This window comes from Gaetbulibacter saemankumensis DSM 17032 (assembly GCF_000425645.1).
Lineage (GTDB): Bacteria > Bacteroidota > Bacteroidia > Flavobacteriales > Flavobacteriaceae > Gaetbulibacter > Gaetbulibacter saemankumensis.
This window is the reverse complement of record NZ_KE384430.1, coordinates 403,699-634,384: the sequence shown is the minus strand read 5'-3', so window position 1 is coordinate 634,384 and position 230,686 is coordinate 403,699. Positions and strand designations below refer to the sequence as shown.

General features: G+C 34.1%; 186 protein-coding genes, 3 tRNA genes and 1 riboswitch (2 of these 190 running past the window's edge). Of the genes, 62 read left to right on the top strand and 127 right to left on the bottom strand.

Features of this window, described 5'->3' with window-relative positions; translation table 11 throughout:
- The 21 genes from H611_RS0109370 to H611_RS0109270 form a co-directional block, all read right to left on the bottom strand.
- Positions 1-689 carry the 5' portion of an oligosaccharide flippase family protein gene (locus tag H611_RS0109370; protein ID WP_027138121.1) on the bottom strand. It extends 592 nt beyond the left edge of the window, so the window shows 689 of its 1,281 coding nt (coding positions 1-689); it begins with the start codon at positions 687-689; its stop codon lies beyond the left edge, outside the window.
- Between the two features lie 14 nt (positions 690-703).
- The gene (locus tag H611_RS0109365) at positions 704-1,618 is read right to left on the bottom strand and encodes a WD40 repeat domain-containing protein (protein ID WP_027138120.1); all 915 of its coding nucleotides are present in this window, start codon (positions 1,616-1,618) and stop codon (positions 704-706) included.
- Positions 1,605-2,747: an O-antigen ligase family protein gene (locus H611_RS0109360; RefSeq protein ID WP_169515995.1), complete on the bottom strand. Its 1,143-nt coding sequence runs from the start codon at positions 2,745-2,747 to the stop codon at positions 1,605-1,607. The genes H611_RS0109365 and H611_RS0109360 overlap by 14 nt, the downstream gene beginning before the upstream one ends.
- Before the next feature lie 34 nt (positions 2,748-2,781).
- On the bottom strand, positions 2,782-4,149 hold the full coding sequence (locus tag H611_RS0109355; protein WP_027138118.1) for a hypothetical protein: 1,368 nt from the start codon (positions 4,147-4,149) through the stop codon (positions 2,782-2,784).
- Positions 4,150-4,172: 23 nt separating this feature from the next.
- Complete coding sequence (locus H611_RS0109350) at positions 4,173-4,715, bottom strand: hypothetical protein (RefSeq protein WP_027138117.1); 543 nt, start codon at positions 4,713-4,715, stop codon at positions 4,173-4,175.
- Positions 4,716-4,818: 103 nt separating this feature from the next.
- Entirely contained in the window at positions 4,819-6,222 is a 1,404-nt protein-coding gene (locus tag H611_RS0109345) for a hypothetical protein (protein ID WP_027138116.1), read from the bottom strand.
- Between the two features lie 5 nt (positions 6,223-6,227).
- Positions 6,228-7,688 carry an MBOAT family O-acyltransferase gene (locus H611_RS0109340; RefSeq protein ID WP_027138115.1) on the bottom strand — a complete coding sequence of 487 codons (1,461 nt, stop codon included), beginning with the start codon at positions 7,686-7,688 and terminating at the stop codon, positions 6,228-6,230.
- 17 nt (positions 7,689-7,705) lie between these two features.
- A complete protein-coding gene (wecC, locus tag H611_RS0109335) occupies positions 7,706-8,917 on the bottom strand; it encodes a UDP-N-acetyl-D-mannosamine dehydrogenase (protein ID WP_027138114.1) in 1,212 nt (403 codons plus the stop codon).
- A 5-nt stretch (positions 8,918-8,922) separates the two neighbouring features.
- Positions 8,923-10,047: a non-hydrolyzing UDP-N-acetylglucosamine 2-epimerase gene (wecB, locus tag H611_RS0109330; RefSeq protein ID WP_027138113.1), complete on the bottom strand. Its 1,125-nt coding sequence runs from the start codon at positions 10,045-10,047 to the stop codon at positions 8,923-8,925.
- Positions 10,048-10,208: 161 nt separating this feature from the next.
- Positions 10,209-11,078 (bottom strand): dTDP-4-dehydrorhamnose reductase, encoded by an 870-nt coding sequence (gene rfbD, locus H611_RS0109325; protein WP_027138112.1) that lies wholly within the window; start codon positions 11,076-11,078, stop codon positions 10,209-10,211.
- Between the two features lie 342 nt (positions 11,079-11,420).
- Entirely contained in the window at positions 11,421-11,966 is a 546-nt protein-coding gene (gene rfbC / locus H611_RS0109320) for a dTDP-4-dehydrorhamnose 3,5-epimerase (protein ID WP_027138111.1), read from the bottom strand.
- Positions 11,967-12,180: 214 nt separating this feature from the next.
- Entirely contained in the window at positions 12,181-13,044 is an 864-nt protein-coding gene (gene rfbA / locus H611_RS0109315) for a glucose-1-phosphate thymidylyltransferase RfbA (protein ID WP_027138110.1), read from the bottom strand.
- A 162-nt stretch (positions 13,045-13,206) separates the two neighbouring features.
- A complete protein-coding gene (locus H611_RS0109310; protein ID WP_027138109.1) occupies positions 13,207-13,563 on the bottom strand; it encodes a four helix bundle protein in 357 nt (118 codons plus the stop codon).
- 57 nt (positions 13,564-13,620) lie between these two features.
- On the bottom strand, positions 13,621-14,667 hold the full coding sequence (rfbB, locus tag H611_RS0109305) for a dTDP-glucose 4,6-dehydratase (RefSeq protein WP_027138108.1): 1,047 nt from the start codon (positions 14,665-14,667) through the stop codon (positions 13,621-13,623).
- A gap of 128 nt (positions 14,668-14,795) precedes the next feature.
- A complete protein-coding gene (gene cysC / locus H611_RS0109300; protein WP_027138107.1) occupies positions 14,796-15,386 on the bottom strand; it encodes an adenylyl-sulfate kinase in 591 nt (196 codons plus the stop codon).
- Positions 15,379-15,798, bottom strand: coding sequence for a DUF2061 domain-containing protein (locus H611_RS0109295; RefSeq protein WP_027138106.1), 420 nt, complete (start codon positions 15,796-15,798; stop codon positions 15,379-15,381). Before H611_RS0109295 ends, cysC begins: the two co-directional genes overlap by 8 nt.
- Positions 15,791-16,681 (bottom strand): 3'(2'),5'-bisphosphate nucleotidase CysQ, encoded by an 891-nt coding sequence (gene cysQ / locus H611_RS0109290; RefSeq protein ID WP_316928849.1) that lies wholly within the window; start codon positions 16,679-16,681, stop codon positions 15,791-15,793. Before cysQ ends, H611_RS0109295 begins: the two co-directional genes overlap by 8 nt.
- 266 nt (positions 16,682-16,947) lie before the next feature.
- The gene (locus tag H611_RS0109285) at positions 16,948-18,018 is read right to left on the bottom strand and encodes a hypothetical protein (protein ID WP_027138104.1); all 1,071 of its coding nucleotides are present in this window, start codon (positions 18,016-18,018) and stop codon (positions 16,948-16,950) included.
- A 13-nt stretch (positions 18,019-18,031) separates the two neighbouring features.
- Positions 18,032-19,720 carry a DUF6909 family protein gene (locus tag H611_RS0109280; protein WP_027138103.1) on the bottom strand — a complete coding sequence of 563 codons (1,689 nt, stop codon included), beginning with the start codon at positions 19,718-19,720 and terminating at the stop codon, positions 18,032-18,034.
- Between the two features lie 46 nt (positions 19,721-19,766).
- The gene (locus tag H611_RS0109275) at positions 19,767-21,251 is read right to left on the bottom strand and encodes a GH3 auxin-responsive promoter family protein (protein WP_027138102.1); all 1,485 of its coding nucleotides are present in this window, start codon (positions 21,249-21,251) and stop codon (positions 19,767-19,769) included.
- 3 nt (positions 21,252-21,254) lie between these two features.
- Positions 21,255-22,124 (bottom strand): M23 family metallopeptidase, encoded by an 870-nt coding sequence (locus H611_RS0109270; protein WP_027138101.1) that lies wholly within the window; start codon positions 22,122-22,124, stop codon positions 21,255-21,257.
- 117 nt (positions 22,125-22,241) lie between these two features.
- Here H611_RS0109270 and H611_RS0109265 point away from each other — a divergent pair, with 117 nt between their 5' ends.
- Positions 22,242-22,427, top strand: coding sequence for a twin-arginine translocase TatA/TatE family subunit (locus H611_RS0109265; protein WP_027138100.1), 186 nt, complete (start codon positions 22,242-22,244; stop codon positions 22,425-22,427).
- A 66-nt stretch (positions 22,428-22,493) separates the two neighbouring features.
- Here H611_RS0109265 and H611_RS0109260 read toward each other — a convergent pair whose 3' ends face one another.
- From H611_RS0109260 to H611_RS0109230, 7 genes are all read right to left on the bottom strand, one after another.
- Complete coding sequence (locus H611_RS0109260) at positions 22,494-23,471, bottom strand: DUF4837 family protein (RefSeq protein ID WP_027138099.1); 978 nt, start codon at positions 23,469-23,471, stop codon at positions 22,494-22,496.
- 35 nt (positions 23,472-23,506) lie between these two features.
- Entirely contained in the window at positions 23,507-25,060 is a 1,554-nt protein-coding gene (locus H611_RS0109255; protein ID WP_027138098.1) for a lytic transglycosylase domain-containing protein, read from the bottom strand.
- Positions 25,061-25,138: 78 nt separating this feature from the next.
- Positions 25,139-26,326, bottom strand: a complete 1,188-nt coding sequence (locus tag H611_RS0109250) for a phosphoglycerate kinase (protein ID WP_027138097.1) — start codon at positions 26,324-26,326, stop codon at positions 25,139-25,141.
- 147 nt (positions 26,327-26,473) lie between these two features.
- On the bottom strand, positions 26,474-27,319 hold the full coding sequence (locus tag H611_RS0109245; protein WP_027138096.1) for a T9SS type A sorting domain-containing protein: 846 nt from the start codon (positions 27,317-27,319) through the stop codon (positions 26,474-26,476).
- A 194-nt stretch (positions 27,320-27,513) separates the two neighbouring features.
- Entirely contained in the window at positions 27,514-29,865 is a 2,352-nt protein-coding gene (locus H611_RS0109240; RefSeq protein ID WP_027138095.1) for a TonB-dependent receptor domain-containing protein, read from the bottom strand.
- A gap of 81 nt (positions 29,866-29,946) precedes the next feature.
- A complete protein-coding gene (locus H611_RS0109235) occupies positions 29,947-30,867 on the bottom strand; it encodes a FecR family protein (protein ID WP_027138094.1) in 921 nt (306 codons plus the stop codon).
- Between the two features lie 52 nt (positions 30,868-30,919).
- Entirely contained in the window at positions 30,920-31,432 is a 513-nt protein-coding gene (locus tag H611_RS0109230; RefSeq protein WP_027138093.1) for an RNA polymerase sigma factor, read from the bottom strand.
- Positions 31,433-31,753: 321 nt separating this feature from the next.
- On the opposite strand from H611_RS0109230, the gene H611_RS0109225 reads away from it, so the two are divergent.
- From H611_RS0109225 to H611_RS0109215, 3 genes are all read left to right on the top strand, one after another.
- Positions 31,754-32,143: a DUF6438 domain-containing protein gene (locus tag H611_RS0109225; protein ID WP_027138092.1), complete on the top strand. Its 390-nt coding sequence runs from the start codon at positions 31,754-31,756 to the stop codon at positions 32,141-32,143.
- 143 nt (positions 32,144-32,286) lie between these two features.
- A complete protein-coding gene (locus tag H611_RS0109220; RefSeq protein WP_027138091.1) occupies positions 32,287-33,441 on the top strand; it encodes a DNA polymerase III subunit in 1,155 nt (384 codons plus the stop codon).
- 8 nt (positions 33,442-33,449) lie between these two features.
- Positions 33,450-33,845, top strand: coding sequence for a hypothetical protein (locus H611_RS0109215; RefSeq protein ID WP_027138090.1), 396 nt, complete (start codon positions 33,450-33,452; stop codon positions 33,843-33,845).
- 5 nt (positions 33,846-33,850) lie between these two features.
- On the opposite strand, the gene H611_RS0109210 is transcribed toward H611_RS0109215, so the two are convergent.
- The 7 genes from H611_RS0109210 to H611_RS0109180 all read right to left on the bottom strand — a co-directional run bounded on the left by H611_RS0109210 (position 33,851) and on the right by H611_RS0109180 (position 44,751).
- The gene (locus H611_RS0109210; protein WP_027138089.1) at positions 33,851-34,684 is read right to left on the bottom strand and encodes a DUF4249 domain-containing protein; all 834 of its coding nucleotides are present in this window, start codon (positions 34,682-34,684) and stop codon (positions 33,851-33,853) included.
- Positions 34,685-34,690: 6 nt separating this feature from the next.
- On the bottom strand, positions 34,691-37,060 hold the full coding sequence (locus H611_RS0109205) for a TonB-dependent receptor (protein WP_035483713.1): 2,370 nt from the start codon (positions 37,058-37,060) through the stop codon (positions 34,691-34,693).
- Positions 37,061-37,329: 269 nt separating this feature from the next.
- A complete protein-coding gene (locus H611_RS0109200; RefSeq protein WP_027138087.1) occupies positions 37,330-37,848 on the bottom strand; it encodes an OmpH family outer membrane protein in 519 nt (172 codons plus the stop codon).
- Between the two features lie 225 nt (positions 37,849-38,073).
- On the bottom strand, positions 38,074-38,934 hold the full coding sequence (locus H611_RS0109195) for a class I SAM-dependent methyltransferase (RefSeq protein WP_027138086.1): 861 nt from the start codon (positions 38,932-38,934) through the stop codon (positions 38,074-38,076).
- A gap of 53 nt (positions 38,935-38,987) precedes the next feature.
- Complete coding sequence (gene mnmG / locus H611_RS0109190; RefSeq protein ID WP_027138085.1) at positions 38,988-40,859, bottom strand: tRNA uridine-5-carboxymethylaminomethyl(34) synthesis enzyme MnmG; 1,872 nt, start codon at positions 40,857-40,859, stop codon at positions 38,988-38,990.
- A gap of 84 nt (positions 40,860-40,943) precedes the next feature.
- A complete protein-coding gene (ybeY, locus tag H611_RS0109185) occupies positions 40,944-41,354 on the bottom strand; it encodes an rRNA maturation RNase YbeY (protein WP_027138084.1) in 411 nt (136 codons plus the stop codon).
- Entirely contained in the window at positions 41,347-44,751 is a 3,405-nt protein-coding gene (locus tag H611_RS0109180) for a DUF4175 family protein (RefSeq protein WP_027138083.1), read from the bottom strand. Before H611_RS0109180 ends, ybeY begins: the two co-directional genes overlap by 8 nt.
- Before the next feature lie 136 nt (positions 44,752-44,887).
- On the opposite strand from H611_RS0109180, the gene gltX reads away from it, so the two are divergent.
- The gene (gltX, locus tag H611_RS0109175) at positions 44,888-46,414 is read left to right on the top strand and encodes a glutamate--tRNA ligase (protein WP_027138082.1); all 1,527 of its coding nucleotides are present in this window, start codon (positions 44,888-44,890) and stop codon (positions 46,412-46,414) included.
- A 45-nt stretch (positions 46,415-46,459) separates the two neighbouring features.
- Here the strand turns inward: gltX and H611_RS0109170 are convergent, their stop codons facing one another.
- The gene (locus H611_RS0109170) at positions 46,460-47,143 is read right to left on the bottom strand and encodes a hypothetical protein (protein ID WP_027138081.1); all 684 of its coding nucleotides are present in this window, start codon (positions 47,141-47,143) and stop codon (positions 46,460-46,462) included.
- A 69-nt stretch (positions 47,144-47,212) separates the two neighbouring features.
- On the opposite strand from H611_RS0109170, the gene H611_RS0109165 reads away from it, so the two are divergent.
- Positions 47,213-48,133: an SPFH domain-containing protein gene (locus H611_RS0109165; RefSeq protein ID WP_027138080.1), complete on the top strand. Its 921-nt coding sequence runs from the start codon at positions 47,213-47,215 to the stop codon at positions 48,131-48,133.
- A gap of 24 nt (positions 48,134-48,157) precedes the next feature.
- Here the strand turns inward: H611_RS0109165 and H611_RS0109160 are convergent, their stop codons facing one another.
- The 4 genes from H611_RS0109160 to H611_RS0109145 form a co-directional block, all read right to left on the bottom strand.
- On the bottom strand, positions 48,158-48,391 hold the full coding sequence (locus H611_RS0109160; RefSeq protein WP_027138079.1) for a hypothetical protein: 234 nt from the start codon (positions 48,389-48,391) through the stop codon (positions 48,158-48,160).
- A gap of 75 nt (positions 48,392-48,466) precedes the next feature.
- Complete coding sequence (locus H611_RS0109155) at positions 48,467-49,621, bottom strand: GNAT family N-acetyltransferase (RefSeq protein WP_027138078.1); 1,155 nt, start codon at positions 49,619-49,621, stop codon at positions 48,467-48,469.
- 66 nt (positions 49,622-49,687) lie between these two features.
- Positions 49,688-50,170 (bottom strand): DUF1761 domain-containing protein, encoded by a 483-nt coding sequence (locus H611_RS0109150; protein WP_027138077.1) that lies wholly within the window; start codon positions 50,168-50,170, stop codon positions 49,688-49,690.
- An 81-nt stretch (positions 50,171-50,251) separates the two neighbouring features.
- On the bottom strand, positions 50,252-52,270 hold the full coding sequence (locus H611_RS0109145) for a glutamine--tRNA ligase/YqeY domain fusion protein (RefSeq protein ID WP_027138076.1): 2,019 nt from the start codon (positions 52,268-52,270) through the stop codon (positions 50,252-50,254).
- Between the two features lie 230 nt (positions 52,271-52,500).
- Between H611_RS0109145 and H611_RS0109140 the strand changes: the two genes are divergently transcribed.
- The 8 genes from H611_RS0109140 (at position 52,501) to H611_RS0109105 (ending at position 74,320) form a co-directional block, all read left to right on the top strand.
- Positions 52,501-52,959, top strand: coding sequence for a hypothetical protein (locus H611_RS0109140; protein WP_027138075.1), 459 nt, complete (start codon positions 52,501-52,503; stop codon positions 52,957-52,959).
- A gap of 365 nt (positions 52,960-53,324) precedes the next feature.
- On the top strand, positions 53,325-54,662 hold the full coding sequence (locus tag H611_RS0109135; protein ID WP_027138074.1) for a hypothetical protein: 1,338 nt from the start codon (positions 53,325-53,327) through the stop codon (positions 54,660-54,662).
- A 169-nt stretch (positions 54,663-54,831) separates the two neighbouring features.
- The gene (locus tag H611_RS0109130; RefSeq protein WP_027138073.1) at positions 54,832-56,268 is read left to right on the top strand and encodes a T9SS type B sorting domain-containing protein; all 1,437 of its coding nucleotides are present in this window, start codon (positions 54,832-54,834) and stop codon (positions 56,266-56,268) included.
- 1 nt (position 56,269) lies between these two features.
- Positions 56,270-58,900, top strand: coding sequence for a PorP/SprF family type IX secretion system membrane protein (locus H611_RS0109125; RefSeq protein WP_027138072.1), 2,631 nt, complete (start codon positions 56,270-56,272; stop codon positions 58,898-58,900).
- 61 nt (positions 58,901-58,961) lie between these two features.
- Positions 58,962-72,767, top strand: coding sequence for a T9SS type B sorting domain-containing protein (locus tag H611_RS0109120; protein ID WP_027138071.1), 13,806 nt, complete (start codon positions 58,962-58,964; stop codon positions 72,765-72,767).
- Positions 72,768-72,807: 40 nt separating this feature from the next.
- Positions 72,808-73,782, top strand: a complete 975-nt coding sequence (locus H611_RS0109115; protein ID WP_027138070.1) for a PorP/SprF family type IX secretion system membrane protein — start codon at positions 72,808-72,810, stop codon at positions 73,780-73,782.
- Positions 73,783-73,835: 53 nt separating this feature from the next.
- Positions 73,836-74,198 carry a dihydroneopterin aldolase gene (gene folB, locus H611_RS0109110; protein WP_027138069.1) on the top strand — a complete coding sequence of 121 codons (363 nt, stop codon included), beginning with the start codon at positions 73,836-73,838 and terminating at the stop codon, positions 74,196-74,198.
- A 51-nt stretch (positions 74,199-74,249) separates the two neighbouring features.
- Positions 74,250-74,320, top strand: a tRNA-Cys gene (locus H611_RS0109105).
- Between the two features lie 37 nt (positions 74,321-74,357).
- On the opposite strand, the gene H611_RS0109100 is transcribed toward H611_RS0109105, so the two are convergent.
- From H611_RS0109100 to rnr, 10 genes are all read right to left on the bottom strand, one after another.
- On the bottom strand, positions 74,358-75,038 hold the full coding sequence (locus H611_RS0109100) for a LysE family translocator (RefSeq protein WP_027138068.1): 681 nt from the start codon (positions 75,036-75,038) through the stop codon (positions 74,358-74,360).
- Positions 75,039-75,155: 117 nt separating this feature from the next.
- Positions 75,156-77,462, bottom strand: a complete 2,307-nt coding sequence (gene bglX, locus H611_RS0109095; RefSeq protein WP_051238825.1) for a beta-glucosidase BglX — start codon at positions 77,460-77,462, stop codon at positions 75,156-75,158.
- 2 nt (positions 77,463-77,464) lie between these two features.
- Positions 77,465-78,574: a glycoside hydrolase family 16 protein gene (locus tag H611_RS0109090; protein ID WP_051238781.1), complete on the bottom strand. Its 1,110-nt coding sequence runs from the start codon at positions 78,572-78,574 to the stop codon at positions 77,465-77,467.
- A 63-nt stretch (positions 78,575-78,637) separates the two neighbouring features.
- On the bottom strand, positions 78,638-79,570 hold the full coding sequence (locus H611_RS0109085; RefSeq protein ID WP_027138065.1) for a PKD domain-containing protein: 933 nt from the start codon (positions 79,568-79,570) through the stop codon (positions 78,638-78,640).
- A gap of 18 nt (positions 79,571-79,588) precedes the next feature.
- Positions 79,589-81,679 carry a hypothetical protein gene (locus tag H611_RS14530; protein ID WP_157515074.1) on the bottom strand — a complete coding sequence of 697 codons (2,091 nt, stop codon included), beginning with the start codon at positions 81,677-81,679 and terminating at the stop codon, positions 79,589-79,591.
- Positions 81,680-81,690: 11 nt separating this feature from the next.
- Positions 81,691-83,151: a RagB/SusD family nutrient uptake outer membrane protein gene (locus H611_RS0109075; RefSeq protein ID WP_027138064.1), complete on the bottom strand. Its 1,461-nt coding sequence runs from the start codon at positions 83,149-83,151 to the stop codon at positions 81,691-81,693.
- Positions 83,152-83,158: 7 nt separating this feature from the next.
- On the bottom strand, positions 83,159-86,176 hold the full coding sequence (locus tag H611_RS0109070; RefSeq protein ID WP_027138063.1) for a SusC/RagA family TonB-linked outer membrane protein: 3,018 nt from the start codon (positions 86,174-86,176) through the stop codon (positions 83,159-83,161).
- Positions 86,177-86,402: 226 nt separating this feature from the next.
- Positions 86,403-89,216 carry a helix-turn-helix and ligand-binding sensor domain-containing protein gene (locus H611_RS0109065; protein WP_027138062.1) on the bottom strand — a complete coding sequence of 938 codons (2,814 nt, stop codon included), beginning with the start codon at positions 89,214-89,216 and terminating at the stop codon, positions 86,403-86,405.
- A gap of 93 nt (positions 89,217-89,309) precedes the next feature.
- Positions 89,310-89,993 carry a head GIN domain-containing protein gene (locus H611_RS0109060; RefSeq protein ID WP_027138061.1) on the bottom strand — a complete coding sequence of 228 codons (684 nt, stop codon included), beginning with the start codon at positions 89,991-89,993 and terminating at the stop codon, positions 89,310-89,312.
- A gap of 80 nt (positions 89,994-90,073) precedes the next feature.
- On the bottom strand, positions 90,074-92,263 hold the full coding sequence (gene rnr, locus H611_RS0109055; RefSeq protein WP_027138060.1) for a ribonuclease R: 2,190 nt from the start codon (positions 92,261-92,263) through the stop codon (positions 90,074-90,076).
- A gap of 958 nt (positions 92,264-93,221) precedes the next feature.
- Between rnr and rpiB the strand changes: the two genes are divergently transcribed.
- From rpiB to H611_RS0109040, 3 genes are read left to right on the top strand one after another with little or no spacing between them, the layout of a single operon-like run.
- Complete coding sequence (gene rpiB, locus H611_RS0109050) at positions 93,222-93,656, top strand: ribose 5-phosphate isomerase B (protein WP_027138059.1); 435 nt, start codon at positions 93,222-93,224, stop codon at positions 93,654-93,656.
- On the top strand, positions 93,657-94,574 hold the full coding sequence (locus H611_RS0109045) for a cation diffusion facilitator family transporter (protein WP_027138058.1): 918 nt from the start codon (positions 93,657-93,659) through the stop codon (positions 94,572-94,574). It abuts the gene before it with no gap.
- A 6-nt stretch (positions 94,575-94,580) separates the two neighbouring features.
- A complete protein-coding gene (locus tag H611_RS0109040; protein WP_027138057.1) occupies positions 94,581-95,024 on the top strand; it encodes a GNAT family N-acetyltransferase in 444 nt (147 codons plus the stop codon).
- Position 95,025: 1 nt separating this feature from the next.
- Here the strand turns inward: H611_RS0109040 and H611_RS0109035 are convergent, their stop codons facing one another.
- From H611_RS0109035 to rnpA, 3 genes are all read right to left on the bottom strand, one after another.
- The gene (locus H611_RS0109035) at positions 95,026-95,892 is read right to left on the bottom strand and encodes an OmpA family protein (protein WP_027138056.1); all 867 of its coding nucleotides are present in this window, start codon (positions 95,890-95,892) and stop codon (positions 95,026-95,028) included.
- A 69-nt stretch (positions 95,893-95,961) separates the two neighbouring features.
- Positions 95,962-97,596: a S41 family peptidase gene (locus H611_RS0109030; RefSeq protein ID WP_027138055.1), complete on the bottom strand. Its 1,635-nt coding sequence runs from the start codon at positions 97,594-97,596 to the stop codon at positions 95,962-95,964.
- Positions 97,597-97,986 carry a ribonuclease P protein component gene (gene rnpA / locus H611_RS0109025; RefSeq protein ID WP_027138054.1) on the bottom strand — a complete coding sequence of 130 codons (390 nt, stop codon included), beginning with the start codon at positions 97,984-97,986 and terminating at the stop codon, positions 97,597-97,599.
- A 146-nt stretch (positions 97,987-98,132) separates the two neighbouring features.
- On the opposite strand from rnpA, the gene H611_RS0109015 reads away from it, so the two are divergent.
- A complete protein-coding gene (locus tag H611_RS0109015; protein ID WP_027138053.1) occupies positions 98,133-99,983 on the top strand; it encodes a CBS domain-containing protein in 1,851 nt (616 codons plus the stop codon).
- Between the two features lie 4 nt (positions 99,984-99,987).
- Complete coding sequence (locus H611_RS0109010) at positions 99,988-101,178, top strand: succinylglutamate desuccinylase/aspartoacylase domain-containing protein (RefSeq protein WP_211223799.1); 1,191 nt, start codon at positions 99,988-99,990, stop codon at positions 101,176-101,178.
- 155 nt (positions 101,179-101,333) lie between these two features.
- Here the strand turns inward: H611_RS0109010 and H611_RS14190 are convergent, their stop codons facing one another.
- From H611_RS14190 to H611_RS14185, 14 genes are all read right to left on the bottom strand, one after another.
- Positions 101,334-101,648 (bottom strand): rhodanese-like domain-containing protein, encoded by a 315-nt coding sequence (locus tag H611_RS14190; RefSeq protein ID WP_084158173.1) that lies wholly within the window; start codon positions 101,646-101,648, stop codon positions 101,334-101,336.
- A 2-nt stretch (positions 101,649-101,650) separates the two neighbouring features.
- A complete protein-coding gene (gene thiH, locus H611_RS0109000) occupies positions 101,651-102,763 on the bottom strand; it encodes a 2-iminoacetate synthase ThiH (RefSeq protein ID WP_027138051.1) in 1,113 nt (370 codons plus the stop codon).
- An 8-nt stretch (positions 102,764-102,771) separates the two neighbouring features.
- Positions 102,772-103,542 carry a thiazole synthase gene (locus tag H611_RS0108995; protein ID WP_027138050.1) on the bottom strand — a complete coding sequence of 257 codons (771 nt, stop codon included), beginning with the start codon at positions 103,540-103,542 and terminating at the stop codon, positions 102,772-102,774.
- A gap of 1 nt (position 103,543) precedes the next feature.
- Positions 103,544-104,185: a thiamine phosphate synthase gene (gene thiE / locus H611_RS0108990; RefSeq protein WP_027138049.1), complete on the bottom strand. Its 642-nt coding sequence runs from the start codon at positions 104,183-104,185 to the stop codon at positions 103,544-103,546.
- A 6-nt stretch (positions 104,186-104,191) separates the two neighbouring features.
- Positions 104,192-104,953 carry a hydroxymethylpyrimidine/phosphomethylpyrimidine kinase gene (locus H611_RS0108985; protein WP_027138048.1) on the bottom strand — a complete coding sequence of 254 codons (762 nt, stop codon included), beginning with the start codon at positions 104,951-104,953 and terminating at the stop codon, positions 104,192-104,194.
- A gap of 9 nt (positions 104,954-104,962) precedes the next feature.
- Entirely contained in the window at positions 104,963-105,550 is a 588-nt protein-coding gene (locus H611_RS0108980) for a thiamine phosphate synthase (RefSeq protein ID WP_027138047.1), read from the bottom strand.
- A 72-nt stretch (positions 105,551-105,622) separates the two neighbouring features.
- Positions 105,623-107,482 (bottom strand): phosphomethylpyrimidine synthase ThiC, encoded by a 1,860-nt coding sequence (gene thiC, locus H611_RS0108975; protein WP_027138046.1) that lies wholly within the window; start codon positions 107,480-107,482, stop codon positions 105,623-105,625.
- Between the two features lie 36 nt (positions 107,483-107,518).
- Positions 107,519-107,722, bottom strand: coding sequence for a sulfur carrier protein ThiS (gene thiS, locus H611_RS0108970; RefSeq protein WP_027138045.1), 204 nt, complete (start codon positions 107,720-107,722; stop codon positions 107,519-107,521).
- A 111-nt stretch (positions 107,723-107,833) separates the two neighbouring features.
- A riboswitch (TPP riboswitch) is annotated at positions 107,834-107,928 on the bottom strand.
- Between the two features lie 131 nt (positions 107,929-108,059).
- On the bottom strand, positions 108,060-109,904 hold the full coding sequence (locus H611_RS0108965; protein WP_027138044.1) for a M1 family metallopeptidase: 1,845 nt from the start codon (positions 109,902-109,904) through the stop codon (positions 108,060-108,062).
- Positions 109,905-109,964: 60 nt separating this feature from the next.
- Positions 109,965-111,575 (bottom strand): S8 family peptidase, encoded by a 1,611-nt coding sequence (locus H611_RS0108960; RefSeq protein WP_027138043.1) that lies wholly within the window; start codon positions 111,573-111,575, stop codon positions 109,965-109,967.
- Between the two features lie 25 nt (positions 111,576-111,600).
- Positions 111,601-112,461, bottom strand: a complete 861-nt coding sequence (locus H611_RS0108955) for an MBL fold metallo-hydrolase (RefSeq protein ID WP_027138042.1) — start codon at positions 112,459-112,461, stop codon at positions 111,601-111,603.
- Positions 112,462-112,587: 126 nt separating this feature from the next.
- Complete coding sequence (locus H611_RS0108950) at positions 112,588-114,795, bottom strand: SulP family inorganic anion transporter (RefSeq protein WP_027138041.1); 2,208 nt, start codon at positions 114,793-114,795, stop codon at positions 112,588-112,590.
- Complete coding sequence (locus tag H611_RS0108945; RefSeq protein WP_027138040.1) at positions 114,792-115,640, bottom strand: universal stress protein; 849 nt, start codon at positions 115,638-115,640, stop codon at positions 114,792-114,794. Before H611_RS0108945 ends, H611_RS0108950 begins: the two co-directional genes overlap by 4 nt.
- 53 nt (positions 115,641-115,693) lie before the next feature.
- A complete protein-coding gene (locus H611_RS14185) occupies positions 115,694-117,478 on the bottom strand; it encodes a cation:proton antiporter (RefSeq protein WP_051238776.1) in 1,785 nt (594 codons plus the stop codon).
- Between the two features lie 130 nt (positions 117,479-117,608).
- On the opposite strand from H611_RS14185, the gene H611_RS0108935 reads away from it, so the two are divergent.
- A complete protein-coding gene (locus tag H611_RS0108935) occupies positions 117,609-119,438 on the top strand; it encodes a cation:proton antiporter (protein WP_027138039.1) in 1,830 nt (609 codons plus the stop codon).
- A gap of 74 nt (positions 119,439-119,512) precedes the next feature.
- Here the strand turns inward: H611_RS0108935 and H611_RS0108930 are convergent, their stop codons facing one another.
- The 5 genes from H611_RS0108930 to lepA form a co-directional block, all read right to left on the bottom strand.
- Positions 119,513-121,909 (bottom strand): glycoside hydrolase family 31 protein, encoded by a 2,397-nt coding sequence (locus H611_RS0108930; protein ID WP_027138038.1) that lies wholly within the window; start codon positions 121,907-121,909, stop codon positions 119,513-119,515.
- 139 nt (positions 121,910-122,048) lie between these two features.
- A complete protein-coding gene (glgB, locus tag H611_RS0108925; protein WP_027138037.1) occupies positions 122,049-123,956 on the bottom strand; it encodes a 1,4-alpha-glucan branching protein GlgB in 1,908 nt (635 codons plus the stop codon).
- 3 nt (positions 123,957-123,959) lie between these two features.
- On the bottom strand, positions 123,960-125,225 hold the full coding sequence (locus H611_RS0108920; protein WP_027138036.1) for a glucose-1-phosphate adenylyltransferase: 1,266 nt from the start codon (positions 125,223-125,225) through the stop codon (positions 123,960-123,962).
- Positions 125,218-126,639, bottom strand: a complete 1,422-nt coding sequence (locus H611_RS0108915) for a glycogen synthase (protein ID WP_027138035.1) — start codon at positions 126,637-126,639, stop codon at positions 125,218-125,220. Before H611_RS0108915 ends, H611_RS0108920 begins: the two co-directional genes overlap by 8 nt.
- 147 nt (positions 126,640-126,786) lie before the next feature.
- Entirely contained in the window at positions 126,787-128,583 is a 1,797-nt protein-coding gene (lepA, locus tag H611_RS0108910; RefSeq protein ID WP_027138034.1) for a translation elongation factor 4, read from the bottom strand.
- A gap of 199 nt (positions 128,584-128,782) precedes the next feature.
- Between lepA and dusB the strand changes: the two genes are divergently transcribed.
- Positions 128,783-129,778 (top strand): tRNA dihydrouridine synthase DusB, encoded by a 996-nt coding sequence (dusB, locus tag H611_RS0108905; RefSeq protein ID WP_027138033.1) that lies wholly within the window; start codon positions 128,783-128,785, stop codon positions 129,776-129,778.
- 15 nt (positions 129,779-129,793) lie between these two features.
- Here the strand turns inward: dusB and H611_RS0108900 are convergent, their stop codons facing one another.
- Together H611_RS0108900 and rbfA are read right to left on the bottom strand one after the other, a co-directional pair.
- Entirely contained in the window at positions 129,794-130,999 is a 1,206-nt protein-coding gene (locus tag H611_RS0108900) for an ABC transporter permease (RefSeq protein WP_027138032.1), read from the bottom strand.
- Positions 131,000-131,395, bottom strand: a complete 396-nt coding sequence (gene rbfA, locus H611_RS0108895) for a 30S ribosome-binding factor RbfA (protein ID WP_027138031.1) — start codon at positions 131,393-131,395, stop codon at positions 131,000-131,002.
- 146 nt (positions 131,396-131,541) lie between these two features.
- Between rbfA and mce the strand changes: the two genes are divergently transcribed.
- Together mce and H611_RS0108885 are read left to right on the top strand one after the other, a co-directional pair.
- Positions 131,542-131,952: a methylmalonyl-CoA epimerase gene (gene mce, locus H611_RS0108890; protein ID WP_027138030.1), complete on the top strand. Its 411-nt coding sequence runs from the start codon at positions 131,542-131,544 to the stop codon at positions 131,950-131,952.
- 47 nt (positions 131,953-131,999) lie between these two features.
- A tRNA-Ile gene (locus H611_RS0108885) sits at positions 132,000-132,073 on the top strand.
- A gap of 184 nt (positions 132,074-132,257) precedes the next feature.
- On the opposite strand, the gene H611_RS0108880 is transcribed toward H611_RS0108885, so the two are convergent.
- The 4 genes from H611_RS0108880 to H611_RS0108865 all read right to left on the bottom strand — a co-directional run bounded on the left by H611_RS0108880 (position 132,258) and on the right by H611_RS0108865 (position 135,821).
- On the bottom strand, positions 132,258-133,208 hold the full coding sequence (locus tag H611_RS0108880) for a hypothetical protein (RefSeq protein ID WP_157515073.1): 951 nt from the start codon (positions 133,206-133,208) through the stop codon (positions 132,258-132,260).
- 474 nt (positions 133,209-133,682) lie between these two features.
- Positions 133,683-134,246 carry a hypothetical protein gene (locus tag H611_RS14180; protein WP_051238775.1) on the bottom strand — a complete coding sequence of 188 codons (564 nt, stop codon included), beginning with the start codon at positions 134,244-134,246 and terminating at the stop codon, positions 133,683-133,685.
- Positions 134,247-134,417: 171 nt separating this feature from the next.
- The gene (locus tag H611_RS0108870; RefSeq protein WP_027138028.1) at positions 134,418-134,933 is read right to left on the bottom strand and encodes a hypothetical protein; all 516 of its coding nucleotides are present in this window, start codon (positions 134,931-134,933) and stop codon (positions 134,418-134,420) included.
- A gap of 183 nt (positions 134,934-135,116) precedes the next feature.
- Entirely contained in the window at positions 135,117-135,821 is a 705-nt protein-coding gene (locus H611_RS0108865; protein WP_157515072.1) for a hypothetical protein, read from the bottom strand.
- A gap of 297 nt (positions 135,822-136,118) precedes the next feature.
- On the opposite strand from H611_RS0108865, the gene H611_RS0108860 reads away from it, so the two are divergent.
- Both H611_RS0108860 and H611_RS0108855 read left to right on the top strand, forming a co-directional pair.
- A complete protein-coding gene (locus H611_RS0108860; RefSeq protein ID WP_027138026.1) occupies positions 136,119-136,676 on the top strand; it encodes a hypothetical protein in 558 nt (185 codons plus the stop codon).
- Between the two features lie 110 nt (positions 136,677-136,786).
- Positions 136,787-137,149 carry a hypothetical protein gene (locus tag H611_RS0108855; protein ID WP_027138025.1) on the top strand — a complete coding sequence of 121 codons (363 nt, stop codon included), beginning with the start codon at positions 136,787-136,789 and terminating at the stop codon, positions 137,147-137,149.
- A gap of 19 nt (positions 137,150-137,168) precedes the next feature.
- On the opposite strand, the gene H611_RS0108850 is transcribed toward H611_RS0108855, so the two are convergent.
- The 14 genes from H611_RS0108850 to H611_RS0108785 form a co-directional block, all read right to left on the bottom strand.
- Positions 137,169-137,834 (bottom strand): tetratricopeptide repeat protein, encoded by a 666-nt coding sequence (locus H611_RS0108850; RefSeq protein WP_027138024.1) that lies wholly within the window; start codon positions 137,832-137,834, stop codon positions 137,169-137,171.
- Positions 137,835-137,867: 33 nt separating this feature from the next.
- Positions 137,868-138,341 carry a hypothetical protein gene (locus tag H611_RS0108845; RefSeq protein WP_027138023.1) on the bottom strand — a complete coding sequence of 158 codons (474 nt, stop codon included), beginning with the start codon at positions 138,339-138,341 and terminating at the stop codon, positions 137,868-137,870.
- Between the two features lie 418 nt (positions 138,342-138,759).
- Positions 138,760-139,428, bottom strand: a complete 669-nt coding sequence (locus tag H611_RS0108840; RefSeq protein WP_316928847.1) for a response regulator — start codon at positions 139,426-139,428, stop codon at positions 138,760-138,762.
- Complete coding sequence (locus H611_RS0108835) at positions 139,428-141,113, bottom strand: tetratricopeptide repeat-containing sensor histidine kinase (RefSeq protein WP_027138021.1); 1,686 nt, start codon at positions 141,111-141,113, stop codon at positions 139,428-139,430. Before H611_RS0108835 ends, H611_RS0108840 begins: the two co-directional genes overlap by 1 nt.
- 98 nt (positions 141,114-141,211) lie before the next feature.
- Positions 141,212-142,120 (bottom strand): S1 family peptidase, encoded by a 909-nt coding sequence (locus H611_RS0108830; RefSeq protein WP_027138020.1) that lies wholly within the window; start codon positions 142,118-142,120, stop codon positions 141,212-141,214.
- Positions 142,121-142,124: 4 nt separating this feature from the next.
- Positions 142,125-143,507: a TlpA family protein disulfide reductase gene (locus H611_RS14525; protein WP_051238774.1), complete on the bottom strand. Its 1,383-nt coding sequence runs from the start codon at positions 143,505-143,507 to the stop codon at positions 142,125-142,127.
- A 3-nt stretch (positions 143,508-143,510) separates the two neighbouring features.
- Entirely contained in the window at positions 143,511-144,893 is a 1,383-nt protein-coding gene (locus tag H611_RS14520; protein WP_084158172.1) for a TlpA family protein disulfide reductase, read from the bottom strand.
- A gap of 6 nt (positions 144,894-144,899) precedes the next feature.
- The gene (locus tag H611_RS0108815) at positions 144,900-145,739 is read right to left on the bottom strand and encodes a thioredoxin family protein (protein ID WP_027138019.1); all 840 of its coding nucleotides are present in this window, start codon (positions 145,737-145,739) and stop codon (positions 144,900-144,902) included.
- Positions 145,740-145,942: 203 nt separating this feature from the next.
- The gene (locus tag H611_RS0108810; RefSeq protein WP_027138018.1) at positions 145,943-147,424 is read right to left on the bottom strand and encodes a PKD-like family lipoprotein; all 1,482 of its coding nucleotides are present in this window, start codon (positions 147,422-147,424) and stop codon (positions 145,943-145,945) included.
- A 13-nt stretch (positions 147,425-147,437) separates the two neighbouring features.
- Complete coding sequence (locus H611_RS0108805; protein ID WP_027138017.1) at positions 147,438-148,202, bottom strand: DUF4843 domain-containing protein; 765 nt, start codon at positions 148,200-148,202, stop codon at positions 147,438-147,440.
- A gap of 26 nt (positions 148,203-148,228) precedes the next feature.
- Positions 148,229-149,695: a RagB/SusD family nutrient uptake outer membrane protein gene (locus H611_RS0108800; protein ID WP_169515994.1), complete on the bottom strand. Its 1,467-nt coding sequence runs from the start codon at positions 149,693-149,695 to the stop codon at positions 148,229-148,231.
- An 18-nt stretch (positions 149,696-149,713) separates the two neighbouring features.
- Positions 149,714-152,995, bottom strand: a complete 3,282-nt coding sequence (locus H611_RS14165) for a SusC/RagA family TonB-linked outer membrane protein (RefSeq protein ID WP_169515993.1) — start codon at positions 152,993-152,995, stop codon at positions 149,714-149,716.
- 160 nt (positions 152,996-153,155) lie between these two features.
- Entirely contained in the window at positions 153,156-154,361 is a 1,206-nt protein-coding gene (locus H611_RS0108790) for a FecR family protein (protein WP_027138015.1), read from the bottom strand.
- Between the two features lie 92 nt (positions 154,362-154,453).
- Complete coding sequence (locus H611_RS0108785) at positions 154,454-155,026, bottom strand: RNA polymerase sigma factor (protein ID WP_027138014.1); 573 nt, start codon at positions 155,024-155,026, stop codon at positions 154,454-154,456.
- 524 nt (positions 155,027-155,550) lie between these two features.
- Between H611_RS0108785 and H611_RS0108780 the strand changes: the two genes are divergently transcribed.
- Complete coding sequence (locus H611_RS0108780) at positions 155,551-155,772, top strand: hypothetical protein (protein WP_027138013.1); 222 nt, start codon at positions 155,551-155,553, stop codon at positions 155,770-155,772.
- On the opposite strand, the gene H611_RS0108775 is transcribed toward H611_RS0108780, so the two are convergent.
- Positions 155,773-156,360: a riboflavin synthase gene (locus tag H611_RS0108775; protein ID WP_027138012.1), complete on the bottom strand. Its 588-nt coding sequence runs from the start codon at positions 156,358-156,360 to the stop codon at positions 155,773-155,775.
- Between the two features lie 65 nt (positions 156,361-156,425).
- Here H611_RS0108775 and pdxA point away from each other — a divergent pair, with 65 nt between their 5' ends.
- From pdxA to H611_RS0108730, 9 genes are all read left to right on the top strand, one after another.
- Positions 156,426-157,472: a 4-hydroxythreonine-4-phosphate dehydrogenase PdxA gene (pdxA, locus tag H611_RS0108770; RefSeq protein ID WP_027138011.1), complete on the top strand. Its 1,047-nt coding sequence runs from the start codon at positions 156,426-156,428 to the stop codon at positions 157,470-157,472.
- Positions 157,473-157,546: 74 nt separating this feature from the next.
- Positions 157,547-158,086, top strand: coding sequence for a YceD family protein (locus H611_RS0108765; RefSeq protein ID WP_027138010.1), 540 nt, complete (start codon positions 157,547-157,549; stop codon positions 158,084-158,086).
- Positions 158,087-158,095: 9 nt separating this feature from the next.
- The gene (gene rpmF / locus H611_RS0108760) at positions 158,096-158,299 is read left to right on the top strand and encodes a 50S ribosomal protein L32 (protein ID WP_027138009.1); all 204 of its coding nucleotides are present in this window, start codon (positions 158,096-158,098) and stop codon (positions 158,297-158,299) included.
- A 181-nt stretch (positions 158,300-158,480) separates the two neighbouring features.
- Positions 158,481-159,476, top strand: coding sequence for a beta-ketoacyl-ACP synthase III (locus H611_RS0108755; RefSeq protein ID WP_027138008.1), 996 nt, complete (start codon positions 158,481-158,483; stop codon positions 159,474-159,476).
- A gap of 25 nt (positions 159,477-159,501) precedes the next feature.
- Positions 159,502-159,987 carry an acetyl-CoA carboxylase biotin carboxyl carrier protein gene (accB, locus tag H611_RS0108750; RefSeq protein WP_027138007.1) on the top strand — a complete coding sequence of 162 codons (486 nt, stop codon included), beginning with the start codon at positions 159,502-159,504 and terminating at the stop codon, positions 159,985-159,987.
- An 86-nt stretch (positions 159,988-160,073) separates the two neighbouring features.
- Positions 160,074-161,426 (top strand): acetyl-CoA carboxylase biotin carboxylase subunit, encoded by a 1,353-nt coding sequence (gene accC / locus H611_RS0108745; protein WP_027138006.1) that lies wholly within the window; start codon positions 160,074-160,076, stop codon positions 161,424-161,426.
- A gap of 187 nt (positions 161,427-161,613) precedes the next feature.
- On the top strand, positions 161,614-162,729 hold the full coding sequence (locus H611_RS0108740; protein WP_027138005.1) for an NAD(P)/FAD-dependent oxidoreductase: 1,116 nt from the start codon (positions 161,614-161,616) through the stop codon (positions 162,727-162,729).
- Position 162,730: 1 nt separating this feature from the next.
- Positions 162,731-163,411, top strand: coding sequence for a monofunctional biosynthetic peptidoglycan transglycosylase (gene mtgA, locus H611_RS0108735; RefSeq protein WP_027138004.1), 681 nt, complete (start codon positions 162,731-162,733; stop codon positions 163,409-163,411).
- Positions 163,404-163,865, top strand: a complete 462-nt coding sequence (locus H611_RS0108730) for a GreA/GreB family elongation factor (protein ID WP_035483697.1) — start codon at positions 163,404-163,406, stop codon at positions 163,863-163,865. The genes mtgA and H611_RS0108730 overlap by 8 nt, the downstream gene beginning before the upstream one ends.
- Here H611_RS0108730 and H611_RS0108725 read toward each other — a convergent pair.
- From H611_RS0108725 to H611_RS0108700, 6 genes are all read right to left on the bottom strand, one after another.
- A complete protein-coding gene (locus H611_RS0108725; RefSeq protein ID WP_027138002.1) occupies positions 163,862-164,779 on the bottom strand; it encodes an ABC transporter ATP-binding protein in 918 nt (305 codons plus the stop codon). The two genes, H611_RS0108730 and H611_RS0108725, sit on opposite strands and share 4 nt — an antisense overlap.
- Before the next feature lie 83 nt (positions 164,780-164,862).
- The gene (locus H611_RS0108720; RefSeq protein WP_027138001.1) at positions 164,863-166,995 is read right to left on the bottom strand and encodes a prolyl oligopeptidase family serine peptidase; all 2,133 of its coding nucleotides are present in this window, start codon (positions 166,993-166,995) and stop codon (positions 164,863-164,865) included.
- 87 nt (positions 166,996-167,082) lie between these two features.
- Positions 167,083-168,072 carry an aspartate-semialdehyde dehydrogenase gene (locus tag H611_RS0108715; protein WP_027138000.1) on the bottom strand — a complete coding sequence of 330 codons (990 nt, stop codon included), beginning with the start codon at positions 168,070-168,072 and terminating at the stop codon, positions 167,083-167,085.
- A gap of 141 nt (positions 168,073-168,213) precedes the next feature.
- Positions 168,214-168,615, bottom strand: coding sequence for a large-conductance mechanosensitive channel protein MscL (gene mscL / locus H611_RS0108710; protein WP_027137999.1), 402 nt, complete (start codon positions 168,613-168,615; stop codon positions 168,214-168,216).
- A 62-nt stretch (positions 168,616-168,677) separates the two neighbouring features.
- Positions 168,678-169,784 (bottom strand): alanine racemase, encoded by a 1,107-nt coding sequence (alr, locus tag H611_RS0108705; RefSeq protein ID WP_027137998.1) that lies wholly within the window; start codon positions 169,782-169,784, stop codon positions 168,678-168,680.
- The gene (locus H611_RS0108700) at positions 169,777-170,424 is read right to left on the bottom strand and encodes a thymidine kinase (RefSeq protein WP_027137997.1); all 648 of its coding nucleotides are present in this window, start codon (positions 170,422-170,424) and stop codon (positions 169,777-169,779) included. Before H611_RS0108700 ends, alr begins: the two co-directional genes overlap by 8 nt.
- Before the next feature lie 107 nt (positions 170,425-170,531).
- On the opposite strand from H611_RS0108700, the gene H611_RS0108695 reads away from it, so the two are divergent.
- The 3 genes from H611_RS0108695 to H611_RS0108685 all read left to right on the top strand — a co-directional run bounded on the left by H611_RS0108695 (position 170,532) and on the right by H611_RS0108685 (position 172,429).
- The gene (locus tag H611_RS0108695) at positions 170,532-171,272 is read left to right on the top strand and encodes a hypothetical protein (RefSeq protein ID WP_027137996.1); all 741 of its coding nucleotides are present in this window, start codon (positions 170,532-170,534) and stop codon (positions 171,270-171,272) included.
- Positions 171,273-171,368: 96 nt separating this feature from the next.
- Positions 171,369-172,043, top strand: a complete 675-nt coding sequence (gene rsmI, locus H611_RS0108690) for a 16S rRNA (cytidine(1402)-2'-O)-methyltransferase (protein ID WP_027137995.1) — start codon at positions 171,369-171,371, stop codon at positions 172,041-172,043.
- A gap of 41 nt (positions 172,044-172,084) precedes the next feature.
- Positions 172,085-172,429 (top strand): HopJ type III effector protein, encoded by a 345-nt coding sequence (locus H611_RS0108685; protein ID WP_027137994.1) that lies wholly within the window; start codon positions 172,085-172,087, stop codon positions 172,427-172,429.
- Between the two features lie 24 nt (positions 172,430-172,453).
- Here the strand turns inward: H611_RS0108685 and H611_RS0108680 are convergent, their stop codons facing one another.
- Positions 172,454-173,044, bottom strand: coding sequence for a carboxymuconolactone decarboxylase family protein (locus H611_RS0108680; RefSeq protein ID WP_027137993.1), 591 nt, complete (start codon positions 173,042-173,044; stop codon positions 172,454-172,456).
- A 58-nt stretch (positions 173,045-173,102) separates the two neighbouring features.
- Between H611_RS0108680 and H611_RS0108675 the strand changes: the two genes are divergently transcribed.
- Genes H611_RS0108675 through H611_RS0108665 form a run of 3 tightly spaced genes read left to right on the top strand, consistent with a single transcriptional unit; the run spans position 173,103 to position 176,510 of the window.
- On the top strand, positions 173,103-173,525 hold the full coding sequence (locus H611_RS0108675) for an OsmC family protein (RefSeq protein WP_027137992.1): 423 nt from the start codon (positions 173,103-173,105) through the stop codon (positions 173,523-173,525).
- A 19-nt stretch (positions 173,526-173,544) separates the two neighbouring features.
- Positions 173,545-175,239: a single-stranded-DNA-specific exonuclease RecJ gene (gene recJ, locus H611_RS0108670; protein WP_027137991.1), complete on the top strand. Its 1,695-nt coding sequence runs from the start codon at positions 173,545-173,547 to the stop codon at positions 175,237-175,239.
- A 2-nt stretch (positions 175,240-175,241) separates the two neighbouring features.
- The gene (locus tag H611_RS0108665; protein ID WP_027137990.1) at positions 175,242-176,510 is read left to right on the top strand and encodes an MFS transporter; all 1,269 of its coding nucleotides are present in this window, start codon (positions 175,242-175,244) and stop codon (positions 176,508-176,510) included.
- Here H611_RS0108665 and H611_RS0108660 read toward each other — a convergent pair.
- Positions 176,507-177,259: a UDP-2,3-diacylglucosamine diphosphatase gene (locus H611_RS0108660; RefSeq protein WP_027137989.1), complete on the bottom strand. Its 753-nt coding sequence runs from the start codon at positions 177,257-177,259 to the stop codon at positions 176,507-176,509. The two genes, H611_RS0108665 and H611_RS0108660, sit on opposite strands and share 4 nt — an antisense overlap.
- Positions 177,260-177,444: 185 nt before the next feature.
- Entirely contained in the window at positions 177,445-177,897 is a 453-nt protein-coding gene (locus H611_RS0108655; RefSeq protein WP_027137988.1) for a 6-pyruvoyl trahydropterin synthase family protein, read from the bottom strand.
- 109 nt (positions 177,898-178,006) lie between these two features.
- On the opposite strand from H611_RS0108655, the gene H611_RS0108650 reads away from it, so the two are divergent.
- Complete coding sequence (locus tag H611_RS0108650; RefSeq protein WP_027137987.1) at positions 178,007-178,648, top strand: 2OG-Fe(II) oxygenase; 642 nt, start codon at positions 178,007-178,009, stop codon at positions 178,646-178,648.
- Positions 178,649-178,752: 104 nt separating this feature from the next.
- On the opposite strand, the gene H611_RS14815 is transcribed toward H611_RS0108650, so the two are convergent.
- The 7 genes from H611_RS14815 to H611_RS0108615 all read right to left on the bottom strand — a co-directional run bounded on the left by H611_RS14815 (position 178,753) and on the right by H611_RS0108615 (position 184,865).
- Positions 178,753-178,923: a hypothetical protein gene (locus H611_RS14815; RefSeq protein ID WP_169515992.1), complete on the bottom strand. Its 171-nt coding sequence runs from the start codon at positions 178,921-178,923 to the stop codon at positions 178,753-178,755.
- 27 nt (positions 178,924-178,950) lie between these two features.
- Positions 178,951-180,285, bottom strand: a complete 1,335-nt coding sequence (locus H611_RS0108640; RefSeq protein WP_027137986.1) for an MATE family efflux transporter — start codon at positions 180,283-180,285, stop codon at positions 178,951-178,953.
- Between the two features lie 274 nt (positions 180,286-180,559).
- Complete coding sequence (locus H611_RS0108635; protein WP_027137985.1) at positions 180,560-181,513, bottom strand: polysaccharide deacetylase family protein; 954 nt, start codon at positions 181,511-181,513, stop codon at positions 180,560-180,562.
- Positions 181,514-181,622: 109 nt separating this feature from the next.
- Positions 181,623-182,030, bottom strand: coding sequence for a hypothetical protein (locus H611_RS0108630; RefSeq protein WP_027137984.1), 408 nt, complete (start codon positions 182,028-182,030; stop codon positions 181,623-181,625).
- Positions 182,031-182,843: 813 nt separating this feature from the next.
- A complete protein-coding gene (locus H611_RS0108625; RefSeq protein WP_027137983.1) occupies positions 182,844-183,386 on the bottom strand; it encodes a hypothetical protein in 543 nt (180 codons plus the stop codon).
- A 306-nt stretch (positions 183,387-183,692) separates the two neighbouring features.
- On the bottom strand, positions 183,693-184,226 hold the full coding sequence (locus tag H611_RS14160; protein ID WP_051238771.1) for a glycine-rich domain-containing protein: 534 nt from the start codon (positions 184,224-184,226) through the stop codon (positions 183,693-183,695).
- A 12-nt stretch (positions 184,227-184,238) separates the two neighbouring features.
- Positions 184,239-184,865, bottom strand: a complete 627-nt coding sequence (locus H611_RS0108615) for a TauD/TfdA family dioxygenase (RefSeq protein ID WP_169515991.1) — start codon at positions 184,863-184,865, stop codon at positions 184,239-184,241.
- Between the two features lie 363 nt (positions 184,866-185,228).
- Between H611_RS0108615 and H611_RS0108610 the strand changes: the two genes are divergently transcribed.
- Positions 185,229-185,302, top strand: a tRNA-Ala gene (locus H611_RS0108610).
- 354 nt (positions 185,303-185,656) lie between these two features.
- Here H611_RS0108610 and H611_RS0108605 read toward each other — a convergent pair.
- From H611_RS0108605 to H611_RS0108580, 6 genes are all read right to left on the bottom strand, one after another.
- Positions 185,657-187,033 carry a TlpA family protein disulfide reductase gene (locus H611_RS0108605; RefSeq protein ID WP_027137981.1) on the bottom strand — a complete coding sequence of 459 codons (1,377 nt, stop codon included), beginning with the start codon at positions 187,031-187,033 and terminating at the stop codon, positions 185,657-185,659.
- A gap of 9 nt (positions 187,034-187,042) precedes the next feature.
- Entirely contained in the window at positions 187,043-188,407 is a 1,365-nt protein-coding gene (locus H611_RS14515) for a TlpA family protein disulfide reductase (protein WP_027137980.1), read from the bottom strand.
- Between the two features lie 186 nt (positions 188,408-188,593).
- Entirely contained in the window at positions 188,594-189,547 is a 954-nt protein-coding gene (locus H611_RS0108595; protein WP_027137979.1) for a DUF4465 domain-containing protein, read from the bottom strand.
- Positions 189,548-189,566: 19 nt separating this feature from the next.
- Positions 189,567-191,048 carry a RagB/SusD family nutrient uptake outer membrane protein gene (locus tag H611_RS0108590; RefSeq protein ID WP_169515990.1) on the bottom strand — a complete coding sequence of 494 codons (1,482 nt, stop codon included), beginning with the start codon at positions 191,046-191,048 and terminating at the stop codon, positions 189,567-189,569.
- Between the two features lie 10 nt (positions 191,049-191,058).
- A complete protein-coding gene (locus tag H611_RS0108585) occupies positions 191,059-194,538 on the bottom strand; it encodes a SusC/RagA family TonB-linked outer membrane protein (protein WP_027137977.1) in 3,480 nt (1,159 codons plus the stop codon).
- An 87-nt stretch (positions 194,539-194,625) separates the two neighbouring features.
- Positions 194,626-195,771 carry a FecR family protein gene (locus H611_RS0108580; RefSeq protein WP_051238770.1) on the bottom strand — a complete coding sequence of 382 codons (1,146 nt, stop codon included), beginning with the start codon at positions 195,769-195,771 and terminating at the stop codon, positions 194,626-194,628.
- A 128-nt stretch (positions 195,772-195,899) separates the two neighbouring features.
- On the opposite strand from H611_RS0108580, the gene H611_RS0108575 reads away from it, so the two are divergent.
- Positions 195,900-196,490, top strand: coding sequence for an RNA polymerase sigma factor (locus tag H611_RS0108575; protein ID WP_027137975.1), 591 nt, complete (start codon positions 195,900-195,902; stop codon positions 196,488-196,490).
- Here H611_RS0108575 and H611_RS0108570 read toward each other — a convergent pair.
- From H611_RS0108570 to H611_RS0108550, 5 genes are all read right to left on the bottom strand, one after another.
- On the bottom strand, positions 196,487-197,332 hold the full coding sequence (locus tag H611_RS0108570; protein ID WP_027137974.1) for an alpha/beta hydrolase family protein: 846 nt from the start codon (positions 197,330-197,332) through the stop codon (positions 196,487-196,489). The two genes, H611_RS0108575 and H611_RS0108570, sit on opposite strands and share 4 nt — an antisense overlap.
- Positions 197,333-200,101, bottom strand: a complete 2,769-nt coding sequence (locus tag H611_RS0108565) for a PD-(D/E)XK nuclease family protein (protein WP_027137973.1) — start codon at positions 200,099-200,101, stop codon at positions 197,333-197,335.
- Between the two features lie 77 nt (positions 200,102-200,178).
- On the bottom strand, positions 200,179-201,582 hold the full coding sequence (locus H611_RS0108560) for an OmpA family protein (RefSeq protein ID WP_027137972.1): 1,404 nt from the start codon (positions 201,580-201,582) through the stop codon (positions 200,179-200,181).
- 127 nt (positions 201,583-201,709) lie between these two features.
- Positions 201,710-203,029 (bottom strand): OmpA family protein, encoded by a 1,320-nt coding sequence (locus tag H611_RS0108555; RefSeq protein ID WP_027137971.1) that lies wholly within the window; start codon positions 203,027-203,029, stop codon positions 201,710-201,712.
- Between the two features lie 139 nt (positions 203,030-203,168).
- Positions 203,169-206,300 (bottom strand): UvrD-helicase domain-containing protein, encoded by a 3,132-nt coding sequence (locus tag H611_RS0108550; protein WP_027137970.1) that lies wholly within the window; start codon positions 206,298-206,300, stop codon positions 203,169-203,171.
- Between the two features lie 127 nt (positions 206,301-206,427).
- On the opposite strand from H611_RS0108550, the gene H611_RS0108545 reads away from it, so the two are divergent.
- Positions 206,428-207,036 carry a superoxide dismutase gene (locus H611_RS0108545; protein WP_027137969.1) on the top strand — a complete coding sequence of 203 codons (609 nt, stop codon included), beginning with the start codon at positions 206,428-206,430 and terminating at the stop codon, positions 207,034-207,036.
- Between the two features lie 206 nt (positions 207,037-207,242).
- Positions 207,243-207,395, top strand: coding sequence for a hypothetical protein (locus tag H611_RS14760; RefSeq protein ID WP_157515071.1), 153 nt, complete (start codon positions 207,243-207,245; stop codon positions 207,393-207,395).
- 119 nt (positions 207,396-207,514) lie between these two features.
- Here H611_RS14760 and H611_RS0108530 read toward each other — a convergent pair whose 3' ends face one another.
- From H611_RS0108530 to purN, 4 genes are all read right to left on the bottom strand, one after another.
- Positions 207,515-209,413: an amidophosphoribosyltransferase gene (locus H611_RS0108530; RefSeq protein WP_027137968.1), complete on the bottom strand. Its 1,899-nt coding sequence runs from the start codon at positions 209,411-209,413 to the stop codon at positions 207,515-207,517.
- 84 nt (positions 209,414-209,497) lie between these two features.
- Positions 209,498-210,424, bottom strand: a complete 927-nt coding sequence (locus tag H611_RS0108525; protein ID WP_027137967.1) for a PfkB family carbohydrate kinase — start codon at positions 210,422-210,424, stop codon at positions 209,498-209,500.
- A gap of 56 nt (positions 210,425-210,480) precedes the next feature.
- The gene (locus tag H611_RS0108520; protein WP_027137966.1) at positions 210,481-211,122 is read right to left on the bottom strand and encodes a ribonuclease H1 domain-containing protein; all 642 of its coding nucleotides are present in this window, start codon (positions 211,120-211,122) and stop codon (positions 210,481-210,483) included.
- Positions 211,115-211,681, bottom strand: coding sequence for a phosphoribosylglycinamide formyltransferase (purN, locus tag H611_RS0108515; protein WP_027137965.1), 567 nt, complete (start codon positions 211,679-211,681; stop codon positions 211,115-211,117). Before purN ends, H611_RS0108520 begins: the two co-directional genes overlap by 8 nt.
- 187 nt (positions 211,682-211,868) lie before the next feature.
- On the opposite strand from purN, the gene H611_RS0108510 reads away from it, so the two are divergent.
- The 5 genes from H611_RS0108510 to pyk all read left to right on the top strand — a co-directional run bounded on the left by H611_RS0108510 (position 211,869) and on the right by pyk (position 216,156).
- Positions 211,869-212,102, top strand: a complete 234-nt coding sequence (locus tag H611_RS0108510) for an acyl carrier protein (protein ID WP_008269813.1) — start codon at positions 211,869-211,871, stop codon at positions 212,100-212,102.
- A gap of 13 nt (positions 212,103-212,115) precedes the next feature.
- A complete protein-coding gene (gene fabF, locus H611_RS0108505) occupies positions 212,116-213,366 on the top strand; it encodes a beta-ketoacyl-ACP synthase II (protein ID WP_027137964.1) in 1,251 nt (416 codons plus the stop codon).
- 7 nt (positions 213,367-213,373) lie between these two features.
- Positions 213,374-214,114, top strand: a complete 741-nt coding sequence (gene rnc, locus H611_RS0108500) for a ribonuclease III (protein ID WP_027137963.1) — start codon at positions 213,374-213,376, stop codon at positions 214,112-214,114.
- 119 nt (positions 214,115-214,233) lie between these two features.
- Complete coding sequence (locus tag H611_RS0108495; RefSeq protein WP_027137962.1) at positions 214,234-214,719, top strand: IPExxxVDY family protein; 486 nt, start codon at positions 214,234-214,236, stop codon at positions 214,717-214,719.
- Complete coding sequence (gene pyk, locus H611_RS0108490; RefSeq protein ID WP_027137961.1) at positions 214,720-216,156, top strand: pyruvate kinase; 1,437 nt, start codon at positions 214,720-214,722, stop codon at positions 216,154-216,156. It abuts the gene before it with no gap.
- Between the two features lie 71 nt (positions 216,157-216,227).
- Here pyk and dinB read toward each other — a convergent pair whose 3' ends face one another.
- Positions 216,228-217,325 (bottom strand): DNA polymerase IV, encoded by a 1,098-nt coding sequence (dinB, locus tag H611_RS0108485; protein ID WP_027137960.1) that lies wholly within the window; start codon positions 217,323-217,325, stop codon positions 216,228-216,230.
- Positions 217,326-217,416: 91 nt separating this feature from the next.
- On the opposite strand from dinB, the gene H611_RS0108480 reads away from it, so the two are divergent.
- The 7 genes from H611_RS0108480 (at position 217,417) to H611_RS0108450 (ending at position 223,443) form a co-directional block, all read left to right on the top strand.
- Positions 217,417-217,884: a CYTH domain-containing protein gene (locus H611_RS0108480; RefSeq protein ID WP_027137959.1), complete on the top strand. Its 468-nt coding sequence runs from the start codon at positions 217,417-217,419 to the stop codon at positions 217,882-217,884.
- Positions 217,878-218,423: a YciI family protein gene (locus tag H611_RS0108475; protein WP_051238769.1), complete on the top strand. Its 546-nt coding sequence runs from the start codon at positions 217,878-217,880 to the stop codon at positions 218,421-218,423. The genes H611_RS0108480 and H611_RS0108475 overlap by 7 nt, the downstream gene beginning before the upstream one ends.
- Positions 218,424-218,612: 189 nt before the next feature.
- The gene (locus H611_RS0108470) at positions 218,613-218,816 is read left to right on the top strand and encodes a Na+/H+ antiporter NhaA (RefSeq protein WP_027137957.1); all 204 of its coding nucleotides are present in this window, start codon (positions 218,613-218,615) and stop codon (positions 218,814-218,816) included.
- The gene (locus H611_RS0108465; RefSeq protein WP_084158167.1) at positions 218,777-219,094 is read left to right on the top strand and encodes a Na+/H+ antiporter NhaA; all 318 of its coding nucleotides are present in this window, start codon (positions 218,777-218,779) and stop codon (positions 219,092-219,094) included. The genes H611_RS0108470 and H611_RS0108465 overlap by 40 nt, the downstream gene beginning before the upstream one ends.
- A 94-nt stretch (positions 219,095-219,188) precedes the next feature.
- Positions 219,189-220,742: an L-piperidine-6-carboxylate dehydrogenase gene (gene amaB, locus H611_RS0108460; protein ID WP_027137955.1), complete on the top strand. Its 1,554-nt coding sequence runs from the start codon at positions 219,189-219,191 to the stop codon at positions 220,740-220,742.
- Between the two features lie 125 nt (positions 220,743-220,867).
- A complete protein-coding gene (locus H611_RS0108455; protein WP_027137954.1) occupies positions 220,868-222,250 on the top strand; it encodes a DUF1800 domain-containing protein in 1,383 nt (460 codons plus the stop codon).
- Between the two features lie 2 nt (positions 222,251-222,252).
- Positions 222,253-223,443: a DUF1501 domain-containing protein gene (locus H611_RS0108450; RefSeq protein ID WP_027137953.1), complete on the top strand. Its 1,191-nt coding sequence runs from the start codon at positions 222,253-222,255 to the stop codon at positions 223,441-223,443.
- Between the two features lie 135 nt (positions 223,444-223,578).
- On the opposite strand, the gene H611_RS0108445 is transcribed toward H611_RS0108450, so the two are convergent.
- Positions 223,579-224,712 (bottom strand): ATP-binding protein, encoded by a 1,134-nt coding sequence (locus H611_RS0108445; RefSeq protein ID WP_027137952.1) that lies wholly within the window; start codon positions 224,710-224,712, stop codon positions 223,579-223,581.
- Between the two features lie 19 nt (positions 224,713-224,731).
- The gene (locus tag H611_RS0108440) at positions 224,732-225,484 is read right to left on the bottom strand and encodes an SDR family NAD(P)-dependent oxidoreductase (RefSeq protein WP_027137951.1); all 753 of its coding nucleotides are present in this window, start codon (positions 225,482-225,484) and stop codon (positions 224,732-224,734) included.
- Between the two features lie 354 nt (positions 225,485-225,838).
- Here H611_RS0108440 and H611_RS0108435 point away from each other — a divergent pair, with 354 nt between their 5' ends.
- From H611_RS0108435 to H611_RS0108420, 4 genes are all read left to right on the top strand, one after another.
- Positions 225,839-226,951 carry a DUF4382 domain-containing protein gene (locus H611_RS0108435; protein WP_035483903.1) on the top strand — a complete coding sequence of 371 codons (1,113 nt, stop codon included), beginning with the start codon at positions 225,839-225,841 and terminating at the stop codon, positions 226,949-226,951.
- 177 nt (positions 226,952-227,128) lie between these two features.
- A complete protein-coding gene (locus H611_RS0108430; RefSeq protein WP_027137949.1) occupies positions 227,129-228,130 on the top strand; it encodes an AAA family ATPase in 1,002 nt (333 codons plus the stop codon).
- Between the two features lie 95 nt (positions 228,131-228,225).
- The gene (locus tag H611_RS0108425; RefSeq protein WP_027137948.1) at positions 228,226-229,092 is read left to right on the top strand and encodes a DUF58 domain-containing protein; all 867 of its coding nucleotides are present in this window, start codon (positions 228,226-228,228) and stop codon (positions 229,090-229,092) included.
- Between the two features lie 52 nt (positions 229,093-229,144).
- A protein-coding gene (locus tag H611_RS0108420; protein WP_051238767.1) for a hypothetical protein crosses the window boundary here: on the top strand, positions 229,145-230,686 show its 5' portion. The gene runs 84 nt beyond the window's last position; only the first 1,542 of its 1,626 coding nucleotides appear in the window; it begins with the start codon at positions 229,145-229,147; the stop codon falls past the right edge of the window.

Sequence of the window (230,686 nt, the reverse complement as noted above, 5' to 3'; positions counted from 1 at the left end):
AACAAGTCTTTTAGAATCACTTTACTTCTTACTGTAAACGATATATTATGAGGTAATGACTTGTTTACTAGTTTATAATTTAAAGCCCAATTAATAAGCTGAGCTAATAATAAAGCCCATAGAGCGCCGAAAAAACCATAAAGAAAAACCAACATCACGCTAAGACCAAAAGTTATCACACCAATGACACTATTTATTTTACTCATTTCCTTAAACTTCCCTAATCCAGAAAGGATACCAATTTGAAGTGAAGTCAAAGAATTTGCAATAATTAATATGCTAAAGATTTGCAAAGCCAATTTTAATGAAGTGGCATTAAAAATTACTTTAGAAACATAATCTGCTGTAAAAAACAATAAAATTGCCGTAAAACTGCTGAACAGAAAAACAGCTTTGTTTGAATAATTAATAATTAATTTTAAATCTTTTTGGTTGTTTTTATTACTTTCAGAAATAAATTTTGTTGATGTATATACAAGCCCAAAATTTGAAAAAAGTGCAGCAGAAGTCATTGTGCTCTTTATAATACTATATTCACCAAAAACATCTTTTCCTAGAACTCGAGCTACGATTATACCTGCCATAATTGCTAATCCTTTGTTAATAACATTCCCGAATAATGACCAAAAAGAATCATTTAAAAGTTTAACATCCTTCAGGTTTTGTAGATATTCTTTAATTCTTTTCACAAAAAAATAGTTTTTTATCTTGCTTGACAATTAAGATTATAGTATTTTGTTATTCCATTTCTTGAACCAAAAATAATTCTGTTTTGATTATAATCAAATGTTGTAATATAATCATTTGATCTATATATGACTTCCCAAAAATTATTTTTCAAATTACTTTTAATTAATGTTTTATCAAAAGATGATGACAGCAGGTTGTTATTGTCTATAAAATCCAGTTTAGTAATTATACCTCTGTGTGGGTGCAATTTTTTTTCTATCTGATAATTTTCATTTAATATATAAATTTCTCCTTTAAAAGTTCCAATTGATATTAACTTCTCATTGGGTGAAATAGCTAATGTCGTCAAAACACTGTTTAAGAAAATTTGTTTTAGGAAATTATTTGAGTGTATCTCATTAACCTCTAAAACACCATCTTGAGAAATACTTAATAAATTATTGCCATTAATTAACAACCCTCTCACAATTGATTTATGAGTGGTTATATTACTCGTTTTTTGTGTTTTAAAATTATATTTTCCTACCGTACCATCGTCTAATCCATAAAATAAAGCTTCATTTACAAAGACAAGAGAATTTGCCTTTGAATTAAAAGATAATTTTTTGATTAGTAAGGTTGAACTAACATCATATATATTAATATTATTATCATAATAAGAGATAGCTATTCTTTTTTCATCACTGTCTATAACTGCATTAACAACACCATAATTTAAAGTCGAAAATATCTTTATCTTATTTTTATTAATAAGATAAATTGTGTTTTCATTGTTTGAGTTTGTTAAAAGATAATTATTGGAAAACTGGAATATTCTTGGGGAAAAATCTTCTTTTATTTCTTGGAAACACCTGTTGACATCTACCTGTGAAAAACAATTAGTTGTTATTACAATAAAAAAGAAAAGGATTATTTTATTGAGCCTCATTTGTTTTGAAATTGACTTTTAATAAAATTGAAGCAAAAAAAGCAAAGAAATATACACCATGTTGTAATATTAATACTGAATCAAATAGCATTAAGATTAATACACAAACTAAAAAATAGTAGATTAATACCGATTTAAACCTCATAGCTTTTTGAAATAGTAACAAAAAAACAAATAATAAACTTATTAAACCAATTAATCCATTTGATATAAATGTTTGTAAAAATTGATTATGGCTATTATATTTATGGTCAATTCCTTTTTCAAATCCTGATAAAAAATATTGCTTATCCAAAACCATTTGAGCATCTCCAATACCAACTCCTGCTAATAAATTTTCTTTTATAACAAATATTGAATTCATCCAGATCTTAAACCTTTCATCAATAGTCATTCCTAGGTCTCTCCCATTTGATATCAAAGTTAAAATTTCATGATAATTAAAAAACATTACAATGATAAAAACTAAAAGCGTGATTATTAAAACAATTCTCCTAATTCTTATAGATACTGCTATTAATGAAATAAAGAAATAAATAATTATTGGCGCTCTGCTTCTTAAAAAGACAAGAAAAGAAAGTAACAGAATCCAAACTAACCCTATAAATATTTTTTTTTTAAGCGTATCAAAATCTAATAAACTTATATAAATACAAAAAGCAAAAATTGTATATATCCCAAAATAAGATGGATGAAACTCTAAAGGTGCTGTAAAATATGTGAAACCTTCGGTAATTGCTAAAGGATTCTCATTATAAGAAAAAAGAGCGACAGCAAAACAATATATAATTGCAATTAAACAACCAATAGCATAAAATTTCAAAATGATTTTGAGGGATTTTTTTGAGATTTCTTCAATTAAAAGAAATGAGGTAGCAAATAAAAAAATTGGAAGTATTCTTAAAGTTACTTTTAAGCCTGTATTTATTTCTTCTGAATAAAGCATTGACAATACTACAATTACAAAAAACAGAACCATACTCAAAAGTGAATAATTTCTGTTTTTTGAAATTTGATTGTTTCTGTTTTTATAATATAATGCGCATGACAGCAAAAAAATTAATACTAAGATTGGCGCATTAATATTTAATATGAGGCTAAAAGGCATTAAAAGCCCAAAAAAAGCCATAAGTAATATGTATGAATTCTCAAGAGAATTAATTTTATGCTTTCCGCTCTCTAGTAACATTCGTTGGTAGTAATATTTTGACACTCATTTTGTATAAATAAAAGCTAAACAATAAAATAATAATATATACAGTAAAAATGTCTAAACCAGAGCCTCTTACCAAGGTTAAAAACATCTGATATCCATACAATAAATAAATATAATTTATAATTTCTTTCCCTTCTATTAAATTCAACATCCACCTATAAAGTGTATTAAAAAAAACAAAAAATGGGACAATAAAAAACAACGAATAAAAACCAAAGTTTAAATAAAATTCTGACTGTACACTCACAGGATAAGAGCCTCCTTCATTTCTAAACTCTTTATCATAAGTCTCAGTATAATAGCCAATAGAGTTTTTAGGTTTCTCTATTATACTACTAGGTATGAAAATAAAGAAAGGTTTTATAAATGTTTCTCCAAGCGTGTAATCCATCTTTTCGCTTTTAAGATACTCTATTATATTGTTTGAATGTAAATAAGTGTAAGACAACTCCAAATTATTTGCAATTGCAGGTAAGAACCATTTAGAGGTTACATATTCATATACATAAGTAGATGCATGGAAAAAATTTTTAGCCTTATACCCACCATACCCTCTGAGTATAGACATAGAAATTATAATATATATGATTACTAAGCCAGATAAAGAGATTTTAAAAACCGATTTTAATGACATTCTAATTCTTACATTATTCAATTCCAATAAAAGTATTGGAAATATTAAAAATATCGCCTCCCTCTTGCTATGAGTAGAGAATAAAGTGAAAAGCAAAAGAATCAAAGTATAATAAAGAATTCTCTTTCTTAAAATATACTTTTGGTAAATAATTACAAAAAGTATAATAGCAAAAATACTTTTAGGAATTATAAAAAAAGTAAGTTGAAAAGGAGAAATTACTATTAAAAATATAAGCGTAATAAAAGCAAGTTTGGAGTAGTTTACTTTTTTTATACTAATAAAGAGAGGAGATTTCTTAATGTTGGTTTTTATCCTTACAAAGTAGGAGATGACAATTAAAAAATTAATACTGTTAAAAAAAAGGATGCGAGTTTGATGAAATTTCCATAACTCATAATCAGGAAGAAATTTGTTAAATACTAATCCGTGTTTAAACATATAACTTCCCAAAAAAAAGTTTATATTAATATACGAAACAGCTATAAAACTTGGTGAAAGAAAAAACCTAGAAGACTCATCCTTTAAAGTAAAAACTAAAACAAATAACAAAAATTGAAAAACGGCATAATTATATCCTTCATAGTCAAATGCGAATTTTTCAGATGAACATAATGAAATAATAACAAGCAAAAATAATGCTATAAGTACAACTATCGAATTGCTGTTTATTTTTTGCAAAGTAGATTTGACTTTAACTAAGTTTAATTAAAAATTATATCTCTTAATATTAAAAAATTATCATTAAGTGTACCTGTTGAATTACCATATAAATGAATTTTTATTTTATTAAATTCTTTAGGTTTTACTTGTATACTATTTATAACTACAACATGTGAGTTGTCAAGCATTTTAATTTCTGCTTTTGTTCCTGCTTTTTTCTGTTTAGCTTTTCTGTCTTTTTCAATAGTTAATTCATCTGGGTTTTTTGGGTATAAGATAAATGAAACTTTGTATTTTTCCAGTAAATCAAAATCAGTTGATTCATTAAAGTACAAGACCACATCATATAGGTTTTCTCCAATATTTTCAACAGATATTTCATCTAATTGAATTTTTTCATCAAAAAGATACCCTTGGTCATAAATAATATTCATTTGAGAGCTATAGGGTCCAGCTTTAGGGTATTTCCTTAAATCTGCATTTTCTATAACTTCAGGTTCAACTGTTGTTGGTACTTCCTTTTTTTCTGTTTTGCAACTTACAATAGTGATTAATATTAAAACTAAAAACAATATTCTATTCATAATTCTTTTTTAAAAATTTATATTCAGTTGTAATTTCAGTTTTGTTTGCCTATAATATATCGCAGCCCAATTTAACTGTATTTTATTTTGAAAAAATATTATATTATTCAAATAAAACGTTTTCAATAATCAAGTCTTTACCATAACCCCCCTTTTTGTTATAGAGCTGTATTTTTAATTTCTTATATTCTTTAATCTTTGTATTATAGGCTCTTAAAGTTACATAATATTTTTCCTTAAAATACATCGGTACTCCATCTCCTCCCAAAGAAGTATATTTTCTTTTTAGGTCTTTATCTGTTTTAAGTAATGAAACCTGAGAGTCCACAGGGTAAAAATAATACCCAAAATTAATATTAGATATTTTATTAAAATCTAATCCTTTTTCCATTTCAACAATTATTGAATATTCATCACTTCTTAGCTTTAATAATTTAACCCCACTTATTACTGTGCTATCATCAACAAAATGCCTTCCCTCGTAAAGAGTTTGCCCCAAATGTTTATAATTATTAGAATAAATATAATCTTCTGGCTCTTGGGGTTGAGAGCGTAATTTGTTTTTCTCTATTTTAATGGTGTCCAATTCATTTACAAGCAACTCTGAAAGTTTTGTTGCGCCCTTATAATTTAAATGTATTTGATCAGAATAAAAAGATTTGTTAAAAGAATTGCCGTTATATTTTTGATTATAATCTATATACTTAATTTTATACTTATCACACAATGCTTTAGTATTATTATAAACTCGATCATAATACTTCATGTTATATTTGTAAAGTAGCACTGGAGCCCTTACAACTAATAATTGTACATTATTTACATGGCATAAATTTACAAGTTTCTCAAAATAATTTAAATTCTCTTCATTAAAGGAATGATCAATGGGTAATTTTTCCAAAGCCTTTTTAAATTGTTTCTCATTTAAACCTGATTTAACAAGTTTATATCCTAAATATCTATCTTTAATAAAAGTGTTTTCTAGGTTATTTTGAATCACATCAAAATTATCCCAATTATTATGATTTCTAATTAATGGGGATATTGCATATATTTTATTTTGTAGTGTAGAAAATTGGTTGTTTATAGCTTTTAACTTTCTGAATGAAAATTTTTGAGAATCTAAATTCTCAAATTTAAACCCTAACCTATCTTCTTCAGATTTATCGGGAATATCTAAAGAATATGCCTCTAATATTACTAGCTTAGGCCTATGGTTGTTTAAAGCTTCTTTAAGATTATAATAAGCTTGCTTTATATTTAGATCAGCAACCCCTAAATTATAAGATCTTACCCCTAAGAAACCATTAAAAACAAGAGGATTAAAACTGCTATAACTTAAAGAATTTCCAAGAAATATAATGTCCAAAGTTTTATTTGGTATTTTGTAAAAATTGTTCCAAACCTCATGACCTCTTCTGCCTTCCATCAATAAGTTGCCTAAAAAACCTGTAGAAATAAAAGTTAAAAGTGCAAGTGTAATTATCTTTATTATAATTTTGTTCATATTTCTTAAAATTGAAAGTAAATAAACTGTGAATCGTCATAATTCCCGTAAATACCAAAAATTAGTAATACTAAAATAGCCGTTAAATATACTGTCCAACGAAATATAATTCCTTGTTTGTTTAAAAATGAATGCAAATTAATTCTGTTATGCAATATTTCAATAATCAACATAGTCGCAATAAAAAACAGGCTCTTTTTTAGTTCAAATAAATCAATTTCAGGATTTTCAAAGTTCCATGTATAATTATTTATATTACAAATTTCAAGAAATACATTTAATGCATCCTCCAATGAATTTGCTCTAAAAAACACCCAAGAAATACAAACAATCGAAAATGTTATGAATACAAAGAAAACCTTATTACCGAAAGTTGGTCGCTTGAACCCAATTTTAGAAAAAACATTCGTTCTAAACTTGTCAGAGAATTTCTCTATTACAATAACAACACCATGTATAGCTCCCCAAATTACATAGGTCCATGCCGCTCCGTGCCAAACACCACTCACCAAGAAAACAAGAAAAAGATTTAAGTATAATTTAAATTGCCCCTTTCTACTTCCTCCTAGTGGAATATAAACATAATCTCTAAACCAAGTAGACAATGATATATGCCATCTTCTCCAAAATTCAGTTATAGATTTAGAGAAATAAGGAGTTCTAAAGTTTTTCATTAAATCAAACCCCATAGTTCTAGCCAATCCTATTGCAATATCTGAATACCCTGAAAAATCACAATATATTTGAAACGCAAACAAAAAAGTTGCAATGGTATACGAAGCACTGGTATAGTCTTGAGTGTTATTAAACACTTCATTAACAATAATAGCAACTCTATCTGCTACTACCATTTTTTTGAATAAGCCCCAACACATTAACAGCAATCCGCTTTTTACTAAGCTATAATCAAACTTAAGCTTTTTAGAAAATTGCGGTAACAAATGCGAGGCTCTTTCAATAGGACCAGCCACTAATTGAGGAAAAAAGGCAACAAATGTAAAAAAATCTATCACATTATTTGTTGGCTTAAGTTTCCCCTTATAAATGTCGATTGTATAACTAAGTGTTTGAAATGTATAAAAACTTATTCCTACAGGCAGAATAATGCTTAATGTATTTAATTCCAATTCTTTACCAAAGAAAGAAAAAGCATCAACAAATGATATAATGAAAAAATTAAAATACTTAAAAAACCCTAAAAGCCCGAGGTTAGCAAAAAGGCTAATAAAAAGAAATAACTTCTTTTTATTATGATTATCCTCTTTATAAATAGCTTTACCAATAATGAAATCAAGAATTGAACTAAACAATATCAATCCTAAAAACCTCCAATCCCACCAACCATAAAAAATATAGCTGGTTAGTAAAAGAAAAACATTTCTAAGCTTAAGGTTTCTCGATAAAATCCAATAAATAATAAATACTATTGGAAAAAAAAAAGCAAAGTCTAAAGAATTAAATAACATTAGTAGATTATTTTAAACTATCCATTAATTCCGCAAAAATCCAATACTTTTTTGTGTGTCGAAATATTAAGGTTTTTAAACTCCTTATGAGCTACTAGAAAAGCTATAATGTCTGCTTTTTCTAATGCTGTTTTATAATCTGTAATTTTAAAAACATTGTGTTCGGTTATGTTTGGCTCAACAATATAGTGAGTTTCATTGTTTGCGTTTTGTAGAACTTTTTGAACGATATACTTTGCAGGAGACTCCCTTAAATCATCAATGTCTGGCTTAAAAGCCAATCCCATTAAAGCTACACTTGGTTTTCGTCCGTGCTCCAACTCAAACTCTAGTTTAGCCGTTTGTACTTTCTCGGCACACCAAAAGGATTTATAATTATTTATTTCGCGAGCTTTTCCTATAATTTGGGACTCCATAGGATAGTCTGAAACTATAAAATAAGGATCTACCGCAATACAATGGCCTCCAACCCCACAACCGGGTTGTAAAATATTAACTCTAGGATGTTTATTTGCTAAATTAATAAGCTCCCAAACATTAATATCCGCCTTATCACAAATAAGCGATAACTCATTTGCAAAGGCTATCTGAACATCTCTGGAAGAATTCTCGACCAGCTTACACATTTCAGCTGTTCGTGCATTCGTTCTATGCAAATCCCCTTTAATAAATTGCTTATAAAAAGCCACCGCTTTTTCGGTTGATTGCTCGTCAACACCACCTATTACACGATCATTATGCACCAACTCGTACATGACATTTCCTGGCAATACACGCTCTGGGCAGTAAGCTATATTCAGTTTCCCTTCTAATTCAGGACGCTCCGAATAAATAAGCTGCATCATTTTTTCTGTAGTACCCACAGGTGAAGTCGATTCAATAATATACAGATCATCTGCCTTAAGCAAAGGCAATACCGCCCTGGTGGCGGCCTCTACGAATGAAATATCCGGCTCATTCTTAGCTTTAAAAGGGGTTGGTACTACAATAAGATAGGTATTAGCCTCAACAGGCGTCGTTGCTGCTTTTAAATAGCCTTCTCCGACAGCCGTTGCAACAGCGGTATCCAATTCGGGTTCTACAATATGTATTTTCCCCGCATTTATAGTCTCTACAACACTCGGATTAATATCAACACCATGTACATACGTTTTATTCTGAGCAATTAGAGCTGCCGTAGGCAAACCAATATACCCTAAACCAATCATTACAACTTCTGGTTTGTTCATCTTCATTACAGTTCTTTAATATAGTTTACAATACGACTACAAGCATTTCCATCCCCATAAGGATTATGTAGTTGGCTCATAGATTCGTAAGCTTGTTTATCATTTAATAAACGATTTGCTTCTTCAATTATTTTATTGGTTTCTGTACCTACCAACAAAACAGTCCCTGCTTCAACAGCTTCAGGGCGTTCTGTGGTATCACGCATCACCAATACTGGTTTTCCTAAACTGGGAGCTTCTTCTTGCACGCCGCCACTATCGGTAATAATTAAATAGGATTTCTCCATAAGCCAGACAAAAGCTGGATAGGATAAAGGAGCAATTAGTTTTACGTTCTCTACATCTGATAATAATTCATACACAGGCTTCTGTACATTAGGGTTTAAATGTACTGGGTATATAATATCGCAATCTGGGTGTTGTAGGGCCAAGGCCTTTAAAGCCTCACAAATATTGATAAAGCCTTTTCCATGATTTTCACGGCGATGCCCTGTTACCAGAATAATTCTTTTATCCGTGCTTACCGTTATTTTTAAGTTTTCTATTTCTGTATCTACATAACCCGACTTCATTTTATCCACACTAAACAATAAGGCGTCAATTACCGTATTGCCCGTCACAGCAATGGTGTTTTCTTGTTTATTTTCTCGAAGTAAATTGTACTTAGAGGTTTCGGTAGGCGAAAAATGATAATTGGTGACCACCCCTGTTACAGATCGGTTCATTTCCTCTGGAAAGGGCGACTGCATGTTAAAAGTACGTAAACCTGCCTCCACATGGCATATTTTTGCACCAGAATAAAAAGCAGCTAAACTGGTTGCCATGGTTGTGGTGGTATCACCATGTACATACACATAATCCGGTTCGAATTCCTCTAGAACGGGTTTTAAACTCGAAATAATATCAGCAGTTAGGCCATACAGATTTTGATTGGGTTTCATCAAATCCAAATCGTAATCGGGGGTAATTTCAAAAAAGGACAATACCTGATCTAACATTTCTCGGTGTTGAGCCGTTATACAAACCTTAGTTTCAAACGCATTCGAATACTTTTCGAATTCTTTTACTAAAGGTGCCATCTTTATAGCTTCAGGACGTGTTCCGAAGACAATCAGATTTTTCTTTTTCATAAAATTATTTTTGCAAAAACATCTACTTAAAATACCTTTGCAAAAGTACTATATTAGTCCACCTAAGCAAGATTATTCATACCTTTTTACATCTAAAATCCTAAAAATGTAGTATTACATCAATTTCATTTAAAATCCCCTTGCTATTTTTAATCAAACAGCTAGATTTTTGCCATATTTTTAAGACATTTATACAACGATTTTTCACTGTCTTCTATTTTCACCTTCAACTCCTGTACAATCTTAGATATGTCCAAAACACTATAACTAGGTCGCAAAGCCTCTGTTTTATACCTCTCAGACGGTATAGGAGTTACCTTGACATGTTTACCTCTTAAAATAGCCTGGGCAAAATCATACCAACTAACTTCACCTCTATTACAATAATGATAAATACCATAATCCTTTTGTTGCCTGCTAATAATATTTAATAACACCTGCGCTAAATCTCCTGCATAAGTAGGAGCCCCTATTTGATCTGAAACCACATCTATTTCATCTCTGATTTCACCCAATCGCAACATTGTTTTTACAAAATTATGCCCATATTCCGAATACAACCAGGAGGTTCTAATAATAAAATACTTATCAAGTAGTTGCTGTATAACGTCTTCACCTTTTAACTTTGTAACCCCATACACATTTACCGGATTAGGAATATCTTCTTCTGTATAAGGTTCCTTTTTATTGCCATCAAACACAAAATCGGTGGATATATGAATTAAAACAACACCATATGCTTTACAGGCTAATGCCAAATTTTTGGGACCTTCAGCATTAACCTGATGTGCCTTGTCTGGTTCCGATTCTGCTTTATCCACGGCCGTGTAGGCGGCACAGTTTATGCAATAATCAAAGGAATTCTGATTAAAATAATCAAAAACCTCATGTTTGTTGGTGATATCCAAATCCTGACGATTAGTAAACGTCATTTTTAGATTGGGATACTGACTTTCCAAGTCTTTAATACATCGTCCTAATTGCCCATCAGCTCCGGTGACCAATATGCTTATTAGTTTACTTTTTTTCATTTTAATATTTTTTCGCCTTAACCACACTTCGACAAGCTCAGTGTGACAAACTGTAAATACAAACATAAATGGAAGCGTAATGCCCCGTCAAAAATCAGAAATAATGAGTGAAGGCATGAAACTGTGAAGCGCAGCTTCAAGCATGTAATGCCTAGAAAGAATGGCGCTATAGCAATTTCCTATTTTTTAACTTGACCTTTTTGGTTCTTTTTGGGTCAAGCCAAAAATGAACATAAAAAAATACTTCTAGTCATTCCGTAAACAAGTAGAACCTCAAACCTCTCACATTGTCAACATATTACCCCATAACCATCTAACTTTTTAACCTTATCACTAATTCACCTACAACTTCACAGCTCCTAACTCAGGCAACAGTAAATCCTTCTCAGAGACAATAAGTTCATCTTCAGAAAATCCCCAATCAATATTCAAGTCCTTATCGTTATATAAAATCCCTGCTTCCGAAGCTTTATTATAATAGGCGTCACATTTATAAGAAAATAAGGTATCATCTTCCAAAACAACAAACCCATGGGCAAAACCTTTAGGAATAAATAATTGTTGATGCTTGACATTGTCTAAAATAACAGAAAAATGCTTTCCATAAGTCTCAGAGTCTTCCCTTAAATCCACACATACATCCAAAACCTTACCCTTGATGACACGAACTAACTTAGCCTGCGCATGTGCTCCAGTTTGGTAATGCAAGCCTCGCAAAACACCTTTTGATGATTGCGATTGATTATCCTGAACAAAAGCAACCTCCTGCCCTGTTAATGCCTTAAATACTTTAGCATTAAAACTCTCGAAGAAATACCCCCGTTCATCTTCCAATACCTGAGGGGTTAAAACATAACACCCTTTTAAATTTGATTCTTCAACTTTCATTAAGTTTGTTTCTTTATTTATCTTTGTATAGGCTATTTTGATTTAAAGTTTCACTATCATCCTGAGTCTGTCGAAGGATCACTCCTCACGTCTCAGCTTATAACCTCATTACTTTATAACATTGTAACTTTTTCACCTCACGTCTCACCATATAACCTCATCACTTCATAACATTGTAACTTCTTAACCTCACGTCTCACATCTCACCTCAAAATCACTCCCCAACTAACCTCGTTAAATACGCTCCGTACCCACTTTTTAACAAGGGCTTCGCTAAATTCAGCAGCTGTTGCTTATCAATAAATCCCATTTTATAAGCCACTTCTTCTATACACCCAATTTTCTGCCCTTGCCGTTCTTCAATCACCTGAACAAACTGAGAGGCCTGCATTAAAGATTGAAACGTTCCTGTATCTAACCAGGCCGTACCACGATCTAAAACACTCACATGTAGCATTCCTTGTTCTAAATAGACTTTATTAACATCGGTAATTTCAAGTTCGCCTCTCTGACTGGGTGTTATATTTTTGGCTATTTGGACTACAGAGTTATCATAAAAATAAATCCCGGGTACCGCATAATTCGACTTGGGATGTTCTGGCTTTTCTTCAATCGAAACAGCCTTATTATCGGCATCAAACTCGACAACACCGTAACGCTTGGGGTCTAAAACATGATAAGCAAAAATAACGCCACCCTGAGGTTCTAAATGCGCTTGTAAGGTTTCATTTAACCCGGAACCATAAAAAATATTATCTCCTAAAATTAAAGCAACATCGTCGCTCCCTATAAACGCCTCTCCTATAATAAAGGCTTCTGCTAAACCATTCGGCTCTTCCTGAACAGCATATTGAAATATACATCCATAATCTCCACCATCTCCCAAAAGCGCTTTAAATCGCGGTAAATCTTTTGAAGTTGAAATAATTAATATCTCATGAATGCCTGCCGACATTAAGGTGGTTAATGGATAATAAATCATGGGCTTATCATACACCGGCATAAGTTGCTTACTAACCACTTTTGTAAGTGGGTATAACCTTGTCCCTGATCCGCCTGCTAATATGATGCCTTTCATTGTTGTTTCATTTTCGTCATGAAGTTATATAGTGATAAAGTTATACTGCAGATTTATACTAACAAAATCTCCTTCTCCTTTTATAATTATACATTCTTTTCCCATTTCACTTCTTAACCTCCTTACCTCTTCTCTTTATAACCTTTTCACCTATTAAATCGCCTATTCACCCAAACTCCTTATCAACCCAGACAACATACTTCTTACAAAATATATCCGTTCATTTATAGTATTTAAATCACTCATATACTCCAATCGGAAAGCAATTTCTATCTGAGTTTCAATTTCTGAAAGAGACCCTAATGCAATATATAAAAATCGAACAAACTCTTTACTTCCTTTTCGACCAGCACCTTCTGCTATATTTGAAGGAACTGATACAGCTGCTCTTCGTAATTGTGATGTTAATCCATAAATTTCGGAAGAAGGAAACGAGTCAGTTACTCTATAAACAGCAACCACTAAATCCATAGATTCCAGCCAAACTTTCAAATCTTTATGTGACTTTAATGCTTTCATTTAATCATATAACCTTTTCACAATATAACTTCTTAACTATGTAACCTCATAACCGTATCACCTCTTATACTGCTTGAGATAATAATCACGATATGCCCCACTCGTAACATGATCTAACCAATCCGCATTATCTAAATACCAATCAATGGTTATGTTCAATCCTTCTTCAAAAGTAACCGAAGGTCTCCACCCCAATTCTTTATTAATTTTTGAAGCATCAATGGCATAACGTAAATCATGTCCCGGTCGATCTTTAACAAAGCTTATTAATGTTTCAGAAGTTCCCGAAGGCCTCCCTAATTTACGGTCCATTTGTTGACATAATAACTTCACCAAATCGATATTCTTCCACTCATTAAAACCACCAATATTGTAGGTTTCTTTTAGTTTTCCTTTATGAAAAACCAAATCGATGGCTGCAGCATGATCCTTCACATAAAGCCAATCACGCGTATAATGCCCATCACCATAAACCGGTAACGGCTCATTATTGATAATATTATTGATAAATAAGGGAATCAACTTCTCAGGAAACTGATGTTGTCCATAATTATTCGAACAATTTGTAATCACATAAGGTAATCCATAGGTTTCCCCATAGGCGCGAACAAAATGATCGGAACTAGCTTTTGAAGCGGAATACGGCGAATTGGGATCATAAGCGGTCGTCTCTTGGAATAGTCCTGTTTCTCCTAAAGCCCCGTAAACCTCATCAGTGCTTACATGATAAAATAACTTATTCTGAAAATCATCATTCCAGGCTGATTTAGCCGCATTCAATAAATTTACTGTACCCAAAACATTGGTTTTCACAAAGGCTAAAGGGTCGTTGATCGAACGGTCTACATGCGATTCTGCAGCCAAATGAATTACACGATCAAATTGATACTGTTCAAATAAAGACATCATGGTGGTCTCATTTGTAATATCAGCTTTTATAAACGTATAATTAGATCGATCTTCAATATCTTTTAAATTTTCCAGATTGCCAGCATAGGTTAAGGCATCCAAATTATATATATCATAATGAGGGTACTTCTCCACAAACAACCGAACCACGTGCGATCCAATAAAACCCGCACCACCTGTTATAAGTATTTTCATTGATGACATATGAGACATTTTCTAAAAAATGCAAAAGATTAAAATGACGGCTTATATTTTGGTAAAAATAACATAAAAACCCAGCTTCACAATAATTAGCCCTATGCTTAATCCAATGAACCGCTATTTTAATGAATGGCTAACCGATTAATAACATGAGCAAAAACCAATGCTATGGCTTCTTCTACCGAATGTACTTCCGAAACTTCAAGATCAGGCTGTTTCGGAGCTTCATAAGGTGCTGAAATACCCGTCATGTTAGTGATTACACCAGCCCGCGCCTTCTTATATAGCCCTTTAACATCACGCGCTTCGCAAACCTTCAAACTGGTATTTACAAAAACTTCAATATAATTATCTTTTCCTACCGTATGTTTTATAAATGCCCGGTCCTTCTCATAGGGAGAAACAAAGGCCGCAAGCACCACCAATCCGGCTTCAACAAATAACTTAGAAATTTCTCCAATACGACGATTATTTTCTGAGCGATCCTCAGGTGAAAACCCTAAATTCTTATTGATGCCGCTTCTTACGTTATCCCCATCTAACACATAAGTATGAATATGATCCTGATGCAATTTATACTCTAAGGCATTGGCCAAAGTAGACTTCCCTGCTCCAGATAATCCGGTAAAAAACACTAATAAGCCTTTATGTCCATTAAGCTTTTCTCTTTCTTGTGGAGTGATTTGATACGGATACTTTGATATATTATTCATCTAAATTACGTTTCCTATGGCTTAAACCAAAATTAAATCGATACCAGATACGTTCGTGAAAATAATACAAAAATAGTTTACTAACCAACTCGATAGCCCCAATACTAAGGCCCGCTTTTGGATTACCAGAAACAATCGATGCGATTAACATGGTATCCAGAGTCCCAAGAATACGATACGTAAAGGTTTTAATTAAATGTCTTTTTTTGCTATGTGTAAGTTTTATTTGAAACCATAGGCGTTCATGTAAAAAATAAAGCAGCATTTTGGTTACCAATTCAATCCCGCTAATTTTTAAACCTGTTACAGGATTACCCGTAACTACCCAGGATATCACTAAGGTATCTAGGGTACCTATGATACGCCAGGTAATCGTTTTTAATACATGTCTTTTATAAATGGGTTTAGCCATGAACACTTACCATAAAAAATGGATTTCTTAATTGGGCCCTATTATATACCAAGGGTTCTCCTGTTTCCTGATCTATTACCGAAAGACCTACGGCCTCACAAATAGCCTGTCCGGCAGCCGTATCCCATTCCATAGTGGGTGCAAATCTCGGATACATATGCGCTTTGCCCTCAGCAACCAGACAAAACTTTAGAGAGCTGCCCCGGCTCACTATTTCTATAGCATCATAGTGTTTTTCAAGACCCTTAATGAAATTCGAAGTCTGTGCATTCATATGAGAACGACTTCCCACAACTTTTAACCTTGAAATTTGATTAAAAGAAGAAGGCTTTATAGCATCCGCTTCTTTAAAAAGTATGGATCCTAAATCCTTCGATAGCAAATCGTCAGTATCAAGAACGGTTTTAAATGCCTTGTTTTTTTCGACGTTGTTATAATAAAGCTCTTTAGTTACTGGAATATAAATAACACCTAATTTAGTAACCCCTTGCTCCACTAAGGCGATATTGACCGTGAAATCGCCATTCCTTTTTATAAATTCTTTGGTACCATCAATAGGATCCACAATCCAGCAACTTTTCCAGTCTTTTCGAATACTATAAGGTATACCCTTATTTTCCTCACTAATAATGGGAATATCGGTAGTTCGAAGCCTATTACATATAATCGCATTTGAAGCTAAGTCAGCTTCAGTCAGGGGGGAATCATCATCCTTATAAGAGACTTCAAACGTCTTGTCATAAATAGCTAGAATAGCCTCACTGGCTTGTAAAGCAGCTTCAATGGCTACCAAAAGTAATGGCCTTAACTCTATATGTGCATTAATATTCACGTCATTAATATTCCAAACAAATAAGCTTACCCAAAAGGATAAGCTTATCAAATGTAATTATTTTTATTTTATAACATTAAAAGAAACTTCTAACCATTCCACTAACAGAAGGAACCTTCTAACCTCTTAACTACATAACCTTTTTAACCTCACTTTTACAGATCTACCCTATAGTACCCCTATAGATACGCCGTAGTAAAGGTATGGATAATGTATGGTTACGTTAAAAAAACAGAACCATACAAAAACGCCAAAAAGTGCCAAAATCAGCAGAAATGAACAAAAAAAGCAAAAAGCAACAAAGGAACCCTTATAACTTATTGCGCTTCACTCTGCGCTTTTAAATAATTTCCAAGCCCTATAAACGTAAAAGCAATTAAGACTAAAGCAAATAATAACATCGGCAATTTAAATTTATACTTATCTGTTATTTCCGTGATATCATAACCAGTAACAGGAAAGTCAGCCAATACATTTACAACCTGTTTCTCTTCTACCTTGTCCTTCTTAACCTGTCTTATAGCTCTTTCGTATTCCAATCGCTTTTGAATGACTTTAGATTCGTCCACAATTAAACTTGCAGATTCGGCATTACCCATATATAAATTAGTTCCCGAACCCGGCACTGGTTCTTTCATAGATTCATTGACACGAATTTTTAAATATTCATTAACCAAAGAATCCGTAATCTTAATCTGATCCTTTAAGGCCCGCTCTTCTTCATCTAAAGTCAATTGATTTACGGTAACCACTTCATTTAAATACTCATTGTCCATGATTTCGTTAACAAAAGCCTTTTCAATCTTCTTATAAATGGCCTTATCTGTGGAAGCAACGCCTATTTGATGTACTTTAAAATTATAAGGGGTTAAAGATTCACTAAAACGATCATAGGTCATTTCTGTTCTTGATAAAGAATCTAAATGCAGGTAAAATTTTGAATACATTTCAGCCTTAACATTTTCATCAATATCAGGTTGTATATAAAACCCTTTTAATGAAGCCGCTTCAGAAGGTGTTATATTCAGTTTTCTTGCTAACTCAATGGAATCTTTATCAACATATGCGAGTTGATGAAATTGCTTAACGTCCTCATAAACCTGCCTTGCTGATTGAAAATTAGTTTCTATAAATAAATTGGCACCATATAACTTATCGGAGCTTTTGTCCATAAAAAAACCGACTACCAAACCGATAACAACCGCTCCGGCATACCAGAAAAAACGCTTATAAAAATGTATTAATCCCGTTAATACAACCTTAAATAGACCGGTAAATATAGTTCCTATGAACTTGAAAAACCTATCGAAGGCATTTCCTATCAACTTAAACAACTGCCCTAAATCGACTTCTTCCGATGGCTGTGGCTGCGGCAACTCTTGACTCATAATTATATAATTGTTAGTTTAAAATTTGTTCTAATATGTTTTGTGTAATCACGTAGGTGGGTCTCACGCCCGTAGTACCCAATCCTCCTGATGCTAAGGTAGCGCCGGTTTCTAAGGGATTATCACTGGCATAATACGCATATCTTACTTTTACATCAGCACCGATATTACCCCGTACCTTCGATGCCGCCTGAATAGCTTTCTGATAATGTGCCCCTTCCATCTCCAGACCTATAACACCCCAGGTAGAGGTATGGAAAAACTTCAAAATATCCTTATTTTGAAGAGAGGTACCCAATACGGTGATCATAGGTCCTTCATAAACATCGATATCTAGCTTATCTAAATCTTCTTTTTTTAATTCATTAGTAAAGGGATAATTATCTGCTGTACCTTCAAATATATGTGCTGAAGGAATCATAATATCGCCCTTTCCGCCTTGTAAAATCCCTGCCTTTCCCATAATGGAAATAGACTTGACATTTAAATGAATGTTTTTATTTTCAACATGATATGGCTTTAATAACTCATCCATGGTTTCATAAGCCTGCTCCCCAAAAGCATAATCCATCACCAGAAGTACCGGTTTTTCAGATGTCTCTTGCCCCTCTTTAAACGACACACCCAATTTTGAAACAGCTATTTTATCCGTATCAAATAGTTGCACACCAATATTGGTTCCTGAGGTGTCTTTAATATATATCATCCCTTGCTGTTCGGCCAGCTTAACAACTTTATTTCTAAGAGATTCGCTATTATTTTGGCTCAGCATTTCATAGAGTTGAAAGACATCTTTATGGGAGCTTTCATGCTTTAAAGCTCTGGAAGCAAACAACGTATTCATCACACTATGCATATTAGCGCTAATAATGTGCAGAGGACGCTCTAAAAGCTTATTTTTAAACAAAATGGCTTTGATGTTTTCGGCCCAAATTTCACCGTGAATATGATGCCCGATACGCTCTCGTAACACTGGACTAAACGTAATGGTTCTTTTGTTATCATTAACCTGTTCATCTAAGGCTAATTTACCCAGCCAATAGACTATATGCAGAAAACGCTCTGGTTGAGAGGCCGTAGCAAACTGATGGTATACAGCCACAATTTCCTTAAAAGTTCTGCCTAAAATATAGGCCACATGCGTAATGGCTATTTCTCGTTCATTCTGAGACAGTTTCTTTTTGGATAATACAACCTCTTCAAGCTTAGACCAGTCTCTGGTGGTAGTTCCCTCATCATCAATTAATACCCGATTACTTATTTTATGCGATTCTACAAATAAAAAGGTAAGATGCGTTAAAATATCATAGATATCCGAGCGCCCGCGGGTAATTTCGATATTCATTTGTTCCGTATCAATACGGTAACAATTACGACGACGTTTCTCCGGAATAATCGCTTTAAAATGAGAATCGCCATACCCCTCATCACTTGTTAAATTTATAAAGCGACACGCTTCAATACCAATGGGTAATCTGTCTATAACGTAAAGCAAACCTTCTAATTCAGCCTTTTCTTCACCAATAGAACCATAAATTTCTGGTCTTAACAGTAATAAAGCTTCTCTTAAAGTTTCACCAGACACGCCCATAGGTTTATAAAACCCACGATTAAATAAATGGCGCATAGTAATATACATCCGCTCTATAGCGTTCGAACTTTCCTGTGCCCGTGTTTGCTGATGCTCTGTTTTATTACCCATACCTGATATTAACGGCGCAAATATACTATTATTATACCTATAAAGATTAAGAAAATTCCTCAACAATTTTTCTATCGTTAGAGAGTCTGGGTAATTTATTTTGACCGCCTAATTTTCCAATAGATTTCATATACGCCTGAAAGCCTCCTTTTTTTACTCTAGTAATTACCAAAGGCCTTAACACCTTACCCTCTATCAAGTCTAAATAATAACTATTCTGTTTTTGAAGGGATGCCTCAATTTTCTCAGCCAAAGCATCTAGATTATCAGGCTCATTCTCAAACTCTACAAACCATTCATGATACGGCAAACCAGCTTCAGGATTAATTTGTGGAGCCACAGTAAACTCAGAAACACGTATCTCTGTGCCTTCTACAGCTTCTTGCATGGCTTGCTCAACTTCTTTTCCTATAACATGTTCTCCAAAGGCCGAGATAAAGTGTTTTATACGCCCCGAAACAATCACTTTATAAGGTTTCAATGATGTAAATTGAACCGTATCACCAATATTATAAGACCAAAGCCCCGCATTTGTGGAAATAATCATAACGTAATTCTCACCTAACTCCACATCTTTTATGGTAATACGTTTGGGGTGTTCGTCAAAGAATTCATCTGCCTTAATAAATTCGTAAAAAATACCGGAATTCAACTGAAGCAACATCCCTTTATCATGCTGTTTATCCTGAAACGCAAAAAAACCTTCGCTTGCTGGATACAGCTCAATACTATCGACCTTTCTCCCTATTAAATTTTCGAACTTTGCTCGATAAGGCTCGTAGTTTACACCACCAAAAATAAACAGGTTGAAATTCTTAAAAATAGCTCCAACTTGCTTGCCGGTTCGTTGTTGAAGCTTTTCAAAATACATTTGAACCCAGGATGGAATCCCTGAAATTACAGTCATATTTTCTGAAAGGGTTTCCTCTACAATAGCGTCAACTTTAGTTTCCCAATCGTCAATACAATTAGTTTCCCATGATGGTAATCTGTTTTTTTGAAGATAATTAGGCACATAATGCGCCACAATACCCGAAAGTCTTCCTAACTGAATGCCATTTTGCTCTTTTAAAATGGGACTTCCCTGAAGAAAAATCATTTTGCCATCTACAAACTCACTTTTCCCAGTTTCATGAATATAAAGTAAAATAGCATTACGTGCGGCTTCCACATGTGAAGGCATACTTTCTTTGGTTATTGGAATGTACTTCGCACCCGAAGTGGTTCCTGAAGTCTTAGCAAAATATATAGGCTTACCTTTCCAAAGGACATTTTCTTCGCCAGCTACGACTCTTTCTACATACGGCTTTAAAGCTTCGTAATCACGAACTGGAACACGTTTTACAAAATCTTCATAAGAATTAACACTGATAAAATCATGATCTTTTCCAAACGCTGTCCCAGCTGCATCAGAAATTAATTCCTGAAAAACACGCTCTTGGGTTTCTATGGGGTTATTAGCCCATTTATTGGTCTTTTTATAAATCCAAAATGCAAATACTTTGGCCAGAGCCGATTTTAATGATGCCATATTCTAGTTAAAATCTATAAAATTTGTCGGGTTTATGGGGTATCCATCATTCCATAATTCAAAATGCAAGTGTGTGCCTGTAGATAATTCACCGGTACTTCCTGCCGTTGCTATAACCTCGCCTGCCTCTACCAATTCACCTTGAGATTTTGTTAAAGACAAGTTATGTTTATATACCGAAATAAGCCCATGACTATGCTCTATAATAATAACATAACCGGTGGCGGTGGTCCATTCGGCAAAAATAACAGTACCATCGGCAACTGCCTTTATAGGGGTATTCTTATCCAATACAATATCTACCGCATAATGCTTATTTTTTACATTATAACCTTCACTAATGTTACCATTTGCCGGAGGAAATAACACCAAATTAGTCTCGGAAGTTGCCGATTCAAACAAGTTATATTTATCTTCTTTATCTACTTTCTCACGTAATAAGGAATCTTCAGCACTAGGTCGCAAATCCACTTCACTAGCCTCTAACTTAACCGCTTCAATAATGGAATCTTTATTAATAGTTGTTTTAGCAACATCACCCTTCAACACTTGTTTTATAGATGCATAAAACCGTTCATTCAAATTAATAACCTGTTGTAATGAATCTGTTTTATAACTAAGTTCGGTAGCCCTTTTTTTCAATGCTGTTGAAGAATATCCTGGAATATATTCTCTTAAAGGCGTATAAGCTATAACAAGGTAGGTTAAAAACATTAAAAAGATTGCCGATAATGAAGCCAAAACAAAAACATTAAGACGCGTTAATTTAAGAGATAAGCGTTCTTCAAAAGTATTTTCGTTTAAAACAATTAGGCGATATTTATCCAGTAATTTTCGCTTAATTTTTTTTTCTTTCTTTTTCGTTTCTTCCATTCTGAACACAAAATTAATTAAAATTATGTCAGCAGCACTTTGCTTTATCCTAAAGTTATGCTTAAAACAATTTTATTAAACTTTAATTATTAACTTTGTAACATAAAATTAGTAATTATGATTTCATCAAGTATATTTTTAGGCATGGTTGGTCCATGGCAATGGGTAATTATAGGATTAGCCGTTTTATTGCTTTTCGGCGGTAAAAAGATACCTGAGCTTATGAAAGGATTAGGTAGCGGTATCAAAGAATTTAAAGATGCCAGTAAGGAAGACGAAAAACCAGAAGACAAGAAAAAATAATATTTTTTAGCTAATAAAAAGCCCTGTTTGGAATACTAAACAGGGCTTTTTATTATGACTTTTTTCTTACTCTATTTTTACCGATCTAATTATAGCTTCGAGTTCCAGCATATAATCACGTTTTTCTACCGATGGAGCAAAGGCAAAGCCTTCTATTATTACCCAACGGTTGTTCATTTTATCTTCAATGGCATAATTTATAAAAGGGCCTCCCATAAAGCCGTTTTTCAAATCCCAAATACCTTTGGTCTCAAAAGCCGGTTTATTATCTAAAATGGTTTCACCATTATAAGGTGTGTAGGCATTTTCAGTAACCATAAAAGAACCTTCTATAGCGCCCTCAATATAAGTTTCACCTATAGAGTCTCGTATTTTAATAATCTGATTTACTATACTATCATTTCGTTTTATGGCATCATATGGCAAATCATAAATCATAAGATTATTGGTTCCAGTAGTGATGTCTTTACGTATCCAAAAGAAATTATCAGACTCTTTCGCTATTCTATAAACGGAAGCAAATTTTATAGTAAGGCCTAATTTTTCTTTTATCGAAGTGAAACTATGCGGTGATTTTGACATCTGACGTTGTCTTTCCCTAATTTCAGAATTCCTAAAGACTTTTAAAATTTTAGACTCATTCTGATTGAGTATCTCTACAACATCATTTCTTGTTTCCCCTGAAATTACAACCACTTTTTGAGGCTTTGCATAAACATCCTCTAAAAACTTAATGCCATTTTCCTTTCCTAAATACACCTTTAATACCGTACGATTTTTAGTTACAAAACCAGAGAAGACACTTGGAGGAATTTGATTTAAAGTAAACATAGGCTCATCTTGTGGTAAACCGTAAATAGGTTGTGCTAAAACGGCCCTAATTGCATTTCCTATTTGCCCGTCCCACAAATCATTTTCGGTAACTACAGATACATTGTTCATAGCTCCCGATGCGTCTGGCAGGTATTTTTCAGTAGACTTTTTTTTGCCGTTACACGACACCAACATCAACAAAGACAAGGCTGAAAGAAGTAAATATTTCATTCTGAATAAATTTTATGTTTTGGTAATTTTGGAAATTAACTTTTCGAAATCTTAAGTTTCATTCCCGGTTTTAAATTAGTACCACTAATACCGTTCCAATCTTTAATATTTTGAATAGAAACTCCAGGAAATTTTTGAGAAATCCCCCAAAGTGTATCTCCTGGCTTCACTGTATAATTTAAAACCTCTCCTTTTATAGCATTTGTTTTTGTGCTATTTGCTACAGCAGAAGCGCCTCCAACATAAGGTTTTCTGGGATACACCGTTAATCGTTGACCGATGCTTAGATTATTGGAACGCAAGCCATTCCATTGTTTTAATTGACTAACACGAACGCCATACTGCCTGGCAATTTTACCTAAATAATCACCAGATTTTACACGATATCTAATTCTGGAATCTGCCTCAAAAAATTGAGGTAACGGCTTTTCACGCTTATTAAATTCCTCTTTTACAAACGCATAAATCTCCTTTTCATTGGTGACGAAATCTCCAATAACGTTTCGTGGTAAACGCAGACTGTAGTTTTCATCTTTAATATACGGAATAATATCTAATTTATAGGATGGGTTTAAAAACTGGAGTTCTTCTATAGGTACACCTGTAACCTCACTTACCTGATCTAAGGTAATCATATGCTTCACATGAATAGTGTCCGTTTCAAAATAAGCAACTTCTGGTTTTGCTTTGACAAAACCGTGTTCCTCGGCATATTCGAATATGTACATGTTAGCCAAAAACGCGGGCAAATAACCAGCCGTTTCTCGTGGTAAATTATGGCGTATATTCCAATAATTCTGATAACCCCCTGAACGTCTAATCGCTTTTGTTACATTACCAGGTCCTGAATTATATGCGGCTAAAGCCAGATCCCAATCACCAAATATTTCATAAAGTTTAGATAAATATTTTGCTGCTGCTTCCGTTGATTTTATGGGATCACTTCGTTCATCAACATAGCTACTAACATCTAAACCATACATTTTACCGGTTGCAAACATAAATTGCCACAAACCAGTAGCTCCAACACGTGACTTAGCCCGCGGTTTTAGAGCCGACTCAACAATGGCCAAATACTTTATTTCCAGTGGTAAATCGACATTATCTAATTCCCTTTCAAACATTGGAAAATAGAACGCGCTTAAATCGATAAGCTTTTGCAAGCTTTCACGTCTATTTTTAAGATAGGATTTAATGACACTTTCTAAACTCGGATTGTATTCTACGTTAAATGGCGTTCTGGCGTTTAATTCGGCCAAACGCGCCTTAAGAGTATCGGTGGGTAATTCTGGGTATTCAACTTCTTCAAAAGTTAATTCTGTAACCGATTTATAAATGGTATCGTAAAGTGAATTACTGTATAATTCCTCTAACCATTTTTTATCCAATTCGGCTGCAAATGGATTATCGACAACTTTATGAAGCCCTGTAGAATCAATTTCAACTTCAATAGATTTAACAATTTCGATGTTTCCATCTACTAAAGAATCCTTTAAAATTTCTTTTTGAAGGGAAATTGAATCGTTTGCCTGCGTATTACCTATTGCAGACCATAAAAAAAGGGTGATTATAAAAAACCGAAAAGCCATAAAATCAATTCATTAGATATTGAACGATGATATGGCTAAAATCGTATTTTTTAAGCGAATTTAAAAACTTAATTCGTTTTATTCTAAGATGGCTGCTATACCTGGAAGGGTTTTACCCTCTAAGCTTTCTAACATGGCACCTCCACCTGTACTTACATAACTTACTTTATCATCGAAACCGAATTGCTTAACGGCCGCTACAGAATCGCCTCCACCAACTAATGAAAAGGCACCACTTTTAGTAGCTTCAGCTATGGAATTCCCTAACTCGATAGTTCCTTGTGCAAAACTTTCCATTTCGAAAACTCCTAAAGGTCCGTTCCAAAGAATGGTTTTAGAATCCATTACTACGTCATGAAATTGTTTTCTAGAAGCAGGACCAGCATCAACACCTTCCCACCCATCAGGAATTTCGTTAATGTCTACAACTTGTGTATTGGCATCGTTACTAAAGGCATCAGCAGCAATAACATCAACAGGAATATGCACCTGTACATTTTTTTCTTTCGCTTGCTTTAAAATATCTAATGCTAAGGCTTGTTTATCATCTTCACAAATAGAATTTCCTATTTTGCCGCCTTGTGCCTTGATAAAGGTAAAAGCCATACCTCCACCAATAATTAGATGATCTACTTTATCTAAAATATTCTCTATAATGGTGATTTTTGAAGACACCTTTGCACCTCCTAAAATCGCTAAAACAGGCTTTTCTCCAGATTTTAATACCTTCTCAATACTTTCAATTTCTTTAGCTAATAAATAACCAAAACATTTACTCTCTGGGAAAAATTGTGCCACAATTGTAGTTGAAGCATGTGCTCTATGCGCTGTACCAAAGGCATCATTTACATAAACATCACCTAATTTCGATAATTGCTCAGCAAAATCCTTATCTCCAGCTGTTTCTTCTTTATGAAAACGTAAATTCTCTAATAACAACACTTGACCGGGTTCTAAATTAGCTGCTGCTTCTTCTGCTTTTGAACCTACACAAGCATCTACGAATTTAACCTCTACACCAAGAATCTCTTTAACCTTAGCTGCAATATGACGTAATGAAAACTCATCTTGAACCCCTTTTGGACGGCCTAAATGCGACATTAAAACGCAGCTACCGCCATCTTCTAAAATCTTAATAATGGTTGGTTTTGCCGACACGATTCGAGTAGCATCTGTAACTTCAAATTTTTCATTTAAAGGCACATTAAAATCTACGCGTATTAAGGCCTTCTTATTTTTAAAATTAAAATCGTTCAAAGTTTTCATCTGTATTTATTTTTTAAAATATGTTTCTTATTATCAGTTCATTAATTTGTCTCACAAATGTAACCAATAAAAAACAGCTTTAAAACGTCTTTTTTAACGAAAACGATTGAATTAAGTAAGAATTATCTAAAATTTAAGAAATCGTGTTTATTTCTTAAAAAACTTAATTGTTTCAATTGAAGATCCAGCTTCAATCTTAGCTAAATACATGCCGGAATGAAGACTTTCAACCGAAATAGACCAAGTATTAGCATGATTATATTTAGTAAACACCTGCTTACCTAATACATCATAAACCGTAATTTTGTTTATTGGCGTACTAGCAGATAAATTAAGCTTATTCGTTGTTGGATTAGGCCCAAAGGAAAAACCTTCGATAGATGTATATTTAGAAGATAAGGTGGCCGTTTTTAGTTCAAAATCATCAAAACCTAAATATTCATTGCCATTTTGGTAAATAACCAATCGCATTCTGGCAAATTTATATCCTGAAGGTATTTTATAATATACCTCTTGCCACCCTCGGGAATTAAAATTTCCATTTTGATTGGTTTGAAATACAGGAAAGGTGTAATCTGCATAATCCCAGTCTGCCTCATTATCATAACGCAATTGATAATAAATATAATCGCCTTTATCTACGCCCACATATTGCACTCTAAAAGACAATTCGGCGGTGAGGTTATTTAAGTTTACTGTTTCGAAAGTTAATATATGCTCTGGTGAACTTAATCCTGTGTAGCCTTCTGAATATTCATTATCTAAATCGCGTCCTGCTAAAAACGAAGCACCTTTGAAAGGTCCGGAAATACGTCCATTACCCTTATTTTGTTTACGCCAAATATCGGTACCATTATTATTTGAATAAAAAGGAATATTAGAAGTGAAAGACCAATTATCATCGGAACCATCGAAGCTTTGTTTTGCTGTTTGAGCGTGTAAAATACATCCAAACACAAACAATACAACATATGTAAAGTAAGTTCTTTTCATGGTTACTACTTATTTGATAGAGGAATGAGGGAGTTTAAATCTAATTCAAATAAGTAATCCACGCATAGTTTTTTCGATAAGCAGCCTTTTAATTAGTCTTAATGCACTAATAATGATACACTAAGACCAGATTTCACATAAAACAAAGGTCTTTATATTTTTGATCCACTCCATATTTTTCTTTTTATAGTATATTAAAATTCAACCCTAAAAACTAAATTTGGAGTAAATCCTAAAGCTTGCTTATTTACCTCTCTTAGAACATATGCATTTTCCTCTAAGCTTTGCTTGGCTTCGTAAGTTCGGCTTAACACATTTTTTTTGTCGTAGATATTTAAAAATGAAACGCCTAACTTTCCTTTCCAGCGTTCATTTCGTGACCAATTAAACTTATATGTGGCCGATACATCCAATCTATCATAACCTGGCAACCTGCTGCCATTTGTCTTTTCATAATTAATTACCGGTCCGTTTGTTGTCTCACTCACATCGGTAGCCTTTGTATATGGTATCCCAGACCGAATATTCCAACCCAAGGAAAAATTAAACTTATTCCATTCGAAAGTATGAGTCCAGTTCAAACTATGGGTAATATCTGTGTTACCAGAAAAGGACCCGCCGTCATTTAAATCTGGGAACGTAAAATCATTATTCATAAATGTATAACTCAGCCAGGTTTTGTAATTGTTTATTTTCTTTTTCACCAATAAATCTACCCCTAAAATATTGCTTTTACCCACCGAAAACAGTTCGTTTAAATTATCAAATCCTAAAGTAAAAGAGGTTAACCCTTCAATATTTCTATAATAGCCTTCAATATCAATATTCCAGCCATTCTTATTATAAATAAAGCCTGCAGTAGCCTGTGAACTTTTTAAAATAGGAACATCTTCACCATTCGATAAAATCCAAATCCGATTTTCAAGCCCGAACTGCTGAGTATTAAACTCGACAACTTCACTTATGGTCTGGTGCAAAATTTCGCCAGAGACTTTTAATCTTAAACCGGAATTAAGATAATATTCCATATTTAGTCGAGGCTCAAAATACGTCTTATCTAACAAGCTAAAATAATTAGTTCGCATTCCTAAATTTCCTAAAAACTTTTGCTCCAACCTGAAACTATAATCGGCATAAAGGGCATGCATATTATTAGCTTCTAAATTAGATTCATGATAATTATCTTCTGGGCTTTCGCTATCGCTAAAATTTAAATCATATTCCACCTCATTCCATGAGTATTGATAACCAAAACCTATTGAACTACTTTTATTAAAAACCCAATCTAAGTGATAGGATGCTCCAAAATCATCAATATTATTTTTCTTCAGTAGTGCATCACTAAATTCATCGGATATACTATTCGTGCCTGAATAATCAAAATCGTATCTAGAATTATATACATTTATTTTATGCGATAAATTTTGGTTGAAATCATGATTCCAGTTCATACTCAAACCTTTATTTTCAATATCTAGCTTATCGGTTGATGCTTCTTCATACGCTTCAATTAAAAATCCGTAATCCAACTTATTTTTTGTAAAAAGACTACTAATACTAATTTCATTGTTGTCGTTTGGTTTAACTATTGCCTTTACAGTAAAATCAGTGAAATAAAATAAATCCTTTGTCGCAGTAACTTCATCATCTTCAAATACTTTATTTCCTTCTGAAATTTTAGTTTCCTGAAATACGCGTTCGGATAAGTTTCTAAATGTACGAGTGTCAATAAAATCGGTAATAGAACGACGTGCAGAAACTAATATTCCAACACTTTTAGAAATAGGGGCTTTTATAAATGCATCGGCATGAGTCATATTAAAACCTGCTCCTCCATGAATTTGATTCGCTAAATCACTATCAGAAGTGATATCGATAACCCCAGAAATTCTATTGCCATATTCCGATTTTGTACCATTTCTATAAAGGGTTATCTGATCCGTTATATAGGGATTAAACGCCGATATGGTTCCAAAAAAATGTCCCGAATAATACATTTTTATACCGTCCCACAGAATAAGATTCTGATCTGGTGTACCTCCACGGATATGCAATCCTGAAGCTGTTTCAGAAGGACTTTGAACTCCGGGAATTAATTGTATACTTTGTAAAACGTCCGGCTCGGTTAATCCGGCAACTATTCCCAAGCTTTTAGGCGATACTATTACCGAGGTGTTTTCGTTCGTTTTCCGAATTCCGGTTCCTAAATATTCTTCAATTAATACTTCATCTAACTCCTGCGTATCAGTTAACCTAACTCGTTTACTTTTAACCGTATAATACCTCTCAGATTCCTTTTTAAAACGAATCGATACTTGTTTTTCCAGTTCAGAAAGTATGTCTTCTAATGTCGCATCGTTTAATTCTAAACTAACCAATCTATTATTGACTAATTCAGAGTTAAATGAAAATTTAATATCAAAATGAGCTTCTAATTCTGTAAAAACTTCACTTATATTCTTTGATGAATAACTAACAGTTAAACCTTCTTGAGCAATAGAATACCATGTGCAAAAGAAAAACAGAATCGCTATTCTCAGGTTCATTTAAAATCTTTAATTCGTTTATTCACCTTTTAAAAGTAAAATTTTATTTATTAATACAAGATTAAATATGACTTCAACCATTTATCTCGGAGACAATACGATGCGTTTAGTATCCTTATCAATTTGATACGTTAAACCCATGGGAGCAATTACAGTTTTTAGAGCAAGTTTTAAATCTTTATTGGTAAAAGCTCCTGTGAATCGTTTGTAAGAGTCGATATTAGATGTATCGAACTGAATATCATACTGATTTTCTAAAGCATTTAAAACATTAAAAATAGGTGTGTTTACAAAAACGCTTTCGCCTGAAGTCCAGTTCGATTCGTTTTCTGAGAACTCCCAAGTCTCGAAATTATTATTTAGAACCCGAACCCCCTTACCCGGTAATAAAATTATTTCATCCTTTAACAGATTACTGGTTACTCTAACTTTCCCTTCAGTACACTGTACTTCAAAATATCCTGTTCTGGAAATCACATTAAATTCGGTACCTAAAACCTCTACAATGCCTTCATTTGTATACACTTTAAAAGACTCCCCTTTTTCAACATCGAAAAAAGCTTCTCCCTGCAAAAACAATTCTTTATTAGATTTCCAATTTAAAGCTTTATAATAAAGTTTTGTTTTCGCATTTAATTTAACCGTAGAATAATCAGGTAAAGTAACCGCCAACTGCTCACCAAAGCCGGTCTCGTAGTTAGATTTCATAGTCAACACATAAAACACACCAAAAGCTAAAACAATTGCAGCGGCGTAAGCCCATACAGGTATAAGGTTTACAACCTTTGGTTTCTTCTTTTTTGTAGACGCATTTTGGGCGTTTAATTGATCTAAAATCTTTTGAGCATTATATTCGGGCCCCATCAAATTTTGTGAGGTATCATTAATTCTTTTAAATAAGGGGTAATCTTTAGATTTCTTAAACCTTTCAAGCTCTTCAACGGATAATTCTCCCGCAATCCACCGGGCTAAAAAGTTATTTTCTTTAATATAATTCTCCATTGATTTAAATGATCTATATTATTAAAACAGTTAACAACGGGTTTACCCTACTTTAAATATTACCTAATTTATCTCTTAATGTAATCAATGCTAGACTCATACGTTTTTCTACAGCTTTTACCGTGACTCCTGTGATTTCTGCAATTTCTGAATATTTCTTTTTGTCTATTCGACTTAATAAGAATACTTCCCGTTGTTTTTCAGGTAAACTCGCTATAACACGGTTAAGTTTTGCCCAGAATTCCTGCTCTTCCAATAGAAATTCGGGCGTTTGATTAGTGCTATTATTTTCGGGAATAGATTGATATTTTAATACAATCTTTTTATGTTCCGCATCGTTTAAAAACAGATTTCTCGCAATTGTAAATAAATAAGATTTAGCCTTATCAAAAATTACTTTTGAACAGTTAACCCATAATTTGGTGTAGGACTCCTGAACAATGTCTTCACTTAGCTGGGCATCACCACACTTATAATAAATAAAATTAAAAAGCGTTCGTGAATGCGCATTAAATAAATGCTCATAATTGACTTGTTTACAGACCGATTTACTTTCGTTGTCCATGTATTTAGTTTAGGGCTATTGACTCAAATTTAAAAAAATTAAATAAAAAAGTAGGGTATTTTACTTTTTAACTGTTTTATATATAACTAAGCTGTTAGAGCCCCACTTAAAAGTTTAGTATAAAGCCCCAGACCCCGAATAACCCTGAACTTTTAAACCTACTGTATTATGAAAGATTATAATCTTGATTTGTCAAGGCTGTAATAAATTGATTTTTGTTTTAAGTTTTAAATCAATCGGTTAAGTTAGCTAATTTGTGCCAAAGCAGCCCCCAAATACTTTGGCCCAAATGGCAACTTAAATTAACAGTAGTATCATTAAATGAATATAGCATTACCAATATTGACAAAAGAAGAAACTGTAAAGACCTTTTTGACCTTTTCTAAAGGAAAATGCTCTAAGAAGTTAACAGTTTACGATTTGTGGATTTATCATAATGGTGATGTTGTTTATAATGGCATAAAAAATGTTCCAAAATTAGGTGTTCATACAGCCAGAGTCTCCAATGATGTTATTTTAAAATTAGATTTCTATCTAACCAACGCGAACGCCAAAGAAATAAACTATGTTTTAGGTAATGATAAGCCTTTAAACATTTTAAAATACCAAGAAAAAAAAGTGGTGTTTCAGTCAAATAGAGTAAAAGGTAATCTACGTGAAACCTATAACATATTGGAAAACATAGTAAATAAAATAAACAATCTAGAATAAAATACTATATAAATAGAATGAGGGTTCTTACAATTATAGTAGCCTCCGCCAAAACGAATTGGCGGAGTTTTTTTTGACTTTTCTTTTCAAAAGAACGCATTCAGCTCAGGCATAATTAAAATATTAAAAAACTATATTTGTGCATGCTTTTTCAAGACATTTTAGGACAGGAACATATTAAAAACCATTTAACGCAAAGCGTTGATAATGGAAGAATTCCGCACGCACAATTATTTGTTGGACCTGAGGGCTCAGGTACCTTACCTATGGCAATTGCCTACGCACAGTACATTCTATGCCATAATTCTGAAGGAGAAAATAATACGGGTAATGACTCTTGCAACTTAAAATTCAATAATATATCCCATCCGGATTTACATTTCGCGTTCCCTGTTACTACCAGTGATAAAGTAAAAAGTCATCCTGTATCAAGCCATTATCTTGAAGAATGGCGTAAACTTCTTAAGGAACAACCCTATGGAAATTTATTCGACTGGTATAAAATTTTAGGGGTCGATAATAAACAAGGGCAAATTGGTGTTGATGAAGCACAGGATATTGTAAAAGCCCTGTCTTTAAAATCTTATGAAGGCGGTTATAAGGTGATGCTAATTTGGATGGCTGAAAAAATGAATATTGCGGCCGCCAACAAACTTCTGAAACTTATTGAAGAACCTCCTAATAAGACTATCTTTATTCTAATTGCCGAAGACGAAGAGCAAATTATAAATACCATTAAGTCGCGTTGTCAAATTTTACATTTTCCACCATTAGCCGAAGGTGTTATAAAAGCAGCGCTTATGAAGGAATACGACCTTAATGGTACAGTAGCCGCTAAGATAGCACATCAGTCCAACGGTAATTATAACAAGGCCTGTGACCTTGTGTATTCAGATTCGGAGGACTTACAGTTTGAAAAATGGTTTATTATCTGGATTCGTAGTGCGTTTAAGGCAAAAGGCAACAAAGCAGCTATTCACGATTTAATTTCATGGAGTGAGGATATTGCTAAAACTGGTAGAGAAACCCAAAAACAATTTCTAAATTTTTGCTTAGATTTCTTCAGACAGGCGCTATTAATGAACTACAATGCTAATGAATTAGTCTATTTCGAACCCAAAACAGAAAAATTTCAATTAGATAAATTTGCTCCTTTTGTTCATGGTAATAATATTTTAGAGATTAGTGACGAACTTCAAGATGCTATTTACCATATAGAGCGTAATGGGAATTCGAAAATAATATTAACAGATCTATCAATAAAACTTACCAGATTACTACACACAAAACCGAATTAATAAGGAGTATGAATCATTTATTAAATCATAGTGCCGAACTACTTATATTACTCTTTTTAATCGTTACTTTTTTTATGAGTTTTTTAGATAAAATAACCGATTGGAAAGGCAACATTTCCTTTTTAAGTGATTATTTTTCAAAAACTTTTTTAAGTAAACAAATGCCATTAATTCTCCCCTTTATTGTACTTCTTGAAGCTGCTACAACACTTTTTTGTAGTATTGGTATATACCAAATTATGCGCAACGATAAAAGCCTCTATGCTTTACTGGGAAGTATTTTTGCTTGTATAATTCTTCTAATATTTCTGCTTGGTCAGCGCATAGCTAAAGATTATGACGGAGCAAGAAATATAACCATCTATTTTATTGTAGCTCTTTTTAGCGTGTTCTTATTACAATAAAGATATTAATTATCTGCTACGAAAACATGTGTTTTAAAATCGGTTTCAGTTATTCTAAAATATCCATAGGGATAATTATCAGAATTCGTATTATTAATAATATTTCCCCGAATTTCAACAGGAACTGGAGCAAATGGATTATCCGAACTTGTTTGGCTTATTAAAAGTCGAATATAGTTATAATAACGCTCGGATATATTATATAAATTAATGTCTACGATATCACCAGGTTGAAATTCATCGTCCTCATCATCACCACTCTTCTCATAAAATAATTGCACTTCATTACCATTTAAAAATTCATCTGAAACATCCAGTAAATAGGGAAAATAATCATCTCTGTCTTTAAATTTTAATAAGTAAAAATTAGTTTCATCTGCTGGATCTTTGAAAAACACATTCACTTCTAATGCATCGGGTAAAAAACCATTATCTCGAGACTGTGTGACTTTTGTAATTGGCGTTGTAGGCAACAAGGTTTCTGTTGCCGTATAGCTCTCACCTTCATATATAACTTCCAAAGTATAAGCTTCATTAAATACCGGGTCGAATGTATTTATCGTGTAATTACCGTTGTTATTATCTGCAAAATTATAAATCTCGCCATCACTTTCACGAGTTACCGTAACGGTTGCACCTGTAACAGCATTTGGTGATTCTAAATCGTAAAATGATCTTGTAGTGCTTAATTTTATTGTTTGATTTTGTCCTATCGTACCCTTTTCCCAATCTAGAGAGGCTTCAATAACTAACCGAGGCTCTGCTGTAGGCACATCAACATCAACCACATCTGTACATGCCATAAATAAACTAACAACTATATATATATACTTTTTCATAGCTTCTTAAAATTTAAAATTATAAGTTACAGATGGTACAATACCAAAAATAGCTGTTCTTGTAGCTTCATTAACACCCGTTTCAAGATTTTGACCGAATGAAATAGAGGCTGCATTCCTTCTGTTATAGGCATTATAAATACTAAATACCCACTCCCCTTTCCAACGTGCATCGGGCTTACGATTCGGATTTAATGTAGCCGCTAAATCTAACCGATGATACGATGGCAATCGACTGGTATTTCGAGGGCCGTAAATTGGGACCGATATACCTTCATATTCATATTGTCCATTAGGATAAGTTACAGGGCGACCGGTCTGATAAATAAAATTACTACTGAAACTCCATTTATCGTTTAACTTGTAGCTTCCTGTTAAGGATACATCATGAGTTCGATCGTAGGCTGTATTATACCACTTTCCATAATTGATTCCTGGCCCTCCGGCATTACCTCCCGGAGTTTTTTGTTCTGATTTCGAGATAGTATAAGCCAACCAGCCCGTAAATTTTCCTTTATTTTTACGCAATAGGAATTCTAAACCATAAGCTCTAGATTCTCCACTTAAAATTTCGGTTTCTATATGATTATTAGCAATTAAACTTGAGCCATCCACATAATCAATACGATTATCGACCGTTTTAAAATATGCTTCCGTTTCTAAAGAGTACTTACCGCCTCTAAACTCTTTGAAATACCCCGCAGAATATTGATTACTTATTTGGGGTTTTATGAAAGGTCCACTTGGTGTCCAGACATCTAAAGGTGTTGTATTCGCGGTATTTGACAAAAGATGTAGGTACTGCGAAATTCGCGAATAACCCATCTTTATTGAAGCCGATTCATTCAATTCATAAGCCAGACCTAAGCGTGGTTCAAAATTTGAAAAATCGATTATAGATTTTCCTTTATCATATTCAATTTCTCCTGTTTTTGTACCAGATTCGTAAAACCCTAAGGTTTCATTGTAAACTACGGGTTGATTGTTTGCGTAAGTAGCAATAGCCTGACCTCCCATACGGTTAAACATACTAAAGCGTAAGCCTAGTTGCAGATTTAACTTATCTGATAATTTATGATCCGCATTTAAGTATAAAGCACTTTCAATGGCGCGGCGTTTATCTAAATTACCCGGGTTAATTGCCGAATCCTCATCTGTTGGGCGCACTTCTCCAGGATTAAATGTATATGTAATGGCACTTGCCCCAAAGTCGATAGTAGTTTTATTATTTAAATAGAATTTAAAATCGTATTTACCATTAAAATTACTAATACTGGACACCCAGTCTAAACCTATAAAATCAAGGATTAAATCGTAATTATATTTACCATAAATGAAGGATGCGTTCGAGAATAGTTTATCGCTAAACACATGATTCCATCTTAAATTAAAAGTACTATTACCATAGGAATTATGAAAGGCATCACTAAAATTTAAAACATCTCGGCCAAAATATCCCGAAACATATAAGCGATTATTAGTGTTAATCTCATAATTACCTTTCACATTTAAATCATAGAAATAAGCTGTATTCTCTTCACCTGATAATTGCAAAAACAAATGTGCATAAGAGGAACGTCCTGCAACGATAAAGGAACCCTTATCTTTAATCATAGGACCTTCGGCAGCCAGTCGACTTGAAATAAGCCCAATGCCCCCATTTAGATGAAATTCTTTACTATTCCCATCTTTTTGACGAATATCAAGCACAGAAGAGACTCTACCTCCAAAATTAGACGGTATATTACCTTTGTAGAGCTTCATATCTTTTACAACATCGGCATTAAACACCGAAAAGAATCCGAATAAGTGTGATTCATTAAAAATAATAGCCTCATCTAAAAGCACTAAATTCTGATCGGTAGCTCCACCACGAACATTAAAGCCGTTAGAGCCTTCACCATTATTAGTAACTCCCGGTAGCAACTGTATAGATTTTACCAGATCGACTTCACCTAGTACTGCAGGCATTTGCTTTATAGTTGATGTTTTTATCAAGGCTACACTCATCTGCGGATCCCTGATATTAGATTTTTCAGATTCTTCAGCAGTAATAACTACTTCATCTAAAGAGGTTGTATCTTCTTCTAATTCGAAAGACAGATTTAAATTTTTATTTAATTTAATTTCAACTTTAACTGTATTATACCCTAAGTAAGACACTACTAAGTTATAGGTGCCTTCAGGTGCTGTTAATGAATAAAATCCATAAGCATTAGTAACTGCACCCGCCGATGTATTTTCTAAATAAACAGATGCCCCAAAAACAGATTCACCATTAGCAAAGTCTTTTACAGAACCACTTACCGTAAACTTTTCCTGAGCAAACATCAGGGTCGTTACCAACAAAAAACAAATACTAAGTTTTGTAGACATAATCAACTTAAGAATTTAATTACAGATGCAAAAAAAAGGAATTATTACCAAAACTACTGTTAAAACAATTCCTTAGATTTAAAACAAGCCAATATATAGTTGAAAAAATAAGACTTTATCATTAGGAACTCAAATATATGACAGAAATAATTATCAAGACTAAGCTAAAAACGAGAATATACATTCCTGAAAATGTATTTTACCAACTACTATCTATAAAATAAAAAAAGCCAGCTAATTGCTGGCTTCCATTAAATCATAACAACCTATTATTCCTTAGAATATGCCTTATTTAAAGCTTCTAAAATGGTATTTGTTAAATCATTTTCCTGAGCGCCATACATAACAGTGGCAGCAGCGTCACTCGTCCCTAAAACATAGGTATAACCGTTGTTTTTACCGTATTCCTTAACATAGGTTTTCACCTTACCGATAACCGAATCAATTTCTGCTTGAAAAGCCATTTGCAATTGCTGTTGCTCAAATTGCATTTGTTGCTGTAATTGTTGCTGCTTTTTTTGAAGCCCCGACATTAATTCTTGTGCTTTTGCTTGAGTTGCTCTCTGAGCCTCTGTCTGCACATCCTGAACTTCTTTTTGAAAGGCCTTACCTAAACTATCTGCCTTGATTCTAAATGCTGCATCTCGTTCTTGAAATTTAGCTTCAACATCCTTTTTCTCTTGATAATCGTTTATTACCACGCCATTATCTACAAATCCAATTTTTGATTGATTTTGACATGAAAAAAGCATTAAGCCAAATCCAACTGCATAAAATATATTCTTCAATATTTAAATTTTAATTTGAACAAATGTAATAAAGTAAAGTCTTGATAAATTCTATTTAAATTCATAAATTAACACATAAGACAAATCTATCATTGTCGGGCAAGACATAAATTTAAACTATTAAAAACAACACGTTTTAAGGCGTTTTAAGACAATTAAAAAAATGAAACGATAAATCAGTCATGAAGTCGGCCGAACGCTTAATAATGACGCTGTAATGTCAATTTAGTTCTTCTTTATAATATAAATAAGCGAAGAAGATTCCTTTGTACGAATAGATTTTAAATTTGAAAGCAATCCAACATAAAAACCCTTCACAAAATTCATTTTTCCGGTTTTATATTTTTCAGAAAGCAGACTTACATAAAAAGCATCGAAAAGCATCGGCCTTATTTTTATAACCTGCATGCCAAACTTTGAAAACAAATTTCGAATAGATTCTTTATTAAAATGCCATAAATGTCTTGGTACATCAAAAGCAGCCCAAAAAGATTTATAAAACCGGGCATCGTAACTTTTATAATTTGGAACAGCAATTACCAAAACACCATTTGGTTTTAATAATTTTTTAAATGTAGCAATTTGATCTTCTAAATTTTGCACATGCTCTAAAACATGCCAAAGTGTAATAACATCAAAACTATTCTGTTTTAGTTTAAAAAGATTCTCAGAATTAAAAACAGCCTGATCTGTTTTTTTATTAGCCAATTTTCTGGCCTCATTGTTTGGTTCAATACCAACAACCTCCCAGGAGTTAGATTTTGCAACTTGTAAAAAATCACCCGTTCCACATCCAACATCTAATAATTTTTTAGATTCAGTATTAAATGAATTTATAAGATGTAATTTTCTCTTTAGCGCAAAAAGCTTCACCAGATGATAAAGCTTTTCAAAAATATTTCTTTTCGCATCGGTATGCGAAATATAATCTTCACTTAAATAATATTCAGGCAACCTATCTAATGATGGTCTGGGTTTAGTTTCTAAAAATCCGAATTCAGAGTTCTCAATTAGCTCAAAATCTTCTTTGGAAACTGAATAATCTTTTAGTTTTAAATAGATGTTTTTTGAATTTTTAGAAGTCACTTTAAAGTAAATTTTTAATCAATAAAAATAACGTTCCACGTGGAACCCTAAAATTATCGTCCCATATAAACCAATAATACAGAAATATCGTTTGGCGACACACCACTAATTCTTGATGCCTGAGACACGGTAGTAGGTTGAATCTTTTTTAGTTTTTCACGGGCTTCAAAACTCATCGACTTAATTTGAGAGTAATCAAAATTTTCCGGGATTTTCACATATTCCAATCGACTTAATTTATCCGCATTATTCTTTTCCTTTGAAATATATCCCGAATATTTAACCTGAATTTCGGTTTGCTCGATAACTTCATTATCCAGACTGTTTTCTTGGATATAAGCTTCAACTTCTTGTACTTTACGAATATCATCCATTTCAATATTCGGCCTAGCAAAAACTTTAAATAATCTCCCTGACTGTTTAACTGTTGCAGAATTTTTGGATTCCAAAATAGGATTAATCTCTTCCGGCTTTACACTCGTGTCTTCAAAAAACTTAACGAACTTTTCCGCTGCTTGATGCTTTTCCTCCATTCGTTTTAAGCGTTTTTCTGAAGCCAAACCTAACTCGTAACCTTTAGGTGTTAATCTTAAATCTGCGTTATCCTGCCTCAATAACGTACGATACTCTGCACGCGACGTAAACATACGATACGGCTCTTCGGTGCCTTTTGTAATTAAATCGTCAATTAAAACACCTATATAAGCTTCGTCACGTTTTAAGGTAAAAGCATCTCTTTCTTGAACTTTTAAACTCGCATTAATGCCAGCCATCAATCCTTGTGATGCTGCTTCTTCATACCCCGTAGTTCCATTAATCTGACCAGCAAAATACAACCCCCGAACAAGTTTTGTTTCTAACGTATGTTTTAATTGTGTTGGTGGAAAATAATCGTATTCTATAGCGTAACCAGGCCTAAAGAATTTTACCTTTTCGAATCCCACAACCGAACGCAATGCTTTAAATTGAACATCTTCAGGTAGGGATGTAGAAAATCCATTTACATAGACCTCACACGTATGCCACCCTTCCGGTTCAATGAATAATTGATGACGGTCTTTATCTGCAAATCGATTAATTTTATCTTCTATGGAAGGACAATATCGAGGACCCAAACTTTTAATTCTTCCATTAAACATTGGCGACCTATCAAAACCTTCACGAAGCAAATCATGAACCAATTCACTCGTATAGGTCATAAAACATGAACGTTGTTTTTCCAACGGTTTTGTTACATCTAAATACGAAAACTTTTCAGGATTATCATCACCAGGTTGTTCGGTCATTTTGGAATAATCTAAAGAACGACCATCCACCCTTGGAGGCGTACCCGTTTTCATTCTTCCTGATTCAAAACCTAAATCCACCAACTGTTCTGTTATCCCTGTTGCAGCTTTTTCCCCAGCTCTACCTCCTCCAAAATTCTTTACTCCAATATGAATTAAACCATTTAAGAACGTACCGTTAGTTAAGACCACAGTACGTCCTTTTATTTCGACACCTAATGAGGTTCTAACCCCAATAACTCTATCCTTCTCTATTAACAAACCAGACACCATTTCTTGATAAAAATCAAGATTCGGTGTTTGCTCCAAAAGCAATCGCCAATCTTCAGCAAAACGCATACGATCACTTTGCACTCTCGGACTCCACATAGCAGGTCCTTTAGATTTATTAAGCATTTTAAATTGTATCGCAGACGTGTCGGACACAATACCACTATACCCACCAAGCGCATCAATCTCACGCACAATTTGTCCTTTAGCTATACCACCCATAGCTGGGTTACAAGACATCTGAGCTATGTTTTGAAGATTCATTGTAATGAGTAAGGTCTTACTCCCCATGTTAGCTGCTGCTGCTGCTGCCTCACTACCAGCATGACCAGCTCCCACCACAATTACATCATACACATCATTAAACATACTTAACACCATTAATGTTCCACGTGGAACGTTTTACTTTTACTTTCAATTTCAGCCTGCAAATATACGTTGATTTACCGAATATTAAACACGTTCATTTAAATAGAAATCCTCCTTTTCACGCATCAACTTAGCTTCACTATCTGTTTTATCTTTATAGCCACAATAGTGCAACACCCCATGTACCATAACCCTATGCAATTCATCTTCAAAACGTGTTTTAAAATCCTTCGCATTATCTGCAACCCGTTCTGTTGAAATAAAAATGTCTCCCTGAATTAATTTACCAACCGTATAATCGAAACTAATAATATCTGTTAAGGTATCATGATCTAAAAATTCTACATTCAATTTATGCAGATATTCATCATCACAAAACACATAATTAATCTCTTCTAAATTAAATCCTTCCGAAGCGATTACTTTAGAAATCCAGGTTGAAACATTTGCTTCATTTTGAATTTCAAAATCATTTTCATAATTATAATTAATCATTATTCACCCTAAAATATTCGTTAACTTTTTTTCTATAAACCGGCTGCAAAGGTAAACTTTGTTTGTTCAATATCTCTATTGTATTAAAATATTGCTTCGCTTTAACTGAAAGACTATCAATACTATTTGAATAACTCTTAATATTGGCTTCAGACACACGTTTATTATCTTCTCCCTGCTCTAAACTTGCCTCCTGAAACTTTAACAATTGATGCTTTAAATTACGCATACGACGCAAAGTGTTCTCATTAATTCCACTATTCAACAAATCCATTTCTACCGACTCCATTGTACGCAATAAGCGCTCCGCATTACCCTTAATCCCTTCTTTAATTATTTTATCCTCTAGCTGGTTTCTAAGCTCCTGTTGACGCTTGTAAATTTCAAATAATAATTCCATACTATCTTCCCCACCCAAACCATCTTTACCTCCAGGTTCATGTTCACCTTTGCCTTCTTTAGACGAACCATCATCGCCCTCCTTGCCTTTTTCACCATCCTTACCAGGTTTTTCTTCACTTTCTCCAGTAACCCCCTTATCTTCTCCATGTTGCTTCATGCCCTCCTCCATCTTTCTATTTAATTCTTCCTGACTCATAATAATATCCGGTAACTGCATATCACCTTTCCCATTAGGACTTATTGACATATTAAGTTTTTCTTCCATACTATCGAGAACATCGCTTAAAAAATCAGCCAAATTATTGGTTGCAGTCATTGTAAACTGTTGCTTTGAAATACCTTGGTAAAGTTGGCCTTCAACCAAAAATTCCAAAGCCTTTTCAATATTAAAATAAACCTCTCCTATTTCCTTATTAACATTTTCAGACAATTTAGGCTGCCTTAAAGACAACGCAAACAAACTATCATCAATATGTTCAAAATGCTCTTTTAAACTATTTTGCGCCTTTAAGTAAGTCGCATATTTATTATGATTTTCCTCAATTTCCTGGAAATTTTTCATCAAAGATTCCTGATCTAATGAAAACAACACTAAATTATCAAGTATTTGTCTGAGCATATCGACATCCTCTTGCATTTGATCACCCCCACCAGCCTGCATGGCTCCCTCCATACTTTGGCTCATTTGTATCATCTTTTTTGCAGCCTTTTTCTGATTTATTTGAGCATCCTTTAAATGCTTCTCACCATCCTGAGATTTCGTATTTTCATCATCGTTAGATTGATTATTCTCTTTATTTTCTAATGATTGCGTTGCATTCATTTGATCCTGCTGAATTTCATGTTCCATCAATTTATCCTGAGGAACCTCTATGGGCTTAACAAGAGCTTCTCCTTCCTTTTTCAATTCATCCAACTCCTTGGTCAACTCTTCAAACTCCTTATTTAAAACGTCCTGATTTTCCTTTGAATTGCTTTCATTGTTTTCCTTAGCTAATTGTTCCTGATCTATTGCCAACTTCATTAAATCTTCTTTAAGTTTATTCAATTTTTCCTCCACATAAAATCGTTTCATTAACTCAACAAGCTGTTCTAGACTACGCTTTTTATTTTTGTTCCTTTTGGCTAATTCATCCAGCTTCTGATTTAACTCCTCATTATTAATTTTATCCTGAAGCTGCTTTAATTCCTCCAATAGCCTTTCATCCTGTTCCAACTGCAACTCATTCTCCTTTAAGCGCTCTTTTAATGCCTCCTTAAATTCATTATCTTCCTCTATATCCGCATTTTTATTAATATTATCCTGCAACTGTTTATTAAAATTTTTCATCATCTCATCCTGCTGCTTTTGGCGCTCCAAAAAGGATTCTAATTTCTTCTTATCATTAAAATTCAAACTATTTTTTTCCTTTTGAACATTAGACAATTGTAGCAACTCCTTTTCCCTATCATTAAATTTCTGCAAGGTTTTATCTAGGCCTTTTATAGACTCTTTTTGCGTCTTTAAACGACGCTCTTCCTCCTCTTGATTTGTTCGCTTACGATAAATAAAAACATCGCTTTTGGAAAGCTTATAACTATGAATTTGGTCGTTATCTCGAACTTCAAAATACACTGCATAGGAAATACCAGCATCAATTACCAAGTTACCAGGAAAAACATTTACAAATTCAAAAACATTCAAATCAGAAACATCCATATCTATGCCACGAGCATCCTCATCACTATCCACAGGATGATACACAAGGGTAAGTTTTGAAAACCCATAATCATCCTGAACACGTCCTAAAAAATACATACTTTGCGCATCCAGACTATCCTTTTTCATTTCAACTTGAATACGAGGATATTCATCTTTAACCACTCCTATATTAAAAGATAATTTTTCATAATCAATTAAACTAGCATTGCTTGTAGTGATACTATAATTTAAGTTATCGTATACAGACTTAGACAAAAGAAATCTATTATCAAACTCAGACACAAACAAGGTAGTATCTTTAGCATATAATTTAACCTGATCCGTTGATTCCGTAAGGAAATCCCAGGTAATTTTGGTGCCTTCAGGAACAATAGCATTTCCGGTACCTTTTAGAGTGTCATCTGACCTTTTTATATAGTCAGGATAATCAACATGCATTTGAAAATCTACCAAAGAAGGTGCTTCAATAATATTAATATCATATAACTTAGACCATACTTTATTAGCCTGTAACTGAAATTGTATAGGGACATTTAACTGTAGGAATTTATATTCAAAAACACCATCCCCATTATTCTTCAAAAAATAATTTTGATTATCATAAACAATCTGAACCTGCTCTGGAATCACCTCTCCCATAACCCTCACATTCAAAACAAAATCATTACCCTCCACGACATCTAATTTGTCATTTACCACATAAAATTGAAATGGTGCAGGTTTCTCAAAAGCTGTTTTATAATGCACAACCCGGGTATAGCTATTAGCAAACCAATTAGAATGACCTGTCACAATTAATAATAATATTATGACTAACGGCACAGCAGCATATTTAAGATACTTTAAATTAGCTTTAAAATTAACAGCCAACTTAAAAGGAACTGGAGTTAAGTGAAGAGACTTTTGCTCTATACTTGCCAGTAACAATTCACTTTGATCCGAACTATTATTAAGTTGTAAAACATTTAGCAATTTATCATTTACCTCAGGAAAATGACGCCCTATAATTTTTGATGCCTCAATATAATCTATACCTTTTTGTAATTTGAATAGCTTAGCTGATGGCAACAATATAAACTTTACCAATAGAGCCAATTCTACCACTACAAAAAACCAGAATAAAAAGGTTCGTGCATTAACACTCAACCATAGCATATGTTCTATAAAAAGAGTAAATAAAAAATATAATAATCCTATGGCAACAAAAAGTATGGCTCCCTTTATAAGCTGATTCAAATAGTACCTTCTAATAAAGGCTTCCAGCTTAATTTGTATGTTTTTAAAATGATTCAAAGTTGAAAGCTATTTTTAATCCGTTTTAAAGCTTAATAAATTTTAAACCTTAATTAACCTACTAATCTACAATTTTATTCAGTACAGTCTTTATAATTATGTGTTAATTGTATCTTTGCACTCAAAATTACAAAACATGACCAAAAACGTTCGTGTGCGTTTTGCACCAAGCCCTACTGGCCCACTACATATCGGAGGTGTGCGTACTGCATTGTTCAACTATTTATTTGCAAAAAAACATCAGGGATCTTTCATTTTAAGAATTGAAGATACCGATCAAACACGTTATGTTGAAGGCGCCGAAAATTATATTATCGACGCTTTAAAATGGTGTAAAATGCCTTTTGATGAAGGCCCGGGTATTGGTGGAGACTATGGTCCATACAGACAAAGTGAACGCAAACAACTATATAAGCAATATGCCGATGAATTGATTACCTCTGGAAATGCTTATTACGCGTTTGATACGGCCGAAGAATTAGATGCCCACAGGAAAGATCATGAGGCTAATGGCAAAACTTTTATATACAATTGGCACAACCGCCTTAAACTAAACAACTCTCTTTCCTTAAGCGCAGAAGACGTTCAGGCAAAATTAGAAGCTGGTGAAGATTATGTGATCAGATTTAAAATGCACGACCCAAAAGAAGGCTCTCACTCAACCATTTCTACCAAAGATATAATACGAGGACACGTAACTTTCAAAAAAGAAGTTTTGGATGACAAGGTAATCTTTAAAAGTGATGGCATGCCTACTTATCACTTAGCCAATATTGTTGACGACCATTTAATGAAAATTACCCATGTTATTCGAGGTGAAGAATGGCTACCTTCTCTTCCGATGCATATTGCACTGTATCAAGCATTGAATTGGGACATACCAGAATTCGCACACTTACCACTTATTTTAAAACCAACAGGTAAAGGAAAGCTCAGCAAACGTGATGGTGATAAATTAGGATTTCCAGTATTCCCATTAGAGTGGACAGACCCTAAATCGAATGAAATATCACGAGGCTATAAAGAAGATGGATATTTTGCCGATGCAGTCATTAACTTTCTAGCATTTTTAGGATGGAATCCAGGTACAGAACAGGAACTATTTAACTTAGAGGAATTAATCGAAGCCTTCGAATTAGAACGCGTTAATAAATCGGGAGCACGTTTCGATCCAGATAAAATTAAATGGTTTAACCATCACTATATGCAGGAGCAATCAAACGACGATCTTGCACAACAATTTCAAAAACAGCACGCATACTTAACTGAAATAGATGTTAACTATATTGCTATGGTTGTCGGCCTAGTTAAAGAACGTGCCACTTTTGTTTCCGATTTTTGGGACTTAAGTCACTACTTTTTTACAGCCCCAACAGAATACGATGCAAAGGCCTCTAAAAAAGCATTTAAAGAAGGCACTAAGGCCATTCTAGAACAAGTGAGCACCATTATTGAATCGAATGAAAATTTCACCGTTGAGGAGCTTCAAAATGACATTAAGGGTTGGATAACATCAAACAACATAGGTTTCGGACAGGTAATGATGCCCCTGAGACTTGCATTGGTAGGAGCCTTACAAGGTCCTGACGTTTTTGAAATTATGTTTATGATTGGAAAATCGGAAACTCTTAAACGTATTAACAACGCTACAGCCACTTTATAAAATATTCAATCTAAACCTGAGTCATCATTCAGGTTTAGATTTGTTTTAAAACATGAATAAGGCACCTAATACCAGCATGCTTTGATTACCTTTAAAACTTGATATACCTCCCGAAGCATCAATGTTTTCAGAATTTAATTTACTCAACATATTTGTAAATCCATAAATGTATTCGGCCTTCAACCTAAAGAAACCATAGCCTGCCGATGCCCCTATTAAACCATTTACGTTAAAACGAGTAATATTATTTAAATCTGAAGCTAATACCCTATCGTAGGTATTTATGTAATACCCCGCCTGATTTTTATCTTTTAATTCTAATTTACTGTTATATTGCAACATGGGCCCCAGATCTATGGTAACATAAGGCGTACCCAATTTAATATGACCGAGTAACGCTATTTGAGCAGCGAATAACTTATAATCTATAAAAATTTCGTCTGAACCATTTTCTGTGGTTCTTGCTGCAATTCCCACAGGGCTTTCGGATAATTGCATACCAAAACTCATATTATACCAACGATGCGGAATATCTACCGTAGCAGATAAGCCACCAAGAAAACCACTACCCTGTTTGGTTGTTAAATTATCGGTAAGTATATTAAATTTTGTAATACCCCCAAAAACGCCAACCCCATTGGTTATATGATAATTACGATGTTGAGAAAAACTTTTTGTAACAAAACAGGTTGTAATAGCTACTAATAGGAAAGATTGCTTTAAATTCATGGTTAGTTTATTAGCATCAAATATAATATATTTTTAATATCTCATTTTTAACAAATTAAATACACCATTATGAACTTTTTATTTCCAGTATTTCTATTTTTAGGAGTCATTATTCTGATTTCTTCCTTTTTTATAGTGAAGCAACAAACGGCTGCCATTATAGAACGTTTCGGTAAATTTTCCAGTATCCGCCACTCGGGTTTGCAATTAAAAATCCCATTAATTGATAAGGTAGCCGGTAGACTTAGTTTAAAAATCCAACAATTAGATGTAATTGTAGAAACCAAGACTTTAGATGATGTTTTTGTTCGATTAAAAGTATCCGTACAGTATAAGGTAATTCGAGACAAAGTCTATGATGCTTTTTATAAATTAGACTACCCCCATGACCAAATTACCAGCTATGTGTTTGATGTGGTTAGAGCTGAAGTTCCTAAAATGAAACTTGATGACGTTTTTGTTAAAAAAGACGATATCGCCCTTGCCGTAAAAGCTGAATTAAACGATGCGATGTCAGATTACGGATTTGATATAATTAAAACCTTGGTAACTGATATTGATCCAGACGCTCAGGTAAAAGCTGCGATGAATAGAATTAACGCCTCTGAACGTGAAAAAATAGCGGCTCAGTTTGAAGGGGATGCACAGCGCATTTTAATTGTAGAAAAAGCAAAAGCTGAAGCAGAAAGCAAGCGTTTACAAGGTCAGGGTATTGCCGATCAGCGTCGTGAAATAGCCCGCGGATTAGAAGAATCGGTTGAAGTGTTAAACCGTGTTGGCATTAATAGCCAGGAAGCATCAGCCTTGATTGTTGTTACGCAACATTACGACACCTTACAATCCTTAGGAGAAGAAACCAACAGCAATCTCATCCTATTACCAAACGCACCTCAGACTGGTAGTAATATGCTCAACGAAATGGTTGCAAGTTTTACAGCCAGCAATCAAATTGGCGAAGCCATGAAAGAAGCTAAAAAGAAAAAACAATAATAATTTAAGAAAATTACAAACCCCTTAAAGATGTGATTTAAGGGGTTTTTTTAAACCTTGCTCTTCTCTGTATTTATCGAGAATACTTCTTAAAGTCTGTAAATAATTATCCATGGCCTCTGCATCAACACGCGGATGCGCCTCATTGGGTATGGTCACAGGGTTTTCATCTAAATGCTTATATAATTCTGGATACTCCATTTCAATTTCCCGTATCAATCCGGAAATTTTACCAAGTATTTTGGTTAAAGATTTCATAATAATCAGCCATAAAATAGACTATTAAATTACTAAAATTTAAGGACTTACAAAAGCTTATACCCAATAAATCTTTTACTTAAAAGGATGCCTTTCTTCCCAATCCTGTATTGGGTTCATAAGTCGACAAAACTGTCTCAAAAGCGCATTAAGTACCACGTTGGTATGTTTTAAATATACCACCATTGGAAAGGCTTTTGCTCCTACCGAGCTTTTTATAGCCATAGCTGTTCGTGCATAAACAACCGTTTTAAAATGGTGTCTAATCCCAAATTCAGCCATATCATAAAGCATATTTAAATACAATTGGTTGGGATACTGATGCTCTTTATCATATCCTAAAAAATAAGTTTCTAAATCATAATCATTTAATATGAGGGTATAAAACCCTATCAATTCATTGTCTAAGTAATAACCAAAGACCCTAAAATTATTACGTAAATGACATTTTAAATTATAAAAATGATCTGGAGTCAATATGAATGTGTTGAATTTTGCATTATTTGATACATTCAAATACAACTCATGTAATCTATCCAGATTCTTTTTAATATCGCTGAGATTTAGCTCTACGGATTCTATTCCATTAAATTTTTGTTTGGCGCGTTTATAGCGATCGCGATATTTTTTATTTAACTCAGATTTATAATCCTCTATGCTTTTCCAATTAGCATTAAGCTCCATAATCATATTAGGTTGCACGGAAACCTCATACAAATGATGCGATCTAAAAAAATCAAATTGACCAACAATATCATCCTTAAAAAAATAGTCCTTAAAAAGAATGGCACGGATCTTTTTATTTTCTTGGATTTTAATCATTCGGGAGATTTCATCGAGAGACTGATACACTCTTTCAAGAAAACCAGCAGTTGAAATGTGCTCCTTCTTAAAATAGATACCATGTTGTCCTGTATGCATCATATTACCAACTACCAGAATATTCCCTTTTAAAACTCTGGCAACCTTATCTTTTACATATTCCCTAAAACAAGACCAGGCCTTATCACGAAACATATCTCGAAGATACAGTTGCACCCTTTGTACCAGAGCCACACCAATTAAGTCAGCCCCTACAAAAACCCCCACATAATAACAGTTAATATTATCTGGAGCCGATTCCTCCAATACATTTAGATAAGTCGTCTGCAAAAACAAATCATGACTTGTTAAAGTATCCCAAGATTCTGGCAACTCCTTAACCGATTTATAAATGTGGAATGTTTTCAAATTAAACCATAAAAAAGACTGAAGTAAACCCTCAGTCTTCAATTAAAAAATAAACTTACAAAATTTTTATTTCCAGCCACAAATAATAGCACCCATAATTCCTAATGTAACAATCCAATAACCTGAATTTATAAAAATATATTTCGCTCCCTTTCTCTCAAATAATGCATTTGTTCCAAGAATAGGAAGGGCTATAAAAACACCCGATAAGACACCATGAAAAGCCCCATGTTTAAAGGTTCTAAAGGCATCTCCATAATCTGCAATAAAAACTTCGTAAGAAGGTAATGCTGACGTTGGGTCACCTCCCACCATACTCAGTGCTCCCATTTGATGGATTACTATTCCGGGTAGAGCAATCGATAATAAAAATGCGAATAACAGTGCCAGGGCGAAGATCTTAGCCATATTTGCACCTTTCATTTTTTCTTCGGTCATATCTGCTGCCTGCATCCAAGCATTACCAAATACTTTAGGATTATACCAGATAAAACCCACGACTAAAGCTGACAAAGCAGCCGCAATAATTGCTAAAAAATTAAATTCCATAATAATTTTAGTTACAGATTAGATACACTAAATATAGCTAAAATTATCATGAAACATCCCATCTAAAATACTAAACAGAGGCTAGATAATTGCCTTTGCTTCCGCTACTAATAGTTCGTTTTTATCTTCTATGGCCTTAGATAAAAAAGCGTCAATATTCTCATCTTTTGTTAATCCAGAATCCAATAATACACCTAAAGAAATAACGACAGCTATACGCGTACCAACTTTCTTTACAGCTGTATTAAACAAAGGTTGAAGTTCTTCATAACTAATATCGTTAGCTAACTGCTTAATTTCTTCCTTTATTTTAAGCTGCTTTTGCTCCGGCAAATTTGTATATTTTTTACCTAATTGCTGAATTACATCAATAGCTTTACGCTTTGGTTGATTCTGTTGGGGCTTCTTATTTTCAGCTCTATTCTGAGTATTTTCTACCGGCTTTTGTTTAGACCAGGTATCCCGCAATCCAACCGTTTTATTAAATACTAACTTATTATTCCCTGAATCCTTATCAACACAAAAATATCCTAAACGTTGGAACTGAAAGCGATCGCCCACATTAGCTTCTACCAAGCTAGGCTCTACATAAGCATCGATAAGTCGCAAAGAATTCGGATTTAAAAAATCCATAAAATCTTTATCCTGATGACTATCTGGGGCTTCGTCCATAAACAAGCGATCATATTCACGAACTTCAGCTTTTACCGCATGTTGAATAGAGACCCAATGCAATGTTCCTTTTACTTTCTTAGAAGTATCTTCAGAATAGGTACAGTGAATTTCTGTAACCTCTCCATTAGCATCTTTAACAACATGCTCGGCTTTAATAATATAGGCATTTTTAAGACGCACCTCGCCTCCCAATTTCAATCGAAAGAACTTACTTCCTGCCTCCTCTTTAAAATCCGATTTTTCGATATACAACTCTCGAGAAAATGGAACTTTTCTATAACCTGCGCTTTCATCCTCCTGATTATTTTCGGCATCCATCCACTCCACCTTATCTTCAGGATAGTTTGTTATAACCAATTTAACCGGATCTAAAACTGCCATAACACGAGGAGCGGTTTTATTTAAATCTTCTCGAATACAAAATTCTAAAAGGGATACATCAATAACGTTATCACGCTTGGCAACACCAACGGTTTCAACAAACTTACGTAAGGCATTTGGCGTGTAACCTCTACGACGTAAACCAGAGATTGTTGGCATACGCGGATCGTCCCAACCAGCAACAATCTTATTATTAACCAATTGCAATAACTTACGTTTACTCATAATGGTATAACTTAAGTTTAAACGCGCAAACTCCCTTTGTTTAGGAAGTAAAGGATATTCTTCCTCACTGTAATTATAAACCTGATTTTTAAACCAATTGTAAAGTTCTCTATGGGGTTTAAATTCTAAAGAACATAAAGAATGTGATATCTGCTCAATATAATCGCTTTCACCATGAGTCCAGTCGTACATAGGATAAATACACCAAGCATCACCTGTTCTATGATGATGTTTCTTTAAAATCCGATACATAATAGGATCACGCATCAACATATTTGGGTGCTGCATATCTATTTTAGCCCTTAAAATATGGTCTCCTTCATTAAATTCACCTGCCTTCATGCGTTCGAATAAATCCAGATTTTCTTCAACGGTTCTATTTCTATAAGGACCATTGATACCGGGTTGTGTAGGCGTTCCTTTTTGTTCTGCCATAGCTTCACTAGATTGTGAATCGACATAAGCCTTACCGTCTTTTATTAATTGTACTGCCCAGTCGTATAACTGCTGAAAATAATCGGAAGAATAAACTTCTTTATCCCATTTATAACCCAACCACGCAACATCTTCCTTAATGGCATCTACATACTCCTGCTCTTCCTTGGCGGGATTGGTGTCATCAAACCTTAAGTTCACCGGGGCATTATATTTTTCACCCAATCCAAAACTTATACCAATAGCCTTAGTATGTCCTATATGTAAATATCCATTGGGCTCTGGTGGAAATCTGAATCTTAAATTCTCTTTAGGCATTCCATTTGCCAAATCCTCTTCAATAATTTGCTCTAAAAAATTGAGCGATTTTATATCACTGCTCATAAATATATATCAGGTTTCGGCAAAATTAAGCAAAATAGCATTACTAATATGAAGACCTTCACGAATATAAAAGCCCTACTGAAAATTAATTCTAACTTTTTTAAAGAATAATACCACCCCAAAACATCTATTGGCACATAAAATAAAAATTAAATCAATTTTTACGACGAAACGCTTGTTTTTTACGATAAATTGCATAGATTTGTTCCATAAACCCTTAAGTCTCAAATATGAAAACAAAGATTATACTACTTAGTTTCAGTTTATTTTTAGTTGCTGGCATTGGTTTTGCCCAAAAAAAGAAGGACAGCAAAGATCAACCTAAAAGTATTATTAGAAAGGGAACTTCTATAAAAAAGTATCATAATATAGACGAACTGGAACAAATGCAAAAAGGTGAATTAGTAGACCTCTATATTGAGCGCATTGAAACCTTAGTAAACGTTTTACCCTATATTGGATTTGCCATTAAACCGGGAGTAACAATGGAAACTTTAGGTATACCAACTAACAAAGACAACAAGGAAGCTTTAGAAGAACAATTTGAAAATACTGATAACTATTTAGAGAATACCGTAGAATTCCAAAAAATGATTTTACCTTATTCTGACACCAGCAAGTTAATATCGGCCATATTATTTTATGAAGAAGCCATGAAACTTTTACATGAATACGGCGAATATCGCTAAGACTTTTCAACTATAATTATTTTATATAAACTACCTTAAAAAAGTACAATCTTGATAATTTCAGATTGTACTTTTTTTATTCCTGATTTCCATATTCTTTAAAAACTTAAAAATTTGTCCGTAAATCCCTTGCCTTTATTACATTTTAATAACTATTATTGTACTACTAATACTTCTTTGTGCAAAACAATCTTCAATTATGAAGATTTTTCTTACTTTTAAATAATTATTTAGAGGCTTATTCTTACATATTATAAAATATTCATGTATTTCGCCGAAAAAATTGGTATTTCATAGGTTTTTATTTATATTTGACCCTAATCTTTAATAATCATTTTAATTGATTAAAAGTTAAATATTTAACCATGAAAAAATTTACCCAAATCGCATGGCTACTTTTTCTATTTATAGGGAGTACCTACGCACAACAAGAAAAAGGAATTATAGGTGATGATAACTGGTTACAAAACTGGACCGAATTTCAACCAAAATCATCGGACTATAGAGAACCTACTCAAATTCTAGCTGGTAACATTTCTGAAGACACGCAATTACTAAAACGTAATGTTTATCTTTTAATGGGAGATGTCTTTGTAACAGAAGGAGCATCGTTAATTATCGAACCTGGAACCGTAATTATCGGTGATTTTGATACAAAAGCGACCTTAACGATTAGTAAAGGTGCTAAATTAATAGCGCAGGGTACAGAAACAGATCCTATTGTTTTCACATCTAACAGAAGCTTCAAAAAAGAAGGCGACTGGGGTGGTATTATAGTTTTAGGAGACGCGCCAACCAATAAATTTGGTAACGGGTCAGTAGCTTCATTTTATAAAGACCTATCACCTTCATCATATGCCTATACTAATTATGGAGGTCAGAACGTAGAAAGCAACTCGGGTATTTTAAGTTATGTTCGTATAGAATACGCTGGTAAACGTATTGCTCGTGGTAAATATCTAAACGGATTACTACTTGCCGGAGTAGGAAATAAAACCCTAATAGAAAACATTATGGTTAGTTACTCCGCTGGAAATGCATTCCAAATTTGGGGTGGAGATCTAAAAATATCAAAAGCTGTTTCTTACAGAAACGGAAGTAATGACTTCAACTTCAATTATGGTACTCAATGTACTTTGGAAAACTCTTTAGCTATTCGTTCTCCTTTTATATCTAATAGTGCTGGGTCAAGATGTATGTATGTTCGTTCCTACGATAAAAAGGAAGAGGTTGATTTTACAAAAAATAGTACTAACGTTATTGCTAAAAATTTAACCTTACTAAATACAAGCGACGACATAAAATCTGATATAACTAAAGGGCTAATAAATGAAGCCTTATACGTTGGACACAACTCCAAATTAGACATGTCTAAAAGTGTCATCTCAGGTTTTAATCCAGCTGTTATTTTCGAAAATAGCATTGCTATTAATCAGGAAAACTTGGAAAAAATAAAATTTACTGGAATGTACTTCAATAATTGTAATGGAAATATTTTTGTTGAAAATAATTCTAATAATGAGGATCTTGAAAACTGGTATGGAAACAGTGCTTTTTTAAATGTGTATTCTAAAAGTGGTAATTCTGAAACTTTTATTGACACGAGAAATGCCAGACGACCAGATTTCAGACTTAGAATTAACAAAATTATTGCAGCTCCAAAAGAATATTTTGCCGCTGATACAACCACAGACGAAGATTAATCATTTCAACCAAACCTTAATAACGTTATCTAGACCAACCATTATCACGTTTACGAAAAACTTTAGACCTATTGATAAGACCCCAATCAATGTATAAGTAAATATAGCCCAACATATAACAAGTGAACACGATAATTCCTCTAGAATTTAATAATGAAAATACTATCGCATGAGAAATTTTACTGTTATTAATATCGTGATTTTACTTGTTGTATGTTTTACCAAAGTCGGACATTCTCAAATGGTTATAAGTAAACCAAACCTAGGGTTTAGTCAGGCATGTGCCGGTGAAAATTTCAACACTTACTTCGTTACATTCAATTTTACAACAGAAGACAACTTAACTTCAAACCAGTTTATTGTAGAATTATCTGATGCTACGGGCGACTTTACCAATCCTGTTATACTTAAAACTACTGCTCCCGGAGAATTTACAGAAACACCTGTAACCGTAGAATTTTCACTTCCAACTAATACCGCTGGAGAGGCCTATCGATTAAAAATTAAAAGTTCTATTTTTCCAGCTATAAGTCCAAGATCAGATGCTTTTGCAGCTTATTACAAAATACAGGATACGCCTTTCACCATAAACAACCTCATAGAAACGGCGGTTTACTGTGCAGGAGAAAGTTATATTCTAACCATTGATAATCCTGGTAATGGAGAAAATGATTCCCCTTTACAATACACTTCTTTAACTTTTAACTGGTATAAAGAAACAAGTGCCACAACTTCAGAATATATTCAAACTTCAAATAGTTTAGAAGTATCACAACCTGGCACCTATTTTGTTGAAACAAACTATGGCTCTTGTACTTCAAATTCATACTCTAACCGTGTTACGGTTAGTGAAGCAACGTCCTCTAGTACCACTACCATCAATTCTAGTTTAGGTAACCCATATTGTTCAAGTGAAGGCGCCACCACACTAAGTACTATTAATGGTAATAGTTACCAATGGTACAAAGACGGAACTCCTATATCAGGGGCAACAAATCAAACCTATTCTACAGACCAAGCTGGCTCTTATTCTGTAACAATTGATCTAGGGGTCTGTGTAACAACTGGTACTATCAACTTAGAAACTACAGGTTTTACAAGTAGCATAGATATTCCAGAATATAACTTTATAGAGGAAGGAGAAACAATTACAGCAACTATTACTACCGACGCTAATAACCCAAATTTTGAATGGTATTTAAATAATACATTAATCGCATCGGCTACTTCAAATATCTATGAGGCCAACTCCATTGGTAATTACAGAGCCGTTGTAACCCAAACCACAGGTTGTATAGCATCAAACGAATTTACTTTTTCGGTAAAAGAACCATTTCCAGATGTGCCTGAAATACCAAACATTGTTAGCCCCAATGGTGATGGTATTAATGACACCTGGGTCATTCCTCAAGAATATGTAAACGGCACCAATGCGCAAGTTATAATTATGACATCGCAAGGAAAGATTGTTTTACAAACCGATAATTATTTAAACGATTGGCCCACAAATGATATAGAACTTAATGATATAAATCCGGTGTATTATTACATCATAACAACTCAAAATAAAAAAAAGCGGAAGGGCTCGATAACAGTCGTCAAATAAAATGAAATTAAACTTCTTACATATTGCAATTTTTGCGTGCTTAACGCAACTACTATTCGCCCAGGATAATGCGGTGGTTGGACTTGCTTTACCTGTAAGAAACTCTTTAAAATTCAACAAACATATTTACAATCCATCCTTTAGTTTTGTTAGAGAACAAAATAGATATATAAGTTTTTCAAACAAAAGACAATGGGTTCAATTTGATGATGCACCACAAACATATATCTTTGGCTACGCCGGACGTTTTCAAGAAAATATGGGTATGGGGATTAGCCTATTTCAGCAAAATTATGGTGTTTTAACCACTTTTGGCGGACTGTTAAACTTTGCCTACAACGCTCAATTAAATCGCGATAGCAACTTAACATTCGGTATGAATCTGGGCATTTACCAAAGTGGGTTAAATAATGGTAAAGTACATTCAAACTTCCCAGATCCTGTACTCGGTGACCTTCCTTCAAACACTATTATTACCATTAATCCTGGTATTAATTATGGAACAACATTTTTAGACTTTGGACTTGCCATTAATAATGTTGCCGCCTATAATTTTACGAGTTCAAAAATGCTCGAAGATAATCCAGAACAAGGCATTCAAGCACACATCATGTACACAGGGTATATGGATAGTCGCGGATTTTTTGATGAAGCAAAATTTACATTCTTAGGACGCTCAGAATTTCAAAAAGACAATACTATTATTTCTGGATTAGTCATGCTACAGGTACCTAAAGGTATCTGGGCACAAGCTGGCTATAATACGCTATACGGTGCCTCCGCTGGATTAGGTCTGAATATTACAAGTCAGATTGCTGTTGAATACAATTACGAACAAGCCATAGGTAAGTATTCAAACTTTGGAAATTCGCATGAATTTACAGTGGCCTATAAAATAAAAAACAGAGACAGATATAACTATAGTGGTGATGATCAAGAAGAAGCCTTTATTATTTCTGAAACTAAACATAAACGCACGATTGCAAAAAGAAAACCAAGCTATTCGGCACCAATCGATCGTAAAAAGGCTATTGAAGAACGAGCTAAAGCCAGAGCAGAAGCTCAGGCTCTGTTAAAAGCCAAAGCGGCTGCCAAAGCTGAAGAACGAGCTAAATTAAAAGCTGAAGCTGAAGCACGCATCGCCGCTAAAAAAGAAGATATCCTTCAACCCGTAAACGATGAAAACAAAGTAAAGGAAACAACAATTTCTACAGAAAATAACATAACCACTAGTCAATCAGACTCAGCAGCTATTGCTAAAGCTAAGGCCGAGGAAGAAGCCCGTTTAAAACGTGAAGCAGAGCAAAAAGCCAAAGCAGCAGAACAAGCTCGACTAGCTGCTATTGCCAAAGCTAAGGCCGAGGAAGAAACCCGTCTAAAACGTGAAGCAGAGCAAAAAGCCAAAGCAGCAGAACAAGCTCGACTATCTGCTATTGCCAAAGCTAAGGCCGAGGAAGAAGCCCGTCTAAAACGTGAAGCAGAGCAAAAAGCTAAAGCTGCAGAACAAGCTCGACTAGCTGCTATTGCCAAAGCTAAGGCCGAGGAAGAAGTCCGTCTAAAACGTGAAGCAGAGCAAAAAGCTAAAGCTGCAGAACAAGCTCGACTAGCTGCTATTGCCAAAGCTAAGGCCGAGGAAGAAGTCCGTCTAAAACGTGAAGCAGAGCAAAAAGCTAAAGCTGCAGAACAAGCTCGACTAGCTGCTATTGCCAAAGCTAAGGCCGAGGAAGAAGCTAACAAGACAATTGCTCTACCTGAAGCCACCGATGAGACTACAGACGCCATGAATACCATTACCCAATTAGCAATGGAATCAAATGCAGTACAACAGGAATTAATGGCAAGACTTCAAGATCGTGTAGATCGTAAGGAAAAAGATTTGTTCGATTTAAAACGTGAAAACGATTTAAGTGAACAAGGTATCTATTCAGAACCCAAACCTTTTAAAAGCGTATCGGAAGAAAACCAAGCAATTGCTTCATTAAAAGCCGACATTGATAATACCTTAAAAAATCAAGAAGAAAAAATTCAAGAATTAGAAAACTTATATAGTACCAGAATAAGAAAAGTTCGTAGTAAAACAGATACCGTTAATATGTTCTATGCAAATACTATCGAACAATTAAAATCACAACAGAATGAAACTAAACAAGCTAAAGAGCGCTTAGATTCTTCTTTAGAAAGTATCAATATAGCTACAGAAGTTGAGCGAAAAAGACGTATTAAACGTGCCGCATACGATGATGAACAGGCTAGGTACGATAAAGATATGGCCACCTTAGTTCGTATTAAACAAAATACACCACCAAGCTCTAAAACTTTTACCGCATCCGATTTTGATCATGGTGAAAGCTTAGGTAACAACATAAAAATTGTAAAAGATGTAAAAAACACCTCAAGTGGATATTACCTAGTAATTGCTGTTCACAGTAATGTTACAAAACGTGATGAATTTATAACCAAATGTGTAGCCGCAGGTCAAGACGACATAAACTTCTTTTTCGATGTAAACACTAATAAATATTACATCTATTATGAGAAGTTCGACAATTTAAATAGTGCCAATAACGCATTAAACACCAAAGGAAGCAAACCATATAACGTTAACATGTCTATGGTTAAAATTGAAAATTAAAAAAAGAGAGCCGTTTAATTCAGTCCCAAATCCTGAATTAAATAACTAAATATAAACTGCCATGAAAAAAACTACTTTATTAAAATCAACTCTAGTTGTTTTGTTTTTACTACTCTTTTCAAGTGGTATCGCTCAGACCTACGAGCCTTTTACCCTTAGGAAAAACATAGAACTTAGAGGAAGCATGCTTGTAATAGGTAATAATATCTTAGGACAGGATAACAACCCCTTTAATGACCTAACCAAAGATAATCAGGATATCAATATGCAATATATTGATATTGATGGTGATGCCTCTACATTTAGTTCAAGTAGTGCCGATATATTAATTCCTGCTCAAGAAGATGGTAGTGCAACCACCTGTTATCGGGTAGCTTATGCTGCACTATATTGGGGTGCCATGCTACAAAGTGGGAGCAGAACTGATATAAATAAAGTAAAATTTAAAACACCTAATAGCAGCTCCTATACCGATATTACAGGAGAGCTTATATACGATGCCATAGTAAGCCCAATTCCCGCAGAACCTAACGAACCGGGTAATACACCTTATGCCTGTTATGCCGATGTAACCAGTTTTTTTGATGGTGTTACAGATATTGAGGGTACTTATACTGTTGCCGACGTCACCTCAAGTTTAGGATTTAACAATTCTACTGGATTAAGTGCCGGATGGACATTATTTATTATTTATGAAGACCCTAACGAACATAAAAAATCATTCAACACCTTTGATGGATTTAGCCATATTTTTGATGGTCATTACGAAGAAGTTAATGTTACTGGATTTTCCACGCCTCCTGCAGGACCTATCGATTTACAATTCGCCTATGCTGCATTAGATGGAGATAGAACAAAACGTGCCACTAAACTAGAAATTAACGGAAAAGAAGTTACTACTCCATTACGTACAGCCAATAAATTTTTTGGATCTGTTATTGAAAATTCGAATGGTCTCGTTACTCCAAGAGAACCTTTAAGTGAGAATACCCTTGGGTATGATACCGGCTATTTAGAAATTATAGGCGCAGAACCAGAGTATGTTAAAAATAGTGACAACGCGGCTAGTTTTGTTTTGCAAGTAGCAAGAGGTCAAGCCGATCCTATTTATTCCTTTTTTAGCTGCTTTGCAGTAGATATTATTACGCCCGATATTGAACTTCTTAAAAATGTTGTGGATACTTCGGGTACTGATATTGAGGGTGGTGATGTCAATCTAGGTCAACGTTTATTCTATGAAATCACATACCAAAGTATAGGAAACGATGATGTTACTGAGTTTACAATAAAAGATATACTACCAGAGAATGTTATTTTCGACCCTAATACGGACATTGACTTATCTAATGCCGGTGGAGCAACAGTACAGTCATACGATCCTGTTACACGAACCCTTATATTTAGCATCCCCGACTCGTCTGTAGAAGTTGATGACCCCCAATTCACCATCCGGATTGCAGTACAGGTAGTTCCTAATTGTTATGATTTAAGTCAGGCTTGTTCCAATGAAATAAAAAACCAAGCCTATGCTACTTACAGAGGTGTTATTAATCCTGAAATCATTCAAGATGAAGGTAGTTTTGCTTCTGTAGAATGCTTAGGAACCCCTGGTTCAACCAACTTTTTAGTAGACATTACAAACTGTAGTTTCGAACGCAATGAAGTGCTTTGTGGTAGTAGTGTGGTACTAACTGCTGCAGACGGTTACGATAGCTACTCTTGGTCTACAAGTCCTACAGGAACACCCGTTGTTGGTACAGGACAGAGTTATACCGCCACAGAATTAGGTACTTATTATGTACAGAATACCACGTCTTCCACATGTATTTCAATTATGGAAGCAATAACGGTCATTCCTTATGGTAATACCATAACAAACCCTATTATCCCATATGCTGATTTATTGCCTATTTGTCCAAATGATGGTAAAGTCCTTCCTTATATTTTCTTATGTGGCGCTAATGATATACGCTCTATAAATACGGGTATTAGTGATGCCGTATCTATAGTTTGGGAAAAATTAGATGAAACAAGCTGTCCGGCTTTAACAGTAGATGATTGTGCCAATGAGAATGACGAATGTTCTTGGGATCAGGTAGGAACAGGTCCCGATTATAATGCCAATGATGCTGGCCAATTTAGAATTGTAATTAATTACCCCGGAGGCTGTTTTAGTATTTTCTATTTCAATGTCTATCAGAATTTATTAAACCCAACAGTTACTGCCAAAGATATTATATGTACAACGCCGGGTGAAGTCACCGTAGGTGGCGTTCCTTCTGGTTACGAATATAGTTTAGACCCTTCAGGTCCCTACCAACCATCAAATGTATTTACTGTAAATACCCCTGGATATTACACTGTTTATATCAGACAAGTGGGAGTAGATACCAATCCGTGTATATTTGAAACACCTCCCGTGTATGTAAGAAATCGCGATTTTAGCGTTACAACCATTGTTACACAGCCTTACTGTAACGGTGATAAAGGATCCGTAAAAATAGCTGTAAATGATGCCTTACCACAATATAATTATAGTATTTCACAAGGTGGAACTCTAGTAAATAGTGTTGGTCCTATCGACGCCAGTGATTATACTTTTTCTAATTTAAATCCAGGTATTTATACTATTGATGTTTCTACTGACGATGGCTGTTTACACACCGAAGACATAGAGATAATAAATCCACCATTATTAACTGCTACATCGGCGCTTACAACACCATTAACCTGTACCGATGGAGAAATTACTGTATACCCTGAAGGCGGAACACCACCATATTACTACTATGTAAACAGTACAACAGATTTTCAAACAAGTCCTTTAATTCCAGTTAGTTCTGCAGGCACTTTTGATATTACGGTAGTAGATACTAACAACTGTAGTGCTACTACATCCATAACAGTTGATGGCATACCTGACCCAGTATTTACTGTTACTCACGACGATATATTATGTTCTGGTGAAGCTACAGGAAGTATCAATTTCAATGTTACCAATGCTAATGGATATACTATTGAGTATAGTATAGATAACGGTGTCACTTATTCTACTAACCCAACATTTTTAAACTTAACAGCAGGTACCTATCAAACCATAATAAAATATTCTTTAAATGGTACCGATTGTTTTAGTACGACTGAGGACATTATTATTACTCAACCTAATAATACCCTTACAGCCTCTGCCGGAGTTTCGCAACTTGCAGGCTGTGGTCCTAATGGTGAAGCCATGATAAGAATTACAAATCCACAAGGAGGAACAGCTCCTTATGAATTTAGTTTTGATAATCAAGCCACTTGGACATTAGCGAACGAGGCCTGGATGCCATCAGGCACCTACACCCTATATGTACGCGATGCAAATGGCTGTATTTATGCCATGCCAAACATTATAGTTGACCCGGAACCAATAGCGCCAACCATATCTATATCAAATCCGGATTATAATTGTGATGGATCTGCAAATGCCATTGTAACAGTTACCAACTCAACATCGAATACATATACTTACACCTACTTATTGGATGGTGTAGAAAACCCTAATACCACAGATCCAACTACATTCCTAGATGTTCCAGATGGATCCCATACTATAAGTGTTACCTACCAATTACAGTCGGTTCCAACTTATAGCAATCTATTAAAAGAAGATTTTGGATCGGGCAGTGATACTAATTCTCCAGGAATAAATGCAACATATTATTGCTTTGAAAGACAAGAAATAGGAACAGAGTGTCAAGGTAGTACTAGGATTCAGGACGGTGATTATTCTGTAACATCAAATATAGTAAACCCCTATAGTGCATGGATAAATCCAGTAAATCATACAACATCTGGTAGCGGCTCGGGGTCAAATGGACGATATTTAGTTGTTAATATTGGATCTACCATTCCAAAAACGGCCATATTATATGAAAAACAAATTGATGATATAATCCCGAATCAACCTATAAATGTTGAATTCTTTGCTATAAATTTACTTAAAGCAGGTAATACACAATACAATCCAGATCTATTAGTAGCTTTAGTCGATGCTGGAGGTAATGAAATATCATCCTTTAATACTGGAGAAATACCTAAAACAGAGTCTTGGGAGCATTATCCCAAAACCCCATTAACTCTAGATCCTGGTGCTAACACCAGTTTAAGATTTATTGTTAGGTCTAATGTACAACAAACCAGTGGTAATGATGTTGCCATTGATGACATTAGCGTCTATCAGTTACCTGAAACTTGTATTTCACAGGTTGATTTTCCATTTATTATAGAACCTGGTAATGCATTTTCAGCCGAAATAATAAATGCTACAAATCTTTCATGTAATTCTGGAAATGACGGTACTATAACCATTGCTGCTCAAAACTTCGATACTACCAACGGTTTTCAATATTCTTTAGATGGCGTTAACTGGACTACCCAAATGTCATCACCACAGACTATAACCGGTTTAGCAGCGGGCAGTTATACCGTTCAAATACGTTATGATAACACGCCTAACACATGTAGTTTCAGCTTTAACCAAGATATCATTGCACCCGATCCTGTAGCTATTAATGTAACTACAACACCTGTGACCTGTCTTGACGGCTCTACCATTACAGCAACAGCCTCGGGTGGTACGCCTGCCTATACTTTTGAGTTGTTAGATAACGCTTCTAACGTTATAAATACATTCCCAAGTAATGGCATTCTTGCTAATGTTCCTGCAGGAAATTATATAGTGAGAGTCACTGATAATAATGGCTGTACAGACACCACTAATATAACCTTGGTAAGCCCTACAGCGCCTACCGGGTTTATTATAAATGCCGATTATTGCTACGATACTATAGATGGAACGACCTTAGAAGTTTCGGCTTCAGGCGGTCAACCTCCTTATGAGTTTAGCATTTCTGATGGTACAAATTCAAGTGCTTATCAAACCAATCCTATTTTTACTAATTTAACCCCAGGTACTTATACGATCACTATTAGAGATGCATACGGATGTACGTTCGATTTGCCTACCGAAACTATCGAAGCTCAAGTAACTATAAGTACAGTTCTTACTAAAGAATTAGATTGTACAGTATCTCCTGATGCTATAATTACGGGTACCATTACTGATGGCTATCCGCCTTATACTTATGAAGTATCTATAAATGGGGGAGCCTTTACAAATTTAGGAACAGCTAGTACGCCATTTACTTATAATGCTAGCACTGATGGTACCTATCAGTTTAAGGTTATTGATGCGAATGCTTGTGAAGCTCTATCGAATGTTATTAGCATCAATCCAATTGACTACCCAACAGCTACAACCAACATAATTGATGCCAGCTGTAACGGTGATGCGAATGGATCGGTTCAAATTGTTCCATCTGGAGGTGTAGGTCCATATACATTTAGTTTTAATGGCAGCCCTTTTAGTACAACTTCCTTATATACTGGATTAACAGCGGGAACTTATAATTATCAGATACAAGATGCAAACGAATGTATTTTTGATGGCACTGCTACTATTAATGAACCAACTGTTTTAAGTGTTTCGGCTACTGCCACTGCATTCAGTTGTGCTTCCGATAATACTAAGCAATCATCAACAGTAACGATTGCTGTACCAACTACCGGAACAGCACCGTATTTATATAGTTTTAACGGTTCAGGCTACAGCGCTTCAAACACTTTAGAAGTTAATGATAATGGTTTAGATCAGACGATAACCTATTCCGTTCAGGATGCCAACGGGTGTACAGATAGTAGTTCATTAACCATTTCAGCGTTAAACCCACCAACAGATTTAGATTTTTCAGCTACACCAGTAACCTGTGATAATACAACATCTTCCGTAACTGTATCAGCGACTAATGGAGCAGGTACATTAACTTACGAAATACTTTCTCCTATCGTTGTAGGACCCCAAACCTCTGATGTATTTTCGGGATTAGCACCGGATACTTATGTATTTAGAGTGACCGATACCAATGGATGTTATTATACAGAATCATTTGTAATTGATCCTGTAACTCCAATTGCCATAACTGCATTAAAACTAAGTGATGTGTTCTGTTTTAATGGAAATGATGGTGCTGCACAATTTGAAGTATTTAATGCAACTAATTTCACTTATACCGTTGATGGGGGAGCTTCGCAGCCAGGTGTAAACCCAATACCTCTAACGAATTTGACGGCAGGAACTTATACGGTTATAGTGACCGATACCGATACAGGATGTACCGCGAATGCGAGCGTAACTATTAATCAGCCAATTGATGCAGTTAGTGCTACTGCAACAGCAACTAATGTACATTGTAACAATTATAATTCGGACATCACGATTATAGCTTCAGGAGGTACGCCAAGTTATACTTATGCTGCTGTAATTTCAGGAGATCCAGAACCTACCTCATATTCAAACAGTACTATTCAAACGGTAGATACAAATTCAGGAGCCAATTTAACCTGGGATGTATATGTAAAAGATGCTAACGATTGTACGACTATAACTACTGTAACCATTACAGAGGATCCATTACCAACAGTTTCTGCTCCTACAGTAGATAATCAGTGTGATGTTAATTCAGGATTCACTTTTTCGGTTACCGCAACGGGTATTCCTCCACTTTCTTATAGTATTAACGGAGGAGCATCCTATCAATCTAGCTCAACATTTACAGTTAATACTCCGGGTAACTATACGGTTACAGTACGTGATGGCAATGGTTGTACTGCATCAAGTAGCACCACGACTGATGTCTTCCCTCCTATTTCCGTAACAGCTACAATGACTAAAGATTTAACCTGTTCGGCGCCTTCGGAAGCCGCAATCGAATTAAATGTGTCTGGCGGAAATCCTGATTATGGTTATAGTGTTAAATTTAATGGTGGTGCATACAATGCGCCTACATTATTCACAGGAAACAGTTTTACCTATAACACATCTATTGCAGGTACTTATCAGTTCCTTATTACTGATGCAAATGGTTGTACAGAAGAAACCGAAATCATTACCATAACAGATACCGTAGACCCAGTTATCCTAAATGTAACTCAAACTCAAGATATTTCTTGTAACGGTGAATCAAATGCCTCAATTGATGTAACTGTTGATGTGAATTCAGGTTTACCTCCATTTGTAATCAATGTTTATAATGACAGTACCGGTAACGATTACGGAACACAAACATCAGGTTTGGCCGCTGGAGACTATACCATAACTGTAACCGATGCTCGAGGATGTACTGATACTAACAATATAACTATTGCTGAACCTAATCCAATTGTTTTAGATTTTGATATTGACCCTATTACATGTCAGTCAGGTGGTGTTTCATTGGGTAGAATTATTATAAACTCCGTAACCGGAGGAACCCCTAATTATACTTATCATGTAACGGGTGTTAATGGATACGATCAACTAATTACAAACCAAAATGGATCAACACAGGTATTTGAGGTTGTAGACTTTGGTATATATCAAATTATTATTACAGATGCCAATGGTTGTACCTATTTAGAACAAGACATTACTGTAACGTCTCCGCCAGATGATTTAGATATTAATATTGATTTAACTGTTGATTGTATTACCGGAGGAGAAGCCACGGTTGCTATCGGATCTGCTTCAAGTATAACCGGAAATGGCCCATTTTATTTTGCTATTTACACGGGGTCAGGAATGACTTATCCTACCGGAGCATGGCAACCTGAAGATGCACCTAATAGTAAACAGACCGTTTTTACAGGTTTATTGCCTGGAGCCACCTATACATTTGTAGTCTATGATGATGGCCCTAGTAAATGTTATTATTATGAAACTGCCGATGTTGCCATACCAACAAATTCAACATTAACAGTTAGTTCTCTTGTGCCGAGTAATATTACATGTGTTGGAAGTGCAGACGGTAATGTTAGTTTTGATATTAATAGTACATATGGAACAGCTACAGATGTTACTTATGAAGTATTTGATAGCCTAACCTTAACTCCAATGGGTATTTCAGGCTCTGGAACTGTACCAGCAAGCGGAACTCTTACAGTAACCAACCTAGGCAATCTAGATTTTGGAAATTATGTAGTCGTGATAACCGAAGAAGCTGGCGCTACTAATGCCGGATGTAGTATCGTTTCAGATGATTTTAACATTACGGAGTCTGCAATAGAGTTAGATATCACAGCTAATGCTACAAAAAATGAAAACTGTAACGAACTTGGTATTATTACAGCTACCGCTAGTAATGGTACGGCACCATACGAGTATCAAGCCGTACCAACTACTGCAGCAACTAATCCAGTAAACTGGGTAAGTTCAAATACCTTTAACCTTGCAGCTGGCACATATGATATTTATGTTCGCGATGCCTATGGTTGTATAAAATTCGATACGGCAACCATTATTGCAGATCTAGATCCAACAATTAATCCGGTCGCCGCACAATGTTTCGACGGCACTGATTTCAATATTACACTTTCTGGTACCGGAATTGCTCCATTAACCTATAGTATAGGCGGCGCTTATCAATTAAGTCCAGACTTCACCATTACTGCAGCAGGAAGTTATACAGTAAGCATTAAAGATGCTAATGGCTGTATTGCATCAGATACTTATACTGTTGAACCGCCTCTTTTATTAGATGCCGATTTAACACAAGATTTAACCTGTTTAGTAGATGCCTCTATAAGCTTATCCACTTCGGGTGGTGTTGCGCCTTATACTTATGAAGTTAGATTAAATGGCGGGGCCTACTCTGCAATAGGCTCTGCAAACTATACAACCAATTTAGATGGTACTTACCAGTTTAGAGTAACAGATTCTCAAAGTTGTCAAGCCGAATCCAATACTATTACGGTTACCCCTAACACAGTGCCAACCTTTACCACAGCGATTACAGATGTAACTTGTAATGGCGGTTCAGACGGAAGTATAGTTATTACAGCTTCCAATGGCATCGCCCCTTATGAATATAGTAGCAATGGCGGTTCTACTTGGCAAGCCTCAAATGTATTCAGCGGTTTATCACAAGGAACTTATACCATCTTGGTTAGAGACAGCAAAGACTGTGAATCTTTACCTGTTGACGAAACCATAAACGAACCAACTCCAGTAGATGGAACTGGTACATTAACACAAGGACTTACTTGTGGTGTTGGAAATGCCACTCAACCTGCTATTGTAACTATTACAGGTAGTGGAGGAACGCCGCCATATACTTATAGTTTTAATGGTGGAGTTAATTATACTTCAACAGAAACTTATACAACATATGCAGCTGGAACCATTACCGCTTATATAAAAGATGCTAACGGGTGTATTATTGCTACGCCTATTGATGTGGATATACCCGCATTAAGTGTGCCTTCAAATTTAGATTTTGTTTCAACTCCTGTAACATGTTTAGCTACTACAAGTGATGTAACACTTACTGCTACAGATGGTGTTGGTCCATTAATGTATGAAATCATTTCACCAATAGCTGTAGGACCTCAAGCTTCGAACGTATTTAATGGTCTAAGTCCAGACACTTATGTGTTCACGGTGACGGATGCGAATGGTTGTTATTATACCGAATCTTATACAATCAATCCCGTAACCAATATTACTGTATCTGGATTATTAGTAAACGATGTGAGTTGTAATGGTAGTTCAGATGGCACAGTAGACTTTACGGTAGCTAATTTCTCTGGCACTTATAGCTATACAATAAACGGAGTTTCAGCAGGAACTGGCGAGACAAATTCTACTATAAACCTAACAGGTTTACCTGTTGGTGATCAAACAATTGTTGTTACAGATGACACGACAGGTTGTACAGATACTGCTACCATTACCGTAAACGAACCAAATGCTTTAACCCTATCTGAAATTGAAAACATCAATGCAAACTGTAATTTTGGGGCTCAGGTAACTGTGGAGGCAATGGGCGGAACTCCTCCATATCAATATGCTTTTGTAATCGATGGTGCAACTCCAATTACATCAGATTACACTAATAATAACACAGCTGTTCTAGACCCAACGATATCTACAAATTGGGATGTATGGGTTATAGATAGTAATGGTTGTTCAGATATGATAGACGTCGCTATAACGACCGATCCATTACCAACAATAACCGTTCCTACATTATCAGACAACCAATGTAATCTTACAGGTGATCCATTTACATTTACTGTATCCAACCCAACTGGTGTAGGACCTTTTACCTATTCCATTGGTAATGGATTCCAAGCAAGTCCAACATTTACAGTAGCAACGCCAGGCGATTATTATGTAACTGTTAAAGATGCTAATGGATGTACAACCCAAGATGCTACACCAATAACTGTTTACCCGGCTTTAGATTTAGTACCTACCATTACGACCTTACCAAGTTGTGATGATAATGATGGTGTTATTACTATAACAGGTTCTGGAGGTTCTGGTAATTATAGCTTTTCTATAAGCCCGAATGTTGGCACAGTTACAGGAAATGTTATTTCTAACCTGCCTTCGGGAAGCTACTCAGTTACAATCGAAGACTTAACAACAGGTTGTACCAGAAATGCATCGGTAACTCTAGATAGTGCAACACCAGTAACTTTCACACCAAATCCAATTGATGTAAGTTGTAACGGTGGTAGTGATGGAAGTATCATAGTAGATCTACCTACAAGTAATGATAACCCTATATACACATATGAAATCACAGCACCTATAGTCGTTGCTCCTCAAAACTCTAATGTATTTACAGGTTTAGCGGCCGGAACTTATACGGTGCAAGTAACATCAGGTAGAAATTGTATTGCCACTGAAGATGTTACAATCAACGAACCTGCTGTAATTAACGTACCTGCCCCAAGCGTTATTGAGTTTGCTTGTTCTGCAGGCACAAATGCAGCTAATTTTGCAAGTATTACCGTTACCGGTGTTACGGGTGGTTCTGGTAATTATACTACTTACGAATTTATCAAAGGTGGTAACATTGTTCAATCGGGACCAAATAATGTGTATACCGAAACAGAGGTATTAGGAGGTAATTTTGATATTAATGTCTATGATAATAATGGCTGTTTAGGAAGTACTACAGCTACCATCCAACCTTTTATAGCAATAGAAGACCTTGATATTACTATTGATAATGCCATTACGTGTACTAACGATGAAGACATCACAGTAAACGTAACAAGCACTGGAGGTACTCCTAATTTAGAATTTACTTTAGAAGATGCCAATGGTAACTTACCGACACAAACCAATACAACCGGTATTTTTACTGGATTACCTATCGGAAATTATATTATTACTGTTGAAAATATAGACACTCAATGTAGTCTTCAAACGGTTCACTATGTTAACGATCCGAATACCTTCGATTTAAACATTGATTCGGTAGTTGATGTTACTTGTTTTAATGATAATGATGGTAGTGTTAATATTACTTTTATAGATAGAGTCACTACACCAACCGATGATGCCGGTGCTTTTAGTTATATGGTTACAGATACCTCTGGCAACCCAATAACTTCAGGAAATTCAATCAATGCAGGACCTATTACACTTAACGGATTTGCAGCTGGTACGTATACCATTACCGCAACCCTAACAAACAGACCTTATTGTGCGGTTACGAAAAACTTTACTATTACCGCTCCAAACAGTGCTCTGGCTATTTCTGAAACCCATACCGAAATTACCTGTGATGGTAACAACGGAACAATTTCAGCTACAGCTACGGGTGGATGGCCAAGTGATTATGAATATCAACTAGAACATAATGGCTCTGTGATTAATCCATTTACTACAAACCCTAATTTTACAGGATTATCAGCAGGTAATTATATCGTAAGTGTAAGAGATAGTCAAGGATGTATAGCACCAACTAATGTCATTTTAGTAGATCCTACTCCTATTACAATTACAGCTAGTGCAGATACTAATATGCTAAGCTGTTTTGGAGATCAAAATGCAACTATTACAGTCGATTTAATTAGCGGAGGTCAAGGTAGCAACTATACTTATACCTTGAATATGACAGCTCCAATGGTAAGTTCATCAGGACCACAGCTTTCTCCTGTATTTACTAATTTGGGTACTGGAACCTATAATGTTACGGTAACCGATGGTTATAATTGTACCGCGACTTCAGCCGATATTGTTATAGCTGAACCTACAAAAATTGAAGCCAGTCTGGTTAAAACAAGTTCTCAAACATGTTTATTAGATGCTAATTTAACATTGAGTGCCACAGGAGGAACAGGACCTTATGAGTATAGTACTGATGCTTCTTTCTCAACCGTAATTGGTTCATTTGTTACTGATATTACCTTCCCGGTAACTCCAGGAACATACCAATATTATGTACGTGATGCCAATCTATGTAGTGATGCTGTTTCAAACGAAATAACTATAGACCCATTACCTGCTCTAACTTTAGAACTGGATAAAACCAACGCAACTATTAACTGTGCCGGTGATAATACTGGAGTTATTGTTGCTACGGCACAAGGAGGATTAGGCAACTATGTATATACCCTACAAGACGAAGCTGGTAATGACATACCAACAGCGGTTCAAGATAGCCCTGGTGTCTTTACTGAACTTGTTGCAGGACGCTATCAGGTATTTGTTGAAAGTGGTGATTGTGATACCACTTCAGAAATTGTAGAAATTACAGAACCATCTACCCCATTATCGGCGCAATTACTAACAACCGATGTTACTTGTAACGGTGCAAATGATGGTATGGTAGAAGTCTCAGCAACCGGAGGAACAGGCATTATAAAATATGCTATCTCACCTCAAATGGATCAATTCTTTGATGAACCTATTTTCGATAATTTAGCTCCTGGAGATTATCAAATTATCGTTCAAGATATTTTAGGTTGTTATGAGTTATATGATTTCACAATTTACGAACCTAACCCTGTATTGCTAAGTATCGTACCAAATTCAATTATTCCAGAAGTTTGTTATGGGGATATGAATGGATCTTTTAGTGTAACCATCTCTGGTGGAACACCGCCATATAGTGTAGCCCTTGATGATATTAATGGGACATACACTACCGGAACAGCTACACAAACACAATTCGATTTTACCGGATTAGAAGGGGGTGATCATACGGTATTTGTAATTGATAGTGAAGGTTGTGAATCTGAATGGAATATCACCTTCCCTGAATCGGTGTTAATCGACCCAGTAGCTATTGTTGAATTTGGCTGTACAAATAACATGTCCACGAATATGGTGACGGTTGAAGTTGATGAAAGTATTACCGATCCATCACAATTAGAATACGCACTTGATGGTGGCCCATACCAAACCAGTAATATATATATTAATGTGCCAGCAGGATTAGATCATTATATTGATGTAAGACATACAAATGGATGTATTAAACGTACACCAAACTTTGATATCGCATATTACGAACCGCTTCAATTAACCATTGGTACCGGTGGTTTAAATGAAATTGTAGCAAATGCTACAGGTGGTACAGGCGATTATACTTTTACCGTAAATGGTGATTCTTATGGAAGTGACAATACCTTCATTATTTATTCATCAGGAACATACACGGTAACGGTTACCGATAGTAACGGATGTACTGCTTCAGCAAGTGATTATTTTGAGTATATCGATGTTTGTATTCCTAATTACTTTACACCTAATGGTGATGGTAATTTAGATGAATGGGGACCTGGATGTACCTCTCAATATAAAGATTTGGTATTTAATATTTTTGATAGATATGGTCGTAGAGTGGCACAATTACGTGTTGGCGAAACATGGGACGGAACCTATCACGGACATGAATTACCTACTGGAGATTATTGGTATGTTGTTAAACTAAATGATCCGAAGGATGATAGAGAATTTGTTGGACATTTCACTCTTTACAGGTAATAGAATTAATGGCATGCCATTAACTTAAAAAAACAAAGCGATGCGAAAATTACTTACATATATCCTATTCTTGGCCATAACCATAAGTTATGGTCAGGAATTAAATTTGCCTGTTTTTACACAGTATTTAGCCGATAATAACTTTGTTGTATCACCAACATATGCAGGCATTGGAGATAATTTAAAAATTAGAGCTAATGGATTAACACAGTGGGTTGGCATTAAAGATGCTCCCGATAACCAATCTATATATGGTGATTTTAGAATTGCCGATCGTTCTGGAGTTGGTATATCATTATACAATGATAAAAATGGTTACACCTTACAAACAGGTGCAAAATTTTCTTTCGCCCATCACTTAATTTTAGATTATTATTCAAAACAATATTTATCTTTTGGTATTTCCTATAACATCAATAATTTCAGAATTGATATTAGTAAGTTTGATACAACTTACGAGCATCCGGTAATCGACCCTTATATAACGGATGACCGACGTACATCTAACAACAACTTCGACGTTGGAGCCCTATATAGAAACCACGGTTTTTGGCTGAGTTTTAATGCCAACAATATTTTAAACAAAAATATTGATGAAACTATTAGAAAATTGGAACCGAGATTATTGTTAAACTATCAAATCTATTCAGGTTACACCTTTCGCGGTCCTAAGAAAAGCGGATTAGAATTTGAACCATCAGTTTATTATCAAATGTTTAGTAGTGATAAACGTTCCAGTACCGACGTTAATTTTAAGTTCAGAAAATACGATAGAAACGAAGATTACTTCTGGGCTGGTATATCATACCGTTTTTTAAACGATCAGTTCTTAAAACCGCTTAATATTGGCCCTATGGTCGGATTTAAAAAGTCTTTATTCTATTTTGGTTACGCCTATCAGGTTACGACTAACGAGTTAGCTGGTTATAATTCCGGGACCCATGTTATTACTATAGGTTTAGAATTTTTACAGGGTATTAGTAACTGTCCATGTACTCAAAGTCCGGTACATTAAAAATTGTACTTTGATGTGAATAGTAATATCTTTGCAACATAAAAATATAACTATTGGGAATTATAAAGGTTGAAAATATTCGCGTATTTGCTTACCACGGTTGTTTAGCTGAAGAAACTAAAATAGGTAGTGATTACCGAGTAGATTTAAAAGTAAAAGCTAATTTACAGCCCTCGGCTAAAACCGATAAACTTCAGGATACGGTAGATTATGTTCTGCTTAATCGCATTATTAAAGAAGAGATGGCGATACCCTCTCATCTTCTTGAAACGGTTGCCAGACGTATATTAGATCGTATTTTTAATGAAGACCAATTAGTAACCAAAGCCTCGGTTTCTGTTAGTAAATTAAACCCTCCAATAGGTGGTGATGTAGAAAAGGTTACAATAAAAATGACTGATACACGTAAAAATTAATTTTAACCTATTGTAAAGTCTTAATTTTTTTTACATTTGCACCACAATAATGGCGTCATGGCCGAGTGGCTAGGCAAAGGTCTGCAAAACCTTGTACAGCGGTTCGAATCCGCTTGACGCCTCAACAAAGCTTCTGAAGAAATTCAGGAGCTTTTTTTATTAATCTAATCGGTTTATTTTTTCAAGTTTTTCTTGTATTAGTTCCTTTTCCTTTGGAAAAAACCCTTGAACCAATAATAATACACCAAAACCCAAAATTACAAGAGCCACTACCTTCTTGGTTTTAAAAATAAGTCTTGGAGTTAACCGACTCTTGAGCTTTTTGGCAATTAAAATTTTAATTAAATCAATTAAGAAATAAACAATTAAAATCGTGCTTAAAAATACAAGCACTCCATTATCCGAATGCGTTAAAGAGTTACCAAGTACGATAAATGCGACCCACCCCAGGAGTACACCAATATTGATAAAATTAAGTAAAAACCCTTTCAAAAAAAGTTTACCATACCCCCTTTTTATTTCAACCGTATGGTATTCTCTCACTATATCACGAAAGGATTTAGACGTTTTAATAAAAGAAATAAATCCATAAGCGGATAATAGCACCCCTCCAAATATTAAAAAATTCGGATCATCTTTTATTTTACCTAATAGCTTATTGGTGCTAAAAAAAGCGACGAAAATAAACAAGATATCGGCCAGCATGACACCACAATCAAATATTAAAGCGCTTTTAAAACCTTTGGTGGCACCGGTTTCAAGCAAAACAAAAAAGACAGGACCTATTGTAAATGCTAATACAATTCCGAAGGGTATCGCTGCTAAAATATCATCGAACATAATGGTGTGAAGAATTTAATACAAAGTAAAGAAAAAAGGCGAGTCTATACAAGAACACGCCTTTAAACAAACCAAGTACTACAAACTAATTAACTAGAATGATGCTATTAATTATTCTCAGAAATTATTATTTATAGTAAACTTACTTTCAAGTACGGCTTTAGAACTTCCACCAACATAAACCTTAAACTCTCCTGGTTCCAGCACAAAATCACCACTATTATTATAAAATCCCAATTCTTTTTTAGTTAGTTTAAAAGTCACCGATTTAATTTCATTAGGTGCCAGTTCAACCAATTCAAATCCTTTTAATTCTTTAACAGGTCTGGTAACAGTTGCAAATAAATCATGAATATATAATTGAACCACTTCCTTCCCACTAACTTTACCGGTATTCTCAAGTTTTAAAGACACTTCCACAACCTCCTCTGAGGCCTTTGTTACTTCTAAATCTGAGTATAAGAATGTTGTATAGCTTAGACCATATCCGAATGGATATAAAGGCTCGTTACTTTCATCAATATAATGTGACCAAAACACTTCCTTAGGAGCTGGTATGGTTGGTCGTCCTGTATTTTTATAATTATAATAAATAGGTATTTGTCCTACACTTCTTGGAAACGTCATAGGTAATTTACCACTGGGATTATAATCTCCATACAATACTTCAGCTATGGCATTTCCACTTTGGGTTCCTAACTGCCATGCTTCAACTATTGCTGGAATGTGTTCGTCAGCCCAAGTTATGGTAAGTGGTCTACCATTATTAAGTACCAAAACGATATTTTTATTTACATTGTATACAGCTTCCAATAATTCTTGCTGAACACCAGGCAAATCTAAATTAGTTCGACTCCTAGCCTCGCCGCTCTGAAATCCATGTTCACCTAGCACCATGATAACTACATCTGAATTTTTAGCCACCTCAATAGCTTCAGAAAACCCACTAGTATCATCTTTATTAATGTCTAATTCGATAGCAAACAAGGTCTCTCCTATCGTTAAATCAGCTCCTTTGGCATAAGTGATTGCATTATTTTTATACCTCTGTAATCCTTCAAGTACTGAGACCGCCGTATTATCGTCTGCACCGATTCTCCAACTACCTAAGGGACTTGTTTTATCAGCTGCCAATGGGCCTATTAATCCAATTTTCTGTCCAGACTTAGATAAAGGCAACAAATTGTTTTCATTTTTTAAGAGCACAATTGATTTTCTTGCCATATCTAACACGGCCTCTTGAATAGCCTCACTACCTGTCACTTCTGTTTCACGCGTTTCATTACAATACTTATAAGGGTCATCAAAAAGACCCAATTCATACTTAACCGTTAAAATACGCTTTACGGCATCATCAATAAGTGCTTCATCAACGCGACCTTCACGTACTAAATTGGCCAGTTCTTCGACATAAGCATAAGATTCCATATCCATATCGGATCCTGCAATAGCCGATATTTCAGCTGCTTGTTTCTTATCTTTAACAAAACCATGTTCGATCATTTCAATCATAGAACCCCAATCTGATACAACAAAGCCATCAAAATTCCATTTTCCCTTTAAAATTTCACGTTGTAAAAAGGCATTTCCTGTAGCCGGAATACCATTGAGTTCGTTAAAAGAATTCATAAAGGTTCTTACCCCTGCCTCCACTGAAGCTTTAAACGGTGGAAAAATAATATTATTAAGTGTTGAAGTTCCAACGTCTACAGTATTATAATCACGTCCGGATTCTGCAAACCCATAGCCTGCCCAATGCTTTGCGCAGGCTGCAATAGTTTCATGCGATGATAAATCATCTCCCTGAAATCCTTGAATCCTAGCCTTTGCAATAAGACTCCCTAAATATGGATCTTCACCTGCGCCCTCCATTACACGTCCCCAACGGGCATCGCGAGAAATATCAACCATAGGTGCAAAAGTCCAGTTAATTCCTGCTGCAGCTGCCTCGATAGCGGCCACTCTAGCCGATTTTTTTATAGATTCCAAGTCCCAACTCGCAGATTCTGCTAATGGAATCGGGCTTAACGTTTTATAACCATGAATAACATCAAATCCAATAATTAAAGGAATACCTAATCTCGTTTCTTCAACGGCGATTTTTTGTACTTCCATAACATCTTTAACTCCTCGAACATTTAACATGGAGCCTACATAACCCTTTTTTAAATGCTCATATTTCTTAGCTGCATCTCCCGAATCTGGTGTTGGTCCTGTAACATCCCAAAAACCGTTGTATTGGTTCATCTGTCCAATCTTTTCTTCCAAAGTCATTTGTGAAAGTAAATCATCCACTTTTTCTTTTATAAACAACGAGTCATCATTTAAATGCAATGCCAATTCCTTACTATTTTGTTTATCACACCCCTGATAACAAACAAAAATGAACGCTAAAATTACTATTTTGTATACATTTCTTATCATAATCATTGGTAAACTTTTATATAGTCTATCTCCATAGTGGATTCGATATAATTTTCATCGATTGTAAACCAGTTGCCTCCCATCGCCACATTTAATATTATAAACTGTGGTGCATTGTATGGCCAGGTACTACTATTTTTTGTTGTTGGTTTATACGTATATTTTATCTCACCATCGATTGTAAAATACAGTTCGTCTTCAGTCCACTCCAAACCATAAACGTGAAATTCAGAATGGTAATCGGAAAGCGTTGTTTCACCTACTTTCGTGTTTTCACAACCTCCAGAACAAGCTGGTGTATGCGTTGCACTCGATATATATGTTGGATTGTGCCCCCAATGTTCCATAATATCAATTTCACCACATGCAGGCCATCCTACCTCATCAATGTTAGCTCCTAACATCCAAATGGCTGGCCAGGTCCCCTGACCTATTGGTAATTTAGCTTTAACCTCAACTTTACCATAAGTAAATTCAAATTTATCCTTAGTCAGTAACCGTGCTGAAGTATAAGAAAACCCTTGATAATTCTCCTTTTTTGCTGTTATTTTAAGCAGACCATTTTCAACTTTTACATTATCAGATCTACTTGTATAATATTGTTTTTCACCATTTCCCCAACCACATAAATTTGGGCAACCGTTACCTATGTCGTACCCCCATTTAGAAGTATCTGGAACACCATCAGTATTAAATTCATCTGACCATACCAATTCTAATTCGCCATTAGAAACAAATACCGTCACATTTTGAAAACTACTTATGGAATGTCCCGTACTTGAATATGCAAAAACAGCTATTTGATATTCATTTATACCTTCGGAAGTAAAAGTATATTGAAACACCCCATTGCTACTTTCAGCTTCTGTTTGACTCCCAATTTTAAATCCATATTTAACAGCATGGGATGCTGAAGCCTTACAAACAATCTTCCCGGAACCATCACCATTAGGATAATTCGTATTCTTACCAACAACCTCTATATCTAAAGTTAAATTGACAGGTATAATTTCCTTGGGTTCATTCAAGATGATGCTATCGTCAGATCCATGAGAACAAGACAATAAAAAGGCCAGACTTATATAGAACATATAAGACATTGGATTATACATTTTGATTAACGGATTTTGGTTTAATAAAGGAGTATGGGGATACTCCTTTATTAATTATTGATTCTATCTTTCTGGTTTTTCAGTTTGGAAATAACAATACCATGCAAAGTCATCACTTTCTTCTACGCGCACTTTTAGTATGCTATCAGTAATTTCAATGATTTCGAAAACACTAGATCCCACATACCAGCACATAAAACCTCCATCTGAAAAATTCAAGGTTGTCCCTCGATAATCTCCATCTATGGTAGCAATAGAACTAGAAGGAGTTAATGACACATTCTTAACCCCCACTAATGAAGGTACCACATCGGCACCATGACACGTATCTCCATCAACTCCTAAATTACCAGAATAAGTTCCTGGAATATAAGCTTCTCCAACGGTTTGCTCGTAGGTTAATCCTTGAGCTGTTTGAGTAAATACCAGTTCCGCTTCATACATACATAGCTTATCTTCTAACCATGGTGGGGCACTAAAATACTGATCGTAGGTATGTTCTCCGCCTGATTGTACGGTGTTTGGTCCTAGTCCAATATTTCCAGACTTATCGGCTGCCCAATACCAGGTTTTACTACTACCGATACCTCCACTAAGGAAATCCATAGCCTCTTGATCTTCAAAAGAGCTTTTCACTATGATATTCTTAGATTTAGAACTTTGTAACCCTCCAGGACCTGAAGCTGTCACAGTAACCGTATATTCATTCACACCTACTTTTGTAAACCGATGCCTTGCATCTCCCGTAGAAGCCACATTATCGGTATTATCTCCAAAATTGTAAATAAATGTAATGGCATTATCGGCAGTAGCCGTAAAATTTACAAAACCATCACCATCACCATTAGGATTACTAGGGTCTGCCCCAACAATTGTTTCTGTAAAATCAAGATTGCTTGGCGCTGTAATTTTGCCTATTTCCAGATCTTCATCCTGACAACCCATAATGAATAAAGCTGCGCAAAATGGAATTAATATATATTTTAATGTTTTCATTTTTATTCGTTTTTATTCTTAGTTATGAAAATATAGATTGTCTATATAAACGGTCGCACTTCCACCAGATGTATCCCAAATTAACTGAGTAATTGCTGAAAAATCTAAATCGTACTCTGATAATGGAATGGTTACACTTATCCAAGTTCCTTGTGTAACCTTAGGTAAGAATACAATATCTTCTTGAACCGGATCCAAAGCAGTATTTACAATCTTAAATCCTAATGTTGTAGCATCAGGTGTATAATAATCGAAATGTAAATATTTAACACCTGTCAAATCTGTAGGATTTCCATAATCGGTTACAATGCCTGAATAATTCAAAGATTCGTATTTCCAGATATTATCTCCTGACACCACAAAATCTGATAGGGTAGTGGTTTGTCCCCAATCGGGATTTACTTCATTTAATGTAACTCCTGTATAAGCATCGCTATATATAGAAATAACATCGGAAGCTGCAATAGTTGGCTGCGGCGCAGCAACTTCTGGTTGTGTAGAGCTATCAGAATAAAAATACAGATTATCAATATAAACCTTTGCACTTCCACCAACAGTATCGAAGATTAATTGAGTGACTGCTGACGCATCAATAGCATAATCTGCCATTGGAATTGTAACACTTACCCAGGTACCTCGAACTATATCACCTACAAACTCGGTATCTTCATCTCCATTAACTGTATTAACCAGCTTTAATCCAAGAGTTTCTGCATCCGGGGTAAAATAGTCAAAATGTAAATAATCCATACCTGAGAGATTTGTAGGATTTCCATAATCGGTTACAATACCTGAGTAATTTAAAGTTTCAAACAACCAAATATCATTACCGTTAATATCTAATGCAGTGAACTGTGTTGTTTGCCCCCAATCAGGGTTTATCTCACTTAAACCAACATTAGTATAAGCATTACTAAAAACAGATATGACATTTGAAGCATTTTGAGTAGGAGTAGGAGCATTCACTTCAGGGGTTTCAGCTACAGTAGAAGGTTTATAGAAATAAATATTATCTATAAATACAGTACCCGTTGCCCATGGGTCTCCTACAAATTTTAATTGAAAAATATCACTAACCGTAAGCCCTTGATCTGTATACTCAGTAATTGGAATATCTAGGCTTGTCCATTCACCAGCCGTTAAATCACGCCAAACTGGTTTTTCTGTAACATTGCCTGCATCATTATTAATTAATGAAGTTTCTATTTTTATTCCTTCTTCTGCAGTCCATACATCTAAATGTATATACTTCATACCTGATACATCAATAGTTGTTCCTTCAGCAAGAGCAATACCTTGATAACTTAATTTAGTATATTGTAGCATTTCATCGCCATTTAAATCGAAGGTACCCCAACCGCTTCCTTGTCCAGCTTGTCCCCAATCTGGGAAATAATCTGTTCCCGGAACATCAGTATATTTTGCACTGTAAATTGAAATGACATCAGTCTCTTCACGGTTTGGTGGAGTAGGAGCCGACATGACCGGTTGCAGAATTTCTGTTACTTCAAATTCTTCAATATATTCGGTAGTTTCGATTGCTGCCCCCATAATAACCACTCTAATCGTATAAGTTCCTGGTTCCTGATAAACATAAGAAAGAGCATCTCCTATATTTGCAGAAAGAGGTTCTTCGTTACTATCTTCACCGAAATACACATCGTAAGTAATGGCAAAATCTGCAGTAGCAGTTACATTAACTTGTTTTGATACAAGTTCATCATTTGTAATTTCAACCACAACATTTTCTGGAGCCTTAAAAGAAACTTCTAGAGGCTCAGTAGTTTCAGCTTTTAAACCTGTTATGCCAATAGCTTCAACACCTACAGTATAAGTGCCTTCAGCATAGGTATGTGTAACACTTTCCCCTTGAATAACTTCCACCGGTTCGGTTGCACCATCTCCAAATGTGATGTTGTATTTAGAAGCTCCAATGGCATTAGGAGAAATTGTTACAACTCCAGTATTATCCTGTGTTACTTTAAACTGCGCTGACACATCACTAGGTGCAACCACCGCGTCTAAATAATCGAAGTTTTCATCATTGCTGCAATTAAAAACAATTAGCAGCGAAAGACATAAACCAAATATATATTTTAATGTTTTCATAGTTTCTTTTTTTAGTATCCTGGATTTTGTGCCCATCGGTTTCCTGATAATTCAATTTCCTCTTTTGGAATAGGGAAGAGTTCATGTTTTCCTGAAACAAACCCATCAATCTCCTGTGCTGCTCTTCCTGTTCTTACAAGGTCGAAGAAACGATGTCCTTCTCCTACTAATTCTACACGACGCTCTTTATAAATGGCGTTTGTTAAATTGGTACCTGATAAACTCACCGGATCTAGTGTTGCCCGTGTTCTAACTTGATTTACATAGTCTAGAGCTCTTGTATCGCTAATACCACCTCTATTTAAAGCTTCGGCCGCCATTAATAAAACATCGGCGTATCTTATAGCTCTATAATTATTACCATTAGTAAGTGCCGCATCAGGCTGGTTTAACCCGCCTTTTCTAGCAATATATTTTCTATTATAATAGCCCGTATGCTCATATCCGGTATCGTAAGTAGCTCCTGTTTCCTCTGCCCAGGCCTCGATATCTAAAATGGAATAATCTAAACGGATATCACCTTCCTCAAAAGCATCAACTACTTCCTGAACAGGTACATTAAAACTATATCCAAATTCATATAAGGGACCATCATAACTTCTCACACCATTAAAACCAACAGCATAATTACCTTCAAGACATTGAAAACAATCGTAACTACCACCATCTACATCTGAATATTGTACTTCAAAAACAGATTCTATATTATTTTCATAATCCATTTCGAACATTAATGGTGCTTCCTCTGATGATAATAATCTGTGTGGACCATTATTAATGAGATTCTCTAAAACTGTTGCTGCTTCAGAAAATTTATCCTGATATAAATAAGCTTTACCTAATAAGGCCTGTGCCGCAGCTTTGGTTACACGTCCAGTTTCATTCTGTACGTATGGCAAATTATTAGCAGCAAATATTAAGTCGTCTTCTATTAAGTCATACACATCAGATTTTGGAGCTCTATCTATTGTAAATTGATCACCAAACTGTATACGTTCATCAATTGCTAAAGGCACATCGCCAAACCATTTAACCAACTCGAAATAGTAGTAAGCTCTTAAAAATCTGGTTTGAGCAATAACACTTGTTTTATTAGCAAAATCGGTTTTATCCCTAAATTCCATGATATAATTGGTACGATTTACACCCGTATACATCCAAGTCCAGATTTCTCTAAGATTGGCATTTATTGGTGTATGAATCATATCATCTATTTCCTGAAATCCAGGTGTATCGGTAGCACTTTCACCACCACATAAGGTGTTATCAGATGCAATTTCACCTAACTGCACATTTCTTGCCGTAGCCTGCAAATAATCATAAGCAGCTACCAAAGCATCTTGATAGTCTTTTTCAGAATTGAAAAAATCTTCTGAATTTAAATCTTCAGATGGTACATCTACAAAATCATCGCCACATGAAAATGTAACCAATGCTAAAATGAAGATTATGTTATATTTTAAGTTTTTCATAATGCGATTAAAATTTTAAGTTAACACCTAATAAAAATGTTCTTGCCACAGGATAGAACCCTTGATCGATACCACCTCCTATAGGTGCTCCATTTGAAGCCGACGGATCGTAACCAGAATATTTGGTTAGCGTAAATAAGTTGTTAGCCGACACATACAGTCTTAACTTATTTATCTTTGAATCTTTAAAAGCGTCTTCAGTAAATGTGTAGCCTAATTGCACATTTTGCAGTCTTACAAAAGAGCCGTCCTCCACATAAAAATCTGAAAACAGAGTATTTGAAGTAGCCCCTGTTGTTACACGTGGCCATGAGTTTGTTGAACCTTCGCCTGTCCACCTGTCCAGATAATAAATTGTCTTATTGGTTAAAGCCTGATTACGTTCATAATTTCTAACAATGTCGTTTCCTATGGTTGCAAAAGCATAGGCAGCAAAATCGAAATTTTTGTAATCTATAGAAACATTAAGTCCCATTGTTGCATCCGGAATAGGATCGCCAATGTTTGTCTTATCATTTTCATCAATAATACCGTCATTATTCATATCAACAAACTTTAAATCACCCTGCTGAACACGATCGTCTATAACGGCGCTATTTGCTACTTCTGTTTCATTTTGAAAAATGCCATCGGTTTTATAACCTCTAAAGTATCCTATTGGATAACCAGCTTCCATACGCGAAGGTGCTGGCTGACTTATTCCAAAAACACCACCTGTTAAAAAGCCTCCGTCGCTACTAACCGATATAACTTCGTTTTTAATCGTAGTTACATTGTACTTGGCAGAAAATCTTAAATCATTACCGAAGGTATTTGAATAGCCAATAGCAAATTCGAAACCTGTATTTTCTATAATTCCACCATTAATTACTGGTGATCCACCTGTTCCTAACAATCCAGATACTTCCGGACTTACTAATAAGTCTTCCGTGCGTTTTTTAAAATAATCCGCAGTGATATCAAATTTATTATCTAAAAAGCGTAAGTCTACACCTATATCCAGTGTCTTTTGCTTTTCCCATCTAATTTCTGGGTTCGCAATAGCACCGCTGGCGACACCAATGGTTTTTACATTATCGAAAAAGTAAATACCTTCACCATTTAATAAAGAAACAAATCTATAATCTGGAATACGGTCGTTACCTAAGATACCATAGGAAGCTCTTAACTTAAGAAAATCTATAAATTGACTATTTTCTAGGAAAGCCTCATCGGAAGCAACCCAACCAATGGATCCCGAAGGAAATATACCAAATTTATTTTCAGGTCCGAATTTCGTAGAGCCATCACGACGTACTACAGCAGAAAATAAATATTTCCCTTTATAGTCGTACTGAACTCTTGTGAAATACGATAAAAGACGTGCATCGAAAGTTGGATTTCTACCAATGGCTAGATATCGATCTTCTACATCGGTTGCTTTTTCAATAACAGCATTAGCATAGCTATTATCTATAATATCGTATCCTAATAGGCCAGAATATTCGCCTTTAGTTTGAAAAACAGATGTCGCTAAAAGTACATTAATATTGTGTACTTCATTTATATTATCTTGGTACTTTATAAAAGCATCAAAAGTATAATCTCTAAAGTAATCGTGTGTCGTAAAAACAGAACTTCTTTCTACGTTGCTGTTCTTTCCGCTACCAAAAAAGGCTTTGGGATTAAATATTTTAGTTTTAACTTCCGAAATGTTCCACTGAATATTTGCCTGTGCGGTAAAACGATCTAAAAAGCTATACGATAATCCTGCATTACCACTTAATCTAAAAACTTTGGCTCTATCAAAAGTATCATCTATTTGAGCTAAGGGGTTAATTACTTCACCTCCTAAACCTTCAGCCAGGGTATAAGCACCTTCATTATCTCTTACCGAAAATGTAGGAGCCATATTCAAAGCATTAAATAAAACCGAGGAATTTGAGTTTTCAGGTAGATTAAGCTTATTCGTTCTGGTTAGAATCAACCCTGATGTAAACTTGAAATTCTTAAGAAAATCAATATTATAACTTAAACTATTAGTGAAACGCGTAAAGTTCGAACTAGGTCCACCAACAATACCATCTTGAGTTAAAAAGGATCCGCTATAAGAATAATAAGATCTTTTAGTACCACCTTTAAACATGATGTTATGATCGGTAATTAAGGCATTACCAAAAACTTCATCCTGCCAATCTGTTCCCTTACCAAAATTAGAAACATCTGTAAAAGGTAATGGATCTGCATTAGCAGCATGCGCCTCATTAACAATTAACGCATATTCTGTTGCATTTAATACCGGTATCTTTCTGGATGTTTGCTGAAAACCTGCATAGGCATTATATTCAACTGTTAAAGGCATTTCTTTTCGACCAGTTTTAGTCTTAATTAAAATAACCCCGTTCGCAGCACGTACACCATATATACCAGCAGTTGCATCTTTAAGAATGTTAATAGATTCAATATCATTGGGATTTAATACACTTAAATCTTCAATAACATTACCATCTACTAAAATTAAGGGACGACTGTCACCGTTGGTAGAAACACCACGAATGCTAATTGTGGCAGCAGCACCAGGTGATCCAGACTGCGATGTAATATTTACACCAGCAACCTGACCTTGCAGGGCTTGTTCAACACGTGTTGGTTTTAAAGCATCAATAGTTTCTGCTCCCAGAACACTAACAGCTCCGGTAATTTCCTTTTTAGTTTGTGTACCATAACCAACCACAACCACTTCATCTAATTGGGCAAGATCTTCCGCCAATTGAATATTAAGTGTTGTTTGGTCGCTTACCACAACTTCTTGAGTAACATAACCAATGAAACTAAAAGTAAGTGTAGCACCCGCTTTTACATCGGTAATACTAAAATTACCGTCGAAGTCTGATACACTTCCTTGATTGGTGTTTTTTACAATAATATTAACGCCGGCAATAGGTATTCCGGAATTATCGGTGATATTACCTGTAATATTAACATTCTGAGCAGCCGAGAATGTAAAACAGAGTAATAACAAAATCTTAAGGAGATAATGTCTCATATGTATTTAGTTTTAGTTGATGTAAAATTAATTGTAGGGTATGAAGATTTCTAATTTTTTACCTCAACAAAAAATATACATCCTATAAAAAATACATTTTTTTTACGAAAAACTCAATAAATAAGCATTATCACTAGAATTATTTAACTTTTTATTATGAAGATTATTTACTTTTTTCATAAAATGTTGTGGTGTTGTATAGGTAAATATCACGATAGTTGTGCTATTATATTTCTAAAATATAATCTGTTAAGCTAGCCTCATGAGCTAAATCGAGTTTTTTACGCAAACGATATCGTTTAACTTCTACACTTCGAGAGGATATATTTAATAGCGGTGCAATTTCCTTAGAGGATAAATTTAATCGTAAATAGGCACATAATCTTAAATCATTAGATGTTAGGGTAGGGTGAAGATCTTTCATTTTTTTTAGAAAATCTTTATCGGCATTATTAAAAGCCTCCTCAAAAACGTGCCAATCGTCTGTATTATTTAAATTCTTATCAATAATTCGTATAACGCGTTTAATATTTTTATCCGCTTTCGAATTTTCGAGTTCATTTTTTAAATCATTTAAAAGTTCATTCTTTTTAATAAGACTCATTGTAGATATACCAAGTTCTCTGTTTTTACTTTCAATATCTTGCTTTAACTTTTCATTATTAAAACGCATGGTCTGCTCTTTATTTTCTAACTCTTTTAATTCGAGTTCACGCTGTGTTTTGCGTAATAATTTTTCCTGTTGCTTTTTATAATGCCGTTTATAAAGATTGTGCATAAACAAAGCAAATAATCCCATAAAAATAATGTAACCTGAAATAGCCATGTTAGAAATGTACCATGGACGAGATATATTAAAAGCATAAGATTCTATATTTGGAGAAACCTCATTTCCAATCCTCGAGCGTACTTTAAAAGTATATTCACCATATGGTAAATTTTCAAAGACTTCAGAAGATTTGGTAGTCCATGTGCTCCATTCATTATAAATACCCTCTAACTTATATTGATATTCAGCCAACAGATATTTATTATATTCAGGTACACTATAATGAAACTCCAGATTATTTTCATTATTCTTAAAAACACCTTGCTTTGAAGTTTCTACATACTTCCAATCACTACTATTTTTAAAATTTCTGTTTAAGATAGAGTTGATTTTAACTTCCTGTGGTGAATAATTTATCTTTTTTAGGTTTATAATTAAATAGCCCTGAGTATTACCATACAAATATTTTTCATCTCCCAAATATGAAATGTTTTCATAACCCGAAACATCATGTCTTACAGCAGCAGGTAATGAAATTCTATTAATCTTAAGAATATCACTTAATTTACTTGGTGTTACATAATTTAATCCGTGTAAATTGAATGACCATAATTTATTTGAAGCCTCATCATTTACCAATTTCCCTGAAACGTAAGTTGACTTATCAAATAATTGACTCAAAATAGAGTCTCTTATAAATTTATTATGTTCATTTTCGTATTTAAAGATGCCATCTTTAGAAGTATATAAAACATGATCTTGGTATTTAATTAAACCCGTTTTAGAACCTTTGTTAACTGAAGTAACTTGAGAAATAGATAAAGCTCGCATGAACTTATCATCAAGCTTTATTTTAAATACACCTTTATACTCATGACTAATTAGAACTTCAGAGCTATTAGGCATTTCAAAATAGCGACTTGATATATCGAAATCCTGAATTTTATTTCTTAATTGCCAAATACCTTTTTTATTTTCTAAAACATATAAACCGGTATAATTTCCTTGTAATAATAAATTATCGTGATTTTCAATGGTTTTTATACTCCAGGTACCTTGAATGTTTGAAATTAATTGAGCTTGATTATTTTCAACTACGAAAGTTCCAGTATTATGACCGCAAAATAACGTATTATTTATTTCGGTTAAACACCAAACCGCACCTTTGGTTCCTGGCATAAATGTAAATTCGCCTACAGATTTTAAAGACCTATAAAATAAACCTCGATTGGTACCTATATATAAATTATTATTAAAAACTATAGATGAATTTATTGAGCCTATTTTACCTTCATGATCATTATAAACCTGAAAAGGAGATTTTATATTTATACAGTTAATTCCATTTTCTAATCCCAACCAAATATTAGAATCTACGTCTTCAAAAACCGATAATACTGTATTATTACTTAATCCATTATCTTGATTAAGTTGATAGCTAATTTCACCATCCGGTAATATATGAACAATACCATTAGAAATAGTTCCTAAAATAAAACTTCCATCCTTTAAACGAATACTACTATAAATTCTATCTTTTAATATAATTTGATTCGCCGGAATATCCCAGGATTTTAAAACATCATTTTCTAAATAATAAAATCCTTTATCTTCAGTCTGAAAATATAAAGTTCCTTTGTGGTTAAAAATATTTACTAATAAATTGTTTTTAAAAATAGGATCATCGAAAATTAACTGAGCCTTACCATTTTTAATTTCATAAATACCATCTCTGGCTTTTTGAAAATATATACCCTCATTAATATTGAAAGCTTTATAAATGGTAGTTTTTGAATTTATAATAGAATAAGATTTTTCTTCTACATCAACTACATAAATACGCTTTAAAGATTGAAATAAAATAAAATTATCAACTGGTATGATATTCCAAATTTCTTCATCTTCTAAAAAGAAAATATCAAGCTGTTCGGATAGGGACGTATAATTTAATACGCCTAAATGATCACGTTTCCAAAACCCAAATTCTTTATAACAACCGGTATAAATTAAATTATCTATAACCTTAACCGACCGAATTATGGTTTGGTTGGGAGAATTAAATAATTCCCACTTAGCACCGTTAAATTCAAGAAGTCCTTCATTATTTGCGACATAAATATATTTATCTTCCGATTGAGAAATAGCCCAGTTCTGATTTTCAGCTCCATATTCGTTAGGAGTATATACTTGAATAGGTGGGTGTTCTTGCCCTACAGAAAGGAAAAAATTTAATAAAAAGAATGCCGTGAGTAATAGTTTAATCGATCTCAATGTTAGCTATTATGAATTTTTACTAATTTAATAAATAAAAATAAGCCCTACATAAATTTTGTAGGGCTTAATAATTTTTAAAAGTTTTATGAATTACTTCTTTTTATCTATTATTTTAATATTACCACCAATTACAGTCGTTTCATTTACTGTTTTTGGATTTCCATAAATATTAACATTACCACCAGCACGTACTTTAGCATCAACTTGTACTGATGCTTTCACATCAGCCTGTCCAGCAGCATTTACAGTCACATCTGTTTTTTTTGTTTGAAGATTTTCTCCTTTATAAATACCTCCAGTAAGTAAAGTGACTTTCTGAGATTCTGAAACTCCGGTGACTTCAACAATACCTCCTGTAACCGCTTTGATATTTGTATAGCTTACATCTACTGGTACTTTTATACTCGCTCCTTCCTGAGCTTTTAAATCAATCTCAAATTGTTTAATAACATCCGATCCGTAAACTTTAGAACCTTCGTTAGCATCTATAACATCAAGACCTGTGTAGTATAAAGTCACTTTTGTATTATCTCCTTTAAGAAGTTTCTCCAGTTTCATCTTAATTTTAAGAGATCCATTTTTATTATTGATTAGCACATTTTCTGAACTCTGTCCGGTAATCTCTACTTTATTAATATTGGATTCTACCAACTCAACTTCTAATAAATCATAAACCTTAAGTTCGGTAAATTCACCAACTGTTTTCTCAATAGTTTCCTGCGCTGGAACTAGAGTAGTTAAGGTTATAGTTAGTAATAATAGTAAACGTTTCATGCATTAATTTTTTTATAGGTTTTTCATAACAACGTAAAGTTATCAATAATTATTCCGTTTTTAGAAAACTTTAAGAAGGTTTAATTTTCCTGTTTTCCTATTAAATTAAAATCGAGATGCTTTTTTACTAAATCGGTATTTTTAACTTTCACGACAACTTCATCTCCTAACTGGTACATATTTTTTGTATTACGACCAATCATGGCATATAAATCCTGATCAAATGCATAATGATCATCTTTCATGTCTCGAACACTTACCATACCCTCACATTTATTTTCTATTATTTCAACATAAATTCCCCAATCGGTTACTCCTGAAATCACACCAATAAAATTTTCATCTTTATGATCCTGCATAAATTTAATTTGCATGTATTTTATAGAATCCCGTTCCGCTTTAGTAGCTAAATTTTCCATTTCGCTGGAATGCTGACATTTTTCTTCATAGACTTCTTCATTTACCGATTTTCCACCATCAAGATAATGTTGTAATAAACGATGTGCCATAACATCAGGATAACGACGAATAGGCGATGTAAAATGACTGTAATAATCGAAAGCTAAACCATAGTGTCCAATATTGTGAGTGGAATATTCCGCTTTGCTCATGCTTCGAATGGTTAACGTATCAACTAAATTTTGTTCTTTAGTACCAACCACTTCTTTAAGTAAATAATTTAAAGAATCGGACGTAGATTTACGATCTTTAAAATTTAATTTAAATCCAAATTTAGAAACAATACCCTGAAGGTTTGCTAATTTACTTTCATCTGGTTCATCATGTACACGATATACAAATGTTTTTTTAGGTGATTGCTTTCCAATAAATTCTGAAACCTTACGGTTTGCCAAAAGCATAAATTCTTCGATAAGTTTATTAGCATCTTTACTGGTTTTAAAAAATACACCTATTGGATTAGCTTCTTCATCAAGATTAAATTTTACTTCTACTTTATCAAAAGAAATGGCCCCAGCCCGCATACGTTTATTTCTCATAATTTTTGCCAAAGCATCCATTTTTAAAATTGCATCAGCAACCTCTTGAGATGCTTCATAAGTCTCACCAGTTAATGCAACCTCTTTCGGAATTTTATTACTTTTAGTTTCAATCACACTTTGTGCTTCTTCATAAGCAAAACGAGCATCACTGTAAGTTACGGTTCTACCAAACCACTGGTTTTTAATTTCAGCTTTATCATTCATCTGAAAAACCGCAGAAAAAGTTAATTTTTCTTCATGAGGTCTTAAGGAACAAGCATTGTTAGATAATACTTCCGGCAACATAGGAACCACACGATCTACCAAATAAATAGAGGTAGCACGCTCATAAGCTTCATCATCTAAAATAGTTCCTTCTTGAAGATAGTGGGACACATCGGCAATATGAATTCCTATTTCATATAAACCATCTTTTAATATTTTAAAAGATAAAGCATCATCAAAATCTTTCGCATCTTTAGGATCGATTGTAAAAGTTAAATCCTGACGCATATCGCGACGCTTCGCAATTTCTTCTTTAGTAATTGAAGTATCTAATGTATTGGCAAACTGTTCAACTTCATAAGGAAATTCAAATGGTAAACCATATTCAGCTAAAATAGAATGAATTTCTGTAGAATGCTCGCCTGGCTTACCAAGCACTTCCATAACTTTACCATAAGGTGAATCGGCTTTCTCCGGCCAATCTTCCAATTTCACTAAAACTTTATCGCCGTCTTCAGCCTTATTCGTTTTATTAATTGGAATAAAAATATCCTTATACATCTTGCTGCTATCTGCAATAACAAATGCATAGTTACTATGAAGCTGAATAACGCCCACGTATTCGCTTTTCGCTCGCTTAATGATATTAGTTATCTCGCCTTCTATTTTACCTCGCTTACGACGCTTGTAAACGTAAAATTCTACTTCATCACCATTCAACGCTTTATTAATATTATTTGAAGCTATAAAAACATCTTCATCGAAGTCTTCACAAATAACATATCCAGTTCCTTTTCCTGAGAGATCTAATACTCCCGTATGATATTCAGTGTTGACTATGGCTTTAAATTTTCCACGATCTACTTCTTCAATTTCTTTTTTTCCTTGTAAGTCGCGTAATTTTTTTATGATTTGATTTCTGCTGCTCGCATCATTGACTCCAAGTATTGCAGCAATTTGTTTATAATTAAAAGTTTTATTTCGTTCTTTTTTTAAAATACTTAAAATTGTATTTGAGAGGTTGGAAATACCATTTTTCGATTTCCTTTTTTGCTTTCTTGCCATTTAAATTTATATGATCTTTTTGTTTTCCTAAGATACAGGAAAATCTGTTATTTAATAACCTGATAGAGGTGAAGTATTGGTTATTTATTTTGCCCAAAGTTACAATTAAAAAATTAAAGCTTATTTCGGGAATGTTAATTGTAAAAATAAATGGGAAATTAGGCGTTACATTCACGAATTAAATTATCTTAAAAATGATTAAAATCTTTAATAAGATAAACCTTTATACACTTAAAAATTCTTATAAAATTCAGTTTTATAAAAGTTTCTTATAAATCCTATACAAATCCAGTTTATCAACATCTGTTAACATCTACGTAACATGTTGGATTTAAATTATCTTCATCTTAAAACCACTATTAATATATAGGCTTATTAACAACACTATTACAAAAGACTTCTTATATGGCCTAAAAAAGAGTATATATCCCATTCAGAGTTTGAATAAAGAACCCATCACTTTCAAATCTAGTATCAAATTAACAGTTGTCAACATTATATATTATTATAAAAAGTTTAATTAAAAATTTTAAAAAAAATATATGATTATTATAGCTTGTTAATATCTAGTATAACTTTTACTTAATTTACTTTGATTACAATTTGTTTACGTTCTATTAATACTTAATTAACAATAAAAATTATTTTAAAATATTCATTTCTAATAACAAGAATACTCTTATTAACAGATGTTGATAACTGAAATTAACGTGTTGTTCTTAAAAAGTATTTTTGATAAACCTGTTTATATGTGACTATTTTTAGTCTGATAACATTGCTAAAAATAGGTAGTTTATAATTTGGTGTTGTGATTAAAAATCTTGTTTGAAAAAATAATTGGAAAAACCTGATTTTATTTTTCAGATTTAATTAACAGATATTAACAAGTAATTAAAACCTCTATACACATGTCAATATTTGTTACCTTTGCAGTAGATTATTTTATATATAAAAAAACATGAAAATTTCAATAGGAAACGACCACGCTGGAACGGATTATAAATTCGAAATTGTAAAATTTTTAGAGTCCCTTGGACATACTGTTAAGAACTACGGAACCGATAGCAGCGACAGTGTCGATTATGCCGATTTTGTGCACCCGGTTGCAGAAGATGTGGAGAACGAAAAAGCCGATTATGGGATCTTAATTTGTGGTAGTGCAAATGGTGTTGCAATGACCGCAAATAAGCATCAAAAAATACGTGCGGGTTTATGTTGGAATAAAGAAATTGTACATTTAATTAGAAGTCATAATAATGCTAATATTTTATGTATTCCTGCACGTTTTACAGCTATACCTCAAGCGGTAGAAATGGTAAAGGAATTTCTAAATACCGAATTCGAAGGTGGTAGACATCAAAACCGAATTGATAAAATTCCGTTATCGTGCTAAATGGGACAGAACCATTCCCATAAACACCATCACAATCATAGCGATTTAAAAGGGCGCAATCTTTTTATATCGATACTTTTAAATATTTTAATTACCGCTTCACAGGTTATTGGCGGATTGCTATCCGGCAGTTTAGCTTTATTAAGTGATGCACTTCATAATTTTAGCGACGTACTTTCCTTAGTGGTAAGTTACGTCGCTAATAAATTAAGTAAGCGACAAGCTTCTTTTCATAAAACTTTTGGGTATAAACGTGCAGAAATATTAGCGGCATTTGTAAATGCTTCTACTTTAATTATTGTTGCTATTCTGTTAATAATTGAAGCAATAAAAAGAATTGAACAACCTGAAAAAATACAGTCTAACTTAGTTATTTGGTTATCCCTTTTAGGGATATTAGCTAATGGGTTTAGTGTGTTACTACTTAGAAAAGATGCAAAAGCTAATATGAATATGCGTAGTGCGTATCTGCATTTATTTACAGATATGATGGCTAGTGTTGCTGTTCTGATAGGAGGTTTATTAATGCAGTTTTATCAAATTTACTGGGTAGATAATCTATTAACTATAGCTATAGCAATTTACTTAATTTGGATGGGGTACGACCTTTTAAAATCATCTACTAAAGTACTCATGTTGTTTACACCAGATAATATTCCTATAAAGCAAATTGTAGATGAAATTAATGCTTTTGAAAGTGTAAAAAACACCCATCATGTACATGTATGGCAGTTAAATGAAGATGAAGTTCACTTAGAAGCGCACATCGATTTTAATGAGGATATTACATTATCTCAGTTCGATGATATCCTGCATGAAATAGAAGCATTGGTATTTAATAAATACGATATCAATCATGTGAATATACAGCCGGAATATGGTAAGTCCGATGTTAAAGATATTATCGTTCAAGACTAGAATATCATGCTCAATATAGAAATAAAATCTTATACCGATTTAAGTAAAGATCAACTTTACGAATTATTACAATTACGTAGTGAAGTTTTTGTAGTGGAACAGAATTGTGTGTATCAAGATATCGATTATAAGGACCAGAAATCTTTACATGTTTTAGGTTATAAACATGATAAATTAGTTGCTTATACACGCATTTTCAAACCAGGTGATTATTTTGAACTAGCCAGTATTGGTAGGGTAGTAGTTGCAAAAAATGAACGGTCTTATAATTATGGAATTCAAATAACTCAAGCTTCTATAGTAGCTATTCAGGAGCGATTTAAGGAGTCTAAAATAAAAATCTCTGCCCAGGCTTATCTTAAGCGTTTTTATAATAAATTAGGATTTGTAGAAGTAGGAGAGGCGTATTTGGAAGATAACATTCCACATATAGCAATGATAAAGGAATAAGTTATTTAGTTTCCCCAACATAAGTAATTACAATCTCTACACGTCTGTCAAATTTCGGGTCGCCTCCTAAAGGAAATTTTCTACGCATACCTAAATAACGCATACGTTTTGTGTTTACCCCTTTTTTAGCAAAATAATCGTACACATATTTAGCTCTTGCCACCGATAGATTTCTTTGTTTTGTTTTCCGGTCTATAGCATCTCTACTAAATTGAGTACAACATACATGACCTTGTATGGTAAAATAAATATCATCACGTTCTACTAAAGCCTTAGCAATATCTTCTAGCGTTTTTTTAGATTCAGGTATAACGGTACTATAACCTGTTTTAAATAATATATTATCGAAAACTATTTTATCTCCAACCTTTAGATTAGAATCTTTTATAAGCTCTGTAGCAGCTTTCTTTTCAACTTTAGGTTCTAAAATTTCAGGTGCTTTTTTTTCTGGAATAATAGGCGGATCTGGATTTACTATAATTTCTACTTTACGGTTTAATCCGCGTATTTTACTGGCGTTTTTTTCTTCAACAATTTTTAATAAAATTTCGCCCTTGCCATCAACATGGCTAATGAGTTGTTCGCTAATTTCATTACTAGAAAAAATAGCTTTTATGGCATTAGCGCGTTGTTGAGATAATTTTAAGTTATATGAAGGCGCACCAATATCATCACAAAACCCAAAAATTGCTATCGATTTTACATCAATATCGTTTAGTTTTGATATAAAGAGTAGTAATCGACTTTCTTCGGTAGGTGGGACTTCATATTTATCGGTTTCAAAATAGACTACATGCGTTAATTCATTTTGTGAAAAAACGAATACACTTTGAAGCGCTATTAATAGTAATACCGATAGGTGTTTCATATAGAATCTTAGTAGAGTGTATAAATATAATATTTTTGATAAAATTCTTATTCAAAAATTATAAAATACTTACCTTAAATAATCAAAATAAAGGGTTGAATTAGAAAGAATATCTGTAGCTTTTTTTATTTTTTGGTCGTGTAATTTTAAATAATCATAAAGCCCTTCTCGATACACATAACGTTTAACAATTTCCTCGGTTAGTAGTTCCAGTAAATAGGCTTTATTTTCGTCTATAATACTGGTTTTAGAGTTGTTTAAATTTTTAATTAAGGTTTTAAAATCAGAATCTATATCATCATTTAATTCTTCTTTTAAAGCTTCTTCTAAAGCTTTATAAAGTGCCTTTTCAGTTTCAGTTTCAAAAGTGAAATTATTGGTCTTTAAATAGTTTTTAAAGTTTATAAAATCGCTATCTATTAATTCAAAATCATTAATATTTTCAATGTTATTATTGTAATAGTAGTTGGTAGCATAGTTAAATATAAGGTCATTATTGATAATAGCATTGGTAATAGCAGAATTCTTTGAAGCATTAAAACTTACATCCGGAAAAATACCGCCTCCATCGAAAACTTTTCTTCCGTTTTTTGTTTTAAACTCATTATAATTTTCCTGTTTTACACGGGTAGCTTCTCCTTTATCGTTGCGATGCCAATAGTCTAAAGCTTGAATACAGCGTCCTGATGGAGTGTAATATCTTGAAATGGTAATTTTAACCTGTGTTCCATAAGTAAGTTGTTTGGGGCGTTGTACTAACCCTTTACCAAAACTACGAGATCCTACAACTACAGCGCGATCCAGGTCTTGCAGTGAGCCTGAAACAATTTCACTGGCAGAAGCACTACCACCATCAATAAGCACTACTAATGGAATTTCGGTATCTATTGGTTCGCTTTGCGTATAATAGGTTTTATTATACTTTTTTACTTTCGATTTTGTAGTTACTACCAATTGCCCTTTTGGAACAAATAAGTTTACAATTTTAATAGCTTCATTAAGAAGTCCACCAGGGTTTCCACGTAAATCCAGAATTAAACTTTTTGCGCCTTGGGCTTTTAAATCACGTAACGCATAATTAGTTTCGGCAGCTGCTTTGTTATTAAATCGAGTTAAAACAATATATCCTGTTTTATTATTTATCATTGAAAAATGAGGTACCGCTTTTATTTCTACTTCAGCACGTTCTATGGTAGCTGTTTGGGTTTTCCCCTGTCTGATGTAAGTTACATCCACTGTTGATCCAGTTGTACCTTTTAATAAATCGCCTGCATTATCTTTATAACTTTCAATAGTAGTATTTCCAACTTTTATAATTTCGTCGCCTGCTTTTAAGCCTGCTTTATCGGCAGGATAATTTTTGTAAGGCTCAATGATAACCAATTTATCTTTTAAGGTTTTTACCTTAGCTCCAATTCCGGTATAATCGCCGGTATTATTTATTCTGGCCGCTTCGACATCCTGTTCATTCATAAAATTGGTATATGGATCTAAGTCTTCCAGCATGCTTTTTATAGCGGTATCCATAAGTTCACCAGGATTAGTTTCGTCAACATAATTCATGTTGAGTTCTTTAAACAAAGTGGTAAATATTTCCAGTTGTTTAGCAATTTCAAAAAAGTCGTTTTTAAAAGCTGTAGTAGTAAAAAACAAGAGACATGCTAAAGCAGGAATCAGGATACGTTTTTTTAATAAATATTTCATCTATTTGCTATTTTCAGATTCTAAAGTGTTCATGCGAAATTTATCAAATAAATGATTCATTCGCTTTTCAACTTGATCTATAGTAGGTTTTTCTTTGCCAATGTACAAAATCATAAACGCATATTGTGTAGAAATGTTGTTAAAATAGCGTGGTTTGTTAAGTCTGTAAACTTCACGTAACAAGCGTTTTATTCTATTTCTATCTACGGCTGTTTTAAAATTACGCTTACTTACTGAAACTCCTGTTTTAGCGGATATATCTTCGGTGAATGTTGTGGGTAAATATACCAGACGAAGTGGATAAGCAGAAACTGATTTACCTTCTGAAAACAGCTGGTCTATAAGTTTTTTGCTTTTTAATTTTTCTGTTTTATTATATGAAAATTTCAAGCGTTATCTTTTTATTTTTCAAAGGTAATGAAATAAAAAATCTGGTTGTATTTCACTCTATTAATATGTTTAATTATGATAAAAATCATTTTTAAACCCCTTAATAATGTGTAAATTAAGAGCTAATCTTAAGTGGCTGTATTGTTATGGGCGAATTAGATGTAACAAGGATTAAAACTAAAAAAGATCAATCAAATTATATCCATCATTTACTTAATGATATAAAAGCTTTGGATATAATGATTGATAAAGGCATGATTGAAGAACAACCTCTCAGAATTGGTGCGGAACAGGAAGTTTTTTTAGTCAATAATCAATTTTTGCCAGAAAATAAATCTTTGGAACTTTTAAAAGATATAAATAGCAGCAATTTTACTACCGAAATAAGTCGTTATAATATTGAAATAAATTTAGATGTTTTAGACTTAAAAGAGAGTTGTTTTTCCGCATTGCATAATCAATTAGATACGCTTCTGGAAAAAGCTAAAAAGTTTGCTGCGAATAAACAAATTAAAATTATTCTCACAGGTATTTTACCTTCATTATCTATAAACAATGTTGGAGATAATAGTATGACTGCTGTGAAGCGTTATTCGGCTTTAAATGAAGTAGTAAAAAAAACTCGGAAACATGGTTTTAATATTCATATCAAAGGTGTCGATGAATTAAACATATTATTTAATTCTGCGATGTTAGAAGGTTGTAATAATAGTTTTCAATCCCACCTACAATTAAGTCCGAAAACATTTGTTGATGATTATAACTGGGCGCAGGCTATTGCTGGTCCAATTTTAAGCATTTGTACTAATTCGCCATTACTTTTTGGTAAAGAATTGTGGAGCGAAACTAGAATAGCTCTGTTTACTCAAAGTTTTGATATGCGGATTAATTCTTATTTACTTAATGAAAAGCAGTCTAGAGTTAGTTTTGGAAATCAGTGGCAAACAGGGTCTATTACTAATATTTTCAAGGACAATATTTCCAGGTTTAGAAGCGTTTTGACTACAGATTTTACAAAAAGTAGTGTCGATTTATTAAAGGAAAATAAAATCCCTAAATTAAGAGCCTTACATCTTCATAACGGTACGGTATATCCATGGAACAGGGTTTGCTATGGAACTTTAAACGGAAAGCCTAATTTAAGAATTGAAAACAGGTACATTCCTTCTGGCCCAACAACAACAGATGAAATTGCTAACATGGTATTCTGGATTGGCATTATGTTAGGTAAGCCCGATAAATATCGTAATATTCATGAAAAATGGGATTTTAAGGATGTTAAAACCAATTTCTTTAATGCTGCTCGTTATGGAATGGCTACCCAATTTTACTGGGATGGAAAACATGTTTCAAGTCACGAACTTATTTTAAATGAACTGTTACCTATGGCTTATGAAGGGTTGCAAAAATATGGAGTGTCATTAGCTGATACAGAATATTATTTAAGAATTATAAAAAATAGAGTTCAAAAACGAAATGCATCGGAATGGACTGTTAGAAATTACAGGTATTTATTAAAATCTCATAAACGTTTTGAAGCGATGCAAATACTTACCGCCAAAATGTATGAAAAGCAAGAAGCTGGTGAGCCCGTACATAAGTGGGCCATGCTAAATGAATCTTATGATTCTACTTATAGGAATTATTGGATTGTTAAACATATTATGAGTTCGGATATTTTAACAGTAAATAAAAATGACACCATAGAACTTGTACTAAGTGTTATGACATGGAAAAATATTCATCATATGCCCGTTTTAAATTCAAAAGATGAACTTATTGGTTTAGTAAGTTGGAAAGATCTTGAAATTTATCTAAACGATATAGAAAATCAAAAGAATAGCATATCTGAAATTATGCAAACCGATATTAAAACGATAGATGAATATGCTACTGTGTTGGAAGCAAAGGAAATTATGAAAGCGCATCAAATAAGTTGTCTTCCTGTGGTTAAAGGTAAAAAGTTAGTGGGATTGCTCACTCATAATGATTTTTAAAGTAATGACTTTAGTTTATAATAAAGCACTAAATACTAAAATAGAGGTAAACAGAATTATTGGTAGTATAAAGAGTGATATTCCGGGACCTACTTTAGTGTTTTTTGGAGGTATTCATGGTAACGAAACATCGGGAGTTTTTGCATTGAAAGAAGTTTTAAAGTCAGTAAAAAAGACTAATATAAAAGGCACTGTCTTTGCTATTTCTGGAAATTTAGTTGCCTTAGAAAAGCATCAACGTTTTCTTGATGAAGATTTAAATAGATATTGGACCAAGGAAAACATTGAGGCGATAGAAGGAAAACATGTGTTGAATATCGAGGAGCAGGAACTACAGGAATTACTTGATGTTTTAAAATCTATTATAAAAAACAATCAACCTCCATTTTATTTTATCGATTTACATACCACATCCAGTAAGACCATACCTTTTATCACTCTAAGTGATGCATTAATAAACAGAAAATTTGCAAAGCAATTTCCGGTACCTATTGTGTTGGGGATAGAAGAATATTTAAACGGAGCTTTATTAAGTTATATTAATCAATTAGGCTATGTTTCTTTAGGGTTTGAGTCTGGGCAGCACGATGCTTTGTTGGCCATTAAAAATCATGTTGCCTTTATTTATTTAGCTCTTGCTTTTTCTGGGGTCATTAAAGATAAGAGTAGTATTAATTTTTCAGCGTATTTTAAACAGCTTCAAGAACAATCTGTTAGTGCTTTGGGTTTTTTTGAAATTGTATATCTATATAAAATTCAAAAGGAAGATAATTTTAAAATGCTAAACGGGTTTAAAAGTTTTCAACCTATAACCAAAGGCACTAAGCTAGCAATAAATAATAACAAGGAAATACAATCGCCATATAATGGAAGTATTTTTATGCCTTTATATCAAAAAAAAGGGACTGACGGATTTTTTATAATTAAAACGATAGCACCCTTTTTTTTAAAATTATCGAAGGTATTAAGAGGTGTTAAAATAGATAGTGTCTTGGTATTATTTCCTGGAGTTTCATGGTCGAATAAAAAAGAAGGGGTACTTCAAGTTAATCTTAAAATAGCCAGGTATTTTGCAAAATCCTTTTTTCACATTTTAGGGTACAGAAGTAGAACAATCGACAGAACTCATTTAAAACTTAGTAACAGAGAACGAGTTGCAAAAACTAACATGTATAAGAATGAAATCTGGTATTAGGTAATTTATTTAAGTACTCTGCTATTCAATTATCCAATCTGGTGTAAAATATAACTGTAAAAGCTACAAAATAGGATAGGTTCATAATTATAGTTTAATGATATGAAATTTAGTTATTACCGTTCGGGATTCATTGTAAGCTTAAGTAGTTATAGTTATATTAGAGTACTTTCTGAAAGTCCGTTTTTTAGCTTGATAATATTTACTTTTAGGTTTTTAGTTTTTAAATACTCTATCGCCCTGGCACTTCGCAACCCTGTATTGCAATAAACTAAAATGGGTTTATTTGTAGGAATTTCAGAGAGTCTGTTAGGTAGTTCGTTTAAAGGAATATGTATTCCTCCAATATGAAAATTATTGCGTTCTAAATGAGTTCTAACGTCAAGCAGATTATATTTTTCGGGTTGCAAAACATAATCTTTAAAAGTTAATTTCTTCATGGCATTATTGGGCGGTTTAAATAAGTTCATGATTACCAGTTATTTTCCCAGTCTTTCCATACAGGTTCTAGTCCGTTGTCTTGAAGCATTTGTGTAATAACTTCGGTTGGACGTTCGTCTGAAATTTCAAATTGTTCCAGTGATTGTGGTTCAACAACATAGCCACCAGGGTTGGTTTTAGATTCTGCACTCATCGAGGTAATACCTAAATGAACAATATGGTTTCTAAATGTTTCTGTTTCTCTCGTACTCATTGACAATTCTACATCTTCATCTAACAATCGAAACGCACAAATAGCTTGAACTAAATCGTGATCGGTCATTTCAACTTTTGGTTCTAAACCACCACTATGTGGACGTAATCGTGGGAAGGAAATGGAATATTTAGTTTTCCAATAGGTTTTTTGAAGGTATTTTAAGTGTAAGGCGGTAAAAAAGCTATCGGCACGCCAGTCCTCTAATCCAAACAAGGCTCCTAAACCTATTTTATGAATGCCCGCTTTTCCTAATCGATCGGGGGTATCTAAACGGTAATTAAAATTAGATTTTTTCCCTTTTGGGTGGTGTTTTTTGTATTCTTCTTTATGATAAGTTTCCTGGTAAACTAAAACACCATATAAATTAGCCTCCAACAAGGATTCGTACTCCTCTTGATTTAAAGGCTGCACTTCAATTGAAATATTAGAAAATTGATTTCTAATTAATTCAATAGCATGTTTAATATAAGGCACGCCTACAGTTTTGTTAGCTTCACCTGTTACCAATAAAATGTGGTTGTAACCTTTCGATTTTAAAAATGTAGCTTCCTTTAAGATTTCGGCATCTGTTAAAGTACGTCGTGGTATTTTGTTGGTCATGCTAAATCCGCAGTAGGTACATATGTTCTGACATTCATTAGACAAATACATGGGAGCGTACATCTGTATGGTATTACCAAAACGTTTCTTGGTGAGTGATCGACTTAATTGTGCCATCTGCTCTAAATAAGGTTTGGCCGCGGGAGAAATTAATGCTTTAAAATCTTCTAAATCCCGTTTTGTTTTACTTAATGCAAATTCTACATCCTGTATTGTTTTATCATTAATATTTTTTAATGTTTCATCCCAGTTATAGGTATTAAATATCTCTTGAAAGGATTTATTCATAAAAGTAATTAGTTTAAAAAACTGGTTAATGGACTACTGGCTTCGGCGTGTTGTTTTACAGTTGCTAGTTTTGCATTATAAGCCATTCTTCCAGCTTTTACAGCCATTTTAAAAGCCTTGGCCATTTCTACCGGATTTTGTGAAACAGCGATTGCAGTATTTACAAGAACGGCATCGGCTCCTAATTCCATAGCATAAGCTGCATGCGATGGACTGCCAATACCGGCATCTACAATAACTGGAACATTACTTTGTTCGATAATTATTTCTAAAAAGTCTAAAGTTTTAATTCCTTTGTTAGTCCCGATGGGAGCACCAAGAGGCATGACACATTGAGTTCCAACATCTTCTAATCTTTTGCATAAAACAGGATCGGCATGAATGTATGGCATTACAACAAATCCTAATTTTACTAGGGTTTCAGCCGCTTTAAGTGTTTCAATGGGGTCGGGTAGGAGGTATTTAGGGTCTGGATGAATTTCAAGTTTAATCCAATTTGTATTTAAAGCTTCACGAGCCAATTGTGCTGCAAAAATGGCTTCTTTTGCATTGCGAACACCAGAGGTATTTGGAAGTAGGTTGATATGTGGCTGCATAATACTCTGCAGCATTTTGTCTTGTTCATTATTAGTATCTACCCGTTTTAAGGCAACGGTTATTAATTCGCTTTCACTTGCCATTAAAGCATCAGACATGAGTTGGTGAGAGCTGAATTTACCTGTTCCAGTAAATAATCTGGAGTTAAATTCTTTATCTGCTATTTTTAGTATATCATTCATTTTAAAATGTGTGTCGTTGTTCTTGTGTTGCCGAAGCATTTAGTAATTTATTAATGGTAGTAATTTTGCTAAAATCTTTGGTAATTTCTTTAGACATAGCAATACCATATACCCCCTTATTTTTTAAGTCATTGATATCATTTTCACAAATACCTCCTATAGCAATAATTGGCGTTTGGGTTTGTAGTTTTTCAAGAATTTTTTGATAGCCTTCCAATCCTAAAATAGGACTTAGATTATCTTTAGTTTGGGTAAATTTAAATGGACCTAAACCAATGTAGTTGATTTTTTTATCTAATAAATTTTTACAGTCTTCCAATGTATTGGCTGTTCCCCCAATCATATACCATTTACCTAAATATTCTCGAGCAATAGTTGGGCAAGCATCAGTTTTTCCTAAATGTACGCCATCTGCTTTAACTGCTTTAGCTATTTTATAATGGTCGTTAATTATTAATCGTGTTTGGTAGTGTGCTGTAATTGCTCTGGCTTTTTTGGCGGTATCTAGAATAACATCTTCATGTTCATTTTTTAGGCGTAACTGAACTAATTTGGCACCATAAGTACAGGCTTGTTGTATATTATTTAGATGTGCTTCAGGGGTTGCGCCCTGTGAAATATAATGTAATTTAGGAATGTTCATACGTTATTATGTTGTTTGGTATAGGTGATTTCCCAATAGCGTTTTGTTAGAATTTAGAAACTGCTCGGTATATAATTTGGCTTGTTTGCAAGCATCTTCAATCATAACATTTAAAGCAATATTTGAGGCTAAGGCAGATGATAAGACACAACCACTGCCGTGCTTTTGAGAAATAGTTTTTGTAAATGGAGGCATATTAACCATAACAATTCGATTAAAATATAGTTCGTCCCAACCTTGTTTGTCTTTACGATGTCCTCCTTTTAAATAGATATTGGTAAAGCTTGAGATATACTCAATGGTTTCTTTGATGTCTAAATCAGGATATAAGTTTTTAATTTCATCGTAATTCGGGGTAACGATATAGCAATATTTTAAAATAGTATCGAAGCATTTTTGGTTTTCTTTTAAATGAAAATCGAAACCAGAACTACTTTTAAAAATAGGATCCAGTATAATTTTTATGTTCGAATTTAAGTAATGAAGCTTTTTTAAAATAAGGAGTAAAACCTTCCAGGATTCTACAATTCCGATTTTAACTACCGGAATTTCGAAGCGTTGAAACAAGGTGTCGATCTGGTCTAAAATAACTTTTGAATTTGTCCAGATACATTCCTTAAAAGTAATATCGTTTTGAACAGTTATCCCAGTGCATACGGATAAGCCATAGAGGCCGTGGGCTTCAAATGTTTTAATATCTGAAGTAATTCCTGCGCCACTACTAGGGTCGAATCCTGCAATTGATAAAATATATTTATGCGTATTCAAAATGTATAGTTAATTGTTTGAATAATGATTAAGTATATATTTAAAATCTTTAATTGGCGTTTTACTGCTCCAAATGCCTCCTAAAACTCCTACACCCTGATAACCAAGGGCATCGAATTCATTTAGGTTTTTGGTAGTAACACCACCCATTCCTATAATATTTTTAGGTATACCGTTTACGTTGAATTCTTTTCCATGATAACCTGCTTTTGAAATAGATGAGAACACTGGACTTAAAAGATGATAATCGAATAAAAATTCACATTGAGTTAATTCTTCAACAGAATGAAATGAGCTGCTAATACTCATGTGGCTGGTATTGCGAATGTCATTACGTGTTTCTATGGAGGTTTCTTGTCTTTTTAATTCTTGAAAATGAAGCCCCTTAAGATTAAAATCGTTCGCGAGATTATGATATTGATGGATTACAATTCTATTGTGGTAATAGGGGTCTATTTCATTCAAATAAGCTTTATAACTATTTAAATCTTTATGTGGCTTTCTTAAATGATAGTATTCTAAACCTACTTGAAATAACTGATGAAGAATTTCAAATTCATTTGTAATATCTTGTTCAGGTGCAATTAAAACAATCATATTAAGTTGCCATTTTAAAAGTTGTTAAAAAGATCTAACCCTGGACTATGGCAAGGTTAGATCTCATGTTTATTAAAGATAAACCTCGGAACCTTTTTCCTTAAATTCCTGAGATTTTTCATTCATTCCTTTTCGAATGACTTCATTTTCAATAATGTCATTTTCAGCGGCAAAATCTCGAACTTCCTGAGATATTTTCATAGAGCAAAATTTAGGTCCGCACATCGAACAGAAGTGTGCAATTTTAGCACCATCGGCAGGGAGCGTTTCATCGTGATATTCACGTGCGCGTTCGGGGTCTAACCCTAAGTTAAACTGGTCTTCCCAACGAAATTCAAAACGAGCCATACTTAATGCATTGTCTCTATGTTGAGCCCCTGGATGACCTTTAGCTAAATCGGCTGCATGGGCAGCTAATTTATAAGTAACAACACCAACTCGAACATCCTCTTTATTAGGTAGGCCTAAATGTTCTTTTGGTGTTACGTAACATAACATGGCACATCCATACCAACCAATCATAGCCGCACCAATACCCGAAGTAATATGGTCATAACCAGGCGCAATATCGGTGGTTAATGGTCCTAAAGTGTAAAATGGAGCTTCGTCGCAAACCTCAATTTGCTTTTCCATATTTTCTTTTATCATGTGCATTGGCACATGTCCGGGACCTTCAATAAAGCATTGTACTTCGTGTTTACGAGCAATTTTTGTTAGTTCGCCTAAGGTTTCAAGTTCTGCAAACTGAGCTTCATCATTTGCATCCGCAACCGATCCAGGTCGTAAACCATCACCTAAAGAAAAGGCAACATCGTAAGATTTTAAAATTTCACAGATGTCTTCAAAATGGGTATATAAAAAGTTTTCTTTATGATGTGCCAAACACCATTTAGCCATAATGGAGCCACCACGAGAAACAATGCCTGTTACGCGTTTTGCTGTCATAGGTACATAGCGGAGTAATACTCCGGCATGAATGGTAAAGTAGTCTACACCTTGTTCGGCTTGTTCGATAAGCGTATCTCTAAAAATCTCCCAGGTAAGGTCTTCGGCCACACCATTTACTTTTTCTAAAGCTTGGTAAATAGGTACAGTTCCAACAGGAACGGGTGAATTTCTAATAATCCATTCTCGGGTTTCATGAATATTTTGGCCAGTGGATAAATCCATAATATTATCAGCTCCCCAGCGACAAGCCCAAACGGCTTTTTCTACTTCTTCTTCAATAGAAGAAGTGGTTGCCGAATTACCGATGTTAGCGTTTATTTTTACAAGAAAATTACGTCCTAAAATCATAGGTTCGGCTTCCGGATGATTAATATTTGAAGGTATAACAGCACGACCTCGGGCTACTTCATTACGAACAAATTCCGGGGTAATTTTGTTTGGAATAGATGCTCCAAAATCCTGACCGGGATGCTGTTTTCTAATCTCCGTCATTTCATCGATACGCTGATTTTCACGAATGGCAATATATTCCATTTCTGGAGTAATAATTCCCTGTTTGGCGTAATGTAGTTGGGTAACATTTTTACCTTTTTTAGCTCTTAAAGGTAGTTTCAGGAGGGAGAAACGCATATGGTCTAAACTAGAATCCTTTAAACGCTGATTACAATATTCAGATGAAAATTGGTTTAATTGTTCTACATCACCACGATCTTTAATCCATGATTCACGAATACGCTCAATACCGTTGTGTACGTTAATAGCTTTATCGGGGTCTGTATATGGACCCGAAGTATCATATACAGTTACAGGTTCGTTAGGTGTTAATTTTTTAGTTAACGAATCCTTGGTGTCGCTCAATGAAATTTCACGCATAGCCACTTTTATTTGTGGGTGAATTTTTCCTGGAACGTAAATCTTTTTAGAATTTGGAAAAGGGTGTCTGGTAATTTGACTTTCTTTTGGTGCCGTGTCTTTATTTTTCATTTTATATTGTTTAGTAGTTCGTGCGAAGTTTATTGATTATCCTCCCTGGGTAGCCTGAATGATTAAAACCTTATCTCCAGAGTTTAGAGACTGTTTGCTCCAATTTGATTTAGAAATAATTTCTTGATTAATAGCTACGGCTATGCCAACCTCGGGATAATTAATGTGACGTAGCAGATTGGAAATATTGATGTTTTTATCAACTTCCAGTGGTTTTTCGTTAAGGTGAATAGTTATCATTTACAATACATTTTATATTGTAAACCATAGAGGATAGTAATCGCTTTGAAAAAAGACACTTCACGGTTGAAGGAAGTGTGTTTATGAAAAGGTGTGCTAGCCTATATTTCAATAAGCTATTCAACTTTTCCCTTCGACGGTACTAACCGTATCAGGTTCAAAGGGTATGTCTCAGTTCTAAAATTAGAACACCCCTAAAGTTTACATGGCGAATGTATTAAAAAATAAAGAGTTGGCACAGAATATATTAAAGTATTTGGTTTTTAAGCTCATAAAAAAAGACTTCTTTTGTTAAAAAGAAGTCTTTTGAATATTTAAAATAAAGAGAATTTTTCTGTTACTTTTTATTGTTTTCTCTATTAATATCGGCCATCATGTTTTTAGGATCAATTTGAACCGATTTAACTGTTTTGTTAGCTTTTAAAGTGTAAACTGGATATGCCCAAGCCCAGTCCGGAGCTATAGTGGCAGTGGTTGGTTTTTCTCCTCGCATCATTTGTAATGGTATATAGAAATCTTCTGTAGATCCATCGGTATAAGTTACGGTTAAATCTAAAGGCATTGGCATTAAACCAATGCGTTCTAGCACGATATTTTCTCCATTAATTACTTTAACACTATAGTCAATCGTGTTGGTAGTGCGGGTCCAATCATTTAAATACCAATCTAATTCTAAACCAGATACTTTTTCAGCAATTCTTATAAAATCGGTACGTGTTGGATGTTTAAAAGCCCATTGTTTGAAATATTCTTTAATGGTTTCTTTTTGGTTTTCTTCTCCAATAACATAAGCCAATTGGTTTAAGAATACGTAACCTTTATAGTAAGCCGAAATAGTTGACGACTGATTGTAATTGAAACGATCGGCATGCGTTGTTTGTGGTTGTTCTACGCCTGATTTAGCATAAGCAAAGTAAACATCATATATGCGTTGTGTAGGTTTTTCAAAAGAGGTGTTGAAAATGTTGCTTTCTGCTAATTCTCCAAAATATTCGGTAAACCCTTCGTCCATCCAATAATTTGTTAGCTCGTTGGTAGCTAATAAAAACTGAAACCAAGTATGTGCCATTTCATGTGCAGTTACACCAAAAAGCCCTTCAAACGTACCTTCTCCCATAATAAGTGTACACATAGCATATTCCATGCCTCCGTCTCCACCTTGAATGATGGAATATTGTTTGTATGGGTACTGACCAATATTACTGCTGTAAAATTGCATTAACTGAACGGCTCTTTTTTGAAGATTTTTCCAGTTGTCCAATTTGTCCTGAGCCATGGTTTTCTTGTATAAGAAATGTAATAATGGACCATTAGGAACCTGCATGGTATCGTGATTATAGTCAGGATCTGCAGCCCAAGTAAAGTCGTGTACGTTAGGTGCTACAAAATGCCAGGTTAATTTTTCACCAGCAGGACGATTTACGGTTGATATTTCGTAACCATAGCCTATTTCGTTAGGGTTCTGTAGATAACCAGTTCCTCCAACAATATAGTTTTTATTAATATGCAGGGTCACATCAAAATTTCCCCAAACGCCATGAAATTCACGGCCGATATAAGGATCGGCATGCCAGCCTTCATAATCATATTCGGCTAATTTAGGATACCATTGTGACATAGAAAGTGCTACGCCTTCTTTATTATTTCTGCCAGAACGACGAATTTGTACGGGTACCTGAGCATCAAATATCATATCTAAGGTTACGCTTTCACCTGGTTGAATAGGTTTAGCTAAATCTACTTCTAAGATAGTTCCAACAGTTTCGTAAGATACTGCAGTACCATTCTGTTCTAATGAGTTTACTTTAATATATCCTATTTCATCAGAATTAAGTTTGCTAATGCGATCTTTTACACGTCCATCGGGATCAGCAATATTACGTGATCGTACGTCCATTTCACTTCCCGGTTGGAAGGCGTTAAAATATAAGTGGTAAAATACTTTATTTAATACATCTGGTGAATTATTGGTGTAGACTAAGGTTTGTTTTCCTTTATATTGATAGTTATCTACATCCATATCGATATCCATTTTATAATCGACATGTTGTTGCCAATAAGTAGAGTTTACAGAATGATTAGGAGCTAGAGGTGTAGCATTATTTGTGGTGGTTACTTCTTTAGTACCCCCACAGGAAATAAACAATGATAAGCTTAAAACTGAAATAAGAAGTCGTTTCATAGTGGTTATAATTTAAAAAAAGAGGCCTATTGGCCTCTTTTTAATATATAAGATAATGTATTATTTCGACATTTGAGATGCCATTATCAATGCGTTGTAAGCATTTACTATTCTTCCTGATTTAGACAATTCGCTAAATGGACGAACATCGTTAGGATCTCCACCTACAATAACATCGATATTAATTTTTAATCCTGAGTTCATTAATATTTGTTTTACTTGAGCAGCAGATAATTTTGGATAGTAAGAACGGATTAAAGCAGCTACACCAGCAACCCCTGGAGCAGCCATAGAAGTTCCGCTTTTAAAATCGTATTCACTTTCTGGAGTTGTAGAGTAAATTGAAGCACCAGGAGCAAATACATCTACACTGTTTTTACCGTAATTAGAAAAAGGTGCCACCATGTTAGCGCCATATTTAGGAGCTAAAGCACCCACTCTAATATAGTTATCTGAGATCTCTTGTCCATCAACACTATCTTCTGGGAAGTTTAATTCTACATCTACATCATTACTGTCGTTTCCAGCAGCATGAACAAACAATACATCCTTTTCAGCGGCATATTTAATAGCCTCATGTACCCATTTTGCGTGTGGAGAAAAGCTTTTACCAAAACTACCGTTAATTACTTTGGCACCATTATCAACGGCATATCTAATAGCTAAAGCTACATCTTTATCATACTCGTCACCATTTGGTACGGCTCTAACACTCATAATTTGAACATTGTTTGCAACACCATCTTGTCCTAATCCGTTACCTCTTTCTGCAGCAATAATTCCAGCTACGTGTGTACCGTGACTTTCAGATTTTTTTACATGTTTAACATTGGCATCACCATAATATTTAGTAGACATGTCTTCTGGATTGTCTCCAGTTAAACGCCCTTTTAAGTTTTTGTTTAAATTAAAGTTTAAACGTTCGTTAATGCTTTGTAAACCATTATTGATTTCTTTTGAAGCTTCTTCTAAAGATTCTAAGCCATTACTGTAAAAGTATTGAGCCATTTGAGCAGCTTGTTTAAGAGTTTCATCTTCAGTAGAAAGCGCTTTTACTTCTTCTTGGGTATAATCTTCTTTTCCAAAATGTGCAGCTAAGGCTTTATCGGCATTGCCAATTTGTTGTAGCATTTGCTCATAACGATTTTTGTAACCTGTAAATTTGTTATAGTTTTCGTTATATTCTTTTTCTGCTCTTTCATAATCAGGGTTAGAAGTGTCTCCACTAGCAATTATACGTACATATTCTAATTGCTCATCGTAACCATCTCCTAAAAAGTTCCATCCATGAACGTCATCGACATAACCATTTTTGTCATCATCTTTGCCAGTGTTTGCTTTTTCATCTTCATTGGTCCAAAGTACATTTTGAAGATCTTCATGATCGATATCGATACCAGAATCTATTACTGCAACGATAACGGTTTTACCTTTTTTATCTTTTAAAATTTCAGTGTAAGCTTTTTCAACACTCATTCCGGGAATAGTATCCTTCACTAAATCTAGGTGTCCCCAAGTTTGTTTTTCCTGTTCTGTTAATTCTAAAACTTTTAAAGGCGTTGAATCAACATTTTCTATAGGTGTTGATAGAATAGGAGCCGTACCACCACAGCCATAAAATAAAGTAGCTGCCGCGAATACTGATAATGATAGAGTTTTAATTGTTTTCATTTATTAAAATTTGAATCTGTTTATGTTATTTAAAAATGTCTTGTGTGTTATAAACTTCTTTAAGGCGAACCCCTTTTTCGGTATGCTGTACCGTGATAATTTCGTTATGAGCATCATGTTCCAAAAAGAGGTAATAATTATTATCAGCCGCCAGATTTAAAAAGGTTTCTTTTTCATCTAAAGTGAGTAGCGGTCTGGTATCATACCCCATAACATATGGTAATGGTAAATGACCAACAGTTGGTAGTAAATCGGCCATGAATGCAATAGTTTTACCATCGTAATTAATAAGCGGGATCATTTGTTTTTCGGTATGACCATCGGCAAAGAAAATATCAAAACCAAGTTCTGAATTTTGTAAACGATCACCATTAGGTATTCCTGTAAATTTTAATTGACCGCTCTCTTCAATGGGGATAATGTTTTCTTTTAAAAAAGAGGCTTTTTCTCTTCTGTTTGGTTTAGTGGCCCATTCCCAGTGATTTTCATTACTCCAGTAATTGGCGTTTTTAAAAGCAGGTTGATAACCCGTTTTTTCTTTATTCCAATTAATAGCACCACCAGAATGATCGAAATGCAAATGTGTTAAAAAAACATCTGTAATGTCATCTGGGTGAAAGCCTTGATTTTTAATAGAACCTTCCAAAGTATCATTACCCCAAAGGTGATAGTACCCGAAAAATTTATCCGATTGTTTATTCCCCATGCCGGTATCGACTAATATAAGTCTGTTACCATCTTCAATAAGTAAGCAACGTGCTGCAATATCTATCATATTGTTAGCATCTGCCGGATTAGTTTTTTGCCATAGAGATTTGGGCACTACGCCAAACATAGCACCGCCATCCAGTTTAAAGTTTCCAGCATTAACAGGGAATAAATTCATAAGGATGTAAAATTAATAAAACTATTGTGATTGCCTGAAAACCTTAAGAATATATTAAGAAAAGAGCCTAAAAAAAATGAATTTTAATGTTCCTGTATTTTTTAACTTACAGTTTTTAGTGAATATTTATTGATTTGAATATGAAATAACCTCTTTTAAGCGCTTACCAAAATCAAATAAGGCATTTATTTCTTTAATACTAGCAAGACGTTCTTTACCTAAAATTAAAATGGCATGGCCATTAGATTCTACATGGTAATAAGGATTACTTTCAAAAAACTGTGTAATTTCATTGCTGAAAAATTTAGTAATAGCAATTTGGTCATCACCTAATAGATAGAAATGTTTTGAAAATTCGGTATCACTTTCTATCTGAATATCTTTAAATCCAGCAAAAGCATAAACACGTTCTAAAAAGCCTTCTTTATCTAAAGTAAACTCGGGAATTGATTTATTTAATTCAATATGAAGCATGGTTGTTCTAATAACCTCTTTAGCAATAAATTCACCTTCAGAAAATTCTATATCGAATAGTTTATAGGTATGGTTTGTATCATATAATTCGTTATAGATACGGTTAATTTGTTTGGTGTTAAAAAACAAAAATTTATTTAAGAATGTGACTTCCTTTTGTTTTTTCGGGCTGTAAATAAGCTTTAGATTTTTAGCTATAGTTTTCATTCCCGATTGACGTTTTGTTAGATTCTTTTTAATAATGTTTGGAACAGGTAGTAAACGTCGTGATGCGAAAGGGTGTTTAGAATCTGTATCGTGCATGTCTAATCCAATAACATCGAAATTACCTCCTCGTTTTTTAAATGTTTCTTGATAGTTGTTAATGTTTTCTAATACGGTATCATCAACAAATTCACACATAGAAAAATCTACAATGATATCTTTATCTTCAGGGACAGCATCTAATCGTTGTTTTAGTCTGAAATAATTTAAAAAGCTACAAAAATGTTTCACACTTACATAGTAGTCATTTTTACCATCTGTCTCGCGATACATTAAAACATTTGGTTTTAAAACATTCCTTAAAAAAAGCCCGGCACTTTTATTAATGACTATATGAATTATGACGGAAGCAATAACGCCTGAAAGTATACCGGTAATAAGACCTACTTTTAGAGTAATAATTAAGGTGACAAAAAAGATGATAAGCTGCTCTTTACCTATAGAAAATATTTTACGAACTACATTGGGAGATGCTAATTTATAACCTGTATATACCAAAATAGCCATAAGAGCAGGTAAAGGAATACGAGTTAATTGTGTGCTGAAAAAGGCAATAAAAAGCATCAGAAAGAAGGCATGAAAAAAGTTTGAAGAGCGATTGCTACCACCTTGATTTACATTTACCGAACTTCTGGCAATAACGGTAACCACATTTAGCCCTCCTAAAAAACCACTCACAACGGTAGCGAGTCCTAAGGCTTTTAAATCGCGATTTACATTCGAACGTCGCTTCTCAGGATCTAGTTTATCTACTGCCTTAATACTCAGTAAGGATTCTATACTTGCTATTAAGGTAAGTGCAAATACACTACCCCAAAAAGGTAAACTACCTATTTTATTGAAATTTAGAGTTGGTAAATCTTCAATAATATGTTGCAGGGTGGGGATGCCAGAAAGCATATATTCACTTGAAATGGGATGTGGTTCATGAAGTACAAGCTCAAAGTAATAACTAATGCTTATCGATAAAATGACAATCCACATAGGAGCAGGAATAAGCTGTAAATACTTATTTCTGATTTTTGAATAAAACATCATAATTGCCAGACTAACTACTCCTGCTAATGCTGCATATATGAGTCCTTTGTAATGGTAATGTAATACATCGTTTATAGTAAAAGGAATTTCAATTAGATAATCAACGGTGTTGGCACGTTTAATTTTATGCGCTAACATTATATGAAACTGTTTTCCTAATATAATTAATCCGATAGCTGCCAGCATACCCTGAATGGCCGATGATGGAAAAAAATTTGCCAGGGTTCCCATTCTTAAAAACCCTAAGAGCGCTAATAATAATCCCGAACAAATAATCGCTACATAAGCACTTTCTAAACCCAGAGTTGTAATGGAAATGAGTAAAACACCTACCAAGCCATTACCAGGTCCGGTAATTGTAATATGACTTCCTCCCAAAATGGCTACAAGAATACCCCCTACAATAGCTGCGATAATACCAGCTATTGGCGGTGCTTCACTGGCCATAGCTAATCCTAAACCTAGCGGAAGCGCAATTAAACTTACCACAAAACCTGAGAATATATTTTTTGGTAAGGCTTTAAAAAAATCTTTTATGATATTTTTTCTGGGGCTCATTGAAGAATTAAAACGTCGGTTGGTAATTCGGTTAAAATATGTTCTATGTCATGTGGAAATAGCCGGTCCCAGAAGGTCATTTTTTTAGGACCATTCATTACTAATAAATCGGCTCGTGAAATCTGGGCATAATGCCCAATGGAATATCCTTTTCTGCCAAAAATAGGCTGCAGTTTTACAGTGATGTTTTTGGTGTATGTTTCAGGAATATGACTTAGTATTTCTTTTATTCTGGTATTCTCACGTAACTTTATACGCTCTTTCATAATGGTTGCCTTTCTAAGAGATTTATCGTCATCAACCTTTACAGAGATTTGGTCTTGATTAATTTCTTCAACGATAGTAATTTTATTAGCACTTAGGTGTTTGGCAACATAAAAAGCAGTACTAATGGCTAATTCTGTTTTCGGGTCTTTTAACCCATTTACCACAATATGTTCACAAGGCACCCGATTAACACTGGGTTTAATAAGTAACAATATAGAACATCGGGCTTGTCTTGTAATTTTTCTAGCGATGGATCCAATATAATATTTAAGAATGTCTTCGCGCTGAACGGCACCAAGTATTAGTAAATCGATGGACTTTTCTTCTGAAACAGATAGAATAACGTCTACCGGATCACCGGTTTTGAAAACCACTTCAAAATCTAAATGGTCCTTTTTAAAAGGTTGAAGAATCATTTTTAATGTTGAAATTTTGTCTTCTGAAGCATCTCCAACATGTATTAAATACAGTTTAGCATTAAGAAAAATGGAAAGTCTGGCGGCCTCAAATAAGTTCGCTTTCAAATTTGGCGAAAATGCAACTCCAATACCTATGCTCTTAAAAGGCTTTAATATCACTAGATATCTTAATATTTAATGTTTAAAGCGTGTAAGATAATATTTTTTGAGCATCATTCTATATATATTACCGACTCATTAACAATCAACGTATCGTTATAACCAAATGGCCGTTTGTTCCCATTAATATCAATTATAACAAGAGGTAAAATGTTTTTATTTTGTTTAAGTTGATATTTAACCCATGCCCGGGTTGTGGTTTCTTCAGTTATTTTCATTTCAATTTCTCTAAAATTTGAAGATTGCACTAGTTTTATCCATGGTTTTATATCAGTTCGACTTGCAAATAATGTTGATGCGCTTCCTATAAGATTAATTCCTGCTCCCTCATTGTTTTCGTTAGGACATATTACTACAAATTTTTCCGGGATATAAAAGCTGTCGTTTGCTAATTGTGAAGCCAATAGATTGATTTCGGTATTTTCGGTCAATGCAATAAATGTTTGAAAATCTTTAGCGGATGCTTTGCTTAGTGTGGGTTCATCTAATGCGTTACCGTGTATAGATTCAAAACCTTTTCTTTCAGCCTGTTCGGCCATTACTTTGTTGGCATCAATAAAAACAATTTTATCGCTTGCCTTTAAGTGTTTTCCAAGAAGTAAACCTATGGGGTTAGCTCCTAAAATAAGATATCCATTTTTCGAATATTGCTTAACGAGTTGTCCGCGTTTTTTTAACCAGTTGGTCGACCAAGTCAATAATAAAGGCACCGATAGTGTCGTTAATATAGCCATGAAAACTAGAATTGAAAATATTTCTTGAGAAATAACGCCTTTCTGTAAGCCAATACCAGCAATAACAATTTCTACTGCACCTCGACCATTCATACCTGTTCCAACAGCTAACCCTTCTCGCCAACCATTTCCACTTGGTAAATAAAATATAATAGTACCTAATATTTTACCTATAAACGCTGCTCCAAGTATAAGTAGTAATAAGTTTAAGTTGGTTTGGAAAACATCAAGGGAAACATAAAATCCGGCTGTAACAAAAAAGATGGGAGCCATGAAGCCTACTGATATATCATGAAAAACATTGGAAATGTCTTTGCTTATTTTTTTATTAAAGAGATCATCTTTAATAAAAAGTCCAGCCATGAAAGCTCCTAAAATTCCATGAAGACCAACTAGTTCTGCTAGTTCTGACAATCCAAAAACGATTAGAAGTAGTAATGTGAAGTAAAAGGTGCGGTTATCAATTTTTTTAGATTCGAACCATTTTAAGAGTTTGGGAAATAAGTAAAGCCCTAGTAGCGTAGAAAATAAAAAGAATAAGATTATTTTGCCACTAATAAACAATATTTCAGACATGTTTACAGATCCGGCATCTATAAAACTAGATAAGCCTGCAAAAATGATAAGCGCTAGAGTATCAGAAAATAGTGCGCCAGCCATTAAAACATAAGCAATTCGGGTATCTAGTAAGTTTAAATCGACTAGAATGCGACTTTTGGTCGCCAAAGAAGTAACACCAACGGCTATACCAACAAAAAGTCCTGCAATACTTGTACCTCCCGATAAAGTTACAACATAGTATCCTAAGATAAAGGGCACAATAAAACCTCCAACAGCCGCTAAGAGTCCGGCCCATGACGCTTTTCCTAAGTCCTTAAAATTAATCTCCATACCTATGTAGGCCATAAGTAGGATAACGCCCGTTTCTGATAATATAGTAAGAGTGCTTGAGATATTAACGAGACCTAATAATGGAGGGCCTATTATGATGCCAATTAATAGCTCACCTAGAATAGATGGATACCCTATTCGTTTTATTAATGCACCAGCACCCCAAGCAGAAATAAGTACAATAAAAAGGTTTAAAATATCAAATCCTTCCATAATTAAGTCTATTTTATAAAAAGCGAGATATTATAAATATCTGAATTTTTTTTAAAATAGTATTTTAAGATTGCCGTTTAGTAGTCATTTTTTAATATTTTGCTATAATGTTTAGTAAAACAATTTGTACATGATTGAACTTTCTGCAATAGTAATTTTAGGAATATTATCACAATGGGTTGCATGGAGGCTTAAACTTCCTGCAATTTTACCTTTAATTCTTATAGGACTTTTTGTAGGTCCTATATCAACATTATTTTCGGAGGATGGCACTAAATGGATTGAACCCGTTTGGAATGGAGAGAAAGGATTATTTCCCGGAGATAGTCTCTATAGCTTTGTGTCCTTAGCTATAGGTATTATATTGTTTGAGGGTGGACTAACGTTAAAGCGTAATGAAATTTCAAAAGTAGGTCCAGTTATTTTAAAACTTATTAGTTTTGGTGGGTTTATTACATTTGTGGGAGCAGGTTTAGCAGCGCATTTTATATTTAATTTAAGTTGGAGAGTCTCTTTTTTATTTTCGGCACTTATTATTGTTACAGGCCCTACGGTTATTGCTCCTATTTTAAGAAACATTCCCTTAAAAAAGGAAATTTCAACCGTTTTAAAATGGGAAGGGATTTTAATTGATCCTATCGGTGCTTTGGCAGCGGTATTGATGTTCGAATTTATAAGTATAGGAGAAAATAATGGTTATACCCTTCAGGCCATTCTGGAGTTTGGTAAAATTGTAATTATTGGTATATCTTTTGGTACTACAGCAGCTTTAATACTTTATTTTTCTATTAAGAAAAAGCTAATACCTCATTATTTGCTTAATGTAACAGCTCTATCTGTAGTACTTTTGGTTTTTGTAGAGTCCGATATATTTGCACATGAATCTGGGCTTTTAGCGGTTGTTGTTATGGGTATGGTGTTAGGTAATAGTAAATTGCCAAACTTAAAGGAATTACTCTATTTTAAAGAATCCTTGAGTGTATTGCTTATATCGATTCTCTTTATTTTATTATCAGCAAATATAAATTTGGATGATTTGCTAATTGTATATAATTGGAAAACTGTTTTACTTATAGCCATTATTATTTTTGTTTTAAGGCCATTAGGTGTTTTCTTAAGCTGCATTAATTCAGGGTTGAAGTTTAATGAAAAGGTTTTTATTAGTTGGGTAGGTCCTCGAGGGATTGTTGCGGCGGGTATTGCTTCTTTATTTGGGACCAAGCTTGTATTAAGAGGTGAGCCCTATGCTGAATATATTACACCATTAGTTTTTACTACCGTACTTGTAACGGTACTTTTAAATGCTGCATCCGCAAGGTATGTGGCAAAATTGATTGGAGTTTACTTAAAAGCAAGTAATGGTATTTTAATGATTGGTGCTTCAGAAGCTTCTAGGATTATAGCCAAATATTTAAAAAATAATGCACGTCATGTTGTATTAATAGATAATAATTTAGATAATATTAATAAGGCTAAAAGTTTAGACTTAGATGCTATGCAGGCTAATATTTATTCTGAAGATTTAACTAATGATATTGAACTGAGTGATATTGGGTATTTGTTAGCCTTTACTGGAAGTGATGAAATTAATAAATATAGTATCAATAAATTTCGAGATCATCTAGGAGAACGAGGCTCTTATAGACTTATTTCTTCTCAGGAGATTAAAAATCAAGAAGATATTACTCTTGAAACTATATTTTCTACTAAAGATGATTTTATAAACTTCAGCGAAGTAGCAAGGGATTATCCGGTAATTCATGAGATTGCTATTAATACCAAAGAAGAATATCTTAACAAGATTAATAAATTAAATAGAGAACAGAAGACCATTCCTCTGTTTGTTAAGGATCGTGATGGAGAGCTGCATATTATTTGTACTCTAACAAAAGACTTTAAAATTGAAAAAGACTTTAAACTTGTGTATCTTGGAAAACCTTATGAATCTATAGATGTCTAAATTAAGAGTTTAGATGATTTTATTTTAAAAGGCTTGCTGTTTAGCAAGCCTTTTAAAATAAAATTTAGATTCTTCTACCCAATGATTTGAAGGTTGGTAAATTCTTTAGTGACAACTAAGGTGTTGTTTTCGAATTGTACATCTTTAAATGACACCTCTTCATTATCTACTTTAATGGTTTTTACTTCGAATGGTAAACCAAATAGGTTTAGTTTAAAAGTAGAATATGGAGTTTCGTACTGTCCACGTTTGTGGATACGGATGATTAATTTTTCCCCATTACCAGCTAAATTGAATTTCTTCAGACTGTAACGCCCTTTTCTATAGTCGTAGCCATCATTGGAATCTTCGTATAACTCCGAATCTTCTTTGCCTTTTTTGTAATAAACATCTAAATCGATTTGTTCTAACTTAATTTCTCCAACATACTGCTGTACGGGATATTTCGGAATGATTGCACCAGCCTTAATAAAAATTGGCATTTCGTCAAGATCGGCATCAATCCAGGTTTCTTTACCGCCTTTTATTAATTCCTTCGTCCAATTATTATACCATTCGCCACGAGGAATATACATGCGTCTTCCTTTAGAATTCGGTTCGTTTATTGGGCAAACTAGAATATGATCACCACAAATAAACTCATCGGTTCTGTAATGCGTTTGAATGTCTTCCTGGTCGTAAAGGACTAGAGATTTTAACATGGGTATGTTGTCCTGTGAGTAATGATAGAACGTTGTATATAAATACGGTAATAATTCGTAACGTATTTCAATGAACTTACGTACAATATCTGTAATTTCTTCATCGAAAGCCCAAGGTTCTTGAGCACCATGATCGCCAGACGAATGTGTTCTACAAAAGGGATGGAAAACACCTAACTGAATCCAACGTGCATATAATTCGCCATTAGGTTGTTCAGCAAAACCACCTATATCCGATCCCGCGAATGAGAATCCAGACATGGCTAATCGCTGCGCCTGAATATTAGCAATTTGTAAATGTTCCCAGGTAGCAACATTATCGCCCATCCAGGTTGAGGTATAGCGTTGAGTGCCCGAATAAGCCGATCGCGTAATTACAAAGGGGCGTTTCGGATAATTAAATCGTTTTAAACCATGGTAGGTAGCACGAGCCATTTGCATACCATAAATATTATGTGCTTTTTGATGACTACAAGGGTTACCATCGTAATCGTGACGCACATCGGGAGGAAAGGATTTTCCTGGAACATCCATAACGGCTGGTTCGTTCATATCGTTCCAAACACCCTTAACACCTATATCTTCAATTAATTCTTTAAAAAGTCCTGCCCACCATTCGCGAACATCAGGTCTGGTGAAATCTGGAAAATAACATTCTCCCGGCCATACTTTACCTTTCATGTAAGGTCCATCAGCTCTTTTACAGAAATAATCGTTATCCAATCCTTCTTTAAACACACTGTATTCTGGGTCGATTTTAATACCAGGATCGATAATTACAACTGTTTTAAATCCGTCCTCGGCTAATTCCTTCACCATGCGTTTAGGTTCAGGGAAATATTCTTTACTCCAAGTAAAACATCTAAAGCCTTCCATATAATCGATATCCAGATAGATTGCATCACAAGGAATTTTAAGTTCTCTAAATTTATTGGTGATTTCTTTTACCTGAGATTCTGGATAGTAACTCCACTTACATTGGTGATACCCTAAAGCCCATAAAGGCGGTAATTCTGGCGTACCAGTTAAGTCGGTATAGCTAGCCACCACGTCCTGCATATTAGGACCGTAAAAGAAATAGTAATTCATTTCTCCTCCTTGTGCCCAAAAACTGGTTACATTGCGACGTTCATGGCAAAAGTCGAAATATGTTCTAAAAGAATTATCGAAGAAAATACCATAGGATTTACCACTGTGAATACCAGTATAAAACGGAATGGCTTTGTAAATAGGATCGGTATTTTTTCCGTAAGCATAGGAGTCTGTCGCCCAGTTTTCAAAACGGCGTCCTTTTAAATTTAAGTGTTCCGGTTTATCACCAAGACCATAGTAACTTTCGCCCGCCTGAGCAGATTTACTCATTTTTACAATATCGCCGCCTAATTCGTAACTTTCTTCCCAGTGAAATCCAAGTTCATCTTCAATAATAACAGATTTATCATGAGCATCATAAATAGATTTTCTTAAGTCCGATTTGTATATATGGCAAATTAGTTTTGCGGTGGTGATGATATATTTTTCATCATCATCTGTTATTTCTAAATTATTATAACCTCTACTGGCATCTTCATCAATAGCATACGAAAAATCCTTTGTGAATTTTCCAACGGTAGTATAGCGGAAGCGTAAAACACTATCTCTTAATACGGTTAATTGTAAAATGACACTATTAGTTGTATAAAAATGTAGTACATCTACATCTTTTTTATAATCTATTATAGTTGAAGGAAATTGATCTCCTTTATATTCTAATTCAGTATTTAATATCATAGCGGAATGAATTTAATATTGGCTAAAATTAGTAAATTACACTTCCAAAATCAGCCAATATTTACTAAAAATAACACAGTATCATTGCGTAACTAGCAAATTAAGAGAGGTTTAATTAAATTAACAATAAAATGTAATATTATTCAATTTTAAAAATTACAACTCCTAAAGGAGGTAATGTTACTTTAGCCGAATAATTCTTGCCATTCCAAGGTGATTTTCTTACTGTAATTGGTTTCGCATTACAAACACCACTGCCACCAAATTCTTCGATATCGCTATTAAAAATTTCAACTAATTTTCCTTTGGTAGGTATTCCTAATTTATAATCTTTTTGCACGGCTGGTGTTAGATTGCAGGATACTACTAAATTGTTTTTAGAATCATGGCCTTTACGGATATAACTAATTACAGAGTTTTGATGATCGTCGTAACTAATCCATTCAAAACCCTCATGACTAAACTGTTTTTCGAAAAGTGCCGATTGCTCTTTATAGAAAGTATTTAATGCTTTATAGTAGTTTTGAAAGTCTTTATGTGGTTTAAAATCTAGTAGGTTCCAATCTAAACTTCCTTGGAAATCCCATTCGTTGTATTGGCCGAACTCACCGCCCATAAATAATAAATTAGTACCAGGATGAGTAAACATATATCCAAATAATAGACGCAGGTTTGCAAATCGTTGCCACTCGTCGCCTGGCATTCGACCTATTAAGGAATTTTTACCGTATACGACTTCATCATGAGACAGTGGTAACATAAAGTTTTCTGTAAAGGCATAAGCTAAACTAAAGGTAATGTCGTTTTGATGATATTGCCTGTATATGGGATTTTTTTTGAAATAATCAAGAGTGTCGTGCATCCATCCCATCATCCATTTCATGCCAAAGCCTAAACCACCTAGAAAAACAGGTTTAGAAACGCCTGTAAAGGCTGTAGATTCTTCAGCGATGGTTTGTACATCTGGGAAGGATTGGTAAACTTCCAGATTTAATTCCTTTAAGAAAGCAATGGCCTCAAGGTTTTCACGCCCCCCGTAAATATTGGGTTCCCATTCACCATCTTTTCTTGAGTAATCCAAGAAAAGCATCGATGCTACGGCATCAACACGTAATCCGTCTGCATGATATTGCTCGAGCCAGAAAATGGCATTACTAATTAAGAAGGATTTTACCTCATTTCGGCCATAGTTAAAGATTAAACTTTTCCAATCCTGGTGATAGCCTTTACGAGGGTCTGGGTGTTCATAGAGGTTAGAACCGTCAAAAAATCCTAGTCCATGGGCGTCTTCCGGAAAATGCGAGGGCACCCAGTCTAAAATAATTCCAATATCGTTTTGATGTAATTTATCAACTAAATATTTAAATTCTTCTGGGTATCCGAAGCGTGATGTAGGTGCAAAATAACCAGTTACCTGATATCCCCATGATGGATCGTAGGGGAACTCCATAATAGGCATAAGTTCTACATGTGTAAAATTCATTTCTTTCACATAATGTACCAATTCATCTGCTAATTCATAATACGAGAGAAAACGATCTTCTTCGACTTGTCTTTTCCAAGACCCCAGATGTACTTCATAAACAGAATATGGGGCATCTAAAGCATTGTGTTTTTTACGCTTTTTCATCCAGCTGTCATCTTTCCACTTGTAGTTGTCGTCCCATATTATGGAAGCGGTTTTTGGTGGATGTTCACAACGTCTGGCATAGGGATCTGCCTTTTCTGTTTTTATCCCGTTGTTATGACTTTCAATTTTGTATTTATACAAATTGCCTTTACCTACAAATGGAATAAAACCTTCCCAAATACCGCTACTATCCCAGCGTACGTTTAGCTGATGTTCGCCTTCAGTCCAGAAGTTAAAGTCACCTATAACAGACACTTGCTTAGCGCTTGGTGCCCAAACAGCAAAGTAGGTGCCTTCTATGCCATCAACAGTTACTATGTGTGAGCCAAATTTTTCGTAAAGCCTATAGTGTTTGCCTGCTTTAAATAAATTGATATCGAAGTCCGTGAACAGACTATAAACTTTTGTTTGAGCCATATTTTAAATTGAAAATCCGTTAGGTATTACAGCACCACTTTTAACAACAACGATACCATCTCTAACGGCATACATTTCATTTTCGGTGTCTTCAAGGTGCTTGCCGCCATTAATTCTTACGTCGTCCCCAATACGACAGTTTTTATCGAGAATGGCATTTTTTATGAAGCAGCGTTCACCAATTCCCATAAGTGTTTTGATGTGCTTTTCTTCAATTTCCTGAAGGCTTTCATAAAAATCGTTACCCATCATATAAGTTTTAATTACTGTGGATTCCTTACCAATTCTGGAGCGAATACCAATTACCGATTCTTCAATCTTAGCGGCAGAAATAATACAACCTTCAGAAATTACAGCGCGATCTAAAGTCGTCCCTGCAAGTTTGGTGGTAGGAAGCATTCTGGCATGGGTATAAATACGTCTGGTTTCGTCGTATAAATCGAATTTAGGGATATCAGCTGTTAGGCTAATATTTGCTTCAAAGAAGGATTCGATAGTTCCTATGTCGGTCCAGTAACCTTCATATTGATAACTAAGTGTTTTATGTTTATCTATGGACTGAGGAATAATCTCTTTTCCGAAATCGATGGTTGATTCATCTTTCATTAATTCAACCAACAAATCTCGATTGAAAATGTAAATACCCATCGAAGCCAAATAATGACGGCCTTCATTTTTCATTTCGTCACTTACCTCAGAAGTCCATTCAGATAATATACTAGGATCAGGTTTTTCTATAAAAGACGTAATGATACTTTCATCATTCGATTTTAAAATACCAAAACCAGGGGCATCTTTAGCATTTACCGGAATGGTGGCTATAGAAATTTCAGCACCGGATGCTTCATGCGCATCAATCATTTTGTCGTAATCCATTTGATAAAGCTGGTCACCAGAAAGTATAAGTGCATATTCAAAATCATGTCTTAAGGCGTGGTGCATACTTTGTCGCACGGCATCGGCAGTTCCTTGAAACCAACCTTTGTTATTAGGTGTTTGTTCGGCTGCTAATACATCAACAAATGCACTACTAAAGAAACTAAAATGATAGGTGTTTTTAATATGTCGGTTTAATGAGGCTGAGTTAAACTGGGTCAAGACAAACATACGTTTTATGTCTGCATTTATACAATTTGAAATAGGGATGTCTACTAATCTGTATTTACCAGCAATTGGAACGGCTGGTTTTGAACGTTGTTCTGTAAGTGGGTGTAGTCTAGATCCTTGCCCGCCACCAAGTATAATGGCTAAAACCTTGTTATTAATCATCTTTAGTCTGTTTTAGTGTGTTATATAATTCAATGTATTCTGAAGCCGAAACGTCCCAGGAATGATCTATATTCATGATATTGTTTCGAATGCTTTTATAAGTTGGTTGGTCTTTGTAAAGAGCTATAGCTCTCTCTATAGCATTTATTATTTCCGGTACGGCAGTGTTGTCGTGACAAATACCAAAGCCGTTTTGTTCATTAATATCTATAACGGTATCTTTTAATCCACCTATACTTCTAACAATAGGAATAGTACCGTAACGTAGTGCATACATTTGGTTTAAACCACAGGGTTCTACGCGTGAAGGCATAAGTAAGAAATCGGCACCGGCATATATAATGTGCGATAATTTTTCATCGTAACCTATAAAGGCGTTGTAGGTACCTACGTATTTCTCTTTTAAGTTTTCTAATTGCGATTCAACCATTTTATTTCCTGAGCCTAACAATAGGATACTGAGATCTTCTTTTTCTAGAACGGCATTAAATACATCTGGAAATAAATCGGAACCTTTTTCATGAACAAGTCTACCAATAAAAGCAAATAGAGGTTTTTCGATATCGAGGTTAAAGGTGTTACATAGATACTTTTTATTAGCTAAGGCACCATTAGCGACGGTTTCATTAGTGTAATTCTCTACTATATAGGAGTCGGTTTCAGGATTCCAGACCTTCCAATCGATGCCATTTAAAATACCTAAGCATTTATCGCTTTCGGCACTTAACAAACTTTCCAGTCCGTTGGCAGCAAGTTTTAGTTCTTCCATATAACTTGGTGAAACCGTAGTTACTCTCCAGGCACATTTTATGGCTGCTGCTAATGGGTTAATGCTACCACCCCAATCTAGAAGGCCAACATGATCGAAATTAAAAGGTGGAATTAAACCTACCTTATCATGAGAAAACCATCCTTGATATTGTGCATTATGAATGGTTAGGATATTAGGTGTTTTTCTAAAAGCTTCATATTTATAACTTTCCTGAAGCATAAAAGGAACTAACCCCGTATGATGATCATGACAATGAATAATATCTGGAGACTTGTCCCAGGTAAGTAACCAATCTAACGTCGCGATTTGAAAAGATAAAAAGCGTTCGGTATCATCGGCAGAATAGACATAATCTTTAAATATTAATTCGGGCACATCAACAAAAAAGATATCGAAATCTAAAGGTTTTTCCTTTAATGTTAAGATGCTGAACTTATATGTTGTATCACCTAATTCAAGTTGCGCGTCATAAACTGAAGAAAACGAATGTTCTTCAGTAAACTTATTGTCGTAAAAGGGCATGATAACCTGAGATCTAACGTCTGCACTATTTTGGTATTTAGGTAAGGCACCAACAACATCAGCTAGACCTCCAACTTTAGCAACAGGATAACATTCTGCACTTATGTGAATAATAGTCATTAATATTTTTGATTTGTTATAAACTTACAAAAATATTGGCCACTACGTTAGCAGAATTATTTTTTTAAAGAAAAAATTACATTATTGAAATATTGGGAAATTATCAATAATAAATTCCTATAAATTGGTAAAAAGATTGAATTAATGTTAGTCGTTTAGTTTTAAAACAGCCATAAATGCTTGCTGAGGGATTTCAACATTCCCTACTTGACGCATACGTTTTTTACCCTTCTTCTGTTTTTCTAAAAGTTTACGCTTACGAGATATATCTCCACCATAACATTTAGCTGTTACGTCTTTACGAAGCGCTTTGATAGTTTCGCGTGATACAATCTTAGCCCCAATAGCCGCCTGAATAGGAATATCAAACTGTTGGCGAGGAATTAACTCACGTAGCTTTTCACACATTTTTCTACCAATGGTTTGTGCATTGTCGGCATGAATTAAGGCAGAAAGGGCATCGACAGGCTGTGCATTTAATAAAATGTCTAAACGTACTAATTTTGATGGCTTCATACCAATTGGGTGGTAATCGAAAGAGGCATACCCTTTAGATACGGTTTTTAGTCGATCGTAGAAATCGAAAACAATCTCTGCCAAAGGCATTTCAAATGTTAACTCAACACGTTCTGGTGTTAAATAGGTCTGATTGGTAATTAAGCCACGTTTTTCAATACAAAGCGACATTACATTGCCAATAAAATCGGCTTTGGTAATAATAGTTGCTTTAATATAAGGTTCTTCAACACGATTTAGAGTTGAAGGATCTGGAAGATCGGATGGGTTATTTACGATGATAATATCGTCTGGGTTTTTATTGGTGAACGCATGGTAAGATACGTTAGGTACGGTAGTAATTACCGTCATATCAAATTCACGTTCTAAACGCTCCTGAATAATTTCCATATGAAGCATGCCTAAGAAACCACAACGGAAACCAAAACCAAGGGCTGCCGAACTTTCAGGTTGGAAAACCAAAGAGGCATCGTTAAGCTGCAGTTTCTCCATAGAAGCACGAAGTTCTTCGTAATCCTCTGTGTCAACCGGATAAATACCAGCAAATACCATAGGTTTTACATCTTCAAAACCTTCAACTATATTTTTTGTAGGGTTTTCAAAATCGGTGATGGTATCACCAACTTTTACTTCTTTTGCTGTTTTAATACCTGTAATTAGATATCCAACATCACCTGCTTTTACACTTTTTTTAGCAACTTGAGTTAGTTTTAAAGTTCCAACCTCGTCGGCATAATAATCTTTACCAGTTGCTACGAATTTAATATGCTGGCCTTTTTTAATTTCGCCATTTATTACTCTAAAGTAAGTTTCTACACCTCTAAATGTGTTGTAAACAGAATCGAAAATTAAGGCTTGAAGCGGTGCTTCAGGATCTCCTTTAGGTGCTGGAACACGCTCTATAATAGCTTTTAAAATGTTGTCGACTCCAAAACCTGTTTTACCACTGGCGTGAATGACGTCTTCTGGATCGCAACCTAATAAATCGACAATATCATCGGTTACTTCTTCGGGGTTGGCACTTGGTAAATCGACTTTATTCAGTACAGGAATAATTTCTAAATCGTTTTCCAGGGCCAGGTATAGATTCGATATGGTTTGAGCTTGGATACTTTGTGCCGCATCAACAATTAACAAGGCTCCTTCACAGGCAGCAATAGATCGAGAAACTTCATAAGAGAAATCTACGTGACCAGGAGTGTCAATGAGATTTAAAACATAATGCTCACCTTCATAAATATAGTCCATTTGTATAGCGTGCGATTTAATAGTAATACCGCGTTCACGCTCCAAATCCATATTATCAAGCAACTGATCTTGTTTTTCTCTGTCTGTTACAGACCCAGTAAAATCTAATAGGCGGTCTGCAAGTGTGCTTTTCCCGTGATCAATATGTGCAATAATGCAAAAGTTTCTAATATTCTTCATAAAGTAATCTAAGCCAGATATAATTTGCAAATATAGATGTTTTCGAGTTGTTTACCTTCAAAATAATCATATCTGTTTCGAAGCTTTTAATTATAAATAACTATTTGTATGAAAATATTGATTGATAACAAAAGTAAAGTAGTTTAAAATGTGATATAATTATGTATCTTTGCAGCTTCAAAAATTAATGTAACACACTGTGGTTAAAATAGATAATATAGAACTTCCTGATTTTCCGTTACTTCTAGCGCCTATGGAAGATGTGAGCGATCCGCCATTTCGTGCGTTGTGTAAAGAGCAGGGAGCCGATGTGGTGTATACCGAGTTCGTTTCTAGTGAAGGGTTGATTCGTAATGCTACTAAAAGTGTTATGAAACTTGATATATATGAGAAAGAACGTCCGGTAGGGATTCAGATATTTGGAGCTAATTTAGATAGTATGCTTCAAACGATTGATATTGTTGCCGAATCGAAACCTGATATTATCGATATTAATTTTGGATGCCCAGTAAAAAAGGTAGTAAGTAAGGGTGCTGGTGCCGGGATTTTGAAAGACGTTTGTCTCATGGAGCAGCTTACGGCAGAAATGGTTAAACGCACCAATATTCCTATTACTGTAAAAACCCGTTTGGGCTGGGATCATGAGTCTATTCGAATTGTTGAGGTTGCCGAACGCTTGCAGGATGTAGGCTGTAAGGCCATATCTATCCACGGACGTACCAGAGCACAGATGTATAAAGGTCATGCCGATTGGAAACCAATTGCGGCGGTGAAAAATAATCAGCGTATGCATATTCCTGTTTTTGGTAATGGCGATGTGGATACGCCGGAAAGAGCTATGGAAATGCGTGATGATTATGGTTTAGACGGTTGTATGATTGGACGTGCCAGTATTGGTAATCCCTGGTTTTTTAAGCAGGTGAAACACTTCTTTAATACGGGAGAGCACTTAGAGCCTATTTCTCTTGAGGAGCGTGTTGAAGCAGCTCGCAGACACCTTCAAATGTCTATAGATTGGAAAGGGGAGACTTTGGGGGTTTTTGAAACACGTAGGCACTATACCAACTATTTTAAGGGTATTCCGCATTTTAAAGAGTATCGAACCAAAATGGTTACCAGCGATGATGCTGCCGATGTGTTTGCGGTATTTGATGAGGTATTAGAAAAGTTTGCCGGGTATCAGTTTGCTGAATAATTAAGAAGTCATTTTTTAATTAACTTCTACGAGCTTTTTGGTAATACGTGCAGAAGCTATTTTTGAAGCAATAACACCCAGTACGGAAATTGTAATAAATACAATCAAGATATTTTCAGCTTTAATAATTACTGGATAAGGTAATGAGGCTGTAATCATAACCAGTAAAAAGGCCTGTTGTAAAGAAATAAGAATTAGTGCTATAACTAAACCGATAAGACCTCCAATAATACTCATTAAACTTCCCTGATAAAAGAAGATACGCTTAATATCGGTTAAGTCGAGTCCTAAATTATAAAGCGTGTTCAGGCTTCGTTTTTTATCTAACATCATCATAATTAATGAGCCTATTATATTAAAAAAAGCAATAATAAGCACCAGGGTAAAAATTAGATAAACCGCTAAATTTTCTGTATTCAGCATTTTATATAAGGCATCGTTTAATTGGGCACGGTTTTTTATAACCACCTTGTCTCCTAGAGCTGCTTCAATTTTAGATTTTACAAGTTCAGTATCGGCATCGTCCTTAACTTTAAATTCTATGGCACTAATTTGGTTTGGTTGGTAGCTAAGTAGTTGTTGCGCTAAATCAATCGGGGCAAATAAATAAGAATCGTTGAGAGATTCATTGATATAAAATACCCCTACATTAACCGCTTTAACCGAATTAAAGGCATTTTTGGTAGACGTTATTTGTCCGGTTCCAGGCTTAGGAACATATATGTTTATAGTCTTGGTATAGTCTAAAATACCTAAGGATAAGCTTCCTGAAAGTCCCCAACCAATAACAATTTGTCTGGAATCTTGTTCTAGCCAGCTGCCTGTATCGATAACAGAATCGATGGTTACAACATTTTGAAATTCACCATCGACCCCTTTTATATTAGCAATCGCATTTTTGTTATTCGAACTAATGATAACGCGTTCTTCAACTATTTTAGAGTAAGATGCAATATCATCAATGGTATTTAGTTTGTTTATTTCATCCTCGGTAAGAAAAAAGGATTTTCCCAAAGCCGTTTCGGCTTTTAAATCGGGATCGACGACACTGGAAAACTGCAGGGTAAAATCTTTTAAACCGGCAAAACCCGAAAGAACAATAAATAAGGAGGCAGCTCCAAGAATAACACCAATAACGGCAATAAGAGTAATAAAATTTATAGCATTATTACTGCTCTTAGAGTGTAAATATCGTTTTGCTATATATAACGAAACGCTCAATTAAGACTTTTTTCTTTTATCTAAAATACTCGGATCTTTAATTGGGTTATCACCACCTTTTAAAGACTGGTCAATTTTGTCTATATATTCTAAAGAATCATCAACAAAGAATTCCAGATTAGGCATACGACGTAACTGATTTTTGGTACGTTGTGCTAATTCATGTCGAATTAAAGGAGTGTTCGATTTAATGCCTGCAAGCAATTCTTTGGCTTTATCACTAGGGAAAATACTTAAATATACTTTAGCAACACCTAAATCTACGGTGACTTTTACTTTGGTAACCGATATTAAAATACCGTGCATACCGCCTTGTGTTGCTGCGCCTTGTAATACATCAACTAAGTCGCGCTGTAAAACCGATCCTATTTTTTTCTGTCTTTGACTCTCTTCCATGTTATTGGTTTTTTAAGGTGGATTAATTTAGTAAATAAAAGTTAAATATTATGATTCCCTTATTAATGGTGCAAAAATAGCGCATATTTAAAGATTATCTTACTTTTGAAATGCAAAATTTGTATCTTAAGCCAAAGGAATTCTTAATGAATAAAATAGAACATATAGGTATTGCAGTTAAAAGCCTGGAAACATCTAATAGTTTATTTTCAAAACTGTTGGGCGTGCCTAGCTATAAAACCGAAATTGTAGAGAGTGAAGGTGTAAAAACCTCCTTTTTTAAAGTAGGTACTAACAAGATTGAATTATTAGAGGCTACAAATGCCGAAAGTCCTATTGCAAAATTTATAAATAAGAAGGGAGAAGGCGTACATCATATAGCCTTTGATGTTGATGATTTAGAAAAAGAAGTAAAAAGATTAACCGCCGAAGGTTTTGTTGTTTTAAATGAAAAACCCAAAAAAGGTGCTGATAATAAGCGAGTTGTTTTTTTGCATCCAAAATCTACCAATGGCGTGCTCATAGAACTTTGTGAAGAAATTAGATTAAAGGAATAATTTTCTTGTAGGGTTCTAAAAATAGTATTAAATTCGCAGCCGATTTCGGTCCTATAACTCAGTTGGTTAGAGTATCTGACTCATAATCAGAAAGTCCCTGGTTCGAGCCCAGGTGGGACCACTAAAAAGCCTAAACTACATGTGTAGTTTGGGCTTTTTTTATGCTTTAAACTTAACTTTAGGTTATAATTAATTGCATTGGATAAACTATTATAAAGTTTATTCTTGCTCTTGCTCTCTCTATGATTATTAGAGCAAACCAATTAATCAATCGGTCTAGCATTAATCCTATCTCTAAGAACTTTTTAGTTCATTGGATTATCTTTTGTAAAATGACGTTCTTGACTAAAGAAGCCCTTTCCTTTTAGACTGAGTGTCTTGTTATTTAATCTTGTTATTAGAAATCTCTTGTGGGATTTATTGATGTCAGGGAAATAGTCCAATAGCAGATAAAACTTAGGGTATCCCATGAGGTTCTCCTCATGTTTTATGGACCACCAGCCAATTACCTTTCCTTTAATGGTAATCTCCATTTGGCTTGTGAATTTATAATTGCCGGAGTAATCTGAAAACCAAATTCCAGGAAGCTTGGCATACAAAAGCTCTATTACATCGACAGTATTTTGATTTTTTTTTAATTTATTTAAATCAAATTCATTTTTTAATAAATTTTGTTTGTGAGATTCACAGCGACCTGACAATCCATTGATCCAATACTCCTTCGCGCAAAGATTTCCACCCCATATATAACCTTTTAGAGACTTACCATATGAAACCAGAAACCAGGGATGTCCTTTTGATATACTATCAGTAGCGTGAATTATTTTTAATTTGGCATCGGTGGTGGTTAATATCGTGTCTTTTGATGCAGTAAATAAGGGCTTGCTGTAAATACTTCCGTCAAGGGCTCCCACGTAGATCGGCTTTTCAAAAAGACCGGAGAAAAAATAAACACAGAGGAGTATAGATACCACACCAAGCGTTATAAAAACACGCTTTGCTCCAAATAATTGAATTAACTTTGCAAATAGCTGAATCAGGGCTCCAAACGCCCATGTTATGAGTAGAAAAATAGTGCAAATTCCACCTATTAAGCTAATAAGGCCCCCAATTATGATATTGAATAATTCCGGAATTCCACCATCACTTGGAGAGCTCGAGTCAAATACCTGTATATCCTGACTCATTATACTAACGCCTATGTAAGTTACGAACGCCCCTATTAAGAAAAGGGCAGCCACGATTATATGAGGCAAGTTTTTTAAGTTCATAAAAAGCTTGTTTAGTTCTTTACATACCACTAATATAAATACTTTAATAATGCTCTATTGAAATTTCAAAACAAATTAATTTGTTTTGGATAATATTTTATAGTAGAGCGTATCTCTTTATAAATAATAACCCTTCCCCAATTTCGAGATGGGTGAGACCACTCAAAGTCCTTAATTATATTTGTAGTTTATGCTTTTTTATGTGTTATATTGGGCTACACTGAAATATAACTACATTGTATGCATTGGCTATAAGCAAGCCAATTAATCCCCAATTAATATGATTCCAAAATACCAACCGTCTAATATAAATTTTATATGAAAGTATTGTCTTACTAAAATTACGCCTTTAATTTTTTCATTTTGGTTGATTTAAATAAGATGCCTACTCCAGTATTTAGTTGATTTTTTGGCATGTTCCAAACCTAAATTTTTATTATTAACCATTATGATTCAGTTTTACTTTATATAAAGTAAGTCGTCATTATCAATAGTCATATCAGGGTTGAGTTCTGGTATTTTTTTTCCTTTACTTTGTGTTTTTTTATAGTTTTCCATGCCACGATCAATTACGTCCTTCATCTCTTCTTGTAGCATATTTAATTCAGACTCACTAAATGGTTCAGGGCCACGTTTGGATAAAAGTTTTTGTATTTTTTTCATTTTATAAATATTCTTGTCCACTGGAACTAACTTTACACTTGCTTTAATGGCTCCCATTTTAGGAATAACATCGATGATGTACATTTTTCCAGCTTCTAAATTTGCCTCTACAAATGACTTGTTTTCAGATCTTACCCAAAACAAATGTTCGCCTGGGTCACACTCATAAATCATATATTTCGGCCCATTAAATCTTCCTATTGCTTTCTCGCCATCAAAATAGGTGAAATTAATTGCACCACCCAATGCGGAGGCTCTGGTAAAATATACTATGGCTTTGTCCCCGGGGATCACTTTACTGTTCTGTGAGAACATAAGCGCCGTTTGTAATACAAATAAAAGACTTAAAATAGTTTTCATGGTGTTAGGTTTTAGTACTGTTTATAAAGGTTAGAAACTCAGATTTATATTTTTATAAATGATATTACCAAATAGACCAGATAAAATTTCTAAATTGTTTTGTAATGATCTTTAATTCGTTTTCTAAAATTTTAACTAGTTTCAGAGATGAAATTATAATACTTAGAATTGTTACCAAGATAGTCTAGTTCCAAAATCTATTTTTTTTAGCGTATGAATTCCTATGAAAGGCTCTAAACCATTATTCATTAAGTAACCTACTTTTAATCCAATACCGGTAATTAAGTTTGAGTTGGTTACTAGCGAATAATCGTCAACATAACCTCTATCGTCCTTAATGTTAGTGAATTCATTTCTTGCGCCAATACTGAATTCAGGGTGCATGGTTATTTTGTTTTTAAATATTCTGCTGTATCCTAAGTCAATAACCCAGAAATATTTCCCATTTCCAGTTTCGGTTAACCCGTCAATTTCTTTGTGTTTTTTTACTACTTTAATTTCCTGGTTATTAAATTGGTGCCCATAACCTAAATGGAATCTATTGTTGCCAGCTCTCCCGAACATATCTACTCCCCAAGCATTGTCTGTTGAATAGGAAAATGAAAGACCACGTCCAGCATAATTATCTTGACTCCGGCAATAACTAAATACTAAGAGGACAAATGAAAAAATGATCGTTTTTTTCATAATAGGCAATGGATTTATTGAAGTCTTATGGGGAGTTTTTAGAAAGGTAAATATAATTACCCAATATAAATAGAAAAGCGTATATTTTTTTAAATAATAAACTATTAATAAGGTGATTAGGTGTCTGTGGCTGTTTAAGAATTATAAGTTTTTAACCCAATTATTTGATTTGGCTGTTACAAGTTATTTATGTGTTTTTTCATCGGGTTTAAGAACTAAAGTTGTTTCAGAAAACCCACCCATGTTAATAAATTTAATCATTTGTTTTGAAGTTAATCCGACGTTCCAGTTTTTACGAGATTCCAATGTTGTCTTTTTATCTTTTGCAGCAATTTCAATTTCATTAGTATTAAGAAGAGCCTCCAAAATTTTCAGTTCATCTTTCTTTGTGTTTTTTACTATAATCTCTCCATTATCTTTACGTTCAATAAGAAAAACATCCCACCAAATACTATCTTTTTTTAAGTTAATTATGGAATATTTTTTAGAAACAGATCTAAGTTGGGCAGAATCACCTAAGGTAAATTTAAACCTTTCTGCATGTCGAATAATTAATGAATCATTTACAGCAGTAAATTCAAACCCTTTTGAAGATGGCTCTTCAAGGTCATAAATGCGCTGTCCACGTATTTGCAATGATTTGTTTGTGTCAATTTCAACTTTTGATATCGTATTAAAATACCAGCCTGTTTTTTGGTAAAATCTTTTTCCAATAATTATGGTGTCATTTTTTTGAACCCATGTTCCCCTAAATTTCTTGGGTATCCTATTTAGGTTTTTTGAATCTATAGGTTGGGGCTGATTAAAGTAGACCGATGTACATGAAATGACGGAGAAGAACAAACATCCAAATAATAGAAAGAAATGATATCTTGATGTCATCATCATTGCATTATAATTCAGTAAAACTTAGATATAATAACAAATGGAGCTATTCATCCAAATCTACATATTAAACTTGATAAATTAGTGGTTATTAAAGTTTATTTGTGGTTATTTCCCTTAAGGTATTTTGATGTAAATATTATTACTCTTTTAGTAGATGGAATGGCCACACTTAATCTTTTAAAGAGTTGATGATTATTTAATTGAGTTAAACTAAACGGTCTAGATATAATGACTACCTTTATTAAAACCAAAGTTAAAATCCTTAAAATATAGATTATTAGGATTGTATGGGTTTTTATGGAGCTTATGAAACAATCGATGCAACGCCCTATCCAAATTGTACTTACGCTTGTTCTTATTGCCGGATTGTTTATGCCTTATGCAGAAAGTATAATGCCTATGGATTATATCTTTCCAAATCCAATGACCCATGTGAATCTGTTTATTGTTACAATACCAATATTAGCCACAGTTCCCTTTTTGTTCATATTAATTTTTAAAGACGTATTAACGGATGTTTTGTTAAGCATTTTAAAAGTAGCGTTTCTATTAGTGTATGGATGCATTTTAGCATACTATATATATTTACTAATTGAAAGTATTTTAATGGGCTTTAGTAATTTTGATTTTATATCATCTGCATGTGCAATAGGGTTAAGTTTGGGCCTGCTCATAGCACCCTTAAAGTATTCTTCTTTTAAGACTTATGACTTACAACATGCTGTATTAGCAATTATGACATTACCTTATATTTTTTATCTTTTGGGCATCCCTATAGTTTGGGGAGGTTTTAATTTTAGCTATGGGGGATATCTTATTTATATAGCGTTCTTTATATGTTATAGCAAGCAATAATGTGATTAAAAACTATAGACATAAAAAGGATACTAAAAAAGAAAAGGATATGGGATAGGGACTTGTTATAGTTGTCCTTAAGTAATATACTTTGATATTAATCAATTGAAATGAAGCAAATATTGAGCTTTCTATTAGTTTTCACAATAATAGGCTGCAATTCAAATTACAAAAAAGGTGATCTTTTAGGAACTTGGGAACTTGTATCTTTAATTGATATTGAAACAGGAGACGTAGAATGGGAAAAAATAGACAAGTCAGAGTTTGTGTTATTTAGATCGGATTCACTTTACTTAATTTCTGATACCAATTCTGATAAAGTTTTTGCTTGGCAAATCATGGGTGATTCCATTGTTTTAGATGAAATGGGTTCTGTTTATATTAAAGAGTTGACCGTAGATAAACTCATAGTTGAATATGATTTTTTTGGTATGACAAGATTAGAATTAAAAAAAGAAAATAGTGAGCAATAGAAGATTTATTGATTTTATACTACCTATCTGTCTCAAATAGATGTTTAGAGGGGCCAACCAGTGTTAAGTGTTCTTTGGCCAGTTTCTGCCCTTCGCTAATTTGGGTATGGGTTAAATATTCCGAAAACACCAAGTAGTAATGAAAATGTTTCAATGTTATATGGTCCTCTTCAAAAGCTAACAAATACCACTTATATGCTTGAGACAAATCTTTAGGCGTGCCCCATCCCTTTACATAATGAGAGGAAAGAACATACTGGGCTTCAACAAAACCTTGATCCGCAAGCGATTTCATCATATTGAATGCACGATCAAAGTCTTTCTTTTTAATTGCATAATATCTTGCTAAATGATATTGAGCTTTTAGATTACCTTGATTTGATGCTTTTTCTAACCAAACAACCGACTCTTCAAGATTGTTCTGTCTACTTTTCTTTGTAATAAAAAACTCATTACTGGTTTCAAAAAATGACTTCGCTATATCATATTGAGCTTTTTCATCACCTAAATTGGCTTTTTTTTGTACTTCAGGGTCAATTTTAGTTTTATAAGTTTTACATCCCATAACAGATACGAATAGGCAAATTAGTAATGAAAATTGAATTAATTTAAAAGTAATTGAAAGCCTGTGCCATAAGATATAGTCAGCATTTATAAAATTATTTAATTTTTGAAAAGCCTTCATTACAAGTTCAGTTTATAAAATTTTTATCTCGTATTAATTTTTTATGGGTGTCAATGTTATATGTCTGATTAAATTGGAGTCTGATTTATATTTCCTTTTAAACATGGTATCGTGAAATGGAATTATTTTAATAAATAGCTTTTCTTCTTCACACTTTTCTAATACCCAAAGATGGCAACAATCTTTATCAGTATTATTTGAATTATAGGGAGCATAAGAACTTTTGTCATCTTTTAAATTTAAGGGGGTAAGTCTTTCGATTTCATGGTTTTGTTTAATAACGTGAAGAGAATCTTTATTTTTGGACTTCAAAAAAGTGCTGTAAAAAATGGTGTGTTTCACAATAAAGAGGTCTTTAAAGTTAAGAGTTACTTTTACCGTATTTTTGTTAAATTCATATAGGTGAAAAAAACTATCAGCTTCACATAGATATTGCCCTTGTAGATTTTCCAATGATTGAGAAAACAAGGTTTGACTCAATAACAATAAGACAAAAAGCGCCTTCATTAAATAACAGGTATTTAATTATTTCATTAAGTTACATATTATTATTGAGATTACTTATGTTTATACTATTTGTTAAATTGAGATGTTACTAGCAAAGGAGATAATTGAAAATTTAAGTTTTTTAAGTTTGATAAGGATTGTCTTATTAATATTTTGATTATTTGAATTTTACCTCTTATACATGCAATGCCATATCTTTTTGATTATTAGTTATGGTTTATCATTTATATTACGATTAATTTTTATAAATAATTTTTTTTTCAGTGGTGTTTTACCGTTTAATAAGAATTATAAAAAACAAAAAGCACGCCAGACAAGCGTGCTAATTGCAGTTCCCCCTAACAGGAATTATTAATAGCTGTTCAAAAATACGACTGAAAAAGGGATTTATATTACGGCTTTCCGTAACAGGTGTTATTTATATCAGCCCCAAGTCTTTTATAATGGCTACCAGATGGATGGTATTTTTCGCTTTAAAAATGTCTTTAAGTTTATTAATGCGTTTTTCAATAGAACTTAAGCTGCTGGGAATTACTTTATTTTTTTTAAGTAGCGTACTTATTTCTCCCTGAGAAAGTCCTAAGGATAATTGTTTTATGAGTTCAATATCATAATCATCAATTTCTAAATCGTTTTTCTGATTCAGGGCATTTTTTACCTGGGGAGAAAGGTAAGTTTTGTTATTTGCAATAAGCTGAATAGCTTCAGACAGTTCGCCAGCCCCTTTTCGTCCTTTGCATACATAGCCGTTAACTTGATAGGTGTTTATTAATGTACGCACTTTTTGCAAACGGTCTTCCATAGAATACATAATAACTGCAAGGTCTGTATTTGTTTCTCGTACAGCAGCTACCAAATCTTCACCTGATTTTAATTGGCTATCCTGAAAATCTTCTTTAAAAGATAAATCTGAAATTAACAGATCAAACGGTTCCGCATCTAATTCAGCACGTTTTATTTTTAAGAGTGCATCGTCGCAGTATTGCGATGTTGTTACGTTATTAATTTCATGTGTTTTTAGAACGCTCAGCACGCCATCGTTTACCACATCATGATCATCAACAATTAATACCTTTTTAAAAATCATTATACTGTAATTTTGGCTTTAAATCCTTTATTGGGTTTAGATTCAAAAATAATAGTTCCATTTATGGCTTCCATACGGTTTTCCATATTGAATAAACCAGAGCCTTTTTTTATGCTGCAACCGGTACCATTATCAGAATAAGAAATGTTTAGTTTATGGCCATCAGAATTAAATACAAACACAACGTTGGAAGCCTGACTATGCTTTTTCATATTTACCAGAAGTTCCTGTATGACTCTGTATAAGGTTATCTTTTTAATGCTATCCAGCTGTTCCCATACTATATCATTCAAGCCGCGTGTTATAATATTTACAGATTGGTTTTTATAGCTGAGAAGTAAATCTTTTAGTGCATTGGAGTAATTACCCTCTAGATCTATGGTATTGTTTTCCCTTGAAATATCTCGTGTTTTGGAATAAATAGCATCTAAATTGTCTAGAATATCATCGGTGTGAGTATCGGAATTTTGAAGTTTGGTCATTACCTGGTATACATCATTGGCAACTTCATCATGAACTTTTTTTGAAATGCGTGTTTCTGCAAGATAGACTTGCCGGATTTTATCTTTTTTATGTTTCGATTTTAAGATGAAAATAACAAGAATGGCAAGTACTGTTACTAATATTCCTAAGGTTAAATAAAATAGTTTTAAGTTTTTTTCTTTCTCTTTTTCCAGAGCAATAAGCTTAAGATTTTGTTCCTTTTCCTGAACGAGTTTTTCGGTTTCAGAAACTTTGTATTTTATGGCGGCGTATTTATTTTGTCTTTGAAATTTCTCTTTTTCAAGCGTATCATTTAAGGCAATAAAGTCATTAAAACTACCATGTTGATTTTGAAGTAATCTTGTTTTTAATGCTCCTATTTTGTATACTGGGGTATTAATTTTATTGGCAATTATTTCTAAAGAATCTCCATATTTTAAGGCCAGATTTTTACGGCTTTGATTGAAGTAAAACAATGATAGATGTCTGTAACTGGAGAAAAGACCAATTAAATCTTTAGATGCTTTTCGAAAAGCCAACGCCAAAGTCATATTTTTTAGTCCGTCGTTCAAATTTAATTTCGATTGGTAGAAGCCCAAATTGTCTAAATACACATGTTTTATGCGCTGATTTGTAATAGTAAGTGATTTGTCATAATAGCTTAGTAAAACATCAACGGCTTTTTTAAAGTCATTTTGGTCGGCATAATTATTGGCAATGTTTGTTATAATGGCGATATCATCTTCCTCCTTTTCATTTAATGTTAAAGCCTTTTCATAATAGGTGTTCGAATTATTATAATCCTGAACTTTTCTATAAATCATACCCAACTGATTGTATAATCGAACTCTTGGGTTTAGCGTTTTAGTGGCATTTTCTTCGGTGTCTAAAATTTGTAGAGCCTTAACGGTGGTGGATTCACTTTCATTGTAAAGCCCCATTTCAAATTGACTATACGCAATGAGTTCTTGATAATATGCGGCTTTTGTTGGGGAATTATTTTTTAGTGCTTCTTTAGTTTTATTTTCAAAATAAGTATAGGCTTTCCCAACTTTATTTATGTTTCTGGTGTCTTTAATTTGGTTGTAGTAGTAGTTCGTACTATCTACAGGTGTTTGACCTATTAATTGGTTAGAACCTAAACAAATTGTTATTAGTAAGGCTAAACCATTTATAAAGTAAGAAATACTGTTGTTTTTCATTATTCTAAAATAGAAACTATTTTGTTATGAGGTGTATTTAAGTGAATAAAAAAAGGCTGCATTATGCAGCCTTTTTTTAAATCTCTATAATAGTTCTATTACTGTTTTAAATATGTGTGTAAAACGCTAACCGGAACCGTTTCTTTTACGATTAATTGAGGGTCGCCGTGTACTTTAGAACCATTGGTGTAATGAATGGCAGTCGCGCTTACAACACCTACTACTTCACCGTAATTATTAACTACAGGTCCACCGCTGGCTCCCTGACCAAATTCGGCAGTAATAGCCATTTTTACTTCACCAGTTCGGTCGCTGATATAGTTACGGGCAACCATACCTTTTGTCATGAAAAAGTAGTTGTCAAAAGGGTGTCCCATTAAGTAAACATCTTCTCCCATTAACTCTTGTTCCGCTAAAGCTAATGCCTTTAGTTTTTTGCCTTTTGTGTCAACTTTTAAAATAGCTAAATCGTTAGATTGACTTGCTGATAAAATTTTCACAACAGGATATACGTTTCCGTCAGCATCTGAGGCGAAAACAGCTGAAATATTAGGTCCATTTTCTCTGGTTTCTACTACGTGGAAATTGGTAACAATAATACCATCTTCGTGTATTACAAAGCCTGATGCGTTATTTAAATGAATGTTCGGACATCTATCACAAAGGTAAGAAGAGCCCATAGCAACCGTACGGTCTTTTAAATAGTAATACATTTCATTACCATTTTTAAATTCACGAGGTTGTGCAGTAACGGTTACTTCTGAATTTTCTTCAACGCGATCCATAAGCTGCATTTGTAACTCATCAAAAGGTACATAATTGTTGCTGCTAAATAATTTTTGAACACTATTAGTATAGTCTGCAACGAATTTTGAATCATGAATTACAGTAGCCTCTTTTATAGGCTCTGCATTATTTGATACCGTATTTTCGTTGCTATTTGTTTGTTGTTTACAGCTTACTATGGTAAGTAAAGCTAAACCTAAAATGGATGCTGTATATTTCATTTTACTAGTTTAATAATTTTTGTAATTGTGCTCTTAATTGAGGCTGAGAAGGTCTGGCTGCTTTGGCATCAATAATTTTACCTTCTTTGTCGAATAGCAAAAACCTAGGAATCGCGTTAATTTTATAATCTTTTGCAATTCTAGAATCAAAAGCGGCATCAGCAAAAAGCTGTACACCACCAAGTTGCTCATCTATTACAAACTTAGACCATTTGGCCTTATCTTTTGGTTTGTCTAGAGATACGCTCACAAACACAATATCTTTACCATGAAACTCTTGTTCTAACTTTTTCAAATATGGTATTTGAGATTTACAAGGCGCACACCAAGTTGCCCAAGCATCGATATATACATATTTTCCTTTAAAATCGCTAAAAGATACTTTTTTACCATTAATGTCTTCGTAAGTCCAAGGGTAACCTTGTGTACCTGGAGTAGTGGTTTTTATACTTACTTCGAATTCGTCGATTTTTTTAGTAAGGTATTCGTCTTTAGCTATTGCAGCTCTTAGCGGCTCGATAAAGTTTAAATAGCTTTCATTGTAAGCTGTAAATTTAGGCAAAAACTGTAATGCTGAATATGCCTTTAAAATATCGTTAGGGATGCCTTCCAGCATTTCTGCTTCGGTTGGTCTCACTTTTCCAAAATCTTTTACATAAAGATTATTGAACATTTGATGCAATCTAAGTGTTGCAATTCCGTATGGGATATCTAAAACAATGGTCGACTTAAAGTTGTCACCTTTCATAAATTCATCGAAAAAAGGAGGGAAGTCTCCTTTTTTAGGGTGTTCAGCTCTTGGGGTAAAAACGAAGTTTACGGCTACTTTTTCTATATTTAAGTCTATATAGGCATGCATGAGTTCATTAAAACGCTCGTTAGAAGTATTAACAAGGTCATGTTGCTTTTTCATTTCAGGAATGAATTTTTCATAGAAAGGGAAAAATTCTTTGTATGTTGCTCTTGACGCGCCAAATTTAAAGGTTTTAAGAGTGTCGTTCGATTTGTACCAGTTAAATAAAACTTCATTTTCTTTATCTGGAATGGTTGAAAGATCGTAGCCATCAGGAGTAAAACTCATGTCGAAAGTTTGGTTGCCTTTTATATATAATGGAATTTCAAAACCTTTGTTTCCTACTAAATAAAATCCTTCACTATCTGGGTTTAATGTAAATCCAAATTGATTATTGTCATTTAAATAAGAAGTACTCACCAAAGTAATATCGCCATTTTCTACTTTAGACAGGTTAACTTCTGTTTGATTAGGAAAACCTAAGACTCCCGTTATGGTTGTAAAACCTTCTTTAGCCTTTGGTGTATTGTTATTAACACAAGCCGTCAATAAACCTGCGATAAATAATATTAAAATTGATTTTTGAAATTTCATAAGTTATTTTAATAATGTTAAAAGTTGTTTTTTTAATTCAGGGTCTGATGGTCGTTTCGCGTTCGCATCGATAATTCTACCTTCAGGATCGAAAAGTAAGAACCTAGGAATGGTTTTTATTTTATAGTCGTACCCAATTCTGGTTTGAAAAGCATTTTCAGACATTAATTGAATACCTGTTAGGTTTTCGTTTTTAACGAAGTCTTTCCATTTTTGTTCGTGTTTAGGTTTATCCATGGAAATGCTTACAAACTGGATGTCTTTCCCGTGTAAGTCTTTCTCTAATTGTTTTAAAGCCGGAATTTCCTTTTTACATGGAGCACACCAGGTTGCCCAAACATCGATGTAAAGGTATTTACCTCTAAAATCGCTGAAAGCGTATTCTTTGCCATTAACATCTTTATAGCTCCATGGATAACCTTGTGTTCCAGGATTCATGTTTTTAATGGTCAATTCGAATTTTTCAACTTCGTTTTTAGCGTATTCCGATAATTCAATGTCGTCGCGATAGCTATCAATAAAGCCGATATAGTTTTGGTCGTAATTTTTAAAACTTTTTAAGTATTCTAACACAAAAATACCTCTTACTGTATCGTTAGAAACCGTATTAATTAGTTTAGGATAATATGCATACGGGTCGCTTTTCTTCAAGGCTTCGTATTTATCCTTTTGGTGTAGGTGTAAGGTTTCAAAACCATTAGGTATTTTTAGAATATTAGCGGATTTAAAAATATCTGTATTCAGTATATCATCATAGAAACTAGGTAGTTCCTCTTTTTTAGGATGCTTAGTTCTTGGCGTATGTAAAAAGTGTAATGCTGTATATTCGATATTTAAGTCAATATAACTATGCATTAGTTCATTAAATTTTGGGTTTGAAGTATTTACCAAATCATGTTGAGCCTTCATTTCAGGAATGAATTTTTCATAAAACGGGAAGAATTCTTCGTAGTTTTTTGGAGGCATAGACATGAAGTTAAATGGCTTTAAAGGATCGTTTGAAGTTACCCATGCGCTTAAAACTTTATTTTCTTCATCATAAGGATTAACCATTTCAAAACCATCTGCCAAATTGAAGTTAATTTCAATAGCTTGATCACCCTTAATATAAAGCGGGTAATCGTATCCGCGTTCTCCTAAAATATAAAAACCTTCTTCATCCGGTTTAATAGCAAAACCAAATTTGTTGTCGGCGTTAACCGAAACACTTGCAATCTTAGTACGTTGTCCGTTTGCTATTTTAGATAAGATAACTTGATCCCGATTGGTAGGTAATACATAGGTGCCATAAATAGTTGTGTAACCGTTGGTATTAGAAGTTTTAGAATCGCAGGATGTAAACAACACAGCGAATACAAGTACGAATAGAATTTTAGTCAATTTCATTGTGATTTATTTTACTTGATTTGTGGCATATTTAGTTTGAAAAATGTCTTTATATTTAATCCAGTCTTCTGTAGTGAAAACTGGTTTTACCTTAGCTAAAAGCTCATTAAATTTATCTACGTTGTTCTGTTTTCCTAATGCTACTGCTTTTCTAGTTACTTGGCTTATGAGATAGCTTTTTACTAGAGATTGGCCGTAGTCATTAGCTAATATTTCGGCATTATCTATTACAAAATCGGCATAAATACCTCCAACTCTTAGTCCGGTAATAACAATAAATGGAATTTCTTTGGTTAAATCTTGATTTTCAAGGTATTCGATAACGTGGTCATAATCAAAATTACGCTTGTTTTCTAAATAGGCTTTAGAATAGAATGCTGGATAATCGCCAGTTAATGTGTTGCTGAATTTTTTATAGGCCTTTTTAGTTTTTAGATGTTGAGCCGATAATAATAATTCTTCAAGTTCTTTTACAGATTGATAGCCCTTTTCTATATTTAAAACATATCCCTCCGGGCTTAAAAAAATGAAAGTAGGAAAGCCATTTACTCCATATTTTAAACTTAGTTTTTTACCAATGTCTTCTTTAAAAATATCTGCTTTAAAGGCAATGAAGTCGTTATTCAAAATATGAGCAATGGTTTCGTTCGGAAATACATCGGCATCCATTTCAGCGCAAGGCTTACAACCTTGAAAATAAAGGTCTATAAAAATAGGTTTATTTTCCGTTTGAGCTTGTTGTATAACCTCCTCCCAAGAAAGCTTCTTAAAATTGGTTTGTGCAAAGTTTTGCAATTGAAAAATAAGACAAAAAATGAGTGCTAAAACTCGAGTAAGTTTAAACATTTTAACTAATTAATTAATGATTCACAAAGCTAAAATAAAGAAAGGCGAATCGAGTAATTTTTTCTGCTAAATCTATGTTAATTTTAAGCTTTTAATACATTGAAAATGAGTGTTTTAATAGGTTTTCTTAAATTAAAGTTAAAGGAATAAAAAAGGGGCGATTTATAGAAGTCGCCCCTATCATGATTTAAAAAAAGTATAGTCTAGAATCGTTCACGATAATCGACACTTTTAATTTTACCAAAGCCTTCGTATCGCGCATTTAAGGTAATGTCGTTATTGGCAGATGGTACGTCATAAAACTCTAAAGCACCTTCACTACCATCATAAGCACCTACAATAAGCATGTTTTGGTAGGTTTTATATTTAGGTACGAACCTATCATTTTCGAAATTATTAAATTTCAGTAATGTTATTTCTTCTGCGCCTTTATCTATAACAAGATCATTTACATTATCAAATATATTGTATTGATACACTTTACCGCCAACAGCATAGAAAATATAGCCATAAGCAGGGCTTACAGCAAATAGAGAGGCTTGGTCTATTTCAGGGGCATTAGTTAAATCATAAGCGCCGGTTTGTGTTGTAGATCTAAATGTATACACAAAATATTTGGCATCAGGGGTTTTTACTATGGCAAAATTACTTGCATTATTACCGTTAAAATCATTAGTTTCCATGTATAATAAATCATCGCCATTATCCCATTCAAATTTCTTATCCCAAGGTAATGGTGCAGGCATATCATAGCTATTATAATTAGGTGCAGACCCAGATAAATATTGAAATTTTTTGTTCGTGTTATCGTAGATAACTTTGCCGTTGGTAGCTACATAATTCGATGCTTCGAAAGTTACACCCACTTCGGTTTTATTTACTGGGTTATTATAAAGTATTCTACTTGTAGGATCGGTGTAATAGATGTTATTATCAACGATACAAAATGCTTGACCTGATCCAGCTTGGAGTTGATGGATGGCAGTAGCTTCCATGTTATCCGGTTGTTCTGAAAGGAATTCCGTGCGTAGATGTAGTCCAGGAGTCCATTCCCAGGTATCTGCATCTACTCGGGTCGTACCTGTTATCGAGCTACTAACATAGACGGCATATTGTCTAAAATTAGGAGTATAAGTATTTACAAACCCAGCGTCTCCCTCTAAGTTTAAATCGGATCCGGCTAAAATATCAAAAAGCACTAAGTTTTCAGTATTAGATATTTCTGAAATCATATCTAATTTCGGCCCCTCATTGGTGTCGTTTAATACCAGCCAACCTTCGTAAGTACTTGTGATAATTTCTATGTCGAAATTATATTGCCATTCAATTTCCGTTTCTGTATCTTTTACAACATAGAAGATATCATGGAGACCTGGAACTGCTGTTACTTGGGCAGATAGGTTACGTTCGGTTGAGATGAGTTTTGAACTACCATTTGCTAATATATACCATTCATAATTGTAGCGACCTTCAGTTTCATTACTATCTATAGTAAAGTTTAATTCAGGTGTTATGCTTAAATCTTCAAATCTGTAAATAGTATATTTAGGGTCAATACCGCCAAATTCAACTTCGTTTATATCTTTATAATCGTAATTACCTTCATCAGCAAGACAAGAGACAAACAATGCCGAAACGGTGATAAAAAGAATTACGTATAATTTTAACTGTTTATATGTTTTCATGTTCATTTAATGTTTAAATTCCAAATACTGTCATTGGGGTTCCATCGTCTTCTAATACTGGTGTTCCTGCATTTATTTGCTCTCTAAGATAGCCTTGAAAACTAAAGAATTTAGTAAAAAATGTAGGATCCCTCAAAGGGTTTTCTGTATTCCAATCTGGAAGTGGAATATTATTTACTTCAGCATATAAATAGAATTTTTTTGTTGAATAATCTAACATTGGAAACGGCCAATATGTTGGCTTTATTAAAATATCTGATATCGCTAATTCAAAGGTATTATAACTTATTGGTTCGCCAGTTTCGGCGTTTAAACCAGAACCATCAAGATTGGCATCAAAATTTTCGTTGGGAACCAATCCTATTTTAATCGAGAATGTTTCTTCTTTCATATCTGCTGTTCTCATCAGGTAAATAGGCAATGAATCTATTATCGAGTTAGCCGGAATGACGAATGACGATGGTAGTGAAAAATGAACACCTTCCTGTGCTGTTGATTCTTCCAAGATTTCAATGCTATATTCTCTGTCTATATCATACACAAAACCTTGAGTTTGTACAGGTATTTTAAAAGTATCTTTTGTAATATCAGGAAGAAAGGAACCAAAGGAAAAAGCTACACTATCTACTTTATTAGTAGAAGAAAATCTGCCATCAAGAGCCCATTTGAAAAAGATGTTGTCATTTCCTTTAAAAGTGTCTATTTCTCTTTCTTCGCAAGCTATAAATGAAAGGCACAGTGTAAGTGCTAGAAAGAGCTGATTTATATATTTTTTCATGATTGTAATTTTAAAATAATTAATACTTACCTAAAGTCTGTTTCTGATAATGGCAATGGTACTACATAGGTAGAAGTCGACATTGGTATTGTTTCAGAAGACAAGGTTCCATTAGGTATTTCGGTTAAATATCTACGTTTATAGTAAAAGAATAACTGCCCTTCTCCATAAAATTCTTTTCTGTATTCTTTCATTATTTCGTTATCCAAATCGATACTATTATAATCTAATGCCCCTAAAGCACGTTTTTCTCTAACTATGTTTAAATAGTCGGTTGCAATACTTGGGTCTGGTTCTGTTTCGGCAACGATATAATACATTTCACTCATGCGTATTAGGGGTTGCATAAATAATAAATTGGCAGAAACATTAGAAAATTTATTTAATACTCTGATATTTGGTTCAGAAGCAGGTTGAATCCATAGTCTTCCAAATCTAGGGTCCGCTTCATTTCCTTCAAAAGTTTCTTCTAATCGGGTTCTATTAGGGACCAAACGTTTTGTTTTTTCCGAATCAGCAGAAAATAAATTTCTGGCAACCGCTCTTATATTAAAGTGCTCTAAACCAAATAATACTTCTTTTGAAAATATAAGATTTGGATTATCCTGATTACCAATTTCTTCTTCGGTTGTCCAAGGAAACCATTTTGTAGCTTCATTAATTACAGCTTTGGCATTTTCTAAAGCTTGAGAATTATTACCTGCATATAAATGTACTCGCGCTTGTAATGCTTTAACAGCAAAATAATTTAAGCGTAAATTTCTGAACCTGAAAAAATTAGATTCTTCAAAACCAAATCCAGGATCTCCGGGTTCTAATTCAGGGGCGTCTTCCTCAAAATAATCTACTTTGCCGTATTCTCTTACCGGATCTTTATCTAAAAATGTTTCAGCTGTTTGTAAATCAGATAATACTATATCTATGACCTCTGAAGCCGTAGAAATTGGGTTTAAATTAGCTGATGGGGCTATATAATATGGTATGGCTAAATCGTTTGGATTTTGCGAATAAACAGGGCCAAAAATGCGTAATAAATCGAAATGAAGCATAGCTCTTAAGCCAATAGCTTCTCCTTTGTATAAGGCTTTTCGGTCTTCGTTAAGAAAATCAGAATACGTATCGATGCCTTTTATAAAGTTATTAATGTTCAAGATGTTTTGATACATGTTTTTCCACAATGCGTCGAATTTATCTTGAACGCTTTCATCGTTATAATTATAGGTAGACATTAAACCCCATTCGTGCTCACTTTCGCTACAATCGTAACGCTGAGCAAGTACATCTGTTAAGCTCATGGTTAATTGTGATGCATACGAGTTTTGTGATGTAATGTTACCATATATACCGACTAATGCCGTTCTAATTCTATCTTCATTTTTATAGATGTCTTCTTCTAGAATTTTGTCTTCTGGTTGAACATCTAAATAAGCGTCGCAAGACACTATTGAGATGCTAAATAACGCTATTATTATGTGTGTTATGTGTTTTTTCATTTTCATCATTAATTTTAATTAGAAAGAGGCATTTAAACTAAATGATAGTGAACGAGCAAAAGGGTACGTTAAACCACGTTCAATTCTAATAGTCGAGAAACGAAATATTTCATTCATATAGGCTGTTAATCTCAAGCGCTCTAAGCCAATTTTTCTCATCCAATCTCTGTTTCTGAATTGATAACCAATATTAATAGATTCGGCACTTAAAGTGTTTTCTTTTTGAATAAATCTTGAAGAGATTGGCGTATTGTCGAAATTTGTAATTGACTTGTAGCTCGCAATATCCCCAGGTTTTAACCAACGACTTGTTAGTGCTCTTACATCTTGGTTATAAATTCTATCGTTTTCTGAAATATTTTCAATTTGCTGGAATGCTGCCGAATTGAAACGATCGCCACCTAAAGTATATCGGAAATTCATGCCGAAAGTAAAATCCTTATATCGGAAGTTACTTGTAATAATACCCTGAAGTGTTGGTCGCCCATTACCCATTACCTTTTCATCTTGAATATTATATTCGTAGGTAGGTAATCCATCTTTGTTAAGGAAAACTTCGCGTCCATTACTTGGGTCAATACCTAATGATGGTACTGCCCATAAATCATCTGGGCTATAGCCATCGCGGTAACGAAATAATGAGCGATTTTCTTGAGCAGAGTCATCTAATGTTTCTAATTTGTTACCAAATCCTCCATAAACATTTTCCAGAGTCACAGAATTAAATCCTAGAGTCCAGGTAATATCGTTTTCTAAATCGTAAATAGGAGATACTCTTACAGTCGTTTCGAACCCTGTCGTTTTCATGTGGCCAACGTTAACGGGATAATTAACAATCCCAGTAGAACTTGGTAAATTTAAACGCGCAATTAAAGGGTCTGTATTTTTGAAAAATAAGTTGGCTGTAAAATTTATTCTATTATTTAATAACGTAGCGTCTAAACCAAAACTACTTTGTATAGTGTTCTGCCATTCTAAATCTGGATTAGCAACAGTTTGCAATATGGTACTTTGTCCAAAATATTGCGAAGATGTAGCGTAAGTATAAATAGAGGTAGATGTTAAATCTCCAAAACCTTGATTACCAGTTTCTCCAATATTTCCTCTTAGTTTCAATAAAGAAACAATATCCTCGTCAAATCCAAATTGCTCATGGATATTCCAACCAGCACCTACAGACCAGAAAGGTGAATATTTTTCGTTAGATCCAAATGCGGTTGAACCATCGATACGGTATGTGGCATCAACAAATAGTTTATTGTCAAAAGAATAGTTGGCACTACCTAAAACATTAACACGCCTGTAAATTCTTGAGTTGGTGTTTGGTTTACCTCCTGGCGTATAACCGAATGAAAAGGCAGGATTACCATTGGTTCCTGGAGGAAAGCCTAATGCAGTTATAGTTAATCGATCATTATTAGTTTCTTCAAGTTCTGTTCTAAGACTTCCCGTAACCTTGTGCTTTTCAGCAAAGACATCGGCATAAGTAGCCATAGCGTTAAATCTATAACTAAAATTATTGGTATGTGAATTCGAATAGGCTCCACTTTCACGAGGACTTGCTCCGGCAAAAGAAGGGTGATCTGGGTCTGTAAAAGATTCATCGGTTGTATTACCGCCAGTTAATTGAAAATTTGCTTCAAGTCTAAACTTATTACTTAATGTGTACTGCGCTCTAAAGTTATTAATAATAGTTAAAGTTTTATTAGTACCATAAGATCTTAAAGTTGAATTGTATAGAGGGTTGGCAATATTCTGATTGGTAAATATATTGCCAATATTTAAGAATCTACTAATTCTTCCTTCGGCATCAGTTACTCTAAAATATGGATTCGCTCTTGTGTAGTCCGAGAATCCTCCATACGGTGAATTATCTGCAGTGACTCCATTTATATATAGTCTATTCGTAATATTAAATTTATTTTTTCGATAAGTTAAATCCACATTAGCGCCCCAGTTATTACGCTTAGATCCAATCATAACACCGTCCTGACTTCTTAAATTAAAGCCAGCACCAAATGTTAATGTTTCGCTACCGCCAGAGGCATAAACGGAGTTTCTTATGGCCGTACCGACTTGTAAAGGTTCATTTAACCAATAGGTGTTCACTCCTCTTTTTATTTCGGCTAAAATCGTGTTGTATTGTCGATCCAATTGAAATTGTTCAAATGCATTATTTCCTGTCCATCTGCCTGCTAACCTTTCATATTCCAATTTTTGCGTAGAATTCATTAAATTATAATCCGATAAATCGGGCATTTCTACTGTTAAATCTCCTGTGTAGGTTATTTGTATTTGACCTTCTCTTGGTCTTATAGTTTCAACAACAATAACACCGTTAGCTGCCTGCGCTCCATATAGCGCTGTTGAAGACGCATCTTTTAATATTGTTATCGATGAAACACGGTTCATGTCTAAATCGACAATCTGTTGAAGTGTTGTTGGAAAGCCGTCCAAAATGAATAAGGGTTGGTTGGGGTTATTCCCAAATTCGTCTCTTAAATCATCATTTGAAATACTGGTTTTACCACGTACTTCAATTTCAGGAAGCGCATTAGGGTCTGAACCTAAAAGGTTATTGTCAACAATATTAAATGAAGGATCTAAGGTTCTTAAACTTTGTAAAACATTAGTGTTTCCAATGGCTTTTAATTCTTCGCGTGAAGCTGTGGTAGTTGCTCCGGTAAAACTTTTCTTTTCTCTTCTAACGACACCCGTAATAACAACTTCTGAAAGGTCTTCGATATCTTCTTCCATTTTTAAATTGATTTCTGTTCTGCCATCAATTTTAACCTCTACTTTTTTATAGCCTACATAACTAAAAACAAGAGTTGACTCTGGGTCTACATTTGTTGCACTATATTCTCCATCAAAATTGGTAATGGTTCCGCGTCCTTGCTCTTTCATAATAACCGTTACACCTGGTAGAGGCATATCATATTGGTCCGTTACAACACCTGTAACAGTGATGGTTTGTTGTTGGACTAAAGGGGTACTATTAATTTTACCCTCGGAAGGACTTATTAGAATGATGTTATTTTCTGTTTTTTCAACTTTGAAATCTTCACCAACTAACTTAGATACAGCCTCTAATGTATCTAAATTATCGAAGTTTACCGTAACTGATTGGTTGACATTTAGTTCCTTGTCGCTATAAAAGAAATCCACATGAGCTTCTTTCTTTATATGACGTAGTGCCTCAGAAAGTTTAACTTCTCCAAGAGTCAGTGAAATCTTTTGAGAAAAGGAGAATACTGAGATACTGAAAAACACCATGCATAAAATGAGGGATTGTTTCATGTATTGTATTATTAAAGGTTTGTGTTTGTGTCGTAACCTACACGTAGCTGCGGTTAACTTTTTTTCCATAAATTTAAATTGTTAAGTTAATTCTTTTTGATGAATTTTTAAGGGAATTTTAATTATAATTATCTGAAAGCGTATATTTTAATGATTTTTTCTAGCTATTTGAAATAGACACTTCGTAAAAGTTAGACTCACTGTCTTTGGTAATTTTATATTTTACTTTAGTAGTCTTGCATATTAAATTTAGGAGGTAATCTATTGGTTCGTTCTTATAAGCAACCCCTGTAAAAGTTTCATTTTTTAATTCGGGATCTTCAAAATTTATTTGTACATTATACCAACGCCCCATCTTAGTAAGTATTTGTTCTAATCGTTCTTGTTCGAAGTAAAATTTGCCATCTTTCCAGGCAGTATAAACTTCTGTATCGACGGATTTTATTTGGAAGTTTGGAGCATTTTGTTTGAAAGTAGCATGCTCATTGGGGGATAATATTACGGTTTGTTTTTCCAATGCATTAGCTAGTTTAATTTTACCTTCTACTAGCGTTGATGTAAAACTACTCTCATCTTCATAGGATGAAACGTTGAAATGAGTACCTAAAACAGCTACAGAACATTTGTTTGTTTGAACAATAAATTGTTTTTTACTTTTAGTTACTTCAAAATAAGCCTCACCATCAAGCTCTACAATTCGCGTATCGCCAGTAAATTTTTCAGGGTATTTTAATGAGCTGGCTGAGTTAAGCCATACTTTGGTGCCATCTGGTAATTGAATTTGATAAATTCCTCCGTTAGGAACAAAAAGGGTATTGTATTTTGGGTTTTCCTCAGGGTAATTGGAATCTACGGAGTTGTATACTAATCCGTTGTTGGTATTTTGTATGGTGGTTATTTTATCTGAAGCTATAATGGTGTCAGATTTCGATTCTAAATCTATCTCGGTTCCATCGGCTAGAACTAAAGTGGCTTTTTGGTAACCAGGTTTGATGTGTTCTAATGCTTCTTGAGTTGAAACTTCTTCATTAAAATTAGAATTATAGAAAATAACACTTCCACTAATAAATAAAATTACAATCGCTGCATATTTTAGAGTCTTGTATAATTTTAAGCGAATAATGTTTTCATGATTTTTTTGGTCAATTTTTTTTTTAACTTTATTAAAAACCGTCTGTTTTTTGGCCGCTTTGTATATTTCTTTGGTGTTAAGAAGCTCTTTTTTGCTTAAAATTTGATTGTAAAATTCTTGATTATTACCCTGACTCAACCAGCGATTAAGTTCTTGCTGTTCAAGTTTGCTAATTGTTTCTGTAACAGATTTGTATATCAGATTTGAAATGTGATATGAAGTTTGTTCTTGCATTCGAAATTAGCTTTTATTTAACACATAGTTAGGTGTTGTTTGAAGGTAATACTATGAAAGTACCGAAAAGGGTGGGAAAAATTAATAAAATTTTAATTTTTTATTGTGATATTGTTAAGAATGAACAAAAATAAATGCTCTTCTTTAAGTTGCATTTTTAGAATTTCTATAGCACGTGCTCGTTGCGATTTAACCGTATTTATGCTAATGTTTAGTGTTTCTGCAACTTCTTTGTATTTTAAATTTTCAATGCAGCACATTTCAAAAACCTGTCGGCATTTTTTCGGAAGAGATTCTAATGCTTGTAAAATTAGACGATGAGTTTCTTCTTTAATAATGCGTTGCTCAAAATTCGTAAATGTTAAGTCTTTAGTTTCTAAGTTTAGGGAAGTGGTTTTATTTCTCTTCTTTAAATAGTCGAATGAAGCATTTTTAACTGATGTATAGAGATACGATTTTATGTTTTTATTAGGGTCAAGGGTTCTGCGTTTTTCCCAAATGGTTAACATAATGTTCACTACAATCTCTTCGGCAGCGTAATGGTCCTTAACATAATGAAATGCGAAAGCGTAAAGGCTCTCGTAAAAAGTGTCAAATAAAACTTTATAAGCTTGAGAGTCTCCTTCTTTAAGATTATGAATTAAGTTTTCAAAATTTAAAGACATTAAATAGGGTTGAATTCAGGTAGCAAAGATAATAATTAATAAGGATTAGGTTTCTTAATTAATTACTATTAGTCTGAATATTTTATGATTATAAGTTTTGTGAGAATATACGTTTATTTTTTTGAATTTCTACTTTATATAAGGTGTTAATGAGTTTTTAGGTGTCTCGTTCTAAGAGGTGTTTTTTAGTTATTAGTTAAATATTACTACGTGCATAATTTAAATTGGTAATAGATATAGATAGTTTATTTTAAATTCGTCTATATAGCAAATAATTTAGGATTTCTTAAAACTGGTATTTAAGCTATTAAAATTATCGTTTTAGAAATGTCATAATGTTTGTCATAATTGTTATATAATCTATACCTTTGCGTTGTTAGGTAGCTAAAAAGGAGAGATTGTTTTGGTTGTCAAAGTTGTGAATTTCTGTATTTTGTCGATGAAAAACGCTTTTTACGGATAAAATTACAGTTAAATTGACTTGTTATTTTGAAAATCATCTTTTTTTTCCAAATTTTAACCCCATGAATTTACAAAGCAAGTCCATATTAACCGTTATCTTATTTGTTTTGATGGGTTCATTTTGTTTTGCTATTCAAGTAGCTATCCCAGAAGAATTACCTTTGCCTATGGATGGCGAGGATCCTTCAGGGCCTCCTGGACTATATTTAGATAGTTTTTTAGTTACAGGTGTTGTAGCAGGGATAGTTTATGGAATAAAAAAGCTTTTGTCGAATAATTCATAATTAATTCAATTCGATTAATCTGGCAACGTATTTTCCTAACACATCAAATTCTAAATTAACTTCAGTGCCAACTTTAAAAGAATTGAAATTTGTGTGTTGATAAGTATAGGGGATGATAGCAACACTAAATTCGTCTCTTTTTGAGTTAACAACGGTTAAACTCACGCCATTAACCGTTATAGAGCCTTTTTCTATGGTAATGTTGTTAAGAGAGGAGTCGTAATTAAAAGTAAATCTCCAGCTTCCGTTTGTTTCTTCAATATGTTTGCAGATTGCGGTTTGATCTACGTGGCCTTGTACAATATGACCGTCTAGACGGTCGCCTAATTTCATGGCGCGCTCTAAATTAATTTGGTCATTGATTTTTAATGAGCTTAAATTCGTTTTATCTAGAGTTTCTTTAATTGCAGTTACTGTATATTCGTCTTGCTGAATGTTTACAACTGTTAGGCAAACACCATTATGAGCAACACTTTGATCGATTTTTAATTCTGAAGTTATGTTGCTTTTTACCGTGATGTGAAGATTATCTTGTTCGGTTTTTAAGTTAGTAATAACACCTAGATCTTCAATAATTCCTGTAAACATAATATTGTTTGTTTATTTAACTAAATTTGCGACATCAAAATTACAAACAAAAGTTATCATATTTAATGAAGAAAGTAGAAAATATAGTTGTTGGAATTTCAATAGGTGACTTAAATGGTATTGGAGGAGAAATTATATTAAAGACTTTTGAAGACTCAAGGGTTTTAGATTTCTGCACACCCGTAGTTTTTGCTTCTGCAAAGACCATGAATTTTTTTAAAAAGCACTTTAAATCTGAGATTGTTTTTAATATTACGAATAATGTAAAGCAGCTTGTGTCTGGAAAGGTGAACGTGTTTAACAGTTGGAACGAGCCTGTATCTATAGAATTCGGAAAGGAAGACACTAAGATTGGAGAGTATGCAATAAAATCCTTGCATTCGGCTACCAAAGCTTTAAAGGAAGGAGATGTTGATGTTTTGGTAACAGCGCCTATAAATAAACATAATATCCAGTCTGAAGCCTTTAAGTTTCCGGGGCATACTGATTATTTGGCTCAAGAACTAGAGGGAGAAAGTCTTATGTTTATGGTTACAGATACTTTACGGGTAGGCTTATTAACAGATCATGTACCTGTTAAAGATATTGTAAATCACATTACTGAGGATTTAATTGTTAAAAAAATTAATACGGTTTATCAATCTTTAATAGAGGACTTTAATATTGTGCGTCCTAAAATAGCTGTACTTGGTATTAATCCACATACGGGTGATAGCGGTGTTATTGGTAATGAAGATGATACTGTGCTTCGTCCAACTTTAAAAAAAATAAAAGAGGAAGGTAAACTGGTTTATGGTCCTTATGCTGCCGATAGTTTTTTTGGTTCAGATAATTATAAAAATTTTGACGCCATTATTGCATCATATCACGATCAAGGTTTAATTCCATTTAAAACGTTATCCTTTGGTCAGGGTGTTAATTTTACTGCTGGACTTAATCGAGTTAGAACCTCACCAGATCACGGAACAGCCTATGAAATAGCAGGGAAAGGTGTGGCGGACTCAAATTCATTTAAAGAAGCCGTCTTTACTGCTATTCAGGTGTTTAAAAATAAATCTGATTATAAGGAGCTTACATCAAATCCGTTAAAAAAACAGCCTAAAAAGATATAAACAAAAAAATGTTTATAAGTTACCTTGCTTAAAATAAAAATTTATATATTTGCAGGCTCAAAATAGATGTGATAATGAAGCCATTAAAAGAATTTACAATTCCATTTGTAGGGCTAAAGGTAGCGAAGCATCATTTTGAGTACAAAATTGAGCAAGCGTTCTTTGAATATTTTGAGTATAAAGAGTTTAACGATGTAAGTGTTGATGTTCATCTTGAATTAGAAAAGAAATCCACATTACTCGAATTACACTTTAAAATTTCAGGATTTGTAAATGTTAATTGCGATTTAACGAACGAACCTTACAATCAACCTATAGAAAATGAGTTTGATTTGGTGGTTAAGTTTGGAGATGAATATAACGATGAGCATATCAATATTTTAATTGTGCCACATGGCACTTATGAAATTAATGTGCAACAATATATTTATGAGTCAATTGTATTGGCCGTACCGATTAAACGTGTACATCCCGGAATTAAAGATGGGACATTAGATTCAGATATACTCAAAAAATTAGAAGAGTTAAGCCCTAAGCAAAAGGAGAAAAAAAATGAGGAAGATGAAATAGATCCTCGCTGGAATACATTAAAAAAACTATTAACGGATAAATAAATATAAAAAATGGCACATCCTAAGAGAAAAATCTCAAAAACGAGAAGAGATAAAAGAAGAACACATTATAAAGCAACTGCGCCACAGATTGCTACATGTCCTACTACAGGTGAAGCTCATTTGTATCATAGAGCTCACTGGCACGAAGGAAAATTATATTACAGAGGTCAAGTGTTAATTGACAACTCAGAGGCTGTAGAAAACATAGCATAACTGTTATGCATGCATAATTTAAAACGCTCACATGTGAGCGTTTTTTTTATGATATGTTTTTTATACAGCATAAAAAACACGTAATTTGCGGAAGATTACACCTGAAATTAGTAGTTTTCACAAATTTTTGAGTGTTTTTGTTCAATTTTAATGATTTTTTGGTCAATTTAACTACGAAGTTATGAGTAAAATCTCAGCAGCGATAACAGCTGTTGGCGCTTACGTGCCAGATTATGTATTAACCAATCAAATTCTTGAGACTATGGTTGATACAAATGATGAATGGATTACCACCAGAACAGGAATTAAGGAACGTAGAATTCTTAAAGGTGAAGGCAAAGGAACTTCTTACCTTGCTATAAAAGCCGCTCAAGACCTAATAAATAAAAAAGGTCTCAACCCCGAAGATATAGAACTTGTTATTGTTGCAACGGCAACACCAGATATGAAAGCAGCTTCAACGGCTTCATATACAGCTTCACAAATAGGTGCTATTAATGCATTTACATTTGATATGGATGCGGCATGTTCAAGTTTTTTATATGGAATGTCTGTAGCTGCTAGCTATATAGAGTCTGGTAGATATAAAAATGTATTGCTTATAGGAGCTGATAAAATGTCTTCTATTATTAATTATAAAGACCGTGCAACCTGTATTATATTTGGAGATGGTGCCGGAGCGGTATTGTTTGAGCCTAATGAAGAAGGTTTAGGTTTGCAAGACGAATACCTAAGAAGTGATGGTTCGGGTCGTGAGTTCTTACAAGCAACGTACGGAGGGTCATCGTTCCCTGTAACCGAAGAGGCTATGGCTAAAGGTGGGCAATATGCATTTCAGGAAGGTCGTACCGTATTTAAAAATGCGGTATTTAATATGGCTGATGCAACGGTGAAAATATTAGATAGAAACGGATTAGATAAAGATAGTGTTGATTGGTTAGCGGCACATCAAGCTAATAAACGTATTATTGATGCCACTGCAGAGCGAATTAATTTAGATCCTGCCAAGGTGATGATGAATATTCAGAAATACGGAAATACGACATCGGCAACTTTACCGTTATTATTAAACGATTACGAATCGCAACTAAAAAAGGGAGATAATGTTATATTTGCTGCTTTTGGTGGCGGATTTAACTGGGGGGCCATTTATTTAAAGTGGGCTTATAATTCATAAAAAGATTAATAAAATAGCAAATAATATGGAAATTAAAGAGATTCAAAACTTAATCAAATTTGTTGCAAAATCTGGAGCAAGTGAGGTTAAATTAGAAATGGATGATATTAAAATCACCATTAAAACAGGATCAGAATCAGATGCACCGGCTGTTCAATATGCCCCTGTACAACAACAAATTCCACAAGTACAAGCACAAGCACCTGTTGCTGAAGCGCAACCAGCTTCTCAAGCTACTACACCAGCGCCTGCTGCAACAGAAGATTCTAAGTATATTACAATAAAATCACCAATCATTGGTACGTTCTACAGAAAACCATCTCCTGATAAGCCATTATTTGTAGAGGTAGGTCAAACTATTGCAGAAGGTGATGTCCTTTGTATTATCGAAGCAATGAAACTATTCAACGAAATAGAATCTGAAGTTTCAGGTAAGATTGTTAAAATATTAGTTGATGATTCTTCACCTGTAGAGTTCGATCAACCATTATTTTTAGTAGACCCTTCATAACCTATTAAAAGTTCCAATACACAAATCTCAAAATCCAATATTTGGAATTTGGCGATTGGAATTTGTAATTTTTAATTCATAAAGTTATGTTTAAAAAAATATTGATTGCCAATAGAGGGGAAATAGCACTGCGTGTTATTAGAACCTGTAAAGAAATGGGTATCAAAACTGTGGCTGTTTATTCTACAGCTGATGCAGATAGTTTACATGTAAAATTTGCCGATGAGGCTGTTTGTATAGGGCCTGCTTTAAGTAGTGAGTCGTATTTGAAAATGGCACATATTATTGCTGCTGCCGAAATTACAAACGCAGACGCTATTCATCCGGGGTATGGATTCTTGTCAGAGAATGCAAAATTTTCAAAAATCTGTGAAGAGCACGGTATTAAATTTATTGGTGCTTCTCCAGAGATGATTGATAGAATGGGTGATAAAGCCAATGCGAAGGCTACCATGAAAGCTGCTGGGGTGCCTTGTGTGCCTGGTAGTGATGGTGTTATCAATACCTATGAAGAGTGTGAGAAAATCGCAATAGAAACGGGATACCCTGTTATGCTTAAAGCTTCTGCCGGTGGTGGAGGTAAAGGTATGCGTGCCGTTTGGAAAGAGGAGGATTTAAAAGCAGCTTGGGATTCTGCACGTCAGGAGAGTAAGGCTGCCTTTGGAAACGATGATATGTACATGGAAAAACTTATCGAAGAACCAAGACATATCGAAATTCAAATTGTCGGAGATTCTACAGGGAAAGCTTGTCACCTTTCAGAAAGAGACTGTTCCGTACAACGTCGTCACCAAAAATTAACTGAAGAGACACCTTCACCATTTATGACTGATGAGTTAAGAAATGAAATGGGTCTTGCAGCAGTTAGAGCGGCAGAATACATTAAATATGAAGGTGCAGGAACTATCGAATTTTTAGTTGATAAGCACCGTAATTTCTATTTCATGGAAATGAATACGCGTATTCAGGTAGAGCACCCAATTACAGAACAGGTAATTGATTTCGACTTAATACGTGAACAGATATTAGTTGCGGCAGGCGTGCCAATTTCAGGTAAAAATTACTTACCAAAATTACATTCTATAGAATGTCGTATAAATGCCGAGGATCCATATAATGGTTTCCGTCCATCTCCAGGAAAAATAACAACCTTACATGCTCCTGGAGGTCATGGTGTTCGTTTAGATACGCATGTGTATGCTGGATATACTATTCCTCCAAACTACGATTCTATGATTGCCAAGTTGATTACAACGGCTCAAACCAGAGAAGAAGCCATCAATAAAATGAAACGTGCTTTAGACGAGTTTGTTATCGAAGGAATAAAAACAACTATTCCATTTCATAGACAACTTATGGATAATCCCGATTATTTAGCGGGTAATTATACCACTAAGTTTATGGAAGACTTCGTTATGGAAAAACAAGTTGAAGAATAAATATAAAAGGCTCCGAAATTACTTTCGGAGTTTTTTTTTGATTTCATTTTCTTTTTTTAGCCAAAAGTAAAATTCAGGTTTTTGTAAGTCACTTTTAATTCTAGAGTAATTAAAAGAGCTTCAACAAAAGTCTAATCCTTAGCACGAATTCATTATTTTTACTTAGGACAATCATTAATTTCTTAGGGTGAATTTATCGTATTGGGAAATAAAATCTTGGTTAAGTGCAGTAGACTTCACCATTGTTGGTAGTGGTATTGTAGGACTTAGCACGGCTTTGTTCTTAAAAGAACAATATCCAAAGTCAAAAATACTAGTTCTTGAACGTGGAACTTTTCCTCAAGGTGCTAGTACCAAAAATGCTGGATTTGCCTGTTTTGGGAGTCTTAGTGAAATTATAAATGATTTAACGACCCATTCGGAAGAGGAAGTGTTCCAGCTTGTTAGAAAGCGAGTACAAGGATTAAGTTTGTTGCGACAAAGTTTGGGGGATAATCATATTGGTTTTAAAAATTATGGAGGCTATGAGTTGTTTTTAAAAGATGATACTTTATTTGAAACATGTACGTCGAAAATCGCAGAAATAAATGGTTTACTGGAACCATTGTTTAACAAAAATGTTTTTAGTTTCAAATCCAATGAGTTTTCATTTAAAAATATCGAATCACAATATGTTTTTAATCCTTTTGAAGGGCAGATTGATACTGGTAAAATGATGAATGCCTTAATTAAAAAAGTACAATCTCAGGGAGTGAAAATCTTAAATAATATTTCTGTAGAGCGTTTTTCAGACGCACTTCAAACAGTTAATGTAAAAACTAATGCCTTCGAATTTACCACATCAAAATTATTAATTGCTACCAATGGTTTTGCAGGGCAATTAATTAATCAGCCCATAAAGCCTGCTCGAGCTCAGGTTTTAATTACCAAACCCATTAAAAACTTAACTATTAAAGGTACATTTCATTTAGATCAGGGGTATTATTATTTTAGAAATATAGATAATCGTATATTGCTTGGTGGTGGGCGTAACCTTGATTTTAAAGGTGAAGAAACCACTGAACTTGGGCAGACCAAACAAATTCAGAATGCCTTAAAAAACTTATTAGAAACAACTATTTTGTCAGATATTCCTTTTGAAATTGATTATTCCTGGAGCGGTATCATGGGAGTTGGAAATCGAAAACAAGCCATTGTAAAACCAATATCTAAGAATGTGTTTTGTGGGGTTCGATTGGGAGGTATGGGTGTTGCCATCGGTAGTTTAATCGGTAAAGAATTAGCTCAATTATCTGGAGATTGACATGAACAGAATATTTAAGTTTTTATTTAAAATACTACTTTGGTTTATAGCGGTTTCTACCATGTTTGTAGTATTGTTTAAGTGGGTTCCGGTACCTTTTACTCCTTTAATGGTTATCCGGTATTTTGAAAATAAAGAAGCCAACAAAACGAATAATTTTAAACACGACTGGGTATCGATAAACGACATTTCAAAGAATCTGCAATTGGCTGTTATTTGTAGTGAAGATCAGCATTTTTTAAACCATAAGGGATTTGATTTAAATGCTATTGAAAAGGCGATTGTGAATAATAAGAATGGCAAACGCATAAGAGGAGCAAGTACGATTAGCCAACAGACAGCGAAGAATGTGTTTTTATGGCCACAAAGGAGTTGGGTGCGCAAAGGTTTTGAAACGTATTTTACCTTTTTAATTGAACTCTTTTGGACCAAACAACGCATCATAGAAGTTTATTTGAATAGTATTGAAATGGGAAATGGTATTTATGGAGCAGAGGCGGCCTCGCAATATTGGTTTAAAAAATCAGCTAAAGTTTTAACGGCTTATGAAGCTGCGGCTATCGCAGCCATTTTACCTAATCCTTTAAATTACCGTGCTAATCCAGCATCAAATTATATTCAGAAAAGAAAAAATTGGATTGTTCAACAAATGCGTTATTTCGGACCTTTACAATATGAATAATGAATTATCTTTAAAAACGGCTCTGTATAATGCCTGTGTTAATGGGGTTGGGAAACGTCTTGAAGCGATTAAACATGCCATTAACGATATTCAAGAGTCGCTAACTTCGGAAACAAAAAGTAGTGCGGGTGATAAGCATGAAACAGGTCGGGCTATGTTGCAATTAGAACGTGAAAAGTCCGGAAATCAATTAGCTGAAATTCAGAAGTTACAAGGGGTGTTGTCGAAAATTCGTTTAGATAAAAAGTTAGAACATGTAAGTTTGGGTGCCGTGGTTTTTACAACGCAAGCTAATTATTTTATTTCGGTTAGTGCTGGGGAAATTAATTATGAAAGTCAGAGGTTTTATGCCATATCATCTAGTGCGCCTATAGGACAACTTTTAATGGGTAAAAAAGTAGGTGATGAAATAATATTTAGAGGACAAACTATTATTATTGAACAAATTATCTAAGCAGGTTTGTCAATTTTCAGAAATACTTCTGTGTTCATTTCAATAGGATTCAGATGTTCAAAAAATACTTTGTTATTGCCAATTAAAGCTTCGATTAAAAAATAATAGCCTTTATAATACGATTTAGTAACCACGGCCTTAAAGTTGGAATTAGAACAAACTTTTAACTGATTAGCATACACAAACTGTTCATTTATAATATTAAACTCCCCAAAAAACGAAGCGATTAATTCATTTTTTGGATGGTTATAAAGTTCTTTTGGTGTGCCATTTGCAACAATTTCAGCTTCATTCAGAACCATCATATGGTCTGAAAAAGAAATCACATCATCTTTATCATGAGTAGCCACAATACAAGTAATTTGTTTTTCCTTTAGGTATTTAAATAAACTTCTTCGTAAGGACTGTTTTTTAAAATTGTCTATATGGCTAAAAGGTTCATCTAATAGGATAATTTCTGGCTGTTTAGCAATGGCACGAGCTATGGCTACCCGTTGTTTTTGACCGCCGCTTAATTCTTTTACTTTGGTGTTTGCATATGGCTCTAATTCTACGACCGCAAGTAGTTCTTTTATACGTGCTTGTTTTTCCTCAGGGAAAAAATTAGATAGAAAGGCACCAATATTTTCGGAAACAGATGTAAACGGCATTAAGTCGAATTCCTGAGAAACGTACTTCATAAACTCATAACCAACTACCAAATTGTATTTGGGGCCCAAAATTTCGGTGTTTTTCCAGAAGATATGCCCATTATTTAAGTCGTAAGTACCATATAATAATTTTATCAAGGTACTTTTTCCGGAGCCACTTTCACCAATAATAGAAAAATGCTCGCCTGTATTTACTGTGAAGGAGATATCTTTTAATATAGGTGTATTCTTATAAGCAAAGTGGAGGTTTTTAACTTGTAGCATGCTGCAAAAATAGTATAAAAAAATCGCCTGCAACGAGACGATTTTTCTGTGATATTAAAATCTAATATTTTTAATCTGTTAGCTTATTCACTAGGCAAGCTTTTGTACCCCATATTAAAAAGGGTAAAACCGAATATATCGGCATATTGCTCTATTGTTTTATTTATTGGGGTTCCTGCGCCATGCCCCGCATTGGTTTCAATTCTAATAAGTGTAGGATGCTCGCTAGTTTGTTTGTCTTGCAACTCAGCGGCAAATTTAAAACTGTGGGCAGGTACCACACGATCGTCGTGGTCGCCTGTTGTTATTAATGTTGCGGGATAAGACACCCCCTTTTTTACATTATGAACTGGTGAGTAACCTTTTAAATATTCGAACATTTCTTTGCTTTGGTCGGCGGTACCGTAATCGTATGCCCAACCAGCTCCAGCTGTAAAGGTATGGTATCTTAACATGTCTAAAACCCCAACAGCAGGTAACGCTACTTTTGCTAAATCAGGGCGTTGGGTCATAACAGCACCAACCAAAAGTCCGCCATTAGAACCACCGCGAAGGGCAAGATAATCTGAAGAGGTATAACGATTGGCTATTAAGTATTCCCCAGCTGTGATAAAATCATCAAAAACATTTTGCTTTTTTAGCTGAATTCCAGCGTCATGCCAGTCACGCCCATATTCTCCGCCACCACGTAAATTCGGTACGGCTAGTATACCTCCTTGCTCCATCCATACGGCATGCGTTACACTAAAGCTAGGTGTTAAACTAATATTGAATCCGCCATAACCATATAAAATGGTAGGGTTTTTACCATTTAATTCCAATCCTTTCTTATAGGTAATCATCATTGGGACTTTTGTCCCATCTTTAGAATTGTAGAACACCTGATGACTTTCATAATTAGCACTATTAAAATCTATTTGAGGTTTCCAATATAATTTTGTTTCGCCCGTTTTGGGGTCTATAGAATAAATACTTGTTGGGGTATTATAATTTGTAAAGCTATAATACAAAATATCGGCTTCTTCTTTTCCAGAAAATCCTCCGACACTTCCTAAGCCAGGTAATTCAATGTCTCTTATAAGATTACCTTCAAAATCATATTGTTTTACTTTTGAAAGTGCGTCAATCATATAATGAGCAAAAAGATAACCACTGCCTTTAGAAGGGCTTAGCACATGCTCTGTTTCAGCAATAACATCCACCCAGTTTTCCGGTGTTGGATTAGAAGCATCTACTTTTACAACGCGTCTATTTGGAGCCTCTAAATTAGTTGCAATAAATAGGGTGGTGCCTTTATTAGCTATAATATTTGAGTCGCTATTAGCTTCTTCTAATATACTTACAAAGGGACTATCTGGTTGCGACAAGTCTTTTATGAGTAGTTTGTTTCCAGATGTTGAAATTCGCGGTGTTAAAATTAAATAACGATTATCACGGGTAACATGGGCGTAAATATAACGGTGTTTTTCTTCTGGTTTTCCACCATAAATTAATTGGTCTTCCGACTGTTTAGTGCCTAATTTGTGGTAGTATACTTTGTGCTGGTCGGTTTTTGCAGATAATTCGCTCCCTTCAGGTTTGTCGTAACTTGAATAATAGAAACCTTCATTTTTATACCAGGAAATCTGCGTAAATTTTACGTCAATTAAGGTGTCTTCTATCGGTTTTTTAGTTTCAATATCAATAATTATAACTTTTCTCCAGTCACTACCACCTTCAGAAATTGAATAAGCTAAAATTTTACCGTTTTTAGAAAAACTTAGGGCGTCTAATGATGTCGTACCGTCATCAGAAAAGGTATTTGGATCTAAAAATACTTCGGCTGGTTCTTCGCCTTTTTTTCTATAGACTACACTCTGATTTTGAAGTCCGTTGTTTTTTGAAAAGTAAGTGTAATCACCTTCAATAAACGGCGCGGTAACTCTTTCGTAATTCCATAATTTAGACAGACGTTTTTCCAAATCCTCTCTAAAAGGAATTTGACTTAAATATTCGAAAGTGGTTTCATTTTGAGATTTAACCCAAGCCTCGGTTTCTGGACTTCTATCATCTTCTAACCAACGATAGGGGTCTTTAACTTCAGTTCCAAAATAGGTGTCAATATGATCTATTTTTTTTGTTTCTGGGTATGTAATAGCTGTCAATTCTTCTTTGGTTTCGTTTTTACATGCGATTAAGGATGTGAACAAAAAGATGCTCAAAACTGATTTATTCATTATTCATAACTTTTGGCATAAAATTAAGCAAAAAAAAACTCCTGTAACAGGCTACAGGAGTTTCGAAATTATAAGATTTAGTTAAAATTAAACTAATTCATTTTCAACTAGATATTCTGCAATTTGAACGGCATTAGTAGCAGCTCCTTTACGTAAATTATCGGCTACAATCCACATGTTTAATGTGTTTGGTTGACTTTCATCTCTACGCAATCTACCAACAAATACTTCGTCTTTATCGTGCGCAAATATTGGCATCGGATACGAGTTGTTTGCTGTATCATCTTGTAATACCACACCTGGTGTTTCGCTAATAACTTGTCTAACTTCAGGAAGTGTAAAGTCATTCTCGAATTCTACGTTTACAGACTCACTGTGTCCACCAGAAGTTGGGATTCTTACCGCAGTGGCAGTAACAGAGAATGAGCTATCGCTAAATATTTTTTGTGGTTCTTTAGCCAGTTTCATTTCTTCTTTTGTGTAACCATTTTCTAAAAACACATCGCAATGCGGTAACGCATTTCTTCCTATAGGATAAGGATAAGCCATTTCACCTTCTATACCTGCAATTTCGTTTTCTAGTTGTTTAACAGCTTTTACGCCCGTACCTGAAACCGATTGGTATGTTGATACCACAATACGTTTCATTTTATATTTTTTGTGTAATTCAGATAAAGCCAACACCATTTGAATGGTAGAACAGTTTGGATTGGCAATAATCTTATCGTCTTTAGTTAATTCATTGGCATTAATTTCTGGCACCACTAATTTTTTAGTAGGATCCATACGCCATGCTGATGAATTATCAACAACTGTTGTGCCTGCTTCAGCAAATTTAGGAGCCCATTCTAAGGAAGTGTCTCCACCTGCAGAGAAAATGGCAATTTGTGGTTTAGCTGCTACGGCATCGGCTAATCCAATAACGGTATATTCTTGATTTTTAAAGCTTAATTTTTTTCCAACAGATCGTTCTGAAGCTACTAATAGTAACTCAGAAACAGGGAAGTTACGTTCTTCCAATACTTTTAGCATTACTTCGCCTACCATACCAGTGGCACCAACAACAGCTACTTTCATTACCTTTATGTTTTATTATAATTTAATTATTTGGCAAAATTAAGTATTAATTCTATTTTAGAAATAGAAAAAAGCCCTAGTTTCTTTAAAACCAAGGCTTTTTAACAACAAATAACACAGTGTTATTTATTTAACAATCTATTATTTTTTTAACAAATCACGAATTTCTGCTAAAAGTTCTTCCTGACTAGGACCTTTAGGAGCCTCTGGTGCAGATTCTTCTTTCTTCTTCATTTTATTAATGCCTTTTACAAGCATAAACATGACAAAGGCAACGATAATAAAATCAATAACATTTGTTAAGAAGCTTCCATAGAGAACTGCAACTTCACCTGTAACCTTACCTGTTTCATCAGCTATTCCTGGTGTGATGACATATTTTAAATCGTTAAAATTAGATTTGAAGATCAATCCAATTAAAGGCGATACAATGCCTCCTGTAAACGAAGTAACAACTTGTTTAAAGGCCGCACCCATAACAAAACCAACGGCAATGTCAACTAAGTTGCCTTTCATTGCAAATTCCTTAAACTCTTTAAGCATAATTTTAATTTTTTGATTAGTTAATACTAAAATAAGTAAAAATTATGCAAAGTTTAAAGGACTTATTTTAAAAATACACGTTTTACACGTTGTGAGATACCAGTTATAAGTTCGTAAGAAATGGTATTAGCTGTTTCGGCAAGTTGTTCGGCGGTTGTAGAAGGGCCAAATATAATAACTTCATCGCCTTCCTTACAATCAATATTGGTAATGTTTACCATAATCATATCCATACACACATTGCCTACAATAGGAGCCTTTTTATTATTAATAATAACATAGCCCTTGCCTTTACCATACTGTCTTCCAATACCATCGGCATGTCCAATAGGGAGGGTGGCAGTTTTTATACTACTATTGCTTATGTATCCACGATTATAACCAACTGATTCGCCTTTATGGATGGTGTGTATTTGTGAAATAACTGTTTTTAAACTAGCTATAGGTTTGAAATTTTTGTTTTGTTTTTCTGAATTACCAAAACCATACAAACCAATGCCACTTCTAACCATATCTAAGTGGGCTTCTGGGTAATTTAAGATACCCGAAGTATTACATAGATGCAGTATAGGTCTATACCCTAAAGCCCCAATAATTTTAGTTGAAATGTCTTCAAAAGATTTAATTTGATTTTGGGTAAAAGTTTTTTCATTTAAATCTTCACTAGCTCCAAGATGTGATAACACCGACTTGACCTTAATGGCTTTAGTGGCCTTTATTTTTGAAACTACTGAATCTATATCTGTTTTAGAAAAACCTAATCTGTTTAAGCCTGTATTAAATTTTAAATGGATTGGGTAGTTTGTTAATTGTTTGGATTCCGCCGTTTCAATAAACTCATCCAAAATTTTATGATTATAAATACTGGGCTCTAAACAGTTTTCAACTAGACTATTAAAATTTACTGTCTGCGGATGTAAAACGAGAATAGGTGTGTCTATTCCTGATTCTCTCAATGAAACCCCTTCATTGTTATAGGCTACGGCGAAATAATCAACATTAAGGGATTCTAAAAATTTTGCAATTTCACAAGCATCACTACCATAGGCGAACGCTTTTACAACGGCTAGAAATTTGGTGTTATTTTGCAGTTGCGATTTTAAATACTCATAGTTATGTTTTAGGGCATTTAAATCTATTTCAAGGATGGTTTCCTGCGCTTTAGGCATCGTTATTATCAGGTTTAGGTACTACCTCTTCGGCATCATTAACATTCATGTTTCTAATTTTGTCTCGCATCATACTTTTATAAAAAGCAGCCCGACTTAATGGTTCATATTCCTCAACTTCACCTAGTAAAACCAAATTGTCGTTCGATGATTTTCTATAACTATACTGGGCAAGGTTACCTGTTTTTGTACAAACGGCATGAACTTTAGTGACATATTCGGCGGTAGCCATTAAAAAAGGCATCGGACCAAATGGATTTCCTTTAAAATCCATGTCTAATCCAGCAACAATAACGCGAATACCCTTGTTGGCTAAATCGTTACAAACACGCACAATTTCATCATCGAAAAACTGAGCCTCATCGATACCTACTACATCACAGCCATCGGCAAGAATTGGAATATTTGCCGCAGCAGGAACCGGTGTAGAACGTATTTCATTTGCGTCATGCGACACTACCATCTCTTCATTATATCGAGTATCGATAGCAGGTTTAAAAATTTCTACTTTTTGTCTAGCAAATTGGGCACGCCTGAGTCTACGGATTAATTCTTCGGTTTTTCCCGAAAACATTGATCCACAGATGACTTCAATCCACCCGAATTGTTCTTTATGATTTACCGTATTTTCAAGAAACATTTTGTATTTTTAACACTAAAATTTTAGTGATTGATCTTTTGTATAAAGGTGGCGCAAAATTATTAAAAAACAAAAGTCTTAATCATAATTAATTAAAAATTGTAGCTATGAAAAAGAAGCTTGAAGCCGATTTAATTAGTATCGCGCATAGGATTCTGAAATTAAAGGGAAAGGAAGATGTGGATAAAATGCATGCTGAAGTGGCTCAACTTTATGAAAAGCTATCAGTTTTGAAATTTGCACATGAGAACTTTGAGGATGACTTACCTACCATAGGGCGCGATTCGTCGTTTTTTGGTATGTTGGATAGTGCTTTTAATAATCAGGTAAGCGATAATATTGAAGTTGGCGATAAACTTTATATTAATCTGGATGAAAAAGAAGACGATGGTATTATGGAGCCTGCCATAGAGAAAATAAAAAATATGGTAGCATTTATGCCCGAAGCTGAAGAAGAGCCCAAGGACATATTAGATGAATTACTTTCTAAAAAAGATTATAATAAAAATGATTTAGACAACTTAACCGAAGGCTTTAAAGATATGCCGGTATTCGATCCTGTTCCAACTATAAAAAATGGTGCTGGTGAAAAAAAATCTTTGAACGACAAATTAAAAGGTGGCGGATTAAGCATTGGGTTAAATGATAAAATTGCCTTTATTAAGCATTTGTTCGACGGTAAGAATGAGGATTATGAGCGTGTAATTTCTCAACTAAATACTTTTAAGACACTACAGGAGGCGACGCAATTTATTACAGAAATTGTAAAACCAGATTATAATAACTGGCAGAATAAAGAAGAATTTGAAGAACGTTTATTTCAGATTGTGACCGATAAATTTCAATAAGTAATGTATTACCATGCTTTTCTATGGTAATGTTCTTCACGACAAGCTTTTTTATGTAGGTAAAGAAGCTTGCAAAAACTGTTCAATCACCAACACATGAGCAAATTATACATTGTACCAACTCCCATTGGTAATTTAAAAGATATTACATTTAGAGCTATCGAGGTTTTAAACGAAGCCGATTTAATACTTGCAGAGGATACCCGTACCTCGGGAAAATTATTAAAACACTTCGAAATTTCTACGCATATGCAATCGCATCATATGCATAACGAGCATAAGACGGTCGAGGCCATTGTTCAAAAAATTAAGGCAGGCACTGTAGTGGCATTAATAAGTGATGCTGGCACGCCCGCTATATCCGATCCAGGATTTTTATTATCACGCGCCTGCATAGAAAATGGTATTGATATAGAGTGTTTACCAGGGGCAACGGCTTTTGTACCGGCATTAGTAAATTCGGGACTTCCCAACGATAAATTTGTATTCGAAGGGTTTTTGCCAGTAAAAAAAGGTAGGCAAACACGATTATTATTGCTAGCTGAAGAACCTCGTACCATGATATTTTATGAAAGCCCCCATAAATTAGTGAAAACTCTAGGGCATTTTTGCGAGTATTTTGGCGAAGACAGGCAGGTTTCTGTATCCCGTGAGCTTACTAAATTGTATGAAGAAACCATTCGGGGAACGGCAAAGGAAGTTTTTGAATATTATACCAATAAACCACCCAAAGGAGAAATTGTGGTAATTGTTGCAGGTAAAAGCAAGTAGTCATGTAAAACTATATATTTTTGCGATTCTAAATTTTTATTATGACACTAGAAACATTCAAAAATAAATTAAAGCATACACCGGAAGCTGTTGAATTCAATGATACGATGGCTGTGATAGAATCAAATTACATCTTTACGCCAACAGCATTTACAAATGGTAATTTACAAAACGACGCAGGACAAAATTCTGGTTCTTGTAAGCTTTTTGCTTTAGCGAAATTGGAAGGATTTACACCAGAAGAAACCTTAGCTTGTTTTGGTAAGTTTTATTTTGATGAGGTGCTAAACGATCCTGATGGCACAGGGCACCAGAATATTAGAAACTTTATGAATACTGGTTTTGATGGTTTGGTGTTTGAAGCACAGCCATTAAAAAAGAAGTAATTGAAACATATATGAAGGGAAGTATTATTGATGCTTCCCTTTATTCCAACCATGCTTACCTAAATACTGTTCGCCGCTTTCAATAGCACCTGATTCTAAAGAGGTAGCCATACTATCATTCCAACGGTTTAAATAGCCAAACAAGGAAATAACCCCTAACATTTCTATAATGTCGCCTTCATTCCAATATTTGTAAAGTCTCTTTTTTATGGTATCGTCTACCGCATTAGGGATTTGGGAAGCTGCTAAACTAAAATCTAGGGCAACACGTTCGGCCTCACTAAATGCGGGGTGTGTTCTATATTCCCAAATATGATTGAGTTGCTCTTTTTCAGCACCGTAACGTTCGGCGGCACGAATTGCATGTGCCTGACAATATCTACAACCTGCTGCATTACTACTAACCCATGCAATCATACGTTTTAAAGAGGAAGTAACCTGTCCTTTGTTTTCCATAACTGCCTTATTTAAATGAATAAAAGCTTTACTAATTTCAGGACGATGCTGCATGGTAAGTACCGAATTGGGACAAAAGCCTAAGGTTTCATTAAAAAACTCTGCAAGTTCTTTAGTTTCTAAATCATGATTGGCAGATAACGGTGTTACTAAAGGCATAATTTATTTTTTAATAGTATTTTTGAAATTACAAGAAACAAAAAAAATATTTTATATAATGGCAGTTCAGGTTACAACAACATGGTTAGGCGATATGCGCTTTGAAAGTACAAATCCATCAGGACATAATTTATTTATGGATGCAGGTGAAGAAAGTGGTGGTAAAGGAGAGGGGTATCGTCCAAAAGCTTTAATGTTATCAGGTTTAGCAGGTTGTTCTGGTTTAGATGTGGCATCTTTAATTAAAAAGATGAAACTTGAAGTTGATAATTTAAAAATAGATATTGATGCCAATTTAACTGAAGAGCATCCCAAGTATTTTGATAAAGTCGTGATGAGTTTCCATTTTTATGGAGATAATTTAGATGAGAAGAAGCTTCAGAAAGCCGTAGATTTATCAGTAGAAAAATACTGTGGCGTGATGGAAATGTTTCGCCAGTTTGCTGAGGTATCCGTAGAAACACACTTTCATAAAAATTAGAAAAAACCCACCCAAATCTATGCGTTGGACTATAAAAGCCAATCCAGAAACTAAGAAAATAGCTCATTTACAGAAAGCCCTTAATGTTGATGCATCGGTAGCAAAATTATTATTGCAGCGTGGTATTGAAACATACGATGATGCTAAAGCTTTTTTCAGACCAAGTTTTCAGCATTTGCATGATCCGTATTTAATGAAAGATATGGATGTAGCGGTAGCACGAATAGAGGCTGCCATTACGAATGAAGAAAATATTTTAGTGTATGGTGATTATGATGTCGACGGGACCACTTCAGTGGCGTTGATGGGATCTTATCTTAAAACTAGAACACCTCATGTGGCAACGTATATACCTGACAGGTATGATGAAGGTTATGGTGTATCTTATCAGGGTATTGATTTTGCAGATGATAATGATTTTACACTTATTGTAGCACTCGACTGTGGTATTAAGGCCATAGATAAAGTTGCTTATGCCAAAGAAAAAGGTATTGATTTTATCATTTGTGACCATCACCGACCTGGTGATACTATTCCCGAAGCCGTAGCGGTTTTAGATCCTAAACGTCAGGATTGTAAGTATCCATACAAGGAACTTTGTGGTTGTGGTGTAGGTTTTAAGTTGATTCAGGCTTTAGCAGAAAAGATAGGAGAAACGGTTGAAGATTTAGTACCCTATTTAGATTTGGTGGCAACTGCCATTGGAGCAGATATCGTACCTATTGATGGAGAAAATAGGGTGTTAGCACATTTCGGATTACAAGTAATAAACACCTTTCCTCGCCCTGGGATAAAGGCGCTTATAGATCAGGTGAATAGAAAAAATGAGTTAACTATTACTGATGTGGTATTTACCGTGGCACCAAGAATAAATGCGGCAGGACGTATGAAGCACGGTAATTATGCCGTGGCGCTGTTAATGGAAGAAGATGCCGAATTAGCACTTCGGTATGCCGAAGAAATCAACGCATATAATGAAGATCGTCGTGAAACGGATAGACGCATAACCGAAGAGGCCCTTGAGCAGATAATTGTCAATAAAGAACAGGAACGATTAACAACAGTGGTTTATCATGAGTCCTGGCATAAAGGGGTGATAGGTATTGTGGCATCAAGACTTACCGAAACCTATTACAGACCAACTTTGGTATTTACTAAAAGCGGGGATAAATTGGCGGCTTCGGCACGTTCCGTGAAGGGATTTGATGTGTATAATGCTTTAGAAGCCTGCAGTGAACATATAGAACAATTTGGAGGTCACAAATATGCCGCGGGATTAACTTTAAAAGCCGAAAATTACGAAGCTTTTAAACAAGCTTTTGAAGATGAGGTTTCTAAAACTATAGATAGAAGTTTGTTAGTGCCTGAAATACATATTGATAGTGAAATTGATTTCTCTGAGGTCACCCCCAAATTCTATAGAATACTTAAGCAATTTGCACCCTTTGGCCCAAGTAATATGACACCAATTTTTATGAGTAGTAATTTAAAAGATACTGGTTATGGAAAATGTGTAGGTGAAGACAAAACACATCTACGTGTTACGGTCAAACAACCGCATTCGCAAAGTTTTGTGGGTATTGGTTTTAATATGGCAGATAAAATGTCAATTATTGAAAGTAATGTGCCATTTAAAGCCGTGTATTCTATTGATGAAAATGAATGGCAAGGACATGTATCTTTACAATTAAAATTACGGGATATTAAAGTGTAATTATGGCTAAAACCGATCCTTATGCGGCCCTGCGAATTAAAGAGTTTAATATCTTTTTGTTGGTGCGTTTTGTGCTGGTGTTTGGCTGGTCCATGCAGTTTATTATTATTGAATGGCAAGTATATAGTTTAACTAAAGATCCCTTGTCACTTGGTGTTATCGGGCTTATGGAAATTATTCCAGCATTTACCATGGCTTTATTTGCAGGACATATTGTCGATCAGAAGGAAAAAAGGAACTTATTAGCACTATGTATTGCTGCGTTTTCGCTTATTAGTTTCGGATTATTTATTCTTACCTGGCCAATTGTAGTTGAGGATTGGGATACTAAAACAATATTGTATAGTATTTATGGTCTGGTGTTTTTTGGCGGGTTTTTACGGTCGTTTTTCGGACCTACCATTTTTTCATTGGTGGCATTAATTGTTCCTAAGAAAATATATCCTAATGCGGCAACATGGAATAGTTCGACCTGGCAAATGGCCGCGGTATTGGGACCTGCATTTGGGGGTTTTGCTATTAGCTGGCTAGGCGTTCACTGGTCTTTATGTATTATTTTTGGATTGGTCATGTTGTCTTTAATCATTCTGCTACAGATAAAGCCCAAACCTATTCTGAATCCTAAAATAGGCGAGCCTGTTGTAGATAGTTTAAAAGAAGGGGTACGTTTTGTATTTAAAACCAAAGCTATATTAGGAGCTATGACTTTAGATATGGTGGCTGTTTTGTTCGGTGGGGCCATTGCTTTACTGCCTGTGTTTGCGCAAGATATTTTAAAAGTGGGAAGTGAAGGGTTTGGAGTGCTGCGTGCGGCTCCTGCTGTTGGGGCTTTTCTAACTATGTTGGTTACCGCTTATATTCCAATAAGTAAAAATGCCGGTATGAAATTATTGGCTGCTATATTTGGATTTGGTATTTGTATTATCGTTTTCGGATTGTCTTCTGTGTTCTGGATATCGGTTTTAGCATTGTTTTTTAGTGGTATGACAGACGGGGTATCTATGGTTATTCGTCAAACTATATTACAGTTAAAAACTCCTGATAATATGCGTGGTCGAGTGTCGTCCGTAAACTCTATGTTTGTTGGGTCTTCGAATGAATTGGGAGCCTTTGAAAGTGGTTTAACCGCGAAACTAATGGGAACCGTCACGGCTGTTGTTTTTGGTGGTACAATGACATTAATAATTGTAATTGCCACGGGATTAGTTTCTCCAAGTTTTAGAAAACTGGATTTAACCAAAGATTTAGATGCACACGGTAAAGAGGATTAATATTCTTTTAATTGGAAGGTATCACCATCGAACATACCATAGGTGTAAAAATTAATCCAATCGCCCAAATTAATGTATTTAGAGTTATTGCCAAGGTCAATGTTTAATGGTAAATGCCTGTGACCGAATACAAAATAATCGCGATGTTTTTGTTCTAGTTTACGTCTGCAATAAAGTACCAGCCATTCGTTATCTTCTCCTAAGAATTTAGCATCTTCATCGCCTGAAATAAGTTTGTTTTTAACGGATAAATGTTGGGCCAATCTTACGCCTAAATCTGGATGTAACCATCTAAAAAGCCATTTACAAAATGGATTTGTAAATACTTTTTTCATGCGTTTATAACCTTTATCGCCCGGACCTAACCCATCGCCGTGTCCAATAAAAAAGGTTTTATTGTTAAATGTAAATTCTTGAGGTTTATGATAAACAGGAATATTTAATTCTTCTTCAAAATACCCATTCATCCAAAGGTCATGATTACCAACAAAGTAATAAATAGGAATACCTGAATCACTAATTTCGGCTAGCTTACCCAAAGTTCTTGTAAAGCCTCTGGGAACTACTTTTTTGTATTCCATCCAGAAGTCAAACAAATCGCCTAATAGAAAAATAGCTGCAGCATCTTGTTTAATTTCATCAAGCCAAGCCACAAATTTTTTCTCTCTTGGGCGGGACGCTTCTGCTGTAGGTGCCCCAAGGTGGTTGTCTGAGGCAAAATATATTTTTTTTCCTTTGGGAATTTGCATGCTGTAAATATAATATATTCCTGCTTAGTCTGGAGGAAATTTAGTTGGGACGATTTACTAAACGTTAATTGTTTTTGAAATTTTAGTAAGTAGTTGCGTTAAGGATTGAGCGTTTGTTGAAGCTCTTTTAATTGTTCTAAACAATTAAGAAGCGACTCGCGAAAGCCTGACCCTTGGGGAACGCCCTAAATATTATCGTAATCGTACCACTCGGCAAAGGAACTATCGGTTTCCTGGAGCTTTAAGGAGTGTAATGAAATATGGTTTGGTAAACGCTTTTTAATTTTTTTGGCAAAGTCGATAACCATCATTTCACTAGTAGGTTGATAGTCTACTAACAGGACGTTGTGACCGCGCTCTTCAAGTTCCTGAGCTAATTCTACATGCGGTGTGTTTTTATTAAAAACAGTGGCATGATCGAAAACATTTACAATTTCTTCTTTTACGATTTTCTTTAAATCACCAAAATCTATTACCATACCGTATTTAACATTTGCCGTGTCTCCAATGGGTTTACCAATGACCGTTACCGAGAGTTTGTAGCTGTGACCATGTACGTTTTTACACTTGCCGTCGTAGCCGTAGAGTGCATGTCCGGTTTCGAAAGAAAATTTCTTTGTGATGCGAATGAAGCTCATAGGATAAAATTTATTTTACAAAGATATTCATTTTGTTAAAGCAATCTGATTTTACATTACATTTGCGCACTTTTATTCGCGGTGAATAGATGGTTTTTATGGTTTATTTATGAGTCATCTTTTTGAGGCTTTGGATTTTTGCGAAAATCCACTTTACGAACAGATCATTTCTGACATCGGTAAGCAACAATATAGTATTGTTGAAAATTTTTTCTCTTTAGAGGAGGTCGACTTATTAAGGCAATCGCTTGTGATACGGCAAGAAGAAGATGCCTTTAAAAAGGCTGCTATAGGCAATAGAGTTAATGAATCTATTGTTAAATCGATACGTGGCGATCACATTTTCTGGATCGATGAAACGATTGCTAATACTTCGGAGCTACTATTTTTTAATAAGGTTAACGACCTAATCACTTATTTAAACAGAACCTGTTTTTTAGGTATTTTACATAAGGAATTTCATTATGCCGTATATCCGAAATCGACCTTTTACAAACGGCATATTGATACCTTTCAGAATGATGACAGGCGCAAACTTTCATTTGTGTGTTACTTAAATGAAGAAGGCTGGCTGCCAGAAAACGGAGGTGAATTGGTGTTGTATCTAAATGAAAATGGCCAGGAAACAGAAAAAATCATATATCCTTTTCCAGGTAGAATCGTAATTTTTGAAAGTCAGATTATCGAGCACGAAGTACGACCGGTAAATGCCGAACGATTAAGTATTACTGGCTGGTTGAAGACCCGCTAATTAGGGTCTTCTTCTTCGGTTAACTACATAAATAATTATTAATACGACAGCAAGTACAAGAAACAAACCGTTTCCGCTGATAAATGATAGGATATCCATAATGTTTATTGATTCTTTTTTTTGTTGTAATAGTAAATTGAATAGGCAATAATAACGAGTACGATAAAAGGTAGCATGGTACCTATAAACACACCAATTTCGTAGCCTTTATCTGGGGCATTTTTAATTTTTTCTTTAATATCTATTTCCTGAAAGAAGGTAATTAGTGAATACATGCTCTTTGATTGCGCTTCGTTACAAAGTTAATTTTTTTGCGAAAGTGGGATGAATAATTTTCTAAATTTTACAATTAGAGGGAATCCTCTGGAAATAATCCATAGCATAATTGCTATAAAAATGCCTTGCAATTTATAGTTGTAATTATCTGCAACAAATAAAACCGGCAGAAATACGAAGGTTGAAGAAAATAATAATAGGTTTCTTAAGAATTTCATCATTCCCAGTCCTTTAAACATCCCATCGAAAATAAATGCTAAGGCACAAAATGGTTGCATGATGAGTACAATCCAAAACGATTTATAGAACAAATTTAAAACTTCCGGTTCGCTAGAGAATAAGCGCCCTAGCGGATAATAAAATAGGGCGCCAAAAGCGGCTAAAATACAGCCAACTATAATTCCATAGGTAATAAGTTTGTTACTTAACTGGATGAGGATGTTATATTGTTCTCCACCATATAGTTTACCCGATAGAATATTGCCTGCACTGGCATAGCCATCTATAAAGAAGGCGCCAAAAAACCACAGATTAATACCAATGGTATATGCCGCAATATACTCGGGGCCGTAACCTGTAGCAAAGCGAGTTGCAAAATACAGGGTAATGTTAAGAGCTAATGTTCTAACGAATAAATTAAGAATCATGATAATGAACTTATTTATTTCCTTGTTTAATGGGAAGCTTAATTTTAATGGGATATCGGTTTTGGTTAATAGAAAATATGCCGAAAAAATAGCCATAGTAAATTGGGCTATTAAACTGGCGTATGCGGCACCTTTTATATTCATAGCAGGTATAAAATTTTCAATACCATAGACTAGAATAATATCTAGAACGATGTTTAAGGATGCACCAATAATAGCAATAATCATTGGGTAGTAGGTGTTTTGTAAACCTCTAAATGTTCCGAAAACGGCTATTGAAAACAGGGTAAATGGGAATCCGAATACTCTAATTTTATAATAGTCCGAGCAGTAATCTAAAATTAAATCGGAAGCATTATATAGTTTAAAAATAGTGTTTGTAAAGGGGAAGGTTAAACTGATTATTAGCAGACTTAAGGAGGTTATAATAAAAATAGCCTGGGCTGGTAAATTTTTTATTTTATGAACTTCATCGGCGCCCACATATTGTGAAACAATCGAAGAAATAGCACTACGAGTTTGTCCTAACACCCAAATAAGCATGGAGATAAAGGTGCCCACGATACCCACAGCTGCTAATGATTCGGTTGGATTTATATTTACGTTTCCTACAATAGCGGTATCTGTTATGGATAAAATGGGTTCCGAGATGCCAGCAATTAGTGCGGGAATAGCCAGTTTGTTTATGTTTTTAAAACTAATATCGTGACTCATTATTCAGGGACGCTAGAGGTTTAAGTCTGCGAAGTTCGTAAATATTTATCTTTTAGAATGATAATTGGATTGTTTAACAGACCAATGCTAATATAGAGTCATAAAAAAAGTATTTATGAAATACAATTGTTCGTTAAGGGGTGTCTCGTCTTTAAATATGGTAACATGTGGACTTGCTACGAAAAACTTGACAATTTGTTGAATGACTACGCTTAAATATAGCACATACCGCCCCTATGCCTTATATTTATGGTTGACATTTCGTTTTTTATACTCATTCGTTGTTTTCCTTCAAGATTCCTTCATACAATTCCATAATAGTTTTGGTGGAAGGTTCTTTCTTCATATTTTCATTCCGCTCCTTTTGCGTGGCCTGCCATCTGTATAACCAAGAAATCCCCCATTTTTTGAAATAATTATCTTTTTGTTGATAAACGTTATCAGTCAATGCGTTTTCTAGACTGATAAATTCATATTGCCTGTTTTTTAATTCGTTTATTAATTGAGGTAAAAAGTCTGCATTTAACTTGTTGTCGTGGCAAAGATAGATTTGTTTGATTGTTCGCTGATAATCTTCTTTTACAAGAGTCTCAAAAAAATCAAAATATTCTAAAGTTTTAGTCAAATAAGCCTCTCCGATTTCTTTCGCTTTTTTGAATTCTTTTTTATTTAAATAATGTTCGTAAACAGTATTGTACATCCAATCAGAACTCCCAATTGTAAATGGCGTAATTATATATCCTTTTTTTTGTAAAAAGTCCTTTATTTGTGCATGTTGAATAGAATCTTTTCCTAAATCGTTAAAAGGAAATCTAAAGTATTTAATGGGTTTTTTATACTTTTTAGCAAGTTGACGAGAGATAGATTCTCCATTCATTATTTCGTTTGCGAAAGAGTCGATTCCAGTTGTGGAATAGCTTAGATGGTTAAATGAATGATTACCTAACGTTATATATTCCTTTTGAATCCAATTATTTAAAAGTTCAAAGTTTCTAGAAATGGAATCAGTTTTGTAGATAAGTCCTTCGTTAATAAATATTGCTATAGGGATCTTTAATGAGTCTAATTTATTCAAAAGAACCGATTGATAGTTGTCTTTTTCGAATCGATTTGAATTGGGTACATCATCAATTGTAATCGACACCATTTTTTGACAATTAGCCAATTGATAAGTGATTAATAATACAGTTAATAGTAAGTTTTTGAAATTCAATTTATTAGGATTCATTAAGGGACATAGTTTGCACAAGTTAAAGATTAGGCTTTACATTGAATTTAGCATAATTTTTATATAGATTATTGTGTGTTGTTCTTTAGTGTTTTTTTTAGATTTTTAATTAGTCCTGATTTAAGTTTTCTAGTATAAACGAAAATTTTTCATTATTTCTTATCAAGTTCATTTGATTAGAGTTTTTGTTTTTATGCACAATGTCTCCTTTATAGAACAAATTCACGAACCAACCTGAAGTATTCATTCTTGGTTTGGAATTATTGTAAAAGCCTTCAAGCTTTATCCATTTATCCTCATTTGATAACCGTAAATAATAAGTACTTTTTTGATTAAAAGTATTTATAACTCTACCGTTGAAACTTGTTTCGTAATTTAATTCAATAGAATTCATATCTACATATAAGGTATAGACAACAAAACCAATTAATGATAAAAATAAAAAAAATACAGGCAAATAATCTTTGTCTCTGTATATTGGTTTATCCTCATATCTCGTAATCAATTTTGAATTCATTTTAATTTCTTTAAACTGTCAGCCATAAACATATCCTTTTTTTACGCACCATAAGGAATGTCTTGTCCTGAAATATGGCTACAGGTTAATAATACTTTTTAAGCTGCATTTTGGCACACATAATTAGGCGTTTTAAAATCTAAAGATAAATGTATTCTTATTTCGTTTTATAGATTACTAGCTTTTTTAACTCAGTTCTTTGTTAGGCTGTAGTTATTCTAATTCAATAATAATATTATTATCAGGATAGTTCGAAGAGTATTTGATTGTCAATGAATCCCCAATTTTATACGAATCATATTTATCTCTTTTGGAAAATGTTTTATAAACCTTTCCATTAGCAACAAAATCACATTTTAACAGCCATTATCCACTTCTTTTTGGAGGGTCACTCCATCATTTTTCAGATACAATACCAATAGTTTCTATTCCATTTTTATAAGGCAGACATAAATGTTATAGGGTTGTTTGTTGAGCTTGTTTTTACCTTGTTGGTATTAGTGGTGGGGTTAATTATTGATTTCATCAAATGGTTGAGGTCATAGGAATAGGTAAGTGCATTCACAATTTTTTAGCAAGTGGCTGGGCCTATTATAACTTATAATCATACAGATGCTGGTGAACACATTAATAAGGGTGTATCACAATTAGGATGCGGAGCAAGTTATATAGTATTGAATTAAAGATGAATCGTAGCTTCATCCCTAATTCAACACGTTTAAAAATATTAAAATGAGATAGTTAAAAAAAACAAATATTAACTTTGAGAAACTGGGCTAGTGCTTTTCATAGGATACTTTGTTGGCAATAGTTTTAATTTTTAGATTCGTTATATTTTTTAATAATATATTCAATATTTTTTTTATTTCCTTTCAGTGAATCAAATTCCTTTAAGATTTCTGGTTTGTCTTCAATTAGTTTTCGGATTTGAGTATGCGATTTTCCTCTAGAAAAAGTGTATCCAATACTTGAAGAATTAATTTCTGACCCATCTTTAGAAAAATAATAGGAAGGTGCTTGCCCTTGCAAATTACCCACTGAAATATATAAATTAATTTTTCCAGTTATAATTCTTTGCAAAAAATAAGTTTTATTAATTGATTCAAAAAAGCCTTTTCCATCAAAACCATCAATTGTCTGAAAAAATTTGACTTCACTGGGTTTAATAATTCTTTTTTTTTGTTTTTTTTCTTTAAACTTAAAATTATAACGCGCATATCCGTAATCCATCTTTCGCTTTACATTTCCATAAATTGTATCATTTTCAAAGGTTACAATATATTCTTTCTCTTGTGCATTACTTACTGTATGACATGAAATTAGGATGCCAATAACTAATATTATTATTTTTTTCATAGGATGATTCGATACTGATATTTATTAAAAAGTGTGATTTATTAGAAACATGTACCAGGTATAGGTTTTTCAATACAATTTCCAGCCCCATCGCAAACTGTTTCTGTTTCACAGCCTCCTTCATCCTTGGTACAAGAAATAAAGTTTAGGACAATAATTACTAATAGGATAATGTGTTTTAATCTAATTATTTTTTTCATTTTTTTTAATCTATGGTTTATAATTATTGCCAACGGCCGTGTGTATGGGGCGTAGCCATCCCGAAGGGTGGCTATGACCTATACATGATGTTAGCCTTTGTTATTTTTATTCTAATTTATTTGATGGACAAGCATTCCAACATCTGTTTTCACAGTCGTGCCAACATTTATTGTGTTCATCTCTTGCCATTTCTTCTCCAAACAATTCAAGGTACAAGTCTTTGGTGTTTTCAAAAGAGTTTTTAAGGTCTTGAGCGTCTTGGTCGCCACGCATTCCGAAATAAGGGTAGTGGTGCATATAACCGCCAAATAGTTTGTCACAGTCCTTATGATAAGACCTTGTGTCTAAAATATGGTAATGCCAAGTTTGGTCCATTATCTTATTTGGAACTATTCCTTTGCCATATACCATACAGAGGTTTAAATATCTTTTATACTCAATCTCTGCGCTGTCCACTTGTTCCGGAGTCCACCCCATACCTTCTTCAGTGTCTTGCAACTTCTTCTTAATTAGTTCAAAGTCCAATTCAGCGACTTCAGGAGCAATACCTTTTGCATTGATTAAAAAGGAAATTCTTTCTGGGCTAATTGGGTCTGGATAGATTAAGTCTGTCGCTGTGTGGATTACTGGTGCTTTCATATTTATTGAATTTTAAGTTCGAGAATACAAAGTTTTAGTTGGCTCAAAATCAGGATTAAGCCAATATCGTTTTAAGTTTCGTTCGCCAATGATTTCTGTTCTACCGTGAAAAATTCTGTGATTATCAATGACCAAAATATCGTTTTCTTCAAGACGTATTTTTACGTGCGAAGCGGTTTGAATTAAGTCTCGCCATTTCTCAAAAACAGGAAGTTCACGGTACTTTTCCCTTGCTAACCAAAACGAGTAATAAAATTTATGCTGTCCGTCAACTTCTCGTACTATCGGATTTGAATTTCGATTTTCAGGAAACATTTTGTGTTCGTAAACGTGAATTTTGGATAAAGCCAATTTTTCCTCTTCCGTCAATTCAGCGTAAACCTTTTCAGCATCACACAGCATTGATTGTCCGCCTTTTTCTGCTTGTTTTTTACAATGCCACAAAATGTACTTTGCCAAATGATTGTCTGTGTGAAAATCTAGGTACTTGTCAGACGTTACAAGACTTTTACTCTCTGAATTTGCAATTACGTCAGTCTCGTTTATTACATGTCCAAGTTGTGAAAGAATTTCGGTCAATTCCACGTCACTCTTGTTTGGAATATGGCAAAACCCTTTTTCGGCTAACTCGTCCTTCAAATATGTCACTACTGTCTCGGTCATTTTTTTAATAAAGGCTAACTTGTTTATATGAGTTATTGAATGACCTATAATTTTCCATATGGGAGGGATAAGAATGGTTTTTATAAATATATTATATACTTATCTCTTGTTAAACTCCCAAAATAAAACCATGGTCGATTTCTTACAAATAAATGAAAAATTTTCTAAAAGCAACAAGTTGTTCTTTCTTTAAATAAAAAATAATATGGTGGTGGGTTTTGGTGGTGGGTTTTTGCGTTAAATTGTATACATTTGCATCGAAATGCTGTTAAATGCATTGAAACACAATATCACTTAAAAGTGATAAAACATCAGTAAACATAGTGTTTATGGTGATTTGGGGATGTAGCTCAGTTGGCTAGAGCGCTTGACTGGCAGTCAAGAGGTCGTCGGTTCGAGCCCGATCTTCTCCACGTTGTTAAAAAGGCCTTCAATTTCATGGAGGCTTTTTTTATTTAGAGCTCCTGTTTCTTTCAAGTTTTTAATATATTTTTTTGGGAAGGGTATTGTTACCGAGTCTTATTAGGATTCTTGCTGGACCGGTTAGGAAATACAGGTTGCTGGAAGTTGTTTTTAGTGGTATAATCATCTTACCGAATCGTTTTAGAATAGATCCATTTACTAATTCAAATAAACGACCTATTCTCTTAGATGAGAATTTAATCTAATAAAAGAATAACAATTTTATTTTGTAATATGAATCTAAAAAAAGGGAAGCTAATAGCTTCCCTTTTAGTTGGTAAAATAATTTAGTGTAGTTGTTGGTGTTATATGTTTAAACTATTAAAAAGCTCTTTTAAAGCACTGTCTGAAGGTCTAGGAGCACTGGCTTTTACAATATTACCTTGTGGATCCAGTAAAATAAAACGTGGAATTCCCGTGATTTTATAATCGGTAACAAATTTTGAGCTAAAATCGTTATCGGCAATTAGCTGAACACCTTCTAGTTCTTTCTCGGTTACCATCTTTTTCCATTTATCTTTTGTGTCTTGTTTATCTACCGATATACTAACGAATTCAATGTTTTTGTCATGATATTCTTTTTCCAACTCTTTTAAGAATGGAATTTCTCGTTTACAAGGTGCGCACCAAGTCGCCCATACATCAATATAAACGTATTTACCTTTAAAGTCGTTTAAAGAAACAGCTTCACCTTCAAAACTTTCGTAGTTTTCAAAAGTAGGAGATGGCTGTCCGGGGTCTAATACCTTTAATGTTTCAAACAAAGCCTTTGCTTTGGTTTTGTGGTTTTCGTTTGTAGACTTGCTTAAAAAGGCTTTTAAATCGCCTTCTTTGTCTAAAGAACGCGCTAAGGTCATTGCAATATTATTATACATTTCTGTATTTCTAATAGTGTCGTTTTCTATACTGGATAAAGCTTTATCCTGGGCCTCTTTGTAAGACAAGGAATCTTTTTGATAGAATGCATACATTTTATCTGAAATAGAACGACTTACAAATCGGTTGTAGTCCTGACAATAGAGGTAATCGGCTCCGTTATTTAATGCCATGTTATCAATATCCTTTTTAAACGATTCAGAGGCATTAAACTCATTGTTTTTCGTATAATATCGATGCATTCTTTCATAGCTTTCTTTTTTATAAAGGACACCGTAATTAATGGCACGCAGCTCTTTGGCTTCAATCGATTCAGGTAAGTTTTTAACAGAAGTCAGTTTTTCTCTATAGTCATCTGCTATAGAATTAACTAATTCTTCAAAAGCTGATTCTTCTAGTAAATAATGTTCGCTTCGATTTTCCATAAAAGAAAAATCTTTATGGTTCTTGTAAGCGAAGTAATTATTTAAATCTTTAAAATCTCCTGTAAATTTAACTGAACTTGTAAAGTCTTTAATGTTTGCAGTTAGGATAACTTTAGCCCCTTTTTCTAAATAGGATGTGATTTGATTTTTTTCAAATCTAAATTGAAAAGTCCCGTTGTTTTCAATATAAAGGGTATCGAGAATAGTTCCATTTTTTTTTACAGGAACCATTTTTGAAAACCCACTGAAGGAGGAAACTAAAAATTCGTTTGCTTTATAGTTATCTACTTTACCTGAAAGTACCACATAGTCTACAGGGATTTCTTGTTTACAAGACCAAAGTCCGGCGATAGCCAAGACAAAAGTTAAGCTCTTTTTCATAGTGTTTTTTTATATGTGTTTTTTAATTAAATTTTCTAATTCACCGTTTAACGGAGCAGGGGCAAATACGTCTACGATATTAAAATCTTTATCGATAACGAAGAATCTTGGAATACCAGAAACTTTATAGTTTGCAAGTTCATTTCTGAAAATGTGAAACTGGTTGCCTTTTGGTTCGTGAGATTCGAAGTAATTAAGCCATTTCTTTTCGGTATCTAATGAGAGTGAAATAAATTCAATTTGGTCGTTAGATTCATATTTCTTTTCTAAAGCTTCAAAACTTGGTTTTAAGCGCATGCATGGACCACACCAGGTTGCCCAAAGGTCGATTACAATCACCTTTCCTTTAAAGTCACTTAATTTTACAGTACTACCGTCTAATTTTGTAAACGTAAGATCTGTGGCGGGCTGACCAGCCGATATGGATTCGTACTGTTTTTGTTCTTCTAAAATGGCAGCTTTGTAATCTGGATTTTTAATATTTTTTAATTCCGTATTTAATTTTTTTATAAAAGTTGAAGTATAACCTTCGTTTTTAAATCCATTAATTAAATTACCTGTTAAAATATATTCCTGAAATTCAGGTCCGAATTCTGCAAGATTGTGTTTTGCCTTAAATTCTTCTTTTCTGATTTCATATAATAATGTTTGAAAAACTTCTAATTGTAAGTATGATGTGTCGTCGATGTCTTTTAAATAATCATCAACAAAAGGAATGTAGTAATCTTTAGCTTCCTCTACTAATGATTTAATGTCTTTGCGTTCAATAAGGCCTTCTCGAGCTTGGGCGTAAAATAAATATTGAATTTTTAATAGGGAGTTTACGTAATCGAATTTAATACGCGCTTTTTCCAGACGCTTAAATTCTTCAGAAACATTTTTAAGCTGCTCTAAAGCAGTAATTTTTTTATCGGTTAGATTTTTAAAAACTTCGGGAGCTTCCTTATAATCTTTGATTTTAGAAACCTCTTCCTGTAATGGCCAGTAAGATCCGGCTTTAGGGTAAGTAACTTGCGTCAGGTAGTTGTTAGCTTCAGATCCGGTACCAGAATAGGTTGCCGTACGGCGTGTTTCTCCGTCTAAGGTAGCGACTAGACTATCACCAGGGCTTAGAAATAGAAAAGTTCTTCCAATTTGAAAATAGGCCGGTTTTTCTAATTCAAATTTATAGTAAAAATTGGTGTCCTTGTTTAAAGCTATATTATGAACTTCCTCTTTGTAAATCATGTTTTCGGAAGTGATATTTTTCATATATAAGGTGTCTTGCTCATAGTTAGCATAAGTACCTTTTAAAATAACGGTGTTGTTCTTACTTTCATTGGTACAGCTGAAGCAGCTGATAATCAGAACAATTAAATAAAGAGATTTTTTCATGTTTTTTTGTGAGGTGTGAGGTGTATTTTTAAAACGGGCAAATTTTAGGGTAGTATTGAGATATTAGTTATTTCAAAACGTTATTTCAAAAATAATCCTAACCTCATAGGTCATGTGAGAGGTTAGGATTTTTTATGTATTTAGCTGTAAACATTAGTGCAATGTTTTTTATACAGCGTAGTTATTTTATTGTTTTAAACGGATACCGTCTAAACAGAAATATGGAGCATAAAGCATGTTGCCTTGGTCGTCCACATAAGACGTTTCCATTTTGAACAGTACTTTATCTACTTCTCCTAGAGATGTTAAATCTACAGCTAACCAATCGTCTGCCACAAAATTATATTCTGGATTTTGTGGATCTGTTTCAGGGTTTGCCGATAAGTAGAAATCTACGGTTCCAGTAGGTGTGCCATTAAGAGAACCTTCAATAATTAGTTTTAAGTAACCAGTGGCAAGATTAGGATTTCCGGTTTCTCTTCTTTCTAATTCTTGATGTCCTTTAATATGTACAACAGATACATCGTTTGGTCCAGGTAAATAAAATCTTCCTTTAACAGTTCTATCCGCAATATTACGATTCGAAACTGGATTCCCATCTATTAAATATGCTTGCGTAGTTTGGTCGAAAGTGCCAGAATACACCGATCCATATTTTTGAAGTAAATAATTATAGGTATTGTTAGCAACTAAAACATGTTCTACAACAGTTGGTCTATCTAATGTAATAAAAGCATTATCATCTTTAGCATGTCCTACAAGATAATTCTCCGTTCTATTTACATAAAACGTATAGGCACTAAAAATACATGAGTCGATAGCTGCTTGCCTGTCTTCAGGGCTTAAGTTAGTCGGTGCAAAATCCGGACTTAAACTCCATGGATATGATCTCCAGGATTTATTTGAAAGTGCAAAACCTGAAAAATCTCCATTTCCGTTGTTTACCACATTAGCGGTAACAGCTCCAGATTTAATTGATTCCTGAGGAATGTTATACGTAAATCTTCCTAAAGCTAATTCATTAAAATTAACATCGTTAGGTTCTGGTATAATTACATCTAATTTGTCTTCGCAAGAAAAAATAGATAAAAAGCCTGCTACGAATAAGACTTTTAATATGTTGGTGTGTTTAAATTTCATAATTATATAGTTTATTTAACTAGTCTAAATCAGGATTTTGTTTCATCAACTTATTGTTAGTCATTTCCTCTTCAGGAATTGGCCAACATAGCTTGTTTTCAATTATTGAGATACCTGGTTTTATTGTGTTTATCCAAGGGTTTCCATTCTTAAAGAATCTCAAAGAAGCAAAAAATTCACTTCCATTTTCTAAGAATAATTCTAAAAAGTATTCTTGAAAGATCATGTCCATTAGTTCTTCTTGAGTTGAAGGATTTAAGGCACTTAAAACAGGGTTCGTTCTTATTGAACGCATGGTGTTGATTGGTGCGATGGCTTCAGAAATTGAAGCGCCTGTTCTGGCTAATAATTCCGCCTTCATGATATACAGCTCAGGGTATCTTAAAAAGTAAGAAGCATATTTTTCGTCGCCAAAACGAATACCATCGTTAGCACCATATCGAGCTACTTTCTTCCAAGACCAGAATCTGTTAGAACTAAATCTTACACCGCTTCTAATATCTCCTGTAACAATATCCCAACGAGGATCTTGTCTAAACCAATCAGCTCCATAAATTAATCCAGCAGTTAGTGTGTTAGGATCATATGGTCTTGGGTCACCATTCTCTATAACTGAAAGATTATAGTAAGTCCCAGCCTTTTGAGTTCTTTTACCATCATTCTCTAAATAGTTCGCAAATAAATTTTCATTTGAATCCCAAGCTTGCTCATAGAATGTTTCTAAATCAGATTCCATGGATAAATTAGAAGAACTGGCTAGTACATCATTAATAAGTAACAACGCTTCATTTAATGCTGGAGTATCGTTATTGTTATTATAAGCTCCTCTGTAAAGTAATATTTTGGCTTTCAGTGCCTTGGCGAATTCTGTAGACATGTAACGAGGCGTGGTATAGGCGCTTAAGTGCTCTATAGCATAATCTAAATCTGCGTAAATCTTTTCATAGCTTTCACCTACACTAATTCTCGCTTTGGTAATGTTAGATAAGTCTGCTAACTCATCGCGATATAAAATACCGTATTCATCATTATCGTTAGCCCACCAATGTCCAAAGTTCCATAATAAGTTAATATGGGCCCAGGCTCTAATGCATCGGGCTTCTGCTATCAAGGCTTCTCTGGCTTCTTCACTCGGAACCAAGCTTGTATCTAATTTTGGAATACCTTCAATAGCAAAATTAGCGCGGTTTATAGTTGTGTAAAAATCTTTCCAGATAGTATTAACGCCTGGAGCGTTCTCTGTTTCGGTATAATCAAATGTATAGTCGATTATTTTCCAATCGATAAATCCAGCTTTAGAAGCTTGGGCAGCATATAATCCTCCAGCCCAACTATCACCAGTTAATGTGGCATATGCGCCTCCAACTGCTGCTTCAGCTTTATCAAATGAATTAATAGCGTTTTCGTTGGTAACTACGTAATAAGGATCTCTGTCTAAAAAATCACTACAAGAGAATAAGCTCGTAGCAACTAATAGGGCTGTATATATTGTTTTTTTCATAGTTGTTTTTTTATTGAAGTTTAACTTTAATTCCAAGGCTGTATAACTGTGCATTTGGATATGTACTATTATCTATAGCCATTCCAGATCCTATTCTTGAATCTGAGAAGTTTCCTTGAGGGTCGAATCCAGGATACTTGGTGATTGTGAATAGATTTGTTGCCTGGAAAGAAAAATCTACACCTTGAACTAAACTATTTTTAAGTAATTTATTTGGTAGTTTGTATGTTAAGTTAAGAGCATTTAATCTTACAAAAGATGCATCGTAAAGGTAGAAGTCTGAGAATTGTGCATTATTCCCAATGCCTCCAAAGGACATACGTGGGTATACGGCATTTTCTGCTCCAACTAGCGTAGTACTTTGACCAGCTATGATATTACTAAGGTTTTGTGTTCCCGTTACGTTACCAATATGAGTCATAGGTAATTGCCAGAATCTTTTATGACCATAAGCATAGGTGAACGTAGAGTTAAACATAAAGTTTTTATGTCGGAACGTAAGTCCGAAACCTCCAAAACCTTTAGGTACAGATGTCCCTAGTTTAACTCGATCGTCTCCAGTAATTTCATTGTCACCGTTTTGATCGATATAGTACATGTCTCCAGCTGTATTTCTACGGTCGTTATAAAAATCTCTAGTACCATTTTCTCTTCTAGGGTTTAAAGCTATAGCCTCTTCTGTGGAGCTATAAAAACGACCCGCTGTTTGATAGCCATACCATTGGCCCATTTCTTCACCTTCAGCCACTTTTATGTAAGACGTTCCTGAAGTTGGGAAATTAAGTTCTTCGGTTACTCCATTCAGTTTAACAATTTTATTTACATTTTTAGCATAGTTAAAATCGAAAGTTAATCGAGAATCTGTAGTGCTTATAATATCATAGTTAATATTAAATTCTAGACCTTTATTTTCGATAGAAGCCACGTTAGCTGTAATGCTATTAAACGAGCTACTTGGAGCTAATGGTAAATTATAAATTAATTCATCACTGTTTTTCTCATAAATTCCAACAGACCCTCTAATTCGGTCTTGTAAGAATCCATAATCAAGGGCTAGATCGAACATATTAGTTTCTTCCCACTGTAAATCTGCATTTCCTATAGAAGAAGGTCTAATGCCAGGCATTTCATTAAATTGAGTTCTACCATCGGCTAAAGTTAGATAATCATAGTTTCCTAGGTTTTGAGATCCTGTTTTACCAAATGAACTACGTAACTTTAAGTAAGAAATATATTTTTCAATATTACTGTTTTTCATAAAGTTTTCACCTGTAATAATCCAGGCAGCAGCAGCAGAAGGGAAGAATCCCCAACGCTTATTAGCTCCAAAGCGAGAAGAACCATCACGACGAACCGTACCAGAAACAATATATCTATCGTCAAATTTATAATGAACTCTAGCAAATTGTGAAATTAAAGCGTTCTCATTTTTTTGCTCGTCAAATCCACGAGGTGCCGTAGCTGACCTGAAGTTGTTTAAGATATCGTCATCAGGAAAATTAGCTAAAGAAATATAATTGTAATCTCTTACAGCGTTTTCCATAGAATATCCGGCCAATGCTCTAATATCATGTTTGTCAATTAATTTAGCATAAGTTAATGTGTTTTCCCACACATTAATTGAGAATTTTGAGTCTGAACGTGCTCTCGTACCATTGGCAAAATTAAATCGACTATCTCTTCTAACATAAGTTAATAACTCACTAGTAACATAGTTATTGGTAAAGGCTGTTTTAAAAGTGAAATCATTTAAGAAGTTTATGTCAAGAAAAGCAGTACCACTAAAATTTATACCTTTACTAGTTCTAATATTTTTTAGTGTGGTGTAAGGGTTTTCTGTGAAATTGTCATACTTAAATAAAGTACCATCATCGTTATATACTGGCATATCTGGACGAATTCTTCTTATTACATCTAACATATAATCTTTATCGTCTGTATTTCTTGAAGAACCGTTTAAGTTTACACCAAATGTTAACTGTTCGGTAATTTTTGTTTCGAGGTTTAATCTTCCTCCATAGATCTCACTTTGTCCAGACTTTACAATACCATCACGTTGGTTGTAATTAAAAGAAGTGTAGTAAGTTGTTTGTTCGTTGCCTCCTTGTACGGCTAGGTTATGAATTTGATTTATAGGGCTTTGAGTCATTTCGCCTAACCAATCTGTATTGCTGTCATAGTATGCATTAGGAGCCATAACTAAATCGCTAAAATCGTATTCACTGGTAAGTAAGTTATCAAAAGCAGCTTTATCAATATAAGGGCTTACGTTCGAATCTACACGTCCAAAACCAAGAACATATTCTTTGGCAAGTGCTTGGGTAGCTTTAATATACTGGTCTCTTTCGAAGTAATCAAATCCATTAAAATCCTGTACTTGAACACCTACTCTGGAAGAAAGCTCGATGCTTGGTTTCATTCTTGAACTTCCTTTTTTGGTAGTAACAATAATAACCCCATTTGCAGCTCTAGAACCGTAAACTGCGGTTGCAGAGGCATCTTTTAAAACATCAATACTTTCAACATCATTAAGGTTCAAGTTATAAAGGGTATTTGCAATGTTTCCTGTGAAATCTTCATTAGATGTTGAATATTGAGGAACACCATCAATGACCCATAACGGTTGATTGTCTCCAGATAGCGAAGAAGCTCCACGAATAATTACACTTACAGGTGCTGTTGGAGATGCCGATTGAATATTAACATTAACACCAGAAGCTTTACCTTGTAGCATACTTTCAATGGTGGTACTCATAGGTGCCTGATCAACTTCTTCACTACTTATATGTGATATAGAACCTGTTACATCTTTTACCTTAGAGCTCCCGTAACCAATTACCACTACTTGATCTAATTCAGAAGCATCTGGGACCATAGTCACGTTTACATGCTTTGGATTTGTAACAGGGATTTCTTGTTTTTCGTAACCCACATAAGAGAACACAAGGATTACATCTTTTGCAGTATCAGGGTAAGAAACTTGGAAATTACCATCGAAGTCTGTCATTGTACCAACCCCAGCATTTTTTGCATAAATATTAGCCCCTGCAAGTGGCATCCCATTTTCATCTTTTACAGTACCAGAAATGGTGATTTTTTGCTGAGCATCTGTAATGGAAGCTTCTTTTTCTGTAATGATAATAGAATTATTGTCAGAAAATTGAAAGTTAAAGTTAGCATCAGATAAAATTGAGTTTAATAAATCGTTTGCGTTAATAACTCCTTTTCTAACTGTAACATTTGGGTAATCTTTAAATAAATCAGCTTTGTAGATAAAGTTAATGTCTGTTTGTTTCTTAATAATTTTAAAAACTTCATCAATGCTAATCGTTTGATCAGCCGATATTTCAACCTGTGTATCTTGAGAAAATAAGGTTATCGGAGATAAACTGAAAACCGTTGTACAGAACAAGAATATCAATGTTCTCATAAGGATGGCTAGTGTTTTTTTTCGCTCTAGGGTAAGAACTTTAGTTAATTTAATTTTCATAAATTTGTTGTTAGTTAATTTGTTAATTAATGTAAAGTGGAAGACCTGGTTTGGTTAGTGGAATTTTCGAACCAGACTTCCCTTTTTTTATTTCAAAATAATGGTTTTGTTATCTATTTCATAGGAAATATTATTTATGGTTTTAATTATATTTAAAATTTCATCTATTGATTGATTCTTTCTTAAAACACCGGTAAAGTGTTCGTGCATGAGTTCTTTATTTTCAAATTTAATATCTGCGTCATACCATCTTGAAAGCACTTTCATAATTTGTTCTAATGGTAAATTTTCGAAACTAAAAACACCATCTTTCCAGGCGGTCACGGCATAGACATCAGTTTCAATAATATAAATATTTTCAAAGTTTGGCTTAATTATAGCTTGTTGGTTTGGTTTTAAAATGGTGTTTTCTTCACCATGAGTTAATGCTATTTTTCCATTAACAAGGGTGGTATAAATATTGTCTTCATCTTTATAGGCGCTAACGTTAAATTCGGTACCTAACACTTCAATTTCTTGAGTTTGCGTAAGCACTTTAAATTTAGAGCCTTTATGTTCTGAGCTATGTGACACATCAAAATAAGCTTCACCGTAAACTAATTCTACTTTTCTGGTTTGACCATCAATAAAATTAACGGGGTATTTTAATTGGGAGTCAGAATTTAACCAGACCTGTGTACCATCAGATAAAACAACATGGTATTGACCACCTCGCGGTATGGTTAAGTAGTTATATGATATTTCTTTTTTAGAAGTGTTAGAAGCTCTGTAGATTAGGTCTTTACCATTGCTTTCTATGTTTCCTGATGTGTAATCGTGCTCTGTGTCCAAGGTAACTTCAGAACCATCCTCTAAAGTTAAAGTGGCTTTATCAGTACCAATATTTATATTGTTTTCAGTTGCTATTTTGACTTCATCAGGCGTGTTATTGTTTAAAATAAAATAATAACCTGCTGTTGCGAACACCAAAATCGCTGCTGCATATTTTAATAAAGTTGGGAATAATTTTCTGACTTTCGATTCATTTTCAATCTTTAAGCTCGTTTTGTTATAAGCGCTTAATGCATCGTAAATGACATCTTTGTTTAAAGTTTGATTAATAGAAAGATAATCTTTAAAAACCTTAAGATTATTTTCATCTTCTAGCCACTGCGATAAAGCTTCCATTTCGGAAGGAGAAGCTTCTTGGTTTAGATATTTTGAGATGATGGTCTCAATGGCCTTTTTTGTCATTTTCTGCGTAATTATAAATCGATAAATAAAGGGGCTTTCATTAACACGACGTTTTAATTAAAAAAAACCACCATTATTTATTTAAATTTATTTCTTTTGTATCAAATATTTTTATCATAAGGAGAATATTGGATAGGCTTTCGCACAAAGAAAACAAGCTGTTAGATGCTGTAAGAAAAGGTGATAGGCAGGTATATAAAGAAATATATTTGACTTATTATCCGGAGTTGTGCGACTATATTAGGAGCTACACAAATGATGCTCAAGCTGCTGAAGATATTGTTCAAAATGTACTTTTAAAATTTTGGATAAACCGTAAGGACTTACAATTACACACTTCGCTTAAGGGGTTTCTTTTTAAATCTGCCTATTATGCCTTTATGGATGCTTACAGGAAAAAGAAGCGTATTAATGAAAAGCTGGAAGCCATTCGTTATGATATGGTTAATGAAATTTCTGAAGAAGATCATGATATTACAGAAAGACGTCTCAAAGCATTAAAAGAGGCGGTTGATGAGCTCCCACCAAAATGCAAAGAGGTATTTGTTTTAAGCAAGTTTGATGGTCTTAAGTATAAAGAAATTGCTGAAAAGTTAGATTTGTCTATTAATACAGTTGAAAATCAGATTGGAAAAGCCTTTAAGACACTTAGAAGTAAAATGAGGGATAATAGATATTTAAATTTCTTTATTAGCTTTTTTGATAAGCATTCTACTTAGCAGTTGGCTAAGAAGTTGCAGGCATGTTTTACAGCCTCTTCTAAATTTTTAGGTAAATCTTTATGTTCCCAGGGGTGTTGGGCTCCAAATACATGATTAGCCCCATTAATTATTTTTAATTCTGCCTCTGGCTGCCATAACTTTAGTTGCTCTGCCTCCTTTACTGAAACACTGGTGTCGTTACTACCGTGAATAAGTAATAGCGGTAATGATAAGTTCTTAATGGCACGCTGAATGTTTAAACGCTCTTTATTTTCAATAAAATTCTCATAAAACTGAAAATAATGAGGCATTTTTTGTTTGGTTCTGGAATTTTCAATGTAGGTAACACCATATTTTTTCCAATTGGAAGCATCCTCTAGAGCATTCATACGAGTTTCAAAATCTGAAACACTCGCTAAAGCAATTACCTGTTTTATACGGGAATCTTCTTCAGCTTTTATAATTACTATACCACCACCTCGGCTATGCCCCATGAGCGTAATATCGTGTAAATTGGCAAGTGATAGAGTTGTCGTATTGTTAAAGAGCCACTCTATTACGGTAGCCAAATCGTCTAATTCTTTGGTGTAGTTATTATTACCGAAAGCTTCTAAATCTGGAAAATCGATGGGTTGTTCTATGGTGCCACCATTATGTGAAAAATTAAATTTTACAAAGTAATATCCTGCCCTTGCAAAAGCGCTTGCCATTAAATTCCAGGCACCCCAGTCTTTAAATCCTTTATAGCCATGACAGAAAATAATAATAGGCAGATTTTTGGCATTCGCAGGATAGGTCGTATCTATTACTATTGGTTTATGGTGTATACCATTAATTACGATATGTTCTTGAGTAAGCATTTATATTTCTTTTTCCGTGAAAGGAATATCGGGATTGCATATCTCTAAGATAAGGATTTTCAGAGGTTTATTAAAATTATTTATGGTTTCTTGAGTAATTAATGTGTCTTTTTTTGCTCCATTACCGGCTTTGTCTTTTTTTGTGAATTTTATAAATCCTGCATTTAGGTTTTTAAAAGAAATAATACCAGCCTCTACAGGAAGTGTTATTTTATTTGAAAGCTTCATCATTAAAGCGTAGCTTAATACCTGAAAACTTTTGCTGTATTTTTTATAGTCGGTAATCAAGTCCTCCCAGTTTATAACCTCTACCTGATTTTTTTCTACACGTCCCGATTTATAATCAATAATTCTAATAATACCATTTCGCTGGTCTACTCGGTCCACCTTACCTGTTAATTTAACCGGAAAATCCAACTCAGGGATATCAAGAGTGACTAAGTTATTAGCTTCGATAGCCAGAATTTTAATTTTATTCCCAGCTTTTAAGTCGGCTACTTCTGTATTGAGAAAGTTTAAAACATAGCGCTTGGCAATTTCAAAAATAATAAGGTTTTTCCCCATGGTAATATCTCCTTCTTTATATTCATTTTTGAAATGTTGAGTAACGACTTTAGTGATGTTTTGTTTTAAGTTTTCAATAATTTCAACCGTAAGAAAGGTATTGATGAGCGGTTTGTAAAAATCTTCTAGCGTATTGTGAACAACGGTTCCCAAGGTATTAGCGGCAACAGTTTCTTCTACGTCATTATGTTCTTTAATTTTTAATATTTTCTGATGATAGAAATCGATTGGATTTCTAATATATGAGGTAAGTGAAGAAGGAGAGAATCCTTTCTCTGCAATTTTTTTTAGTTCATTCAGTAATTCAGGGGTTTTTTCAACAGAGTTTAATTCTGATATAATTACAGGCACCTGAGGCGCTAAAATATGATGTTTTATTTCGTGTATATTCTCCAATTCTAATTGAGTAATGAATCTGCTTTTTTCACCACCTGTAAGAATATCGGCTTCGGTATTATATAATATATGAACGTTTTTTGCTCGTTGCAATAATCGGTAAAAGTGATAAGTGTAAACGGCGTCCTTTTCTTTATATGTAGGCAGTTTGTTTTCTATTTTAACATCGAATGGAATAAATGAATTATTACTTTTTCCAGAGGGTAAAATGCCTTCATTTACAGATGCAATAATTACGGTGTCATAGTCTAATACACGGGATTCCAACATACCCATAATTTGTAGGCCTTCTAAAGGTTCTCCTTGAAAATCTAGGGTTTCTGAGCTTAATAATTCTTTGTATATATTAAATAATGTTGAAATATCCGTAATGTGGTTATACGTGCTGTTAAGTCGGTTTAATTCATTAAATAAATTATGAAATCGGTATAAATATTCTAATGATAATAAGTTGTCCTCCTTGTTTTGGTCAAGATGCCCTTTTATGGTTAGAATCAGTTGAAAACAGTTGTCTAAAACTTTTGTGATTGATGAATCCCAAAGATTAAATAAAAGATCTGCAATGGTTTGTAGGGTTTCTGGAAACAGTTCTTTTATGCGTTGCGCATTTAGATATATAATATTGTTACCATCAATCGTTTCAATTATTTTTGAAGCATAATCGATATCCTGAGACTGGAGTAGAGGTCTAATGTACTGATGAGAAATAATCTTTAGTGCATCTTTATAGTAAAAACTTTCTTTATTTGTTTTATGCAGGTGAAATAAGGCTTCGAAGAGAGATGCTAATGGAATTGACTTTAAAGGAAATCCCATGGTTATATTTAAGGGGCCAATGCCTATTGGTAGACTGTTTAAAACCGGTACTAGTAGATTTTCATCACCTAGAATCACTGCGGTTTTCTCCAGTAAAGGATTTTCTAATTGTAGCTCTTTTAATAAAGAGCCTATATGCTTGGCTTGGCCTATATTTTTAGGTATGCCATAAACAGAAATATTTTTGGGTTGTTTATAGTTATTGGTAAACCAATTAAAAGGGTGCGATTTAAAATACGACCAGTTTGGTTTATGCTGTCTAGTAAAAAGTGCGGCATCATGTTTGGGGTTTTCAATAAAAGCAGTATCGATATCCCAGTAAATAGTAGCTGAATTATTTTTTAATAGCTTTTGAATGATGGTTTCTTCGCAAGTGTTAAGGGCATTGAATCCAAGAAACACATATTTGTTTTCTGAATTATTATCAAGGTATTTATCCAGATTTTCAACGGCTTCACGATAAATTAATCCTTGATAACCTATGTTTTTTGTCCGAAGCTGGTTGGTGAAACTGCGGTATAAAATGGGGAGTCCATACCAGAACTCAAGATAATTTTTTATGAATTCCGTTTGGTTTTCTTCTAAAGACCAGTGGTCTGTTTCAATTTCTTTAATGGCCGCTAGATAATCAAAAATATGGATATGTGGAATATAATAGCGATCTATTTCATTAAAATCCTGAAGGAGTATTTGTGCCCATTTAGAGAATACTTCAAAACTATCTGTTCTTTCGGGTTTGTTAAGTGCTTTATAACAGTTATAAAATTCAAAAAGGAGTTCAGTATTCGAAATGCTTTTAAGTTCAGATAATTCTTCGACAAATTCTTCTATACTAATTATTCTTGGGGAGAAGATGGTTTGCTTACATATTTTTGGGAGTTGATGTTTTAAGAATAAACCAGCACGTTTACTTGGTAAAATAAAGGTTGTTTCAGGGATGTTAACCCCTTTATTTTGTAAGTCTTTGAGAACATCGAATATAAAACTTGTCATTTGATAAAAATAAAAAACGCTTCGGATTTCCGAAGCGTTTTTTTCAAACTTATTTTAAAGGTCTGTTTAGAGACTTCTTATTTTACTAAGTTAATTTCAACACGTCTGTTGTTTCTTCTTCCTTCGCTAGTAGCGTTAGTATCGATTGGTTTAGATTCACCGTATCCTGCAGCTGAAAGTCTAGAACCATCGATTCCGTTTTCAACTAAATAATCTTTAACAGCGTTTGCTCTAGATTCAGATAATTTTTGGTTTAGAGTGTCGCTGCCTGTGCTATCAGTATGTCCGTCGATAGTAAATTTAGCATTAGTGTATTCTTTTAAGATACCTACGATATCGTTTAATACACCAGCAGATTGTTTTTTGATAGTTGCTTTACCTGTATCGAATAAAATAGTTTTAGCGTATTCGTTAAGTGTTTTTAGTACGGCTTCAGAAACTTCAGGGCATCCGTTATTGGCAACGGTTCCTTTTACAGTAGGACATTTATCATCTTTATCAGCAACACCATCACCGTCTGTATCTGGCCAAGGACATCCATTGTTAGCAGCTGGTCCAGCTACATTAGGGCATTTGTCATCCTTATCGGCAATACCATCACCATCAGCATCAGGACAACCATTTAAAGCTTTTAAACCTGGAGTGTTTGGACAATCGTCATCTTTATCTGGAATACCATCACCATCTGAGTCTGGACAACCATTAAACTCAGCAGGACCAGCTTCGTTAGGACAATCATCTTTGCTGTCTTCTATACCATCACCATCAGTATCAGGACAACCGTTGAAAGCTTCTATACCAGGAACATCTGGACAAGCATCATCTTTGTCGTAAATACCATCACCATCGGTATCAGTACCTCCAAAACGAATAGAAACACCTACTGTGTGTTGGAAGTGTGTATCTAAATAATCTTCAAAGGCATGTTTGTATGCAGATTGTAAAGTAAGACCAATATTTTCACTAAACCATACATTAAAACCTAAAGTTCCATTGATTGTGCCAGCTCCAATTTCATCAACCCATGTGTAACCACCACCAACACCAATGAATGGATCGAATACACCCCAATCAAGAGCTTCTCCAATGCCGTACTTTATAGTACCGTCAAGTCCGTAATATGATAAATCGTCAACTTTATTGGTCATATCTGGATTAGAACTAATGTCTCCCCATTTATCAATTTTATTCAATGATCCTGCTATTCCTAAAGAGAATCCATCTCCTAAATATCTAGATACAGATATCGTAGATAGCGAAGGTAAAATGTTCCAATGGTCGGTCGCATTGAAATACTCACCAAAAATTGTTTCACTACTGTAGCCACCACCGGTATATAAATTACCAGCTCCTGTAGGATAGGCATCAACCATATTGACTCCTATAGATATTTGCCAAGGGTTATTTTTGTCTTGCGCATTTACACTACTAATACCTAGTACAAGTAGCATCGCAAGCAATAATCTGCTAAGATTTTTCATATTCAAAAGTTTAATTTTAAGTGTTAATCGTCAAACAAATGTAAGTTGTTAAAATTTATTAACAAAATAAATATAATAAAAAAAGCCTCACACTGTGAGGCTTTTATAAATATAAAATTGACTTGTTTTATTTAGAAGTAACCTTAATTTTTACTTCACTTCGTCTGTTCTGTGCTCTTCCTTCTTTAGTGTTATTAGCGGCTACAGGATTTTCTTCACCGTAACCTACTGTTGAAACATTTTCAGGAGTAACACCTGTTCTTGTTAGATAATCTGCAACAGCTTGAGCTCTTCTTTCAGATAAAGTCTGGTTGTAAGATTTAGCACCTACGTTGTCAGCATAACCTTCGATTGTTAAGTTATATACTTTATTGTTTTGCTCAATTAAATCAGCAATTTTATTTAAAGTAATTTGATTTTCAGGGGTTAATTCAGCACTGTCAAATTCAAAGAAAATAGTCTTCGCTAAGGCGTCGATTAAATCTTGAGTATTGTCAACTTCAACTTCAGGGCAACCATTATTTGCTGCAGTTCCTTTTTCGTTAGGACATTTGTCATCGATATCAGCAATACCATCACCATCAGAATCTGGACAACCATTAAGTTCTTTTAATCCTGCTACCTTAGGACATCTGTCATCTTTATCAGCTATGCCATCACCATCTGTGTCAGGACAACCGTTAAATTCTGGTAAACCAGCAACTTCAGGACATTCATCTTCGCTGTCTTGAACACCATCGCCATCAGAATCTGGACAACCATTAAATTCAGGTAAACCAGGTACTTCTGGACAAGCATCATCTTTGTCTTTAATGCCATCTTTATCAGTGTCTTTAGATCCTAATTTGAACGTAATACCTACGTTGTGTTGGAAATGAGGAATTAAATAATCTTCAAACGCATGTTTGTAAGTAGATTGTACGTTTAATCCGATGTTTTTCTTGTTAGTGAAAAACCAGTTAAATCCAAGACCTCCATTAACGGTACCAGCACCAATTTTATCAATCCAAGAGTAACCTCCTCCAATTTTAATAAATGGTTCAAAGCTTTCTGAATTAATTAATTGAGCAAAGCTGTACTTGAAAAAACCATCAACACCATAATATGAAAAGTCGTTGATTGATTTTCCTGAATAAGTTGATGCGTCCCCAACTTTGGTAATTTTATTTACAGAACCAAAAATACCAGCAGAAAAGTTACTTCCTAAGTAACGTGATACAGAAACTGATGAAGGGAATGGTAAAATATTCCAATGATCTGTAGCGTTGAAATACTCATCAAACCAAGTACTCTGGCCTGGGAAATTGCTGTCTCCAACATTTGTTGGATAACTGTCTACTGCATTTACGCCTATCCCTATTAACCAAGGATTATTAGCATCTTGAGCGTTTAGGCTGCTTAAACCTACAATAACAAAAGCAAAAAATAGTGTAATTAATTTTTTCATGGGTCGATTTGTTTGAAAAACAATATATTTAAGTCGGCAAATTTACATCTTTACAACTTTTCTGAAAGATGAATCATATTAATTCGACAAAATGACAATAATAACCGATAAAGTGAAATATTGTAACAATATGTAAGAATTAAGCTTCTGAAATTTGAATTGCGTCATTTGTGTATATCAGTATCTTTTTCAGGACTTTAAGGTTCATTTGTTCTAAAACGTCCTGATAGGATTGTAGCTGTTGAAAATGTTTTTTGTCTTGAAGTCCAGTTTTGAAATCGATTATTACAGCTTCATTATTTGAATTAATAACTAAACGGTCAGGTCGTAAAATAATGCCTTCATTGGTTATTATGTCTCGTTCATTAATGACAGTATGATGGTCGTTAAAATAATTTTCTAGCTTGGGATGTCTTACTATTTGTAGCATAATATCTTTTAAACTGTTTGCTTGATCTCCATTAATAGTTCCGTCAGAGATAAACTCGTGAATTGCCGAATCGATATCCTTTTCAGAAACAATTTTAGCCATTAGGTTATGTATTAAATTTCCTTTTTCAATAGCTTCTTCTTGGCTAGTATCCCATAGCATGCCAGATTTTGTTACTATGTTTATTTGGTGTGATTCTTTAGAAGTCGAAATAAATTCGTTTTGGAAAATGGTGTCACCTAGTTGTTTGGTTAAACCAGCTTCTTTTGGTGTTCCGAAACTATATTTAAATTGGGAGTTATTCCATAGGTCCAAATGCTGTAAATGGCTAATAAATAATCCGGAGTATCGATTGGTATTTACCTCCCCTTTAGTTGAAACATCCTTGTTAGAAATTATAAATAACTGCTCCGATGCACGGGTTAAAGCAACATACAGCAGATTGATGTTGTCTAATTCCTGTTCGGATTTATGCTTATTAAAAATGTCTGCCCCTGTAGTGTCGTATGCCTCAAAGTCTTTGTTAAAATTTAGTAACATATGTGAAAATCCCTGAAATTTTTCTGGAGGTATTGGGAACCATTCTTTCGGTTCAATTTCACGATATATATCCAAATCGGCATAAGGGAAAATAACCACTGGAAATTCCAGACCTTTAGATTTATGAATAGTCATAATTTGCACGGCATTTTGTCCCTGAGGAGATACAATACTTAAATTTTCTTTCTTCTTATTGAAATAGTCTAGAAAGGCTGGAATATCGGATCCGTTTTTATTTGTGAAATCTAATATAATATCTAAATAAAACTGGACATACGCGTTTGATTTTTCTATTAGATTAAAGGTTCTTACAATCGTTTCAGCCAAATCGTAAAGCGGTAATTGCAGTAGGTTAATACTTGGGATAAAGACATTAAATTCTTCTAAGCTTTTAAAGAGTTCTGATATTGATAAATTCAGGTGGTCAGTAAAAAAATCATGTTTGTTTGTTATATCTAAAAGCTGACAAAAATAGTTTAGAACTTTTATTTTTATTTCATTATTTTTTGGTTGAATTAAAAGTTCTAATACGCTATTGATAAATCCTACTTCCGGCGCATTGTACAATAGCAGTGTTTCTGAAGAAATAATAGGAATGTTATTGGTGCTTAAATATTTTGCTATGGCTACGCCTTCCTTTTTTTTACGTACTAAGACACAAATATCTTTGAGAGCATACCCTTGATCTAAGTTGGTTTGTATTGATTTTAACGCTTCTTCACAATATAAGGCATCGCGATCATCTTCACTTTTAATATCTAAAAAGGTTAATTCTACATACCCTTCTAAAGTCTTACTTATTTCTTGGCCTGACTTAACATAAAGTTCCTGATAGGTTTTATTAGAGAAAACTTCCGATGCCAAAAATTTAAAAAATGCGTTGTTAAACGATACCACTTGTTTAGAACTTCGGTAGTTTGTTGGAAGGTTTTCAATACTTTTTTCTGCTTGAAATGGATTATCATCGTTAAATAATTTTATAAACTGTTCCGCCTTACCGCCACGCCATCTGTAAATGGCTTGTTTTGCATCGCCAACTAACATGGTTGTACCGTTTTCAACCGATAGAGCATTGTCTAATAAAGGTATTAAATTTTGCCACTGCAATACCGAAGTGTCCTGAAATTCATCAATAAAATAATGTTTGAAATTTTCACCAATCCGTTCATAAATAAAAGGTGTTGGTTGATTGCTAATTTCTTTGCTAATAAGCGTATTAAACTCTGAAATGAGCATTTTATTCTGTTCAGATTTAATAGATGTCAGTTCATTATTTATAGCGTTAATTACCGACAAAGGTGTTATGTTTTTATATACCGCTCTTAAAAATTTTAAATTGTAAACTTCTCGTTTAACAATTTTATAGTAAAGTTCAATTTCCGGAAGTATGCTCTCAATACTATTAGCTATATCACTGTTTAATGATTTATTATAAATGCCTTTACGCTCGACTATGTTTTCTTCCAGTTTATTGTTGTATAAAGTGTCGAGATCTAATTTGGCTGCTTTTTTAAAATGGTTTGGTAAGGTGCTTCTTGAGAAGTTCGCATGTTCCAATCCGGTATTTTCAATTAAACTCAACACATCATTGGCGTTTTGTTTAATATGTTCTTCACTCGCTTTTATGTCTTTTCTCAGTTGATCTTTAAGAAGTTTAAAGTCGTTTAAGGTTTTGGCCTTTAGGGTTAATATATAAGGAATGTCATTTTCATTTAGTAGGAGTTTGGCGATTTTATTAAAATCGAAGGCAACATCCCAGCTTTTGTCTTCATCGGCTTTTTCAATGGCAAAATCTAAAAGAACCTTAGTAAGCGTTTTGTCTTTTCCAGCTTTGGAAATTAAACTGTCTACGGCTTCATTGATTAAGGATTCTTGGTCTAGTTCCACTTCGAAATTTAAAGGTAATTTTAAGTCGTAAGCAAAGGTTCGAATTAATTTATGGGTGAAACCATCAATGGTGGAAATATCAAACGCTGCATAATTATGCATAATAGTATTTAAAATCTGTTGTGATTTTTTATGAAGAACCTCAGGTGTAAAGTTTAATTCTTCACAAATAATTGCAAACATTCCTTCGGGGTGTTCTAAAATCTTTTCATCTGAAAAATGTTTTAGAGTATCTATAATCCGTTCTTTCATTTCGGCTACGGCCTTGTTGGTAAAGGTAATGGCTAAAATACGTTTAAAGGTGTCGTTACTTTTCGACTCGAATAAAATTTTTAGATATTCTTTAACCAGAGTAAATGTTTTACCACTGCCCGCCGAAGCATTGTAAATTGTAAATGAAGGGGTGCGAAACATAAAATGAAAATTTGCTTCCAAGATAAAAACTATCGATGATTTGATAGCTATTAATTATTTTTAATTGAATGGTATTATGCGTAAATTTGGAAAGAATTAAATATTAATTTTTTAAAATAAATAAATTATGGCTTTTGAATTACCAGAATTAGGATATGCTTATGATGCTTTAGAACCTCATATGGATGCTCGTACTATGGAGATACACCATACTAAACATCACCAAGGATATACTAATAACTTAAATAATGCAATTGAAGGAACTGACTTAGAGGGGAAATCTATTGAAGATATTCTTACTAATTTAGATATGAACAATGCTGCTGTTAGAAATAATGGAGGTGGATTTTATAATCACTCATTATTCTGGACAGTAATGAATCCAGAAGATAGAGGGTATTTATCCGGAGAACTAAAAGATGCAATCGAAGCAGCTTTTGGTTCTAAAGATGCGTTTGTGGAAGCTTTCAGTAAGGCAGCTGCAACACGTTTTGGGTCTGGATGGGCTTGGTTGTGTGTGCACGAAGGAGGTAAAGTAGATATTTGTTCTACACCTAATCAAGATAATCCATTAATGCCAGGTGTTGGTTGCGGAGGAACTCCTATTTTGGGTCTTGATGTTTGGGAGCATGCTTATTACTTAAACTATCAAAACCGTCGTCCAGATTATATTAAAGCCTTCTTTAATGTAGTAAACTGGAATGAAGCTGAAAGACGTTATGCTGCGGCTAAATAAGAGTTAAAATAATTTCATAGAATTAAGCGCCTAGTTTTGGGCGCTTTTTTTGTGCTTAACTCTAAGGTTTTTAAAGTGAAAAAGGTGAACGTTAGTTCACCTTTTTGCCCCAAATCTACCATAAACTTAACCTACTTATGTTATGGTTCTGCTAAAATATATTGAGAATTTATTTTGCTAAAATTTATTAGTTAAACGACTAATAAATGGGTTTAGAAGAAGGTTTTTTAGAAAATCGAGTAGATTTATTTAGTTCAGTTTATGCCATAAAAAAAGGCGAACAAGAGTTCACCTTTTTTTGCCCCAAATCTACCATGAACTTAACCTACTTATGTTATGGTGGCTCTAAATTACTCTAAATAAGAGTAATCCGGTTTTTTTTTAGATAAAATGCATTTATATTGGATGAAATGTAAATCCGAATTTTTTAAAATGCATTTAGTCTAATTTTTCTTATAGTTTATTGATATATTATCAATTAATAGGCTCGTTCGTTGTTGCCTTCGTAAAAATTAATGAATGCACGGTTTACAACGCGATTACCTCCGTTGGTTGGGTAGTTACCTGTAAAGTACCAATCACCCAGATGTTCTGGGCAGGCTTTATGTAGGTTTTCAACCGGTTGGAAAATAATTTTTACTTCTGCATTAATGTCTTCCGGACTTAATAATTCAGCAATTTTATCAGATATTTGTTCATCTGTAAACGGATCGTATATTTCTTTTACAAAGTTCTGTACGTGCTTATCGTCTAAATCGGTTTGCTCGATACATTTTTTGTATACTTCTTCAACTATGCCGTAATTACCAGCATCTTTTAATAATTCTAAAGCAGCTCTAAAAGCAATTAAGCTCTCTAAGTTTGCCATGTCGATACCGTAACAATCAGGGTATCTAATTTGTGGTGCTGAAGACACAACAACAATTCGTTTGGGCCCTAAGCGATCAAGCATTCTTAAAATACTTTTCTTTAGCGTTGTACCTCGAACAATACTATCGTCTATTATAACTAAATTGTCTTCAGGCTTAATTACACCATAAGTAATATCGTAAACGTGTGCCACTAAATCATCACGACTACTATCTTCAGTAATGAAGGTTCTTAATTTAGCGTCTTTAATTGCGATTTTTTCCACACGGATATGCTCCGATAAAATTTCTGTTACTTTTTCTGCGGATAAAGAACGTTGACCATCTAGTATGGCAGCTGTTTTTCTCTCGTTAAGGTGGGCCTCGGCTGTTTCTACCATCCCATAAAACGAAGTTTCAGCTGTGTTAGGAATAAATGAGAACACCGTATTTTTAGTGTCATTATTTATAGCTTGTAATACTTCAGGCATTACTAATTTACCAAGCATTTTACGTTCTTGGTAAATTTCAGCATCACTACCACGAGAGAAATATATGCGTTCGAAAGAACAAGATTTTCTTTCTAAAGGTTCTAATATTTGTTTAAATCTTACTTCGCCAGATTTTTTTGTTATAATAGCTTGTCCTGGTTTTAATTCTTGAACATCTTCAAATTTAACATTGAAAACCGTTTGAATAACTGGACGTTCTGAAGCAACTACAACAATCTCGTCGTCTTTATAATAGTATGCCGGACGAATACCCGCAGGGTCTCTTAAGACAAAAGAATCTCCATGACCAATCAGACCGGCCATAGCATAACCGCCATCCCAGTTTTTAGCAGCTCTTCTTAAAATTTTAGCAACTTTAAGGCGTTCGGCAATAAGAGGAGAAGCTTCACGCTTGTTATAGCCTTCTTTTTTTAGGTCTTTGTAAATTTTGCTTACTGCATCATCTAAGAAATGACCAATCTTTTCCATGATAGTTATGGTGTCGGTATATTCTTTTGGGTGCTGACCTAACTCAATTAAATTTCCGAATAATTCCTTAACATTAGTCATGTTAAAGTTTCCGGCCATAATTAAGTTTCTGTGCATCCAGTTGTTTTGTCTTAAAAATGGGTGTACACTTTCCACACTATTTTTACCAAAGGTTCCATAACGCACATGTCCTAATAATACTTCTCCTATATATGGAATGTTTTTTTTCTGTAAAGCAACATTATCGGTATATTCTGGATGCTCGGTTAATTCCTTGTTTATTCTGTCGTTTATTTGGGCAAAAATGTCTTGTATAGGCTGTTGAGCAATTGAGCGAACTCTACTTATATAACGTTCTCCAGGATTAGTATTTAATTTAATACTAGCAAAACCAGCGCCGTCTTGTCCACGGTTGTGCTGTTTTTCCATCATTAAATACATTTTGTTTACACCGTAGAATGCACTGCCGTATTTTTCTTTATAATATTCTAAGGGTTTTAAAAGCCTAATCATGGCTATACCACATTCGTGTTTTAAAGCGTCGCTCATTTCTCTAGATTATATTATGTTTTAAGGCTATTTCGGAAATAATTATGTTAAATTAAAAACGCACTCTTTTACGAGCGCGCTGTGTTATGTTAATTCTATTTCAAATTGCGTTAATTGTTTAAACTGCATTAGTCTTTTATGGACCTCGCTATTCGATAAATCCTGCATGCGTTCCGTTCCAAACTTCTCAACACAAAAGGAAGCTAAGGTAGAACCATAAATAACAGCATTTTTCATATTCTCAAATGAGTAATCTTCGGTTTTTGCAAGATAACCTGCAAATCCTCCTGCGAAGGTGTCTCCTGCTCCTGTTGGGTCAAAAACTTCTTCTAAAGGCAATGCCGGTGCATAAAAGATGTTTTCTTCATGGAATAAAAGAGCACCGTGTTCTCCTTTTTTAATTACCACATATTTAGGTCCCATTTCATAAATTTTTCGAGCCGCAACTACTAACGAGTATTCGCCGGTTAATTGTCGGGCTTCTTCATCATTTATGGTAATTACGTCAATTTTTTTAATCACGTTCAGCAAATCATCTAGAGCACAGTCCATCCAAAAATTCATGGTGTCTAAAATTACCAATTTTGGTTTTTGTGCCATTTGTTCTAATACGCTTAATTGGACGAGCGGATGTAAGTTTCCTAACATAACCACATCGGAATCCTTGTAATCTTCAGGTACAACCGGATTAAAATCGGCTAAAGTATTCAATTCTGTAACTAGGGTGTCGCGTGTGTTCATATCATTATGGTAACGACCACTCCAAAAGAATGTTTTTCCGTCTTTTACAACTTCAATACCGGAAATGTCAATCTTTTTATTCGATAGTAAATCTAAATAGGTTTGTGGAAAATCTCCACCTACAACGGATACGGCAGTAGCATCAACATTAAAATGTGAAGCCGAAAGTCCAATAAAAGTGGCTGCTCCACCAAGGATTTTGTCGGTTTTTCCGAAAGGTGTTTCAATAGCGTCAAAAGCTACAGTACCTACAATGACTAATTTACCCATAAAGGTTTGCTAAAATTTTGTGCAAATATACGTGTTTTAAATACTAAATACCACATTTATTTTCGACCAAAATCTGCCGGAATTTCTCCCCAAGCTTTGGTTTCCCATTTCACTATAACGGTTTTATAGGTATTGGTTTTTAGCCAATTAACGGCTTTGTCTACCAGTTCGAAAAGTTTTTCGTTTTTAATGTTGCGTTCGAGTTTCGTGTTACAGGTTTTACGTTTTACCCAGCTAATAGCAGTTTTGGAATCGGTATAAATAATACGGTTGCTGTTGTGTTTTTTTAAGAAGGCTAATCCGTGTACTATAGCAAGAAACTCACCAATATTATTAGTGCCTTCCTCAAAAGGACCCTGAATGAATAATTGTTTTTTGGTTTTTGTATCTACGCCGCGATATTCCATAATGCCTGGGTTGCCACTAGAAGCAGCATCTACGGCAATGGAATTGTAATTGGGTTGTCCTATTTTTTTTAATTGTTCTTCAGATAAAGAACTTTGGAACACTTTTTTCTTCCCTATGTAATCTTTGTAATTGCCATCTAATGCTTTTTTCGCGGCATCGAAAGTTTCGAACGATTTATATTGTGCGCCTTCATAGTTGTTAATTTGAGCTTTACAGTCGTTCCAAGAATCAAAAACACCAACTTTGTGACCTTTCCAAACGGTGTAATATTTTTTCTTTTTTTTACTCATCTAATAATTTGTCAACCACTTTAGGAAAATGTTCCATTTCTAATTCGTGAATCTTTGCAGCTACATCGTCGGCTGTGTCAGTAGGAGTAACATCACAACTCGCTTGAAAAATGATAGCTCCTTCATCGTAATGTTCGTTTACGTAGTGAATGGTAATGCCTGTTTTGGGTTCCTTATTTTCAACGACAGCATTATGTACATGCATGCCGTACATGCCTTTGCCTCCATAATTAGGTAATAACGCCGGGTGTACATTAATTACTTTATTAGGGAATTCGTTTAAAATAAATTCCGGGAATTTCCATAAAAAACCAGCAAGTATGATTAAGTCAGGTTCTGTAGCACGTAATATATTAAGGACATCATCTGTTTCTGTAAGGGCTATTTTGTTGAATGAAAGGGCACTAACTTTTAGTTTTTTTGCGCGATCTAAAACTTTTGCCTTTGGATTATTCGTAAGAATCTGTACTACAGAAGCCTTTTCGCTATTTTGAAAAAACTTAATTAGATTTTCGGCATTTGTGCCTCCTCCCGATGCAAAAATTACAATGCGCTTCATGTTGTACTATATAAAAGGTTGTGAATATGCAGCAAAAAAAAGAATAATTATTAACAATTAATAGGTAAAATTTAAATACTTGAAACTTATTTAGTAATTTACAATCACATTTTTATAACAAACGTGTGTTTTAAAAATAAAGTTTTTTATTTTTGCCAACTAAATTAAAACTTAAAATTAAAAGATTATGTCAGACATTGCATCAAGAGTAAAAGCGATTATCGTAGACAAATTAGGAGTTGATGAAAACGAAGTTGTTACTGAAGCGAGCTTCACAAACGATTTAGGAGCAGACTCTTTAGATACTGTAGAATTAATCATGGAATTCGAAAAAGAATTCGATATTCAAATTCCAGACGATCAAGCAGAGAACATCGCTACAGTTGGTCAAGCTATATCATACATAGAAGAAGCAAAATAAGCCAGTTTACTTTATGGAATTAAAGCGAGTTGTAGTCACAGGATTGGGCGCTTTAACACCGATTGGGAATACCAAAGATTCATATTGGGAAGCCTTAATTAGTGGTAAAAGTGGTGCTGCGCCTATAACCTATTTTGATACCGAAAAGTTTAAAACGAAGTTTGCGTGTGAGTTAAAAGACTTTAAAGCCACAGACTTTATAGACCGAAAACTTGCTGGTAGAATGGATAGATTTACGCAGTATGCAATGGTTGCTTCAGATGAAGCAATTGCGGATGCAAATTTAGATCTAGACGCTATTAACAAGTTAAGAGTAGGTGTTATATGGGGAGCTGGTATTGGAGGTTTGGAAACATTTCAAGACGAAGTTTTAAACTTTGCAAAAGGAGATGGTACCCCAAGATTCAATCCGTTCTTTATTCCTAAAATGATAGCAGATATTGCTCCTGGTAACATTTCCATTAAACATGGATTCATGGGACCTAACTATACCACAGTTTCGGCTTGTGCTTCTTCAGCTAATGCTATGTTCGATGCATTAAACTCTATACGTTTAGGACATTGTGATGTAGTTGTTACAGGGGGAAGTGAAGCAGCTGTTACTATTGCTGGTATGGGTGGTTTCAATGCTATGCACGCTTTATCGACAAGAAACGAAAGTCCGGAAACGGCCTCTCGTCCATTTGATGGTTCTAGAGATGGTTTTGTACTTGGTGAAGGAGCAGGCGCTCTGGTTCTTGAAGAATATGAGCATGCAAAAGCTAGAGGAGCAAGAATTTATGCTGAGTTTATAGGTGGAGGTTTATCTTCTGATGCTTACCACATGACGGCGCCACACCCAGAAGGGAAAGGTGTTGTTGCTGTAATGAAGAATTGTTTAGAAAACGCAGGCTTAAACCCTGAAGATGTAGATCATATCAATACTCATGGTACTTCTACACCACTGGGAGATGTCGCAGAACTTAAAGCAATTTCTGAAGTTTTTGGTGACCACGCAAAGCATATAAATATTAATTCAACAAAATCGATGACTGGTCACTTATTAGGTGCGGCAGGAGCTATAGAAGCTATATCGGTTATATTGGCCATGGAGAACGGCATCGTACCTCCAACAATTAACCATACTACTGTAGATGAAAATATCGATCCTGAGTTAAATTTAACTTTAAACAAGGCGCAAAAGCGAGATATTAAAATAGCAATGAGTAATACATTTGGATTTGGCGGACATAACGCTTGTGTATTATTCAAGAAATTAGACTAAATCCCGAATGAAAAACATTCGTAACATATTAAATTCCCGTTTCAAACGTAACGGGAATTTTTTTGTGCAGTTAACTAACATTCTTGGTTTCAGACCGAAATCTGAAAAAGTTTATAGAAAAGCTTTTACCCATCGTTCTATGAATATTAAGGATAGTAAGGGAAATGCTATTAATTATGAACGGCTCGAGTTTTTAGGAGACGCCATGCTGGGCTCTGTAATTGCTTCTCATTTATATCTTGAAGTGCCAAGCGGCGATGAAGGTTATCTAACTAAAATGCGTTCTAAGGTTGTAAGTAGAGAGCATCTCAATGAATTAGGTAAGGAGCTGAATCTGATAGATTTAGTTGAAAGTAAAATTCCCCCAGGGCAGTTCGGAGATAATATTCATGGTAATTTATTTGAAGCTTTAGTTGGAGCCATTTTTTTAGATCGCGGTTATAAATTTTGCGAAAAATTTATTTATAAGCGTGTTATTATTCCTTATGTTGATATCGAAAAATTAGAGGGTAAAGTAATCAGCTATAAAAGTTTACTTATAGAGTGGTGCCAAAAGGAGAAAAAAACTTTTAGCTATAATGTTTATGAGGATACTGGAAATGATGATGTTAGGCATTTTTCTGTCAAACTTTCCATTGATAATAAAGTGGTTGCTAAAGCCAGAGCAACCTCAAAAAAGAAGGCCGAAGAAAAAGCTTCAAAACGCGCCTTTTATGCCTTTCAGAATAAAATATCAAAAATGATATAAAAATGTTAAATTTATATCAATTAACTACAACGTTTGAGTTGTTTTTGTTATTAAGATTAACATAAACTTATTAAAACTGATAGTTTTATATATTATATTTACGTCGTATAATATAAGTTATGGCTGTTCACAAACTTATTCTAGACGATGTTTTCGATGAAGTTTTATACACTTTAATAGCAATTCATTGCTCGGTTGAAGATTTTCGCTTAGCGTATCTTTTAAACAAACATTTAGGCATAAGTCTTTCTAGAAGGACGTCCGATATAGAATTTAGTTTAGTAGGGTCGACATATTCAATTTTCGAGTGGGAAGATTGTCGGGAATTAACAACTTGGAGTTTGGTTTCTAACGTTTGTAAAACAGAAGTTTTTCAACAGCGTGGAAACAAATCATTATTCGATACTCCGGAGCGTATCATTCAAACAAACCATTTGATACCTGAATATAAAAGGGTGAGCTATTTTTTAAAAATAGATAGTGAATACAGTGTGAGTAAAGAAAAAATTATTTTAAATAATATTTTAAAAATTCCTCAAGTTGTCACAGCTTTTAGTGTTGATAGCAGTCAATTGAAATCAAAAGATAATTTAATTTTTAACTAAATGTCAATTAGAAAGAAAACGAAAATAGTAGCAACGTTAGGGCCGGCTTCCAGTACTAAGGAAGTGTTGAAAGGAATGTTGGATGAGGGAGTTAATGTATTTAGAATTAACTTCTCGCATGCCGATTACAATGATGTGGCAGAACGTATTAAAATGATACGTGAGTTGAATGAAGAATTTGGATACAATGCTGCTATATTAGCCGATTTACAAGGACCTAAATTACGTGTAGGCGTAATGAAGGAAGAAGTTGTTGTAAATCCTGGTGATGAAATTATCTTCGCCACTGGTGAGCGTTTCGAAGGAACTAAGGAGCGTGTTTACATGACTTATGATAGATTTCCACAAGATGCAAAGCCAGGAGAACGTATTCTTTTAGATGACGGAAAGTTAATTTTTGAGGTTGTTTCTACAGATAAGAAGGCTGAAGTAAAAGCCAAGGTTATTCAAGGAGGTCCTTTAAAATCTAAAAAAGGAGTAAACCTGCCAAATACAAATATTTCGCAGCCTGCTTTAACCGAAAAAGATATTGAAGATGCTATTTTCGCTATTAGTCAGGAAGTAGATTGGATTGCATTATCGTTTGTTCGTCATGCAGAAGATTTAATGCAATTACGAGAATTAATTGATAAGCATAGTGATTATAGAATTCCTATTGTGGCTAAAATTGAAAAGCCGGAAGCCGTAACAAATATTGATAAAATTGTATCTAATTGTGATGGTTTAATGGTAGCTCGAGGTGATTTAGGTGTTGAAGTTCCTGCACAGGAAGTACCGCTTATTCAAAAGCAATTAGTATTAAGAGCGAAGAAAGCACGTATCCCTGTAATTATAGCCACCCAGATGATGGAGACTATGATTTCTAGTTTAACTCCTACAAGAGCCGAAGTAAATGATGTAGCTAACTCGGTTATGGATGGTGCCGATGCTGTAATGCTATCTGGAGAAACCTCAGTTGGTAGTTATCCGGTTCAGGTAATTAAACAAATGGCGGCTATTTTGAAGAGTGTTGAAGATTCACCTTTAATTAAGGTGCCGCAAATGCCACCTCATATTAGAACCAAACGTTATATAACAAAATCAATTTGTTACCACGCCGCAATAATGGCAAATGAAATTGATGCGAAAGCAATATCTACTTTAACAAATAGTGGTTATACAGCATTTCAAATTTCTGCATGGAGGCCTTCGTGTAATATTTTAGTGTTCACTTCTAATAAACGAATCTTAACACAGTTAAGTTTGTTATGGGGTGTAAAGGCTTTTTATTATGATAAATTTGTCTCAACAGACCAAACAGTTGGTGATATCAATAGAATTGCTAAAAAGAATGATTATGTAGCCAAAGGAGATATGGTAATTAGTTTAGCATCTATGCCAATTGCAGAAAAAGGTATGGTAAATACCCTTCGAGTAAGAGAAATTGCAAACGATTAGTAGTCGTTGTTTAATATAATTTAAGCGTTATTTAATTTTTAAATAACGCTTTTTTTTTCAAGATTGTGAAATTAAAATTCAAACTTTAGTTGAACACTTACAGATTTATTATGGGTTTTCTGTTTCACTTCTGTGTTTAGGTTCGATAATGAAATGCCTAGTAAACGAACCGAATTACTTAATTTTTCCTGATATAGAAGCTCTTTTGAGGTTTCAAAAATAAGTGCTTCATCACTTATATAATAAGGCAATGTTTTACTGCGGGTCTGAAGAGAGAAATCACTGTATTTAATTTTTAAGGTAACCGTTTTTCCAGTAATATTGGTTTTTTCTAATCGATTTGAAACCTCTTTAGCAATGTGTTTTAATTTTTCGAGCATAAATACTTCAGAAGATAAATTTTCATTGAAGGTACGCTCTGCAGCTAGGCTTTTTCTAACACGGTCGGGTTTTACAGGACTGTTGTGAATACCTCGAACGGCATAATAATAGTAAACTCCTGATTTTCCAAAGTGTGCTTCAAGGAATTCGAGAGGTTTTAGTTTTAGGTCTAATCCAGTAAAAATGCCTAATTGATACATCTTTTCGGTCGTAACTTTTCCAACACCGTAAAATTTTCTTATTTCCAAGTTTTCAAGAAAGGAGATGACCTCTTCGGGAGATACTATTTTTTGTCCATTTGGTTTATTTACATCACTGGCAATTTTGGCAATAAACTTGTTTATAGAAATACCAGCCGATGCTGTTAATCCTATTTCATTATAAATACGCTTTCTAATTTCTTGTGCTATCTTCGAGGCACTTGGGTTTCCTTTTTTATTATGGGTTACATCTAAATAAGCTTCGTCTAAAGAGAGAGGCTCAACCAAATCGGTGTAATCGTAAAAAATGGCTTGTATTTTTTTAGAGATTTCTCGGTATCTGTCAAATCGTGGTTTTACAAAAATAAGTTCTGAGCATAATTTAATAGCTAAATTACCAGACATGGCACTTTTTACCCCATATTTTCGAGCTTCATAACTGGCGGCACTTATTACTCCACGAGTTTCTGAGCCTCCTACGGCCAATGGTTTTCCTTTAAGATTTGGATGATCCATTTGTTCTACCGATGCATAAAAAGCATCCATATCAACATGAATAATTTTTCGAATTGGTAAATCGCTTAACATACCGTAAATTTAGACATAATATGGCTTTAATTTGATGTCTAAGTCATGTGCAAATTGAATTAAGAAATTAAGAGCAGATTAAAATTTATTAATGATTGAAATTGAACGTAAATTTTTGGTAACTTCTCCAAAATATAAAGAAGAATCAGTAAAAAGCACCCGCATTATTCAAGGGTTTTTAAATACGCATAAAGAGCGAACAGTACGTATAAGATTAAAAGGCGAACAAGGTTTTTTAACTGTTAAAGGTATGTCCTCCAAAGATGGGTTGTCGCGTTTTGAGTGGGAAACGGAAATTTCGAAATCTGAAGCGAAAGATTTACTGGAAATATGTGAGCCAGGTGTTATTGATAAAGTGCGTTACGAAGTTTTTGTCGGTAGTCATACTTTTGAAGTTGATGAGTTTTTTGGTGAAAATGAAGGTTTAGTAATTGCAGAAGTAGAATTAAATTCTGAAACGGAATTTTTTTTAAAACCGGATTGGTTAGGAAAAGAGGTTACTGGAGAGGTGAAATATTATAATTCAGAATTAAGTAAAAGCCCTTATAAATTATGGTAAGTAATAAAACATTTTGGTATGCTATTCTTTTTAGCTCGTTAGTTGTAGCTTGTAAAAATGATAATAAATCTGTTAGGAATACAGGAGAGCTTGATGCTATGGTTAAAACAGATACCTTATTTGTCGAAGTCCCTGTAGAACCTGCTAAACGCCCTATAAAAGAAATTAAAAAAGAATTAGCGGCTAAAGGCTTTAAAACTTTCGACTATATTGTTGAGAAGACCGCAGATACCATTTTAATGCAACAATATTTTATTGCCTTTTTAAAGGCTGGCCCTATACGTTCACAGAATGAAGAAGAGGCTGAGTTATTACAGGAGGCTCATGTAGCACACCTTACTAAAATGTATGAAATGGGCTATGCTGATATTTCAGGGCCTTTGGGTGATAATTCTGAAATTCGTGGAATTACTATTTATAATGTGCCAACACTTAAGATGGCCGATAGTTTGGCTAATGCCGACCCTATGGTAAAGGCTGGGCGATTAATTATAGAAATACATCCCTGGTGGGCGGCTAAAGGCTATGGACTTAGATAAGGTAAATATCTTGTATTAATTTTATCCATTTAGATAAAAGACGTAATCTGGTTTATAAATATCATGGGGATCCCTCCTTATTACTAGGAATTGGGGGTTTTTAGAACTTAATTATTTTATAATAAGACTGATTGCTGTCATATTTTTTAAAAAATGTTATTAGTAACTTGAAATTCAAAATAGCATTTAATGAACAAAATCATAGTACCCTTCAATCGCTTTGTAAAATCTTCAAATTCCGCTAGTTTTTTATTGTTGTTTGCAACGGTATTAGCTTTAATGATTGCAAATTCTCCCTGGAGTATATATTACCATGAGCTTTTAAAAAGTGAATTTACCTTCGGTTTTCTTGAATCGGGATTCGAGTTAACAGAGCCTTTTCTATATGTTTAGCTTTAATAGTTGGGAAGTTTTTAAGTATCAGTATAACTTCATGGATAGCGATAAAATTAAAAATAGCCCATTTGCCTTATGGAGTTAGTTTTAAGCATATTTTAGGAGCGGCACTATTTGGTGGTTTAGGTTTTACAATGTTTTTATTTATTGCCAATTTAGCATTTACAGATCAAGTTCTTTTAAGCTCGGTAAAAGTTGGCATATTGGCAGGTTCCTTTGTGTCCGGAGTATTGGGGTATTTCGTTATTCGAAATTTGGTTAAAGATGACCTATAGGAAATAGTATTCATTTTGAAAGAATGTTAAATAATGCATATTTTTATTGCTATATTCATGTAAAATATATCTTTAAGTAGTAATTCTGAAAATTATGCAAGTACAAACGATAAATGTTGAAATAAAGAAAACCTTAGAAATTCTTGGCGTTAATCTTATTAATGATGGTACATCAACGGGTTCAGAAAACTTTTCAAATGGTGAAATAATAGAATCAATTTCTCCTGTAGACGGACACTTAATCGCCAAAGTTAAATCGACCTCTGCTGCTGATTATGAACAAGTAATAACTACAGCTACCGAAGCTTTTAAAATTTGGAGAACCGTTCCTGCTCCAAAACGAGGAGACATAGTGCGTCAGTTTGGTAATAAGCTAAGACAAAGAAAGGAAGCTTTAGGAAAACTGGTTTCTTACGAAATGGGTAAAAGTTATCAGGAAGGTTTGGGAGAAGTTCAGGAAATGATAGATATCTGCGATTTTGCCGTTGGTTTGTCTAGACAATTACACGGCTTAACGATGCATAGCGAACGGCCTGGGCATCGTATGTACGAGCAGTATCATCCTTTAGGAGTTGTTGGCGTAATATCTGCTTTTAATTTCCCTGTTGCTGTTTGGGCTTGGAACGTCGCTCTAGCTTGGGTATGTGGTGATGTATGTGTTTGGAAGCCTAGTGAAAAGGTGCCGCTGTGCGGAGTGGCTTGTCAGAAAATTGCGGCCGAAGTGTTTGCCGAAAATAATTTGCCCGAAGGTATATCATCTTTAATTAATGGCGATTATAAGGTTGGGGAGTTTATGAGCAAAGATTCTAGAATTCCACTAATTTCTGCTACGGGCAGTATCCGAATGGGTAAAATTGTAGCTAAAGAAGTTGCTGGTAGATTGGGGAAGAGTTTGTTAGAATTGGGTGGAAATAATGCCATAATTGTGACTCCAGATGCCGATATTAAAATGACCGTTGTAGGAGCTGTTTTTGGGGCGGTAGGAACAGCAGGGCAACGCTGTACTAGTACACGTCGTTTAATCATTCATGAAAGTATTTATGAAAAGGTAAAACAAGCCTTGGTTGATGCATATGGTCAATTGCGAATCGGTAATCCTCTAGATGAAAATAATCATGTAGGGCCATTAATAGATAAAGAGGCTGTAAATATGTATAAAGCAGCTTTAAATAAAGTGGTTGAGGAAGGTGGAAGTATTATTGTCCAAGGCGGTGTGCTTTCAGGCAATGATTATCAAAGCGGATGTTATGTAAAGCCAGCCATAGCCGAAGCAAAACCAGATTTTGAGATTGTTCAGCATGAAACTTTTGCTCCTATATTGTATTTATTAAAGTATTCTGGAGATGTTGAAAATGCCATCGCTATTCAAAATAATGTTGTACAGGGTTTAAGCTCGGCAATTATGACTAATAATTTACGTGAGGCCGAACGCTTTTTGTCAGTGGCAGGTTCAGATTGTGGTATTGCAAATGTAAACATTGGTACCTCGGGAGCAGAAATTGGCGGAGCTTTTGGTGGAGAAAAAGAAACTGGTGGAGGACGGGAATCTGGATCTGATGCCTGGAAGGTCTATATGAGGCGTCAGACAAATACTATAAATTATACTACCGAACTACCATTAGCCCAGGGTATTAAGTTTGATTTGTAGTATGTGAAAAGATATAAGTAAAAACCGTTTCATATATAGAAACGGTTTTTTTATTTGGAATTAAACTTTTCTATTTTTTAAAGGTCTAATACATTGTATTTCAATAAAATTAATATTCAAATATCATGAGACGGTCAGAGATTCAACATTTATATTGGCGGGCGGGATTTGGAATATCACCAGTTACGATAGAATCGCTGCGTCACTTAAAACGTAAAGTTGTTGTAAATAAATTGTTTGATGATTCTGCTAGTGTAACCTTGCTTACTGTGGATACTTCCGAAATACAATCTATATTGAACTTAGGTGAAAAATTGTCGTCGGATAACCGAAGAAAAATACAGGAACTTTCACGTAAAAAGAGTATCGAATTGAATCAGGCCTGGATTAATCGTTTGGTAACGTCAAAGGAAATGTTACGAGAAAAGATGACCTTATTCTGGGCGAATGTGTTTGTATGTGAAGATAATAACACCATATATATCCAACGTTACAATAATATGCTTCGTAAGTACGCATTGGGAAATTTTGGAGAATTTGTAAAGGCTGTTTCTAAAGAAGCAGCAATGACCAAATATTTAAATACCAAGCAAAATAGGAAGCAAAAACCAAATGAGAACTTTGCACGAGAACTTATGGAATTATTTACGCTTGGTGAAGGGCACTATACAGAACAAGATATAAAGGAAAGTGCTAGGGCTTTTACAGGATATAGCCATAATCTTAAAGGAGATTTTGTTTTTCGGAAGTTTCAGCATGATAATGGTAATAAAACCTTTTTTGGTAAAACGGGAATCTTTAAGGGGGATGATATCATTGACATTATTCTAGAACAGAGACAGTGTGCCCAATTTATTTGTGAAAAGATATATAGTTATTTTGTACATGATAGGATTAATCAAAACCACGTAAAAAGTATGGTTAAGGTGTTTTATCGAGATTATGATATTGAAAAATTGATGCGGTTTGTTATGTTGTCTGATTGGTTTTATAATCAAGATCATATGGGTTCTAAAATTAAATCGCCTATAGAGTTTTTAGTAGGACTTCAAAAAGTGGTTCCTGTCACTTTTAAAAATAAACGGCAGTTAATGTTTATTCAAAAGCAGTTAGGGCAAGTGTTGTTAGATCCGCCTAATGTAGCTGGTTGGAAAGGCGGCAAGAATTGGATCGACAGTAACACCATTGTAATTCGATTAAAGTTACCATCGCTGATATTAAATGATGCATTTATATCGAAATCTGAAGACAATCAGTTTTCAAATGAAGCTTCAGAAATGATTCGTTCTGCTTTTAAAAAGCGTGTAAGTAAACAGTTTAAAACAGATGTTAATTGGGATGCTTTTGAAAAGCAATTTAAAAATGTTTCAATTGAAGATTTATCAGAATTTATATTGTGTTGTGATTTGCAGCCTGAAACTTCAGAATATTTGAAGAAATTAGATAAAATATCTAAGAAAGAATATTGTATTCAGTTAATGTCGTTGCCAGAATATCAAATGTGTTAGTTATGGATAGAAGAAAATTTTTAAAACAATCTTCATTAGCCAGTAGTTTGTTTTTCGTGCCAAGTTTTGTAAAAGCATTCGAACAAGTAGCGTCGAATACACTGGGATACAAGAGACTCGTAATAATTCAGTTGTCAGGAGGGAATGATGGGTTAAACACCGTGATTCCTTTTCATAACGATTTATATTATCGAGCACGTCCTTCTTTAAGTGTTTCTAAAAATGAAACCATTAAACTTACCGATGAGGTAGGCTTACATCCAAGTTTAATGCCGCTTAAGCGTTTGTATGAAAATGGCAATCTGTCTATTATAAACAATGTAGGTTACCCGAATCCAGTTAGGTCGCATTTTAGATCGATGGATATCTGGCAAACCGCTACAGATTCCGATAAATTTTCACAAATTGGTTGGCTTGGGCGTTATTTAGATAACTATGCAAAGCATCCTTATGCAGCTATTGAAATAGACGATTCTTTATCATTGGCTCTTAAGGGGAATAATATGAATGGCATCGCGACTCAAAATCCATCGGTGCTTTATAATATGTCTAAAGACCCCTATTTTAATAATATAATCAAACATCAAAACGAAGCACATCTTAATGAGCATAATTTAGGATATCTCTATAAATCAATGATAGAGGCTCATTCTTCGGCAAAATATATTTATGAAACCAGCAAGACAGTTTCTTCTACTCAAGATTACCCTGACACTAAATTTGGAAAACAATTAAAAACTACTGCACAGTTTATTAATTCAGGGATAGATACAAAAGTATTTTATGCTTCATTAGGAGGTTTTGATACGCACGTCAATCAATTGAATACACAAAAGCGATTATTAAAGATATATGCAGAATCGGTTGAAGTTTTTGTTGACGATTTAAAAAAGAATCAAGCTTTCGACGATACGCTTATATTGACATTCTCTGAATTTGGTCGTCGTGTAAAACAAAATGCCAATGTAGGAACGGATCATGGGACATCTAATAATGTATTTGTTATTGGAAATAAATTAAAAAATCCGGGATTATTTAATAAGATGCCTAACTTAAGTGATTTAGATGATAATGGTGATCTTAGATTTGAAATTGATTTTAGAACCATTTATGCTACTGTTTTAGATAAATGGTTAGAGGTGAACGATGCGAAAGTTCTTAATAAATCGTTTTCTAAATTGAACTTTATTTAAATAAAAACCTTGCTCCAAAATCCTTCACAGGTAAGTAGCAAGGTCATATCTAAAAAGATTAATAGCACTGTAAATTTAATGATTTTTGATGAATAATAGAATGTTTTAAGTTAAATAATCATTATCTAAATGTTATTAGCTATATTTTACTTTACGTAAAATTCGCATAGTTTCTTTATGTAATTGAAATAATTCTTCGTTGTAATTTTTTAAATAATATTTTGCCTCGTCTAGTTTGTCAATAGCTTCATGAAATAAATTCAAATAACAAATTAAATAAGTCACGGGAAGCGTTTTTAAGTCTTGTTCTTCATTTTTTGTAAGAGACAAGCCTTTTTTTAGTTTTTCTAAAATGATATTATTGGTATTGTAAATATGATGTAATACTTTTTTATCATATTGAGGCGGTTCAAAGAGTAGTTTAGTATTAATGTTGTATTGGGCATTTTCATCAAAGGTTATAATGGTTTCTTCTAGTTGATAATACCGGTTTACGTTTTGAAATCCCAGATTTACATATTCTATTATTCTAAAGGAATCATCGTTTATAAAAATTGCGACTTCATCTAAAGCGGAAAAAAACAGGCGTACCTGTTCGTTAATTAATTCAATATCTACCCGCGAATAGAATACTTCGTCTTTTACGATCTTTTTTTGTCCAGCCCAGCAAACCACAAAATATTCTTTGAAAACCTTGTATTTAGGATTGTAATCTTTCCGGTTGTTTAAAAAATCGAACACGCCGTTTAGGGTGTGTTCTATATTATTTTGCGCATTATTTTCAATAGAAGCGACAATGGTAGAGTTAACATCTTTAATTTCGATATCGAAAACCTTTGGCATGCTCATGCTGCCGTCTCTAAAAAATACGGAGCCACCATAATATTTCCAGATGTTTTTCCGTAATGAAGTTAATCCTGATTTTGGTCTAATAGTAACTAGCCCAACCACTTTATTATCTGGTAAGTGAGGAAAGGGAATATTTTCATATTGAACAATAGGAGGATTGCTTAAATAGGCATTAATAAGGTTTTGAATTTTGCTGTCATCAAAAAAATCAACACCTACAATATTATTATCGGTATCCTCAACACCTATAACTATATATGAATTGTTTTTAGGATTACTATTTGTAAGCGCACAAACATGTTTTAAAAACTTAGCTTTTCCTTCTTTAAAACTAATATCAATTTTACGCTTTTTATCGTAAAAGCTGTTTTCGTCGTTATGAGCTAAAAGGTGTTTAATTAGTAGGCGTTTGTTAATCATATATTACCGATGCTTAAGTCTATAGTTCTTTTTTTACTGTTGTTGAATTGGCTTGTGCTGTTGGGAATACTAATAAATCAGCGATGTTAACATGATTCGGACGGGATATCACAAAATAAATGATTTCAGCAATATCTTCTGCCTGCAGGGCTTTAAAGCCTTTGTAAACAGCATCTGCTTTTAAGTCGCCTTTAAATCTTACTTTGGAGAATTCGGTTTCAACAAGACCAGGATTGATGGCGCTAACTTTTATTCCGAAGGGGTTTAAGTCTGTTCGCATTCCTTCGGTAATAGCTAATACGGCATGTTTACTAGCGCAGTATACATTGCCTTTGGGGTAAACTTCCTTGCCGGCTGAAGAGCCAATATTTATGATGTGTCCAGATTGCCGTGCGGTCATCTGTGGTATTATGGCTTTGCTTACATAAAGAAGTCCCTTGACATTTATATCAATCATGGCATCCCAATCATCTATATTCCCTTCTTGTATGGGGTCTAAACCGTGCGCATTTCCTGCATTATTTATTAAAATATTAATGTTTTTAAATGTTTCTGGAAGTGATGAAATGGCGTTAAATGTGTCTTGTTTATTTCTAACATCGAAATTTAAAATATGAACTTCAGTCTGGCTTTTTAGGGCTGATTTTAAAGCGTTTAACCTCTCTAAACGGCGTCCGCATAAAACGAGGTTTATGCCATGTTTTGCAAATTCATAGGCGGTAGCATGTCCAATACCACTAGTTGCTCCGGTAATTAAAGCTGTTTGGATCATTCAATAACTGTCTTTAAATTAGGGTTTTATGTTACTTATAGAAATTATATGTAATTCACATATAAAAGTACTTAAAACAGTTTTAAAATTGTAACATTGTTTGTAGATATGGTTTTAAGTCATCTTGAAATAATGATTTATTTGGTGTTAAGTATAGTGTAAAATATTTAAAGGTTTATTACGTTGAAATTGATGAATCTTTTAAAATAAGCATCAAATTTTAAAGTGATTGATTGTAAGTTGATTATACGAAGTTTGATTTTGGAAATATTAAAGTTTGATCTAAAAATTGTATTGTGTCGTATATAAAGATATATAAACATGAGTTTAAATTATAATAAAACAAAAAAACCGATGAAAAGATTAGAAAAATTAAAAATGCTTTTATTAACCTTGGTATTAGTGTCGTTCTTTGCTTGTAATAAGAATGATTCGAGTTCTGTCAATCCTGAAAGTCCAACGATTTCTGTAAGGCTTGTGGATGCTCCTGGAGCGTACGAAGCGGTTAATGTTGAGATTGTAGATGTCATGATTAAAATGAATGACTCGGGGGAAGGTGATGAAGGTTGGATGTCATTAGAGGCTGAATCTGGTATTGTAAATTTATTAGATTTTACCGGAGGGTTTAGCAAAGTACTTGTAGATCGTTTTCCAATTCCTGCAGGGACATTAAGTCAAATGCGTTTGGTATTAGGTGATGGCAACACTATTGAAATTTTAAATGATCAAGAAGTTGCCGAAACATTCGATCTTAAAACGCCAAGTGCTCAGCAATCTGGTTTAAAAGTTAAAATAGATGCTTTGATTGAAGAAGGGTTTACATATAACTATGTTTTAGATTTTGATGTTCAAAAGTCTATAGTTATGGCTGGTAATTCAGGTAATATAATCCTAAAGCCAGTATTGTATGCAAGTGCAGAAGTAAGTTCAGGTATTATTGAAGGAACTGTAGGGCCTGCTGAAGCATTGCCAGCAGTAGCTTCTGTTTTAGTGGATGATATGGGTGATAACGATCCGGAAAATGATTTTGTTATTTCAGCAACAACCGACGAAAATGGAGCCTTTGCTTTATGGGGAGTTCCTGGAGGAACATATGAAGTTATGATAGCGCCTGTTAATGCAGAATCAGATTATGCTGCAACCAGTATTGAAGGCGTTGTAGTGACTAACGGAGAAATTACCACAATGGATCCTGTTGAATTAATGTTGAAACCAGGTGCTATTAGCGGGGATGTAACAAACGATATGGTGGTTAATGTATCTGTGAAATTAAAAGAAACAGATGAAGTTGTTGCTACATTAAACTCGAATGAAAATGGGGAATTTTTAATTGAAGATCTACCAGCAGGAGTTTATATAGTAACCGTTGGAGCAGAAGGTTATGTGTCTGTAGAGGTGGAAGCTACGGTAGAAGTAGATGCTGAAACAGTTTTAGAGGCTATTACTTTGGTGTTGGAAGAAGCATAGTATTCATAAATAATTTTTAAAAAAGCGCATTGCAATTTGTAATGCGCTTTTTTTTAGCATGTTATTTCCGGTTTTCAAGTTTTTTAACCTATTGTTAACAGCAATCAAAGAAAAAAAATATGAATTTGCATTGCTCGAATAAGCGTGTTATATTCGGGCTTGAAAAAACTTTAAATGATGGAAGATACAGGTACAATTGATATTAAAACTATTAATGAAAGAATAGAAAAAGAAAGTGCTTTTGTTGATTTACTAATGTTAGAAATGAACAAAGTGATTGTAGGTCAGAGACATATGGTAGAACGTTTGCTTATAGGACTACTTGGTCAGGGGCATATTTTACTTGAGGGTGTTCCCGGATTGGCAAAAACCTTAGCAATTAATACGTTGTCGCAGGCCGTACAAGGAAGTTTTAGTAGAATTCAGTTTACTCCAGATTTATTACCAGCCGATGTTACGGGTACTTTAATCTACAATATGAAAGTGAATGACTTTTCAATAAAGAAAGGTCCCATATTTGCTAATTTTGTATTAGCCGATGAGATAAACAGGGCTCCGGCCAAAGTGCAAGCTGCTTTACTGGAGGCTATGCAGGAGAAACAGGTTACTATAGGCGATGAAACATTTCCATTAGATAAACCATTCCTAGTAATGGCTACTCAAAACCCGGTAGAGCAGGAAGGAACTTATCCGCTACCTGAAGCGCAAGTCGATCGTTTTATGTTAAAAACAGTTATCGATTATCCAAAAATTGCCGAAGAGCAATTAATTATGCGTGCCAATTTAAAAGGTGCCTGGGAAAAAGTAAACCCTGTTGTGTCTTTAGAGCAGATCTTAAAAGCTCAAAAGGCTGTAAGAGAGGTTTACATGGATGAGAAAATTGAAAAATATATTCTTGATATCATTTTTGCTACTAGATATCCTGAAAAATATAAACTAGCCGATTTAAAACCATTAATATCGTTTGGGGCTTCACCTCGTGGAAGTATCAACTTAGCAACAGCAGCTAAGTGTTATGCTTTTATTAAACGTAGAGGCTATGTAATTCCTGAAGATGTTAGGGCGGTAGTTTATGATGTTTTAAGACATAGAATAGGTATTACCTATGAAGCTGAAGCCGAAAATGTAACTTCAGTGGATATCATCAACAAAATAGTAAACGAAATAGAGGTGCCATAATAGTTAAAAGTATTGGGTTGATTACACAAAAAGTTTGTGAAAACCACGCCTTATATTCTTAATGATAACTGATACTGAACTTGTTTGCTGAATAGATGGATACAAAAGAATTACTTAAAAAAGTACGTAAAATTGAGATTAAGACACGTCGCTTGTCTGATCACTTATTTGGAGGGGAATATCATTCCACTTTCAAAGGACGTGGTATGACATTTAGTGAGGTACGACAATATCAATTTGGTGATGATGTAAGAAATATCGATTGGAATGTAACCGCACGTTACAATGAGCCTTTTGTAAAAGTTTTTGAAGAGGAACGCGAACTAACCATGATGCTTATGGTTGATGTGTCGGGATCTGAAATGTTTGGTACTAATCAGCAATTTAAAAATGAAGTTGTCACAGAAATTGCAGCCACATTAGCCTTTTCAGCAACTCAGAATAACGATAAAATAGGTCTTATTTTATTTTCAGATAAGGTAGAATTGTATATTCCACCTAAGAAAGGGCGTTCACATGTATTGCGTATCATTCGTGAGCTTATTGAGTTCGAGCCGGAAAGTCAGCAAACAAATTTAGCAGAAGCTTTAAAATTCATGCAAAATGTTATGAAGAAAAAAGCTATTGTGTTTGTTCTCTCAGATTTTGTTACCGATGATTATCATCATACCATGAAAATTGTGGCAGGAAAACACGACGTAACTGGTATTAGGGTGTATGATAAGATAGAAGAAGAAATTCCAAATTTAGGAGTTGTTCAAATGCTGGATGGTGAAACAGGAGAGTATATGCTTGTTAATACAGGATCTAAAAAAGTGAGACAAAATTACACCAGATACTATCGTGATCGGGTAGAGTATTTTAAAGAAAGTTTTACCAAATCTGGTGCCGGAACGATCGATTGCCGTGTGGATGAGAGTTATGTGAAAAAGATGCTGGGTTATTTTAAAAGAAGAGGCTAATTAAGAAATAAAAGTGAGCAGTTTGAAGTTTGAAAATATGCAGTTTAAAATAATGAGTTACTCAAATGTGAAGCTTTGGTTGTTAGGGGTAGTGATTATGTTGTCTTCATTTGTTGCGAATGCACAGGTGAAGTCTGCAATCGATTCAACCTCTATAAAAATTGGCGAGCAGATTACCTATCATATCCAAGTTGAAACCGATTCAACGCAATTGGTGGTTTTCCCTGAAGGGCAAACGTTCTCACCACTCGAAATGATTGAATCATATGAGGTTGATACGCTTAGAAATAAAGATAAATTTAATCTAATTAAGAAATACGGATTAACACAATTCGATTCGGGGCATTATACAATTCCCAGACAAAAAATAATTATTGGCGAAAAAACATTTTTTACCGATTCTCTTAAAGTAGAGGTAAATAATGTGCTTATCGATACGACTAAACAGGGTTTGTATGATATAAAGCCCTTAATTCAGGTTAAAAAACCTGTGAGTAACTGGTGGAAATATCTATTATTAGTCTTGTTTATTATTGCTTTAGTGGCTTTTGCTTTATACTGGTTTATTTGGCGAAAGAAACCATTAACAGAGGCTGAAGAAATTGCCTTGTTGCCACCATATGATCGTGCGAAATTAGCGTTGAAAAAACTCGATGAAAGTCAGTATTTACAAAATTCTGAAATGAAGAGTTACTATTCTGAACTTACATTTATCATTCGTCGATATCTTGAAGAGAAGGTTTATGATCGCGCTTTAGAAAGTACCACGGATGAACTTATTACCCGTCTTAACTTATTGAAAGATGCCAATAAAATTGAGTTGAGTAAAGACGATATAAAAAATTTGGAAAGTATATTAAAGCGTGCCGATTTAGTGAAATTTGCTAAGTCTGCCGTAGATGTTGAGTTGGCTAAATTAGACAGAGAGACTATCGATGTTGAAATCGATCATGTTAAAGAGGCGCTTCCAGAGCCTACCGAAGAAGAGAAACTTCAGGATGCTCAATACCTTGCCGAGTTAGAGCGAAAAAGTAAACGTAAAAAAGTTATTATTACAGTTGCTATTAGTCTCTTTTTGTTGCTAGCTACGTTAACGGGGTTCTCAATAAAATATGGTTTCGGTTATGTGAAAGATACTATTATTGGTCATGCCAGTAAAGAATTGCTAGAAGGAGAATGGGTAATCAGTGATTACGGTGTGCCACCCGTTACTATTAGTACGCCTAAGGTATTACGTCGAATGACCCCGGAATTACCTGAAGAATTAGCACAGCAAATGGATGTGACTCAGTTTAGTTATGGGAGTTTAATCGATAGATTTAATATTGTTGTTACTACTACAAAACTGAAAAACGCAGGTGAAAATAAAATTGATATAAAGCAGTCTATCGATTATAATTTAAAGATGATAGAATCGGCTGGAGGACAAAATATTCTAACGAAAAGCGAAAAGTTTAGTACGCCAAATGGAGCTGAAGGATTAAAGGTTTTCGGAACCTTAGATTTACCTGTGCCAAACTCCGATAAACTACAAAAGGGTAATTATGTCATTCTTGGCTTTACCTCGGGTAACGTCATTCAACAGATTATTTTG

Bases quoted from the DNA above. Each gene is read 5' to 3' on its own strand.
- H611_RS0109205 (WP_035483713.1), bottom strand. From the start codon at position 37,060: ATGTCTACAAAACTTAGTATTTGTTTTTTGTTGGTAACGACCCTGATG.
- H611_RS0109125 (WP_027138072.1), top strand. From the start codon at position 56,270: ATGAAATTAAACTTCTTACATATTGCAATTTTTGCGTGCTTAACGCAA.
- H611_RS0108605 (WP_027137981.1), bottom strand. From the start codon at position 187,033: ATGAAAAAGAGCTTAACTTTTGTCTTGGCTATCGCCGGACTTTGGTCT.
- H611_RS0108755 (WP_027138008.1), top strand. From the start codon at position 158,481: ATGAGTAAAATCTCAGCAGCGATAACAGCTGTTGGCGCTTACGTGCCA.
- H611_RS0108520 (WP_027137966.1), bottom strand. From the start codon at position 211,122: ATGAGTAAAAAAAAGAAAAAATATTACACCGTTTGGAAAGGTCACAAA.
- H611_RS0108455 (WP_027137954.1), top strand. From the start codon at position 220,868: ATGAGACGGTCAGAGATTCAACATTTATATTGGCGGGCGGGATTTGGA.
- H611_RS0108800 (WP_169515994.1), bottom strand. From the start codon at position 149,695: ATGAAAAAACACATAACACACATAATAATAGCGTTATTTAGCATCTCA.
- H611_RS0108935 (WP_027138039.1), top strand. From the start codon at position 117,609: ATGATTGAACTTTCTGCAATAGTAATTTTAGGAATATTATCACAATGG.
- H611_RS0108785 (WP_027138014.1), bottom strand. From the start codon at position 155,026: ATGTCTTTAAATTTTGAAAACTTAATTCATAATCTTAAAGAAGGAGAC.
- thiE (WP_027138049.1), bottom strand. From the start codon at position 104,185: ATGAACATTCCTAAATTACATTATATTTCACAGGGCGCAACCCCTGAA.
- H611_RS0108980 (WP_027138047.1), bottom strand. From the start codon at position 105,550: ATGATTGTTTTAATTGCACCTGAACAAGATATTACAAATGAATTTGAA.
- H611_RS14515 (WP_027137980.1), bottom strand. From the start codon at position 188,407: ATGAAAAAATCTCTTTATTTAATTGTTCTGATTATCAGCTGCTTCAGC.
- H611_RS0108715 (WP_027138000.1), bottom strand. From the start codon at position 168,072: ATGAAAGTAGCTGTTGTTGGTGCCACTGGTATGGTAGGCGAAGTAATG.
- H611_RS0109070 (WP_027138063.1), bottom strand. From the start codon at position 86,176: ATGAGACATTATCTCCTTAAGATTTTGTTATTACTCTGTTTTACATTC.
- H611_RS0108545 (WP_027137969.1), top strand. From the start codon at position 206,428: ATGGCTTTTGAATTACCAGAATTAGGATATGCTTATGATGCTTTAGAA.
- H611_RS0109275 (WP_027138102.1), bottom strand. From the start codon at position 21,251: ATGGCATCATTAAAATCGGCTCTGGCCAAAGTATTTGCATTTTGGATT.
- pdxA (WP_027138011.1), top strand. From the start codon at position 156,426: ATGAAGAAAGTAGAAAATATAGTTGTTGGAATTTCAATAGGTGACTTA.
- H611_RS0108790 (WP_027138015.1), bottom strand. From the start codon at position 154,361: ATGCAAGAACAAACTTCATATCACATTTCAAATCTGATATACAAATCT.
- H611_RS0108510 (WP_008269813.1), top strand. From the start codon at position 211,869: ATGTCAGACATTGCATCAAGAGTAAAAGCGATTATCGTAGACAAATTA.
- H611_RS0109120 (WP_027138071.1), top strand. From the start codon at position 58,962: ATGAAAAAAACTACTTTATTAAAATCAACTCTAGTTGTTTTGTTTTTA.
- H611_RS0109240 (WP_027138095.1), bottom strand. From the start codon at position 29,865: ATGAACCTGAGAATAGCGATTCTGTTTTTCTTTTGCACATGGTATTCT.
- H611_RS0109255 (WP_027138098.1), bottom strand. From the start codon at position 25,060: ATGGCTTTTCGGTTTTTTATAATCACCCTTTTTTTATGGTCTGCAATA.
- H611_RS0108700 (WP_027137997.1), bottom strand. From the start codon at position 170,424: ATGTTTCTTGAAAATACGGTAAATCATAAAGAACAATTCGGGTGGATT.
- dinB (WP_027137960.1), bottom strand. From the start codon at position 217,325: ATGTTAAGCGATTTACCAATTCGAAAAATTATTCATGTTGATATGGAT.
- H611_RS0109140 (WP_027138075.1), top strand. From the start codon at position 52,501: ATGAAAACAAAGATTATACTACTTAGTTTCAGTTTATTTTTAGTTGCT.
- wecB (WP_027138113.1), bottom strand. From the start codon at position 10,047: ATGAAAAAGAAAAATCTGATTGTCTTCGGAACACGTCCTGAAGCTATA.
- mtgA (WP_027138004.1), top strand. From the start codon at position 162,731: ATGAACAGAATATTTAAGTTTTTATTTAAAATACTACTTTGGTTTATA.
- H611_RS0108950 (WP_027138041.1), bottom strand. From the start codon at position 114,795: ATGAGCCCCAGAAAAAATATCATAAAAGATTTTTTTAAAGCCTTACCA.
- H611_RS0108845 (WP_027138023.1), bottom strand. From the start codon at position 138,341: ATGAAGGCGCTTTTTGTCTTATTGTTATTGAGTCAAACCTTGTTTTCT.
- H611_RS0108835 (WP_027138021.1), bottom strand. From the start codon at position 141,113: ATGAAAAACAACAGTATTTCTTACTTTATAAATGGTTTAGCCTTACTA.
- H611_RS0109165 (WP_027138080.1), top strand. From the start codon at position 47,213: ATGAACTTTTTATTTCCAGTATTTCTATTTTTAGGAGTCATTATTCTG.
- H611_RS0108955 (WP_027138042.1), bottom strand. From the start codon at position 112,461: ATGAATTTATTCCCTGTTAATGCTGGAAACTTTAAACTGGATGGCGGT.
- bglX (WP_051238825.1), bottom strand. From the start codon at position 77,462: ATGATAAGAAATGTATACAAAATAGTAATTTTAGCGTTCATTTTTGTT.
- rsmI (WP_027137995.1), top strand. From the start codon at position 171,369: ATGAGCAAATTATACATTGTACCAACTCCCATTGGTAATTTAAAAGAT.
- rfbB (WP_027138108.1), bottom strand. From the start codon at position 14,667: ATGAAAATACTTATAACAGGTGGTGCGGGTTTTATTGGATCGCACGTG.
- H611_RS0108855 (WP_027138025.1), top strand. From the start codon at position 136,787: ATGAAGCAAATATTGAGCTTTCTATTAGTTTTCACAATAATAGGCTGC.
- H611_RS0109270 (WP_027138101.1), bottom strand. From the start codon at position 22,124: ATGGAAGAAACGAAAAAGAAAGAAAAAAAAATTAAGCGAAAATTACTG.
- H611_RS0108570 (WP_027137974.1), bottom strand. From the start codon at position 197,332: ATGCTTACTCAAGAACATATCGTAATTAATGGTATACACCATAAACCA.
- H611_RS0108725 (WP_027138002.1), bottom strand. From the start codon at position 164,779: ATGCTACAAGTTAAAAACCTCCACTTTGCTTATAAGAATACACCTATA.
- pyk (WP_027137961.1), top strand. From the start codon at position 214,720: ATGTCAATTAGAAAGAAAACGAAAATAGTAGCAACGTTAGGGCCGGCT.
- fabF (WP_027137964.1), top strand. From the start codon at position 212,116: ATGGAATTAAAGCGAGTTGTAGTCACAGGATTGGGCGCTTTAACACCG.
- H611_RS0108840 (WP_316928847.1), bottom strand. From the start codon at position 139,428: ATGATTTTTAAAAAGGTATTAATTGTTGATGATCATGATGTGGTAAAC.
- H611_RS0108590 (WP_169515990.1), bottom strand. From the start codon at position 191,048: ATGAAAAAAACAATATATACAGCCCTATTAGTTGCTACGAGCTTATTC.
- H611_RS0108830 (WP_027138020.1), bottom strand. From the start codon at position 142,120: ATGAAATATACAGCATCCATTTTAGGTTTAGCTTTACTTACCATAGTA.
- rnc (WP_027137963.1), top strand. From the start codon at position 213,374: ATGAAAAACATTCGTAACATATTAAATTCCCGTTTCAAACGTAACGGG.
- wecC (WP_027138114.1), bottom strand. From the start codon at position 8,917: ATGAACAAACCAGAAGTTGTAATGATTGGTTTAGGGTATATTGGTTTG.
- H611_RS0108995 (WP_027138050.1), bottom strand. From the start codon at position 103,542: ATGAATGATATACTAAAAATAGCAGATAAAGAATTTAACTCCAGATTA.
- H611_RS0109130 (WP_027138073.1), top strand. From the start codon at position 54,832: ATGAGAAATTTTACTGTTATTAATATCGTGATTTTACTTGTTGTATGT.
- H611_RS14525 (WP_051238774.1), bottom strand. From the start codon at position 143,507: ATGAAATTTCAAAAATCAATTTTAATATTATTTATCGCAGGTTTATTG.
- H611_RS0109310 (WP_027138109.1), bottom strand. From the start codon at position 13,563: ATGAAAGCATTAAAGTCACATAAAGATTTGAAAGTTTGGCTGGAATCT.
- H611_RS0109225 (WP_027138092.1), top strand. From the start codon at position 31,754: ATGAATATAGCATTACCAATATTGACAAAAGAAGAAACTGTAAAGACC.
- H611_RS0108810 (WP_027138018.1), bottom strand. From the start codon at position 147,424: ATGAAAACATATAAACAGTTAAAATTATACGTAATTCTTTTTATCACC.
- H611_RS0108685 (WP_027137994.1), top strand. From the start codon at position 172,085: ATGACACTAGAAACATTCAAAAATAAATTAAAGCATACACCGGAAGCT.
- H611_RS0108430 (WP_027137949.1), top strand. From the start codon at position 227,129: ATGGAAGATACAGGTACAATTGATATTAAAACTATTAATGAAAGAATA.
- H611_RS0109160 (WP_027138079.1), bottom strand. From the start codon at position 48,391: ATGAAATCTTTAACCAAAATACTTGGTAAAATTTCCGGATTGATACGG.
- H611_RS0108865 (WP_157515072.1), bottom strand. From the start codon at position 135,821: ATGATGATGACATCAAGATATCATTTCTTTCTATTATTTGGATGTTTG.
- alr (WP_027137998.1), bottom strand. From the start codon at position 169,784: ATGCCTAAAGCGCAGGAAACCATCCTTGAAATAGATTTAAATGCCCTA.
- H611_RS0109015 (WP_027138053.1), top strand. From the start codon at position 98,133: ATGGGCGAATTAGATGTAACAAGGATTAAAACTAAAAAAGATCAATCA.
- H611_RS14190 (WP_084158173.1), bottom strand. From the start codon at position 101,648: ATGAACTTATTTAAACCGCCCAATAATGCCATGAAGAAATTAACTTTT.
- ybeY (WP_027138084.1), bottom strand. From the start codon at position 41,354: ATGATTAATTATAATTATGAAAATGATTTTGAAATTCAAAATGAAGCA.
- H611_RS0108440 (WP_027137951.1), bottom strand. From the start codon at position 225,484: ATGATCCAAACAGCTTTAATTACCGGAGCAACTAGTGGTATTGGACAT.
- H611_RS0108660 (WP_027137989.1), bottom strand. From the start codon at position 177,259: ATGCAAATTCCCAAAGGAAAAAAAATATATTTTGCCTCAGACAACCAC.
- H611_RS0108450 (WP_027137953.1), top strand. From the start codon at position 222,253: ATGGATAGAAGAAAATTTTTAAAACAATCTTCATTAGCCAGTAGTTTG.
- H611_RS0109250 (WP_027138097.1), bottom strand. From the start codon at position 26,326: ATGAAAACTTTGAACGATTTTAATTTTAAAAATAAGAAGGCCTTAATA.
- H611_RS0108815 (WP_027138019.1), bottom strand. From the start codon at position 145,739: ATGTTTAAACTTACTCGAGTTTTAGCACTCATTTTTTGTCTTATTTTT.
- H611_RS0109085 (WP_027138065.1), bottom strand. From the start codon at position 79,570: ATGAAAACATTAAAATATATATTAATTCCATTTTGCGCAGCTTTATTC.
- H611_RS0109220 (WP_027138091.1), top strand. From the start codon at position 32,287: ATGCTTTTTCAAGACATTTTAGGACAGGAACATATTAAAAACCATTTA.
- H611_RS0108475 (WP_051238769.1), top strand. From the start codon at position 217,878: ATGGTAAGTAATAAAACATTTTGGTATGCTATTCTTTTTAGCTCGTTA.
- H611_RS0108920 (WP_027138036.1), bottom strand. From the start codon at position 125,225: ATGATTAATAACAAGGTTTTAGCCATTATACTTGGTGGCGGGCAAGGA.
- accB (WP_027138007.1), top strand. From the start codon at position 159,502: ATGGAAATTAAAGAGATTCAAAACTTAATCAAATTTGTTGCAAAATCT.
- H611_RS0109145 (WP_027138076.1), bottom strand. From the start codon at position 52,270: ATGAGCAGTGATATAAAATCGCTCAATTTTTTAGAGCAAATTATTGAA.
- rpiB (WP_027138059.1), top strand. From the start codon at position 93,222: ATGAAAATTTCAATAGGAAACGACCACGCTGGAACGGATTATAAATTC.
- H611_RS0108730 (WP_035483697.1), top strand. From the start codon at position 163,404: ATGAATAATGAATTATCTTTAAAAACGGCTCTGTATAATGCCTGTGTT.
- rfbA (WP_027138110.1), bottom strand. From the start codon at position 13,044: ATGAAAGGCATCATATTAGCAGGCGGATCAGGGACAAGGTTATACCCA.
- rbfA (WP_027138031.1), bottom strand. From the start codon at position 131,395: ATGGAAGAGAGTCAAAGACAGAAAAAAATAGGATCGGTTTTACAGCGC.
- purN (WP_027137965.1), bottom strand. From the start codon at position 211,681: ATGAAGCGCATTGTAATTTTTGCATCGGGAGGAGGCACAAATGCCGAA.
- H611_RS0109265 (WP_027138100.1), top strand. From the start codon at position 22,242: ATGATTTCATCAAGTATATTTTTAGGCATGGTTGGTCCATGGCAATGG.
- H611_RS0109060 (WP_027138061.1), bottom strand. From the start codon at position 89,993: ATGAAACGTTTACTATTATTACTAACTATAACCTTAACTACTCTAGTT.
- H611_RS0109075 (WP_027138064.1), bottom strand. From the start codon at position 83,151: ATGAAAAACTTAAAATATAACATAATCTTCATTTTAGCATTGGTTACA.
- rfbD (WP_027138112.1), bottom strand. From the start codon at position 11,078: ATGAAAAAAAGTAAACTAATAAGCATATTGGTCACCGGAGCTGATGGG.
- H611_RS0108720 (WP_027138001.1), bottom strand. From the start codon at position 166,995: ATGAATAAATCAGTTTTGAGCATCTTTTTGTTCACATCCTTAATCGCA.
- H611_RS0109170 (WP_027138081.1), bottom strand. From the start codon at position 47,143: ATGAATTTAAAGCAATCTTTCCTATTAGTAGCTATTACAACCTGTTTT.
- H611_RS0109100 (WP_027138068.1), bottom strand. From the start codon at position 75,038: ATGTTCGATGATATTTTAGCAGCGATACCCTTCGGAATTGTATTAGCA.
- thiH (WP_027138051.1), bottom strand. From the start codon at position 102,763: ATGAATAAATCCTTTCAAGAGATATTTAATACCTATAACTGGGATGAA.
- thiC (WP_027138046.1), bottom strand. From the start codon at position 107,482: ATGAAAAATAAAGACACGGCACCAAAAGAAAGTCAAATTACCAGACAC.
- H611_RS0108680 (WP_027137993.1), bottom strand. From the start codon at position 173,044: ATGCCTTTAGTAACACCGTTATCTGCCAATCATGATTTAGAAACTAAA.
- H611_RS14180 (WP_051238775.1), bottom strand. From the start codon at position 134,246: ATGAAAACTATTTTAAGTCTTTTATTTGTATTACAAACGGCGCTTATG.
- H611_RS0108625 (WP_027137983.1), bottom strand. From the start codon at position 183,386: ATGAAAAAAATAATAATATTAGTTATTGGCATCCTAATTTCATGTCAT.
- glgB (WP_027138037.1), bottom strand. From the start codon at position 123,956: ATGGCTCAAACAAAAGTTTATAGTCTGTTCACGGACTTCGATATCAAT.
- H611_RS14165 (WP_169515993.1), bottom strand. From the start codon at position 152,995: ATGAAACAATCCCTCATTTTATGCATGGTGTTTTTCAGTATCTCAGTA.
- H611_RS0108640 (WP_027137986.1), bottom strand. From the start codon at position 180,285: ATGAGTCACGATATTAGTTTTAAAAACATAAACAAACTGGCTATTCCC.
- H611_RS0109010 (WP_211223799.1), top strand. From the start codon at position 99,988: ATGACTTTAGTTTATAATAAAGCACTAAATACTAAAATAGAGGTAAAC.
- H611_RS0109235 (WP_027138094.1), bottom strand. From the start codon at position 30,867: ATGGAGAATTATATTAAAGAAAATAACTTTTTAGCCCGGTGGATTGCG.
- mscL (WP_027137999.1), bottom strand. From the start codon at position 168,615: ATGCTTAAAGAGTTTAAGGAATTTGCAATGAAAGGCAACTTAGTTGAC.
- amaB (WP_027137955.1), top strand. From the start codon at position 219,189: ATGCAAGTACAAACGATAAATGTTGAAATAAAGAAAACCTTAGAAATT.
- H611_RS0108915 (WP_027138035.1), bottom strand. From the start codon at position 126,639: ATGACTATTATTCACATAAGTGCAGAATGTTATCCTGTTGCTAAAGTT.
- H611_RS0108805 (WP_027138017.1), bottom strand. From the start codon at position 148,202: ATGAAAAAATATATAAATCAGCTCTTTCTAGCACTTACACTGTGCCTT.
- H611_RS0108780 (WP_027138013.1), top strand. From the start codon at position 155,551: ATGAATTTACAAAGCAAGTCCATATTAACCGTTATCTTATTTGTTTTG.
- H611_RS0109280 (WP_027138103.1), bottom strand. From the start codon at position 19,720: ATGGGTAATAAAACAGAGCATCAGCAAACACGGGCACAGGAAAGTTCG.
- H611_RS0108565 (WP_027137973.1), bottom strand. From the start codon at position 200,101: ATGACAAGTTTTATATTCGATGTTCTCAAAGACTTACAAAATAAAGGG.
- H611_RS0108530 (WP_027137968.1), bottom strand. From the start codon at position 209,413: ATGAGCGACGCTTTAAAACACGAATGTGGTATAGCCATGATTAGGCTT.
- H611_RS0109210 (WP_027138089.1), bottom strand. From the start codon at position 34,684: ATGAAAAAGTATATATATATAGTTGTTAGTTTATTTATGGCATGTACA.
- H611_RS0109230 (WP_027138093.1), bottom strand. From the start codon at position 31,432: ATGGACAACGAAAGTAAATCGGTCTGTAAACAAGTCAATTATGAGCAT.
- H611_RS0108870 (WP_027138028.1), bottom strand. From the start codon at position 134,933: ATGAAAAAAACGATCATTTTTTCATTTGTCCTCTTAGTATTTAGTTAT.
- H611_RS0108555 (WP_027137971.1), bottom strand. From the start codon at position 203,029: ATGAAAAAATTAATTACACTATTTTTTGCTTTTGTTATTGTAGGTTTA.
- mce (WP_027138030.1), top strand. From the start codon at position 131,542: ATGAATAAAATAGAACATATAGGTATTGCAGTTAAAAGCCTGGAAACA.
- gltX (WP_027138082.1), top strand. From the start codon at position 44,888: ATGACCAAAAACGTTCGTGTGCGTTTTGCACCAAGCCCTACTGGCCCA.
- H611_RS0108765 (WP_027138010.1), top strand. From the start codon at position 157,547: ATGAAGCCATTAAAAGAATTTACAATTCCATTTGTAGGGCTAAAGGTA.
- H611_RS0109135 (WP_027138074.1), top strand. From the start codon at position 53,325: ATGAAAAAATTTACCCAAATCGCATGGCTACTTTTTCTATTTATAGGG.
- H611_RS0109030 (WP_027138055.1), bottom strand. From the start codon at position 97,596: ATGAAATATTTATTAAAAAAACGTATCCTGATTCCTGCTTTAGCATGT.
- H611_RS0108595 (WP_027137979.1), bottom strand. From the start codon at position 189,547: ATGAAATTTAAACACACCAACATATTAAAAGTCTTATTCGTAGCAGGC.
- H611_RS0109350 (WP_027138117.1), bottom strand. From the start codon at position 4,715: ATGAATAGAATATTGTTTTTAGTTTTAATATTAATCACTATTGTAAGT.
- H611_RS0108480 (WP_027137959.1), top strand. From the start codon at position 217,417: ATGATTGAAATTGAACGTAAATTTTTGGTAACTTCTCCAAAATATAAA.
- H611_RS0108525 (WP_027137967.1), bottom strand. From the start codon at position 210,424: ATGGGTAAATTAGTCATTGTAGGTACTGTAGCTTTTGACGCTATTGAA.
- H611_RS0109115 (WP_027138070.1), top strand. From the start codon at position 72,808: ATGCGAAAATTACTTACATATATCCTATTCTTGGCCATAACCATAAGT.
- rnr (WP_027138060.1), bottom strand. From the start codon at position 92,263: ATGGCAAGAAAGCAAAAAAGGAAATCGAAAAATGGTATTTCCAACCTC.
- H611_RS0108580 (WP_051238770.1), bottom strand. From the start codon at position 195,771: ATGACAAAAAAGGCCATTGAGACCATCATCTCAAAATATCTAAACCAA.
- H611_RS0108495 (WP_027137962.1), top strand. From the start codon at position 214,234: ATGGCTGTTCACAAACTTATTCTAGACGATGTTTTCGATGAAGTTTTA.
- H611_RS14530 (WP_157515074.1), bottom strand. From the start codon at position 81,679: ATGAAAACATTAAAATATATATTTGGTTTATGTCTTTCGCTGCTAATT.
- H611_RS14160 (WP_051238771.1), bottom strand. From the start codon at position 184,226: ATGAAAGCACCAGTAATCCACACAGCGACAGACTTAATCTATCCAGAC.
- H611_RS0108960 (WP_027138043.1), bottom strand. From the start codon at position 111,575: ATGAAAACAATTAAAACTCTATCATTATCAGTATTCGCGGCAGCTACT.
- thiS (WP_027138045.1), bottom strand. From the start codon at position 107,722: ATGATAACTATTCACCTTAACGAAAAACCACTGGAAGTTGATAAAAAC.
- H611_RS0108775 (WP_027138012.1), bottom strand. From the start codon at position 156,360: ATGTTTACAGGAATTATTGAAGATCTAGGTGTTATTACTAACTTAAAA.
- H611_RS14185 (WP_051238776.1), bottom strand. From the start codon at position 117,478: ATGGAAGGATTTGATATTTTAAACCTTTTTATTGTACTTATTTCTGCT.
- H611_RS0109340 (WP_027138115.1), bottom strand. From the start codon at position 7,688: ATGTTATTTAATTCTTTAGACTTTGCTTTTTTTTTTCCAATAGTATTT.
- H611_RS0108445 (WP_027137952.1), bottom strand. From the start codon at position 224,712: ATGATTAACAAACGCCTACTAATTAAACACCTTTTAGCTCATAACGAC.
- H611_RS0108850 (WP_027138024.1), bottom strand. From the start codon at position 137,834: ATGAAGGCTTTTCAAAAATTAAATAATTTTATAAATGCTGACTATATC.
- H611_RS0108425 (WP_027137948.1), top strand. From the start codon at position 228,226: ATGGATACAAAAGAATTACTTAAAAAAGTACGTAAAATTGAGATTAAG.
- H611_RS0109365 (WP_027138120.1), bottom strand. From the start codon at position 1,618: ATGAGGCTCAATAAAATAATCCTTTTCTTTTTTATTGTAATAACAACT.
- H611_RS0108860 (WP_027138026.1), top strand. From the start codon at position 136,119: ATGGAGCTTATGAAACAATCGATGCAACGCCCTATCCAAATTGTACTT.
- cysC (WP_027138107.1), bottom strand. From the start codon at position 15,386: ATGAATAATATATCAAAGTATCCGTATCAAATCACTCCACAAGAAAGA.
- H611_RS0108665 (WP_027137990.1), top strand. From the start codon at position 175,242: ATGGCTAAAACCGATCCTTATGCGGCCCTGCGAATTAAAGAGTTTAAT.
- accC (WP_027138006.1), top strand. From the start codon at position 160,074: ATGTTTAAAAAAATATTGATTGCCAATAGAGGGGAAATAGCACTGCGT.
- mnmG (WP_027138085.1), bottom strand. From the start codon at position 40,859: ATGTTTAATGATGTGTATGATGTAATTGTGGTGGGAGCTGGTCATGCT.
- H611_RS0109150 (WP_027138077.1), bottom strand. From the start codon at position 50,170: ATGGAATTTAATTTTTTAGCAATTATTGCGGCTGCTTTGTCAGCTTTA.
- H611_RS0108650 (WP_027137987.1), top strand. From the start codon at position 178,007: ATGAGTCATCTTTTTGAGGCTTTGGATTTTTGCGAAAATCCACTTTAC.
- rpmF (WP_027138009.1), top strand. From the start codon at position 158,096: ATGGCACATCCTAAGAGAAAAATCTCAAAAACGAGAAGAGATAAAAGA.
- H611_RS0109260 (WP_027138099.1), bottom strand. From the start codon at position 23,471: ATGAAATATTTACTTCTTTCAGCCTTGTCTTTGTTGATGTTGGTGTCG.
- H611_RS0108635 (WP_027137985.1), bottom strand. From the start codon at position 181,513: ATGAATCCTAATAAATTGAATTTCAAAAACTTACTATTAACTGTATTA.
- H611_RS0109215 (WP_027138090.1), top strand. From the start codon at position 33,450: ATGAATCATTTATTAAATCATAGTGCCGAACTACTTATATTACTCTTT.
- H611_RS0109360 (WP_169515995.1), bottom strand. From the start codon at position 2,747: ATGGCTTTTTTTGGGCTTTTAATGCCTTTTAGCCTCATATTAAATATT.
- H611_RS0108965 (WP_027138044.1), bottom strand. From the start codon at position 109,904: ATGAAACGACTTCTTATTTCAGTTTTAAGCTTATCATTGTTTATTTCC.
- H611_RS0109295 (WP_027138106.1), bottom strand. From the start codon at position 15,798: ATGGCTAAACCCATTTATAAAAGACATGTATTAAAAACGATTACCTGG.
- H611_RS0108675 (WP_027137992.1), top strand. From the start codon at position 173,103: ATGGCAGTTCAGGTTACAACAACATGGTTAGGCGATATGCGCTTTGAA.
- H611_RS0109285 (WP_027138104.1), bottom strand. From the start codon at position 18,018: ATGAGTCAAGAGTTGCCGCAGCCACAGCCATCGGAAGAAGTCGATTTA.
- H611_RS0108550 (WP_027137970.1), bottom strand. From the start codon at position 206,300: ATGTTTCGCACCCCTTCATTTACAATTTACAATGCTTCGGCGGGCAGT.
- rfbC (WP_027138111.1), bottom strand. From the start codon at position 11,966: ATGAAAGTTGAAGAATCAAATTTAAAAGGGTGTTATGTTTTAACCCCT.
- H611_RS0108435 (WP_035483903.1), top strand. From the start codon at position 225,839: ATGAAAAGATTAGAAAAATTAAAAATGCTTTTATTAACCTTGGTATTA.
- H611_RS0108470 (WP_027137957.1), top strand. From the start codon at position 218,613: ATGAACAAAATCATAGTACCCTTCAATCGCTTTGTAAAATCTTCAAAT.
- H611_RS14760 (WP_157515071.1), top strand. From the start codon at position 207,243: ATGGGTTTAGAAGAAGGTTTTTTAGAAAATCGAGTAGATTTATTTAGT.
- H611_RS0108585 (WP_027137977.1), bottom strand. From the start codon at position 194,538: ATGAAAATTAAATTAACTAAAGTTCTTACCCTAGAGCGAAAAAAAACA.
- H611_RS0109090 (WP_051238781.1), bottom strand. From the start codon at position 78,574: ATGTATAATCCAATGTCTTATATGTTCTATATAAGTCTGGCCTTTTTA.
- H611_RS0109245 (WP_027138096.1), bottom strand. From the start codon at position 27,319: ATGAAAAGAACTTACTTTACATATGTTGTATTGTTTGTGTTTGGATGT.
- H611_RS0109345 (WP_027138116.1), bottom strand. From the start codon at position 6,222: ATGAACAAAATTATAATAAAGATAATTACACTTGCACTTTTAACTTTT.
- H611_RS0108560 (WP_027137972.1), bottom strand. From the start codon at position 201,582: ATGAAAAATCTTAGCAGATTATTGCTTGCGATGCTACTTGTACTAGGT.
- H611_RS14815 (WP_169515992.1), bottom strand. From the start codon at position 178,923: ATGTATTCACTAATTACCTTCTTTCAGGAAATAGATATTAAAGAAAAA.
- H611_RS0108655 (WP_027137988.1), bottom strand. From the start codon at position 177,897: ATGAGCTTCATTCGCATCACAAAGAAATTTTCTTTCGAAACCGGACAT.
- H611_RS0109035 (WP_027138056.1), bottom strand. From the start codon at position 95,892: ATGAAACACCTATCGGTATTACTATTAATAGCGCTTCAAAGTGTATTC.
- H611_RS0109045 (WP_027138058.1), top strand. From the start codon at position 93,657: ATGGGACAGAACCATTCCCATAAACACCATCACAATCATAGCGATTTA.
- H611_RS0108930 (WP_027138038.1), bottom strand. From the start codon at position 121,909: ATGATATTAAATACTGAATTAGAATATAAAGGAGATCAATTTCCTTCA.
- recJ (WP_027137991.1), top strand. From the start codon at position 173,545: ATGCGTTGGACTATAAAAGCCAATCCAGAAACTAAGAAAATAGCTCAT.
- H611_RS14520 (WP_084158172.1), bottom strand. From the start codon at position 144,893: ATGAAATTGACTAAAATTCTATTCGTACTTGTATTCGCTGTGTTGTTT.
- H611_RS0108630 (WP_027137984.1), bottom strand. From the start codon at position 182,030: ATGAATTCAAAATTGATTACGAGATATGAGGATAAACCAATATACAGA.
- lepA (WP_027138034.1), bottom strand. From the start codon at position 128,583: ATGAAGAATATTAGAAACTTTTGCATTATTGCACATATTGATCACGGG.
- H611_RS0109040 (WP_027138057.1), top strand. From the start codon at position 94,581: ATGCTCAATATAGAAATAAAATCTTATACCGATTTAAGTAAAGATCAA.
- H611_RS0108695 (WP_027137996.1), top strand. From the start codon at position 170,532: ATGAAAAAGAAGCTTGAAGCCGATTTAATTAGTATCGCGCATAGGATT.